We start from the raw sequence: 168,237 nt of genomic DNA, 5'->3' as shown, positions 1-168,237 counted from the left end.
AGTTTATTCGCAAAAGTTTTATGTAATAATTCAGTCAAGTGCATGATGGTGAACCCTTATAATGTCGAAAATATATTGGATCACATATCTTCATGCACTTCAAAAAAAATTATTCTTTTTTTAAAAATAATGGTCACTTATTGTGACCATCTCTCAGGCATAAAGCGCGTGAAGTGGGCGGAATTAAATGAAATGTCAACAGACCCTTGTGGGTAGCGAACTAAATTTTAAAAACAATTTCCGTTGACCTCGATTATTAGACAATAAAGAATTATAATCCCGAAAAAAATCTTGCTTCTGTTTCTGTGATTTTTCCATAAGTCTTTTACTATTGACGTTAAATATAATATATTGGATGAATGTAAGTTCTTACTCGCTTCTTTTAAGAATAAGCAACAAAACAAACCAAATTGTGGAAAAAATACTCGATCGGTAGAGGCTAAACCCAATTTGAGTTTTTCATCCGGCCATAACTATGAAACTTCATCACTTTTTTGAGCAATCAGTTGATAATTATTCAGACAATATTGCTTTGATTTGCGATAATGCGTTTATTTCCTATCAAGAGTTAGAAAATCGTGCGAATCAATTAGCTCATTATCTTCATGAGAACAAAATTTCCAAGGGTAGCATTGTAGGCATTCTATTAGAGCGATCTATAGAATGCTATATTGCTATATTGGCGACGTTAAAAACAGGTGCAGCTTATGTACCTATTGAAGTAGATTATCCCGACGAACGGATTAATTATATTTTCTCTGATCTGCCTTTTGATGCGGTTTTAACTTCGTCTATGCAATTGACCCAAAAGAATCTGGCATGGCCAGCTTTTTATGCAGTTGATCAATTGGCCGAGGAAATTTCCAGATGCCCCTCACAGCGATTAATTCTTCAAGAAGATTTAACTGCTGATGACGTGTGTTACATCATTTACACGTCAGGCTCTACTGGAAAGCCTAAAGGAGTAGAAATTACCCAGCGCAGTATTTGCCATTATGTGCAAGTTGCGAGCAAACTTTATGATATAAAAAGTAATGATAAGGTATATCAAGGCTTTTCTTTGGCATTTGACGCCTCTTTAGAAGAGTTTTGGATGGCTTTTGCCAATGGCGCCGCCCTGGTTGCGTGTACAGCAAAAGAAGTGCGCTCTGGTCTAGGTCTAATCTCCTTTTTACAACAACACCGAGTTAGTGTTTTTTCAACAGTACCTACTTTATTGTCTACTTTAGAAGGCCAATTACCGGATCTACGCCTTTTAATCCTGGGTGGAGAATCTTGCCCATCTAGTTTGGTTAAGCGTTGGAGCAGAGAGGGGCTGCGAATTATTAATACTTATGGCCCTACTGAAGCAACGATTATTGCAACTTATGCAGAATGTCATCCTGAACAGGAAGTGACCATTGGTAAACCCTTGCCAGGTTATGAAGTCCTCATCGTTGATGAACAATTACGAGAAGTAGCTGTAGGAGAGGAGGGCGAGCTGTGTATTGCTGGAGTTGCCCTAGCTCGTGGTTACGTCAATCGACCAGAGGATACAGCAAAAAAGTTTGTTTTAAATCCGGTAAATAATAATCAACGCTTATATCGAACAGGGGATTTAGTTTCAAGAGCTCCTAGTGGTGATCTCCTTTTTGCAGGGAGAATAGATGATCAAATCAAATTGCGTGGGTTTCGTATTGAATTAAACGAAATTGAAACGATTATCATGCAATATGCTGGAATTAAACAAGCCGTGGTTTCATTGCAAACCCTGGAGCAACCTACGCTCGTTGCTTATTTGATTCTTGATCCAAAAAATGCATTTGATGTAAATGAATTTAAAATCTTTTTAAGGTCACGCTTACCTGATTACATGCTGCCATCCCTAATTGAGATTTTAGAAACGTTTCCAGTTTTAGCCAGCGGTAAAGTGAATCGCAAAGAGCTTCCTAGACCTGTGCAAAAGTCAGAAAATGTTTATATAGCACCAGAATCTGAGTTAGCTAAGGAAATTGCTCTAGTCTGGGAAAATGTATTTGATTGTAAGAATATTTCTGCTGGAGCAGACTTTTTCTATGATTTAGGTGGACATTCACTGCATGCCGCAAAAGTAATTTCTAATTTACGCAAAATACCTGCCTTAAAAAATATTTCAATACTTGATTTATATAAAAATCCAACAATTAAGCAATTAGAACAGAAGTTTAGTGCCCCTCATAGCAATCCACAAATTGATGGGCAACAAACGGTTAAGAACAAGTACAAAGTACCACAATGGAAATACTATTTGTGTGGGGTTGGTCAATTTTTTGGATGCTTATTGCAATACGCGGTAGGTACTTTACAGCTATTGGCTGTTATTTTGTGCTACAGCTGGGTTAGCTCTGAGTATTCGATTATTTCCAGAGAGTCACAGCTTGCATTTCTAGCTTTGTTTTTATCGATGCCAATCATTTCGTTATTTATCACGATTGGTTTGAAATGGATATTATTGGGACGGGTAAAGCCTGGTGAATATCCACTTTGGGGATGGTTCTATTATCGTTGGTGGTTAGTGCAAAGGCTGCAGAAGAATTTGTTTTTAGCTAAATTTTTAGTTGGTTCGCCATTAGCTGGTATCTATTATCGCTTACTAGGAGCTAAAATAGGTAAGAACTGTTATTTGGGTTCCATGCAAATTTCTGCACATGATTTGTTGACCATCGGAGATAATACTTCTATTGGTGCGGACAGTAGACTTAACGGTTATATCATTGAGGACGGTTGGTTAAAAATAGGCCCTATCAATATCGGCAATAATTGTTATATAGGTTCACGTGCCGTTGTTGGGTTAAATACACAGATTGAAGATCATGGCGTCTTGGATGAAATGTCCATGCTACCTGATCAGGGCTTAATTCCTCAAGGAGTCTATTTTTCAGGCTCTCCAGCGGTTCCAGGTACTATTCCTGCGGATCATGTTACTCGGAAAAAAGTTGCGGTTGACGAATCTACCATGCTGGAAAATACCCTTTTTGGTATTTTGCATTACTTAGGCGTCGTTTTTGTCATGGTGGTTTATTATTTATGCTTAATTCCCTCAATCTCTTTAATTAGCTATTACTATGATCAGAGTCACTATCTGACCACCATGTTTTTTGCCATACCTTTAGGGGCTATCCTGTTTTTAGGATTATATTATTCCGCTATTGTGCTCTGTAAAAAGATTATTTTGGATAAGGTAAAACCCGGTGATTATCCCTTGAAGAGTTTTTATTATTTCCGTCATTGGATTCTGGTGAAATTATTGGATGGGGATGAAATCTCGATTATGGCAGACACTTTATATATGCCTGCTTTTTTACGATTGCTGGGGGCAAAATTAGGGAAGGGAGTAGAAATGGGGGAAACTCCGCATATTATTCCTGACCTAGTCACCATTGAAGAAGGTGGTTTTACCGCCAGTTCTGTCGCTCTAGCCTGGCCTAGTGTTTATAATGGTTTTATTTCTTTTGCTCCGGTGACCATCGGACGTAGAGGCTTTGTAGGGAATGTCAGTTTATTATCTGCTGGTAAATCGATTGGTGAAGGCGCTCTATTAGGATGTCTATCAGTGACTCCATCAGATGGCAGAGCAGCAGAGCCTTATTCTGCCTGGCTAGGTTCACCTGCTGTTTTTTTACCAAAGCGAGAGTTATTTGTTGGATTTTCTGATAAGGATACATTTTATCCCTCCAAAAAGCTCTATTTCATGCGCTTACTCATTGAATTTATACGAATTATTTTACCATCGACTTTTTCATTAATTGCATTATTCAATATGCTTTATGTCTTGGATTATATGTTAAGTGAGTACTCCTGGCTTGTTACCGCACTGATTCTTCCACCAGTAGAGATGTTCATTACAGTTTGTCTTGTTGGCGTGTTGGTCGCCCTCAAATGGATAATGTTAGGTAAATTAAAACCTTTAACCAAGCCTATTTGGGATCCCTTTATTTGGAAAAATGATGTGATCGAATATTCGTATAACTATTATACGAACCCGCATTGGACTAATAAAGTTTTAGGGACTCCTTTTGCGCTTTGGGTGCATCGTTGTTTAGGAACTAAAGCAGGGAAGAGGGTTTTCACAGACAGTGCCGAGTTTTCAGAATTTGATTTAATTACAATTGGTGATGATGTATGTATCAATGCCGAGACTATAATTCAAACTCATCTCTATGAGGATAGAATATTCAAAGTCTCAAATGTCACTATTGGTTCTGGTTGTAATGTAGGTGTTGGATCAATTGTTCTCTACAACACGTTGATGGAAGAAAACTCTTCTTTGGGTAGTCTTTCTTTACTAATGAAGGGGGAACGGTTACCTGAAAATACTCATTGGGCTGGTATTCCTGCACAATCGACAGCACTTGGATTGTCACATCAACAAGTTGCCCCTCAACTTGCTCCAGAAGAAAGTCCAGAAGAAGCTCTTCCAGAGTTATTGTAGTAATGTAGCCAGGGAGAAGCGAGGCAGAACTCAGGTTCCGCTCTTCGCTTCAATCCGGCTACTATAATAGAACTTACCCCAACAAATAATTGTCAATTAAGCGGATGTTATCAATTCGTACTGCCGCAAAACGACGACCTTGATGTTCTTCAACATACTCTACAGCAATCCCTTTTTGAGTTAATTGTTTGATGATTTGCTCACATGTCAGCTCTTTTTGCTGGAATAATCTGGCAAACTCTTCAGCCAAGGCCTTTTGCTCTTGATTGAGGCGGTTATTACGTGAGCTGTAAGCTAATCCACTTGGTTCACGGATCGTTGGACATGCTTTAATTTCAATATCCATAAAAAAAGCATTAACCATCCCTTGAATCAATAAGTATTGTTGATAGTCTTTTTCACCGAAGTATGCTCTTTGAGGCTTAGCTAAGTTCAATAATTTCATCACTACAGTTAATACACCGTTAAAGTGCCCGGGCCTATGGGTTCCTTCCATGAGTTGGCAAAGTTGATGCTCATGTACCTGATAATTGTATTCATCCACATACATGGATTGTTCATCCGGAAGAATGCAAAAATCGACACCGGAATCTTCCATAATTTTAAGATCCGCTTCTAATGTTCGAGGATAAAGTTTAAAGTCCTCGGTTTGATTAAATTGTGTTGGATTTACAAATAGACTGGAAATAGTATAGTGATTCTCTTTTTTACTGGCTAAAAACAGAGAGGCATGCCCCGCATGCAAATTACCCATGGTTGGCGCAAAGCCCAGAGTTAATTGGGTAGATAAAGTTTTACGAAAGCTTATCCATTCGTTCAGATCGTGAAAAATTTTCATGAGTTACTCCTTAAATATAGTAACCATTTAAATTGTGGGCTGGGATGAAGTGAAGCATAACCCGGGTTGGAGTACTTTCACCCAGCTACAATAGTGCTAACAGTTACAATTTGTGAACCAGAATAATTTTTGATAAAAAAATCATCAATAATTATTTAGGTTCACTTTCTAATTAAAATGAATGTTCCGCCGTTGGAAAATTGACCTGTTGAACCTGCTGTGCATAGGCATTTAATGCATCTAATAGAAGTTCTTTGCCTTGAAGGTATCTTTTGACAAACTTGGGATTAAATTCTGTTTGTAAACCCAGCATGTCATGCCAAACAAGAACCTGTCCATCAGTATGAGAACCCGCTCCAATACCAATAGTAGGTATACTTAACGACTCGGTTATTGTGAGCGCTAGTTGTTGGGGAACACATTCGATGACTAGAGCAAAACATCCAGCCGCCTCTAACTGATGAGCTTGCTGGAGTAGTTGTTCTGCCTGCTCTTTGTTTTTTCCCTGTATCTTATAGCCACCTAATTGATGAATGGATTGAGGGGTTAAACCGATATGTCCAACAACTGGGACGCCTGCATTTACGAGATAGGAAATGGTGTGACACGTATCTGCATCTGCCCCTTCAATTTTCACTGCTTGCGCACCTGCTTGTAATAAGTGTTTTACATTATCTACAGTTTGATTGAGTGAACTTTTATGGCATAAAAAGGGAAGGTCACTGATTAAAAATTGCTGTTTTAGGCCGCGTGCTACAGCTTGGGTATGAAGTATCATCATCTCCATGGTAGCCGTAACGGTTGTTTCATGGCCGTGTACGGCCATGGCTACAGAATCTCCGACCAGGACGCAATCAATATTTGATTCAGCTACAATGCAGGCAGATGGATAATCGTAGCAAGTTATCATGGAAATTTTTTGTTGTTCTTCTTTTTTACGTTTGAAATCATGAATTTTCATGCTGCGCTACCCCTTAATAACAAAGAGTAAGCAGTATGATGGAAAGCGAAACGCACTATAGGTACCTGTCGCATGGATCAAGTCCTCCCAAAAAAATTGAAATATGAAGTCGCTGCCGATAGGTCAGCGCATTATGAGTAGCTATTCAGCCGGCTCACATTGGTTATCATATTGCAAATTCGGATAGATGAGAAGTGGATGTAAATGCATTTATCTCCGGGTGCAGCGTAGCTGTTTCAATATTGACGTTGCTGCATTTTGCACTTTATCCATTTTGTTCATCTATAATTCTGAGTTATCATTAATGTTTCGCACAGCGGCTATTTTATGTGGAAAACGCAACAATTTGTGTGAAATATGTACTTTATAATGGGCTTTTTATGCAAATCACTGAAAAATTAACTCTCCCGGGTGAGCATGCTTTGTTTTTGCAAGGAGCGACTGGGAAACTGGAGGCAGTTTTAACTGTTCCAGAGCAGAATCATTCTGACTTCATCGCCTTTTTAGGGCATCCTCATTCCCTACAAGGGGGCACTATGAGTAATAAAGTAGTGACTACCTTAGCACGTGTTTTTAGAGAATTAGGTATTCCTTCATTGCGTTTTAATTTTCGTGGGGTAGGCCAATCGGAAGGATCTTATGATGCAGGGATAGGTGAAAGCGAGGATATGCTGGTGTTGGTTCGTGAATGGCAAAAGGTGCAGCCCGAGAAAAAACTAATTTTTGCGGGCTTTTCTTTTGGTTCTTATGTGACTTATCGCGCCTCGGCCCAATCGGATTCCAAATTATTAATTTCGGTAGCCCCGGCAGTGCATCATTATAATTATCAAGAATTTAATCCTATCCCATCTCCTTGGCTTATTGTACAAGGCGATGAAGATGAAGTAGTTCCTTCTGCTTTAGTTTTTGATTTTGCCGCCCAAGCTGATATACCGGTGATTCAGTTTGCGAACACAGGCCATTTTTTTCATGGTAAATTAATTGAACTGAAAGCAAAGCTCACGGAATACATTCGATCTCAGGTTATTTTATAATGAATTTGATTATGCAATATGAAGCCGCAATTCATCGCGGTGACATCGACGATGATCCTTTGCAACGAGACATATTGACGCACCTGGAGTCTCTTGCTAATAACGTAAAAAAATCGAATTCATCCTGGTTTTATCCATTAATTAAACCTCGAATTAAGGGGATATACCTTTATGGCCCTGTTGGGGTAGGAAAAACATACTTAATTGATTTATTTTATGACTGTCTCGAAGAGAAAAAGAAGGCTCGCTTTCATTTTCATCATTTCATGCAACAAATTGATGCGCAGTTAAGACGATTACAAGGTCAGAAAAATCCTCTTCGCCAAATCGCTAAGAAATTAGCCAAAACGACACGGGTACTTTGTTTTGATGAGTTTATGGTCCATGATGTGGCTTATGCCATGATTTTAGCGGAGTTGTTGCAATCTTTAATTGCTTATGGCGTTATTTTGGTAATTTCTTCGAATATACCTCCAGATGATTTATATCGTAACGGAGTTCATCGGAAACGATTTTTACCAGCTATTGCAGCAATTAAGGAACACTGCGAGGTACTGCATTTAAATGAGCAAAGAGATTATCGGGTTGGGAGAGCGCCATTGTTAGACGCTTATTTATTTCCTTTAAATGAGCAAACCACCTCGGTTATGGAGCAACAATTCACGTTTTTGGCGCGTGAATTTAAAGAAAATGGTACTATTACAATACAGAATCGCGAGATCCCTTACCTTAAGCTTGCAGAACAATCGATTTGGTTTGCTTTTGATATTTTATGTAATTTGCCTCGTAGCCAATTGGATTATTTAGAGATTGCAGATAAATTTGACACTATTTTTTTAAGTAATATACCTGCATTAACAGCCAATCATACCTTGCAAACAATTATGTTCATTCACTTTATTGATGTGATGTATGATCGAGGAATAAATATTATTATTTCCGCAGAGGTTGCAGTTGAGGAGTTGTATGTTGAAGGCGAAATGCAAGAAACGTTCAAGCGTACATTAAGCCGGTTGCTGGAAATGCAATCGGTAGATTATTTGGCACGCCATCCCAAAAGAACACTTAAGGAGTTGATTTCAGATAATTCTTAATCGCATAGGTAGTTAAAAGTGACCCAAAATTGGTTCCGCGTTGCTATACCTAGGCTATGAGTTGATCTGTGGATTTGAATAAATGTATAATTTTTTCCTAAATTGAGAATGATTCTCGATTACATTTATGCTACTATTATTTAAGATATTTCACGAGTTGCTGTTAGGACATGATAAAAATTACAGAGTTAGTACAAGGTGATAGAGTACGGTTAACCAGTTTTGGTGCAACAGAAATGCAATACAGACGCAGACTTTTGTCTTTGGGAGTGACTTGCGGGACTGAGTTTTTAGTTGTCCGAATGGCTCCTTTAGGATGTCCTATACAAATTGAAGTCAGAGGAACGGCCTTAACATTGCGCAAGGAAGAGGCGAGCCAATTAATTCTGGAGCGTATATGACTCATGTATTATTGGTCGGTAACCCTAATTGTGGTAAGACTACCTTATTTAATGCATTAACTGGTGATAATCAGCGCATTGGAAACTGGCCTGGCGTGACAGTAGAAAAGAAAACAGGGTCTTTTTTTGTAGGACAGCAACGAATTGAAGTGACTGACTTACCCGGAATTTATTCTTTAGTAGCTCATGCGGATGGCATCAGCCAAGATGAGGGAATTGCTGCTCAGTCTGTTGTAACCATTGAAGCAGATTGCATTATTAATGTGATCGATGCATGTCATCTCGAGCGGCATTTATATTTGACCACCCAAATTTTGGAATTAGGAAAACCTGTACTGCTCGCGTTGAATATGATGGATATTGCACAGCAAAGAGGTATATCCATAGATCCAAACGCGTTGTCACAACAATTAGGTTGTCCTGTTATCCCGATCCAGGCACATAAAAAAATAGGCATGGCTCAATTGATGGAGGAGTTGACTCGGCTGCCTCAAGCAGTTTCTCCCTTGACGCTTCCTCTATCCCAAGCGATACAACAGACATTAATGACCTTGGAAAACACCTTGATTTACGAAGGTTATAGTCAATCGCTTGCTTATTATTATGCCCGCAGGCTTGCGGAGGGGGATAAATTACTATTCGATAAGGCAATTACTCAGGATTTAACTTTATTGAACGAAGTAGATCCTAATCTTGATGTATTATTGGCTGATGCACGATATCAGAAAATACATGAAATAGTTACGTCTGTACAGAAAAAGCGCAGTGATGCCAGTGAACATTTTACTGCAAAACTCGATAAGATTATGTTGCATCGTTTTTTTGCCCTCCCCATATTTTTTGCCATGATGTATTTGATGTTTTTATTTGCGATTAATGTAGGTGGCGCTTTTCAGGATTTTTTTGATATCAGTACCGATACAATATTCGTACAAGGGACATCATGGTTATTGCAACAAATTCATGCGCCTAATTGGATAATCGCTTTATTGGCAAATGGTGTTGGAAAAGGGATTAATACCACGTTAACGTTCATCCCAGTCATTGCGGCCATGTTCTTCTTCTTATCCTTGTTGGAATCCTCAGGATATATGGCAAGAGCGGCTTTTGTTGTAGATAAGGCGATGCGGAAGATGGGGTTGCCTGGTAAGTCATTTGTGCCGATGATTGTTGGTTTTGGATGTAATGTTCCAGCGATTATGGCTGCTCGTACCTTAGATTCAGAACGCGATCGATTATTGACCGTAATGATGAGCCCTTTTATGTCATGTAGCGCACGTCTGGCCATTTATGCAGTATTCGTTGCCGCATTTTTCCCATCAGGTGGACAAAACATCGTGTTTTCTTTGTATCTTGTAGGGATTTTGATGGCTGTATTAACAGGATTTCTCTTGCGCAAAACGACGTTAAAAGGGCATGCCTCTCCCTTAATTTTGGAGCTTCCCGCTTATCATAAGCCTGCGCTCAAGCGTTTATTTAAAGAGACTTTTATGCGCTTGCGTTTTTTTATTGTGCGTGCAGGTAAATTAATTGTACCTATTTGTGTTATTTTGGGTGGTTTAAACGCCATTACTTTAGATGGTGGAATTAATTCGGGTGAAGCCAGTACTCAATCATTGCTCTCTTTAATGGGTCAATCGATTACTCCTCTATTTACCCCAATGGGCATCCACCAGGACAATTGGCCAGCAACTGTAGGGTTACTAACTGGAATGCTGGCCAAAGAAGTGGTAGTGGGTACGTTAAATTCACTTTATGCGCAAGTAGGTCATGTGACTGAAATTGCTGCCGCACATTTTGATTTTTGGGCAGGTATTAAGGCGGCTTTCTGGTCAATTCCACAAAATTTAGCTCAATTGGGTTCTGCATTGATAAATCCTATATTGGCTAGCGCAGCAGATAATCCTGTATCTCAGTCAGTATATGGAATTATGGCAGAGCGGTTTGATGGTAAAATAGGGGCATATGCTTATCTGCTGTTTGTACTTCTTTATATTCCTTGTGTATCTACTATGGCGGTCATTCGACAAGAAGCAAATAAGAAATATATGTGGATTTCTGTAATTTGGTCTTTTGTGATTGCATATGTTACTGCAGTTGTATTTTATCAAGTAGCTAAATGGATTCAAAGTTCAGAGCAAAGTATGGTCGAGATTCTTTTATTCTTATTGATCCTATTTTTTGTTATAGGCGTGCGCCAATACACCAAACGCAGCACAAGGAGGAATGATGCTGTTGCAAATACGTGATTACATTTGCCGTGAAGGTGTCGTCAGTACCCAACAATTGACTAGGGAATTTCGTGTGGATCTTCCTGCATTACAACCCATGCTAGATTTATGGATCGGGAAGGGCGTAATACGTAAATGCCAGGAAAAGGCAAATTGTCAAAGTACATGCTTTAAGTGTCACTCTAGCGCCCCTGAATATTACCAATATCTTTTATAGCTTGCTGCTGCGCAAATTGTATTTTTTTACGGGTTTTTTACTTAAGCTGTTTTAACTTTCGTGCTCATTCACTAAATTTGGGCTAATATACTCATATAGGTTTGATTTACGTATGGTAAGCAAATGGCTGATGAACCAGATATTCCTACTGTTGACGAAAACTCAGAGTTAATTGATAGTATCGATAACAGCATCGACTTGCGCAAGTTACAAATGGAAGAAGATTTAAATGATCCTGTAACTTTGGTTGAGCGTGTTTATCAAATCTGGTGGCATTGGGCAGATTTTCAACTTTATATTGTATCTCCATCGATTGATCTTGTTTCTCCTCCTGTAATAATTAAACCCGAACTAATCTTCGGAACAAATGAGTTTGAATTTGTATATTCTATTCTTGATTCAGGATCAAAATTATCTACGTCTAAAGGCGAAGAGCTGTTCTCTGCCGGAATGTCAATGTATAAGCTCTACATGACCATAGAAAAAATGATATATATTCTGGTTGAGCGTTTGAAAGAAGAAGGCATTGATAAAGAAACAGAGGTGCAAGTAGCTTTCGGTGGGCATTTGCTTCCCCAAAGAAAAGCCTTTGAGTCGATTATCAATTTACCTTACAACGTCGTAGTAACTAACTTTGATCCGGGCGCATGGGGTGAGCGTTACTTACAAATTGTCAAACAAAATGCAGATAAGTATGGATATCCTTCTGAATCGCCGCGTGAAATATTTCGACAACCGTATAAAACATCCGGTTCAGGTCCAAAAAGATAAGTATGTTCTGACGGATTGTCTTTAATGCACTTTTGATTGGCTGTTCAATTATTTTTAGTTGAGTTTTATTGCTTCACTTTTATATACTTCCCCTGTGTAAAGGCTTGCAACATCTTTACAAAAATTTCCTTAGCAATACAATAGATTGGTCTTTCATTTGGCACATCAAATATAAGCACAATAAAAGATCTAAATGAAAAAAGATCTGATTATTTGCATCATAGAATGACAATTTGTAAAAATATTAATTTTGCTTGAGTCAGTTGTCGAAGTATTATCTAACAGTATTTACAAAATTTATTTTGAATTGAAGATTTTTTAATGAATGAGGTAATTAAAGAAAATTTATTTGAATTAGATGGAAACAAATTAAAATTTGCTCGGATTAGGCAGGAGCTTATCTTGCACGATAAAAACAGAGTGCTATACTTCGCATTTGTGCGATTTAATTAACATTTCTAATTAAGGAAGAAATTCACAGTGAACAAAAAAAGACCCGTTAATCTGGATTTGGGCAGTTTAAAATATCCCCCTATGGCTATAGCGTCCATCTTACATAGGATTTCAGGGGTAGTTTTATTTTTACTGTTACCCATTATGTTGTACATTTTTGGCCAGTCAATGCAATCAGAAGAAACATTTGCGCAGGTGAAAAATTTGCTGTCTCATCCTGCTTATAAAATGGTCATGTGGGCATTTGGTGCCTCGATGATTTACCATTTGCTTGCAGGGATTAGGCATCTTTTGATGGATATGGGGTTTGGTGAGCATCTTGATGCTGGTAGGCGTTCCGCTGTTTTAGTCATTTTTCTTGCCATTATTTTGTCAATTTTTCTAGGAATCTGGATATGGTAAATAATGTCACCAGCTTAACAGGTAATGGGTTAAAGGATTGGTTGATTCAAAGAGTTACAGCAGTTTATTTTGCTGCATATGCTTTTTTTATAATTGGTTTTTTGTTATTGCACCCTGAGCTGGGGTTTGCGCAATGGCACGCTCTTTTTTCCAATGTATTAGTTCGAATTGCGTCTCTTATCGCATTGTTTGCGCTTTCATTGCATGCATGGGTAGGTATTTGGACTGTGACTACCGATTATATGAAGTGTACTGCTCTGCGTTTATCAGTACAAATGTTAGTAGTTTTATGGCTCCTTAGTCAATTTATCTGGGGCTTAATGATCCTTTGGGGGCAGTAGCATGGCAATTGCACGTAACACATTTGATGCAGTAATCATTGGAGCTGGTGGGGCTGGAATGCGAGCTGCACTGCAGATGGCAAATTCAGGTTTAAAAGTCGCACTTTTATCTAAGGTATTTCCAACTCGGTCACATACAGTATCTGCTCAAGGAGGTATTACTTGTGCACTGGGAAATGCGCATGAGGATGATTGGCGTTGGCATATGTATGATACCGTGAAAGGTGCTGACTATATTGGTGATCAGGATTCAATTGAATACCTCTGTAAAACGGGCCCTGAAGCTGTATATGAACTCGAGCATATGGGGTTGCCTTTTTCACGCATGGATAATGGTAAAATTTATCAGCGTCAGTTTGGCGGTCAATCCAAAAATTTTGGTGGCGATCAAGCCGCGCGAACCTGTGCTGCAGCGGATAGAACCGGGCATGCGTTATTACATACCCTCTACCAACAAAATTTAAAAGCTAAAACACATGTATTTAGTGAATGGTATGCGCTTGATCTCGTTAAAGATTCGCATGGACATATATCCGGTGTTACTGCGATGTGTATCGAAACAGGAGAGGTAGTATTTTTCCAATCAAGAGTATGTATTTTGGCTACCGGTGGCGCAGGCCGTATTTACCAATCTACAACCAATGCCTTTATTAATACTGGTGATGGTTTTGGTATGGCATTAAGAGCCGGTATCCCATTACAAGATATGGAAATGTGGCAGTTTCATCCTACTGGAATTGCTGGAGCTGGTGTTTTGGTGACTGAAGGTTGTCGAGGTGAGGGCGGTTATCTGATTAATAAGGACGGCGAACGTTTTATGGAGCGTTACGCGCCGCGAGTTAAGGATTTAGCTTCCCGAGATGTAGTTGCTCGATCGATGGCACTTGAGATCCGTGCCGGTAAAGGTTTTGATCCTAAAGGAGTTGATCACGTTAAATTAAAATTGGATCACCTGGGTGCCGATCTTATTAAATCACGCTTGCCGGGAATTCGTGAGTTGTCTATGAAATTCGCAGGAGTTGATCCAATTGTTGAGCCAATTCCCGTAGTTCCTACTTGCCACTACAGCATGGGCGGTATACCTACAAATATGTATGGCCAAGTACTTACCAAAACCAACGGTATTGAACATACTGTAGATGGTTTATATGCAGTAGGTGAGTGTGCTTGTGTTTCTGTACATGGTGCGAACCGTTTAGGTGGTAACTCATTACTGGACTTAGTTGTTTTTGGCCGCGCAGCAGGATTGCATGTTGAAGAGCTATGGCAGTCAAATCAATTGCCTGAAATGACTTATATTAGTGATGATGATATTGCTCCATCATTGCAACGATATAACCGATGGAATAATTCAACAGACGGTGAAAGCCCAGCAGTAATTCATGATGAAATGCAACGTGTAATGCAAGAAGACTTCGGTGTCTTCCGTACCGGTGAAGTAATGGCTTCTGGCTTAAAACGTCTTCAGGCTCTGCGTGAGCGCTTGGCGCATGCTAAATTAGAAGACAAAAGTAAGATATTTAATACAGAGCGAGTTAGTGCATTAGAGTTGGATAATTTGATGGCAACTGCATATGCTACAGCGCAGTCTGCAATTGTTCGTACAGAAAGTCGCGGTGCTCATAGTCGTGAAGATTATCCAAAACGCGATGATGCGAACTGGATTAAACATACGCTATATTTTGAGGAAGGTGAGAAGATTGATTTTCGTCCAGTTAATGCATCACCTAAGCATGTCGAGCCTTTTGCGCCAAAAGAACGCGTTTACTAAAGAGGATAGATTACATGGCAGCAGATAGTAGAAAATTGACCCTATCAATATATCGCTATAATCCTGAGGTGGATGCTAAGCCTTATATGAAAGATTATGAATTGGAGATCCCAGTTAAAAGCGATCCGATGTTACTCACGTTACTCGAACGTTTGAAAGCAGAACAGGACCCCTCCATCACGTACCGACGTTCTTGTCGCGAAGGAGTTTGTGGCTCGGACGGTATGAATATTAATGGGACAAATGGCTTGGCTTGTATTACCCATGTGTCTCAGTTGAATACCGATAAAATAGTTGTCCGTCCTTTGCCTGGATTTCCTGTAATTCGTGATTTAGCAGTTGATATGACGCAGTTTTATCAACAATATGAGCGTATAGAGCCTTATTTGCAAAATAATGAGGTTCCTCCAGCTCAAGAACGGTTGCAATCACCAGAGGAACGCGCTCAACTTGATGGATTATATGAATGTATTTTATGCGCATGTTGTAGCAGTTCATGTCCTTCATTCTGGTGGAATCCGGACAAATTTGTTGGTCCTGCTGGATTATTACAGGCAAGACGATTTTTAGCAGACAGTCGTGATACAGCCACAGCAGATCGTTTGGATAAATTGCAAGATCCATTCAGTGTATTTCGTTGCCGCAGTATTATGAATTGTACTAATGTCTGCCCTAAAGGACTCAATCCAACGAAAGCGATTTCCGAGATTCGCCAACAAATGTTGACAAAAGAGACCTAATAGTACTTTTCTTATTTTTAAGGTACTGGTAAAAGCCATGTATAGAAAAATATAGTTCCCATACAATGGGAATGATCTTAAATGAGCTCGAAATCAGTATAAGGATGATCCCCGCACTTGCGGGGATAGCTGTTTTATCCACGGGGATGAGTGGAATAGCCAATTTACTGGTGGTAGTGATTAATACCCCTTTGGAGAAAAGAAAATGAGCAGTTCCGATCTGCAAAAAAAATGGGCTTCTTCCTATTTATCTGGCGGAAGTATGGCTTATGTTGATAGTCTTTATGAAGATTATCTTGCTGACCCGAGTTCGGTTTCATCCGATTGGCGAGCAGTATTCAGTGCTTTGCCTAAGGTTAATAGCGCCGAAAAAGAATTCTCGCATAGAGAAATTCGTGATTATTTTTTGCAGAATGCAGATAAAAAAGCAATACCTGTCGTTCAAGCTTCAGATAGTCAGCAGTTTCGGATTGCCGATTTAATTAACGCATATCGCTCATTGGGCCATCATGCGGCCAAACTTGATCCTCTGGAAATGACAGAGCGTACTCCAGTGCCTGCATTGGAATTGGAGTATCACCACTTATCCGATGTAGATAGAAACCGTAAGTTTTTTGCAGGCACTAGATTTAATGGTCCAGAAATGACTCTGGATGAAATATATCAAGCACTGCGCGAAACATATTGCAGCAGTATTGGTATTGAATATATGCATATTTCTAATACTGAAGAAATAGAATGGCTGCAAGAACGAATGGAATCTGTACGTGGCCGACTTAAGTTAGATGCAGCAAAAAAAATGCAAATTTTAAAAGATTTAATTGCTGCGGACGGTTTGGAGCGTTATTTAGGTACACGTTACGTGGGTCAAAAGCGATTCTCTCTTGAAGGGGGCGATTCACTAATTCCCATGATGAAAGAAATTATTGAGTGTGCTGGCAAAGATAATGTTAAAGAATTAGTTATTGGTATGGCACATCGAGGCCGCTTAAATGTACTCGTGAATGTACTAGGTAAAGAACCTAATCAACTGTTCCAAGAATTTGAAGGAAAAATAAAATATGAACGTACTGGTGATGTGAAATATCATTTAGGTTTTTCTTCAGATATAAAAACAAATTCGGGCTCAGTAGTACACCTGGCTTTAGCTTTTAACCCTTCACACTTAGAAATTATTGGACCAGTAGTAGAGGGATCTGTGCGTTCTCGTTTAGGTCGACGTAGTGATCTGGACAAAAAAGATAAAGTTGTTCCTGTCGTTATTCATGGCGATGCTGCATTTGCCGGCCAAGGTGTCGTAATGGAAACTTTTAATTTTTCTCAGGCCCGTGGCTATTGTACTGGTGGTACCGTTCACATTGTAATTAATAACCAAATAGGCTTTACTACCAGCAATCCTCTCGATGCTCGTTCTACTTTATATTGTACTGATGTTGCCAAAATGGTTCAGGCTCCTGTTATTCATGTGAATGGCGATGATCCTGAAGCAGTGGTGTTTGCGACCAGACTGGCATTTGATTTCAGAATGAAATTTAAACGAGATGTAGTAGTGGATCTCGTATGTTATCGACGACATGGCCATAATGAGGCAGATGAGCCGGCGGTAACCCAACCTGCAATGTATCGAAAAATTAAATCCATGCGCCCCTTGCGCGAAATTTATGCTGAACAATTGGTACAAGAAGGTTTTCTGACCAGTAAAGATGCTGAAAAATTAGTAGATGCATATCGTGATGCCCTGGATCAGGGTAAAGCGGTTGTAGATTTGGTTCATGGTGATTATGAAGGTAAGTATGCAGTTGATTGGACCCCTTATCTGAATGCAAAATGGACAGATAAAGTAGATACCACAATCAAAAAAGAGAACTTACAAAAATTAGCTAAAATATTAAGCACATTGCCAAAAGGTTTTGCATTGCATCCAGTGGTTCAACGCTTATTAAATGAACGTGATAAGATGACTGCCGGTGAGTTACCGATGAACTGGGGATATGCAGAAATTATGGCATATGCCAGTTTAGTTCAAGAAGGTTATGGTGTGCGTTTGTCTGGCCAGGATTCTGGAAGAGGAACTTTTGCTCATCGCCATGCTGTATTGCATGATGTTGAAACTGGAGAGGCGTTCACTCCTTTGGAGCAAATCACCAATGAGCTGGACCGACCTTTTTCGGTAATCGATTCAGTACTTTCTGAAGAAGCAGTACTGGCTTTCGAATATGGATTTTCCGCCTCTGCTCCAAATTTCCTGGTACTTTGGGAAGCTCAGTTTGGTGATTTCGCCAATGGCGCGCAAGTGGTAATCGATCAATTTATTAGTTCTGGTGAGCAAAAATGGGGTCGTTTATGTGGTTTAGTCATGTTATTACCTCATGGATATGAGGGACAGGGCCCAGAGCATTCATCAGCTCGTTTGGAGCGTTATATGCAGCTTTGTGCTCAGCACAATATGCAAGTTTGTACGCCAACTACACCTGCTCAGATCTTCCATTTATTAAGAAGACAGGTTATCCGGAATTTCCGTAAACCGTTGATTGTTATGACACCCAAGAGTCTTCTACGTCATAAATTAGCAGTTTCTCCATTGGAAGATTTATTCAAAGGTAAATTCCATACTATTATTCCGGAAATTGATGCAATTGATGCACAAAAAGTTACAAAAGTAGTGCTGTGCTGTGGAAAGGTTTATTATGATTTGTTGCAAATGCGTCGTGATAAAGAATTAAACCATATAGCTTTAGTGCGAATTGAGCAATTATATCCATTCCCTAAAAAGGCACTTATGACTGAGCTAAATAAATATCCTCAGGCCAAGAAGGTTATTTGGTGTCAGGAAGAGCCACAAAATCAAGGGGTATGGTTTTCTTCTCAGCATAATATAATAGATTGTTTGCGTCCTGAACAAACCTTGCATTATGCCGGAAGGGAATTTGCTGCGGCACCTGCTGTAGGAAGCCCTGCTCTGCATGCAAAAGAACAACAAGCTTTAGTAGAGCAAGCTTTATTGGACTAATTGTGAGTTTCTCGTAGTCTGGAGTATGGCTTTGCCTTTTTCCAGACTACAATTTGTTAACGAATTTAATAAAATAAGAAGGTATAACCATGTCTATTGAAGTCAAAGTACCTGTTTTGCCTGAGTCGGTTGCAGATGCAACTGTAGCAGCGTGGCATAAAAAAGTAGGTGATAAAGTTACCCGTGATGAGAATTTACTCGATCTGGAAACAGACAAAGTCGTACTGGAAGTTCCTGCTCCTGCTGATGGAATACTGGCTGAAATAATGTTTCAAGAGGGTGACACAGTTCGTTCAGGTCAATTACTTGCCAAAATCAAAGAGGGTGCTGGATCTGAAGCTAAAGAAGAAAAAGCAGAAGCATCTAAGGCTAGTGAACAATCTGAACGTGATGAAGTAAGTGCTAAAGAAGATAAGTCAACCAGTCCTGTAGTTCGACGGATGATGGCAGAACATGACCTCCAGCCTGGGCAAATACAAGGCAGTGGCAAAGATGGTCGTATTACTAAAGAAGATGTTCTCGCTTATATAGAATCGAGTAGAGAAAAAACATCCCAATCTAAAGAAAGTGGAAAAGAGCAAACACAAAAAGCACCTATGGGCTTACGTGAAGAGCGTCGGGTTCCAATGACACGCTTGAGAGCTAAAATCGCGGAACGTTTATTGGAAGCTCAGCATAATGCAGCGATGTTGACGACTTTTAATGAAGTCAACTTGAAAGCAGTGATGGACATGCGTACTCAATATAAAGACAGTTTTGAAAAAAAACACGGAGTCAAACTTGGGTTTATGTCCTTTTTCACCAAAGCTGTTGTCGAGTCATTAAAGCGTTTTCCTGCAGTGAATGCCTCTATAGATGGTCAGGATGTGGTTTATCATGGCTTTTATGATATTGGTATCGCCGTCTCTACTGAGAGAGGATTGGTCGTACCTGTGATTCGTGATGCAGATCAGATGAGTATGGCTGAAATTGAATTGGCAATTAATGATGCTGCAAAAAAGGCTAGAGAAGGTAAGTTAGCCATGGAAGACATGCAGGGAGGTACCTTTACTATCACGAATGGTGGGGTATTCGGTTCTTTATTAGCTACTCCGATCATTAATCCACCCCAAACTGGAATTTTGGGAATGCACAAAATTGAAGATAGACCTGTAGTGGAAAAAGGACAAATCGTGATTCGTCCTATGATGTATGTGGCTTTATCTTATGATCATCGATTGATTGATGGTAAAGATTCAGTACAGTTTTTGGTAAGTGTGAAAGAGTTATTGGAAGATCCTGCTCGTCTTTTGCTTAATGTTTAATGAAATGTAACAGCGAAATTCGCTTTGGCACATAAATGTAACTGGGTGAAGGCGCAGCTGGAGCCCAGGGGTTTTTAAATTTATCAATTGTACATCCTGAGTTTGGTCTTTCTTCACCCGGGATATGATGCATAAATTAACACTTATGAGTATTGACGAATTTTGCTTTTTTAGAAAGGTAATTGCAATGAATTTACATGAATACCAGGCCAAACAATTATTTGCTAGCTACAACTTACCAGTACCAAACGGTGAAGTCGCTTACAGTGTTGAAGATGCAATGCAAGTTGCGTCACAGCTATCTACTGCGCGTTGGGTTGTTAAAGCCCAAGTACACGCTGGCGGTAGAGGAAAAGCTGGTGGTGTGAAATTGGTATCGAATAAAGATGAGTTAGCTGCAGCAGTCAAATCATTATTAGGTACACGTTTAGTTACATATCAAACCGATGCTCATGGACAACCAGTTAATGCTGTTTTAATTGAGGAAACATGTGATATTGGTAGAGAATTATATCTAGGAGCGGTTGTTGATCGCGCTACACGCCGTATCGTATTTATGGCTTCTACAGAGGGTGGTGTAGAAATCGAAAAAGTGGCTGAAGAAACGCCCGAAAAAATTTTTAAAGTAATTGTAGATCCTTTAGTTGGTGTGATGCCATTTCAATGCCGTGACGTAGGATTTAAATTAGGCCTCAAAGAGGATCAAATTAAGCAATTTACTCATTTGATGATGGGCTTAGGCAAAATGTTTGTTGATTGTGATCTGAGCTTATTAGAAATCAATCCACTAGTTGTAACAAAACAAGAACAATTAATTTGTTTGGATGGAAAAATTAATATCGATGGCAACGCATTATACCGTCAACCCAAATTAAAAAGCATGCGTGATACAACTCAAGAAGATGAGCGCGAAAATCGTGCCAGCGACTGGGAGTTAAATTATATTCCTCTAGATGGCACTATTGGCTGTATGGTAAACGGTGCTGGATTGGCAATGGCGACCATGGACGTGATTAAGCTTCATGGTGGTGAACCGGCTAACTTTCTTGATGTTGGTGGTGGCGCGACTAAGGAACGAGTCAGTGAGGCACTGAAAATTATTGTCTCCGATGACAACGTCAAAGGTATTTTGGTAAATATTTTTGGTGGTATCGTTCGTTGTGACCTCATTGCTGATGGTATTCTTGCTGCAGTGAAAGAAGTAGATGTAAAAATTCCTGTGGTGGTACGTCTTGAAGGTAATAATGCACAACTAGGTGCTGATATTTTAAATAAAAGTGATTTGAATGTGATTGCTGCAACCAGTTTAACTGATGCTGCGAAAAAGATTGTGGCAGCTGTTGCTTAATTACTAAATTTCGAGGTTAACAATGAGTGTATTGGTTAATAAAAATACTAAGGTATTGTGTCAGGGGTTTACTGGAAAGCAAGGAACTTATCATTCAGAACAAGCGATTGCTTATGGCACACGTATGGTTGGTGGCGTGACACCCGGTAAAGGTGGACAGAAACATTTAGGCTTGCCGGTATTTAATACCATGCGTGAAGCCGTTGAAGAAACCAAAGCGGATGCGAGCGTGATTTACGTCCCCGCACCATTTTGCAAAGATTCTATTTTAGAAGCTGCAGATGCAGGCATTCAATTAATTGTTTGTATCACAGAGGGTGTGCCCGTATTGGATATGCTACAGGTAAAGGTCTATTTAGAGAATAATACTCAAGCCCGTTTGATCGGACCCAATTGTCCTGGAATCATTACCCCAGGCGAATGCAAAATTGGGATTATGCCAGGTTCAATTCACCTACCTGGTAAAGTAGGTATTGTTTCGCGTTCTGGAACTTTAACTTATGAAGCAGTAAAACAAACCACAGATAAAGGGTTTGGTCAAAGTACGTGTATTGGCATAGGTGGTGATCCAATTCCTGGAACCAGTTTTATTGATGCTTTAGCTCTATTTGAACAAGATCCTCAAACAGAAGCGATTATCATGGTGGGTGAAATCGGAGGTTCTGCAGAAGAAGAGGCAGCCGAATACATTAAATCACATGTTAGCAAACCTGTGGTTTCCTATATTGCGGGCGTTACCGCACCTGCCGGAAAACGTATGGGGCATGCTGGTGCAATTATTTCTGGTGGCAAAGGGACTGCAGCTGAAAAATATGCAGCTTTAGAAGCTGCCGGGGTGAGAACAGTACGTTCGCCTGCTGATTTAGGTGATGCAGTTGCCGAAGTTACAGGCTGGTAATCTATCAGGGTGTAATTCTGGGTTAAACAAGGCTACTATTGATTTCATGATTTTGTGCCTTGATGATTTTTGTCAATCCCGCGAAGGCGTAAATCTATTCTTGCACAGGCACATGTCTTGTTAGAAATGGGTTTATGCCTCTGCGAGAACAACATGTTCATGGTCAATATAAGTGAGCAACGCCATAACCCAGAACAATTGAATATTAACTCTGGGTTATGTACCCAATTTTCTTATGGTACTTCATGACAAATTTTCGAAGCATTGCAGATATAAGACGAGAATATGGTGATCTCAATTTAAGTGAACAATCACTTCCCGAAGATCCAATTGTTCAATTTAAGCTTTGGTTTGAAGATGTTTTAAAAAATGAAAAGAATGATCCTACTGCTATGGTTCTCTCCACCGTAGATGATCAAGGTTTCCCAGATTCTCGAGTTGTTCTGTTAAAAGGTTTGGAAGGGGGGAATTTTGTTTTTTTTACGAATTATCAAAGTAAAAAATCAAAGCAAATTCAAAACAATCCATATGTAGCACTTAATTTTTACTGGCCAGAAATGGCAAGACAAGTGCGTATTCGAGGTCAAATAACATCGATTGATAAAGAACAATCAGATCTATATTTTTCTACAAGACCGATCAAAAGCCAATTCAGTGCTATTGTTTCTCCGCAAAGCCATGAAATTGAAGGAAGAGAAGCATTGGAAAAAGCCCTGAATGATTTAATTCAAAAACATGGACAAGAACCCGTGTTACGTCCTACATTTTGGGGCGGCTACATGGTTATTCCTAATGAAATTGAGTTTTGGCAAGGACGGGATAACCGTTTGCACGATAGAATTCACTATTATCTAAAAAATGGGCAATGGACGTTTCATCGCCTAGCACCATAGTAATAACATGTATTGGCGGCAAAATTTGCCGGCAAGAAATTAAGTTCTGCCATAAATGTACATTTCATCCCTCTTTTTGTTCTTACTCTATTTTTTCTGTTTCTTAAAGATACAGAAAAAAACTTGGCCTGATAATTGCTTTATATAATATAGAATTATAAAAACTCTCATTGATGTTGTTGTTATTTTTTTTCAGGTTAAAGAAAAATTTGTCAAGATTTAGTAAATGTTTTTATTTGGTAAATAAGCGTTTATAGAAAGTCGTAAAATTGTTTTAAGTGTAGAAATTATTAACAGTATTAAAGGTAAATACTGTACGAATAAATAGAGGGTATAATCATGAACGACATAACAGCCTTACTACCACATATTAAATTACGTTTTAACATTGAACATCCAAGCTATGAAGACAGTTATGCATTTGGATATGAATGTGCACTGGCAGAAGTAGCGGAACAAGATAATCCATTTCGTGAAGGAACCCAACAAGCAGAACACTGGTTAGAAGGATGGTGGGATGCAATTGAGGGCGAAGAACCTTTATTTGAATTGAATGCTTTAGAAAAAGAGGAATTGACCACGGGTGAAGGGGTCGCTGCAAATGATCAAGAGTATGGTCATAAGCATGGCTTTTTGTCCCTGGTAATCGAAATTAGCGGTGCTATAGCAGCTTCTGCAATTGTTGGATACCAATTGTTTGAGTTGGTAGCATAGATTTTATACGTAAAAGTTATAAAGTGGTTGTAATTTTATTACTTTGTCGTACTAGTTTGCGTCCATTGGGATACGTAATCCCTTAGTGAGGGAGCTCCAGCAGAGATATGAACATTATAACAAAGTTATCATGTTAAAATCAGGAGATCCTTCGTCGTAAACTCCTCAGGATGACGTGATTACGAACGACATGTCGTAATATGCGTCAACCTCATTTGATATATTCTAATCTTTGAACAGCTTGAGTATCATAGACCGCATTCGCGCGGTTTCGGACGGATTAAATTCTTTATAAATTTCACTACCTATGTTGAGGCATATAGTCACATTATCACCAAGCCCCTTAAGTAAGTCGACACCAGATAATTTAAGGAGTTTTATGTCCTTCACAATATCACTAGCCCAAGCATCAAGATAGCTCATTTCAGTAAATACTGGAAGGAAGATATGCTCTCCCTCTTGTAAAAATAACACCACAGGTTGGTCATCATTAGAACTTTGTTCTACAGGGATAATGAAGTTGGCTTTAATAAATTCAAGATAAGCTTTATTCGCTTCTTTGGAATTACCAGCTGCTTCAAGAGCTTCTTTAATTGCAAGGTTAAGAGCGTTCATTTTTTGCCTTAGTTGTAATTTTGGACGATACCCCGGCATTTTGGTGTAAAAACAGCCGAAAATAGTATACATATAGCGATACTAGGTATATGTTATGCCATATATATCAAGTACGACAATTATAACCATTTTCTGTACCTATGAAAATGAAACCAAACTATGTGTTGAAATAAATGACAACAGCAGTATAATGTAGGTTTTGTTTGACAGATTTATTGCTCATTTTTTGGATAAATATTGTTAGTTTTTTTCATTTTTATACTGCTAACGATATAAAAGTGAGTTGTTAAATGAAATGCTGGCAATCTTTATCTTGGGGTTATTTTTTGATGTGTGTGTTGTAACCCTACAAAGCCGACTAGGATCTTATTAGCGTAGAGAGTTTATGAACAAAATACATGAGTCAAGAGTAGAAGTTTATACCAGTAAAAATTATATGGGATTTGCTTGGTTAGTATGGGGGTTGGCTGCTGCATTCTATTTTTCTGATTATATGGCTCGTGTTGCTCCTGGAGTAATGCATCGATACTTACAAATTGATTTTGGAATAAACGAAGCAGGTTTTGGTATTTTGACTGCCTCATTTTATATCCCTTATATCCTTATGCAAATCCCTGTCGGACTCACAGTAGACCGCTTAAGTATACGTTGGCTACTCACAGTGATGTCGTTAGTTACGGCTTTTGGCTGTTGTGTTTTTGGTCTTGCGGATAGCCTATTTATGGGCTCAATAGGTAGGATGCTTATAGGTTTTAGCGCGGCTTTTGCTTTCGTTTGCTCACTTCGATTGGCTACATCTTGGTTTCCCCCTACAATGCTGGGTTTGCTTGCAGGTTTAACACAGGCTTTAGGAATGCTAGGTGCTGCTGCTGGAGAAGCTCCAGTTTCATTTTTAGTCACTAATGTGGGATGGCGCCACAGTATGTTGATTATTGCATTTCTGTTCATTGCACTTGCAGCCCTATTGTACCAATTCGTACAAGATAAACCTGGTGAGCATCGTAGTGAGATCCGCTCTGCAAATCAGCTCAGTATTCTTCAGAGTTTAAAAGTCATATTATCATGCAGACAAACCTGGCTTAATGCGTTATATGCTGGATTTTTATTTGGACCAACTGCTGTTATTGGCGAGGCAATTGGTCCTGCATATCTGCAATTCGGCAGGGGGTTAGGTGCTCATGCGGCCGCTTTTGCTACTGGATTAATTTTTATCGGTTGGGGTATTAGTGGTCCTTTATCCGGTTGGCTTTCAGACAAGATGGGACGTCGTAAACCTTTAATGATTATTTCTGCATTATTTGGTGTCGTTTTCACATCCTTGTATGTATTTAGTCCTACTTTAAGTCAAAACTCAGCTTATTTATTGTTCTTCCTTTTTGGTCTAACCAATACCGGTGTTGCTATTGCTTATGCCGTTTCAACTGAAATCCATGATAGAAATGTGATAGGAACTTCTATTGCGTTTACTAACATGGTATCGATTTTTGTAGGGGCGTTATTGCAGCCCTTAGTCGGACGATTGGTTGACATGGTATCTGGTGCTCGTGCTTATAATGTCGAAACGTTATTACTTCCTGATTTCCAAGCAGGTTTGAAGTTGCTACCACTTTGTTCCATTATCGCACTTGTGTTGGCATTTACTGTTAAAGAAACATACTGTAAACCCCAAAAGCACGCCTAAGTGCTTGAAATTGTGTTGATTGATAAGAAAATAGTTACAACTGTTTTTTTATATGCTTATCGCACTCTGATGTTATTTGCTGTTATACTTTCAGCTGCAGTTTTGTATGCGAATTAATAACATGGAGACGAGAATGAAAAAATTTACAGGATTAGTAATTATCCTGGCCGTTCTAATTCTAGGCGGATATTATGGTATGGGCGTTCTTACTGAACGAACAATCAGAAAGAATATAGAAGTAATTGACCAGTCTAATGGGCTTTATGCTGAAATCCAACAATACAATAAAGGATTATTTAACTCTGAAGCTCAAATTAAGTGGCGCCTGCATATTCCCGAGCGTGTAGTACAAGATGAAAATGGACAGACTAAAACTCTTCCTGCTCAAGACTATAACATGGAGATGCCACTAACAATCCATCATGGCCCTTTTATTTATGCAAACAAACAATTACGTTTTGGATTGGGTTATGGTGAGGCAGTTTTTCCATTCCCTGCAGAATACAATCAACAATTTGAAGCTCAATTTACTGCAAACTCCGTAAAACCACAGTTAGATTTAAGTATTTTTGTTAATTACCTTAATGAAAGTACTGTGGAATTCAGCGTTCCTAATTTTAAATTAATTGCAAAAGATGGTTCTGGCGACCTTGAATGGTTAGGAATGAATTCAAAAACCACAATGTCTTCTGGGATGGGTAAAGTTGCTGGTAAAATCGTTCTGGATGGTTTAAAAGCTACTAAAGAGGGTACTCGAATTACTTTAAACAAGGTATCCAGTGATTATGATTTGCATGAAACACCTGCCGGATTGTATCTGGGCGATGCAAATTTCTCCCTACCTTCTTTTGATGTTTTTGTAAAAGATCAAAAACTGTTTTCGTTGAATGACCTTATAATTAAGTCAGATAGCGATATTGAACAACATCTTTTCAATACTCATTTTAACCTTGCTTTAAAATCAGTATTAGCGAATGGACAAAATTATGGTCCAGGGGAGTTGGATGTTGCTTTAAGAAATCTTGACGCGGATGTACTGGCTAAAATTAACCAACAAACAACAGCCATGCAAAATGGGAATGACACCCAACGGCAACAAGCAATGCTTGCTCTTCTCCCTGAACTACCCAAATTATTTAACAAGGGTGCAGAGTTTGAGATTTCTAAACTTAGCCTCAAGATTCCTCAAGGACAGGTTGAAGGGAATCTTTATGTAACATTGCCTAAAGGTGAAAATGCTAATCCATTTGAAATGATGCAAAAAATTCAAGGAAAGGCGAAGTTACAAGTTCCGGCAGAAGCTGTAAAAGCGGTTATGAAGCAATCAGTGATACAACAAATTTCCAATAAACCTGACTTGCAACAAACCTTAACTCAGCAGCTCCAAGCAAGCCAAGCTGCAGACCAAACAAATCAACCTGCTTTAACGCCTGAGCAATTGGCAGAAATGCAAACAAATAAACAACTAAGCGCATTACAACAAAATGGGCTAATTACAGTCCAAGGTACGGATTATGTAATAGAAGTGAGTTTAGACCAAGGTAAATTCACAATTAATGGAAAACCTTATGACCCTTCAATGATGAAATTCTAGGATGCAACTGGAGTAATTTTGTAAGGAGTAGATCGTAAAAAGCAGCCTACTCCCTATAAGAACTTTTTGAACTGATATTCAACATTATATATTGATTTTTAATACAGTTTTTTCTGTTCTACCCTTGTCTCAATGGGCTTGTTTCGGTAATATACTGTTTTTAAAAGGAGGAGCTAATAATAATGACAACAATCAGTAATGAAGTAGTGGATAACACCGCTTCACTGGCCGAAAGCGTAACTCTTTCAGTGCAAAAATATTTTTCAGAGCTTAAGGGAACTGATCCTGTTGACTTATACCAATTTGTACTTGAAGAGATTGAAACACCATTATTTCGTGCAGTAATGGAACATTGTAAATACAATCAGTCTCGAGCAGCAATTATGCTGGGGATTAGTCGTGGAACTTTAAGAACCAAATTACGTCGATATTTCGATGATAAATATGTTGGTACTCGCGACTAATAAAATTTATAGTAAAAAAAGGGAGCTTTTAGCTCCTTTTTTTTAGGTTCAGTTTTTGGCTAGAGAATCCAGTCTGTAATATAAATAGTTGTAAGGGTGTGGGGGATAAACTAAAAGATAGTGGACACTTATGATTAGTGTAGCCTGGATGAACCGAAGTGGAGAGCCCCGGGCTTCTATCAAAGATTTCCCGGTTGTTGTGGCTTTCATCCAGATTTTAAATTTATTCTGCGAACATGGAACTTACAGACTCTTCTATATTAACTCGTTTAATAGCCTGAGCCAACATATCAGATAAACTTACAACGCGAATTTTCTCACATTTACGTGCTTCATCAGACAAAGGAATAGTATCTGTTACTACAATTTCATCTAGTCCCGAGTTTTTAATGTTATTGATTGCAGGGCCAGATAAAACAGGGTGAGTAATATAAGCCCTAACACTGTGAGCGCCACTTTTCTTAAGTTCGTGTGCTGCAGAGCAAAGAGTTCCTGCGGTATCAACAATGTCATCAACGATAATGCAGTTTTTATTCTTTGGCTCACCAATAATGTGCATTACCTCGGATTTATTAGGACCACTACGGCGTTTATCGATGATGCATAACTCTGCATGGTCAAGACGTTTTGCGACAGCACGTGCTCTAACAACACCCCCGACATCAGGAGAGACAACCATCATATTTTTCAGATTTTGCTCTTTAATATCATCGAGAAGTATCGGAGTTGCATAAACGTTGTCGACCGGCATATAGAAAAACCCCTGGATCTGATCTGCATGTAGATCTACAGTAAGCACTCTACAAATACCTACTGATGCCATCATATCAGCAACAACTTTGGCTGTAATTGGCACACGTGCAGAGCGAACTCGACGATCCTGACGTGCATAACCAAAATAAGGAACTACGGCCGTGATACGAGATGCAGAGGACCTTCTTAGCGCATCAGCCATTGTCAGGAGTTCCATCAGATTATTATTTGCTGGAGCACAAGTTGATTGGATTATAAAAACATCTCTTCCTCGGACATTTTCAAGAATCTCGATCATCGTTTCCCCATCGCTAAACGTACCAACAGTCGCTTTGCCAATAGGTATTTGTAAATGAGAAGAAATTTGTTGAGCTAATTCCGGATTTGCATTTCCGGCAAAAATCATCATTGTGGACATGTGTAAAAAGCCTTTAGATCTAGGTTAATCATTTAACTTAAACACATAGCAGAAGACAGCCAAAAAGATATTATTATTATTTGAGCATTACAAGACGCATCCTTCCAGGTTATCTTCTGCTGTCTGTTTACTTGAATCAACAAGAATGTGGCAGGGGTGCTAGGATTCGAACCTAGGTATGCAGGGATCAAAACCCTGTGCCTTACCGCTTGGCGACACCCCTAAAATTTGCAGATTCTTACAATCATCCGTTATAAAATTGCGCTCATCCCTGCAAATGTGATGCGTATTTTGCAGTGGTTTTCGGAACATGTCAACTTTGAATGCAATAATTTTTTGTATTTTTAACGAGAAGTAGGAGTTGACATTGAGGCAAGAATGTCATATGTAGTTGAGCAAGTAAAGCAGAAACGAAATTTAGCAAGAAACTCCTAAACTTCGCTTCGTCCAAATTCAAGCTCAAACGCTGTATTTAAACAGTCCAGTTTTGAATCACTACTTTGACCATTACTCCATTTCCTTCAAGACGGATCATACTTGGCAGATCAATCCCTTTTACCGAAGTATATTTGGTGAAATTGATTGTATAGCCATTTTGCTTTAACTGTACCAGGTGATTGTAATCATCGCGATGTTCTGCTTGAACAGGGCCTGGAGCAGGAAGTCCTCTCACCCAATAATAAAGATTATTTACCGGGAGTCTGATTCCAGTTTGTTCTACTAATAGTTCATCAGCATTGTGTGACGTGACTTTTTTAGGCCCATCCTGGAATGTAACTATATCACCTTTTTTGTCGATAAGGACTGTTCCACCACCTAAAGGACCCATTAGTCGAATTTGATAAGCACCTGGGCCGCTTTGTTTCCAATTCATAGTAGCCGACCAACCTTTATTTTTATTTTTTGCAGCCATTGCACCACGAATTTCCCAGGAAGAAACAGTTTCTGTTTTTGCTTTACGTTGTTCTACTGGCATAACCTTGTTTTCAGGCAATTCTGCAGCAGGTCGGGGAGGGGCACAGGCGGTTAGCAAGAAAAAGGGAATTATTATAAAATGTTTCATACTTTTCATTTATCACCTCAAGTCCATTTTTGTAGTTTTTCAACTAACAATACGCTAGACTGTTCGCATATGCAATCAGGTTAATTAATATGAAATTAAAAGCAATTTATCCCGGAACGTTTGATCCGGTTACCAATGGGCATGTTGATATTATCCGTCGTGCGGCTAAAATTTTTCCTGACACGATTGTCGCTGTGGCAAGCAATAAGGCGAAACGTCCCTTTTTGCCGTTAGAAACAAGGATTCAACTTGTAGAAGAGTCAGTTGCTGATTTATCAGGGGTTCGTGTACTCGGATTTGATAATCTGTTAATCGATTTTGTATTAGAACAGAATGCGGGAATTATTTTACGTGGTTTGCGCGCAGTGTCTGATTTTGAATATGAATTTCAATTGGCGGGAATGAATCGAAAATTATCCAAGCAAATTGAAACACTATTTTTAACCCCATCAGAAAATTTTATGTATATTTCTTCTACTCTTGTGCGTGAAATTGCGAATTTAAATGGAGATATTTCTCAGTTTGTTCCTTCTTGTGTCGTACGGGAACTCCAAAAGAGACAGGATGAGCATGGAACATCGAGCATTATTTAAAGTACTTTTTCTAATTACAATCAGTGTTAATTTATTGTTTTATCCCACCATAACTAGTTTTGCCAAATCAAATGACATTCTTCCGCCGGGTTATGCTATAGCCAGCGCAAATCCATTGGCAACTAATGCAGGACTTGAAATTTTAGCAAGTGGTGGAAACGCTTTTGATGCAGCCGTTGCCGTATCAGCAGTATTAGCAGTAGTTGAACCATATCACTCCGGGCTAGGTGGCGGTGGATTTTGGCTTCTACATCAAGAAAATCAACATAAGAACATTTTTATCGATGGGCGGGAGACTGCACCGTTGGCTGCGAAAAAAGACATGTATTTGGCACCAGATGGGAGCGTGATACCAGGATTATCCTTAAATGGAGGTTTAGCTGCAGCAATTCCAGGAGAGCCTGCAGCATTGGTATATATTGCCAAAAATTACGGGCGATTACCCTTGGCAAAAACATTGGCTCCTGCCATTAAGATAGCACAAGAAGGATTTTTGGTTGATAAACAATTAAGTTCATTTTTAAAGAATGCAGATCGATTGGAACAAATCAAAAAATATCCAGCTACTGCTAAAATTTTCTTGAACAATGGGCGCCCATACCTCATTGGAGAGCGTTTAATTCAAACTGATTTGGCGAACACCTTAAAGCTCATTGCGGAAAAAGGAGAGCAAGGATTTTATTCCGGAGAGGTTGCTGAACGTTTGGTTAAAGGTGTGAATGCTGCAGGAGGTATTTGGACACTCGAGGATTTGGCTAAATATCGCATCAAAGTCAGAGAACCCTTGATTGGGGCATATCATAATATGCTAATTATTACTGCTCCTCCACCTTCAGCAGGGGGCATCGCCTTATTGACTATGCTGAATATTTTATCTCACTATTCCCTATCATCATTCTCAACAGTTCAATGGGTACATTACCTGGTAGAGTCCATGCGACTGGCATATTGGCAGCGTGAACGGTTTTTAGGCGATCCTGATTTTGTGACTATTCCTGTTGAAAAGTTACTTTCTGCAGAAAATGGCAAACAGTTAAGTACATTAATTCCTCCACATAAAGCAATTGCCAGTTCTATTTTGCAAGGGCAAACGAAAAATAATCAAGAGAAAAAGAATCGCATTACGAACACAACTCATTTCTCAATTATTGATGCCGAGGGGAATCGTGTTTCTGCAACCCTATCCATAAATTTTATTTTTGGTTCCAGTGTTGTGGCTGAAGGAACAGGTGTGTTGCTGAATGATGAAATGGATGATTTTTCGAGTAAAGTTGGCCAAGAGAATATTTTTGGCATTGTTGGCGCAGATCAAAATGCGATCGCTCCTGGTAAAAGGCCATTATCCAGCATGACGCCTACTTTTCTTGAATTACCAGGGCGCGTAGCAATTTTGGGAACCCCTGGTGGTAGTCGTATTCCTACTATGGTGTTAATTGCATCATTGGTGTTTCATGACGCGTATGGGGCAATTAGTATGGTATCGGCTATGCGTTTTCATCATCAGTATTTACCTGATGTGATACAGATTGAGCCTGATGCTTTGCCCCCATCAATACAAGAAGCATTAAAAGCCATGGGGTATAATCTAATGCAGTTAGGACAAAATTATGGTGATATGCAAGCAATTACCTGGGATAAACAAACCAATATTTTAACTGCGGCATCTGATCCGAGAGCTATAGGATTGGCAGCTTCCATAGTCAATACACCAAGTGGATATGGTGTTAGGTTCTAGTTGTTTCGTAATGTAGATACTGTCTTTAAAAGCAAGTTTATAATGAACATTTAACTTGCTTTTAAAGACAGTATTTACAACTATATTAGTGAGGAGGATTTTCTCCAACCAGCTCTTTGATTACCTCAAAAGTTTGATGAATGAGCTCATCTTTGTTTTCAAGAGTAAATTGTGATGCATCAATCGGCTTGCCTATGTGTATTTCGGCTTTTTGTTTGAGATGAAAATTAAAAGTGCGAGCCGGTAAAATATTATTAGCACCACGTATACCTATAGGAATAATGGTTGCCTTCGACTGAATCGCAGTGATAAAGCCTCCCTTTTTAAATGAGCCGAGTTTTCCATCTTTGGAACGAGTACCTTCGGGAGCAATCCACATGACAATCCCACTTTCCATTAATTTCTTGGCAAATGCCAGGTCTTTAACGGCTTGATATCTATTTTTTCGGTCAATAAAAGGAAATTCTGCCGCTTTCATTGCTTGCCCCATTAAAGGGATCCTTGAGAGTTCCTTTTTTGAGAGCATGCGAATGGAGTTATTTGGGAATGCTTTAAATGCAAGAGGAATATCGTACGCACTGGAATGATTGCACATAATAATCGTGGCATTTCCTGCTAGGGGTTGAGTATTAAAAGGGTTTATCACTTTATACTCAACTTGCACCGCATTCAGCAATTGATCAATCCAATGATGTAATGCTTTATCCGTCCACGGACGGTTTATGGTTCTAGAAAAATATTTAAAGAGACAGCGTAAGCTGGTTACTCCTGTATAAAATATGATCTTGCAGAGAATCAATGCCGTTCGGAGTTGATTTATTTTCATTAGCGCCAGGGTTAAGTAAATTAGCGGTAATATAGCGCAAGTTGATTCGATTGCCCAGATAGTTTTTTAGGTAAGAATGCAATCTTTGTCACAACTATCTGGGGTATAATGCAATTTTAGAAAAACCTATTGCCCTACCAATGGAATTGAAAAGGGAGTCGTTCGGGGGAACCATATGAATATCAAAACCGGAGGACATGATTTTGTCTTCCCCCCAACGTTCGAGCATGTAATTGTTGTATTGAAGTTGATGTAAATGACCAATTTCACTTAGTTTTTCTCTTGCCTCATATCTTCGTTCATCTTGAATGATTTCTAGATAACGCAGATTGTAATAAATATTCTCAGGCATTAGTTCCTTCGCTTTTTTGAAGTAGGGCATAGACTCTTGTTTTTTCTCCTCAAAATAAACCAGGGCATCAGCCAATAAATAATACATTTTCGCAAGCGTTTGACGCATTTCGTTTGTTTTGGATTCATTAAAGGCAATAAAAGCCCGAAGCTCCTTTTTCAACTCTTCTATTTCGCCGATGTGTTCTTTAATAAAATCAATTCGGGTATTTAAATGATCGTTGTAATCAATGGGGACAGCAAGTCGTGCAATCAAACAATCAATTTTTCGTAGTAACAATTTATTATAAACTTGTGTTAGCGCACTATTGCTATTGAGGAATAAGTACTTACTAAGATAAAGTTGTGCTTTATTCAATTGAGTGCGATCGGAATCCTTCGCAGAGTGTATTAATTCATCAACTGCTAATAGTGTAGATGCATAATTTACAGTTGCTTCCATGACAAGAGAATCGTGAGGCTCGATACCCACTATTTTTTTAGCCCGGGTTACTTGCTCTTCGGCTATTTGCACTGCTGCTTCCGGATTTTGACTCAATAACAGTCGCTTTATTCGTGATTCATTTGCATTAAATTGAGTAAAATAATATTCTCGTAAACGTTCAAGCCCATATTTATTAAATTTGAAGCCAGGATTATCTGTATATAAAGCATCAGCGTCATGAAAGCGGTTGCTTTCCATGGCACGGTCAAATTGATACAGAGTCCATTCTTCTTTCAGTATGATGTCTTGAGTGGAGTCGTCTTCCTCCATTATTTGGGGTTGGAGTCTGACTGCTTGAGCTAAATACTTAATGGTTTGATTGCCAGTGAGTAATTTGGTTATCGCCCATTTGTTGTGCTCCCTTTTAGCATCCTCTAAATAAGCTTTTGCTACTTGGGCTCGTAATTTGGAATAGGGTGTTAAATAGACAGCTTGCTCCTCGTCGTCAAAATTAACTTTAATGTAATCAACAGCTTTTTCTTGATCGTTCATATTGGCCGATAAAAATAATGCAGCAATGAGTTCTATCGCAACTTTTAATGCTTGGGGATCCAATTTTTTCTGAGTTAAATAATAATCAATAAACGATTCTTTAAACTTACTTTTGACTTCCGGAAACCATTGTAATGCTTCATGGTATTGCTGTTGCTCAACCAAAAATTGCGCATAGGCCTCAGCAAAGGGACTGGAGTGAAAACAATATGTTTTGCTGACGGATTGTCTATAACAACGGATTTGGTTTATCGCATTTTTAATCGTTTGCTTATCTTGAGGATCAATTGAGGGAATTAAATAAGCCAAATGTTCTTGTATCAGAGTCTGACCAAAAGGGTAACTTTCACGAATGGATGCATTGAACTCTGGAAAGGCGTGTGAATGAGTGATGAAATAACCCATTAATAATCGCTGTAGTTCTCCAGAGGTTTCATTTGTTCTTGATAAGTTAGTTAATTTTATAAAGCGACTAGATATGGGGAATCCATCGGTGCTTTTATTTAACTCTTTAGATTTAAAGCCTTTGATATAGCCAGTATAGGCGACTTTAGCTAAAGTCATTTCAATGCGATTAGGGTGGCAATGATTTTCAAAGCCTAACCAACCTTTAAATGATTCAAAAATAGTACGAAACCAACTAACTTGAAACACATCGATTCCATCTGTATACAATCGTTGCCGCGGATATGATGTGATTTCTCGCCAAAAGGTTTGGTATTCCTCTTCATCAAAATCATAAATAACGAAATCGGGAAGGTGAATTGTTCCTTTTTTCTGGTATTGTCGAGCGATGTGTCTTGCTAATTTTAAACACAACATAAAAAACCTCAATAAAATTAAGCAATTGTATGGTAATTTAAAATCAAGTATTGGGCAATTGAGTTATAGAATGAACAGACTATAGCGTACTCTTACACGATCGGGATTTTGCCTTTATCGCTGCATTATTTGATGCAAATTAATTTTGACATTTAGGGCAAAAAAAAGAATTACGCCCAGCGATTATGAGTGATTCTATAGGGTGTTGGCAAAGCAAACAAGGTTGATTTTTCCGGCCATATACTTTGAGTGACATACTGAAATAACCCGGTTTTCCGTCAAAAGCATAGAAGTCTCGGAGAGTAGTTCCGCCGCATAGTATGGCCTGTTTGAGTACTTCTTTAATTTGTGTTGCAAGCGCATGGCACATTGATTCAGAGAGCATTTTAGCTGGGGTGGTTGGATGGATATTTGCTAAAAAAAGGCTTTCTGTAGCATAGATATTTCCAACACCGACTACAATTTCATTATCCATAATCAATGATTTGATGGGTTTATTTTTATTTTTCGCTCTTTGAAGTAAGTAATGACTATTAAATTCATCAGAAAGCGGCTCTGGGCCTAAATGAGCAAGCAGTTGATGTTGATAGGGGTTTTCATCGATATAAAGAAATAAACCAAAACGCCTGGGGTCACAGAAGCGAAGCATAAGGCCATTTGTCAACATCAATAGGATGTGATCATGTTTTTCTGGTTCACTCTTAGCTGGGACAATACGTAAATGTCCTGACATTCCCAGATGAATTAAAAGATATCCTTTTGAGAGATGAATCAAAATGTATTTTGCTCTACGGGAAACGGTGACTATTTTTTTGCCAGCACATAATTGATCCAAATTCTCCGGAACAGGGATGCGGAGTTTAGGATTACGCACAGTAATCCCTGTGATTGTTTGTCCTTCCAGATGGGATTTAATTCCTTCTTTTGTTGTTTCAACCTCAGGTAATTCGGGCATTATTTTTTATCGTCATGTTCAATGATTCTGCCCTGACTTTTCGTAGTTACTTCTGTTTTATCCGGGCTGCTTGGGAATAGATATTGTTTTATTGTTGTGATAATCCAGAGAATACCTCCTATGATAAGACCCCAAATTAAAACGTAGGAAAACATAAATAGCAGTCCAAAGAACAGTGCAATAGCAACTCCTGCTATTAAGAAAGGCACTAAATTCTCAAAGATTTTTCCCAGGGAAAATTTATCGTTCATAACATAATTCCTATGTAATTATCTATTAATTATCGGCTACATAATTAAATGTTGCAACGTAAAGAGTAAAATTGTGTTATCCTTAAGATGATATAAGGATTTTCTGGAATCCTTACAATATGGGTACCTAACTAAAGGATGAGTTTTTTCTTAATTTGCATTTTTGCATTTTTGCATTTGAAGTGGAGCTATTATGGTTTTTGGTTATTTAAACCTGTCTTTTTGGGGATATGTGATTGCAACATTGATTATGACGCAGATTACTATCGCAGCAGTAACGCTATATCTTCATCGCAATCAAACGCATCGAGCGATGACGTTGCATCCTATTGTCAGTCATTTTTTCCGCTTTTGGTTGTGGTTGACGACTGGAATGGTTACTGCAGATTGGGTTGCTATTCATCGTAAACATCATGCATCATCAGATGCCGAGGGAGATCCTCATAGCCCTGTCGTTTTTGGCATCAAAAAAGTATTTTGGGAAGGGGCTGAACTTTATAAAGCAGCTCGTAAAGATAGAGAAATGGTTGCCAAGTATTCCCACGGGACCCCTACAGACTGGCTTGAGCGAAAAATTTATTCCCCCCATTCTGCCAAGGGAATTATTTTGATGTTGTTCATAGATTTATTCTTGTTTGGTGTTCCTGGAATTACTATTTGGGCAATTCAAATGATGTGGATCCCCTTTCATGCTGCTGGGGTCATTAATGGAATTGGTCACTATTGGGGATATAGAAATTTTGAATGCCCCGATGCTGCAAGAAATATTTTCCCCTGGGGTTTTTGGATAGGTGGAGAAGAGTTGCATAACAATCATCATACTTTTGCTTCTTCAGCCAAATTTTCAGTTAAATGGTGGGAGTTTGATATTGGTTGGATGTACATTCGCATTCTTTCTTTTTTAGGCCTTGCTAAGGTAAAAAAATTACCACCTAAACTGGCTATGGAACAAGGCAAGTTGCAAGTAGATTTGGATACTGTTAGAGCAGTGATTGCGAATCGCTTTCAAGTGATGTCTAATTATTACAAAAGTGTGATTCGTCCCATACTGAAACAAGAAAAGCATAGCGTTATTGAAAGCAAGGAAGAAAGGAAACTTTTTGCGCGTGCTGGAAGTTTATTGCGACGTGAAAATTGTCTCTTGAGTAATAAAGCAAAAGTTCGTTTATCTAATTTGCTAGAAGCTCGCGAACAGTTGCGTATAGTGTATGCCTATAAGCAGTCATTACAAAGTATTTGGTTAAAGACTGCCTCTTCCCAAAAAGAGCTAATCGACGCATTACAGCAATGGTGCCGACAAGCAGAAGAATCAGGTCTAGACGTATTGAGACAATTTGCCCAGCAGATTAAAGGGTATGTTCCTGTATATAGATAGATAATTTTTCTATAATTTCTCACTCTGTCGTATCATGAAGATGATAGGACAGAGTGAATTCGATGGTTTTATTTGTTTTTTAGTTATTATTGTCTATAGTAGTATTTTATTGTCGCAATTACAGGGAGTTGGTTATGATGAAAGGTGTAGCAATAGTTACTGGTGGTACTGGTGGTATAGGCACCGCCATTTGTCAACGTTTAGCTGCCGAATTTCAAGTTGTCGCGTGTTATTTCAAACATGGAAAACATGAAGAAGCGAAGCAATGGCAAGAAGAACAAAAAAAGCTCGGATATGATATTGATATCGTTTATGGTGATATCGCACAATTTGCAGATTGTGAAAAAATAATGGCCTTAGTCATGGAGCGCTATGGTCGTGTTGATGTTCTGGTTAATAATGCCGGAGTTACTCAAGATTGCAGTTTACGAAAAATGACTCCAGAACAATGGCAATGCGTGATTGACGCCAATTTAACCAGCGTATTTAATATGACCCGTAATGTCATCCCCTTAATGCTCGATAAGGGTTATGGTCGTGTTATTAGCATTTCTTCAATTAACGGACGAAAAGGTCAATTTGGCCAATGTAATTATGCTTCAACCAAGTCTGCATTATATGGATTCACTAAAAGTCTCGCCCTGGAAGTAGCAAATAAAGGCATCACTGTGAATACGGTTTCTCCTGGCTATATCGAAACGCCAATGCTATCTTCATTGAAAGAAGAAGTCCTCAAGTCAATCATCTCAAGTATACCTGTTGGTCGTTTGGGGTATCCAAAAGAAGTTGCTGATGCAGTTGCTTTTTTAGCCTCTCCGGATAGTGGATTTATTACCGGTGCGAACTTGGATATTAATGGCGGACAGTATATGTAACAGTTAGGCCCAGGGTTAACCTTGGGCTTGATAGTCAGTTTTTCATTAATTCTCACAACATCCTAACTCATAGAGAATCCTATGCAACATAATAATATTGTATTGATCACTGGTGGTACTGGCGATATCGGCACCGCAATCGCGAAGGAATTAAACTCTTCTTATAAACATATTTTTGCTCTTGATCTAATTTCTGACGAAGAAGGAAAAGCATGGGAACAAGAGCGATTAGATGAGGGATATAAGAATATCTATTTTCGACATATGGATGTTACCGATTATGATCAATGTGGAACTGTTATTTCTTCCATTATTGAAGAGTACGGTAATATCGATGCGCTAATTAATAATGCAGGCATCACTCGCGATGCAGTATTTACAAAAATGACCAAACAACAATGGGATGAAGTGTTAACTGTTAATCTTGATGGGATGTTTAATGTAACTCGTCATGTAGTTGAAAACATGAAAGACCATGAATCAGGACGAATCGTCAATGTTTCTTCGGTGAATGCCCAAAAAGGACAATTTTCGCAAGCAAATTATGCTGCATCGAAAGCGGGTGTTTATGGTTTCACTAAAAGTTTGGCACAAGAACTAATGAGTAAAAACATCACCGTGAACAGTCTTTCTCCAGGTTATGTAGATACTCGGTTAATGAAAGGGATTAGACCAGATATCCTGGACGGGATTATTGCGCAAATTCCTGCTAAACGTTTGGCACAAACTCAAGAAATCGCTTGGGCTGTAGAATTTTTAATTAGTGAGAAGAGTCGATATATTACCGGAGCTAATTTAAGCGTCAATGGTGGCCTCCACATGTATTAAAATGATAGTATCTTCCTTATTAAAGACCCTCTCCTGCTGACAGGAGAGGGTGTCGATTCATCGCCATTCAGTTAAGGAATCAATCTGTTGTCTTCGTCCTACGGCGTGTTCCCAGGATCTTAAGGCAGTTTTTTAACTGATAAGGTAATGAGGAATAGGGTGAGATTTTTAACAATTCAAAATCACCTAAATATCAAGAGAAAAACAATGACTCGATTAATAAAAAAATACAAAAATCGTCGGCTTTATGATACTGAAACCAGTCAGTATATAACCCTTGAAGAGTTACAGCGTTATGTTGTAGATGGAAAGCAATTTAAAGTAGAAGATTCCTTAACCGGAAATGACATAACCAACTCAATTTTGCTACAAATTATTGTCGAGATGGAGGCTGGTTCAACTCAATTTTTATCTTCAGATATTTTGCGACAAATCATCGCTTTGGCAAATCATCCAATGCATGCGTCTTTGAAACAGATGATGGAACAAATGTTTCAAGCTATGGAGAAACCTTTGCAAAATAACCCTTACCGCCAGGCAACTGAAACATGGAATCAGCAAATGCAAAAAATGATGCAACAATGGCAAAGCTTATTTAAAAGTTAAACCCGATATTTTCTAAAGGTAAGTTGCTTTTATCAATGAAAATAAGTGAGTTCAACGTGTTTTCTACTTATGCTGCATCGCAAAATTTTTTTCGCTAACTCATTGACATATTTATTATCTATGTACTAATATTAAATTGTGCAATGCAACATAGAGGAGCGTATCATGACTCAACAAAATTTCGAAAGATGGACTGAAATGGCGAAAAAACTTCAAGAGCCTTTTCAAGCCATGGCTGAATTGAATGTAAAAACATTACAAGGTATGCATTATCTCAAACCTGAAGAGATTGCGAGCATTAAAAAACCTGAAGAACTATTAGAAAAGCAAATTAATCTAGCTGTTGAAAATGGTCACAAGGCTTTAGATTACATGCAAAAATCTTTTCAAATTGTTGAGAAAGCAATGTTTGGATTCGTTCAAGAAGCTAAAAAAGCAACTGAAGTTAAACATTAATTAGTATCTATTTTAAAAAACAGTGCAAACAATCGAGTTTGTGCTGTTTTTAGATTTCCCCTGTCATATCCTCCATATACTGATCGAAGCCCTAAAAATCGAGGTCGCCTTCATGTTGTTCTCCTTCCTTATTATAATTGATTGTTTCTGTGTGAGATAGAAAAGGCTTTTTTAGTTCTCCACAAGAGGATACAATGCTTAAGATGAGAATGATTCTATGAATAAGATTACTAAAATGGGGGCATTGATTGAGTGATCATTTTTCGTTATTTAGCTAAAGAAGTGTTTGTCACTTTGATTTCGCTAACTTCCATATTGGTATTAATTTTTCTGAGCAATCAATTCATTCAATATCTCAATCGGGCAGCTTCCGGAAATATTCCGGGCGTCATTATTATGAAGTTAATGATGCTGGAATTGCCCACTTTACTAAGTTTACTGATTCCATTAGGTTTTTATATTGCCCTGTTGCTTGCTTTTGGGCGTTTATATGCTGAAAGTGAGATGACCGTATTACGTGCTTGTGGGTATGGGCCAAATCAATTATTAAAACATAGTTTTATCATGGCAACAGTAGTGGCGATTATTGTGACTATAGTAATGATTTGGGTCAGCCCTTTAATATATATCGAACGTGCTAAGCTATTACGTACTACGGGGATACAAACCTTGGTTCAAACAATCATGCCTGGACGTTTTCATGCCATTAATGGTGGTCAGGAAGTGTTTTATGTTCAATCTATGAGTCGTGATCATGCCAAGGCTGAACAGGTATTTCTGGCAAAACGAAGTGTTGTCAATAAGCAAATGCGTTGGGATATATTATGGGCGGATCAAGCCTTTGCTGAAACCGATGCAAAAACAGGTGAGGATTATATTATTCTGCAAAAGGGTAAAGAATATCAGGGGGTGCCAGGCCATGCTGATTATCAAGTTGCGGAATTTGGCCAATATAAAACACGATTACCACATCCTGTAATCCAGGCATCTGAAGATCTTCGTACAATGAGTACTGCAAGCTTATTACCCTACAATAATAAAAGTGCTGCTAAGGCAGCTGAGTTACAATGGCGTATATCCGTACCCATCATGGTTTTTACTTTGACTTTGATTGCTGTTCCCTTGTGCCGTATTAATCCTCGTTCTGGGAAGTATGCCAAGTTATTACCCGCAATCATTATTTATATTTTATATGCTAACTTTTTGTTTATTGGGCGTGATGCAATGATTTCTGGAAAAACACCACAATGGATGGGTTTATGGTGGGTTCATCTTATCATTGTTATCTTTGGACTATTACTAATCTGGCGTGATAGGGCGAAGCTGGCATGAGTATGAAAATATTAGACCGCTACATAGCGAAAACTGTTCTCGGCTCTATTGCTTTAGTCACGCTCATGCTAGTAGGTCTAGAGATTTTTATTTTATTTGTCGGCGAAATAAGTGATCTAGGTCGAGTTGATTACGGTATCGCTCAAGCAACGTTTTTTATTTTGTTACAAATGCCATATCAAGTCTATTTATTTTTCCCTATGGCAAGCCTTCTGGGCTCTTTGATTGGCCTTGGAATTTTGGCCAATAATAGTGAATTAGTAGTAATGCGGGCCTCAGGAATGTCTATAGGACAAATAACCTGGGCAGTTTTAAAAGCATCTTTAGTACTCATTGTAATCGTTACGGCACTGGGCGAAACCTTAGTCCCCTACTTATCTCATTATGGGAATGATTATAAATCGGCTGCAATCAGCGGTGGACAAACATTAAGAACCACAAAAGGTGGTTTTTGGATGCGTTATGGTAATGATTTTATTTCTGTGGGTGTGATACGATCTAATAATGTCCTAAACAACATTTATCAATTTCATTTTGATGTGCATCATCATTTAAAAATGTCTCGTTTTATTCGTGAAGCCAAATATACTCCAACCGGTTGGGTTGCCTATAATGTACAGCAAACGGATTTTAGCGCAGATAAAATCACAGCTCGGACTATTGCTTCTCTTCCTTGGGAGGTGCCTGTAAAACCCAAAATCTTGATGATCAGCAGTAGCGATCCGGATGAAATGACCTTGAAAGAATTGAATCGCTACATACGAGAACAAAAGCGTAATCATCAAAATGTGCATAATTATCAATTCGCTTTTTTACAACGAATTATTCAACCACTTACGACGATGGTGATGATGATTCTCTCCATCCCATTTATTTTTGGGCCTTTGCGTTCGAGCACGATGGGATCAAAATTATTAGTAGGTGCTGCAGTCGGATTTAGCTTTCATATTTTAAGTCGCTTTTTTGGCCCACTCAGTACAGTTTTTCAATTGCCACCTGAATTAGCTGCTTTGGGTCCTACTTTTATTTTTGCCCTTTTAGGCCTATATTTGATGAGAAGAGTTAGATAACGCTTCATCAAGGCATTTGATGACTTGTTCGATGTTTTGCTTATTACTTTAGTTTTGGCAAAACATTGCACATGCTGTAATAACACGTAGAGGAATTATACCACTTGCCCGGCTGCCCATCCCGATGACCAAGCCCATTGAAAATTATACCCTCCTAACCAACCGGTAACATCTAAGGCTTCCCCTATGAAATATAGTCCGGGGACATCTTGAGCTTCCATTGTTTTTGAAGAAATGGCATGGCAATCCACACCGCCAATGGTTACTTCGGCAGTGCGATACCCTTCGGTGCCATTAGGTTTTACTATCCAGGAGTTGAGTTGTTTTGCTATAGATTCCAAATCACGATTTGATAACTCGGCAAGTTTTTTTTCGGCAAGTTCTGGTGAAATAAAGAGTTCGATGACTCGTTTCGGTAAATGTAGGGACAAAATTGAGTTTAATTGTTTTTGTGGTTTTTCGAGACGTATATTTTTTAAGTACTCCAATACATTGATTTCCGGCAATAAATTAATACAAATACTTTCTCCTGCATGCCAATAGGACGATAATTGTAAAATTGCAGGGCCACTCAAACCGCGATGCGTGAATAATGTATTTTCACGGAATTCGATGCGTGCATTTTTTACTAAGCTATCAATACCAATCCCTGAAAGTAGAGCGACTCGTTCTTTCTCCAATACATCCAAAGTAAGAGGCACTAGTCCGGCACGAGTTGGCCATATTTTAATCCCAAACTGTTCTGCAACTTTATAGGCGAATGGGCTTGCTCCCATTGTAGGTATGGATAAACCACCACTGGCAATGACTAAAGACTTACAACGAAATATCCCTTTTGAAGTTTGTATTTTAAAGCCTTGTGATTTTTGAATGTGCTCTATGTTGGTATTGAGTTGAATAGTCGCTTCTGCAGCAGCACATTCCTTGAGCAGCATATCAACGATATCTTTTGACTTATTATCACAAAATAATTGTCCTAAGGATTTTTCATGGAACGGGATCTTATGTTTCTTCACAAGTTCGAGAAAGTCCCATTGAGTATAGCGAGTTAAAGCAGATTTAAAAAAATGGGGATTATGGGATTTGTACTTTTCAGGCTCAATATAATAATTAGTAAAATTACAACGGCCACCTCCTGACATTAAAATCTTTTTTCCTGCTTTATTCGCATGATCTAACACCAGAACTTTACGATGGCGTTTGCCTGCTTCAATGGCGCACATTAAACCTGCGGCGCCTGCACCTACAATAATGACATCAACTGCTTCCATTTCGGATCGACTTGAGTTAAACCTAAACATGTGCAAGGTTAACATGCGTCTAGTTGGGATTCAAAGATTTCTCATTGCGCGCAATGTGATTTTTTTATACAATCATTCAACTTATTAATTATTAATACATTTTATGTACATTCTAAAACATATTTTAGCGATTTTATTGGGTATTACCATATTGCCATTACGTATACTTGCATACAACATGTTGTATGCAACAATCGCATTGATTTTGGGCGTTGCAGCTGCAATAGGCTTGCCTATATATTTGGCTTTCGCATTTAAAAATAACGGCATGTCACCCATAACGAATTTTTTGTTGACGATGATGATTGTTGTGCCTATGACATTGGCAATCACTGCAATCGCTCTTGCAATTACAGCGACTTATTTAATTTACAATACTGTAATTAATATGCTCGAATCGTTCTGGCTGGGTTTTAAAAATGGTTTGCTTTATGAAATGGATGGCTTTTGGAGTGCATATAATTCGCAAACCCTCTTTGATGCAGATTTATCTTCACGTGCTAGAGCTTTTGTTGCAGGGATTAACCCAGACGAGTTAATTGATGATGTTGATTTTGATGGATTTCAACGCATTAGAGGGGAATTACAAGACGTTGTCGTGGTGCACGAAGATTTAGAAGTTCCTGATTTGGAACATAAAGACACTAAGAAACCGCCTTTATTATGGGATCACACCCAATTACAAAAAATCGATGCACTCATAAACGAATTAGCTGATGTCAAAGCCCCTTTACCCCATGAAGCAAAACAACGATTGGACTCTTTAAAAAAGTTGTCTATACAATATAACCTTTTATCGAAAAAGCTGGAGGAGGTACGAACTGCTTTAGTTAACGATGACAAGACACAAATTAAGGATGAGTTAATCGCCTATAATGATGTGGAAACACCCATTTTGTTGGTGAAACAATATAAGAATGAAACGGATGGCAAATGGTATAATGTGCCTGCTAACAGTTACGTAACAGATAAGGAGAGTTTATTACATTGGTTAAAAGAAAATCCTCGCCATCCTCTAAACAAAGACTTGTTGAAAAATCCAGACCAGTATAATGGAATGACAACAAGGTATATCTGGTATGTTCTTACAATAGAGGACTGCTCTTCCCAAGAGCTAGATGAGGCGGCGGCCCAAATGTCTATTTTGGCGGATGCTTTGCTTGCTGTATTATCGAATTCGCAAAAAATAAAATTAGGCTTGGGTTCTTCTCCGCAATCGTTTTTTGGTTCGGGAATGAATCATTCCTCTCCTACAAAACTCGATGATGAATTAGTCAATCAGAATTCTGAAGTGAATAATGTAGAATCGCCTAAAACCCAACTCAGTTGAGTAGTACCAACTATTCAAACATCCAAGTCTTTTTCTTTTGAATCATAACCGAGGTATTAATTTAAGCTTATACTGTAAGTATTCAAAGCGATTATTTTTAAGGGCACTCATCATGAATGAACTTGATATTTTAAATTTATTTTATGATGAAATGAAAAATCGAGGCATAACTCGCGATCAAGTGTTTTTAAGTATGGAAGAAGATGCAGCCGCTATGCTTACTCAAAAATTAAAACAATCGGTATCATTGGAATCCGTACAAAAATTAACTGACATCTGTATTGCTAATGAATGGCTGGAACGAACAACAGCAGATCCTAATTATAAATATTTATCGTTAACTGAGGCCGGATTACAAATTATTTTAGCTAATCGATACAGTTAATTTTGCATCAAGGGTATAAACTTTAAGCAAAAGTAGGTAAAATACGTCAATTTTATTCTTTTTTGTTGCCAATATGCCAAAACGAACCGATATTAAATCCATTCTTATCCTTGGAGCAGGTCCTATCGTGATAGGACAAGCTTGTGAATTTGATTACTCAGGTACCCAAGCGGTACGCGCCCTAAGGGAGGAAGGATATCGGGTGATCCTGGTAAATTCCAATCCTGCAACCATCATGACCGATCCAGAACTTGCAGACGCCACCTATGTTGAGCCGGTATCCTGGAAAGAGGTTGCACGTATCATTGAAATTGAACGCCCAGATGCCCTTTTGCCAACTATGGGAGGCCAAACCGCTTTGAACTGTGCTTTGGACTTGGTCCGCGAAGGAATCTTGGCAAAATATAATGTCGAAATGATTGGCGCAACACGAGAAGCGATTGATCGTGCTGAAGATAGAGAAAAATTCCGCCAATTGATGATTAAAATTGGTTTGGATATGCCCCGCTCAGCGATTGCCCATAGTATGGAAGAAGCAATTCAGGTACAGGCGCAGTTAGGCTATCCAGCTATTATTCGTCCATCATTTACCATGGGGGGCAGCGGGGGCGGTATTGCCTATAACCGTGAGGAATTTGAAGAAATTTGTACGCGTGGGTTGGAGTTGTCGCCTACTCATGAGTTACTGATTGATGAATCGGTGCTTGGCTGGAAAGAGTTTGAAATGGAAGTCGTACGTGACAAAAATGATAATTGCATTATTGTCTGCACCATTGAAAATTTTGATCCTATGGGGGTTCATACAGGTGATTCGATTACTGTAGCTCCTGCACAAACGCTCACCGATAAAGAATATCAGCGCATGCGTGATGCGGCTATTAAAGTATTAAGAGCGGTAGGAGTTGATACGGGAGGATCGAACGTACAATTCGCGGTTAATCCTGAAGATGGAAGAATGCTGGTGGTTGAAATGAACCCGAGGGTTTCTCGAAGTTCTGCTTTAGCCTCCAAAGCAACGGGTTTCCCCATTGCGAAAGTCGCCGCTAAACTGGCCGTAGGCTATACTCTTGATGAATTAAAAAATGAAATTACCGGTGGAAAGACCCCTGCATCATTTGAACCAAGTATTGATTATGTAGTGACTAAAGTTCCTCGCTTTAATTTCGATAAATTTCCACAAACTTCGGATACATTGACTACGCAGATGAAGTCAGTGGGTGAAGTTATGGCTATTGGCTCCAATTTTCAGGAATCGTTGCAAAAGGCAATTCGTGGTTTAGAAATAGGGCGCTGTGGTCTGCATTCTTTATTTCCAAAAGGTGATTTAGCACGTTTAAGAGGGCATTTGCGAGAGCCAACCCCAGATAGACTTTGGTATATCGCTGATGCATTTAGAAACAATATGTCTCTTGAAGAAATTCATCAAGAAAGCCGTGTTGATCCCTGGTTTTTAGCTCAGGTCGAGGAACTCGTCGCTCTGGAGCGCTCTATGGAAGGCAAAGCATTATCAGATATCGATACAGTAACTTTACGTTTGTTGAAGCGCCGTGGTTTTGCCGATGCTTATTTGGCTAAAATATGGACGTGTACTGAAGAGCAGGTACGTGCACGACGTAAAGAACTAGGAATTATTCCTGTGTACAAGCGCATTGATTCGTGTGCTGGCGAATTCCCTAGTGATACGGCATATATGTATTCTTGTTATGAAACCCGTTGTGAGGCGCGTCCGGATACGGACAAGAAAAAGATTATGATCCTTGGTGGAGGGCCTAACCGTATTGGTCAGGGAATAGAGTTTGATTATTGCTGTGTTCACGCAGCTATGGCCCTTAGGGAGGCAGGTTGCCAGACCATCATGGTCAATTGTAACCCTGAAACAGTATCTACGGATTTTGATACGTCCGATCGGTTGTATTTTGAACCGGTAACCCTAGAAGATGTTTTAGGTATTGTTGATGTAGAAAATCCGGATGGAGTTATTGTTCACTACGGTGGACAAACCCCATTAAAATTAGCGCGCGCATTGGAAGCTAACGGTGTTAAAATTATTGGGACCTCGCCTGATGCAATTGATAGAGCGGAAGATAGGGATCGCTTTCAAAAATTGGTCACTGAATTGAAATTACATCAACCGGATAATGGTACTGTGCGTAGTGAGACAGAAGCCATTGCTTTAGCAAATAAAATCGGTTACCCATTGGTGGTTAGACCTTCCTATGTTCTCGGCGGCCGAGCTATGGAAGTTGTGTACCAAGAAGATGATTTACGCCACTATCTATCGCATGCGGTTGCTGTATCCAATGATTCACCTGTTTTATTGGATAAATTTTTGAATGATGCAATTGAAGTAGATATTGATGCAGTATGTGATGGGAAAGAAGTATTGATTGGTGCGGTAATGGAGCACATAGAACAGGCTGGTATTCATTCAGGAGATTCTGCTTGTACTTTACCTCCCTTTAGCTTAAGCGTTGTGGTTCAACAGGACCTAATGGAGCAAATGCGGCAAATGGCATTGAATTTGGGTGTTGTGGGTTTGATTAATGCACAATTTGCTATTCAAGCTGATGACATTTATGTTTTGGAAGTTAATCCAAGAGCATCAAGAACGGTTCCTTTTGTTTCCAAAGCGACAGGATTGCCTTTGGCTAAAATTGCTGCTCTGTGCAAATTGGGCATTAGTTTAAAGGAACAAGGTTTGAGCCAAAATCACCACATGCCCTCATTTTATTCAATTAAACTGCCAGTTTTTCCTTTTATCAAATTTTCTGGAGTAGATTCCATTCTTGGACCTGAAATGAAATCTACTGGCGAAGTGATGGGGATCGCCAGACGTTTCGGACAAGCTTATGCTAAAGCCCAATTGGGAGCCAGTTGTAACATAGCTAAGCGCCGTCGCGCTTTTGTCTCCGTTCGCGACGCAGATAAAACACGAGTAGGTGAAATTGCTAAGCGGTTGATTGAGCTAGGCTTTGAAATTATTGCAACGCGCGGTACCGCATTGGCTTTGCAAGCAGCAGGAGTGGATTGTCGTCGAGTATTTAAGGTGAACGAAGGCCGGCCTCACGTTTTAGATTTTATAAAAAATAATGAAATCGATTTTATTGTAAATACAACTGAAGGTAAGCAAGCAATCGCCGATTCTTTTGCAATCAGGCGCAATGCATTGCAACACAAGGTTAGCTATACTACTACTCTATCAGGAGCTGAGGCGGCTTGCTTGGCTATGAAATATGAAGATAGAGACACTGTAACTCGATTGCAGGATTTACATTAATAAAAATTGTAGCCTGGGTGAAGCGGAGCACAACCCGGGTTTTCCTATGACAGATTGAACCGGGGTACGACTTACGTCCTCACCCAGGCTACGATCGTTACAATGGTTTCTTTAACTTAATCTGAAAAGCTCTTTTTCTTGTTGTATTGGAGAAAAGGTAGAATTACCAGGGAATTTTTTTTTGAGGTAGATATGAGTAAACATCCTATGACAGTACAAGGTGCAGAAGCACTGAAGGAAGAATTAAATCGTTTAAAATTTGTGGATAGACCCCGTATTGTTGAAGCGATTGCTACAGCACGAGCTCACGGTGATTTGAAAGAAAATGCCGAATATCATGCTGCTCGAGAACAGCAAAGTTTTAATGAGGGGCGTATTCAGGAGTTGGAAGCAAAATTATCTCACGCACAAATTATTGATATCAGCAAATTGCCCAATAATGGCAAGGTGGTTTTTGGCGCTACAGTTACTGTGTGCCATATTGCAACAGATGCCACAGTCACCTACAAAATTGTAGGTGAAGATGAGGCTGATATTAAACAAAATAAAATCTCCTATAGTTCCCCGATCGGCCGAGCTTTAATTGGCAAGGAATTGGACGATTCAGTAACAGTAAATACACCCGGTGGTATGGTGGATTACGAAATTATTGATGTGCAATACGTCTAAAGACTCATAAAAAATTAGAACTTTCCCTCATGTAACCTGGGCACAGCGTAGCTCAGGTTTTTGAGTGGTTGGCAGGTGGCACTTTTGCCATGAGAGCAGGGATTTATTCTATGTGTTTTGTGAGACAGGCAGAGCGCATTATATAAAGCTAAAGAAAATGGGCGAAATCAAGTTCTGATTTTTGATGAAAGCTTTGTTTTGAACTAGAGACTGTTGACAATTCACCTTACCGCCTACGTGCCGTCGGAATAGAGATGGGCATTTAATTTTGATTGATGATGAAGCATAACCTGGGTTTCAAGAACGAGATACCCAGGTTATCTACATTAGAATTAAGGTTGGAATACTTCCTGCTGAATACCGCCGACAACCCATTGAGAACTATTAGAGAATTGACGGAAATGCCAAATTTCATCAAGTTGACTAACGGGCTCATTATCTTCTTTAATTGAACCGGTAAAGCGGACGCTGGCGATGAGCGAATTAGACTGTCTTGAAACATCAAGGAGCTCAGCATTTAAAGTGATTACATCTGTTTTATTCGCGGCATTTCCCCGCTCATCTAATTGCATCTTGATTTCAGCAAATACTTCTGGTGCTGTGAACTCACTCAAATCCTGAAGGTTTTTTTGATCATAAGCAGCTTGTAAGCGGTTAAATGTCACTTTGGCTTCACGTAAAAATGTTTCAGGCACAAAACCTGCAGGATATTCAGACGCATTACTCGCATCGCTATTTCCTGAACTGTTACTGAATGATTGGGTAAAATTATTAAAAGGACTTTGATTAAAAGAACGAGTTTGTCCTTGATTTGCTTGAAATCCAGGTTGCATTCTTTTACGGAAAAAGCCAATAACAAAGAAGAGAATTGCCCCCATAATCAACCATGACAAGATCCCATTAGCAAAGCCATGCCCCATAAATAAACTGGTAAGCAAGCCGCCAATTAATAACCCACTGAGTAATCCTCCCCATCGGCTTGTATTTTTTGTGTTTTGCCCAAAAACACTGGATTTTTGCACTTTATTTGGTGAATACAGAGCACTTTGTGAACGTTGTATGCCAAAACTTCTGCCAGCACCAAAACGTTTCGCTGAGGCTTCGTTGACCAAAAGCCCAAAGCTTAGTAATGCAATAAGTAAATAGGAAACAAGCGTACGCATAGTATCAGACCTTTCTTTTTAAAATAGAGACAATGAGTATATATCAATTCGAATGAAACTGCCTCTTTGTGGTTAAACATTGAACTATAATTAAAAAGTCGGAAGGATTTTTAAAAAATTCAGTAGCGTAACATATAATGGATTAAATCAATAAAATTTAATATGACCATTATTGTATGTGTTAAGAACATAAGGAGTTCGTTATGTCTGCATATCAAAAAGGAGATTTGGGAGACACTGTTAGTCGTTTTTTTTCAAAATCTCTGCACCATACTGATGAGTCCGAAAGAATATCGGTTCAATTACAGGATCTGGTGGGGCGTATTGAAGCGGGAATTGCATACTGCAAGCGACAAAAAGAAATGTATCCGAGAATACAACAATATTCAGACAAAATTTCGGTTTTAAATGCTACCAAAAACTATGTCTGTGGCAATATAGGGCTGGATCTTTTAGAAGAGTATATGAGGATTTATCCTAAATGGGATAAAGACCCCGAAGATGAGGATACTAAGGCATTGATTTATGAAGCACGAGCATTGAAAGGTGGCTCTTAATAAATTTCTTCGCTGACGAATGGTAAGCGTTCACTTCTATTCACTGAACGGCTGTATTTGGCACATCTTTCGCGAAAATAGCACTTCGGAAGCCCCACATACTGATGTATGCTACGTTTTCTCAGCATCATTTTGCGCACAACCTGCGCTCAAATCAAATCGCTCCCTCAGATTCAAGCATACCCCTGAATGGTTCCGACGAATGATTTGCTAAGGAAATCAGGAGCTAGACTATAGATTCCTTTAATGTAAATCCATTCAAAATTCCTGGTGTGAAGGGATTCACTTGATTGTTTGTCTTCAAGAGGTAACGTCCCGAATTGCTGTTAATTTCAAAAAGAATTTGTAAGCTAGAACTGTCTTGTTCATCAATCAGGACATTCACTTTTTCGAGTAGTTTAAATAAGGCCCAAGTTCCTTGCTCTGCTAACTCATAATGATTCCCCTCAATTGAATCAAGGGCAAGTTTGGCATAGGATTGTGGCCAGGTAAAACGCATAACTGAGTCAGTGCTTTGATTATCGGTTAATTTGGTTCTGCCAATCTCAAGTTCTAGGTTCGCAACCACAGGATCTAGGCTAATTTTTTGTAGACTAAAATCAATTTTGCTTTCTTCACCATGATCAGGGAAAAACATATTGGTAATAATGTTCGCACGTATCAGCGCATCTAAGGTTTCTGAGGCAATAGGTAATACTGAGTCATTTACTGCTTTAGGTTTCCATTCTGCGCTGGAAATATCCAAGAACGGTTTAACATAGCTTTCGGTAAATGAGTTTAATGCGCCACGAGTAGAAAAGAAATGATTAAAGTCACTTATCGAAATTTCTTCTTGTTGTGAGGCGTCAAAAGGATAGCGTCTGGCAATAGTGGTTTGGAATTCTCTGTAAACAGTCTGCTGCCATTGTTGGTTGATATACTGACGGCTGTCTCTAATCAGAATACCCCATGCATCACTTGCTAATTGTTTGGTCCATGTACTTAAAGGTTCAGGTAATTGTCGTGCTTGATTATAAAGCAGGCTTACGGGGTCAGAAGCACTTTCACTGGAAAAGCGAGTTTTTGTAATATTAAACGCAGTTCTTCCGCCATCATTTATCATGGACAACGTTGAAATAAAGCGTTCCAAATCAACGATTTTTTGGCTGATTTCTTTAGTACTGGAGTGGCTCATTAAATTCAAATCAGTAAATTGATTGGCAATCGCATGATTAAAAGGTGATGAGCTATTACTCAAGTCAGCTTTGGTTTCTTGTTGGATTAGAGCTGTTATCTTCCCTATCGCATGAGATTGTTCCAGATTTTTAACTACTTGCCGCCCTGTTTGATAGTCTTGGTAATGCAGGGGTTGTGATTTGCGCATGAACGTTTGCCACCAGGTTACGTAATCAAAACAATAAGCCTGAGTTATCATTTCCTGTAATTGATTTAAGTCATTGCGTGCGAGTACCCACTTTTCCTTTTGTAGGTTGTAGCTGATGCTCGGAATCTTTTGCATAACTTCGTTAAAACCTGCCCTGGTAAAGTAACTTGGCAACTCATTGGTTGCCAATATAAAGCCATCAATTGCGATTTTTTGTTTCGTGTCAGGGAAAAATTCTTTTGCAATCGAATAATAAAGGTAACTAGTGGGTAATGCATTTAAATAATTTCTGGCATCACTAATTACTTGCTGTTTTACAGTTATATTTTTGGGTGGTTTACTTAACAGAAGCCTTAATAGTGCCAGTTGTTTCTTTAAAGCATGTTCAGGTTGGTTTTTCCATTGACTCGCGAACCAATCATGAACTTGCATTGCTGAGAAATGTTCTGGCTGGCTTAACATCAGGTAAACTTTCAATGCGTTATAACGAACGATAGGGGTATTTCCTGGATTATTGATTACATCTTCCAGCTCGCTGGTTAATGAGGGTAAAAATTCACCTTGTAGACGGCTTTCAGCATTATGGTGCAAATTATATTTTAATTGATGTACCGTAGGTAGCGATAAGGAATTACTGGGAATGTGGCTTATCGTTTTTGCCGCATTGGATAAATGATAAAGAGCCTGCTTTTCTTTATTTTTTTGACTATTGAGCACATCGTAAGCCAGTAATTCTTTACTTGTTTCATCGAGTAAATGAGCTGTTTTGTAATAGTTATAGCTTAAAATCAGCAGGCTGATTACGGCGATACTTGCGGTTACTGCAATAATGGGCTTTTGTGAAAACTTTCTAGCTTGTGGAATTTGGCTGCAATGCTCCTGAATGGTCCTTAATGCACCTTCAACAAAATAGGCTCTGAAATTTGTCGCCTGAGGAAAAGTATCTTGTACTACCAAGGCATATTCATGCTGAATTCTCTTGTTTAAGCGATCAATACTCACCCCACCTTGCTCCGCACTACTAAAATAAATCGAATGTAAATTAAAGAGTTTAGGAGAAATTCCTTGAATTAATGCTTGAATAGGGGCGCGAAGGCTAGCTACCTGCAATGGAAATTCCCGAATTAAACTGCGTCGCATTGTAGAGCGGGCAGGGTGCATTTTATGAATTACTTGTTGGCCGATTTGTTCCGTCAGCTGGTTGAATTGTAATGAATAGGCTTCTATTTTTTTCTTTAATTCATTCCTGCAATCGAGCGAAAACCCTAAAGGCTTTGATAAATCAGTTGTATGTTCTGATTGGTAAAATTCGGTAAAACCAGCGAGGGTATCCATTTTAGTAAACATCAGTGCAATATTGACGGGATAACCCAGGTTTGTTCCAAATCGTTCCAATAATTGTAAATGTGCTTTTTTCTGTTCTGCAAACTGTGCTGGATCGGCTATCAGCAGGTCGTTTACATCAATGCATAAAACAAGGCCGGTAATTTTTAGATAGGAGTTACATCGATTCAATTGTTTTAACGTTGTAAGCAATAAGGTTTTGCTATGAGTAAGCCAATTTTCACCAAGCTCAATGATGATCCCTTTTTGATTAAAATAAATTTTGGCATGTTGTTCGCTAAAAACAGGTATTTCTTCCATATTGCTTTGTTTTAATATGGCCGATTTTCCTTGAGCATTTCTGCCGGTAATCACTATAAAAGATAGCTCATTACTTTGTGGCTTTAGTTGTGAAAGTATTTTTTTTATAGCATCACATAATGCGCGTAAAGAATTGTCCATTAGCTATCCAAAAGAGCAAGTTGGGTGTGTCCAAATAAAACGGTTTTCGCCTTATTTTCCAATAAATATTGGCTGGTCAAAAAAGCAAGTGTTACCATAGTAACCGCAGTAACCAAGGTAATGATGACCGCTTTATAATTCTTTTTAACAATTTTAGGTATAGGGTTTTCATTAAATAACCGGCGGGGTTGATGGAAGCGATTTTGCTGAATTATTTGATAGAGATCTTCAATATAATTATCTAATACCTGCCGTCCATCCGCCTTGAGATGGTAATGACCCTCAAAACCAATAATTAGGAAAAAATAAACTAACTCAATAAGATCAAGATATTGAGTTGGTCGTTCCTTAATGTAATTAAGGATTTCAAAAAAACGGTGTTGTGGTTGAGCATTATCATTAGTGAGTGGCGTGAATGCCTTAAATTCAGCAGAAATTTGGTATACTCGCATGTAATTTTTACCAATCATTTCATCTATAGTTGCGGCCATTAAATAATAAGCTATGGCTGAAAAGTCTGCCGGATATTTAGAAGCATCCATTTTACTCTGAAAAGCAAGTAACTCATGCTCAATATTATCTCTGATATTCTCAATAGGAGGCAGCGAGGGGCTAAGACAGAGTCGCTCTAATAGTGATAAAAGAGGACCTGCTGCTGCAACTAAAGCATTTGTAGAAAAAGGAGCAGTGAATAATTTAGAGCGATAGTAACCTTTCGGGACAAGCATTGTTCCCGAATCAATGAGGTGGTTGTTGACCAGTGAGGCTGGATAATGCGCAACTGTCATGGTCTTGCTCCTAATAGGTCTTGATTCAAGCATGAAATCGTATTGCAAACACTCTAAATTAAAAAGAGATAATACGTTATATAACGAGCATAGTTCAAGTGAGTCAAGCTTTATGATTTGACTATTTTGGTATAATGCAGCTGGAGTCCAGGCGGCACCGCCATTAAGTTAAGGATTTTTCATTCAAACGAAGGCGCGAAGATTTAGATCCATTTTGGAAAAATACCCTTAACCATGATGGCATGGTCGCTCATTACATAATCCTTCATAGCTTTATTGCTCGTGTCATCAAAAAGCATTGATGTATTTTGTTGTCCATAAAATATTGTTCGGCCAACTTATCAACTTCGGCGCGAAAATTCCTAAGTGCTTCAGAATCATTTTTGGATTGTTCAACAAACGTTACAACGGGCCCCAGTGTTTTCTCCACGGTTCGTCTGTAGTGAGCTAAGCTTAGAGTTGGAAAATACATCGCATCATAATCAAAAATTACTTCTTTGACTTGGTTGCCCAAACGATTTTTCACCACATCAGGAGAGCCCCAGTTCGAAGGTGAATCTATTGCTACAGGTGGTGGATTATATTTACTAACTAATGCAAATAACCTTCCGACAAAATGTTCTGGAGGCCAAGTTGAAAAAGCAATAATCCCGCCCGGCTTGAGTACTCTCAACATTTCATCAATTGCTAATTGTGCATTCGGGGCAAACATGTGCCCAAACTGACTCAAAACAACATCAAAGGATTCATCTGCATAGGGTAGTGCTTCTACATCACCTTGTTTAAAATCAACATCAACTTTAGCCAAAGTTTTATTTCTATCAGCGTACTCCAGTAATTGCGGACTTAAATCAAGGCCTGAAACAATTGCACCCATCCGAGCAGCAGTTATAGCAACTACACCAGTACCACAACCAACATCCAAAACAGAATCCCCTGCTTGCAACTGTGAAAACTTTACTAATGTTGGTGCTGTAACAGTAGTCATCATATCTAATGGTGCAAATAACCCCCAGATTTCGCGTTGAGAATTTTTATATGCAATCAATAACTCGTTATTCATTTCTTGTACCTTCGTTCCTTGTATTTAAGTATTTTGCTCTGCATTTTAAGCTTTAATAACAGCCTGATTACAATTATTCAGTTGCAAAGAATTAATTTCAGGATATGAGTATAGTACTTGGATTCTTTTCAATTGTATCTATTGCCATAGGGCACATTCCATCGTTAGGCCTGGTTGATGGTGTGGATCGTATGATAAGGGATTTTCGGCATTCTTGGCAGCGCCTTGCCTTCCCTGACAAGCGGTAAATAAAGTCAACAACCATCCTGTTGGAGCGAGGCCCTCTTTGTATCAAAATTTTGAATTGTAGGTTTTATGGATTGAGACCCGAATTAGTTTTGATTGCAGGCGATTCATCCTGCTTAAAGTCGCGAATCAATGCTATAATTTCAGCATGGCGGCGCAATTGTTCTTTATCGGTTTGCCAATAACATGCCTCACGCGTTGGTAAATATCCTCCCTTATCGTGTGCGTATTTATTAGCACCATGAGTCAACAAAATTGATACAGCCGTTTCATTATTAACATAAGCGGCTTGATGTAAAGCGGTCCATCCAGATTTTGTTGCTTTTATATTAACATCAGCACCGGCATTAATCAGTGCCTGCAAACATTCTCCATCTCGATCATGACATGCCAGATCAATAATAGGATAGCTTCCGCCACAATTCGTAATACATTCTTTTGTAATTAATTCCGGATTTTTACCGACAAGGGTGTTAATCACATCTTTACCACATTGTGTATAGATGCAGGCGTAATGCAAAGCAGTGCCATAGTCTCCTTCAACAGTAAGATCTGAATATTTAATATATAGTTCAATAATTTTTTTTAATCGAGGAGTATTGTTAAATGCGGTTCTCATCATAGCAAATTGCAACGGGGTTATTTTTTGTCCATTGAAAAACCTATAGTCAGAACATTTTGTTGAATTAATTTCACGTTGGTTAGGGCTTTTTTTTGATCTTCAATCAAAAGCTGTTCTAACTCATCCAATGATTCTTCTGAGGAATAAGTATTCGAAGATTCTACATATTTATGAAATTTACTAAGCATCTTATATCCATTTTTTATTGTAATATGAGGTAAAAGGGTAATTTATAAGTCCTAACTCTTTGTCAATCAAAAAAATAGGACCGCCGATAATACAGGATAGGCGATATTTGCACAATGGGCTCTTTTCTCAAAAGATTTCTTCTAATATCATTACTCTTATCTTGTTCATCACCCAAGCTTATTTTTGAATATATTTGCAGAGCATATTGCGTGGTTCCTTAACAATAGGGTACTATTCTTGTTTGCCAAATATAGAACTATTTTGGTACTATATTTATAATATATAGGTAAAAAGTTAATTAAACCGAATTTTCGTCTCTAATTAAGACTTATTCAGTACTAGATTATTCGATTTTGAGGTGTTATGCTTCGCATCAGCAAGTTGGCCGATTATGGAACAGTAGTGATGGTTTATCTCGCAAGGCACGCGCAAGAATTGTGTAATGCTCGTGATATCGCATTACATACTCATCTGACTGTACCTACGGTAAGTAAGATTTTAAAACGTTTAACCAGTGCAGGTTTGTTAGCCTCAGTACGCGGAGTGACTGGAGGATATCGATTGCGACGACCTGCAACTGAGATTTCTGTGTCGCAAATAATTTTTGCATTTGAAGAACATCGTGGTTTCACAGAATGCAGTTTGCAACCTAATGATTGTTCGTTACAAGGTGTGTGTACGATTCAGGGTAATTGGCGATTAATTAGTCAAGCAATTGAAACAGCCCTGGATAGCGTGAGTTTGGCTAGTTTGGCAAAACCTATTTTGCAAGCACACGATGTGGAACGAGTTCGACAATTGGCAAGTGGAGTTAATCGTGGCTAAAAGCAGTGAGCAAATTAATTCTCTGCTCGATAGAGAATACCAACATGGGTTTACCACCGACATTGAAGTAGATACTTTTGAGCCAGGCTTGGATGAAGACGTCATTCGACGTTTATCAGCAATTAAAGGCGAGCCGGAATTTTTGCTTGAATGGCGTTTAAAGGCCTACAGGCATTGGTTAACCATGTCACATCCTAAATGGTCCAGTGTGCATTACCCGCCCGTGGATTACCAGGCTATTTCTTATTATTCAGCACCTAAACAGAAAAAAGATGCTCCTAAAAGTCTGGATGAGGTTGATCCTGAACTACTGAGAACCTATGAGAAATTAGGTATTCCTTTGAGGGAACAAGAGATGTTAGCTGGTGTAGCTGTAGATGCTGTCTTTGATAGCGTTTCTGTGGCAACTACGTTCAAAGAAAAATTAGCTGAAAAAGGTGTTATTTTTTGTCCCATCTCTGAAGCAGTACACAAATATCCAGAATTGCTCATGCAATATTTGGGTTCAGTAGTGCCTTATCGCGATAATTTTTATGCCGCTTTGAATTCGGCTGTTTTTAGTGATGGTTCTTTTGTTTATGTCCCCAAAGGGGTACGTTGTCCGATGGAGTTATCTACTTATTTCCGCATTAATGCGGCCTCTACAGGACAATTCGAGCGTACTTTAATTATCGCCGATGTGGACAGTTACGTTTCTTATCTTGAAGGTTGTACAGCGCCTATGCGTGATGAGAATCAATTGCATGCAGCGGTGGTAGAGTTAGTTGCTTTGGATGGAGCACAAATTAAATATTCCACAGTCCAAAACTGGTATCCAGGGGATAAGGAAGGAAAAGGCGGCATTTATAACTTTGTGACCAAACGTGGCGCATGTCGCGGCAAGCGCTCTAAAATTTCCTGGACGCAAATTGAAACCGGCTCAGCAATTACCTGGAAATATCCCAGCGTGATTTTACAAGGTGATGACTCCGTTGGTGAGTTTTATTCAGTTGCCTTAACTAATAATTATCAACAAGCCGATACGGGCACTAAAATGATCCATATTGGCAAAAACACGCGTTCAACCATTATTTCCAAAGGAATCAGTGCGGGTCGTGCACATAATGCGTATCGTGGTTTAGTTCGTATTGCACCAACAGCGACTAATGCACGTAATTATACTCAGTGTGATTCCATGCTTATGGGGTCTGAATGCTCTGCGCATACTTTTCCTTATATTGAAGTCAAAAACCCTACGGCACAGATAGAACATGAAGCAACCACTTCAAAGATTAGTGAAGAGCAACTGTTTTATTGCCAACAACGTGGAATCGATACAGAGGATGCTGTTTCGATGATTGTAAATGGTTTTTGTAAGCAGGTATTAAAAGAATTGCCTATGGAATTTGCGGTGGAAGCGACTAAATTGCTAGGTCTAAGTTTAGAAGGGGCAGTGGGTTAATATGTTAAAAATCAAAGACTTAAACGTTGATGTAAATGGTCAATCCATTTTAAAAGGCATTGATCTCCAAGTAAATGCGGGTGAAGTTCATGCCATTATGGGACCTAATGGTTCAGGTAAAAGTACTCTGTCAAAAGTATTAGCTGGCCATCCTTCTTACCAAGTGACTCGTGGAGAAATGAATTATCTGGGACAGGATTTGACTCCTTTGTCTCCTGAGGAAAGAGCGCGTGCTGGTATTTTTTTGTCTTTTCAATACCCAGTAGAAATACCTGGGGTAACCAACGTTAATTTCCTCAAGGCCTCTGTTAATGCGGTACGTAAAGGTCAGGGGAAAAATACACTTGATGCGATTGAGTTTCTATCATTCATCCGAGAGAAATGCCAGTTGCTGGAAATGGATGAAAGCTTCTTGTATCGCGGCATCAATGAAGGATTTTCTGGTGGTGAAAAAAAGCGGAATGAAATTTTACAAATGGCGGCTCTGGAGCCTAAGCTGTCTATTCTCGACGAAACAGATTCAGGCTTGGATATTGATGCACTGCGTATTATTTCTCATGGGGTTAATGCCATGCGGTCACCTGAGCGTTCTATTATTTTAGTAACGCATTATCAGCGCTTGCTTGATTATATCGAGCCAGATTTTATCCATGTGCTGGTAAATGGTCGTATCATTATGTCTGGTGATAAATCATTAGCACTTGAATTAGAGAAAAAAGGGTACAGCTGGCTTGAGGAAACGGTGTAACGATATGAGCGAGATTTTGGATTTTTACCAACAACGAGCAAAAGCCAGCTTATCTACTTTGCCTTGGCTTGCCCAATTGCAAACTAAAGCATTAAGGGATTTGAATCGACATGGCTTTCCAACACGACATGATGAAGACTGGAAATACACCAGCGTTGATGCTTTATTAAACCAGTCGTTTATGTGTTCTGGAGATGGCCCCCAAGAGTCTGCAATTACAGCACATGATGGAAAAATAAATTCTGATTTACCCGTAAATCAACCTATATCAATCCGAAATGGACTTATTTTCGGCATAGAACAGCTTACCAGTACCCTACCTAAAGGAGTGTTAGTTCTTCCTTTATCTGTTGCATTATCAAAACATCCTGAATTGCTGCAACCTTATCTGGGAACTATTTTAAAGCAAGAGCATGGTTTTCATTATTTGAATACGGCCATGATTCAATGTGGCCTATTGATTTACATTCCAGCAGGTGTTGTGATTGAAGAACCAATTGCTTTAACACATATACAGACCCAAACGAATCAGGCGGTTTATTTGCGACATCTGATTATTGCTGAAGCAAAGGCTCAGGCTACAATCATTGAAGATTACCAAGGTTGGGCTGATTGTTGTTATCTGACAAATACTGTAACTGAAATCGTAGTTGGTGCTGACGCTAAATTAACGCATTATACGATTCAAAGAGAGAGTAAATCGGCTTTTCATTTAGGCCATCTTTCAGTAAGACAATTGGTCGGTAGTGAGTTTGCCAACCATTCCTTAAGTCTTGGCGGACAATGGGTGCGTTCTGATATCAGTTTGTATCTGCAAGAAGAGAAATCCCATTCTTTGATGAATGGAATTTATGCTCCTGGTGAAGGCCAGCATGTGGATCATCATACAACAGTGCAACATCTGGTTCCCAACTGCACTAGCGAACAAGATTATAAGGGGATCCTCACCGGACGTTCGCGTGCGGTATTTAATGGCAAGGTATTTGTTGCCAAAGATGCACAGCATACAGATGCCAAGCAACAAAATAAAAACTTATTACTCTCAGCAAATGCAGAAGTGGATACCAAACCACAATTGGAAATTTTTGCTGATGATGTATTATGTTCCCATGGCGCAACCGTTGGACAATTAGATGAGGACGCATTATTTTATTTGGCAACTCGTGGAATTGACCGACTGGAAGCATCGCACTACTTAATTCATGCTTTTGCCAGTGATAATCTGCGACTTATTCCCCATCGTCAATTGGCGGATTATATGGGGCATTTATTAACACAACAGCTGGGGTAAGCTAATGGACGCTTTGGATATTCATGCAATTCGTAGAGATTTCCCTACACTCCATCAGAAAGTAAATGATTTTGATTTAATTTATTTTGATAATGCGGCAACGGCACAAAAGCCTAAAGCAGTGATTGAGGCTATTTCTCATTTTTACGAGCAGGATAACTCGAATATCCATCGGGGTGTACATACTTTAAGTGTCAGGGCAACCGAACATTTTGAAGCGGCCCGTTCTAAAGTAAAGCGCTTTATCAACGCCTATTCCCCAAGTGAGTGTATTTTTGTTCGCGGCACAACTGAAGGAATTAATTTAGTTGCGCAAAGTTTGGTTGCACCGCGTATTTTACCAGGCGAAGAAATATTAATTACCCATATGGAGCATCATTCCAATATTGTTCCCTGGCAGATGGTATGCAAAAAAACCGGAGCCAAACTGCAAGTTGCACCTATTTCATTGGATGGTGAGATTTTATTAGATGAGTTTGCCAAGAAATTAAGTAAAAACACCAAGTTTGTGGCTATTACTCATGTTTCCAATGCATTAGGTACCATAAATCCGGTCAAAGAAATGATTAAGATGGCCCATGATCATGGTGCTGAAGTGTTATTGGATGGCGCCCAGGCAATTCCACATTTGCCTGTAGATGTGCAAGATTTAGGATGTGATTTTTATGCTTTTTCTGGGCATAAATTATATGGCCCTACAGGTATAGGTGTTCTCTGGGGTAAAGAAGAACTCTTGAACGCCATGTCTCCTTATCAGGGAGGGGGCGAGATGATTAATTACGTTACCTTCGAGGCAACAGAATACGCGGCACTACCCTATAAATTTGAAGCGGGAACTCCTAATATTGCTGGTGCAATTGGCTTGGGAGCAGCCATAGATTATCTAGAGTCTTTGGATATGGAAGCAATCATCGCTTATGAACAGGAATTACTAGAATATGCAACTGCCGGACTCCAGTCTGTAAGTGGATTTAGTATTATTGGCACAGCCAAACAAAAAGTACCCGTTGTCACATTGGTACATGGAACAATCCACGCTCATGATATTGGCACTATTTTGGATAGTGAAGGAATTGCCATACGTAGCGGCCATCATTGCGCGATGCCGTTGATGGACTTTTATAATGTTGCCGCTTCTTCACGAATTTCTTTGTCTTTTTATAATACCAAAGAGGAAATTGATGCATGCATACGGGCATTGCATCGAGTTAAAGAGGTATTTGCATGAGTGCTGAACTGCGAGAACTTTATCAGGAAATCATTATCGATCATAATCGCAATCCACGTCATCATTATGAAATGAAGGATGCGACGGTGCACGCGAATGGTTTTAACCCTTTATGCGGCGATAAATTAACTGTTTATGCAAAAATAGAAGGGCATTTGATCACTGAATTGAGTTTTTTAGGATGTGGTTGTGCAATATCGCAAGCATCCGCCTCCTTAATGACTGATTCAATAAAGGGGAAAACAATCGAGGAAGCTCATGAGCTGTTTCATCGCTTTCATCATATGTTGACTCAAAATGAGGAAGGTCAGTTACATTATATGGATAAATTGACCGTACTTGCAGGAGTGAAAGCTTATCCGGCACGGGTAAAATGTGCTACTTTGGCTTGGCATACTTTAGAAGCAGCATTGAATAAAGACAGTAATGTGGTGAAAACAGAATAGGGACGGTTGCCATTTTTACTATCGTGGCCAAACTGACCTGATTTTCTGTGCTTCGGTGCTCTAAAATCAGGACATTTTGACTCAAGCTAGCGACATGGAAACCATCCCGAAGAAATAATATATTATCCAAAATATAAGTAGGTACTTTATGTTTGGTTTTAAGAAAAAACAGGATTCAGAATTACTGAAAGAAGCCATTATTAATGCGCTAAGGGAGATTTATGATCCTGAAATTCCAGTAAATATTTATGATTTGGGCTTAATTTACGATATCTTGATTGATGATGATGCCCACGTTGTCATACATATGACTTTAACTACTCCAGGTTGTCCTGTTGCTCAAACGTTCCCAGGAACAGTAGAACAAGCGGTTAATAAAGTTGAAGGCGTTCGCGATTGTTCTGTAGAGTTAGTCTGGGAGCCGCCTTGGTCTCAAGACAGAATGACTGAAGCAGCGCGACTTGAATTGGGAATTTTTTATTAATGTGGCAGCCTTCTGCATCGATCGATCTCTTGCGTCAACGTGCAAAATTATTAGCAAAAATACGCTCTTTTTTTACTGAACGTGGTTATTTGGAAGTAGAAACTCCAATTATGGCGCGATATGGTACAACGGATGTTTATCTAAGTAATATCAAAGCCACTTTTCGTGGTGAATCCTATTGTTTACAAACCTCCCCTGAATACCATATGAAGCGATTGCTTGCAGCAGGCAGCGGTTCTATTTTTCAAATAGCGCGGGTTTTTCGCGACGATGAACTAGGGCGATGGCATAATCCAGAGTTTACTTTGCTAGAGTGGTATCGATTGGATATTGATCACCATGCTTTGATGGATGAGATGGATGATTTCCTGCAAATGGTGATGCAATCTAAGCCCATAATCAAAAAAACGTATCAACAGGCTTTTCTTGAAGCATGTGATGTTGATCCCTTTTCTGCGCCAATTACACAATTTAGGAAAATATTGACTCGTTATGATTTAGATAATGTGTTATCTCCTCAAGAAGAAGACCGAGATCAATATCTATTTCTTCTTATGAGCCATGTTGTAGAACCTTTTCTGAGTAAGGAAACCGCCCCAGTTGCTGTATATAATTTTCCAATATCGCAAGCAGCTTTAGCAAAAATTAACCATGGGGTAGCAGAGCGTTTTGAAGTGTATTACCAAGGAGTTGAACTAGCAAATGGCTTCCATGAGTTAACCGATGCGGCTGCTCAAGCAAATCGTTTTATTCAAGATCAAAAACTAAGAAGTGAAAAAGGTTTTCCTTCAGTGGAAGCAGATCAATATCTTTTGCATGCTTTAGAGCATGGCTTGCCGTCTTGCAGCGGAGTGGCTTTAGGTGTTGACCGCCTGTTGGCTTTGGCTTTAAAACAACCTGAAATTGCTAAAATTATTTCTTTTGATTTTACCAGAGCTTAGTTCTTCATATTCTCCTTTCAATATTATCAAATTTCGATTTTAAAAGATCAGCAACTATTTTGTTCAATCCTACAATAAATGCATGAATGGTCTAATATTAATCATATGGCTTTTTTTATGATCTATAAATTATGATACGGGCTGAAGATGTATTTAAACCTGATTTTAAAGGCAAATCTGATTTTAAAGGTCCAATTGTCTTACATATGATTGATCAGAAAGGTTATGGTGATGTTTCTCTAGGAATGAAAATAGCTAAATTTCTATCGGAAAAATATCCAGAGGCTCCAATCTATGTTTTGGCAAAAAAAGATTCAATAAATAAAATAATCGAGATTGAGCCTGATTTTTTAGATCAAGTGACGCATCCTAAAATCAAAATGATTAACCCAGATCACACGGATTTCTCTCTGCTCCGCAAGCTATGTGACAGTGCTCAACTTGCAGTAGAAACCGCTATTTTTAATAACTCTTTGAATCATTATCATAAAAAAAGTACTTGCCCCAAAATTTTTATAGGTGAATATGGGCTATATGAAAAGAAAATTTATGAGCCACCAATAATTTGTTTAAGTGGCAATGTAGGTGTAGGTGAGGACTATCCGGGAATTTTAATAGAATCGGATTTAAAAGAATTTTCGCGTCTGAACTCAGCTGCAAAATTGGAAGCTCGCGGCAAAATACTTAACGGACTTGATCCTCTTTTAAAAAAGCAAGTGTTGGGTAATGAGGGCAATGATACCTCTTCATTTATTAAAAAAAACAGTTTTTCTTTTTCTTACTATAATTTCGCTTTTTCTTACAAGCGAGCGGCTACGGTATTTGCAGCAAGTAATGAGGCAGGGAAACATGCAAATTATTTTGTAAGTGCTTCGGATAATGAGAATAAAGTAACGCAGGTATTCTCCACACTTGAAGAGCAAGATTTTCAAGATCAGTTAAAGCAACTAGGGTATAGTAAGATTGTATTTTATTCTGAAAATTCAAAAGAACCGCATAAAGAAATTGTTTTGAATGAATCAAGTCCCAGTAGAGAGTTTAGAGTGTTTCACAGGAACCGATTTACACATGATACAACACTTGATTTGATGCGTTTATCTGATGTTTGCGGAGTTGCAGGAGATCAATCCCTTACGGAAGCATTTTCACTTGGTTCTTATCCTATTCCTGAAGAGTGGCACTGTCAGATTGATATAATAAATCAAATTGGAAAGACATATTATGCAAAAAACAGCATCTTGTCGCGTATCCATGGAAATACATGGCTCAATAACAATTCAGTAAACAACTGGGCCTATGCCGGGGGGTTATTACGGACTTGCCGACCTATTGTGGATACAGTTCTTACTAAATTCCAGGATGAAGCAAATCTTTATAATGCCCTCGATCATCGGCTTAATGTATTGTTTGATAAACCGAAACAAGAAGAAATCGATAAATATAATATGGCATTTATTGAGGCACTCGCGGCCAATCAAAGAGGTCTAAAAAGCGATAAAGATAAAGCATTTCATATCGCTACAGAAATAGCCCGTCATTATGCAAAGTGCCAACCGAGTGAACCACTGACTTTGGGTAAAATACTCGATACAATGAATGCCCATGTTGGTAAACCAATAACCCACATTCACAATATTCGCAATATTGTAATTAAAGAAAAAGATTGTGACTTAATAAAAAGTGAGCGCAGCGGTAGTTTTATAAAAAGAAATATTACTCATAGTTCCTCACGAAATATAGGGTTATTCACCAAACTCCAATCCCTACAAAGACAACATTTTCCCTCCACGATGGAGGAAGGCACACAAGTTAAAAGTAGTTCGTTTAAAGAAAAATTTTCTGGAATATGTCAGTCGGAACTAACAGAAAGTGATCTTGAGCTGGCAGTAAAATACTTGGCTGGATTACCCATACAAACCCTCGGTGAGGAAGTGGGGTTTGGTCATAAACATCATTTCGGCAAAACTTTGGATGAATCATATCACTTTGTTGAAAAAATAACCCCTTGCGAAGAAGATAAGCCAATCAACGAAAATAAAAAGTTTACTTTTATTCTCGAGACGAATTATTCAACTGATGAACACTATAAAATTACAATTTCTAAAGATCAATTGCATGAATTTTCTGAGCGACAGAAGATGATAGAAGCTCAATCTGCATACAATTGTTAACTTGATATTGCTTTGGATTATAGAGATTAAATACCATAAACCTTCCGCTGAAGGAGATTGTTGTTTCTAAGCGCTCTAGCTTATTTCTCTGTTGACTTATTTGATGCCTTCATCCGATGTGTTGTGTCGATGTCTCCCGTTTTACGGGAGAGGTGATTCGTTGCAGCATATCGATTTGCTTTCAGCAAGGATGGAATAGACTTCGTTGTCACCAATGATTAGATGATCAAGTAAACGGGCATCAACCAATTCCAACGCTTCTCGGATGCGCTCGGTTACGACAATATCCTGATGGCTTGCATCAGATATCCCTGATGGGTGGTTGTGGGCAAGAATGAGTGCTGCGGCATTAAGTTGTAGGACTCGTTCGATGATGGGTCTGGGATGAATTGTTGCAGTATTGATTGTGCCAGAAAAAAGCTCCTCATAAGCAATGATGCGATGTTGATTATCAAGAAATAGAGCCGCAAAGGTTTCATTTTTGTAATCACGCATACGCTTTTTCAAATACGCATAGGTTTGTTTGCTGTTGGTGATTTGAGTTTCTTTTTGCAATTGAATGTAATCACTGCGCCGGCACATTTCTTTGACTGCTTGTAATTGGGCATAACGCACATCCCCCAAACCATGTATTTGCTTGAAACTTTGTTTATCGGCATTAAGAATGGCACGTAAATCGCCCAAATGTTTGAGGAGATCAAATGCTAATTGGACACAGGATTTTTTACTACTGCCGGAACTGATAAAAATTGCGAGTAACTCTGGATCTGAAAGGCTTTGTGCTCCATGAGTAAGTAGTTTTTCACGCAGGTCTAACTGCCGTGTCGATTGGACAACTGTCATTTTTCTATTCCTTTATTGCGAAGTTTATGCTTTGATCGACGCTATTCTTATCAAAAACATTCAACCATGCAAGATTTTATTGGGAAAAAAGTACTTCTTGGAGTTTGTGGCGGGATTGCCGCATATAAATCAGCTTATCTGATTAGAGAATTAACTCGAGCCGGAGCCGAGGTTAAAGTGGTGATGACGCAATCGGCCCAGGAATTTGTTAGTCCTTTATTGATGCAAGCATTATCAGGAAATGATGTACGTACGAATTTATTTGATGCCCAGGCAGAGCGTGCTATGGGGCATATTGAATTGGCGCGCTGGGCTGATTATTTGGTAATTGCACCTGCATCTGCTAATTGTCTTGCCAAAATAGCTCAAGGTATTGCTGATGATTTACTCTCCACTTTATATCTCGTCGCAGAAGTTCCCGTGATTGTTTGTCCAGCGATGAATCGTAGTATGTGGGCTCATCCTGCGACGCAAGCCAATTGTACGCTTTTACAGGAACGAGGAGTTATTTTTGTTGGTCCTGAAGAAGGTTCCCAGGCTTGTGGTGAGCAAGGTTTTGGACGAGTAAGTGAAGTGGAACAAATCATTAGTGCTTTACGCCTGCATGATGTACATCAGTTATTAAGAGGTAAAAAAGTGCTTGTGACTGCAGGACCTACCCGTGAGTCTATAGATCCAGTGCGATATATCAGTAATTACAGTTCCGGAAAAATGGGTTATGCCCTGGCAGAAGCGGCTGCAATGGCAGGAGCCCAAGTTACTTTGATTAGTGGACCGAGCTCTTTACAGGCCTCGGCGATGATTAAGCGGATTCGGGTTGAATCTGCACAAGAAATGCTGAGTGCTGTCATGCAGGAAATGCCAGCAGGTGGTATATTTATAGGAACAGCTGCTGTTGCAGATTATCGGGTTGAGTCACCTGAATCTGAGAAAATAAAGAAAAAAAATCATGATGAAATGACGCTTAAATTGATAAAAAATCCCGATATTTTAAGCCATGTTGTTGATTCTGCTAAGGGTGCTTATGTAGTTGGATTTGCTGCTGAAACTACGGATGTTTTACATTATGCCACCGAAAAATTACAGCATAAAAAATTGGATATGATTGTGGCTAATGCAGTGGGAAAAGGACTTGGATTTGACAGCGAGGTCAATCAAGTAACTTTAATTACAAAAAACAAGCAAATCGAACTGGCCTTAACCCATAAAACACGGTTGGCAGGACAAATTATTGCAATCATTGCTGCAACTCTGCAAAATGATGCGCATTAATGTTAACAGGAAAAATTATGACGCAAGCGATTCAGTTAAAAATTCTTGATGCTCGAATCGGTGACACGATTCCACTACCTACTTATGCGACCGATGGTTCAGCCGGCCTAGATTTGCGTGTTTGTATTAACGAACCAATTCAAATTGCTCCCCAAGAGACCGTGTTATTACCGACAGGTCTATCAATTTATATTGCTGATCCCAAATTAGCAGCAGTAATTTTACCCCGTTCAGGTTTGGGACATAAAAATGGTATCGTTTTGGGTAATTTGGTTGGATTAATTGACTCTGATTATCAAGGTGAGCTCAAGATTTCTTGCTGGAATAGAGGGGTTGAGCATTTTACTGTGAATCCTGGAGAGCGTATCGCGCAATTAGTTTTTATTCCAGTTGTGCAGGCTGCTTTTGAACTCGTTGATGAATTTACTGAAACATCAAGAGGCGAAGGTGGATTTGGCAGTTCGGGGAGACATTAAATGAACTATCAGCAAAAACAAGTTTCTCGTTCTGTGTTCCGTGCTTATGATATTAGAGGCATAATTGGACAGGAATTGGATGAAAATGCTTTTTATAGCATTGGACTGGCCCTAGCCTGTTATTTGCGTGATTTGCAACGTCAGCAAATTTTCTTGGCACGGGATGGTCGTCTTACTAGTTTTGCCATGGCTTCGGCATTAAAACAAGGATTACTAGATAGCGGAATTGAAGTACTTGACCTAGGTGCAGTTCCTACCCCGGTGATGTATTTTGCAGTTCATACTCAAGATGTCGATTGTGGTTTAATGGTCACAGGAAGTCACAATCCGGCAAATTACAATGGCATCAAAATGGTGTTGTTGGGCAAGACCTTGATGCATGAAGATATTGATATCTTATATCGAATGGTGATGGAAGGGAAACGCATTGTTGGCCAAGGTAAAGACGTGGCGTTCGATATATTACCTATGTACAAGCAACGGATTATAAGTGATATCAAAATCAAGCGCCCATTAAAAGTCGTAGTTGATTGTGGGAACGGTATCGCGGGTCCAATTATACCGCAAGTGCTTCGTGAATTAGGTTGTGACGTGGTTGAGCTTTATTGTGATGTAGATGGTAACTTTCCTAATCATCATCCTGACCCAACCATCGAGGCTAATTTAGTTGATTTGAAAGCTGCGGTAGCTTCACATAAGGCTGATTTGGGTTTGGCTTTTGATGGGGATGCCGATCGAGTAGGTTTAGTCACGAATAAAGGGGAAATGATTTGGCCGGATCGTTTAATGATGCTTTATGCTCGTGAATTATTAACACGCCTTCCCGGAGCAACTATAGTTTTTGATGTGAAATGCTCTAGTCATTTAGAGGCTGTGATCAAAGAGGCGGGCGGTGTACCTAAAATGTGTCCTACTGGCCACTCTATTGTGAAGCACATAATGAAAAAAGAAGGAGCTGCTTTGGCTGGTGAAATGAGCGGCCACTTGTTTTTCAAAGATCGCTGGTATGGATTTGATGATGCACTATATAGTGCTTGCCGTTTACTTGAAATCATTGGCGCTTCGGAGATGACGGTAAGTGAACAATTTGAAGTCATTCCTAATAGTGTTAATACCCCTGAGTTAAAAATTGCCATAGCGGATGATGAGAAATTTCAGTTTATGAAGCGGTTTAATGAAATGGCAGAATTCCCTCCTCAGGCACGTGTCATTGCAATTGATGGTTTGCGTGTGGAGTTAGATAAGGGCTGGGGGCTGTTGCGTGCATCAAATACAACTCCTTGTCTCGTTGCTCGTTTTGAAGCAGAAGATGAACAGAACCTGGAACAAATTCAGCAGTTATTTAAAAAACAAATGCATTTATTAGATAACAAATTGGAGTTGCCATTCTAGTATACGGTTGTAACCTGGGTGAAGGTACAGCCTTTACCCGGGTTTCTTAAGTTATAGCTCAAAAAGTAAAGTATTATTTTTCTATTGCAAAGTATTCTAGAAAAGAACACACTATGTTCAATTCATGATGAATTTTTTTACTATGATAAATGGAGTTTACGCTTGGAACATTTAAAGTCACTTGATCCTTCCAAAATATCTCATACTATAAGCATGAGCGGAGCAGACAAGCCCATTATAACGATTGGCCATGGTTGTCATTTAACCATCGCTTCTTCACAAGTATTAGCACAATATTCATCTCCGGTTGCTTTACCACCAAAGGCTATGGAAGTAATCGAGGCTTCATATCAGTTTTTGAAAGTTCATGTTGATTCGAGAGTTCCCATTTATGGTGTCAATACCAATTTTGGTGATCAGGTTCGCTATATCGATGCTGCTTTAAAAGATACTGAGACTCTGGATTATTATGAGTCGATTAATGAGCGACAAGAAAACATCATTCGCTCTCTTTCTTGCGGCTTGGGCACAATTGTTGCGCCTCATATCGTTCGAGTGACTATGATGCTGCGCGCCCATTGTCTGGCGCAAGGTTATTCAGGTATTCACCCCGAATTGATTAATTCACTTTTAGATTTTCTGAATGCTGGTATTACCCCCGTTGTTCGTTGCTATGGTTCTATTGGCGCCAGTGGTGATCTTATTCCTCTTTCCATGATTGCAGCCGCACTTATTGGCGAGCCGGTCGCGGTAACTTATCAGAATAAAATAATGCGGGCACCCGAGGCGATTCAATTAGCTGGCCTTAAAGCTTATAAACCTGTGATGCGTGATGGGCTCGCCCTTATTAATGGCACATCATTTATGACGGCAATAGCCAGTCTGGCAGTTTATGATTTGCACCGTTTATTCAAGCAAATGCTGACCGCAATTGCGATGACCTTAGAGTCATTGCTCGTAATAAGCAGTGCTTATCATCCGATGGTGCATCAACTGAAAAAGCAAAAGGGTGAGACCACCATCAATCAATTTTTTATTGATTTCTGGGAAGGTAGTCAATTATTGACGGATTTAGATGAATTACGGACAACTGATTATACCTATAAACCAGTGCAAGATTATTATTCAATTCGCTCTGTTCCTCAAGGATTTGGTCCATTTCAAGAGAACTTGGAACGTGCGATTCGCTGGATAGAAAATGAAATGAATTCCGTTAATGATAATCCTGTCATTGATGTTGTTGCGAATACTATTCATCATAGCGCAAATTTTATGGGTTATTACATCACGGATGCATGCGATATTTTGAAAATGAATATTGCCCAGGCCTCTACCTGGATGCATGCATTACTTGCAAACTTAGTTCATCCTCGTAAAAATCATAATTTACCGGTGAACTTAGTTCCTAATCCTGGAATGCACAATGGTTTTCGCTCGATGCAACTGCTGTCAGCGGCACTGGCAGTACAAAATCGTAAATTAGCCCAGGCACATCAGTCATTTACTCTACCAACAGAGGGTGATAATCAGGATGTGAATAGTTTAGGAACACATGCGGCTCTTGATTTTCAAGAATCAGTCGCTAATTTGGAACGTCTCACCGCGATTTTGTTGCTCGCTGCAACACAGGCACTTGAATTAAGGGGCATTGAAAAAGCGGGTAAAAGAGCTCAATCTATTTACCACACGGTTCGTCAGTACTCTCCAAAAATAGAACACTGCAGACCCATGACAGAAGAGATTGAAATGATTATCAATTTATTAAAGGATAGTAAAATATAAAGGAGTAAAACGTGCGTCGGTCTCATTTATACCTAGCGCTTTCTTCGTTCTTTCTTGTTTCTCCAGTTTTAGCAACATCCGATTTTAACCTGCCTTTTGTTAATACTGCGGGCTTAGGTGTGGCTTATGCCGATTGGGCTACTGCCGCCAGTGATGCAAGTACGGCTTATACCAATCCGGCGGGTCTGGTTAAACTGGCGCATCAACAAATAGTAGGGAATGCATTAGGTATCATAGGTACTACTCGATTCACGGGAACTGCAACGACGCCAACATTTCCATTCCCATTCCCTGTTGTTGAATCAGGAGTGGCACGGAGCCAAATTAGGGCTTTTCTACCCTCATTTTATTATTCGGCGCCTCTAACTCAGCGCGTTGCGTTTGGTTTTAATGTAACTACTCCCTTTGGGCTGGGTACGAATTATGGTTCTACGCGATCTTCTATAGCACGCTATGCTACAACACGTGCCCAGGTTGTGGGAATTGATGTAGGTCCAAGCTTAGGGTTAAAAGTAACAGACCGTTTTTCTTTGGGTGCGGGATTTGATGCGCTGCATTTGGCCTTTACTCTGAATAATATGTATGGACCGCCTGTTTCTTTCCCTTTTGATTCAAGGCTCGAGAACCACTTAAGTGGCTGGGGATATGGATGGCATGGTGGTGCATTATTTGATTTTTCACCAGAAACACGGATTGGTTTAAGTTACTACTCTCGAATTTCACTTACGACGACGGGTCATAGTACAGTTACTGCGCCTGCAATAGGGCCTTCAGTAGCAATCTTCAGAACCAATCAACAAGAAACAAAGGCGGCCTTACCAGCCCGAGCTGAATTGAGTTTGCAACATGATTTCACAAAACGTTGGACTGGAATGGCTACAGTTTTTTACACCAACTGGAGTACATTTAATCAAATAAGAATGGAAAATACGCAAACTCCAATGGGAGTAACGCTTCCGGTAACGATTCCTTTTAATTATCACAATTGTTTTGATTACGCAGTTGGCGCTACATATAAGGCAACTGAAAAAATATTATTCCGCGGCGGTATACAGTTTATGAGCACTCCTTCCAATGATCGCGATCGGGGTATTGCTGATCCTGTGGGTAGCGCAACCATTCTGGCCATAGGCGCTCATTATCAACAAGATGCGAATTTAGGCTATGATGTGGGAATTGGGCATTCTTTCTTTAACCCAATGTCGGTGAATCTGGTTACTCCGTTGACTGCTCTTAAAGGGAATACCCACACTCAAACAACAGCAATTGGTGGACAAATTACCTGGAGTTTTGCATAGTCTTCATTTTCTTGGTCTGAGGGCACGTAACGAGACGGAGCGCCAATTCCTGTGACAAATGAGTAGGCAGTATTGGACGTTGTGATAGCAAACATAGCCTTCACTTGGTTACATAGATAGTTTTTGGCCCTCTTGCTCTGATTTTTGGGCTTGGATCATATCTTCAACTTTGCTTACAGAATCTGTATCTAATGAAAACATCCTGGTTACTAAATCTTGTCCTTTTGATAGGATCGCATAAGAACTACTTTTTTTGAAATCAGTTACAAAATGTTCGAGTGTTTCTCTATCTTTTATTTTAGATAATTTATTTTCAAAATCAGTCCATTGTACTGTAAATACGTGAAAGATTAGGTGGTGATGCGATTTTTTAGATTTGTTCCTCTAGTGCGACTTGAGTTTCACGTTCTTCTATTCGCTCAACAATATTATCTGCAATTGCTTGTTGTCGCCATGTTCCCCTATGGAATTTTTCAATACCAAATTCTTCAATGTGTTTACCTCCTGGTGCATCTTCAGCAAATGAGCTTAGTTTGCACAATAGGGCGTTAGTTAAGGGGCCCCTTGTTTGGTTTAGGCCATCATATAATGAAAAAATAACAAGGTGCCCGATTAAGTCATCTCTCGAATTGGAAGACATGATTTGACTTCCTGCTCCATAAGATTGATATTCATACCCCGATCTAGCTTTAAATGCCTCCACATCAAGTTGAATACGTTCAAGGTGTTCTGGAAAATAGAACTGACATCGTTCTACATAGCCATTAAGCATCGCCTTACAAGTGCCTTCGCCTGGTGTCGGATTATACATAGCCCATACATCAGGTAAGATAAAGGTATCTTCGTCATAATATTTTTGATCTTCTTCTGTAACCCTTGGAAACCATATATCTTGAGGTTGATTATTGATCAAGTATTCAATTGATCTGACGGTTGAGGTGGTATCTAAATAGTATCCGCCATATTCTTCGAGTATTGCGGCTTCCAGAATATCTTTTTGAGCGGAATATGCATTATTCTCTCCTAATAAATCAACAGTCTTTTTTAAGTTTTCTCGTTCTTCTTCAGTTAAATGTTTGGCATTTTTATAAAGATCTTCAATGGGCTTTAGTGTAATGTCTGGATCGAGATACTCTGCTTCCTTGATTCCTCCAATTAGGTCTTCGGGTACCCACATTATTATCTCTTGATCTTGAGGGTTAGGATCATCTGCATCTCTATTTTTCTTTGTATTCATTACATATTCTTTCAATTGCTGGGCTAATGCATTAGGGCCATTTTTAAATGAATCCTCATGCTTACCAGTCGGCAAACGACCCATCCAGATATAATGAAATTTATTTGTAGCCATTCAAATACCCTATTGAATTTATTCAGCTAAATACTCATCTACTTGATTGTATGATTTCATGCTGAGCTAACAGATTTCATATTTTAAAGTTAGCACATTATTTAACCTTAATGACTGATATGCAAAGAAAACTCAGTATCAATCGTGACTTAATATGATTCATTATGATGCTATAATGCACTATTAATTATTGATTAAATTATCTTCTCATGATTTTAAATTTAAGGAATGTCACTGATGCCCCAAGGAATAATTAAAGTACATGACATTGAAGGTTTTGATCTTTTAGTTAACGAGTATAAAAATAAACGGGATCTACGATTTGAGTTTTCTCCAACTCATCCGGTAACAAATAAAATGGGGGCGATCTGTAAAACCCTCATGGAAAATTCAATGAATAGTCTTTGCTTAGACTTCACTAATCATCCCCTAAGTGATGAAGATATTTCTGAGCTCGCTACTTTTTTACAATCGGATAAGTGTCCTGACTCTATAACGCTCATATTAGCCAAAACTTCGCTTAGTATAAAATCATTAGGGATCTTGGCTGATACTGTTGCTCAAGGGGGCCGCGCTTCTGAGGTTAAATTGGGACTTGCAGGTAATAGACTAGGAAATGAGGGAGCCATAATGCTTGCTCATGCTTTGCAGTCAGATCATTGCCCATCAAAAGTGTCGCTAAACTTAGCCAATAATGACATTTCAGATAAAGGGTTCATTGAATTAGCAGCGATGCTTAAATTACCAAGTAGTATTCATAAATTATCGTTAAATTTATTATTTAATCCAACAACTAAGCTTGGTTCTGCAGCTCTAATAGAGGGTATGGAATGTGGTACAAAAAAGGATAGTTTAAGTATCATGTATGAATTTAGTAAACATGGAACAGGCGTTATCTGCAGTTTGGCCAATACATTAAAGTCTAATAAATGCCCAGAAGAATTATCACTGCAATTCGGGGTTAAACACCTCACGACGAACGAAGTTAATATATTATTCGAGGCCCTAAAGACAATAAAGAGCCCTAATCAACTGGAGTTAGACTTAAGTGAGCAAGGGTTAAAAGATGAAGGCTTTGCCATCATTTTAGATGCATTAGAACATATGCCTGATGACTTAAAAATAAAGCTTCATTTGGTATACAATGCGATTAAACAAGATGGAGCTCAAAAACTATCTAATTTTATTCGTGCGAATAAAATTCAATCTGAAGTTTATATGGATTTGACCGAAAACTCTTTTGGTGGTGAGGCTGGAAGACACAAGATTCACGATGCAATTGTTACAAATCCTCAAATCCTAAATCATTTGTCAATTCAAGGACCAACTCAAGATATAGGTGAACTTTGTAGAAGTATTCGTGAACGGTCATCAGAGATTAATCATGGAGAAAATTCAGGGTTTACTATATAGAGTCTGTTGACATTTCACTTGATTCTGACTACTTCTCGCGCTTTATGCGCTAGATCTATGCAGGGACAGACTAAAATGTACCGCATTTTTAATGCAGCCGTTGCTGGATTCCGCGCAGAACGTAGGCTATTTAAGCAATTGTCAACAGAGTCTAGTCAAATTTTTCGTCTTATTTTGAGATATCGTAGTATGTTTGTATTCGTAATCTTACAAATACAAACATGCTGATTACACTGATTTCAATCTATGCTGTATTTAGATTGTAATTAAACCTCACATTCTGCCTCATTAAAACACATGAGCTGTTTTGTAATTTTTTTAATTACTTTTGTTCTTATTTCTTTTTCTCTTATAAAAAGATGCCCACTATCAAATTCATGGAACTCGCAATGCTCTAATGAATGCTCAGCCCATCCGTAATGGTCTGTAGGAGCGACCCAGGTATCTTGTTTGCCCAAGAATACCGTAGTGCCGAACGTTAAGGGCGATTCATCACGATAATTATAGTTTCTAACGATGTTCATATCGCCTATAAAAATGGGCAGTAACACTTTAATAATGCTCTTGTTCATTCGCTCATCGCTGTAATCAACGATACCATTTGCTTTAAATACGGTAGATAAGGCGGTTAATTGATCATCGTCTAACTCACTGATTCGTTCCGAATTTAAATCAAATAAATTGATATTCATTTGTTGTAGTTTTGCAAGCAGATTATCCAAACTTTTGGAGGGTATACGTGGATCTGGATAGGCCGATGCAAATAGATGTGCTGGCTGCGGCAGATGATGGCGACGTAAATATCGACTCAGTTCAAATCCAATAAGTGAACCAAAACTATGGCCAAAAAACGCAAAAGGTAAATTGAATTGAGGTTTTAGCTGATGGGCTAATAATGAAACCAAGGTATCGAGGTTATCAAGAGGTTGCTCCTCCATCCGATTTTCTCTACCTGGCAACTGTATCGGACACACCTCTATAAAATCAGGGAATTCCTGTTGCCATTCGCGATAAATTGAAGCACCACCGCCACCGTATGGAAAACAAAACAAGCGTACTTGGGCATTTGTTTGTATTTTTCGATTGGTGATCCAAAGCGTATCAAACTGGGTTTTAGGTTCAGGGGGTTCTTGTTTGGAACCTATCCATTGGCTTGCTAATACATATTCAGCAATCTCATTGATTGATGGACCTTGCATCATCAAGGGTAAAGAATAAGTGACACCAACGGTTGTTTCTATGATTCGGATTACTGCTAGTGCCATCAGCGAATCCATTCCTAGTTCATGTAAGGACTGAAAAGGGCTTATGTCATTTTGTGGCATGGAAAAGATCATGGCAAATTGCTCCATTAAATGATGGATTAATTTGTCTTTACACGCTTCATAGGGCAGTGATAAATCGAGTTGGAATTGAGATTGAATGTCCATGATTTGATTAATTTGCATCGTATCATTGAGTATGCTCATGTACAGGTCATGGCAAATGGCGATTACTTCATAGTTTTTATCCAGCAAGTACCAATCAGCAATGATGTGTTTTCCTTCTGGATGCAGCTCCTTTAATTTAGTGTATATATATTTCTGGTCTTCTAGTGAGCCATAAAATTCAAGAGCTCCCATATGTGATGCAATATAGGGTTTGTTGAATTGTTTAGGCAGTAATAAAAAGAGTGTCTGAATGCAGGCGTCAATGATTCCTGGATGCATTTGGGTTACAAATTGTTTTCCGCGCTCTGAGATTTTGGGTTCGCGTAACTCACAAAACAATTCCTCACTATTGGCCCAATATTGATGGGCCCAGCGAATCGTATCACCAGCAGGCATGCCCATGCTTGTTATTCGGTTATAAAACGTTTCCATAGTTCCTGAGACAGAACGTCGTTGCATGAGTTCTGTCTTGGTTTTAAGTTGGTTGGCGTAAGGAGTGGTATTCAGGACTAAAATACCGGTCGCATGTTCTACCCAGTGTTTTTTGCCATCATTGCTGTAAAAGCGGAACGCTAAGGTGTCGCTTTCTTCACCTGTTTCAATGATGAGATGTACTAAAACAGTTTTTCCATCCAGGACCAATATGGGTGATAAATAATTAAGGTTTTGCACCCTAAACGAAACGGTTTGTTGTAATTGTTTTGCTGCATACGCTAACATTTCCAGGTAATAACCCGCATGCAACACATAAAAGGTATCTTGTATTTCAGGCATTACTTTTGTATCAAAGACAAATTCAAATTGTCGTGCTGCTAAAGGTGAGGGGAGGGTTTTTCCTCGCATAGGGTAGGTTATAGCAGCTTTATCATTAAAACCTTGATCCAGGGTTGGCCAATATATTTTACGTTGCCATGGATAAAACGGCATATCCAGAGGGGGATAAGTGCGTTCTTCTTCATATTTTTTCCAATCAATTGGCACTTGGTTTACATAGTTTTTTGCCAAGGTCGCCAAGTCCATTGCTGCGAATTCCGCTATTTTAGTTGGATGAGTGGATTTTTTTTGCTCGTTGTTAATAAAAACAGACTCATTTGGGGCATCAAAATTGGCTCGTAGTGCCGCCAATTTTTGATACAGATCCGCAACTGAATCTGTAATTATTGCCAAACGTTGCGCAAAATGAGAACGCCTGATGTGGAGGTTATAACAAACCTGTGCCAAATTCGTTTCTGGATGATTTTTTAAATAATCACACCAAAGACCAATCAAATCAGCTAATGCAGCGGGCTCTTTTGCCGAAAGCGTAAATAATTCTTTATCTTTAGGAATGTTGTTGGTAAAAGTGGGTTGCTCATTTATAGAGGGTTCACGTAATACAAGATGAGCATTGGCTCCACCGAAACCAAAACCACTCACTCCAGCAATGCAGACATCACTGTATCTGGGTAATTTTTCTGCTTTACTTGGAATGCACAAAGAATAACGCTCAAATGGGATATGTGGGTTTGGATTAACAAAGTTAAGATGGGGTGGAATTAAACCATTTTTTAGAGCCAAAGCGACTTTAATTACACTCACGATACCTGCGGCAGGCTCCAAATGTCCTACATTGGTTTTCACAGAACTAATCCAACAAGGTTTTTCAGCATCACGATTTTTGCCAAGTACTTCGCCTAACGCTTGAATTTCAATAGGGTCACCTAGAAATGTACCCGTTCCATGGCATTCAACATAGGAAACATGCGCCGGATCGGTTTTAGCCATTCGATAAGCAGATCGCAATAATTGTTCTTGTTGTAAGCCATTAGGAGCAGTTAAACCATTTGTTTTACCATCTTGATTCATCGCACTCCCAGTGATTACTGCATAGATCTTATCTTTATCCTGTAATGCATTGGCAAGCGGCTTCAAAATAATGGAGCCGGCTCCTTCACCTTGTACATAACCATCTGCTTTGGCATCAAAAGTATGGCATTGTCCGGTAGGAGAAAGCATAGTCGCTTTAGCCAAAACAGAATGAACGGAAGGTAATAAATTGATATTTACTGCACTGACAAGCGCAGTATCACACAATTTGGCTTGTAGGTTTAAACAGGCTAATTGAATGGCGATGAGCGAAGACGAACAGGCCGTATCTAATACAAGGCTCGGTCCGCGTAGATCGAACAAATAGGATAAACGATTGGCTGCCATGCTGATGGCGCTTCCTGTAGGAATAAACAAAGCATCCATATCTGAATCGAGTTTTTGCAAGTGGCCAAACTGACTTGCATATAAGCTGGAGAAAACGCCCATATTGGAGCCTGCTAAAGCGTCAACGGTTAAACCTGCATCTTCAAGGGATTCGTAGGCGACTTCCAATAAGATACGTTGTTGTGGATCCATTCGCATTGCTTCACGAGGGCTAACACCAAAAAAATAGGCATCAAACGCTTCAATTTGCCGCAGATAGCCTCCCCAATAAGGCAAATTGGTATCACGCTGAGTTACTTCTCGAGTACCTTGCAAAAGCTTCCAACGTTCGTCAGGTATTGGCGAAATGACGTTCTTGCCTTGGCATAATAACTCCCAAAACTCTTGAGGGTTATTGGCTTCGGGTAAACGACAACTCACTCCAATAATTGCCACTGGATCAAATATCTTGTCGTTCTGTTCCTGCAAAAGCTTCTTGAGCTTTTGGATCATTAATAATGATTTTTTTAAAGTAGTTGTATCATTCATAAGCCAGCTCTAATTCTTTTAATTCCAATTCAAGCAATTCATTCAGTTGTGCCTCATTTAATTGATCCAGATCAAGAGTTTTCTCGGCACTACAAAGAGGTGCAGGGGCCGGCTCAATGTTAATTTGCACGCGTTGCATGATGTACTCGGTAAGTTGTTTCAGTGTAGGGTAGCGATATAAGTCCATAGGGGCGACTATGTCAGGGAAATGCTTACCCAGTTGCTCGGTATAATCAATGCCAGTAATGGAATCCATTCCATATTGTTGGAAGGGGGCTTCTCTGTCAATTTCAGTAACGTCCAATCCTAATACTGAAGCAAAGAGGTTCAAGACTAATGCTGTAATTTCTTCCTGATTTAATGAGGAAACAACCGTTGCTTGCGTATTTGCAGCATATTCAGCAACCAAATGTGTAAAGAAATCAAGCTGTTTGGCGGTAGCATTTACCTGTAAAAATTTCTTCCATTGAATCTTACATACTGTAATTTCAGCAGGATTTAATCTAAGAAGAACATGAAACAATGCAAGACCCTCTTTAATACTTAAAGAAGCCATGCCAACGGCATCTAAAAATGCATCATGATTATGTCTGTGGCTCATTCCTTTTTCTGACCAGGCGACCCAGTTAATACTTGATGCGGGTAAGTGCAAACTACGACGATATAAAGCAAGGCCATTCATAAACTCATTAGCTGCAGCATAAGCACTGAGTCCTGCCATACCAAAATGGGGAACCGCTGCAATGGATGAAAACAGCACGAAACAAGATAATGGCGCTTGCAAAAAGAGTTCATGCAATACCAGCGAACCCTGTATTTTTACGCGTAACACATCACGCCATAATGCTTCATCCATTTCGGCAATGGTGACATTATCGGTAGTGACGCCCGCTAAATGAAAAACGCCATCAATGGATTGTTGCCATGCTTTTTCGGCTTCCATAATGGCCTGGCGCATTTGTTCTTGATTCGCAACGTCTACCGCAGCATACCTAACTTGCGCCCCTTTAGCTTCTAACTGTTTGAGCCAGGTATTTTTCTCTAATGTTTTTGATGAGAGTTCTGTCGTTCCGGTAAGCAAAACAAAACGTGTTCCTTGGGCGACAATAAATTCTGCTACTTCATAACCTAAGGCACCCAGCCCTCCAGTAATTAACGCAGCTACAGGAGTTTTCCAGGAGGAAGGCATCTCATGATTGGGTGTTGTCCCATGAGGAATGAAGCGAATGGTGTAGCGTTCAGCGGCACGATAAGCAATATGATTTTCTTGGGCTTGGTAATGCCCCAATTCCTTGACCAGGATTTTGGTATTATGTTCTATACCTTCATTTGCATCCAAATCAAGTAGTAAAGCTTGGTATTTTGCTTGTTCGGCGGCAAAAATACGGGTCATGGACCAGAGATGATGTTGCCAGATATTGATGGTATCGGAAGAATTAACCTGTTGCGCTGATTGGGATGCAAGACAGAAGGTTAATTGATGTGACCACGAATGCTGCACTAGGGCTTGCAACAAATATAATAATGCCAAACTAGGATCGCTATGGTTTTCTTTAAGTGCAGGACATAAATAGATAACGCCTTTTAAATTGTCTCTATATTGGGCGTGAATTGTGGCAAAGAGCAGTTTATAATCAGTTTTTTGTGACGCATTGATGGTGAATACATCGTTTTCAATCATGGCGTATTGATCGCGAATAAAACAATAAATACCTCTATTCTCGCCAAGTTCTTTTTTTAATGAAGGTACGGATTCTGGCTCACAGAAAATAAGCCATTTTCCTTCGCTATTGATTAATCCAGGCTGGGTTGCTTGAGGTTTTTTCTCCCACTGGGTAGTGTAAAGCCAATCCTGGCTATCAATCATTTCAGTGTTAGCAACAACCGCTTGAATCGCGGGTTCCACCACTATAGGTTGCGCCATAGGTACTATTTCTACTTCTTTTGTAGGTATCCAGCAGCGTCGTTTAGCAAATGGATACGTAGGTAAAGAGACAATATGCGGCAATTGTTGTTGGTATAATTGTTCCCAATCCACTTTTGCTCCATTGACCCAATGTTGAACCAATTCTTCATAGCGTGCATCACGAATTAATTCAGCAATCGGTTGTAGGTTACTTTGAGAATGATGATTTATCCAGGTTTTTGTGCCCTTGTGTTGAGGATAGTTTGCAAGTGCCACAAGTAATTCATCTGTATTTGATACAATTACCGCGAAGCGTGCTGCCATATGTTCACGTCCTGTTTGTAACGTGAAGCATGCATCTCTAAGCCATTCTTTATGTTTTACATGGCTGTTTTGCAGTATATAACCATGCATTTGCTGTATTTGTGCTGACAAACGTTCTTCGTTTAATGCAGATAATAAAAAGATATATGGAACATTCACCGTGCTCTGCTGTTTTACGGGTGGTATGTATTCTTCAACAATCATATGTACGTTTGCACCACCTGCACCAAAAGAGCTTACCCCGGCGCGACGAGGTACATTATCACCAGGCTGCCAATCAGTGTATTCTTGTTGAACATAAAAAGGAGAGTTTTGAAAATCAATAAACGGGTTCAATTGCGTGGTATGTAATGTAGGCGCTAATTTTTTGTGGCGCATTTGTAAGAGTACTTTTGCCAATTGTGATACGCCTGCTGCGGATTCCAAATGTCCAATATTGGATTTGACTGAACCAACGGCACAAAATTGTTTGTCTTCCGTATAGTGTTCAAAGGCATCTTGCAAACCACGAATCTCTATAGGATCTCCTAAGGCTGTACCTGTGCCATGTGCTTCAATGTAAGAGATGGTTCGCGCATCAATATCGGCATTTTTTAAAGCTTGCAAAATCACCGCTGCTTGGGCGTTAGGATTGGGAACAGTATAACCGCTGGTTTTTCCCCCATGGTTCATGCTGCTGCCTTTAATAATCCCGTAAATCATATCATTATCAGCAATTGCATCAGCTAAAGGTTTCAACAAGACAGTGCCGACGCCTTCTGAGGGTACATAACCCGTACCTCCATCCGAAAAACTTGTACATCGGCCTTGCTCGGACATAAAATTAAAACTGCCCAAAAAGTGATACTTACTCGGGTGTAACGACAAATTCACCCCGCCAGCGATTGCCATGGCACAATCACCACGCAAGAGGCTTTCACACGCCAGATGAATTGCCGCCAGCGAGGAAGAACACGCTGTATCGACAACAAAGCTTGGACCATTTACATCAAGAAAGTAAGAAATTCGGTTTGCTACTGAGAATGATTGGATATCCAATGGCACTCGATTTCCTTTTTGCCATTCTTCTGCGATAAACAATGGGTAAAAATTATAAGTCACCCCAGCAAAAACGCCGACTGAATTTTTGGCTTTTCGCTTTAATTTGTCTCGTGTATAACCTGCATCCTCCAGCGTGGACCATACTGACTGCATAAACAAACGCTCTTGTGGATCCATCAGTCCTGCATCACGTGGCGAGATATTAAAAAACAGGGGATCAAATTTATCGATATCCGGAATAAAACCTCCATGTGGGAAATAGTGTTCTTCACCTCCAATCTGTACTGGATAGTCTTTATAATTCCAGCGCTCAACAGGAACCTGACCCACACAATCCCGTCCGGAACTTAAGTTTTGCCAAAACTCATCCATGGAGTTGGCCATTGGAAATGTGCCGCTTAAACCAATAATGGCAATGTCCTTAGATGAATGATTAGCATGTTTGAAGGTAGAGGTTATGGGTTTAACCGTTTCCATATCAAGGGGGGCTACCATCGGCGTAACATCACTCTCAGACACAAGCGCAGACAATTGTTCCTTATGATTTTTTATAAAATATTTAGCTAAATCATTTAATCGGTTACGTTCGTAGAGTAATGTTTTGGGTAAGGTACCGAAGTCTTTTTCCAACCGGTTCGTAATTTCCAAACCGATCAAAGAATCAACACCATAAACTTCATAGGTCTCATCCGCTTGGATAAGTTCAGGAGAGGTACGTAATTTTTCTGCGAATATCTGTTGTAAGTAAGCTAAAGTCTGGCTAGAGAAATCCATTATTCCCTTATTAACTATAGGAACCACGGGTTGGGGTGTTGCTATGGAGTTTGTTTCCAGATCATACCAGTAGCGTTGTTTTATGAATGGATAGGCAGGTAACGTACCCATACGCTGAATTCGTTCCTCGACATACAGCTGTTGCCAGTCAATGACATAATGTTTCGTATATAAATCAGCCAGAATAAATAAGTTATGACGATATTGATCGGAGTTCTCTGGCTGGTGCAATTTTTTGATCGCAGCTTGATAAACTTCATCAAATACTGGCCCCTGAATCGTCCAGGTTTGGCCCTCGTTCATCATGCAATATTCAGGAGTTTCATGGTTGCTTAACCCGTTTAATGCATGACACAAGGCATCAACAGAATTGACTACCAACGCACAGCGGTACATAAAATGAGCTCGGCCCACATTTAGGGTAAAACTCAGTGAGGGTAAGGAAATCGTATCCTTATTCTTATGAAGCCATTGCTGCAGGTCGACTATTTTTTGGTGCAAACTTTCCTGCTGTTTGGCTGAAAGTGTGATTAAATAATAGGGTTTCGCCTGATGGTTCTCCATTAGTCTTTGGTGGGGGCGACCCTCCTCCAATACGACATGAGCGTTCGTTCCACCAAATCCAAAAGAGCTGATTCCCGCGCGCAGCGGGATGTCTGCGCCGAACTCATTTTTGATGCGTTGCCAAGCCCGAGTTTCTTTGACAATGGTGAAGGGGGTGTCAGTTAAATTGATATAAGGGTTTAACTCCTGAAAATGTAAAATACCGGGTAGCGTCTCATGAGTCATGGCCAAAAGCAGCTTAATAATTCCTGCAATTCCTGATGCAGGTTCTAAATGACCGATATTTGTTTTGACAGAGCCTAAAGCAATCGAATTTTGCTTTGCTTTCGATGCAAGCAAGGACGAAAATGCGAGTTTTAATCCTTCAATCTCAACAGGATCACCTAAAGCGGTTCCTGTTCCATGAGTTTCAATGTAGGTTACAGTATTGGGATCGATATTGGCCTGTGTGTAAGCGCGAATCAACAATTCACTCTGGGCTTTTGCGTTGGGTGCTGTCAACGATTGCGCTTTACCGCCATGATTTACTGCTGAGGCTTTAATGATCCCATAGATGTGATCGCCATCTTCTTGTGCTTGTTTTAAAGGTTTTAGCAAAAGGCTGGCGACTCCTTCACCTTTAACGTAGCCATTTGCGCTTTTATCAAAAGTTTTGCAACGACCATCTGCAGATAAGGCGCCCAATTGACTCGTAACTACTAGGGTGTCTGGGCTCAAGATGAGACTAACGCCGCCCGCGATAGCCAAATCGCATTCGCCTTGGCGAATTGCTTGTACTGCGCGATGAATTGCAACTAAAGAGCTTGAACAGGCGCTATCGATGGCTTCACTTGGTCCTTGGAAATTGAAAAAGTAGGAAACACGATTGGCAATCATGCTGTGCGAGTTTCCTGTTGCAATAAATCCATGATGTTCATTTTGCTGTTTGGCAATTAAAGTCTGATATTCACTGAACTCAACGCCAGCAAAAACCCCAACATTTTGCGAGGATAATGCAAAAGGATCGTAACCTGCATCTTCAATGGTTTTCCATACCGTTTCCAAAAAGAGTCGTTGTTGGGGATCCATAAGATTCGCTTCTCGGGCCGAAATATTAAAGAATCCCGCATCGAATTGATCAAAATTGTTGATAAAAGCACCCCATTTGGAGTTACTTTGATGTGCTTCATTTCCATAATAATCACGCCAGTTCCAGCGTTCTTCTGGGATCTCGGTGACTAAATCATGGCCTTCAACCAAATGCTGCCAAAATGCAGCTGGATTATCTGATTGTGGGAAAATCCCTTGCATACCAATAATGGCAATTGCTTCAGTTTCGCTCGTTGCAATACACTTTGGTTTTACTGTAGGGGCATTCATTTGCAGGTGTGCTACTTCGTGGTGTGCCTGAGCCACGGCTTGCGGAAATTGGTTAATCAGGTATTCACCAATTAAGCGCACACTGCTGTGTGTAAAGAACACGGCAGGGGTGAATTCGATTTGGTAGTGTTCTGTGATCTTTTTAGCCAATTGAATAAAATGTACGGAATCCATCCCATATTCACCAAGATTTTTTTCCAGTGCAATCCGGTGTGGCGGTATTTTCAATATCTGAACGACTTGCCGAATAAGATAAGCATTCAGTTTATCAACGAGTGCATTTTGGGTTAATGCCAAATTGGCTTGTCTATTCTCGGCAGAGGTCAGTTGTTCTTCATCAGAATACCAATAATGTTCCTTAGCAAAAGGATAAGTAGGTAAGGAGATTTTTTTCCTGGATTCACCTGCATGAACTTGATGCCAATCTAGATTTTGACCTTCAACATAGAATTTTGCCAGCGCGAGCAAAGTCTCTTTATATTGAGACGGATGCGACAATTGCTGTATTAATATAGGTACGATGGTGGAGTTAATTAGTGCATTTTCAGCATTTTTTCCAGCGTGTATTTGCACAAACAATGGCGCGGTATGTTGCTGTGCTTTAAATTGTTGGATTAATTGGACTGCTTCATCAAGCGTGCTTACCACCATAGCGCAACGGCAGTCAAAATGACTTCTGCCTGCATTTAAGGTGTAACTCACTTGTTCGAGTTGGGCTAATGGATTTTGTTCGAACCAGCTTAATAAATCATCGAGACGTTGATTTAAAGCCAATTCGGTTTTGGCAGATACTGTGAGCAAATAATGCGATTTGTTGTTTGTCGGTGAAGGCAGTACCTCCGGTGCTTCAGATAAAATTAGATGCGCATTAGCACCTCCAGCACCAAAAGAGCTGATCCCGGCAATTCGTGGCACATTGGGTGATGGTTGTTGCCATTTGCTAACGGTTTGCTGCACACGAAACGGTGTCGTCGACCAATCTATGTTGGTGTTCAAAGTTTCCGAGAACAAAGAAGGCACCAAGGTCTGGTATTGTAATTGCAACACCACTTTGGTTACTGCAGCAATTCCTGCCGCAGACTCACAATGACCGATGTTAGATTTTACTGAACCAATGGCGCAATGGTATGGCATGTGTTTTTGACTAAATACTTTATTTAATCCGGCCATTTCAATCGGGTCGCCAAGTGAGGTTCCGGTGCCATGCGCTTCTATATAACTCACATGTGCTGGATTAATATGGGCTTTTTGGTATGTTTCAGCAAGCAATTTGGCCTGTGCGTTGGGGTTAGGTACGGTGTAACCGTTTGTTTTTCCACCATGATTAAGATGACTGCCTTTAATCACCGCATAAATAAGATCTCCATCGGCTAATGCTCTATCCAAGGGTTTTAATAGTATTGCACCGACGGCTTCACCGGGTACATAGCCATCGCCACCCTCTCCAAAACTTCGGCAATGCCCGTCACTTGCCAAAAATTTTCCATGACTTAGCAACAGATATTTATTGGGATGCAAAGAAAGATTCACGCCACCAGCGAGCGCCATCTCACATTCGCCTTCGTGAATGCTCTGGCAGGCTAAATGAATTGCAGTAAGGGAGGAAGAGCACATCGTATCCAGCGCAATACTCGGGCCATGAAAATCAAAAAAATAGGAAACTCGATTGGCGATTGAAGCAAATATGGAGTTTGTTGGCACAAATGGATTCGGATGAGCCGGTTCATTACCAAATAACTGATATTGCCCATACATCACGCCTACATAGACGCCTACTTTTTTTCCGGCTAATGTTTCATGGGCATATCCGGCATCTTCTATGGTTTTCCAGGCTGTTTCTAAAAATAATCGCTCCTGGGGATCCATCATTGCAGCTTCGCGTGGCGAAATATTAAAAAACAGGGGGTCGAATTGATCGACATCGGTTAAAAAACCACCCCATTTACTGTATGTTTTTCCGGGATTGTTTTGATCTCCATCAAAATAGTCCGCCAACGCCCATCGCTCCTTGGGAATTTCTCGGATACAGTCCTTTCCTGCGTATAGATTATGCCAAAATGTGGTTAAATCTTTAGCTTCTGGATAACGTCCGTTCATACCAATAATGGCGATATCTTGCGACTTCGGTGTATTTCTTGTAACACTGGGCGAGATGGCCAATGGAAGAATTGAATTTATCAGAGTGACTTCAACATCAGTTAAGTGTGGCATTAATTCATTGGCATGATGTTCCATGAAGTATTCGGCTAAATCGGCCACATTTCGGTATTCAAAAAATAATGTTTTGGGTAATGCACTAAATTCATTGGCTAAGCGCTGATTCAGTTGAATGATCATCAAGGAATCAATGCCATAATTTTCGAAAGGTGATTTGGGGTCAATGTGTTCTGGCGGACACTTCAAGGTTTCAGCAAGTATTTTTCTTAAAAAGCGCTCAGTCTGTTTGCGAAAATCCGGGTTAAGGACTGGGCGCTGAGTCGCTATTGATTGGTTTAGTATCGAGTTATTTTGTAATGCACTCGTGAGTTTTTGTTGATACCCCGGGAGCACAATACAATTCGGAGAATGATACTGTAATGCCTGCAAGAATGCGGTGAATCCCTGTTGTGTCGATAAACTGATAATACCCAGGTTTTCTTCAAGGACCTGTTGGTATTCAGGAGCAATGCGTAATCCTCCTTCCTCCCAAAGTGGCCAGTTAATCGAAACAGTATGTCCGAAACAATGACCAAGAGCTCTTTGTCGTTCGCGCTCGCAGGCAAACTCATCTAGAAAACAATTGGCATAAGCATAATCGCTTTGCCCTGCATTACCGAACACGGCAGCGACAGAGGAAAAAAGCACAAAGAACTCTAAAGGTTCGTTAAGCGTTGCTGCATGCAAATTACAAGTGCCATAAATTTTAGGTGCTAACACCTTGGCGATTTCAGGGATTGTTTTATTAACAATAAATCCATCACGGGTAAGGCCTGCCGCATGAATAATGCCATTAATTGCACCAAAACGCTCTTTGGTACTTCGAATAAGGTTCTGGACTTCTTCGTAAGATGACACGTCCGCGGCTATGTAAGCTACCGAGGCATTCTTCTGTTCCAGTGCTGCAATCCGTTTTTGATGCTGCTCCGAAAGGGGTGAACGGCCGGTTAAAACAATTTTGGCTTGATAATGCTCTGCCAAATAAGTGGCAAACAAATAACCGAGTTCTCCCATACCTCCAGTAATTAAATAAACCCCAGATTTCTTAAGCGTCTGTGGCATTACCATTGGGGTAGGATGCGATTCATAATGGCGAACGTATCGATGGTTTTGTGCATCGTAGCGAACTTCAATCTCATTTTGAGTCAGTTCCTGCGCAAGTAGGCCAAGATCCTGTAATTCAATAAAACGGCATGAGATATTGGATTGTTCTTGGTGTAGGCTTTTTGCAAAGCCGACTAAAGCACGTGAATAAAGCGAATGGTTTTTACTAATACAAACTAATTGCACTGGATGCTTGGGCTTTAATTTACAGATTTGGCCTGTTAGCGTTTGAAGCAGATAGTAAGTTCGCTCCAAATTTTTTTGAGTGGAGTCAATTTTTGTAGCTGAATAGGGTTCATCATTGAAGTCTTCCAGAGCAATAATAACGCATTCGCTAGGTGAGTCGAGTATCACATCTGCGGGATAAGAATCTTGTACAAGCAGGGATGAGACAGTCTGAACTGGAACGTGGTCCTTAATTGATTGTATGAATTGCGGGTCACTTCCTAAAATCAGGATGGAGTCTGGATGTTTTGTTGATGAGTGCAGAGGTTGAATATCCCATTTGGGAGAATAATAAGCTACCGTCGCTTCGGGTTTAACAGCCTCATGCACTGCGCACAAGGTAAATCCCGTAATGACCAATAAGAGGGTTCCTTCTGTATCGGTAACTTGAATATTAAATACGGGCATATGCTGGTTATCTGCCGCAGAAATCAAGTTGGCACGTACATAACACGTATTGGTTAAAGCCTTATAAACATCGATTTGTGTTATAGAAAAGGGTAGGTAAAGCAGTTCACGATTTTTAAGCAGTACCTGAGTGGTCTGTAAAATCCCATCGAACATACAGGGATGCAATATGAATTCGTTATTGTTAATGGGGAGGGTTGCAGGCAGGGTAAGTTCTGCCAAAAGGTTATTCTCATCAAAGTTTAGGGTTTGAATGACCTGAAAAGCCGGACCGTAGGTTATCCCTATATTTTTAAAATAGGTATAAATTGCATCGGGGTCTTGAGTTTGGGGCAATGCAGTTTTTAATTCCTGAAGGTTAAGCGCTAGGTGAGGGGCATCGGGAGTACTATCCGCACAATAGATATCGCCACTCATGTAGGAAATAGTCCCATCTTTATCCGTTAATGCAAATGAGACACAATCGGCTTCAGGAACTAAACGGACATGTAGGGGATAGGATAAATCCAGGGTTTTGATCGGTTTTTGCCATGTTATCTTACTTAGTGTGATAACGTGCTGATTATTTGAAGCTAGGCTTACAGCAACGCGAACCATTTCCAAACACACAGCCCCAGGCAAAACTGCTTCATCATTTAACCGATGTTCTTGCAAATAAAATTCATTTCCTGAAAATTGCTTACTAAAAACAGAAGTGGAGAATGTAGATATATTTTCATCGATTAATGGATGCATACCCTGATGCGATTTACTTTTGAGTTCTACCCAATGCGTTTCTTTGGCGAATGGATAAGTAGGAAGCGATATTTTCTCCCTATAATCACCATAGATTGTGCTCCAATCAATCGATTGGCCTTGCAGGTATCTATTGCGTATCCGATTCAAATCGGAAGCATGTTCATGATTTGTATTGGATAGCTCGGTTGCAAGCACGTATTGCTCAATATCTTCGCTGGATGAAATAGACTTCAAATACTCCTTTAATTCTTCAACAGTCTTCACAATCACACAAAAACGCTTGGAAAAATGCTGCCTGCCTGCATTCAGAGTGTAGCTGAGTGCCGCTAAAGAAGGTCCATTTCGTTGTTGCTCCAACCATTTGAGCAACTCAGCAGCTCGTTGCTGCAATGCGGATGTTGTCATTGCAGATAAGCTAATTAGATAGGAAGAATGATTAAAAGATAAGGTTTGGGGGCGCTCTGGACTTTCTTCAAGGATAATATGAGCATTGGCGCCGCCAAAGCCAAATGAACTCACTCCAGCCCTTCTTGGAGTATTTGCTGTTTTCGGCCATTTGGTTGGCTGATTCAGGAGATAAAATGGACTGTCCTCAATCTCAATATAAGGATTTAATTCATTTAAATGTAGGTTAGCTGGTAAAAGTTCATGACGCATCGCTAATAAAATTTTAATGATTCCCGCAATTCCTGCTGCTGATTCCAAATGACCAATATGTGTTTTCACTGCTCCTAATCCACAATATTGTTTGGGTAAGGACTCAAGCTGTTGTTCCAAGGCCAGGTATTGGAATGCTTTTTTTAAGCCATTTATTTCAATAGGATCACCTAATGGAGTTCCCGTTCCATGGGTTTCGATGTATTGAATGGTGTCAACTGTTATTTGCGCGCGTTGACATGCTGCGATGATCACTTCTGCTTGTGCATTGGGATTGGGGGCGGTGAGCGTATTGACATGTCCACCGTGATTCACTGCACTTCCCTTAATCACCCCATAAATATGGTCGCCATCATCTAAGGCCTGAGTTAGTTTTTTCAATAAAATGGCACCCGCGCCTTCACCACGGACATAGCCATTGGCATTTTTATCAAAAGTTTTACAACGCCCATCCTCACTTAACATCCCCGCTTGATTGGCGGCAATAAATGAGGTGGGGGTGAGCAAAGCATTCACTCCGCCAGCAAGGGCAAGATCGCAATCACCGTGTAAAAGCGCTTGGACTGCCTGGTGAACCGCGACGAGGGAACTGGAGCACGCTGTATCAATTGCCTCACTCGGTCCACGCAAGTTTAAAATGTAGGAAATACGATTGGCAATCATGCTGTTCATGGTACCTGTTGTAAGATAGGCGTCCATGACCTCATTTTTCTGCAGCAATTCGGCGTAATCATGATTAAATACCCCTACAAACAAACCCGTTTTCAATGTGGCCAAGGTTGAAGGGCTATATCCAGCATCTTCAATTGTTTTCCAAATGGTTTGGAGAAATAATCGTTGTTGTGGATCAATTAACTCAGCTTCGCGAGGCGAGATATTAAAAAACGTTGCATCAAATTGATCGATATGATCAATAAACCCCCCCCATCTCACAGTCAAATCACGCCAGTTCCAGCGAGATAAGGGGACTTCACTAATGCAATCTTTCCCCTGCGATAAATTATTCCAAAAGGCATCTACATCGGAGGCTTGCGGAAATACACCACTCATTCCGATAATGGCAATATCATTTGATTCATCGCGAAGTGGCTTTTCTTCATGATGCACTGTTTCAACGCTTTGTTCAGCTAATAAGTCGGTATAAAATTTTGCTAAAGTGGCATATTCATATAAAGCAGCCGGGGATAAGGTAAGATGATACGTTTCATTGAGCACTGTAGTGAGATGAATAATATTAATCGAATCGAAGGAATAGCGACTCAGAGGAGCATCTAAGTCGATTTCTTTCTCATCTATGTTGAGTACATTGGCTACTAACGTACTGAATTCATTTTGCTTACCATGGTTTGCATTGTAGTTTGTGGTGGTGTTCTCGGATAAATCCTGAGCCAATACCGCCAGGCTTTGCTCATTAAATAGTGATTGCGCTTTTTTTCGTTGTAATTTGCCACTGCCCGTTTTAGGGATGGCCCCTTTGGGGCTTAAAACCACTTCATGAATATCAACACCATGATGCTTAGTGATTGCATGACGAATTGCATTCTTGATTTCAGGCCATAATGATGGAGGTGTTTCTTCTGCCAGTTCCTGCACAATAATAATTTTTTCTTTGTTTGCTATTTCTGTAGAAAATGCTACTTGCGGAAGTTTTATCTTGAACTGAGAGAGTGCGTGGGCAACCGTGATTTCCAAATCAAGAGGATAATATTTCTTTCCATAAACCACGATGACTTCTTTTAATCTACCGGTTAAATAAATTTCATCATTTAGGATAAATCCAAGGTCTCCCGTTTTAAAATAGTGGAGATCACTGCCTGGAATGGTTGCATGGAACACGGCTTGAGTTTCATCAGGACGTCGCCAGTATCCATGAGCCAGTGATTTGCCGGATAACCAAATTTCACCAGTTTCGCCAGTAGCAACGGGTTGCTTTGTTTCAGGATCAACAGCAATTGCTAGCAATCCTGCCAATAATTTACCGCTGCTGACTAATCGTCGTTGAAGAGGATTTGCATCGGTTTGAGGTGGTAAGGAATGAGGCTCACAACCAAAAGAGGTTACTGCAATTGCACCAGACAATTCAGACATGCCATATGCGGAACAAAACTTATTTAACGAAAATCCGCAAGAACGAAACTTGGTGGCGAAATCAATAAGCGTTTGATATTGAACAATATCCCCCCCATTAACTGCTACTTTCCAGTGTTTTAAATTGAGTTGTGCAAGTTCCATTTCTTTGATGTCACGCACGCAAATATCATAACCAAAGTTTGGGCAACCACTATGAGTTACTCGATATGTTGAAATAGCGGATAACCAGGTAACAGGTTTGTTAATGAATGCGGCCGGAGGCACAATAATGGCTTGTGTTCCGTGATATAAGGGAACTAATATCCCACATACCAGTCCATATACATGAGTATGGGGAGCCCAGGTCAAGGTGATACTCTTTTTGGTGTAATGCCAAGCTTTAATGGTTTCTTGCAAACTATGCTTTAAATTTCCATGCGTGATGATTGCGGCTTTGGGAGTCGAAGTCGACCCCGAGGTATATTGTAGGTAGGCTACGGTGTCATCACTAATCGGGATTGATTGATAATCTTCTGCAGACTGAGTTTTGATTGCATCAGTAGCCAGTACAGGTACCTTTCTCTTTAGGATTGTTTCAATACTTGAATGATACTGAGACAAGCTTAGGACTGCGGTAATTTCAGCATCCTCAGCAATAGTATTCAGGAATGCCTCATGCTTCGCAAATTCATCTATTTTAGGGCAAGGGATTGGTATGGCAATGATGCCAGCATACCAACATCCGATTAAACTGGTTACAAATTCAATTCCAGTCGGATAAAGAAGAATGACGCGATTGCCAGTCATTTGCCGGGTTTGTAATTGTGCGGCAATGATTTTTGCATGGTAATCCAACTCAGCTAAGGTAAGTCCGGCTGTTTTATGTTCACCATCTTCCAAGTAAAGAATTGCTTCTTGATGAGGATATTTTTGGGCTCTGTTTTGTAATACATTAACAATGTTCTGCATGAGCAACTTCCATTTGCTAAATCCCGGTTTGGTTGCATCATGCTATCAATACTCGCAAATAATGTCATCTCCATCTTGAGAGATATTATTGTATTCTAGGTGAGCAAAGCATTACCCGGGATTTACAGATCTCAGTTTATGGTTCGCTACATTTGGGCTACTAATGTATTTGTTTTACCAGTTAGTCAATGCTTCATAGGTATTTGTGGAGTGAGTTTTTAAGAACTCAGAAAAATCTTTGATATCCAGGGGTTTGCTAAAGTAATAGCCTTGCATGATATAACATCCGTTTTCTTTTAAAAATTTAATTTGCTCCAGTGTTTCTACACCTTCTGCTAGACAATCAATATTCATTCGATGGGCCAGGGCAATAGTGTTTATTACAATATTTCTGCTATCAATGCTGACTTCAATATCTTGAATAAAGGTTTTATCAATTTTTATTTTGTTGACTTTAAATAACTTAAGGTTACCAAACTCTGAATAACCGGTACCGAAGTCATCAATCGCTAGAGAGATACCCATTTCGGTAAATTTATTAATAATTGGAATGGCTTCGTTTTGAAATGCATTGGACTCTGTTAATTCCAGCTCAAGGTACTTGGGTGATAGTTTTAGTTGATTTAAAATTTTCTCAATGCGGTCAACAAGATCTTGTTGTATTAGCTGTTTTGCTGACAAATTAACTGAAATAACTAATTTAGAGCCGCTGTTGTGCCATTGTTTTAATTGATGACAAGCAGTGTTTAATACCCATTCACCAATTGGAAGAATCATGCCGTTGGCTTCTGCTAAAGGAATAAACTCCATTGGAGAAAGCATTCCTAACACAGGATTTTTCCAACGTACTAAAGCCTCGGCACCACAAACTGTTCCTGTTCTTAAATCAATAAAGGGTTGGTAATGTAGGATGAGTTCATTGTTTTCAATCGCACGATAGAGTTGATTTTCAATATTCAATTGTCTGGAGGCATCCGCAGTAATTACTGTATTGTAAATGCGTACACTATTTCCCCCGCGCTCGGTGGCTAGTGTTCGTGCTGCCTCTGCGTGTGTAATCAGTGTATCTACATCTCGACCATCAGTCGGAAATATACTGATGCCTATGCTTGCTGTTAAATTTAATTCTTGTTGGGCAACATATACAGGATTTTCTAGTACAGCGAATAAATCCTGAGTACTGTCTTCCACTTCCAGTGCATCAATGATTGGATCTATTAAAATAACAAATACATCTTTACGTAATAGCGAAATGAAATATTTTTTATTTTTCTCTGCAAGTTGTGCAAAACGTTGGGCAATACGATGAATAATCGTAGCGGATGCTTGATGACCGATACTATCATTAATTTTCATCATATTGTTTAATGAAAAACAGGCAATAGCAAATTTTTGATGTTCTTTAACGGCTCTTTCAGAGACATTTTGAATGTGATCATAAAGAAAACGCTCATTAGGTAAATCAGTTAATAAATCATGTGTTGCCTGATAGGTTACCAATTTCAGTGATTTTTCTAATTCCTCTGTGCGTTCTTTAACTCGTTGTTCTAACAAGGTATTCATATTTTCCAGTTTATGACTAAGTAATGCGTTTTCATAACCCAAACGAAATACTTTTAAAATGATTCTATTCCCAACAATGCAAGCAATGAGCATAAATATCCCAAGCACGAGAAACGAGCCTGTAACCGACATGCTAATGCGACTGGCTTCAGAATGAAATAAAGCACTGACTAAATACAGGTGATATAAAATTGTTGGGGTGAGTAAACAAACAATACTGATGACCCCCATTGTTAAATCAATTGCAGTTGAGAAGGAAAAGCAAATCAAAACAGCAGACAAAAAGATAATGGTGGTCATCCGCTGATCCATGCCATCACTCATAAACAAAATACCAATACTGCTCCATATCAGACAGATTAAAATTACAAGAAAGAGAAACCCTTTTCGACATTTAAGAATTTCTTTGCGGGTTATATGGTTGTACTCAAAACGAAAGGCCCATAAGACATTGAGCAAGTTTGCAAGCACCATAATGCTATACCAGGAAATGATTAATGCAGGCCGGGTAGAACCATAAACTGCAAGCACGTAAAGTAACGCACCAAAAATATTGGCAAATGCACCAAGCTTGACCATGCTGTGAAAGGACTTGGCTGTTTCAAACTCAATTTTACGATCGATCTCGCGCTGCTCGCTGGAAGTCAGTTGCGGTGCTTCGATAAATTTAAGTCCTTTAATGGGCTTTGACATATAAGCTCCTTGCTCTATCGCTAGAAGCGACAGAGTCATTCCTAAAACTCCTATATATATAGTATATTACTATTTTATTTTCTTGCTTTAAATTATTCAAATTGTTAGAACATAGAGCATAACCTCTAAAATACTTTCATCTTGAATGCGGGCTGGAATTTTTTCTTGCATTACAAGTCGAAACTGATTTTGTTCCACTAATTTTTTGATATAGTCAGGATGATGGCTGAAACGCGCACTTGTTTCAAGCGACCAGGGATCTGTTAGACTGATTTCAGTAGTAAAAATAAAATAGCCTTTAGGTTTTAAATGGTGATAAATGGAATGAAAGAGTGCGTCAAGTTCACCGAAATATGGCAAAACATCGGCTGCGACAATGAGATCATAAAACGCTTTATTTTGCTCAAGAAATTGATTGATTTCAGCTTTCACCAAATTATCATAAATTTCTTTTTCTTTGGCCTGAACCAGCATTTTTTCTGCAATATCAACACCGGTTAAATGTTTACTGAGTTCACGAAGAACGATCCCGGTTAAACCCGTTCCGCAACCTAAATCCAAAGTGTGGGCGTTTGCTGGTAATTCGAGTTGGTGGATTACACGTGCCACGTGTTTGGGAATGGAGTAGTTTAGTGCGCCTTTCATATGTTGATCATAATAAAGCGCATAGTTATTAAATAAATTATGTGCGTATTCCGGAGTGGTTTTTGCTTGTTCGCCTCCAGTGAGGGCATGAAACATATGAGCACTTATTATGTCCTGGGGATTAATCGCCAGAGCGCGTTCTAGATATCCTTTTGCTTTATCTCTTTGTTCTAACTTAATGTAAATTGCGGCCAGATTATTGAGTGACGAGTTATGATCGTGTTCTAACTCGAGTATATGGTCAAAAAGAATAATGGCTTCATTCAAATGGCCTAGAGCCATTTGCGCTACGCCGGAATTGTATAAATATTCAATGTTATCAGGTTCTTTTTGCAGCAATACATCATAATGCATGAGCGCATTCTCAAAACGATCATGGTGCATGAATGTTGCTGCTAAATTATTACGTGCTTCAATACTCTCATTGTCCAATGCTAATGCTTTGCTGAAATAATCGATGGCCAATTGGTTTTGATGTCTTTTTAAAGCAATTACGCCCAAGTTGGAAAGCGCCTCTATTTGCCTACTTTCTTGCTCCAAAACATTTTGAAATGCTTGTTCTGCTTCGACAAGCGCATTTTTTTCAAGATGCAACACACCGAGATAGAAAAGTGCTTCAGTATGAAAAGGATTTAAGGATATGACATTATTAAATTGAGTCTTAGCCGCATCCAATTGATTATTTTGCAGCAATAGTAAGCCTAAATTAAAATGTGCTGCACTAAAATCAGGTTCAGCATGAACTGCTCGGGTATAATGTAATAATGCTTGCGCATAATTATTTTTTAAGGCGTAGACTGTTCCCAGGTTGTTATGAGCTTGGGCATAATTGGGTTGCAGTTCTATGGCTTGTTGATAATATTCAATTGCCTTATCAAGTTGATGTAATTTTTTGTATGCATTCGCTAGGTTATTAAGCAGACTGGCATTATTAGGACTTAATGAGAGTGCTTGTAGCAGATAGAGAATCGCATTATCCATGTCGCCTAATTGAGCATAAGTGAGTCCTAAAAAATGCAAGGTATTCAGGTGTTTGGGTTCCTGGGACAATATTTGCTCATAAAGGCTAATGGCTTGGGGCAGTTGACCTTCGTACTGGAATTTATATGCTTGCGCAAAGAGTGCATCCGTATCCATCATCAATTCTTAAGTAGATCACGCAATTGCTTTAAAGCTTGTGCGCGGTGACTGATATTATTTTTAATTTTAGCAGGTAATTGTGCTACCGTGCATTGAAAATCAGGAATATAAAATACTGGATCATATCCAAATCCACCCTCTCCAAGGGGGCGGTCATGAATCACTCCCTTGCATATGCCTGTTGCGATGATCGGAGTAGGATCTTTTGCATGTTGGACCAATGCGATGGCACAATAAAACCAGGCTTCCCGCTGTTGTGAAGGAACATGAGCTATTTTTTCCAATAACAAACGAATGTTCTCTGCATCGGTTGTATTGTTACCCGCATAACGCGCAGAATAAATCCCTGGTTCGCCATTTAATGCCGGAACTACTAGCCCTGAATCGTCAGCTAAAGCAGGTTTTCCTGCGTGGAAGCTGGCATGACGCGCTTTGATGAGTGCATTTTCAATAAAGCTTAAACCGCTTTCTATTGCATCTGAAATTCCCAAATCGGTTTGTGGAATGCACTCAATAGGCGCTAATAAATCACGCAATTCTTTAATTTTACCGGGATTGCTGGTAGCAAGAATAATTTCTTTCATCATTTAAACCATAAAAAGTAGAGTACGTTGAAACGTGCCTGGGTGAACAGCGAAATCTAAGGTATTAGGCCGTTATATGGCACCGCACAGGCTTTTTCAACTCGGTTAGAAAAAAATTCCAGTTTAACGTGATGGATTAAAAATAGAAATTAAATTTTTGTGGTGAGCGTCATGTTTAGTAATCTTATTAGCAATCAAAGTTTACTTTATTTGAACACTTAAGTGATTAAAAAATAAACTAAACAAATGGCTTTATTACACTGTTTAGGCTAAAATAAGGTTTTTGTCGGAGCACTTGATGATGCCTGTTACACATCTTTTATTAGCTCTTTTAGTGGTTGTAATTTGGGGGGTAAATTTTCTTTTTGTTTCTTTTGGACTGGAAGAAATTTCACCGCTGTTGCTCTGCTCCTTACGCTTTTTATTGGCGAGTGTTCCGGCTATATTTTTTATCAAAATTCCTCAAGGTTCATTCAGAGTGATAGCCCTCTATGGCTTTGTTATGTTTGCTTTGCAATTCGCCTTTCTTTTTATCGGTATGAACATTGGTATGCCTGCGGGAATGGCCTCTTTACTGATGCAAACACAAGTATTTTTCAGTATGTTTTTCGCTGGAATTTTCCTAGGCGAACAGCCGAATATAGGGCAGATTATTGGTGCACTGGTTGCTTCACTTGGAATTGGCTTGGTTGCCATGCATTTTGATAATGATATCTCTTTGGCTGGTTTTCTCTTTATTCTTGCCGCTGCGGCAACGTGGGGATTTGGGAACCTGATCACTAAGAAAATTAAAGGTAATAGCAACAATATGATGGCAATTATTGCCTGGGGAAGTTTTGTTGCATGTATGCCTATGTTTCTTTTTTCTTTAATGATTGAGGGACCTGCAAGTTTTGTTTATACCTATGAACATTTAAGTTGGCGCGGTGCTTTGTCATTATTTTACATTGTGTTTGCTTCAACTTGGATTGGTTATGGCGTTTGGAACTGGCTCATTGCTCGTTATCCAGTGGGAGTGATTGCACCATTTACTTTATTGGTCCCTATAGTCGCTATCCTTAGTTCAGTTTTAGTATTGGGGGAACCGTTCCAGCTATGGAAACTGGCCGCAGGCTTATTGGTGATCGGTGGTTTGTGCATCAATATCTTAGGTGCGCGTTTCTTTGCAGTAAAAGTACAGTCGGAAGCCGCATAAAAATTAAGCCTGGGCGGGCGTAGCCGCAACCCGGGTTTCTTCTTGCTTTAATACATCGTATTTCCCTCATCTTCGCTACACCCAAACTACACCTTCGTAGAGAAAATGATATATCATATGCCTTTGTTATAAATATTGGCCCTCAATTGTGATTTATTCGAAAACCATAACTTTGTGTGCGGATGATTTTGGCCTGGATTCTGGAGTTTCAGACGGAATTCTAAAATTAGTGCGCATGGGACGTTTGTCCGCTGTAAGCTGCATGGTGAATACGCCTGGTTTTATTCCTTATGCCGAAGAACTCCTTACCTTAAAAAAAATCAAGCCTATCAAAATTGGTCTACATTTCAATCTAACAGACGGTTATTTAACATCTCTTCCTGAAAAAGCGTGCTTTACTTTACCTGAGTTGTTGATCAAAACGCATATGCGCTCAATGAAGTTGTCCTTTATTGCAAAAGAATTTTTGGCGCAACTGGAGCAATTTACCAAGGTCATGCAACAAGCACCGGATTTTATTGATGGCCACCAGCATGTTCATCAATTTCCCATAATACGGAACGTTATTTTGGATCTTTACGCACAAAGATTGAAAAATTATGGGACATTTATTCGTTCCACTTGGCCTGCCATTAATTTGCCTCAATACCGATTTAAAGCAAAAGTACTTCATCTTACCGGGGGCAAGGCTTTACTAAAACAGCTCATCAAATTAGGCATCCCTCATCATCGATACTTCTCTGGAATTTATGATTTTGCACCTAATACAAACTATAGAGAATTATTTAGGCAATGGATGAGCATCGCGAGAGAGAATACTTTAATAATGTGTCACCCGGGAGAAAATTCACCCAGTACAGATCCTATCGCTCAGGCGCGTATCAAAGAATTTAATTATTTTTCAAGTGATGAATTTTTAAAGGATTGCGATGAGTTTCGTATTCAGTTAGAGCACCATGAGCCGCTAGTATATTCCTAAAACAATTTCAGGTTGAATTTACTCGCTTATTCTTTTTCGGTATTATCTTTTTAGTCAATTATGAGCGGTTGGAATAGGAAGGAAGAAACCCTTGAATGATGTTTTTTGGATCTCTTGCGGGGCGATCATCGGTGCGAATTTACGCTATCTTGTGGGTCGTTTTTCCGTTAAGTATTTATCAGCAGATATTCCTTTTGGAACATTCATTGTTAATCTTACTGGAAGCTTCATATTAGGCTTTTTTCTTGCCTGGACTTTAGAGCGAGTGGAAGTTGATCCAAGATGGCGCTCGTTTGTTGCTGTTGGGTTTTGTGGCGCTTATACGACATTTTCAAGTTTCAGTTATGAAACCTATGTACTGGCAGAACAAAGTGATTACGCACTTGCTGCGCTAAATTTTATTTGCAATAATCTTTTTTCATTATTAGCTGTTGTTGCGGGTATCGTGCTCGCTCGGGCAATCTAAAATGAATCATGTAAAAGTTTCTATCTATATTAACGAAGCAGATAAATGGCAACATCGTCCTTTGCATCTTGAGCTATTGAGTATGCTTGATAAGGCTGAACTAGCAAGTGGAACGGTGTTACGCGCTGTTGCTGGGTTTACGCTTAAAAATCCTGTTGTCTCTGCATCATTGGTTGATATAGGAAGTAAGCTTCCTTTGGTAGTGCAATTCATTGATACAATAGAAAAGGTGGATGCCATATTACCCAAAGTGAAGGAAATGGTTGGAAATCGCCTTATCATTCGAGAGCCTGTTGAAGTTGTAAATGGCATGTATCCCGATTCTCTTTCCCCCGAAAAAACCGATCACTGAAAACTCACTATCGATTTAAAATGAGGTTTAATTTCTTGAGTTTTTTTGTATGAACCCAAAATTCCAATATCTCATGTCATAATTTATTGTAAAAATCCATTTATATACTATAATTATCTATAAATAGAGGGTTTTGACATGAATCATTTACATTTGGCACCTTTTACGTCTCAAGATTTAAGTGAAGAGGTTCTCAAACGCAACACCCAGAACGTGGTTGCACTTTTTAGGCATTGGCAATTGAAAAATGAAGAAGAGTGCGAGCTTTTAGGGGGCATCAGTCCCGCGCAACTAGCCAAATTTAAAAAAGGGACAGCTCATATATCTGGCAGAGATACAATCGAGCGGGTAGGTAATCTCTTGGGGATTCACAAAAACCTGAGAATTCTTTATCCATACAATCGAGAGATAGTCTATCAATGGATAAAAGGGAGAAATCAAAAGCTCCATAATCTTCGCCCTTTAGACCTTATGCTGGAGCAAGGTTACCTTGGAATTGCTCAAATAAGGCGGCTCACGGATTTTATGCGAGGTCAGTAAACGTGTCTTTATTTGATACAGTTAGGGAATATTCACAAGATGTTTTTAGAAATATAAGGGGCATCAAAGTATCCCAGGATTTATTTGATGATCTCAGTGATGATCCAGTAAATTGGGACGCAGCCAATACCTTAGAAAGTTATACCCATCCTGAATTAACCCATCAATCGTTAATACAACGCGCATTTGATTACAGTAAGAATGATTTTATTGATTATCCCTTTGAAAAGATAACGAGCTCGCGTTACAGCGATGGTGCAATTGCGTGCTGGTATGGCTCAGAAACATTGAAAACGACGATTTATGAAACAAATTATCATTTTATTCAAGAAATAAAGGATTCCTGGGAAATTTTCCAAAAGCAAGATACCGTCATCATCGACAGACGAGTTGCCAAAGTTTATTGTCAAGGATTGGGGCTCGATTTGACTGGAAAAAAAGACGAGTTCCCCTGGCTTGTTGATCCGGATAATTACAATCAATGCCAACAAACGGGCAGACGGGTGGCTGATGAAGGACATCCATTATTGATTGTTCCATCCGCTCGCCATCAACAAGGAATTAATCTTGTTGTTTTTAATCCAAATCTACTTTCTAATCCTAGAGAATATTGCAGATTACAATACGTTTTTGATGTAAAAAAGAGAACAGTTCAATGCATTCGAGGCGAAGAGGAAATTATCCTGGAACAAAGTGAAGTGGAAATATAATTGGTTTGCTCTATGACTTATTTCGTTGAATCTGACGGCAGGCCCAAAATCTTGAGATGATGAAGCTATAAACGGAAACACAACCTAAAACGAGAAATAAAGCAAATAGGTAATTTAAGGTAGTGTAACGTAAAAGTAAGAAATAAAGGATTTCATTAATGAGTCCCGCTGAAGCGGCTACTATAAAGAAATGGGGCAAACTCAAGGTTTTCTCATCATGCAATTGAGAAAAAGTTAAATACTTATGGCCTAAAAAGCTGACATTAAAGGCGATTAAAAAGGCAAACACATTGGCTACTAGTGCCTGTGCATGCATAAACTTCACTAAATTGAATACAGTAAAGAGATGTATCAACGCAGCAGAACTACCAATACCTATAAAAAAAATGAGTCTATGTCTTAATTTCAGTTTGGTTGTCATCAAAACTGGATTCCTCATCAATAACGTAATGGGGCCGGTGTTTGACTTCATCAAAGACTCGACCGATGTATTCACCTACAACACCCAAGGCAAAGAGTTGCAAACCGCCAAAGAAAGTAATTGTGGTGACTATGGTTGCCCAACCAGGCGTTTCTATGCCAAAAATCAGGGTACTGATAACAATCCAAAGGCCATAAAGTATTGCCATGGTTGCAACGCCAATTCCACCAATTGCAATCATCCGTAATGGAAACGCAGTAAATGATGTAATTCCAGTGATTGCCAAATCCAAAAGCGAATAAAAGTCCCATTGTGACGTACCTGTTTTACGAGGTTGAACTTCAAAAGGAATAGCAATTTGTTTAAATCCGACCCAACTGTATAAGCCCTTCATGAAGCGATTTCGTTCTGGTAATTTCTGGAGTGCTTTGACAATTTTTCGATCCAGGAGTCTAAAATCTCCAGCATTTGCAGGAATATTAATCCGATTTATTCGTGAGGTAAATTGATAGAATGCCTTAGCACACGTTCTTTTCAACCAGGACTCATCGGAACGATTTTTTCGCACGGCATAAACCATGTCATAGCCTTCTTCCCATTTGGAAAGAAATTGGCTTAAAAGCTCAAGTGGGTGTTGGAAGTCGGCATCGAGTAGGATAACGGCATCACCTTGGGCATGATCAAGGCCCGCGCTGATGGCATTCTCTTTACCAAAATTTCGACTAAAGCGAATGCAACGAAGCACAAATTGAGCTCTTAATTGTTGAATAACCAACGGCGTATTGTCGTGGCTGCCATCATCCACAATAAGTATTTCATAAGCATAGCCAAGTTTTTGTAGGGTATCCGTCAATGCTGCAATGAATTCTGCAATTCCTGCTTCTTCATTGTAGACTGGAACAACGCAGGATACGCATTTTTTATGAGGTACTGGTCTGGACATTTTTCGGTTTATTTGGTACACAAATGCTGTAATAAGCGCCTATATTAACCCGAATCAACAATTCTCGTAAGTGGATTTAAATTTTTTTTCTTCTTATAAGAAGAAGCTGATATTATGAACATCCTGTCTTTTGCTGCAAGTGTTATGGACAAAATATAGTGTATACTGATTTTGAAGTAGTGTGGAAAAATAAAAAAGGTCCTATTTTCCTGGATGGCAAAGTTGCAAAATTTTTATTTAAACAAAACAAGAGTGTAGCTTTTCTACCCTCACTGTTTAATCGTTCAATTTCAGGAAAATCATCAAAATTAAGTCTTTTTTCGAGCGATTCACAATTTACCTTTAGTCATAATCTAGTCCGATCGGGTAAAAATCAATGGCATATTATTGATAATACGCACAAGGGCAAAGGTGGTTTTGGCTCAGTAAATGAATCAAAATATAAAATAGTTGTAACTCATGCTTCAACAAAAATGGGTTATCAAGCCCAACTAATCCCTGTAAATGATGTAATCAAAATACAACAGCCAACTGAAAAAACGTCCTATCCCGAACTCTTGTCGCGGACTATAAAAGAAGCAACAAGGCAAAAAAAGCATGGGGTAAATGTTGTTGGTGTTGTTGGGGCAGAAGATAAAGTTATTACGATCCTTGAGGATTGTGGCACCAGTCTTGATAAGCTATTGCCTTTTACTCCAAGCTACAATTATTCGTTTCAGTTCCGCTTGGAAGTTGCTGCTCGCGTTGCAAGCGAGAAGCTTTTGTTACAGCAAAAAAATGTGGTACATCGCGATCTTAAGCCAGCAAACATTTGTTATAAAAAGCTCGATAATGGGCAATTTCTTATTATTTTTATTGATTTTGGTTTGGCTGAAGACATTGATTCAAAGAATAATCTAAAATGTTCAGGAACACTGGCTTATATGGCTCCGGAGGTTATTCTGGGTGAGGGCAGCACTTATCAATCGGATATGTATGCCTTAGCAGCAATTTTGGGTGAAATTTTTGGGGCAAAAGATATTTTAAAATATAAGGAATTAGCGACAAATCTCAGAGATTTAGCTACAGCTTCTTATTGCTTTGATGGTTTATTTACAGGTTATGATGTATCCGCAATTGATCCCTATCTTTTAGATGACATTAAGATGTTACTGAGTCATCTCCAAAGTAGAAATCCCGAAGATCGTCCGACAATTGAACACGTCAATAAATTTCTTATTACGCTGCCTTCAAGAATGGATGCATATAAAAATTTTAATGATCATTGGGCGAGCATGTCGCAACATTTTGAAGAATTTGAGGCCTACCATCAACGCATGAATTTATTGAAATCAAAGCATTCCCTATCTCCATTCAGGGATAATCAATTATATGAAGATAATTTACTAAGTGATGCATTTAATCGGGGAATGCTCCAAAAAAGAATGGTAATTTACAGTGAAATTTCAAAATTAGCCATGCCTAAGTCTCATTACGATTTGTCAAAGATATTGATAAAGGAAAATCGTAGGGTAGATTTTGATGATGAAGATAATCCTTACCCTAATATAGAAAATGTAATCCGCCTATTGCAACAAGAAAATCTGAAATTTAAGAACGCGATGGACAGTTTTAATGAATGCGTCCAGGAAATAGTGAAAAATAAATGTTTAACGGAAAAATTTGTAAATACGAACAGCACAGGGATGAGAAAAATTGCGAGTATTTTAAGTTCGTCTTTATCACCTTTAGAACAATTGGAACAATTACATCAAATAGGCCAATCAAAGATGACAGCAGGATTTTTTTACTTCTTCAGCCATTCCAAAATTTTAGGGAAAGGTCGACATGAGAACATCGAGAAACTGTATCAAAAACTGGCACAGCTCGACCCGGAAAAAGAGCAAGATGAATATTTTGCAAAAGCTCAATTAGAAGAAATCACTCAATTTATTCAAAATACAGCAACTTTTACACATTAATTACGAGCCAATCCTAGGTGAAATCTATCTAAACTCCCTCATTAAAAACATTTTTTGCCTCGACTTTGGGGTTTTTCGTAAGTCCTGTATTACTTCTCAAATCAATTTTTGGCTCTATGTTTGGATGCGAGAGATAATAATCATAATCCACACTACGAGTGCATTAATAATAGTGACGAACACTGCAGCGGAGCCCAAATCTTTGGCTTTTTTCGTTAAAGGATTCCAGGAGCGAGCAATTCGATTCAATGTGGTTTCTACAGCTGAGTTCAATAATTCAGCTACGATAACTAGGAGCAAGGTACTAATTAATAAAGCTCGCTCAAGGTACGTTTTTCCTAAAAAAATGGCAACGGGTAAAGCAATCATGCCCACTAATAGCTCAAGGCGAAATGCAAATTCGTCTTGAAAGGCCGCTTTTAATCCATAAAAAGAATAACGGCTGGCTTCTTTGAATTTCAGAATTGCTTTAACTATGAATTTGGGCATTCGATTAGTCCTACAATACTTTGTTTTTATTTTTTAGTTTGTCTGAGATTACTGTACTTTTCAAATAGATCTTCCATAATAAATTACGCTGAAGAGTATTCATGCAGTTCTCTTTAAAGTTCAGCGATAATTATTTTGGGTTTAGGGGTTTGGTATGGGGGACAATTTTTACACAAGCTTGGTCGACTTACTGGAAAAAAAAGTAGAAAAAAATCCGAATTTTCCACTTTATACGTTCATACACAGAAAAATAAAGGAAAATAAGAACCTGACTTATCTTGAGTTAGCAGAACAGGCAAAGAAAATAGCAAGTGTTTTGCAGGAAGTAACCCATCCTGGTGAGCGAGTCTTAGTTATTTACCCTCCTGGTCTTGAGTTTATTTCTGCTTTTTTTGGTTGTTTGTATGCAGGAACTATTGCCGTACCTTCTTATCCACCCACCACAAAAGATTGGGCTGAGAAATCCCATCGTATTATTAAAAACTCAGGGGCACATGTTGTTTTGACAACAACAGAGCTCATGGTGCAAATCAAAAAACTGAATGCAAAATATGATGATTATGCAGTGATGCAATTCATAACTACCGAAGATTGGGTTAATGCTCCGGACCGCTGGCGTGCTCCCTCTCTGAGTGAACATCATATTGCATTTTTACAATATACTTCCGGCTCCACTGGAAAACCCAAAGGAGTGATGGTTAGTCATGGTAATTTACTGCATAATTTATTAGTAATCGAAAAAGCGAATCGTCTAACAGAAGAAGATGTCAGTGTGTCCTGGTTACCTCATTATCATGATATGGGCCTCATTGGCGGGATATTACAACCTGTTTTTAGCACGATTCCTGTCAAACTGATGTCGCCATTGACCTTTTTACAACGCCCGGCAATTTGGTTGGAAACGATCGCACATTATCGAGCTACGGCTACGGTCGCTCCCAATTTTGCTTATGATTTATGTACGAGTAAAGTCACTGAGAAAGAAAAAGAACACTTGGATTTAAGTAGCTTGCAATGTGCAATGAGTGGAGCAGAACCTATTCGCAGGGCAACTATTGAACGTTTTATCCAACGTTTTAAACCTTGTGGCTTTTCCCCAGAGGTTTTTTATCCCTGCTATGGGCTCGCTGAATCGACATTGATGGTCACAGGAGGGAATCGCCAACAAGGAATAGGTTACCAATGGGTCAATAAGAGTGCCCTCGAGCAGGGGAACGTACTTTATTGTGATAAATCCCATCCTGATGCCCGCAGTTTGATTAACTGTGGACAGCCCATTGACGCTTGTTATCTTGCAATTGTCAATCCTGAAACGTTGCAGGAATGTCCAGAACGAGTGGTTGGGGAAATATGGGTAGCAGGTAAAAGTGTTGCTCAGGGATATTGGCAATTAGCTGAGGAAACAAAACACACTTTTAATGCCCGTCTCGCAGGTAAAAAGCATTCTTTTTTACGCACAGGGGATCTGGGTTATCTGGATAAAGGATCACTTTATGTAACGGGGCGTCTGAATGATCTGATTATTATTCGTGGCCGTAATTATTACCCTCATGATTTGGAAGATACCATTCATGCATGCCATCCCCATCTACAGGAGCATGGTTGTGCCATTTTTTCCATAGAAGAACAGGAGCATGAATTATTGGTTATCGTTCAAGAAATTAAAAAGGGCGTTGAGACGCTCGATTCAGAAGAACTAATCAAAACCATACGAAGCAATCTGTTGCAGGTCCATGGAATTGATGCAGACGTTGTGGTTCTTGTTGCGCGTAAATCAGTTCCCAAAACAACCAGCGGAAAAACACAACGTTTGTTATGTAAGAAAAAATATCTGCAAGGTGACTTAGATATTATCTTTATCGATACGATTGCAAAAAATCTAGCAGGGGAGCCTGAAACAACACTGCATGCTGAAACGGCGGACATTGCTCAGATGCTCTACCCCATTTTTAATGAAGATATTACGGTTTTAGATAAAGAAAAAAAGTTAAGCGAATTGGGAGTCAATTCACTCAAACTGGGCGAGTTGCACTATGCCCTTTCAACAACCGCTGAACAAGATCTATCCATTGAATTTCTGCTCAAAGATCCAAGCCTGGGCGAAATAATGGATTTATTCACAGGTAAAACAAAGGAGCAAAAGCTGCTCTCTCATACTCCTATTGATTTGGTTGCTGAGTTTAATCTGTATAAAAACATGACGCCCCATATTACCTCTTTGCCCAAGGCAACTCCTCATCATGTATTATTAACCGGAGCCACAGGTTTCTTGGGAGCTTATGTGCTACGTGAGCTGTTATCCAATACGAGCTGGCAGCTTACCTGTCTTGTTCAGGCCAGTTCACATGCGGCAGGAATAAGCCGAGTGATTAAAAATATGGAGCACTATGGTGTATGGAGTCCGGTGTATCATGATCGAATTAAAATCGTTTTAGGCAATTTAGAAAAAAATAACTTGGGTCTTTCCAAGCATGATTGGTACTATTTGGCTGATACGGTTGATCTTATTTTTCATGGAGCCGCGGTACTTAATTTTATTTATCCATATCAAAAGCTGGCAGCAAGCAATGTCTTCGGTACGAAACAACTTATCGACCTGGCAGGGTACAGGAAGCTGAAAGCGCTGCATTATATTTCCACCGTAGGCTATTTTATGTCTGCTGATTTGAGGGATGACAGGGTGATCAGCGAGCGTACCGAGCTTGCTCCTCAAGAAGGAATTTATGGTGGCTATAATCAAACGAAGTGGTTGGCAGAGCAACTGGTACTTCATGCTCGAACTTATGATATTCCAACCGTGATTTACAGGCCGAGCCTTATAACTGGGGAAAGTCAAACCGGTTATTGGAACCAGGATGACGTGGTGTGTCGTATCCTCAAGGGATGCATCGAATTAGGGGCTCGACCTAAATTGGACGTGGGGTTCAATTTTGTTCCTGTGGATTACGTCGCAAAAGCAATTACTCGTTTGGCTATGGAAAAACCGCATCAGTCTGATACCTATCATTTAATAAACCCACAGGAAGTTAGTATAGAGCAATTATTTGGATATGTTAGAGCCAAGGGTTTTAAGGTAAAAGATGTCACATACCCTGAATGGGAACAAATGATTAAAGAGCAAAATCAATTAAATCACTCATTTTCTCCATTACGCCCCTTCTTTACGGAAAAAGTGGCACATAAAGACAGTTCATTGTTTGATTTATATCTTCACAACAATAAGGCGAAAATCGATTGTACTTATACAAAAACTCAATTGGCTCACCATGACATTTACTGTGAAAAAATAAATGAAACAGTATTCAATAAATACCTTAATTATTTAATTCAATGCGGTTATTTAACGCAATTAACTGAGGATGCAATATAGGCGAAGGGCTCGGGCCTTGATGTGTCGTCCCCTTTTTAAACACAAGAATTTTTATTAATCAATGTCAGTATTAATAATTCATTTTGCTCTATATTGATGTCATTCCCGCGCAGGCGGGAAATCCATCTCACAAATAAAGTAAGGAATTAATTTGATGGATAGATTTCTGCCTGCGCGGGAATGACACCATATATAAACAATTTGCCCATTAATGACTCGAAAATCTATGTGCTATATTTTTACAGGAGGTGTTGATAGGAAAAAGCATGCAAAGCATTCAATACATCACATCACTTCCTGATGATGGGATTGATGTTTGTGAACGTGTAAAAGAACATGGATTTGGTTTATATGAGACCATGGGCGCACGTCCGAGCCAAGAAGATGCGGCTTTTGCCTGTTGGTATTCTCTAAATCATTTTAATTTACTTACCCCTCAAGAGATTGGTCATCGTTTATGGACCAGTTATCACATAATTAATATTTTAGGGCGTAATGTGATGCATGGAGGCACCACGGCGTCGACGACCGTATATGATGGTCATGGGAACCTAATCACTGCAACTTTAGCAGACTCCATCTCTTTTGCGGTTATTTACGATATCCAGGCTAAGTTAGCTGGTGTTGTACGTTTAAATAGTATTATTCATCACCCTGCAGTTGAGTTAGAGCGTATTCAAAAAGCAGGGGGCGTAGTCTTTTTCGATCGCATCAATGGTGAGTTGGCAGTATCTCGCGCGATAGGTGATTTTGATTATAATGCGGAGGTAGTTTGCGCTGATGCACATATCGATATCCATCGCCTCGATGAAATTGGTGACGCTATAGGTATTTCTCCAGATCGTGTAGGAACGACTCTCATCATTACAACCTGTGATGGCTTTACAGAGCCTTTAGCACTCCAAACCCAAAAAGAACATGAGCAGTGGCTTTTTAATTGCTTATACGAAGTACCATTGGCAAACAAGCTAGAAGAACACCAACTAGCAAAAATGCTTGCGAATAAAGCGCTCGAACGGGGATCTCGAGATAATATTTTAATTGCAATCCAAACCCTTTCTCCTTTACTGCCTTTTTTGGTAGGGATTTATGATGGCCATGGGGGAAATGATGCATCAAGCTTCACAGCGAAGAACATAGGGGCTGTTTTTGACTATCAATGTTCTTTAACTCAAGAAGCTTATGCACAGCAACCTTTAAGTGCAGAGAAGAATTTCACTACCTATTATCGGGATAACAAGATTTAATCAGGACTTACGAAAAACCCCAAACTCCTCGTTAAAAAATGTTTTTAATTCAGTCATTTTGTATATCTAAACTCTCTCATTAAAAGCATTTTTTGCCTCGACCTTGGGTTTTTTCGTAAGTCCTGTTAATAACCATAAACTAATTTGATGCGAATCAGGACATCCGAGACAACCCAAGATTGTGTTATAATTATTTTTTATGATTTTAGGGAGGAACATTGTGCAAGAGTTTTTATCTATAAGTATATTGATTATGTTAGCCGCGATTTCTCCTGGACCTGATTTTGCTTTAGTTACTAAAAATTCCTTACTTTATTCTCGAAGAGAAGGAATCTATACCGCTCTTGGCGTTTCAGTGAGTCTTTTAATTCATGCAAGCTACTGCATTTTAGGATTGGCTCTTGTGATTTCGCAATCATTACTTGCATTCAGCATTATAAAATACCTGGGGGCTGCTTACCTAATCTATATTGGCATCAAAAGCTTATTAGCGAAGCGCGAAATGATGAAATTGGATGCCAGCCATTCATCTCATTCCATCACAGGTTTGTACGCTTTTAATCAAGGTTTGTTGTGCAATCTTTTAAATCCCAAAGCAATTATGTTCTTACTGGCATTTTTTACTTTGGTGGTAAAGCCCGGTCATTCGATTATGAGTGAGTTAGGTTATGGAGTTGAAATTGCTTTAATTCACATGATTTGGTTTTCCTGTCTCGCTTACATGCTTACCCATCAGTATGTAAAAACGAATCTAAATCGGTTGCAATATTACATTGTCAAAATTATGGGGGGCTTACTGGTTGCTTTTGGAGTCAGGATCGCAAGTCTGAGCCATGCAGCGATGTTAGCGGAGTGAGTTGGCTTAGACGACTTCATACTTTGGGCGGGTGAATTGTCCGGGACTTGGATATCCCGGAATTTATAACTATCGCTTTTTCATGTATTCGGATTTGCTTTCTGAGGCAGTACTATAAGCTGCAATTGATTTAAATAGCCTTAATTGAGATTTACTGGGAAAAATCTGCTGTAAAGTCTCATTGTTCTGACTTTCAATGTGTGTCATGGCATCTTGGATGATCAGTTTAAACGCATCACAACAATTTTCTCGATCCAACTCGTTAGCATAAGCATAAGCAAAAAATTGAGCGATGGTGGAGCTGCCATTTTCGCTTTGCTCCAAGGCGGTGCATTTACTTATAATGGACCTTAAATGAGTGAAATTGATATTAAGCTTGTGCTCTAAACTCGCAAATGCATTCATTTCAAGTTGATTAAGAAATTTAATCATCGATGTTCTTTTTTTAATGGCTAAAAATCGCTCCATTTTGTTCATTTTTGGAATAAAATCGCTATTCCATATAGCTAACTCGTCACTGGATTTAATATAAAGTAGAGTAAGCCCCAAAATATGCCTTGAGAACTCGGTTAAAGAGACTGAACCAGGTTCCTGATTTTCAAATTTTAAAAAAGACTTCTCAATAAGACCTAGAAAGAATTCTATTTCAGGGAGCCCCCATAATTTTTTAACAGATCGAAAAAGTTCTATTAAAAAATCTTTTCCATCTGTTTGATCCCTTTCCGGGAGTGTTTTCAATAGTTCACGCATTACTCTTAAGTACCACATAATTAATTACCATGTAAGTTAATTTGTGCAAAGTATATTAAAAATAGCTCAATTGGTCATTGATTATTCGTCATTGGTTATGATTAAAAGCTTTTTTTAATATACGAGATACAACCATAACATTATATTTTGCAAAAGGGATAATTGTTTAATAAATGCCGGATAATTAAACATCCCGCATTTTTTGAACTAATATGATACTAAGTGAGTGCTGATTTTATGGTGCTTCATTATGGACATAAAGGATAATTTGGACCACAAAAAGCGCATGCCATTAATTTTTATTGGCCATGGCTGTCCCATGCATGCAATTCAGACTAATAAATTTACATTGAGCTTGCAAGCATTAGGTAACAAAATTCCTCAACCAACGGCAATTGTATGTATTTCAGCACACTGGTTAACTAAAGGCACCTGGGTCACACATATGCTAAATCCCAGAACGATCCATGATTTTTATTGCTTCCCCAAAAAGCTGTTTAATATAGCATATCCAGCCCCTGGTTCTCCCGAAACGGCAGAACTCATTAAAACCATCGTAACTCGGACGTCAATCAAACTGGATGATGAACAATGGGGATTGGATCACGGCACTTGGTCGGTGGTGCGACATATATATCCTCAGGCGAATATTCCCATTGTTCAGCTCAGCCTTGATATAGAACAACCTGAAGAGTTCCATTATCAAATTGGACAGCAATTACAATCATTACGAGAGCAAAACATTCTTATCGTCAGCAGTGGTAATTTAGTACATAATCTTTCCAAAATCAGTTGGGAGCGTAAATCAACGCCTTATGATTGGGCTGTTGAGTTTGATGAATGGCTCAAAGAAAAATTAATGGCCAGAGATTTTGCAGCATTAATTACTCACTATCGTGATACGATTGCAGGAAAGCTGAGTGTTCCTACTCCTGACCACTACTATCCATTGTTTTATATTTTAGGTGCTGTACATGATGAAGACGAACCGGTTTTCATTTATGAAGCGATTGAGAATAGTTCGATTTCAATGCGCTCATTTCTTTTTGGATAAAATTAAATAAATAATAATACTTAACTTTTTGATCTAATTAACAAATAATAAATGGACCGTATTAAAAGGAATTTTATATGCAATCTCACATGGATAAACCACATATTCAATTAGCTATTATATCGCGCTGGTATGTTGTTTCACGAGCACTACATGCCGTAGCCAAATTGGGCGTAGCAAATCATCTAGCTTCTGGACCTAAAAGGATCGATGAATTAGCCCAAGTAACAGAAAGTAAACCCGAATTGCTTGATAGGGTATTAAAGTTTCTAAGTAGTTATGATTTATTTAATTACGACAAAGGCGTTTATTCATTGACCGAATTATCCAAACCGCTGTGTGACGATGATCCTCATTCCATGCGTGATGTATTATGTATGGTGGATGATGCTTGGTGGCAAGCATTCTCTCAGTTGGATGCTAGCCTTAAGACAGGAACATCTGCATTTGAGCTACAACATGGCGACGATTTTTTTAGCTTTCTTGGTAAAAATGCAGAGAAACAGCAAAATTTTGATAGAGGAATGGCTAAATTATCAACTTATGATGATGTGGCAATTAGCAATGCATACAATTTCGCTACTTTTTCCAGCTTTGTTGATATGGGCGGCGGGCGAGGGGGGCTTGTAAAAGCAATCACCAATCAATATCCCATGTTAAAGGCTATTCTTTTTGATACGCCCGCAGTGATTTGCCAATTGGATCCTAATACATTTTCCAACCAAGTGACCCTCCAGGAGGGTGACTTTTTTGCGACCATCCCTCCAGCAGATGCCTATATTTTCAAAGGAGTTTTGCATGATTTTAACGATGAAATGATGCATAAAATATTGAAAAACTGCGCGCAACAAATGCCTCAAAATGCGACTTTATTTATTGCAGAGCAAGTAATGCCTGATGACAATGAGCCTCATCCTAATAAAACGATGGATATTGTGATGATGGTATTATTAGGCGGCAGACAACGTACCTTGTCCGAATGGCAACAATCCATTGAACCCGCGGGATTTATCTTTAAAAACAGTTATCCAACAAATAGTTTATTCACTTTAATGGAATTTAAGCCTAAGGCTTCGCATAGGTGAGTTAAACGAGTGGCTTGGGTGCAGTGCAGCAAAACCCTGATTTAAAAAATCACAGTCTTCCGGGGGACTGCTGTGCTGCACCCAGGTTAAACTAATAATGATGCAAAACAGAGCAAAAAATATGGTGTGGATCATAAAGTTCTTTTAATTTAATCCAATCTGCATATCGTTCTTCAAAATGATTTTGCCAAAATTCTTTATCTGGAGAGTCCCCCAAATATCCAGAAAGATAGCGCTTGCCACCTTGGGGCAAAAAGAGTGAGTCCAAGTGTTTGATGGTTTCTAAACAACTCGGAATCAATGAGTTAGGTAATCCTGGATTCAGAATCATGAAGGCAAAAACATCTTCATCTTTAGGTAGCTGCAAAAATCCAGCCGGAGCAAGGGGCGCAATCCGGGCAAGATGTACCACCGTAGCAAAGTGTAAAGGCAAAGTAGCCAATAACTCTTCTAGATTATTTAATTGTGAACCGGGTATGAAACATTCATACCATGGATGTTGTAATTCCCATTGCCCGGTTATTTGCATTGCATTGAAACGTGAATCATGACGATGTAAATAAGAATGAATGGATTCATCTTGGCTATGTAACAAGCGCCAGGGTTTTAATCCTAAATCATGGAAATCAGGGGGTAAATTGTCATATTCTAGTGCTACATGAAGGGAATAAAACCATTGGGCAAAAGGTGCTCGCCCTTTTGTCGATAATTTCGCACCTTGTATTGCCGGGGTGCAAAATGATTCTACATAATCTGCTTTTGTTTGACACAAAAGCAAATCATTAAGCCATTCGTCCTTTTCTAAATAAATCAAGAAGAACGTTCTAACATTTTTTAAACAAGGTCTTAATGCAATACAGGCTTTGGTTATCAGGCCAAAGCGTCCTTGTCCTCCTAAACAGGCTTGCGTTAAAGAGGATTGTTGTTCTGCTTGTATCAATTCGCCATTCGCTTGCACTATTTCTAGTGCTTTGACATGGGCCGTCACGCTACCGTATTTGAATGATGCAGCACCCATGCCGCCAGCAGAAAGAACACCTCCAACTGTTAAATTACAATTATGAGGGACTACATAAGGGGTCATAGATTGTTTTAACGAATTATCCAATAATGAGGCCCAAGACGTATTTGCTTCAACCCAGATGGAGCTTGAATCAGCTTCTGAAGCATGATTGAAATGCTTCATATTAAGGAGCATGCCACCAGAGACAGCGAGCGATTGCCCACTCTGGCTCATTCCATTGCCACGGAGCGTGATGGGTAATTGATTTTCATGAGCATACTGTATAAATGATTGTAGTTCTGCGATTGTTTGAGGTTCAAAGGCGGCAATTGGATCAGAGTGAATCAGTTTGCCGAAATCTTCGCGAAAACAAACAAGCGAATGCCCATCGCTGAGCATCGCTTGTCCAAACTTTTTTTTACACTGCTTTATGTGAAATGAGTTCCACTGGTTCTTTGTTTGCAGCATCTTGATGATTCCTTTGTTTTGCCAGTTCGAGTCTTCGATTACAAGCAATAATCAAGCCATCGAACATCTTGTTGAATGCATCGTAGCATCGGTCTACCATTTTTAAGGCTTCGCGGCGAATGTGAATGGGTACTTGTCTTGAAAACAAAGAGCGTTCCATTTCTTCTTCAAACAAGGCATGAGCCATTTCTACCTCCAAGTGTGATGTGGAGAAATATTTGAGATTTTTATCTTCCCCGGTTTTTTTCACTTGTTTTGAAACCTTTTCAAAAAATACATGTCCTGAGGATTCAATCGTTAAGAGCAGAACAATATTGAGAATTTCATCATTCGCTTTATATACTTCAGCTAAAATTGCATAAGCCGCATCGCGAGTTAATTGAGTTTCTTTACTGTAGAGCCAACTTACATCATTGGTATCATTTGCTGAATCGATATTGACTGCACCCATGTACTTTTTATCATGTAGAAACCATTTTTCATGACCTGCATCTTCGAGTCTGTGGTGACGAGCGACTTTTCGTAAATAAGGGTCGGTTACTCGTTCTTCGTTTATTCTTAAAATATCCTGGAACGTCATAGCCCAAAAGGTTAATTCAGGAACAAAATAGCCTAATTCTTTTAAACTTTTTAATTGTTCTAGTATTTCAAAAAAAGGATGATTCATGAATTCTTGTTGTTTGGAATCAATATAATCTTGTATGATTTTCATAGCCATCTCCATGAGAAAATTTGTTGGACACTTCTAACAATGCATTTCGCATACCAACTTTTTTTCTATTTTCCCTCAAAAAACTATGAAAAAAGGTCATTTATGCCCTTTTTAAATAAAAGGCAACTTGCTTCTGTCATTTATATGAATAAATAACAATCTATATGTCAAAATTTTGGCAAAGCAGTCCCTTGAATTTTTTACATATTTTAAAATTCAAATCAATTATGCCAATTTTTTGTCATATTGTTTTAACTTTTTCTCTACTTTATCCCAATCAATCTCTTCAATTCGCTCCACTTTATCGCATAGTTCATTTAAAAATTCCGCTTGTAATTCCCCATGCGCTTGCGCTTGTGCATAAGGGGTATTCGTAAACATCACCAAAACATGTTTTGAAACATAATGTTCTGGATAGCGATGCATTAATTCATGTTCCAATTGTTTTTTTAAGTTAAATCTTTTGTCTCTGATGTCAATTTGAATTTCATGAAAGTTATCCATAGACATTTGTGCGACCGCATCAGTATTTATTTTCCTTGAACGATAAAATGCGGGCATTACTTCCTGCCAATCATCATGATATTGATCCAGAAGCTTATTCAAAATACGACAGTCTTCAAACGCACTATTCATTCCCTGGCCAAAAAAAGGAACAACACCGTGAGCCGCATCTCCTATTAGGAGGCATTGATCTTGGTAATACCATGGGTCACATTTAATAGTACTCATATTACCTGTAGGATGTTGCGTAAATTCTTCAACTACATGAGGCATATCGACATAAGCATCTGGGAATGATTCTTTGAAAAAAGCATTAATTTTCAATTCATTATCCAATTCAGCAAAGCTGTTTTTTCCTTCATGCGGTAAGAATAGGGACCCTGTAATCGATTGATCAAGATTAGGATTGCCTAATAATAAAAAGGCTTCCCTAGGCCAGAGGTGTAAATGTTCGTGATTAAGGTGATTTTGGCCAGGCACTCCAATAGATAGCTCTTTATATCCATAAGGTAAGAAAGTACGCGATGCATGTACCAAATGCTTCGCCTGCAGGTGCTCACGAACACAGGAACCAGCACCATCAGCACCAATAAGCAGTTCATAGTTTTGTTTTAAAAAGGCGCCATTAGGTAATTCAAACATAGCCATTTTATTCTCAACATCCACGTCAATGAGTTTCGTATTGAAGTTGAGTTTTATCTTGGGAAATTTCTCTACCTCAGAAAGCAATAATTTATTGAGTTCATTTCTTAGAATTGCATTAATGTATTCATCATGATGTCGGCCAAACGATTGAAATTTAATTTGTCCTTGAATCTCATGAATCGCACGAGCCCGCATGGGAACCATGAGTTTTTTCACCAGTGGCATGATCCCTACCCCTTCCATGCCAGTAATGCCACGGCATGATAAAGCCAGGTTAATTGAACGCCCATCATCTGCATGCATGAGTCGTACATCGGGGCGTGCATCAAATAATTCAAGTTTATAGCCTCTTTTGGCCAAATAGAGGGCAAGCAAGGTTCCCGCCAAACCCGAACCAATAATGGTTACTTCTTTCATTCCAGTCTCCTTGGGACGATTGCAGTCTTAAGTGAACATATTGTTTTAATCCGGTGGGCATAAAGTATCCTCGCCCGTACTGATATTCACTTCCGACGACAATTACTACGACTGCTTATCCATTAATAATCAATTCACCATAAAAAATACTCAAAATTACAGCGTAATTTTTACCAGCAAGAATCGTACCGATTTGAGAGATATCAGAAAAAATAGTAGGAAAATTTATAATCCCATAAGTCATTCCCAGTACAGTAAAGAATTGCTAATGGCGTTATAAAAATTTAAATGTGTTGGCGAATAAAATCTTTTAAGTCTTCTGCTTTTTGAGGCATTGCAAAATAATAGCCCTGAGCATAGTCACAACCATGTTGCATGATAAATTCACGTTGTAAATCAGTTTCAACTCCTTCGGCTAATACCTGTAAATTTAAGCTATGGCCTAAATTAATGATTGCTCTTGTGATTGCTGCATCATTTTCTCGATTGACTAACTCACTGATAAATGAGCGATCGATTTTTAATTTATCTACAGGAAACTGCTTGAGATAAGCTAAACTCGAATAGCCAGTACCAAAATCATCTATAGCTAGTTTTGTCCCCATGTCTTTCAACGCATACATGGTTTCCACAGCATGTTTTACGTTATCAATAAGCAGGCTTTCTGTGAGTTCCAATTCCAGAAATTTGGCAGGTAAACCCGTTTCAAGAAGAATGTTTTCAATGACCTCCGATAAATGAGCCAGACGGAATTGTCGGCCGGAAATATTTACTGCTACAGTTAATTGGTTATAACCTTGACGATGCCAACGTACAAGTTGACTGCATGCTTCTCGCAAAACCCACATGCCAATATCAAGAATTAAGCCATTTTCCTCGGCCATGCCTATAAATTCATTAGGAGGAACATCTCCTAAAATATGGCTATGCCAACGTAATAATGCCTCAAAGCCAATAATTTTATTCGTAGCCAAATTAACAAAGGGTTGATACACCAGATGAAACTCATGGCGCTTAAGTGAGTCACGCAATGCATTGTCCAGTTGCATACGATTAATGATGCGCATATTCATTTCTTTATCATAGGTACGATACGTATTACGACCGCTATCTTTAGCATGATACATCGATAAATCAGCACATTTCATTAACGATTCATAATCATCGCCATCCTTAGGGTAATAACTAATGCCTATACTGCCAGTGATTTTTAAATTATGTTGATCAATCTGAATCGGTTTAGCTATAGAGGTAAGTATTTCTTCTGCTTTTTGTTGTGCTTGCAGCTCAGTAGCAACGTCCTGTAACAAAACCACAAACTCGTCCCCACCTAAGCGGCAAACGGTATCAAAATCGTCAGTAGCAATCAGCAAGCGGTTGGATACGGCTTGCAACAGTCTGTCGCCAATGCTATGGCCCAAAGTATCGTTTGTCATTTTGAAGTGATCCAGATCGAGGAATAAGAAACCCAACATGGAGCCTTTTTTCTTGGCCAGTAAAATTGCTTGATCCACACGGTCGATTAATAAAACTCTATTGGGTAACTCGGTGAGCGAATCATGAGTTGCTTGTTGAATTAATTGTTGTTCCATCTCACGGCGTTGGGTGACATCGTTAAGGATGCAGACATAATGCTTAACGTTATCAAATGAATCTCTGACTGGCGCTACACTCACTTCACACCAAAAAACTTCACCACTGCGTCGATAACTTTCTAACTCTACTGTTTCTTCACGTAATTCCTTAATCGCTAAAGTAATCCGTTTATGATTCACATGCTCCACTTTACTACCATGTAAAAAGGATAGATTCTGTCCTAATATTTGTCTTTCGCTATAGCCTGTAATGCGTTCAAATGCTTTATTAACATAAATAATTGGCAAGTCGGGTTTAGAAATATCAAGAATCGCAACGCCATGTGTACTCGCCTCAATGGCTCGTTCTCGAATACGAAGTTCATCTTCTTCGAGCAATTTTTGGGTTATATCCCTGAAACTGTATACTCTGCCAACGATCTCAGCGCCTATTCGTTGCGGTTGGGTAAATCGCTCAAAAATTCGACCATCTTTAAAATGCAAAACAGGTAGTTCTCCTTGCCACTCTGGATTTTCATAAAGATATTTTACATCAGCAATCACTGCTTCGGGGTTACTTAGTTGTTGCAAAATATATTCAAAACCAATACTTTCAGTACCTGATTCCAACATATGGGAAGGTATACGCCACATCTCTACGAATTTTTGATTCCAATCAACCACTTGTCCTTTGCCGTTTACCATCATAATGCCGTCAGCAGTTGATTCAAGTGTGGCACGCAATAGGGATAAAGATTTTTCCAGCTCTACATTCTTTTCAAGAATATCATGAGTTTTTACATTAATATTTTCTGAAAGCGGCGCTTTAACAGAACGCTGAAATTCGGGTTGGGTGTGATACCATCGTTCAAGAAGGATGGATAGGTTAGAAGTGGGTGTAATTATTCCTAATTCTTCGCATACATTAATAAGCGATGGTTCTCGGCCTTGCCTTTTAACTCGTTCCGCAGCCTCGGCCACCTCTTTGTAATCTAGTTTACGTCTTGCCATGTTCCCTCACTCATTCCCCTCTCTGGACTAGCTAATGAATTAACTTATTACTCGAAGCCAGTTCAATTTTAATTATATACTCTTAATGGATTTTTGCCTAAAAAGAAATCAAGTGATTTATGAGATAATAAAAAAAGAGGACAAACAGACGTCACTAAGAAGGATTCCCGCGTTTGCGGGAATGGATTTTGACTATTTTTGGGGAGCAGGTACTGTTACAGGTTGAACTTGCTTCCCTGCTAATTGTTGCACTTGTGTGTTCACAGTTTGTATTTGGGTCTGCAATTGACTTTGTACTGTTTTTATCTGATTTTGCAGTTGGCTATTTAGTGTTTGTATTTGTTGCTGTAAATCATTTTGTACTTTTTGAATTTGTGCCTGGAGTTGCGTGTTAAGTTGTTGTGTCTGTTGCTGTTGCTGTGCTTGTAATTGCTTTAACTGATTTTGGATTTGCGTATTAAATTGTGCTATTTGATCATCAGCAAAAGCAATATTGGCCAAAAAGACAGTACAAAAAAGTGATTTTGCTAAAATTTTCATTACTATTCCCTTAATTGAAAAAATAATCGGACATATTACTTTAACCTAATAAGCTATGAATTGACTAGGAGCAGTTGATAATTGCTTCATTAAAGACCAATCCGATGAGCGATCAAATGGTTGAAATGACAAGATTTACAATTAAGTTGCGTTAAAATAAATCATTGGTGGTGTTTACAAAAACTATATGCGCAAATAAAATCCAAATGCCTAATTATCTCCAGGAAAAGCCGTGCACGATCAATTTGAATATTTTAATCAGTTACCCAATGGTATACAGGGTGAAGTAACTAAGTTTCTACCAACCCAAGATTTAATAAACCTTTCTAAAGTCTCAAAAGCGAATGAGACCTTGTTTAAAACGAATCAGCACTTAAATCTATTATACAAGGCTCGAGAATTTCTTCATCATGTTGTTCGTGGAAATCATGCGGCGGTAGCAAAGATGCTTCAAAAGAATCCAGCTTTAATGTATATCAGGGGGCAAGTAACTGATTTATCAGGCCGAACGTTTACCAACATTAGTGGTTTTGAGTATTGTTTGTGGGCTTTAGACAAGCATATGTGGACGAAGATGCTTGATTGTTTACCTAAAACAGCAGAAGGTGAACAAATCAAGGCGGTATTAAGGACACAATATCAAAGAATAAAAGAAATCGGTGTGACCTATGAACGTCATGGAGTCATCACACAATCGCCAGAAAAGCATTTTGATTTTGAAGGCACTATCATTAACCAACTTCAAGAGTATGTTAGTAGCGGTGAGGATAATCAATGGCGAATGGGTGTTGGTAGCGCCCAACAATTATTGCCGATTCATGTAGTTTATGAATACTGTAGTGAAACACCCTTTTTCCCCGTACCTGATTTTGTAAAACAACCCACGTCGGCAACAAAATTTTATAATTGGTTGAATGATGGCGAGCAAGAGTCTTGGTTTTGCGAGGGTTCTAAGTTGGGTGTTGATTTTGCGATATATAAGGCGATGATGCACGACGGGCGACTGGTATGCATTGGATTCGACGGGAAGGGATTGGCGGCGGCTTCCCATGATTTAAATGCCATGAACGCGTTGTATCAAGTCAGAGCAAATGATTTTTGTGTGCTAGAAAATGAGCTCAAGCCATGTAACTTATCTAAAAATCAGTACAAGAACTAATATTCATTGAGCGCAGAGTATCTTGTTGTATTAGTTCAGCGGCATATCCTGCTGCTCGCCTATCCCAACAAACCTTCAAAAACCATAGGAATGGCGAACATACATTAATCGGCTGTTATACCCGTTTAAAACCAAGATAACTAAGGATTATTCCCAAAATCAGCTCAAATCCGGCAGCGCTATAGGCGATATTTTTATTCTGCATAAAGAGAAAAGTTGCATAATCAATATAGTGAGGATAAAAAATCATGCTTGCCCCTTTTAGCAATACGACCCAGCAAATAATGGTTATTAAAAGTCGCCAGTTACACTGCCAAATGTTATGGCTTACAACCATAAGTACCCCAAGAATAAGAGTCCAAAAACCTAGTACGAGCATTAAGGGCGCATTTTTAAGCAAGTCTTGGACGTAGATTGTAAACTGCTCCAAATTGAGAAACATCGCGAAACTAACAAGGATCAAATAAATCCCAAGAACTTTGCTTAAAAACTTTGATTTGTCCATTTTTGATTATTCCGTTTTTATCTATATAGCTCAAGTGTAGCCCTTGATTAAAAGAAGTTCTATGGATTCTGCATTGATACTCCTGGTCTGTGCTGTTCTTCTTCAGCTACATTCATAACATTGCGTGGGTTTGGAGGAGGGAATAAGCGTTGGCTTTGTGCATAGGTACGGGCTGCAAAATATTCCATAGTGATGTTTTGTGCCTTATCTACAAGTAATTTAAATTTTTCTGTCAGAATTTTGATAAACTCATCAAAGTTATAATGACTTAATTCGGTGAGCATGAGTCGATTATCGAGCGCTTTAGATAAGGGCAGTCTTCCGTGAAATTTCGTTGGATTTTGAGTGCCAATGAGGCAAAAACCTGGTTTTTTAGGCGGATTTCCTTCAAGATCATAGCCTGAAAGCAGAGCATTAAGTAGTTGCTCATGAATTTGAGTATTAAACTCTTCAATACAAACAACCTGGCCTTTATGAAATGCATCTAGGAGTTTTGCTTGTACTTCTTTAGGATTGGTTGGTGAAATGGTAAGGTAGTCAATTCCTTTTGCTTTGAGTAGTGTATGGACTAGACGGCTTTTGCCCAGGCCAGGCCCTGCTTCAAGAATAATCCCGTTAATACCCAGCTCCTGATCCCATTCACCGCTCATTTTCCTTTCTCGAATAAGCAGCAGCATTTCAATACTCAAAGCAACTTTTTTCCGCGAATCAGTCCAGATGAATTTATTATCGATAGTTTTGGGATGGAGTTGTTGTAATGCTTCTTTGAGTTGTTTCTTTTGTTCGCGCCAGGTTTTTCCTTGTTGTATGTCATCGCGAATGTGTTGGCTCAGCTTTTTATCGAGATTTAATGTTTTGATTTCACTTAAAATAGCATAACGCATCAAGAAATCATGCGTCATGGATTTGGTTTGTAAATTCTCTTTTAAAATAAAATAGCGCAAACACATCATTTGAGCATTACGAGGCGTGATATTGAGTCCGGCATCTTGTGCTTTGGCATAATAGGCTTCAATGAGCTTTAATAAATCATTTGCGTCAACATTTGGCTCAAGTAGCGGGGTTAATATTTTTTCAAGAGGTTGTCCTTCGAAAGGCAAATAGTTGGGGAATCGTCTAAATAAATTAGGCTCAAAACGCCCTTCATAATGAGTAGGATTTCCAGCAAAGATGATTTTATGATTTTTTAATGGATAACATGTGCCTTCAAACCAAAACTCTTTATCGCCACGCGCAAACGCCTCAAACAAAGCATAATGCTCCTGACTTAAATTGGCTTCATCAATAAATAATATTGGTTGACTCTCACCTTTATGTTCAAGCCAGTTTTTTACTCCGGCCAATTCATGATAAATGGTGATGGGTTTTTGATGTTCCTTTCCATACTGAGTCAAGATTTTTTGGACAAAATAGCTTTTCCCAGTTCCGGTTTTACTGGTTAGGAACACAAATGAATGACAACCCAGATAGTTCATCACCATTTCAGGTGTGGTTGGTTCTCCAATCTCAGGAAGGATTCCTATGCTCAATTCCAAGTTTCTGATTAAATCCGCAAGCCATTGCGAATGGCGTGTTGTGTTGTTGGGTAAATCAATGAAATGACTATGGCATGGTGTTAGTTTGAGCCGTTGATAGGTTCTTTTTAATTGTTCCGCCAGTTCGGAATTTAATCGTGCGAAGTCTTCTTCAGGTTTATAGAGGTGAAAGGTCTTATCGACGGCTTTAAAAGGAGTGGCATTATCACTAATTAAAGTGATGTTTTGAGCAAAAACCGCCTCTCCATTGACCCAAAGGGTAGGTGGATCAATAAAAAGAGTTTGTAATTGTTGAGCAAAAGTTGTCGAAAACTGTCCTTTGAGAATTACTGGGTTGCCTTTTTTAATGGCTTTAAGTAATTCAGTTTCTTCACCTTTAAACAATTTGTCTTTTAAAGAGACGTGGAAAAACAAACTGTTAAAATTGGTTTTGGGATCAATATTAATCGTGATGGCATCTGTTGGTTTATAATGTTCTTCAGCATCATCTAAGTCATTAGAAATAATGAGGCGATTGCTCTGTTCTAATGCTTCGATAGGAATGACCGATTTTTTCAATGGCTCTGGAACAAATACTTTGGGCGTTGTCTTGATTGTTAGCGTACATTGCGCTTTTTTTGCTTCCTTCAAGAGGCTGTACCATTGAATTTCCGTTAAGTTATCGGTTACCAGTAGTTCGAGTGATTGGTCTAAAGCAAAAAATCCAGGGAGTGGTTTAAGTGTATGATTCTCGGTAATTTTGTATTGATTGGAAAATAGGGGGAGAGTTGTTTGGTTCACAATTCTTTTTTTCCCCGCAGCGGCCAAAGGAGTGATGACGTCGGGATAAGTACTCAAGTCAGGTTGAGCAAATTCCAAGTGAAAGTCCTTGGCTAATTCATGCCACTCTCCATTAAAGAAAAAACGGTTTTTTGCCATCAATTCAGTGATTAAGAAACGAAATTTAGGATCTTCAAATGGTGGATTATGCACAATTAATTTGGTGGTTTTATTCTTGGCGGCTTTCAAGAGTGCGCCGGGAAGAATATCTAAAGTTCCCTCATCAAATGTATGTCTTCCTAGAAAAATAGATTCCCAATTTAAAGATGAAGGTAAAAGGATGTCATCATCACCCACTGGTTGATTCAGTTTAATGTTTGGTAATGCTATGGGAGGTACTTCAGGCGCTTGGCTGATGGCATCAAAACGTGAATAAAAATCATCACCCATCTTAAACGCAGAGCCCTCATCCATTGCTACAACTACACGCACATTAGGTGGGATAAAAAGACCACAAAGATTAGGGTCGTCATTGTCGATAATGCTGTTTAAGCTAACATGACGGGCCTTAGGGGCAGACCAGTTAATAAACCAGGTATATGATTCGCTGGGATTTAACGTAGCATTCTTTAAAAATTGACTTATGGGGCTATCTACCTGTTGGTCATTGTTGTGTTCCACGCGCAAATTACGGAGAACCAGAGAGTCCAAGTCACGGGAAAACAATGTGTTTTTAAAGGCTGAAGATGCCTTATGAAGCGCTTCGATTTCCTGGTTGTCCTTAAAAATAAGCCATTGCTTTGCACACCAATCCTTGGAGGTAAGTTTTTTTGCAAGTTCATCTGCATTTTGGGCTTGAATCGGTACGCTATTCCAAGTCTGAAAGCGGTTATCTGGTTTTAAAGGGCTAGTTATTTTTTTAGTTTTCTTTTCTTCAGTCGTTTTTTCGTCCTTTTTTTGGGCCAGTGGCGGTATTGGGAGATCCATCACATGAGCAACACCACCGCCTAAATCCAAGGTAAAATGCATATCCTGGTGTTGAACCATCACGAATTGATGGACATCGTTACTGACAAGACGGGCTTCAATTTGCAATGCGTTTGCCAAAGCGGAAAAGAGCTGGGCTCGATGCCTGCACACTCCTGCACGTTGTTTGATTAAGGAGTTCAATACGTCAATTGCATTCCCTTTTATGTCTGATGAAGCGGATTCTTCTTCAAAGCGGCAATATTTGGCCAGAGCTTGAATGCGTTGTGTCGCATCAAGTATTAGCAGTTTTTGATACTCCGGACAGTTAATTAACCCTCCTGTGACATCAAAAGATAATTTGGAGATCCATTCTAAATGTTCTTTGGGGGCATTGTTTTTAAGGGTGAAATCAACGTTATTTCCTGGTTCAATGACGTAATTAACAAGGCAGGATTCAAGTTTTTTTTTAAACTTGATGAAATGATAACCGGAAGTGTTACACCTTTTTAATTCAAAATCAGGGTTTTCTGCTGCATAGTTGATCAATTTATCGCAATTGCTTAATGCAGGTAACTGAATCCATTGATCCACTAAAGGTTTTTCAAAAGTAATTTGACCATAAGCGAGTTTTTTAGCCGTTTCTGGCTGGTTAAATTGTTCTTCTAATTCTTGGGTAGTGCATTTTAAGGATGCAGGAACTGATTCCAGATTTTCTTCTAATGGGATGTAGGGTTTAAAGTTTTTACTGAAAGGAAACCAATAAAATGTATTAAGATGATAACTCGAAACGGGAGGGTTGGGGCCTTCTTTTGCTTTGAACATCGTGCGCGCAGGCAAGTTGGGAATGTGATCTGTTTCGCCTATATTTCCATCAAGAGATAAAGAACCATCAGTATATTCATATTTGTGTGTTTGTTCCGCGGCGATTTCTAATAAGTTGATTTCAATGTCTGGATAACTGTGTTGAAACCATTGGGTCGCAACTAAATCATTTTTGTTCCATGGTGAGGGAAACGAGATTGATTTTAAATTAGGGGCGATTGTAATTAATTGATTTAATTGTGGAAAACTCAAAGCATTTAAACAAAAAGTGATGTGATTTAAAGATGAAAGCGAACCAGGTTTAAGATGATTCAGTAAAGCAAGAAGATCATCGGGATTATCAATTTTAATTTCATTCAAATTTGGTGCAGCAGCAAAAAGGTTTAGCAGTTGTGCGGAGGAAAGGTTGGTTCCTGGGGCAATGAAATTTTTTAAATTTGGCAATGAGTTTGATGCAAAATTAATCGATTCAAAATCAAGATAGCAGGATGATAGTTCAAGATGAGTTAAATTGGGTGCCGCGATTAATAGGCTATAGAGCTGCTCGGGAGCTATTTGACCTTGGCCGAGAATAACTTTTTTTAAAGATTTGAGTTTATTATCAGGTTGGATGAGCGGCTCGCCATACTCTGTCCAATCAAATGCAGAAATAAATAACGTTTCCAGATTGGGGGCGGAGTTAACAAGAGTGTATATATCATCCAAAATGAAACTGGAGCTGATGGAAAGTTCTTTTAAGTGAATAAGAGAAGCGTTAATTTGCAGAGGCTCTTCCCAGGATAGGAACAAGTTGGTTAGCGCCAATTCCGTTAAGTTGGTTGTTGCATTAATTAATGCATTTATGTGACGAATTGATGTTCTTACACTGTTTAAGGAAAGCGTTTTTAAATTGGCTATTTTTTTAGAGTGCAGGGAAAGAGATGAATTCTTTGTAAGTATTCCATTAATGAGGCAAAGCGATATTAAGTTTGGCGAATTGTTTAATAATGTAGAGAGCCGCTCAGGAGAAAAATTAATCTGTTCTGCCAATAAAAATCTTAATGAAGTAGTTAGGAGTGGCTCTTCATGTTCCTCATTTTCGTACAATGACTCCAATTCGCAATTTTCCATAGCCAGCGAGTGTAAGCCATCGCGTTTATTGAGAAAAGAAGATAGAGATACGGTACTGTTTGTTAACGAAATATGTGTTGGTTTTTTTAGTATCTCAGGACGATTTTTTAATAAATAGGAGAAATAAAGTTTGTCCGGTTCGGTGGTGGGATGATGAGGTGATAAAGTGGATTGTAAAAATTGAGGAATTGGTTTTTTTTGAGACTCACATTCGAGTTCTTTTTCAAAATGGATGTATTTTCGCCGCCAATCTCTATCCATATTAGGTTGAGTATCAAATGACCATTCGAGTGCACCGACTAAATCTCGTTGAATTACTTCAGTGTCATTTAGATCACTGAAAAGATCAGGTAAATACAATGTTAATGAATTGATAAAATTAAAAAATGCATCAGGGGAACTTAAAACTTTGGTGCAGAGTGCATCAAATTTTGGAGCATCCAAAAAAGTAACTCTATCACCGATGAGATTTAATTTTTTTAACGCAGCCGCTTCTTCGGATGGATTCAACTCACGATATTGGAGATGGATATAATCAACTTCCTCTACATCTTCTATTTTTTTTAAACCGTCTTTAGTAGGAGCATATACAGAAAAATTATCATCAAGGAGCTTTTTTATAATCCGTTGTTTCAGATAGAGATTTTCGGATGTTTCGTTCAAACTGCATTTGAGAATGATTGTCTTTTTTTCGAGTTGCGCGGAATTTATGGCGATGGTATCCCAGCATTCTGGATTATCCGCCAGGGCTTTATCAAGGTTCAAGACCCCGCCATTTGGCTCAACTGAAGATTCAATCGTTGGTAATTGATTTTTTTCATATAACAAGTCGAGATCATCGAGGATTTCAATATGGGTTTTCATTGAATTTAATGCACAGTTCGTATTTCTAATTGATGAGTTGTGCAATCATATATCATTCGGTGGGTTTTGTAGACATCAGCGGGATTGCATAGCCAAAAATTTATCAATCATCTGGCGTGAAAGGCTGATGGGGTTGGGGAGTTGTGGGAGTTTTTTTATAGAGAACCATTGGGCATCTTCAATTTCGGTTTCATCGATGTGAATTTCGCCACTGTCATATTCGGCAATGAAGCCTAGCATTAAATTACTTTGAAATGGCCAGGGTTGGGAAGAAAAATAGCCCAGATTTTTTATCGTTAAGCCTACTTCTTCTTTTACTTCGCGCATAACTGTCTGTTCAAGCGTTTCTCCAGGTTCTACAAAACCTGCCAAGATGCTGTAAATCCCAGGCATGAAATGAGGTGAGCGTGCAAGCAAGAGTTCATCATCACGCCAAATTAATGCCAGCATAACAGGTGCAATTTGAGGAAAAATTAATGAGTTACATACGGAACATACTTTAGCACGCTCTTTGGTACTGTATTGGGTTTGATGGCCGCAATACCCACAAAACTGGGTACTTCTATCCCAATGTAAGAGTTGCTTTGCTTTGGAAACAAGTAAAAAGAGATCCTCATCACCTAGAAGTTCATGAGCCTTACGAATATGTTGAAAAGTTGTATCTTGCGGTAAGATATCAGCTTCCTTATGAAGCTGTACAGCAAAACATGGGGTACTTCCATAGGTACCTAAATAAATTTGACGCTCAATAGCGAGATTAAGCGCGTTAATGTTAAAAAATTTGGGTATGTAATTGTTCTGTAACAGGATGTCTTCGCCATGAAAGATAAACCAGAATGCGGGTTCAGCAAATGAAGTAGGGGGATGAATTTGTGATATAAATGGCTTAGACATAATCAGAATCCATAATTTGTTCTACATACTAAGTGTACATAATGATTTTATGGGTGGTCAAATATGGTTTTTACCCTCACCCTAACCCTCTCCCATTGTGGGGGAGGGGTAAGATTGAAGCTTTTCAGCTTGAAGGGCATAAAGCTGTGCTGACAGAACAAGGCGTGGAAATTCTAAAATTATCGCGACAAATTACCAGAGCGGCAAAAAATGTCGAGAATGCGGCAATTAATTTAAAATCAATTTATTAAAAATCACTCCGACTGGCTTTTGATTGCGCTTTTTAAAACGCACACCTCCAGTACCTAGTTTGGAGTATTAGACATCAATCGCAAATTGACATATAAAATAATAGATCAAAGTCTCCTAATGAAGAGAAAATTATGAACACATTCAAAATGTACCTCATAAGCGGTTTAATGATTATGTTTTCTGTTACAGCAAGCAGTATGACCGAACATGTTTCCCAAGTTGAATCAGATGCCGCGCGAATTTCCATGTTAGAGAAGGCGCTGGCTCCGCAAAAGCTCGATGAGGTCGCAACTTTGTTTGCAAAAGCTAATAAAGAACGGAATGGTGCAGTCCAATTCATGCTGTTTTCGGACCAGTTAAAAGAAAAATTTAAAGATCGTTGGCCTTATTGGGTTTCTGGTGTTTCCAGCCCATGGATTACTTCTTATGAAATTAAAAAAGTAGTACAAAGTAAAAATGCGTGGAAATTTAAAATAACCTACCAATGGGCAACCGCGGATGGACCATTTAATCCTCCAATGGTTCAGACAATAGTAGTAACCCCGGTTCCTAAAAACATAAACGCATCGCAAAAATTTTGGATAACTGAATTTAATGAGCACTAGTTTAAGAGAGCATCAGGGGCAGGACAGATTTAAAAAATGCTTATTTTAACACCTGAGCGGATAGCCTGGGTAAACCACCCAGGCATATAAAAAACCTAAAAAGGGGCTTTCCTAATTACTTGTTAGTGATTCCTATTGTTGCAGCAAATGCTAAAGCCACACCAACTCCAATTACGGTTTGCGTGAAAAAGCTATATCGGTTTGCTGCTTCACTCTCAATAGATTCAGTTTTTCGAGCATTTTCTTGTGGGATATCAGAAGTTTTAGCGCTTACGGATTTTGTTTGTGCTGCTGAAAACTTGCGTTCCGCTATTTTATCTTTTGAATCATAAAAAATTGGATCGGTTATAATCACTTTACCACTAGGTGTTTGCGCTTTTCCTACCATAGATGAGGCTTCAATCTCTGAATACCCACTTTGCATCAATTCTGAGATTTCTTTTTCTAATACTTGTTTGGTTGGAGACGCACTCGTATTAATTTCGAGGAAATGCTCGTCTATTTTTCCTTCAATTTGTCCATCATTCCAGGAAACATTTTTTTTCTTTGCTGTTTTAATTGTGGATTGATCTTGCTTCTCGTTCATAAAAACCTCATTAATATGTTTTTGGTTAAAATTAAATCAATTTTAGCAATAAATAATTAATGTAATATTAAATAAAAGTACAGTTGGTGTTTTTGTTGTTCTTTGTGATGAATAAATAAAAATCATGGCTCATGTATTTCTAAATGATGTACTAAGAGGTAGTCCAATGTGCTTCAATCTAAATTGTTTAATTGGAGCTATAATTAAGAGTAAGATTTTTTATACTGGTCAATTCCATTGAGGGTTATATGGAGGCGCACCAGGATTTCTATTGATTGGGAGAATATGGATGCATATCGATAGGGGATCCTATGCTACTTATATTGCAGAACGCTTACCTACTTGGCGCGTTTTTTTGCCCCCTGTAATCCTGTCCTTAATTTGTATTTTAATTGAATATGAAACGAATTTTCTCGTTTTCCATACCTTGGCAGAGTTAATTTCAGTGTTTATCGCCTTAACGACAATGACGGTAGCGGTGACAACGACTCAATTCACCAAAAATCAGTATGTGGTTTTTATTTCTTTAGCAGTAGGGTGGTGCGCAAGTATCGATATAGCTCATCTTTTAGCTTATGAAGAAATGAACATATTGCCGCATGGCGGAGGGAATCTGAGTACCCAGCTTTGGGTTTCTGCACGAATTTATCAAGCCTTATCTTTTCTTTTTGCTATTTATTTCTTTAGACATACCATGAGGATTTGGGTAATTAATGCTATTTTATTTTTCATAACGTTAGTTATTTTTACTGCTATTTTTACGGGTTATTTTCCCACGACATATATTCAAAATTATGGGGTTACCTGGTTTAAACTCTATTGCGAACTGGGTGTTATCCTCATCTTATGCACGACCCTCATATTGCTTTGGTATGAGAAGGCAATGATGTCGAAAGAGATGTTGTTTTATATGAGCTTGAGCATTATCTCGATGATAGGTTCTGATTTGGTATTGTCTCATTATAAAAATTTATTTGGTATAGAAATAATACTTGGCCATATATTAAAAATATTTTCCTTTTGGTTTATCTACACTGCGTTGGTGGTACAAACATTACGCCATCCTTTTGCAATGTTGGCACGTGTTGCAACGACTTACGATAACATTCCTGATCCTACTCTTATTGTTCAATCTGAAGGTACAATCAGTCAAGCGAACAGGGCTGCTGGAGCATTTACTCATTTAAAACCTGAAGAATTAGTGGGATTATCTTCCCACGAGCTTTTTCATAATAAGTCTATAGAACAAGAACAATGCCCTGTGTGCACTCAATTGTCTACTTCAAGACGCCAGTTTATTGTGGAAATTGAGACTGAAAAAAATGAATGGGTAGAATGCAGTATATCAACTATTGCCTCTGATTTTTTTCCTAATTCCTGGGTACAAATCGTAAGAAATATTACTGTGCGTAAGACTCTTGAAAAAGAACGAAACAAATTGACTTATGATTTGAGTGAACGTATTAAAGAACTTCGTTGTCTTTATACGATTGCTAATTTAATCGCACTTCGGGATTTAAATATTGAAGAATTGTTTATACAAACAGTCAACGTGTTGCCGCATGCCTTTCAATTTCCGGAGCATATGGCTGCAACCATTGAAAGCGAATGGGGCGAGTTTAAGTCAGACCCCAAAGCGAAAAAACTGCCTTACCAATTGGAAAAAGAATTTCAAATTGAAAATCACTCCGCAGTAAAAATAAACGTATTTTATTGTGCACAACCATCAAGGTCAGAGCCTGTTTTTTTACCTGAGGAATCAAGGCTTTTAGACTCAGTAGCGACGTTATTACAGAACGCACTGACGCGATTTCATTCGGAACAAAAAGCGACGGAGGCCGAAAAGCGATTTAAAGAAAGCGAGGAACACTTTCGCGCGTTCATTGAACAAGCGCATGTTGGCGTTTTTATACGTAGCAAAAATCGATTTTTGTATGTAAATCCACGATTTTGCGAGCTGGTTGGCCGCAAAGCAGAGGAACTGTTATCCATGGGACTTCTGGATTTAGTAGAGGACAAACCTACCCAAGAATTAGTTCTTAGTTATTGGCGGCAATTGGATTGTGGCAAATCGAGTATTGCCTATAACCTTCCTTTAAAGAGAAAAAGTGATGGAGTCTCTTTAATTCTAAGAATTGATACGACGGTTGTTTCCTGGGAAGGGCATTTCGAGTTTCTTGCCATAGTGGATGATGTGACACAGATTCAACATGCAAGAGAGCAAATCGAGCAATATGTAGCTCAGTTAGAATCTGCGATAAAAGGAACGTTTCTCGCGGTTTCTAATATGGTCGAGTTTCGTGACCCCTATACAGCAGGTCATGAGCATCGCGTAGGGTTAATTGCGAAGGCAATTGGTGAGGAATTGGGATGGACGCCTGAACGTTGTTCATCCCTTGAGCTCATGGGGCTTGTCCATGATATAGGGAAAATTTCAATACCCGCAGAAATTCTTTCCAAGCCAACTCGACTTAGCGCGATTGAAATGGAACTCATAAAGGTACATCCACAAGCGGGCTATGATATTTTAAAAGATGTTCCTCTTAAAGAACCCATTGCAGAGGTCATCTTACAGCATCATGAACGTCTGGATGGCAGTGGTTATCCTCGAGGACTAAAAGGAAAAGAGATTTTGCCTGAAACCTTGGTGATTTCTGTAGCAGATGTCTTGGAGGCGATGACATCTCACAGACCCTACAGGCCGTCATTAGGTATTCAGGCTGCAGTGGCAGAAATTAAACGTGGCAGGGGTGTGCTTTATGATGAAAAAGTTGTCGATGCCGCATTAAAGTTGATTGAAGAAAATAAATTACCACTCGATCTATGAAGAACGGGCAACGCTCCTCTCCCGCAAGCACACCAATTCTTTATTAGACAAACCCTTTGCAATATCACTATATTAGTAATTATATTCTTAATCCCAAGGTTTCTATATGTTTCGAAAAACTGCCCCATGTTTTTTCGCAGTCGTCATTGATGCTTTAGGTTTTGGACTCGTTTATCCAGTGATGACGGCACTATTTACAGCAGATCATAGTCCTGTATTAACTGCCGATGCCAGTATCGCAGTGAAGCATTTTTATTTGGGATTAAGTTATATGCTTTATCCCTTATGCATGTTTTTTGGCACCTCATTTATGGGCGATTTATCTGATGTTTGGGGGCGAAAAAAAGTATTATTATTGTGCATGCTGGGGATAGCCATTAGTTTTCTGTTAATGGGGATGGGAGTTGCCTTTTCGTGTTTGAGTTTATTGCTTATTGGTCGAGCGCTTTCTGGTTTAATGGCTGGTAGCCAACCCATAGCTCAAGCCTCTATTGCTGATTTGAGCACTCCCGAAACCAAGGCCTTAAACATGAGTTTAATTTCCATGAGCTTTAGTTTTGGTTCTGTTCTTGGCCCCTTACTTGGTGGTGTGATGTCCGATCAACAATTACTGCCCTGGTTTACGTTTACCACTCCATTTCTTACGGCCGCATTGCTTGCATTCATTGCCTGGATTTGGATAGAGCTCGGATATAAAGATACTGTTTTAGTTTTGTCACATAAGAAGATTTCCATTTTTCGCCCGATACAAATTTTTATTGAAGCATTTCAGCATCAATCGGTTCGTATTCTGGCCTTGGTGTTTTTATTGATGCAAATGGGATTTAGCCTTTATTTTCAATTCATCATTGTGCATATGAAGATGGCTTATCATTACACCAATTGGCAGTTAGGTGCCGTACAAGGCATGATTGGTTTGGGTTTTGCCATTGGAATCCTGATTGGTATGCCTTTATGTGTGAATCGATATAAAGTACACCACATTGCGTTATCAACTCTTGCTCTCACTGGTTTGGGGCAGTTACTGGTTTATGTTATCCCTAATGCTTTATTACAATGGCCTTTGGCAGTAGTTATTGCAACTTTTGATATCATGGCTTTTGCCTGTTTATTAACTTTATTTTCCAATGCTGTAGATGCACAATCGCAAGGATGGGTAATGGGAATATCTGGGGCAGTAATGGCATTTGCCTGGATGGTGACAGGTTTTGGTTCCAATTTATTATCTATTCTGTCTAGTGCTGGCTTGATTGTCGTTGGTGGCGTATTGCTGCTCATTTCAGCGCTACTTTTACTAAAAAATAGATCCGTGTAGCTTTTGTTATTATATTCCAATTGCAACTGCAATTGCTTGGGCTATTTGGTTTTATCAACTAATCGTTTAGTCTAAAGGGTTACCTATTCGTACGCATAAATAATATTGTGGTGGGCTCCTTTTTTGTGTAAAATTATTATTCAATTTGAGGAGCGTATTAAGCGATGCACAAACCTAATATTTTGATAGTCTGGTCTAATTATTATAAAGATTTAGCTGAAAGACAGTTAGAAATTTGTTTAAATAAATTAAAACAATATGACTACAATTATCAGGTTGAAACTGTTGAAGCAGGGACTTATGAAATCCCGAATGTGATACAACATTACCACCGCGTTAATCCCTTTGACGGATACTTACCACTGAGTTTGTTGCTTAAAGGTAGAACCGATCATTATGAGTTTATTTGGGAACATGTTAAAGAATGTTTTATACAATTTGCTTTAGATGGATTAACCCTAGGCAATGGAGTTATTTCAGCTCCGAGTATGGATATTTTGTGCGAACGAGTTGAAAACGGAGAGCGAGTTCAAGAAGCGATTAATGCGGTCGATTATTTAATCCGTTTGAAGAATAAAAAAAATAATAAAGTTGCATATGCCTAAAATTCTAATTATTTCCTCTGGTATCCATAAAGATCTCGCATCGGAACAACTGGATCTCTGTGTAAGTCTTGTTAAAAAAGCAGGTTACGATTATCAGGTGGAGTTATTACAAGCAGGCGCTTATGAAATTCCGTTTGTGATTAATACATACCATCAAAAAAAACCTTTTGATGGTTATATTGCACTGGGATTAATCCTTAAATTAAATCTCGATCACTTTGAGCATATCATGTCTCATATTCGATACTGTTTCACTCAATTTGCTCTAAACGATATTGTAGTGGGTAATGGAATTATTACTGGATCAACTATTGAAGAATTAAGTGAACATATTCGCAGTTCAAACCCGTGTCATTCAGCGTATCCTTCTGCGTTTAATGCAGTGGATTGTCTCATCAAGTTAAAGAGCAAAATAGCGCCCACATCATCCTGAGAGATTTACGACGAAGGATCTCCGGGTTGGAGCATTATTATAATGTCATCCCCCTGACTGGAGTTCCCTCACTTGGTCGGGATGAATGAAACTACGTTTGCATGAGCGTCTTTTTATCATTCTTGCGAAAAAAGAGTGTTCTACTTGAGCTCAGGTACCTTCGGTATATTTTCCAATTCTTTTGTGGGTTTACGCGAAAAAAAAGAACCCAAATAACTGAAGATAGATGGATGAGAAGGAGGTCCGGCTTCTTCTTTAACTTCGACGATTTGAGGCTCTGGATACAAGCTTTCCTGAACCATTCTAAAACCCGAAAAAACGCTCTTGAGAACCAGAGGTAACAAGCTCAACATAATCAGCATACTGGCCAAATTGGTCGACTCGTTAAATAACGCATAATTGGTTAAGGATTCCAAAACTGCAATAATTAAAGCAATTCCTATAGTATTGGAAATCAAAGTAGATGCATTGATATTCCGATTATCCATGGGTAAGTCGGCGCTTTGATTGATTTCGTAAAACGCAATCCATAACCACAACAAATCAAAGGCAACACTATACCAATGCTGCTGATGCATTTCTGTGACATTAGCTCCTACTGCTTTAGCCAAATCAAAAGTCATTTTTCCACTTTTAAGCGCTAAGGCCATGGTAGGTTTTTCTTGTGAATTTGCTAAAGGAGCAAATTGCTGTACAAATAAGCTCTGGGGAAGATGAATATCAAAAAGTTCATAAAAGGTTTTTTTAGAACCAAATAATCTTCTTAGCTGTTCTTCACTGATGTTCGATAAAGCATCCACACCAGGGGCAAAAGTACCATCATCTGAATGATGAGCAATGACGACATTCGAATTTTTCATCATCATTACATCATTCGTTCCATCCCCATTGGCGACGACAAAATAATTATGATCCTTGAGATAACGAGCCAGAGTACCTTTGCCCTCAGTGCTCATTTCTGCAAAAATAATTACAGGGCGTTTTGCTTTATCCCTGGCCATTAATTTTTGAAAGCGCGCTAATATCGCTTCATTAATACCCGCAAATATAACAGCGGAATCAGGTGTACAAAGTTCTTCGCTTAAAAGGTTAAGGTTCTCTTCTTCAATATGGGCTGCTCGAATGGTGATAATGCTTTTTGCATTTTCCGGGCATAATACTTTAGCAATATTTACTGCCGCTTTCGTTGTATCACCGGTAGCTACAAATACAGGGACCGATATTTCTCTACATTGAGCAATAAATTTTTCGGCACCTTTTTTTACTGGGTTATCAATAATAAAGGTTCCGTGATATTCCAAATTTTTAAGTAAGTCCGAATGTTCTAAAAGAAAATGTTCAATCTCCTTTTTATCATCTTTATCAAATAATTTCTTTAAAATGGCGAATTCGTGTTCATTCAGTTTGGCTTGTGCGATACACCAATCACGGGATAAGACCGCGGTGCGACTTTGCATCTTGGTATAGTCTTGCAACAAAGGTGTTTTTTGAAAAGCATCGGTTTTAGGCACTCCACAAAAGACAAGAGCAGAATGCTCCCCATCATGTACGAGTGTAAAGCGCCCTCCAAACGTGCGATATAAACCCAAATGAAATGTCTCGATCTCTTTTTGCTGTTCTGTGGCAGTAATCACTTTTCTAAAATGATTATTCCCCAGGGTAGTTACTTCCAAACAGTGTTGATCCGCCAATAAGGTTTTGAACAACTCTAAAATAGCATGTTCTTCAGGTTCTAATTCTTTTTTATTGTTTGTAAAGGCATAGCAAAATACTTCAAATGATTTAAGCCATCGTGCGGTTTCAGGTAGAAGCGTACTGTCTTTATTTTCTTTGAGGAGATGCTGTACCTCAGGTGGCATGTCAGAGGTCCATAAACCGAGCACGTCCATACGTGTCGTAGTTAGAGTTCCAGTTTTATCCGAAATAATGGCAACACCATTGGAAAACTGCTCACGATAATATCCGCCCAAGGCATTACATAAATCCACGATTCGAAGTGCATCTATAGTCTCAAAAGGTTGCTCTCCTAAATTACTATTCAGTTTTTTCATCAAGCGACTATTTACTGTTTCACGTAAAAAAGCTTCAGAAAAGGGAATCATTGTTTGAAAAAGTGTGAACATTAGCCTGAGCGTTTCTGCAGGCATTTGGGTAATGTCCCTTTGTAAGAAAGCCGCCATAATTATGGAGCCTAAAATGGAATATAAGACGTTTCTTTGTTTGCGTTTCGCGATAATTTCATTAATGTAGGCTTTTTTCTCATAATTGCTATTTAATAACAGTTCTTTCTCAGGTTTGATTTGAATAAAAATATTATTTTGGCCGTATGTGTTTAGCTTATCACCTACCAGCACTCCCGCTTGTTTGCCATCCCTTACTGCGTACAAGTCCACTTTTTGGTAATTTGAAGTAAAATCAGGTTTGGTATGATGTTCTATCCAAACATCTTCACCATTTTGGGCTTTAAGATTGACGCTAAATTTTTTTCGTTCCAACGTTTTGGTAAAATCACCTTCCAAGTTACGTTGTAGGGCAATCAACTCTCCAGAAATTGGCACACAATCTAAATTGATACTCTCATCACAATGCACCAAATCGCCTGTACGAAGCTGATATCGGGGGATGCTAACAAATTTTGGACCATTCGCGGTAAATCTTAAAACCTGATGTAATTTATGATTGTATTCATAATCATGGTCCAGCTTTTCTTGCTGTAGGCGCATTTTTTTTATGGTTGACGGAGCCAAATCCGCCAATAACGCGGGTAGGTTCCGAAATTTTTGGACAATTCTGTCGGCATAACGAATATTATGAGAGATCAATCCTAATTGAAAAGCGCGTGAACTGACCATCAACTCGCTGGCGATAAAGTGATTTATTTGAAAATAAAGATTGGATAAGGGAGTTAGGCCACTGGAAATCACCGCAGTGTCTGAGCGCTGTGCTCCGCGAGTGTACTGGTGGCGGACCAGCAACTCTTGTACTTTTTGAGTAAGATAAGAGACTCCACTTGGAACAACTAATGCACTGGCTCCCAGTCCGGCAATCAATGAATATTCATCAGATATTTGCTCATTGAGTAAAAAAGTGGTGCCTTTAAAAACAGAGCTGTACATATAAACAATCGCTGTAATTTCACTGGCTACAGCAACAGATAGTGCTGCTCCGGAATCAAGTTTCTTGTCCGTAATCCGGTTTAACGCGCAATACCCTAATACCGCAGCTCCATAAAGAAATTTGATAATAAAATCATATTCAGGGCTTCCCATGAGGTATTCACTCAGATATGGGGTTAGATAATCGCCAAGAAGTAATGCAGCCCCTGAAGAAATCGCCGGCCACATGTATTTTTTAAAAGTACTCCAATCCATAGAGTCTAAAGAAAAAGTCCAAGCTAGGGTGTTATAGAGCTCTTTGACCCGTAGCGAAAAAAAATTGCCTATTTCTGTGGCTGTGCTTCTTATGTAGTATGTTCGATCGGGTTCGGCATGTTGTATTAATTGAAGTGGTAAGGCTCTGCTGTCTTTAGGATTTGTTTTTGAAATTTTTTTTGAGGGAGGTATTTTTGTTTGCATAGTAAATCCTTTTTGTATACCAATCAATGCCATTGGATATTTAGGGCCCATCTTGATAATTAACTTATCTCTATAAAAGGTTCAAGAGGATCTTGATAAAAAATAAGTATAAATGCATTACTTTATGAGATTGATTCAACGCACAGGAGGGCAAGGATTAAGCTGCATTGTGTTGAGGAACGGTAGAAGACAAGCATAAGCTAGACCCATGCTTGTCTTGTATTATTTAAGGTTGCATATCCAAACTACATTTAGGTGTTTCAGTGGGTTGCGGTTTAGGTGAATTCGCAAAGAATCCTTTTTCTGCAACAAAAAGTCTATTTGCTAGCCCCGCTTTATTTTCTGTATTCGCTGTTTGTTGACCAGGAATAAACGTAATCTTCTCCACGTTTTTCGTGTTCTTTATACGTTCTTTCACCTTAAAATTATCTGCTTTCAAAGCATCCAATAAATCATCTGGAACTGCTATCTTATAAGCGTTTTTATCATCGAGGCTAAAGAGCTCACCTTGATAATTCAGTCCATAGCGTGAAGAAATAATCCCTTTATCGGTACTGGATACGAGGGTAAACGTGAGCATTCCAGGTACTTTGGCACTACTTTCTCGGATCACAAAAGGATAATCATGATGATTTTCCAGAACTGTTTTAACCTGCGATGCATCTGCTACAAAATAAGGACTTTTGGTAATTTCCTGGTAAAGAGCTTGCCCTGTTGAAATTTTTTCAGCCTTGGGAGCATCTTGAATTACAGGCTTTTGTACCTTTTCTTGATTTTCGGAAGATTGTTTTAATAGTCCAAAATGCATGGTCAAAGTAGCAACTAATCCTTCAGGAAGAATCTTTAATTCAATTTGTTTCTGCTCATCAACTGCAAATAATTTACCCTCTCTATCCAAACCATATCTTATACAATTAATACCCTGGTCTGTCATCTGAGCTGCAGTGAAGGTGAAAAAACCGGGAATCGCAAGTTTACTTTGATGGACAGCAAAAGGGGCATTGGGTTTTTCAGTAAAGAATCTATTTACATCTTCGTGATCGATAAATAATCCACGATTCGCAACTTCCTGGAAAATAGACACTACTTTTTCTACAAACTGATCTTGTATCGTAAATTCTTTAAGGGATTCTGCAAAATCGTCTAAGGCTTGAAGATTTTCATGCATTATTTTGAGACAGAATCTATATTTGGATAGGGGCGCTCCCACTCCAGAAATTTCTGCTTTTAGGCTAACATCCTCTCCTGCATAAGCATGTAAACGTAAACGTACATTCTTAGGTATCAGATGTGGATGTTTGGTAAAATAATCTTTTAAAGTAAACAATATATCAAGTCGATCATCAAAAAAATCGAATATTATTTCTTCGTTCGGATGCTCTGTTGCCGCTTTTTGCATCTGTGCAAAAAGAATGGTTCTTTTAAATTCATCTACTTTGTCCACGTCCAAAGATACGTGTTTATGGATATTCTTATCAGAGTCCATCCACGTATTATTGTTAATCTCATCCATGATGCGATTGAATGAAGTACCACTTTCCAAGTCTCCTTCTATATCCGCCAGCATTAATGGATCCAGGTTTATACCGAGGTCGCTACAAATAGTTTTTATTGCCGGGCAACAAGAACCTCTAAAATTATACATAAAACCACTATTCATTAGATCTGTAAAATAATCTTGCCTGGTAGAACCAATGAATGCGTAGGCTGCTGAAAATTTGGCATTTTCCTTTTTAAGCCTATTAAGGAACGTTCTGTTTTTAACAAGAACCGCATCACCCAGATGTTTGCTAAAATTATCATGTGGTAATGCAGCGTAATCCCTATTAAATAAACATCCATCAAAATCAAAAGATAAATAGCGTATTGACATTTTTGTACCTTAAAAAATTTAATTAATTCAAAATGAAAAATAATCAAGTGTTAAATTATTCTTAAGGAATCGTATCAACTTGGGATGGATATCGATGTGATGAGATGATTTAAGAGAGGGAGCAACAAAATAGAGAAAAAACTTAACCATTAGGTTGAGTTTTTGTTTAACACCGCAGATACACTTAAAAATCTATTCAACAAATCCAGCCTATTGATTTAAGATCACTTAAGTTGTACCAGTCCTCCGCTCATACAGAATTTGGTTGTGGGCGTTTATATCCCAGTATTCGTATGAATGTTTTAAAAATGACGGCATTTTATCGTTTAATTCTTAAGATAATATTAAATCAATTGATCTTTTTGTGCATTAATTAATCTATCATTTGTATTTGTGCTAAATTTGTATAAATGGAATGGACAATGCTGCGCAGTATCCTTAGTTCATAAACATGATTGAGTCTTCACGCCAGACAAAATGGATGTGCAAAATGAGCGATTTTGATACAGTTGCAATCGAATTTGATTTAACTCAACACAGCATCAAACAAGTTGCTCTTGATGAGTTGAGAATTAATACCCAAGAGAAAAACAAACTTTATTGGATTCATAGTAACTTAAATCAAGAGGATGCTTTTAATCAATTAGTAGAAATACTAAGACTACCCTCCGATGTAATTCAATTATGCGCTGAGGAAAAAAACTCATCTAATCTCATTGATAATGATAATGCACTAACATTGCAAATTAGATGTTTGGCTTCACTTGAGTTAAATGATAATAACGAAATCAGTTTAGATAACTTGGTAATTCATCTTACCTCAAATTATTGTTTTACTGCGTCACATGAGCCTCTACCTGTTTTATTTGAATTCTTTAATAATTGCTCAAAATCCGTTCATTACGCTAAAACGCCTGGTTTTATCTTATTTTTATTTCTTGAGGGAATTATTAATGATTATGCTAAGGTTCTTTTTCATTATGAAGAAATAGCAGAAGAATTCGATTCTTTATTACAAACCGCTCACGAGAATATTTATAAAAATGTCGCAGAGGTAAAGCATCAAACGCTGCTAATCAAGCGTTATATGATTGCAATAAGGGAAATTTTAATGCGAATTACTAATCGCAATATCCTTGTCATCTCAGAGAAGTGCCGTTCTTCCTTATATAATTTATCGAATCATAGTCATCTTATCATCAATGAAGTGGATTCAATTCGTGAGTTACTCAATAGCTTATTAGGACAAATCGATAATGAGCTGATGCAAAAAATGAGTGAAACAATGGCCGTACTCACAGCCTTTGCCGCTATTTTTTTGCCGTTAACATTAATTACTGGAATTTACGGAATGAATTTTGACTGGATTCCTGAATTACATTGGCAATACGGATATTTTGCAGCACTAGGGTTAATATTTATCTGTGCAATATTTCTGTATCTTCTTTTCAAAAAGAAGAAATGGCTGTAATCAGAGCACGAATTATTTGAGGATATACTCATAAGGGAGCAGGCATATCTTCACGTTGTTTGCGGAGTTGCTTGGCCAGTAAAGAGCGACCACAATCGATATAGGCAAATGCATGAGCAAAATCTCTGAGTTCCATAGTAAAAGTGGACTGTTCCACCGGTGAGATAGTGAGCTTTGCTACTCCATTTTCATGCCGTTCTATAGAATGTCGTCCCCCATAAAAGAAGTAATGAGAAAACCAATTGCGGTTTTCATGATGCGGATTGCGAAGAATTACAAATTTACGATGAGATATTTTACTTTCTTTAATGCCAATCAGTGCATAGGTATGTTGCATGGTAATCCCCGCGGGTGGATCTTCTTTCGGACTACAGACAATCGGTTTTTGTTCTTCATGAGCATTTTTTAATGAAAGAAACAATGTTTGCTCATCATAACTGTATTTGTTTTCCTCTGGTAAAACTGCATATTGATGCAGCCATTGTTCTACAGCTGCGATTGCTTTAACGGGAGGATTAATGCTCTGAACCATTCGCTCCTTCATACAGGCAATGAAGGCCTCTTTCGTTAAAAAGGGATGATTTTTGAGTAATTGCACAAAGTGTTTTTGATGCAAATTGACCCAATTCCACCATGCGTCCAATAATTCAGGTTGATTGCCAAAAACATATTGGTGCATATTGGGAATACTGACTAATTTATCATATGGGCGTAAAAGAAAAATTAAAGAGTAAATATCTTTACCATTACAGCCATAAATTACTTTTTTATATAATTCTGCAAGAGAACACTCCGCTTGTTTCGAAGTTGCGATAGAATCATTAAAACCACCAAGAAACGCTTTTAAAGCAGTTCGACTATCACCGCTTGTTAAGGTTTTATTGTAATTACCTCCCATAAAAGTAACATAAGCCTTTTCCAGGAAACGTACCCAAGTCGGCCCTGAACTCAAAATCCCCCAGGAAGTAGGAAGTGATTTTTCAAGAATAAGCCATTGTGGCTCGTCATCCTTAAAAAAACGAACATGGATTTTATTATTTTGATCAATCATTGCCTCACGAATATATTGTTCTCCATTGGGTAAAGCAATGATGGCATTGATCACTGAAAGAAGATAACAATCACCACTACGAGCACCTTGAGCAACATGAGAAATAGATAGTTTTTTTGGATAAAGAGGTGCATAATTTTTTTTGTGCTGAACCCTAAAAAAAGAATATTCTCCAGTAGGATTAACACTTGTTTTAGGTTTTGCAATTTGTAATTGCTTATCAGATGGTTCGTTTTTAATAGCCTTATTTTCCATAATTTGGGTGTCCCTTTTGCATAAGTAATAAAGACACATAGGAGTTCCTTCCTCTCTTCTTTATAGGACTTACGAAAAACCCTCATCTCTTCGTTAAAAAATGTTTTTAATTCGATCATTTAGTCTATCTAAACGCCCTCATTAAAAACATTTTTTGCCTCGACCTTGGAGTTTTTCGTAAGTCCTGATTTAGTGTAGAGCATTTAAATTGGTTTGCGCGACGGATAATATGTTAATTGTGTGATTATTAAATATAAAATTTAATATTTAATTGGTCAATGTGGGTAATAATTATTTTTAAAGCTCATTTATAAATAAAAAATTGATTGTCAAAGCAGTGTTCGTTATCTCTTATACGAGGCACAAAGATGGGACTGATTAATGTCAGCGGAGGAGCTGACCCCCATCAAAGTCATGGCAATACTCATTTCGTTGCGAATCAGATCGAGCATATGCTCGACTCCTGCTTGTCCTCTTGCCGCTAAAGCATAAACAGTGGGTCTACCTATGAGCACAGCTTGAGCACCCAGAGCGAGCATGCGCACAACATCAAGTCCTGAGCGAATTCCTGAGTCAACGAGAATCGTGAGGTCAGAACTTACTTTATCTGCAATCATGGGAAGGGCTTTGACTGTAGATAATACACCATCTAGCTGTCGTCCTCCGTGATTCGAGACGATAATTCCATTTGCTCCGAATGTTATGGCGTCTTTTGCATCTTCTGGATCAAGTATTCCTTTTATGAGCACAGGTCCTTTCCAAAAATTACGTATCCATTCCAAGTCCGACCAGCTAAGTGAGGGATCAAAATTGTTATTCAACCACGCGATATAATTTTCTAAACCAATCCTTTTATGCAAATAGGTTGATATATTTCCCAAATCATGCGGACGTCCCATAATGCCTACGTGATAAGCCCATGAAGGTTTCAACATGGCTTGTAAGAAACGACGCTCGCGAGCAAATGGACCAGACATGCCTGAGTGGAAGTCTCGATAGCGTGCGCTAGGTGTCGACATATCTACAGTGAATATGAGGTTGGTTACACCACAGGCTTGGGCTCGCTCAAGCACATTTTGCATAAAACCACGATCTTTAAGTATATAAAGCTGAAACCAAATAGGTTGGGTGCTTTGGCTGGATACTTCCTCTAAAGAACATAGCGAAACTGTAGACAGCGCAAAGGGTATGCTTTTTTGGGCCGCTGCTTTGGCTACTTGTACCTCGCCACGTCGAGCATACATTCCTGTAAGACCTACAGGGCTTAAGATGACTGGCATTGCCAGTTTTTGTCCTAAGAGTTCTGTTTCAAAATTGGGGTGTCCTACATTTCTTAAAACACGTTGGCGCAATGTTACCTTAGCAAGATCTTCGATATTCGCTTTGAGTGTTTGTTCCGTAAACGCACCACCTTCAATGTAATCAAAGAGAAACCGAGGTAATTTGCGTCGAGCGGCTTCCCGATAATCAGCGATAGATGAAATGATCATAGTCACGTCCTATTTGTAAAACAAAAATTCCTAATTTTAAGAGGGTACTGTTTGTTTATTTTCCAGCAGAGCAAAAAGTCATACCCTATCAAATAACGGCTCAAAAGCACTATGTTTTCTGATTTATAGTACTACGACGAGGCGTTAACAAAGCCAAGACAATCGCGATAATAAACAACGCAGGGACGTCTCCATATAAATGTGCAAAATGCTGCGGGTAATAAAATGATTGGATGGCCATAATGCCACCATGCACAATACTGGACCAAACGGTAAACCAGATTAAACTTAAATGTTGAAGCGGATTTTTTGCTGCTAGGAGTAAGAACACCCCTAATGTTGCATAAACACCTAATATCATTTGCAAATAGACGTTTTGTCCGGATTGGTGCCAAGCCCATCCAGATGGCCAGAAAAAGGTTAAAGGGTATATAGCGAAGATAAAAACCAGTCCAAAAATAACCAAGGCAATTCTGAGCATTCTGAAATCATTTTTAGCGTCCATGATAGCTCCAGTTGAAATGCATCGCTATTATCATTATAGCAAGAGGAATTTGATTCAGGATCTTTTAAGATTGCTTGTAGATAACAGAAAATCTGTAGTTAGGATGAAACGTAGTGGAACCCGGGTTACAGTCCTTCGGACTTGCACCCAGGCTACAGTTATTTTGCAAATTGGGGTAGATTCTCTAATTGCGTTTTCACAAGCTTTGTAAGGGTATCAAGCATTTGTTGGCATGACTCAGGATTTCCCGGAGATTGTTTATAGATAATATTTGCTATAAATGCAGATAGGGCCTGAGAGATTACATTATTACTGCGAAAATGAGGTGGTAGTTTTTCCACGGATTGAACCAAAGAAGTCAATAAGTTTTGTCCTATAAAATTCATCGCTTTGGAGTAGTCTTCATTGGTTAACGCTTCAGCAGGTCGGGCGTTTTCATCTATTGTCATGTTATATCCTGTAATTTTGATGAAGAGGAATTATAGAGTTTGCCGCAAATCACTTCAATGCCTGCTGTTGTGGCATCATAAACTTGAGTAAGCAATAGTCCTTTATTGCGTATAGTTTTTACACTTAATAATGAATTAACATTTACAGTTTGCCGATGAGAGATGGGTTGTATCCGAGAAATCATTATCAATTTGTTCATTGATTGTTTGGTTTGATTCTAGCTCATTTATATTATTAACAGGAGAATAGACACCATGACCCGCTTTGGGATGCCTGGATTGAATGCCCTGATGTAATTGCCCTATAGGATCTAATATGATTAAATCGCCTTTCCCTGTTAAGTTAAAAGCGACACCGCTACCAAATAATGGAGTAGGTTTAGCCCCTTCTTGAGTTAATAATTTGAATGTTTGTTTGTAGCATAAACTGGGTTCATCGGTATTACTTCCTGTCCCTACCAAAGTAACTTGCCCAGCTAAGTCTGACCATAAGAGCTCCCTACTTACAAGCTCTTGGATGTCGGAAAGAATTCGATCTAATTCTTCCTGAACGGTTACTTTAGTTGTTCGAGCGCCAAAAATGTGGCCAATATAATAACAATGAGCTCCCTTTTCATCCTTGATGACAGCTAAAACAGCAGTACAGTCTAAAATACCTTCCGTACCCAAGACATCTAAATCGCCGTCTTTAAAACCGGCGCCTGCATCGGCTCCTACTCGATAACAGGTCAGGCCTTTCATGCTTGGAAGTTGATCCGAGTTAGGTTCAAAGAAGAGTGAAAAATCCTTGCATTGCTCTATGAGAGAGTTGATTTCCAGCTCTTTCTCATCTGTCTGTTTCTTCTTTAGGCTTTTCAATAATATGTTGGCTCGCCAATATTCTTTTTCATCAAGATTTGACAATAATTCGATAGCCTCATCAAGCTTTTTATATTGCGATAGGGTTGTGTAATAATTTGATATTTCATGAAGTCTGATATTTCCTATATCCAACAGAACCATTTCATCTCTATCTTTAGTTACAGTTATCGTCTTCATGATATTGCCTTTTTACAAATTGGCTTTTAATTATACATACAATGCGGTTAATGTGCAAAAACAAGGCCAATTCGATCAATTTTGATTCTTTTTGATTGGTGAACTAATTCGTGGCAAAGTAGGCGGTGATTTTATTCTGAGTTGTCATGTGGCACTTATTGTTTATTATCTTATTGAATTTCAGAGAAAATCACATACCTAAAAACGAAGAATGGCTTAAATCTCGAGGATTATCCGATACTTTATACTTTTAGGCGCTGTCCTTATGCGATTAGAGCAAGAATGGCACTCACATATTCAAGATAATTTATGAATGTACCCATTGCGCCAAAGCATGAATTCCTGCTTTTAAATCCTCCTCATTGCCCCCAAATGACAAGCGCACATAACCTTCTTTGCCAAATGCAACGCCTGGTACAAGGGCTACATCTGCTTTTTCTAAAGCTAGTTTACAAAACTCTTCGGAGTTCAGTTTTTTAAAACCTAGACTTTCTATGGAAAGAAAAACATAAAGTGATGAGTCAGGTGGTTTTATTGTTAAGCCCAAAGACTGATGCAAAGCCTTAATGAGAATATCTCTTCTTTTTTGCATGCATTGTTGTACCCAAGTGCTTACCTGATTTATTTCATTTAATGCAGCAATGGCTGCCCATTGACTTAAGGTGGTTACTCCACTTGTACTTTGGCTTACTAATGCAGTTAATGGCTGGATAATAGACTGGGGGGCAAACACAAAGCCGATTCGCCAACCGGTCATGGCAAAATTTTTTGAACAACTTTGAATAATAATGACGCGATCCTGAAATTGGGGGAAGGAACCACAGGATATATAAGCATGCTTATCATAGGTGAGGGCACTATATACTTCATCTGCAATAATTAATAGATTCTGCTCGCGAGCAATTTGCAACAATTCAGCAAGCTCCGACTCAGTGTACAATGCACCTGTTGGGTTCGTCGCATTATTCAAAATCAAAATTCTGCTTTTAGAACTGCATGCATTTTTGAGTGACTGCGGTGTCAATTTCCATCCTTCGGTTTCGTGGGTTTCAACGATGATGGGTACCCCTCCAAATAATTTAGTTATGGCTGGATAAGAGACCCAGTAGGGGGCTGGAATAATGACTTCATCGTCCTCATCAACCAATAATTGCATTAGCAAATAGATTCCTAGTTTCCCACCATTAACCACAAGACAATTTTCTTTTTTGAAGGAACAACCAAATGATTTATTCATCCATTCACTTGCAAGATGCCGTAGTTCTGGAATTCCGGATACAGGTGGGTAGAGGGTATTTCCTTCTTCTAGAGCACGTATGGTGGACGTGACAATTGAGGGATGGGGTAGAAGTTTGGGCTCACCTACACTTAGGTTATAAATTTTAATTCCAGCATTTATTTTTTGCTGAGCCAATGAATTAATTACAACAGTTGCTGAATTCTCAGGTACATGTTTTGTTCTAGAATAATTCATTATTTTTGTACCTTTCTAGAATTTGAGATGATGATTTTGAATACACGATTAATAAATTCTTCTTGCAAGTGGTACTGTTTGGATAAATGTTCATAATACTCAAACAATTGTTTTTCACGCGAATGGTCAGTTATTTTTTTTCCTTCTTTCGATTTTAAAATGCCAATTTGTTTCGACAACTCTTGACGTTTTGCTAATATTTCAATGAGGTTTGCATCTGTCTGTTCAATTTTTTTTCTCAATTCTTCGAGCGTATACATGATGTTCTCCTTACTTGAGAAGAGTTGCGTTATCAGTATGCTTTTTTACCAAGATAAACGCTGTTCGATTCGGTTTACTGTCTTGAATATCGTCCGCTTTTATTTCTAAACCATACAGTTGTGCACAACGTGCCGGTGCGATAACTGCCGAATGGGCTGGTAATATTCCTTCTGCCAAATCTTTTGCTGCTTTTGCGGTATCAATCCACTCGATTTGTTCTATATCTTTAAATTGTTTTTGCAGAAAATGGCGACATTGAGCGAGTCCTTGAGGGTGTGACACGATGTGGGTAATTTGGTGGCATTGAACACCAGGTCTTACAAGCAAACATTGATTGATCTCATGCCATAATTCATCAATGGGGGTAAATAAATGCTTCCCCATTGCCAAAAATGAGGGTTTTACCAAGCCTCCTAAAAGATTAACAACAGGTAATATGCCCAAATCAATGGTTTCATTTTCAATAGCATCAAGAACACCTTCCATATCCAGTAAGTGAACAAGGGCTGGGGCAATTCCTTTTTGCTTGGCATAAATCAGGGCCGCTTCTTCAGAAAACGAGCCCGCATCACCAGAAATACCAAATAAAGTAATCATGCAAGTGCCTCCTTGCATAATTCTGCTTTCTCCAATGACCGCAACTCAGCTAACTCCAACAAAAAGTTTTCAGTTTGCTCCCAACTTAAACAAGGATCGGTAACCGATAACCCGCCTAAATCAATGTTCTCAGGATTTATAGAGTCAACTTTTTGATTCCCCTCTTTGATAAAACTTTCAACCATGAATCCTTTGACCAATTGTTTTAAATCAGGGTATTTTTTAATGCTTTCTAAAACGCTTAAAGCAATTGAAGGTTGTAAATGATGATTTTTTTTGCCTTCTATCAGACAATTATCGTGGCTAACATCAACGATGACCGAAGGGTTAACGATTTGATGCATATCCATGTAGCGTTTTACTTCGTTAAGATGCGCAATGGAATAATTAGGGGCATAGTTTGAGCCACGTAAAACCATATGAGCATGATGATTGCCATGAGTTTGCACTTCATAACCATCAAATACTGCGACGTGAGAGTGTTGGGAGGCAATAATACTATTGACGCCAATCTCTAATGAACCATGGGTGGGATTCTTTAATCCTACGGCACAGTCTAAAGACGAAGCAAAAATTCGATGCTCTTGATCTTCGGAGCTGCGGGCACCAATCGCTACCCATGAGAGAAGTTCAAGGAATCCTTTGGCGTTATGAGTAAATAGTGCTTCATCGGCAATTGGAAGTCCCATTTCGATGACTTTAATCATCATGTCCCGGGTGTATTTTATTCCTGCTGCAATATCCGGCTCAGAAAATAAATCAGGTTGGTTTACGGGGCCGGTCCATCCCTTAGTCGTACGAGGTTTTTGAATATATACCCTCATGATTAATTTTAATTCGTGTTTTACTTTCTCATTCAATTGCACTAATCGGTTGGCGTATTCCAGAACAGCCTGTTTGGGCCAGGCCGAGCAAGGACCAACAATCATTAAAAGACGATCATCACGGCCTTCTAAAATAGCTTTTACTTCTTTTCTATCGCAAGTAATTTGCTGATGGGCAGAAAGAGACAAAGGAATTTCTTGAAGGATTGATTCTACAGGAGGTAGTTTTTTTAAGACTGAATAACTCATGATACCCTCCTGCAATCAATAAGAACTGTGGAGCATTTGGGCGGGCGAAGGGACTGCGATTGGTGGTGCATGATATACACTCCTCTTTGGGTTCTCTCCAACTCCCATGCTTTTTTTTGTCTGGGAATTTGGGTACCAAAACCCCCAGACTATGCTGGGGGTCGGAGTGTTAGTTAATTCTACCGACCACCCAGCTGCAGGCTAAAATAGCTAAAATAAAAAAAGCAAGCAAAGGTTTGTGGTAACCCTGCTTTTTCATTTAACTCGTGGTGTACAGTAGAACGGGACATTAAAATTTCACAAAATTAGTTGTACTATTAATGTACAAATATACAGCTTGGTGATAAATATGTCAAGTTATTGAGATATAAATTGACTCTTTTGAATTGATAAATCTACAAAACATCTTTGCAATTAGAGCTCTATCTAGTTTAGCTACCCAGGTTATGACTTGCCAGCGACGTGCAATGGGGCTATATTTTTTGTTTCTCTCCTAAAACAGTAAGAAATGACCAAAATCGCACTTTACTTAGCCGGTGGTGGCGCCCGAGGAGCCTATCAGGCAGGGGCTCTCAAGGCGATCAGCACAATTCTAGGAGCAAAAAAAATTCCATTCAGCATGATCAGTGGTGTTAGTGTTGGCAGTATTAATGCAGCAGTAATCGCTGAAAATGCACTCGATTTTTCTGCAGGTACAAACAAGTTAAATGAATTATGGAGCAATATTACCTGTCAGCACATTTTTAAATCCAGCAATTACGCGCTCAGCGTATCGGCCATGCGGAATATGAGCAGTATGCTTACCAAGCAACGCTTATTAGGACATATTCTGGATACGTCGCCTTTGCGTCAGTTCATTAATAACATCATTAATTTTGAAACTTTGGAAGGTGTTATCAAGAATAAACACTTGGAAATGATGGAGGTCATCAGCAACTGCTATGAAGCACAAAAAACCATTTCTTTTTATCAACATCATGCAGAAGAGTTTGAAGATTGGAACGATCCACTTCATTGTAGCCAACGCGTAAACCTGAAAATGGAGTATTTTCTGGCATCTACCTCATTACCTTTATTCTTTCCACCGGCAAAAATAAATGGGCTTCATTATGGTGATGGGCATGTGGGATTAGCGGCTCCTCTACGAGGTGCTATTCGTTGTCAAGTAGATAAAATTTTAATTATTGGTACGCGTACGTTACCCAATGTAAGTGACCTCGAAAAAATACAGCGGGGTGACATTGATTTTTCACGTGTTTTGGGCGGCATGGTCAATGGATTGTTTTTAGATAATCTTGAACGCGATCTTGAGATGGTTAATCACATGAATCATATGGCTCGCATGGTACCAATAGGGAACGAGTATGCACATTGGCGGCCGATTCAAACCTTGCATTTACGGCCCAGTACGGATGTGGCTGCGATGGCTCAATCTCAATACAATAATATACCTATTTTATTACGTATTTTACTTAATTTTCTTGGGGCGAAACGTCATTCCGGTGATTTACTAAGCTTTCTTTTATTTGAAAAAGCATTCACTCGTCAATTAATGAAACTCGGCTTTGATGATACGATGGCAGCACATGGTGCTGTTTTAAATTTTTTTAATACGTAGGTATTTTGATTAATTTCAGGGGGAAATAACTGCAATGGAAGGTGTATTAATTTGTTTAACTCTTCTTTTTTTAATGGTCATCTCTGGGGTGATTACACGTTTTGTTTCCTTTCTACCCGCTCCATTGATCCAAATTTCTATAGGGACACTTCTGGCTGTTTTATTTCCTACCTTTGATGTGGGATTTAATCCTGAACTTTTTATGTTGTTGTTTATTCCTCCTTTATTATTTAATGACAGTTGGCATTTCCCAAAACGTGAGTTTTTGCTCTACACCAGACCTATTATTATGCTCTCGATAGGTTTGGTTTTTTTTACAGTGGCTGGGATTGGATATTTAGTTCATTGGCTAATTCCACTCATCCCTTTACCTGCCGCGTTTGCATTAGCGGCAGCTCTTTCTCCAACAGATGCTATATCTCTTAGATCCATGACTGCTGGAACTCGAATACCTGAGCGAATTATGCATATTTTGCAAGGGGAAGCACTTTTAAATGATGCCTCAGGTTTGGTTTCATTTAAATTGGCTGTTGTCGCGATGGTTACTGGCGTATTTTCGCTCAAAGGTGCGGTATGGAGTTTATTATTTATTAGCCTGGGTGGGATTGCTGTTGGCTTTATTCTGACATATGTTTTTATTTCGCTTTTAGGAAAGTTAACCAGACATAGCGCTCATGAAACAACTACTGAAAATCTATTGTTGTTGCTTTTGCCTTTTACTGTATATCTTGTTGCTGAGAAATTAGGTTTTTCAGGGGTATTAGCAACTGTTGCTGCGGGTTTTACCGTAGACAAAGCTGGATTTTTAGATAGAACAATGGCCAAAATGCGTATCGAAGGTCATTTTGTTTGGGGGGTGCTCGATCTTACTTTAAATGGAATTATCTTTATTCTTTTAGGATTGTATTTGCCTCATTCGATTAAATTTCTCGCGACTACAGGCTACAGTTTATCTGAATATGTACGAATTGTTGTTCTGATCACGGTGACCCTAATTTTATTACGCACATTGTGGATTTATTTAACATTACCTTTTGAAGCATTAATATCCAGACGAAACCGAAGTTCTTGGCGTTTTCCCAACATAAAAATAATCAGCACATTTTCACTAGGTGGCGTACGTGGGGCAATTGCTTTGGCTGCAATCTTATCTTTACCTCATATGATTAATGGAGCGCCTTTTCCCGCACGTAATCTATTAATTATCCTGGTGATTGGCGTTGTTCTTTGTTCTCTCTTAATGAGCAGTTTGCTCTTGCCTTTAATTACGCCTGGATTGAAAAACTTGATTCATAAACACACTCAAGATGAAGAAAATGAAGCCGTTCTTGCATTAACTAAAGCTGCAGTTGAAGCAATCAAAACAAAAATGAAGAGTTTATGTGAAGAAATCAATGAACGAGAGAAGGCTCTGTGCATTGATGTTGGAAATAAATTAATGGCAACTTTTAATCAATTTATCGCATCAAATCATGGTACTGAACATGAAAAACTTGAAAGCATGTTAGCTTTAACATTTGAGCGACAGCTAAGGTATGCGGCTCTGGAAGGGGCTCATATGGAGTTACGCACGTTGAGGAAAGAAAGAAAAATCAACAATACTACTATGATGAAAATTATTTCTAGACTGGATTTAAGACAAATTACTTTACATACGGAGCATCAAGTGATAGAGAAAACAGCTAAAAAGTAAAAATTATTCTCGATATATCAGTGGATTAAGTGATTAATTTGTGGGTACTAACATAGTAAATATCAACTCATTCTGATATTGAGCCAAAAGTTTCAGATTCAATGTACGCTCAAATTCCGTACCGCTATTCATTGAGATTCCACCCTGATTTTGCACATTGTACTGAAACATTAATTGAGTCAAACTAATAGTATTTCCATTAATCAAAATTTTCATTTTAAAATCTCCTTGTCAATGCACATCATTGATTGATTAAATTATAGACAATTGCATGGAAAGGTTTATATGGATTTAATGATTCATTTAATTGATGGGTAAATTCTGAAAAGGGACGTAATTAATAAGCATACCGAACTCAACGCACGCGCGGCATTTAATATGGGCCACGCTTGCTGATAATATGGTGAAAGACCTACTTGCCTCCGAAGCAGGTATCAAGAGTGACTGCATTGCTTGCAGGAAGCCAGTGACCGTAAGCTTCTCCATGCCAGCGACTGGTGTCTTCAAGTTTTGCTTGGACGATTTGTTTGGTGATTTCCTTGCGTTTAATCCAATTAGCACAACGTTTTTTTATCTGCCTACGAATTTGATCTCGCATAAAAGAGTAACGACAAGGATTGAACGCTTCATTAAGATTATCTGAAATATAGGGTTTCAGTAAGTTATACTTAGTGACGTGTTTGGAAAACTCCCATTTATCCCCATTCAAAACGAGGATTGGAGGCTGTGTTTGTTTTCCAATTTTCACGCTATGTGCAAGATTCATATAAAACTTCCATCCTGCATAATTTGCAGATAAATCTGCATTAGAATACACGCCATTAACTAATGTACCTAAATAGGTCTGCTCAAGGATTTGACCGTATGTGACAATCGCGGCATGGGCTTGTTCTGCTGATTTTCCATGATTGAGGAAATAGCTATAAATTTTGTAATAGGTATGCCCCATCATAAAGAAATGGCCGAGTTTGTCTGTACCAAAATAATAACCATACATATTAATCGTTGGTGCAAGTCCAATGACAAATAAGGGAGACTGCGAAAAAACGAGCCAATAAACGGTTTTCCAGGGCCAAATTTCTTTATAGAGCACGGGGTTGGAGTCTTTGGGTAACCGACGCAACCAACGTGGAAAACCCGGGCCGGTATTTTTATATACCAAATCAGCGATGTAGGCATCTTTACGACGAGCGGCTAATTGTGATGCTGAATGATGACTCTTCTGAGCTCTTGGAAGGAGCATTTGAATTTCTGCATTGGTTTGCGCGATGACCTTTTCGAGCACTTCATAAAGTCTGTAGCTTGTAGCGGGGCCTATGTCTTGTAATTCACCAGGTGGGAGCGTAAATTGATCCGTTTCTTCCGCTTGAGTTTCCTGTATTCCATAAATGCAAAATAATACAATTAGAAAGAAGATCCTTGTAAAAGCCATATTCCTTTTTCCTTTCCTAAATTGGTGAATCATTAGAATACAAAATGTTTCCAACTGTCTAGAAAAATCATTAAGAAATGTTATTTAGTCAAGTGGGATAGGCTTATGGTCCAATAGTATTTGGTGTTGGATTTGGCATATAAAAATCAAGAAAGGCTCTAATCTTGGGTAGTTCAGATCCATAAGATTGATAAAAAGTAAAAATCTCATACCGTTTGAATTTTATTTCAGGAAGAATGTGTATGAGCGTTTTTTCTTTAAGGGCCTGCTCAACGAGTTTATCTCCAGTTAAAAAGAGACCTATTCCATTTTTACAAGCCTGGTTTAGTGCATTAAAGTCGTCCATAAAGAGTATGGGATTGGGGCAAGATAAATAAGTTCCATCTGCGAGTGGAAGTTCTGTAGCCGGTTTTCTCAAGCTGTGAGAAATAAACGGGAAGGCCATGAGGTCTGATGGATGAACAGGCATCCCGTATCGTTCGATTAAACAGGGTGCTGCACAAAGAATATTGCTGACCGGACTCATCTTCCTATATTTTAACTGATCTGTAAAAGGTGGAATCTCAGGAAAGCCAACCATCACATCAATATCTTTGCGTGCCAAATCATTATCTTGTTCAGAAAATAAAAATTCGCACTCAATCAACGGATATTGAGCCATAAAATCAGCTAGTCGGTCTAGAATTAACTCCCTGGCAAGAATGGTTGAAACCAAAATGGTAATTTGACCTTGAGGGAGCTTTTGCCTTGATTCAATAAATTGTTCAATGAGTTGCGTTTCTGCGAGTAGTTTTTGACATTTTTCCAGGAGAGCCAAACCAAATACCGTGAGTTGCACTTTACGAGTATCTCGAATAAAGAGTTTCTCACCCAATTGATCCTCGAGGTTTTTAATTTGCTTACTCACCGCGGTTGCTGTAATACACAGTTCCGCTGCAGCGCGTTTGTAACTTAGATACTCTGCAACTTTTATAAAGCATCTTAATTGGGAAATATTCAACATAGTAAAGTATTTGTTTTATAATTAATCCTTAATTATAAACTAATAGTTCATAATTAAGGAAATAATGTTAATTAATATTCATGCAATTGATGAGTAAAATATAAATAAAGCAAGCATTGAGGACTATTATGAACTATCAATATCATCATGTTGGAATACCAGTAACCGAGCCACGTTCGGGTGAGCGTTATAGTCCCGTTATGGATATGTATACCTCAGGAGGGGAGTTACCCGGACGAATTCAATATCATCGATTTGGTCCCAATTGTCCTTTGCCTAAGTTGGTTCAGACTCAACCGCATATAGCCTATAAAGTTGAGAGTATTGAGGAAGCAATAAAGGGGAAACATGTTCTTCTAGAGCCATATTTTCCTTTAAAGGATTTTAGAGTGGCAATCATTGAGGAGCATGGGGCAGTAATCGAGTTTATTCAGACAAACTTATCTGAAGAAGAAATATGGGATGAGTCAAAACATCAAGATTCCATCTTGTATCCTAAAAACAGTTAAGCAGCATGCATGAGCCGGATGTTTGTCCGGTTCTTGATCATCCTGCCGCTCTCTTTTGTTTGCAAGTGAGGTTAGGACGGTTGGATTTTTGAAAAGAACAACTCAGGACTTACGAAAAACCCCAATCTCTTTGTTAAAAAATGTTTTTAATTCGGTCATTTAGTCTATCTAAACTCCCTCATTAAAAACATTTTTTGCCTCGCCCTTGAGATTTTTCGTAAGTCCTGCAACTGAAAATAATGTGTAAAATTAGCGCAAAAATCACAAATTATGTATTGCACCCCAATATAATATGAACTTACCAAGATTAAATTAAAAATTAAGATGCAAGAGTCGATTGAATTTGATGTAACTGGAGAAAGTACTGGCACCATTGAAGTGGTAATTGATGATACTTCATCTAAACTAATTGCTTTGATGCAGAGTTGGCTTGACTCCGCACCAAAGACTGAATCTGGTGCTATTGATTTAACTAAAGCCGAGCGTTTTGCTGAAGGTGGAACTCATGTGCTTTATCGATTTCCAGATGCCCCTTTTGTTATCAAGTTAATGAAACAGAATCCCAACCCTAAGGAGCTTGAAGAGCTAGAGAAAAAATATGCTGTTTTATATGATTGCTTTGACCGAGATAATAAACAACGATGTATTCGAGAACAACATTTTACCCGACAAGTCTCTCTTCCTGGGAAAGAATCTCAAAATGCAGCCCTATCAATCGTTCCATATGAAAAAAGCTTTAAATCTAAAGTGAAATTTGATTTTAAAATAGAACCCGCAGAACTTGATCCCTACTTAATCGAACACAACAAAGGGTTGTACGATAAAGTAAATAAAACGCTTATTCATAACGACCATTCTGAATTCAGTTTTAATTTTAATGATTATGCGAAAGTTGATGAACGTATTGGCGCGATTTTAAAACGTTTAGAGAGTGATACCAAACTCCAGGGTATCATGATTGAGTTCCTAAATCATTATCGCGATTTTTATCAAAAGACTAATATTATTTTGGATGCTATGGGGTTTGAAAACATACTCTTCTTTAAAGACGAACATGATGATTGGCAATTTAAAATAGGGAGTGTAATCAAGCATGACACTGGAAAATATACGAATGAGTTATTTAATGCACTACATGCTGAAAAAGAAGTTGATTTGAATTCTTTTGTTAATTTTACGCATGCTTATTTTTCACCGGCGAACATTAGGGCGGTCAATGCATGTGCGATGAGACTCGGTTTAGAACCTGTCATCCATGATGTGATGATCGATTCAAAAGATTTATTCAAAATAGCCCAACGATTATCTATTCCTGAGCGAATGCTTGCTTATGCACGACATGGCGATTTTGAACAAGTGGATAAAATACTCGAGGCAAATAAGGAGCTGCTTCATTTTGATCTAGGTGGTTTTTGGGCCTATTCTCTAATTGCTGATGAATATATTAACCATGGACAGCCACCAAAAGCACTTAAAAGTTATTTAGACACGGTAAGTAAGCTTCCGGTAATCTTGCCGGAAAATAAGGATGATGCAAAACGGGTATACAATGCAAAAACAGCCATAATCGATCGAAAAAACATACACGATAAAAAAATAATGATCCATCAAGAACTCACAATGTTCTTGTCATCATCACTATCAACATCAACCATGACGCATCATTATAAAACGCAACTGCAAGAAGCAAAATCTGAGAACCCTTCTAATATGCCTATTTTATATAACTAAAGTATCGACTTCTTTTGATGCAGAGCATTAATATAAGAATTGAGTTTCGAAAGAAGTTAATTTAATAGTTGAGTTAAAAACGGCAATAATGTTTGCAATATTTTCCAAATGAATTAGGATGGATCAATTTGGCCGATGTTTTTCTTGGAGTTATTTATGTTTGGTGAGTTATTTGAAAGTTCAGTGGCCTTAAGTATTCGATATTACTCAAACCAAGCGTATGAAGTTGTAGCAGGTATTTTGCGCCAAGCAGAACAATTTGGAATTGGTCATACCAGAGATTTCATTCGTGATCCGAAAAAGATGATTCAAACTTTAACGTCTGAAGCACGAAGCAGTGAGGATGGGTGTAGCGTTGTCAGTTTGGGATATTTGGGAGGGAACTATGCAGTTATTACCCCAAAGTCTCAATCTCAGCTTGTTGTATTAATGAATGAATTTGATAAAGAACAAGCAAGCCGGAAAGGGCACGCCTCGTTTAAATTTTTTTCTGGCAATGATTTTTTTATTATTTCAGATATTGGGCATGATGCGTTGGCATCGAGAAAAAATCTGTCTCGCTTTCTTACGCCGTCCCGACTTGCCCATCCTCTGATCTCAGAAATAGAGAAAACGGTAACGCATGATGTAGCGATTAAAATCCGACCTGCAATCTGCGGCATTGTCCGAGCTGTTATGGTAGAAAATATGCTAGGTATCGAGCAATTACCAGACAATACTTATGATGTGATGGAATCTTATCGAAATGATGTAAAACGTTGGGGGGCATTTCCTTTTCCTGAATTGCTTAATTTTATGCCGAGTTTAAGAAAAAAAAGAGATGTATATCGGGCTTTTTCAAAAGGCATTTTAGAGCAAGAATTCGAAAAAGTTGTGTCAGTACTTCATACAGAAGAGCATCCCGGAAATGCTAATTTAATTGCTGCTTCTATCGTGAGCTTATTTAAGGATGAAAACCCAACTCTGTCAGAGAATGAACTGTCAGAGGCTTTAAAATTCCTGCCTGTTCATGAGATTAGACGATATTTTGAAAATCCCATAGTTCAATCGTTGCCCATGATCCTAAAAGCTGCAGACAATTTAACTGACGCAATTGTATTGTGTCTCGAGCAAATTGCATCCGATCCTGACAAATTTGAGATGCTTCGCGATGAAATTGATGGTGCTCATTTAACGCTCGGGGAGTTCGATATTAAGGCTCTTAAATCGTTACCAATATTGGATGCTTTTTACAAGGAGTCAGTGCGGTTTGATGCTCCTGTAGCAGTACCTCGATATACTCAAAACGGGTATTCATCCGATTCAATGAACATCCCACCTAATAGCATGATTATATTTGATTTACATGCTTTAGCTAAAGGCGAACAATATTGGACTCATCCTGACGAGTTTGATCCTAAACGATTTTTACAACCTGAACAGCACGTAAAGGAAGGGATGGAATGTGATAACAAAAATAACCATACTCTTGGTCAATTCCCATTTGTCCCTTTTTCTGTAGGACAACGCAATTGTCCGGCATTTGCTGTTACAGAGGTTTTATTTAAAGCGGCTATTGCGAAACTTGTTGCAGACTATGAACTTGGTTTTGTTAAAAAAGAGGATAACGATTCAATCATACATGTTGCTTCAAGAGATAAGTTGTTCCGCTTAACACAATAATGAGCTGGATTATGAATAGAGTCTGGACTCCCGCCTATTAAATTACCTACGTGTCGCGACCGATTCGTGGCACGTAGGCAGAAGAGATAAAATTGTTACATCTTAGGAGGATTAAGTTTTGATTTAATATTCTCTCCAGATGCCTCAATTTCAGCTAAAAATGGTGCTTTAGAGATAGGGGAAACTTCAGGGCTTGTAAAAAACGCAATTTGATAACGAGATTTTAGGGCTTCTCGAGTGCCATGTTCTTCAGGAGCAATAATTATTTGTTTTCCATTAGCAAATTTTACAAAAGAAGGATTTGTCGGCTTTTCCGATAAAGCGGAAACTAAATCCCATAAGTTAGTGATTTGTTTACCATTTGCCTCAATAATACGATCACTCTCGCATAAATATCCTCGATTAAGCGCAAAATTTTCATAACCATCCGTCTCTTCTGAAGCTAAAATATTTTGTAAAACGACAATTTCCCGGAGATCTGGACCAACAGAAAGAGATGAGAAATTATTGAACATATTCGGAACATTAGAATTATCGACAATACTCTTTTGTGGTGTTGAGTAATTTGCTTTAAAAGTATCCATCAGAGATTGGGTACAACCCACGAAAACATATCCTCCATTTTTTCCAGATGGTTGGATGTGGTATTTGATTGATTTATTATTTCTGGGACCAACGAGGCTACGACCTAATTGTTCTGTTAACCTAAATGTTATATTCAAAGTGTTTAAGCCCGTCTCGTCTTTTCTTTGAATTACCAGATCTAAGTTATCGAGATATTTTTTACGCTGCAAAAGATAGAGATAAGAGATAGGATGCTCAAGCTCTTTGACTTGTACGTTACCGTCTGCCTGAATTTTATGCCCATCTATTTCAAGAATTATATCTCCTTCTTGTAAGTGGTTTTGGGCACAGGAATTTGAGGGTATCGCAGATACAAGAATACCTGTGGGTTCATTTTCTATGGAGTCTTGTATCATACCTAACTGGGCTCTAAGAAATGAATTCTTTAGGGTTTGCCACTCAAAACTAACATGGGGAACCGTAACATAATCAATAAATTTTTTGGCTCTAAGTGCACCAAATCGGTTATAGTTTTCTATGGTTTGTACAACAATCCAAGCGGGAATAAAATAGCCTACATTTGATAATGAAGAAGCGCCTTGGCTCACTATACCGATACATTCTTCTTTCTTCCCCTCGACCACTCGGGTAATAGGGCCGCCACTATTACCAGGATTGATTGGAGCGCTGGTTTGCACAGTAATACCGGGTAGGCGTGAATGGGCGATGACTGATATTTCAGTTCTTGAAATATGTCCTTTGGTGAAGGATAGACCTTTTCCTCCTGCAGGGTAGCCATAAGCATTGACTTCAGTTGAGGACGGTTGAAATTCGGGATTGATTTCTAATGGCTCCACTTTTTTAGCCATTAACGCTTCAGCCTCCTCAGAAGAGGCTTTTAGAATGGCAACATCCATGATTGGATCAACCCATACCGGTTCAACAGGTAATTCGGTAGAACCTTGATTGAACTTAATTTTCAAATAGGTTGCATTCGCTACTGCATGAGCGTTTGTTACTAAATACATTTTACCTTTATATTGAATTACTGTAACTGTGGCGCTTGATTTTGTTGGTTGACCAATAGACCAGGCTGTGACGTAATTGATTGTTTGCTTATCTGCTTCAAGTTTTAGCGTAGAATTAGTTATCATTTTATGACCTTATTTGGATGAACTCTCTATACCCATGTTGGAGGGGATAATGATGTGAAAAGATGCTGGCATAGTTATTTGCAAAGATTGTGCGCACTATGTTAGACAATGATCAGTAAGGTTGTATTTTTTTCTAAATTGCTCATTTTTTCAATGCTTGATTAGCAAAAAATCAAAATAAGAAGAACTGTTGCTGGTGTGCTTGAAGAGATATGGGCTTTTTGCATGAAATTGTCCCATGGATTTTCCAAGCCTTATCCTTCCCTCGTAACCATTGTGGCAATGATTGCACGTTTTGTATTGCTAGCCATTTCTATGAAAACGCTTCCTCTTATGCTATCTGGACTGGTATCGGTGCAGTTGGTGTGTTTTTAGTTGGACTCATTATTTTGGGAGAGCCTGCAAATATCATGCGAGTTATTGCTGCTATTTTGATCGTTTCTGGTTTATTGATGATGAAGCGTTTTTCATAGAAATGAGGAATACAATTAGCTTGGATGTTGAGTCTGAGGATTGTAACTCTGAGGTTTACTATATTGGATTTAATGTCCGCGGGATCCAGAGATATGCCAAATCACATTGCACTGTGTTATTGGCGTGATCATAGGGGATCTCGCGGCCGATTTACTAAATATCCATTAATTGATTCGAGAGAATGTAATTATTAAATCAAATATACATTGACGTTCGAATTTCGTCGAACCGAGCGTCATCATGCTCTTGCATTTTTTCAGCGGCTAGCAACTCCTCTTGCTCTTGTTCTTGTTGTGCTTTTAATTTCATTAGCTCAATCATATTCTGGGTTTTTAATTCTTGTAAAATAGCAGCCAACAAAATATCAGTCGTAGTCTGTATGCTTATTTCTTGAATGGGGTGCTGTATTTTCTCGTTTTTTTGCGTTTCTTGTATTTCTGGTGAGGGGGGCATTGGATTTTGATTAAAAAAGAGCTGCGAGTCCTGATTTGAGTAGGGCTTTTGGGCTTTATTATTTCCATTTGCCAGACGAGTACTTGTAGCTTTTTTACCCATGATGATCTCCTTTTCCTTATGAGTCCCCTTCAGATTAATCTAAATATTGATTTAAATGCAAATGTTTTTTTCAAGATTGGCAAAAATTGCGTTTATATAATTAATATTGGCCATCAAGAGCAGATCTACTCCGTTTTTTTATTTAAGAGCATTCTATGCCTATATTGCGCATCTTGGTTGATAATTTTGTGACAAATCGATTATGTGCACCGTGTGTTTTCTTTAGGCGCCCATAGTGCAATGACCACTTCATCTTTGATGTGGATTGCTGTGTGAAAATTGGACTTATTGGGCATGATTTAATAATTTGTTAAGGCTGATTTGCAATAATACGTGCTACTTGTTTGATTTTAATGCGCGCAATTTTGACCTTTTAAGCTACAACACGAGAATTAAAAATTATGAGAGCACTCTTTGAGAAACCTACTTCGGCAGCTGATGTAACTACTTCTATGTCGCACGCTGATATTTGTACTTGTACTATGTGTATGAAAAGCAAATTACCTACTGAGGTAGCGAACAGGTATTTACATAGCTTGCAAGCTACTATGGTGGATCGACGAAATCCAGATAAACCCGGCAGCAAACCATTAATGAAAGCAGTAGAGGCGCATGCCATTCTCAAAGCAGGTACAGAAATAAACATGCTGGACGCAACTGGAATTAGTAAATATGATATACCTGATACAGGATGTGTGGTTCAAATAGCTCCCCCCAAAGAATTGACTATTAAAGCAACATGGAAAAATAAAAATCAGGAATGCGCTCAAAGTGGTAGGGATGCGAATGTTTTTGGCAGCTTGGGTGTATTAGCTATTCCATCCGATGTTCAAGTAGTGGATATTCCCAAAATGAATGCTCGTGCTGTACCCAGAGAGTTTTTAGCTAAATACGGTGCCGAGTTAATTCCATTGGAACAATCATTTATTTTGGATGCTGTTGATGATCAGTCATTAGAAAACCTGTACTTGGTTGAATATCAATGGGATGCAGATTACATACAAGACTATGTAATGAAAAGAAACGGTGGTGGTGGTTTATTTGTAGAAACACATCCATTTCCTCATGTTTTTACACCTTTGTCCCCTAAGTGCAGTGGTGCATTGATACTCGGAGTAGAGAAGGCTGGTGGGGAGTTTGATTTTGCTGCTTTCGAGATACCTTTTGGATATACGATGAAAATTGGTAGTAATGTAATCCATGGCGACTCGTTTTTTGTCGGACCTTACGCAATCGCATTAACTGAAACTGAATTAGCTGATTCCGTTATTTTAAAACAAGATACCCCTCAGCGTGCCCCACAAAAAGTAGCTCAAACCCCTGCTAAAACGTATAAAATAGGTTTATCTGAGGATGTTAAGGTACATAATCAAGACGCGTTTGAAAAGCGGTTAAGCTTTTTTAAGCGGTTACCCAAAGAGGTTTTAAGTGAAGTTT

Annotated in this window: 127 protein-coding genes, 1 tRNA gene and 1 pseudogene (1 of these 129 running past the window's edge); 75 read left to right on the top strand and 54 right to left on the bottom strand. The window is 38.9% G+C overall.

Going from position 1 to position 168,237, the window contains the following annotated elements:
* Positions 1–475: 475 nt before the first annotated feature.
* A complete protein-coding gene (locus ELY20_RS02390; RefSeq protein ID WP_110140980.1) occupies positions 476–4,450 on the top strand; it encodes a Pls/PosA family non-ribosomal peptide synthetase in 3,975 nt (1,324 codons plus the stop codon).
* 73 nt (positions 4,451–4,523) lie between these two features.
* On the opposite strand, the gene panC is transcribed toward ELY20_RS02390, so the two are convergent.
* Together panC and panB are read right to left on the bottom strand one after the other, a co-directional pair.
* Positions 4,524–5,288 carry a pantoate--beta-alanine ligase gene (gene panC / locus ELY20_RS02385; protein WP_110140981.1) on the bottom strand — a complete coding sequence of 255 codons (765 nt, stop codon included), beginning with the start codon at positions 5,286–5,288 and terminating at the stop codon, positions 4,524–4,526.
* A 172-nt stretch (positions 5,289–5,460) separates the two neighbouring features.
* The gene (gene panB / locus ELY20_RS02380; RefSeq protein WP_110140982.1) at positions 5,461–6,249 is read right to left on the bottom strand and encodes a 3-methyl-2-oxobutanoate hydroxymethyltransferase; all 789 of its coding nucleotides are present in this window, start codon (positions 6,247–6,249) and stop codon (positions 5,461–5,463) included.
* A 380-nt stretch (positions 6,250–6,629) separates the two neighbouring features.
* On the opposite strand from panB, the gene ELY20_RS02375 reads away from it, so the two are divergent.
* The 16 genes from ELY20_RS02375 (at position 6,630) to ELY20_RS02300 (ending at position 23,871) form a co-directional block, all read left to right on the top strand.
* Entirely contained in the window at positions 6,630–7,283 is a 654-nt protein-coding gene (locus tag ELY20_RS02375; protein WP_110140983.1) for an alpha/beta hydrolase, read from the top strand.
* Positions 7,283–8,377, top strand: coding sequence for a cell division protein ZapE (gene zapE, locus ELY20_RS02370; protein WP_110140984.1), 1,095 nt, complete (start codon positions 7,283–7,285; stop codon positions 8,375–8,377). The genes ELY20_RS02375 and zapE overlap by 1 nt, the downstream gene beginning before the upstream one ends.
* Before the next feature lie 170 nt (positions 8,378–8,547).
* Positions 8,548–8,778: a FeoA family protein gene (locus tag ELY20_RS02365; protein WP_058468744.1), complete on the top strand. Its 231-nt coding sequence runs from the start codon at positions 8,548–8,550 to the stop codon at positions 8,776–8,778.
* A complete protein-coding gene (gene feoB / locus ELY20_RS02360) occupies positions 8,775–11,027 on the top strand; it encodes a Fe(2+) transporter permease subunit FeoB (RefSeq protein ID WP_110140985.1) in 2,253 nt (750 codons plus the stop codon). Before ELY20_RS02365 ends, feoB begins: the two co-directional genes overlap by 4 nt.
* Positions 11,008–11,226, top strand: a complete 219-nt coding sequence (locus ELY20_RS02355) for a FeoC-like transcriptional regulator (RefSeq protein WP_110140986.1) — start codon at positions 11,008–11,010, stop codon at positions 11,224–11,226. The genes feoB and ELY20_RS02355 overlap by 20 nt, the downstream gene beginning before the upstream one ends.
* Positions 11,227–11,349: 123 nt before the next feature.
* Positions 11,350–11,997 (top strand): virulence factor, encoded by a 648-nt coding sequence (locus ELY20_RS02350; protein ID WP_110140987.1) that lies wholly within the window; start codon positions 11,350–11,352, stop codon positions 11,995–11,997.
* Between the two features lie 480 nt (positions 11,998–12,477).
* The gene (gene sdhC, locus ELY20_RS02345) at positions 12,478–12,852 is read left to right on the top strand and encodes a succinate dehydrogenase, cytochrome b556 subunit (RefSeq protein ID WP_110140988.1); all 375 of its coding nucleotides are present in this window, start codon (positions 12,478–12,480) and stop codon (positions 12,850–12,852) included.
* Positions 12,846–13,193, top strand: coding sequence for a succinate dehydrogenase, hydrophobic membrane anchor protein (gene sdhD / locus ELY20_RS02340; RefSeq protein ID WP_110140989.1), 348 nt, complete (start codon positions 12,846–12,848; stop codon positions 13,191–13,193). Before sdhC ends, sdhD begins: the two co-directional genes overlap by 7 nt.
* Position 13,194: 1 nt before the next feature.
* Entirely contained in the window at positions 13,195–14,964 is a 1,770-nt protein-coding gene (sdhA, locus tag ELY20_RS02335; protein WP_110140990.1) for a succinate dehydrogenase flavoprotein subunit, read from the top strand.
* A 14-nt stretch (positions 14,965–14,978) separates the two neighbouring features.
* Positions 14,979–15,704, top strand: a complete 726-nt coding sequence (locus tag ELY20_RS02330; RefSeq protein ID WP_058468737.1) for a succinate dehydrogenase iron-sulfur subunit — start codon at positions 14,979–14,981, stop codon at positions 15,702–15,704.
* A gap of 205 nt (positions 15,705–15,909) precedes the next feature.
* The gene (locus ELY20_RS02325) at positions 15,910–18,714 is read left to right on the top strand and encodes a 2-oxoglutarate dehydrogenase E1 component (RefSeq protein WP_110140991.1); all 2,805 of its coding nucleotides are present in this window, start codon (positions 15,910–15,912) and stop codon (positions 18,712–18,714) included.
* A gap of 89 nt (positions 18,715–18,803) precedes the next feature.
* Positions 18,804–20,018, top strand: coding sequence for a 2-oxoglutarate dehydrogenase complex dihydrolipoyllysine-residue succinyltransferase (odhB, locus tag ELY20_RS02320; protein ID WP_110140992.1), 1,215 nt, complete (start codon positions 18,804–18,806; stop codon positions 20,016–20,018).
* Positions 20,019–20,205: 187 nt separating this feature from the next.
* Complete coding sequence (gene sucC, locus ELY20_RS02315) at positions 20,206–21,366, top strand: ADP-forming succinate--CoA ligase subunit beta (protein WP_110141154.1); 1,161 nt, start codon at positions 20,206–20,208, stop codon at positions 21,364–21,366.
* Between the two features lie 22 nt (positions 21,367–21,388).
* A complete protein-coding gene (gene sucD, locus ELY20_RS02310; protein WP_110140993.1) occupies positions 21,389–22,264 on the top strand; it encodes a succinate--CoA ligase subunit alpha in 876 nt (291 codons plus the stop codon).
* Positions 22,265–22,509: 245 nt separating this feature from the next.
* Positions 22,510–23,157, top strand: coding sequence for a pyridoxamine 5'-phosphate oxidase (pdxH, locus tag ELY20_RS02305; protein ID WP_110140994.1), 648 nt, complete (start codon positions 22,510–22,512; stop codon positions 23,155–23,157).
* A gap of 339 nt (positions 23,158–23,496) precedes the next feature.
* Positions 23,497–23,871 carry a transmission trait enhancer LetE gene (locus ELY20_RS02300; RefSeq protein WP_110140995.1) on the top strand — a complete coding sequence of 125 codons (375 nt, stop codon included), beginning with the start codon at positions 23,497–23,499 and terminating at the stop codon, positions 23,869–23,871.
* A 225-nt stretch (positions 23,872–24,096) separates the two neighbouring features.
* Here ELY20_RS02300 and ELY20_RS02295 read toward each other — a convergent pair whose 3' ends face one another.
* On the bottom strand, positions 24,097–24,486 hold the full coding sequence (locus tag ELY20_RS02295; RefSeq protein ID WP_110140996.1) for an SseB family protein: 390 nt from the start codon (positions 24,484–24,486) through the stop codon (positions 24,097–24,099).
* A gap of 385 nt (positions 24,487–24,871) precedes the next feature.
* On the opposite strand from ELY20_RS02295, the gene ELY20_RS02290 reads away from it, so the two are divergent.
* From ELY20_RS02290 to ELY20_RS02280, 3 genes are all read left to right on the top strand, one after another.
* Positions 24,872–26,167: an MFS transporter gene (locus ELY20_RS02290; RefSeq protein ID WP_165831552.1), complete on the top strand. Its 1,296-nt coding sequence runs from the start codon at positions 24,872–24,874 to the stop codon at positions 26,165–26,167.
* A 133-nt stretch (positions 26,168–26,300) separates the two neighbouring features.
* On the top strand, positions 26,301–27,761 hold the full coding sequence (locus ELY20_RS02285; protein ID WP_110140997.1) for a YdgA family protein: 1,461 nt from the start codon (positions 26,301–26,303) through the stop codon (positions 27,759–27,761).
* 182 nt (positions 27,762–27,943) lie between these two features.
* Positions 27,944–28,225, top strand: coding sequence for a helix-turn-helix domain-containing protein (locus ELY20_RS02280; RefSeq protein ID WP_003633193.1), 282 nt, complete (start codon positions 27,944–27,946; stop codon positions 28,223–28,225).
* A gap of 223 nt (positions 28,226–28,448) precedes the next feature.
* Here ELY20_RS02280 and ELY20_RS02275 read toward each other — a convergent pair whose 3' ends face one another.
* The 3 genes from ELY20_RS02275 to lolB form a co-directional block, all read right to left on the bottom strand.
* Positions 28,449–29,396 carry a ribose-phosphate pyrophosphokinase gene (locus ELY20_RS02275; protein ID WP_110140998.1) on the bottom strand — a complete coding sequence of 316 codons (948 nt, stop codon included), beginning with the start codon at positions 29,394–29,396 and terminating at the stop codon, positions 28,449–28,451.
* Positions 29,397–29,544: 148 nt separating this feature from the next.
* Positions 29,545–29,619, bottom strand: a tRNA-Gln gene (locus tag ELY20_RS02265).
* A 249-nt stretch (positions 29,620–29,868) separates the two neighbouring features.
* A complete protein-coding gene (lolB, locus tag ELY20_RS02260; RefSeq protein ID WP_110140999.1) occupies positions 29,869–30,468 on the bottom strand; it encodes a lipoprotein insertase outer membrane protein LolB in 600 nt (199 codons plus the stop codon).
* An 80-nt stretch (positions 30,469–30,548) separates the two neighbouring features.
* Between lolB and coaD the strand changes: the two genes are divergently transcribed.
* Positions 30,549–31,052, top strand: a complete 504-nt coding sequence (gene coaD / locus ELY20_RS02255) for a pantetheine-phosphate adenylyltransferase (protein WP_110141000.1) — start codon at positions 30,549–30,551, stop codon at positions 31,050–31,052.
* Complete coding sequence (ggt, locus tag ELY20_RS02250) at positions 31,030–32,787, top strand: gamma-glutamyltransferase (RefSeq protein ID WP_165831558.1); 1,758 nt, start codon at positions 31,030–31,032, stop codon at positions 32,785–32,787. Before coaD ends, ggt begins: the two co-directional genes overlap by 23 nt.
* Before the next feature lie 85 nt (positions 32,788–32,872).
* Here ggt and ELY20_RS02245 read toward each other — a convergent pair whose 3' ends face one another.
* The 4 genes from ELY20_RS02245 to ELY20_RS02230 all read right to left on the bottom strand — a co-directional run bounded on the left by ELY20_RS02245 (position 32,873) and on the right by ELY20_RS02230 (position 36,968).
* Positions 32,873–33,613, bottom strand: coding sequence for a lysophospholipid acyltransferase family protein (locus ELY20_RS02245; protein WP_110141002.1), 741 nt, complete (start codon positions 33,611–33,613; stop codon positions 32,873–32,875).
* 94 nt (positions 33,614–33,707) lie between these two features.
* A complete protein-coding gene (locus ELY20_RS02240; RefSeq protein WP_110141003.1) occupies positions 33,708–35,762 on the bottom strand; it encodes a hypothetical protein in 2,055 nt (684 codons plus the stop codon).
* 139 nt (positions 35,763–35,901) lie between these two features.
* Positions 35,902–36,717 carry a bifunctional DNA-formamidopyrimidine glycosylase/DNA-(apurinic or apyrimidinic site) lyase gene (mutM, locus tag ELY20_RS02235; protein WP_110141004.1) on the bottom strand — a complete coding sequence of 272 codons (816 nt, stop codon included), beginning with the start codon at positions 36,715–36,717 and terminating at the stop codon, positions 35,902–35,904.
* A complete protein-coding gene (locus ELY20_RS02230) occupies positions 36,717–36,968 on the bottom strand; it encodes a hypothetical protein (protein ID WP_110141005.1) in 252 nt (83 codons plus the stop codon). The genes mutM and ELY20_RS02230 overlap by 1 nt, the downstream gene beginning before the upstream one ends.
* Before the next feature lie 193 nt (positions 36,969–37,161).
* Between ELY20_RS02230 and ELY20_RS02225 the strand changes: the two genes are divergently transcribed.
* From ELY20_RS02225 to lptG, 7 genes are all read left to right on the top strand, one after another.
* The gene (locus ELY20_RS02225; RefSeq protein WP_110141006.1) at positions 37,162–38,343 is read left to right on the top strand and encodes a DesA family fatty acid desaturase; all 1,182 of its coding nucleotides are present in this window, start codon (positions 37,162–37,164) and stop codon (positions 38,341–38,343) included.
* A gap of 134 nt (positions 38,344–38,477) precedes the next feature.
* Positions 38,478–39,218, top strand: coding sequence for an acetoacetyl-CoA reductase (gene phbB / locus ELY20_RS02220; RefSeq protein ID WP_165831553.1), 741 nt, complete (start codon positions 38,478–38,480; stop codon positions 39,216–39,218).
* An 81-nt stretch (positions 39,219–39,299) separates the two neighbouring features.
* Positions 39,300–40,046: an acetoacetyl-CoA reductase gene (phbB, locus tag ELY20_RS02215; protein ID WP_110141008.1), complete on the top strand. Its 747-nt coding sequence runs from the start codon at positions 39,300–39,302 to the stop codon at positions 40,044–40,046.
* Positions 40,047–40,253: 207 nt separating this feature from the next.
* Positions 40,254–40,652, top strand: a complete 399-nt coding sequence (locus ELY20_RS02210) for a polyhydroxyalkanoate synthesis regulator DNA-binding domain-containing protein (RefSeq protein ID WP_110141009.1) — start codon at positions 40,254–40,256, stop codon at positions 40,650–40,652.
* Positions 40,653–40,817: 165 nt separating this feature from the next.
* A complete protein-coding gene (locus ELY20_RS02205; RefSeq protein ID WP_165831554.1) occupies positions 40,818–41,108 on the top strand; it encodes a phasin family protein in 291 nt (96 codons plus the stop codon).
* A gap of 252 nt (positions 41,109–41,360) precedes the next feature.
* On the top strand, positions 41,361–42,440 hold the full coding sequence (lptF, locus tag ELY20_RS02200; RefSeq protein ID WP_110141011.1) for an LPS export ABC transporter permease LptF: 1,080 nt from the start codon (positions 41,361–41,363) through the stop codon (positions 42,438–42,440).
* A complete protein-coding gene (lptG, locus tag ELY20_RS02195; RefSeq protein ID WP_110141012.1) occupies positions 42,437–43,510 on the top strand; it encodes an LPS export ABC transporter permease LptG in 1,074 nt (357 codons plus the stop codon). Before lptF ends, lptG begins: the two co-directional genes overlap by 4 nt.
* Positions 43,511–43,605: 95 nt before the next feature.
* On the opposite strand, the gene ELY20_RS02190 is transcribed toward lptG, so the two are convergent.
* Entirely contained in the window at positions 43,606–44,781 is a 1,176-nt protein-coding gene (locus ELY20_RS02190) for a BaiN/RdsA family NAD(P)/FAD-dependent oxidoreductase (protein WP_110141013.1), read from the bottom strand.
* Between the two features lie 133 nt (positions 44,782–44,914).
* Between ELY20_RS02190 and ELY20_RS02185 the strand changes: the two genes are divergently transcribed.
* The 4 genes from ELY20_RS02185 to greA all read left to right on the top strand — a co-directional run bounded on the left by ELY20_RS02185 (position 44,915) and on the right by greA (position 50,472).
* Positions 44,915–46,141 carry a phage tail tape measure protein gene (locus tag ELY20_RS02185; protein WP_126955299.1) on the top strand — a complete coding sequence of 409 codons (1,227 nt, stop codon included), beginning with the start codon at positions 44,915–44,917 and terminating at the stop codon, positions 46,139–46,141.
* A 112-nt stretch (positions 46,142–46,253) separates the two neighbouring features.
* Positions 46,254–46,526, top strand: coding sequence for a hypothetical protein (locus ELY20_RS02180; protein WP_110141015.1), 273 nt, complete (start codon positions 46,254–46,256; stop codon positions 46,524–46,526).
* Positions 46,527–46,599: 73 nt separating this feature from the next.
* Positions 46,600–49,803, top strand: coding sequence for a carbamoyl-phosphate synthase large subunit (gene carB / locus ELY20_RS02175; RefSeq protein ID WP_110141016.1), 3,204 nt, complete (start codon positions 46,600–46,602; stop codon positions 49,801–49,803).
* Between the two features lie 192 nt (positions 49,804–49,995).
* Positions 49,996–50,472: a transcription elongation factor GreA gene (gene greA, locus ELY20_RS02170; protein ID WP_058469593.1), complete on the top strand. Its 477-nt coding sequence runs from the start codon at positions 49,996–49,998 to the stop codon at positions 50,470–50,472.
* A gap of 332 nt (positions 50,473–50,804) precedes the next feature.
* Here the strand turns inward: greA and ELY20_RS02165 are convergent, their stop codons facing one another.
* Positions 50,805–51,635: a Tim44 domain-containing protein gene (locus tag ELY20_RS02165; RefSeq protein WP_110141017.1), complete on the bottom strand. Its 831-nt coding sequence runs from the start codon at positions 51,633–51,635 to the stop codon at positions 50,805–50,807.
* A 203-nt stretch (positions 51,636–51,838) separates the two neighbouring features.
* Here ELY20_RS02165 and ELY20_RS02160 point away from each other — a divergent pair, with 203 nt between their 5' ends.
* On the top strand, positions 51,839–52,192 hold the full coding sequence (locus ELY20_RS02160) for a hypothetical protein (protein ID WP_110141018.1): 354 nt from the start codon (positions 51,839–51,841) through the stop codon (positions 52,190–52,192).
* Positions 52,193–52,418: 226 nt separating this feature from the next.
* On the opposite strand, the gene icmF is transcribed toward ELY20_RS02160, so the two are convergent.
* The 5 genes from icmF to ELY20_RS16740 form a co-directional block, all read right to left on the bottom strand.
* The gene (icmF, locus tag ELY20_RS02155; RefSeq protein ID WP_110141019.1) at positions 52,419–55,340 is read right to left on the bottom strand and encodes a type IVB secretion system protein IcmF; all 2,922 of its coding nucleotides are present in this window, start codon (positions 55,338–55,340) and stop codon (positions 52,419–52,421) included.
* A complete protein-coding gene (gene icmH / locus ELY20_RS02150; protein WP_110141020.1) occupies positions 55,340–56,128 on the bottom strand; it encodes a type IVB secretion system protein IcmH/DotU in 789 nt (262 codons plus the stop codon). The genes icmF and icmH overlap by 1 nt, the downstream gene beginning before the upstream one ends.
* 265 nt (positions 56,129–56,393) lie before the next feature.
* Positions 56,394–57,191 (bottom strand): class I SAM-dependent methyltransferase, encoded by a 798-nt coding sequence (locus tag ELY20_RS02145; protein WP_110141021.1) that lies wholly within the window; start codon positions 57,189–57,191, stop codon positions 56,394–56,396.
* Positions 57,192–57,504: 313 nt separating this feature from the next.
* The gene (locus ELY20_RS02140) at positions 57,505–58,059 is read right to left on the bottom strand and encodes an ankyrin repeat domain-containing protein (RefSeq protein ID WP_110141022.1); all 555 of its coding nucleotides are present in this window, start codon (positions 58,057–58,059) and stop codon (positions 57,505–57,507) included.
* A gap of 17 nt (positions 58,060–58,076) precedes the next feature.
* The gene (locus ELY20_RS16740) at positions 58,077–58,247 is read right to left on the bottom strand and encodes a hypothetical protein (RefSeq protein WP_158618855.1); all 171 of its coding nucleotides are present in this window, start codon (positions 58,245–58,247) and stop codon (positions 58,077–58,079) included.
* 364 nt (positions 58,248–58,611) lie between these two features.
* Here ELY20_RS16740 and ELY20_RS02135 point away from each other — a divergent pair, with 364 nt between their 5' ends.
* From ELY20_RS02135 to ELY20_RS02095, 9 genes are all read left to right on the top strand, one after another.
* Entirely contained in the window at positions 58,612–59,073 is a 462-nt protein-coding gene (locus ELY20_RS02135) for an SUF system Fe-S cluster assembly regulator (RefSeq protein ID WP_110141023.1), read from the top strand.
* Complete coding sequence (gene sufB / locus ELY20_RS02130) at positions 59,066–60,514, top strand: Fe-S cluster assembly protein SufB (RefSeq protein WP_110141024.1); 1,449 nt, start codon at positions 59,066–59,068, stop codon at positions 60,512–60,514. The genes ELY20_RS02135 and sufB overlap by 8 nt, the downstream gene beginning before the upstream one ends.
* A gap of 1 nt (position 60,515) precedes the next feature.
* Complete coding sequence (sufC, locus tag ELY20_RS02125) at positions 60,516–61,262, top strand: Fe-S cluster assembly ATPase SufC (protein WP_110141025.1); 747 nt, start codon at positions 60,516–60,518, stop codon at positions 61,260–61,262.
* A 4-nt stretch (positions 61,263–61,266) separates the two neighbouring features.
* Positions 61,267–62,553: a Fe-S cluster assembly protein SufD gene (gene sufD / locus ELY20_RS02120; protein ID WP_110141026.1), complete on the top strand. Its 1,287-nt coding sequence runs from the start codon at positions 61,267–61,269 to the stop codon at positions 62,551–62,553.
* Between the two features lie 4 nt (positions 62,554–62,557).
* On the top strand, positions 62,558–63,781 hold the full coding sequence (locus ELY20_RS02115; RefSeq protein ID WP_110141027.1) for a cysteine desulfurase: 1,224 nt from the start codon (positions 62,558–62,560) through the stop codon (positions 63,779–63,781).
* Entirely contained in the window at positions 63,778–64,227 is a 450-nt protein-coding gene (gene sufU, locus ELY20_RS02110; RefSeq protein WP_110141028.1) for a Fe-S cluster assembly sulfur transfer protein SufU, read from the top strand. Before ELY20_RS02115 ends, sufU begins: the two co-directional genes overlap by 4 nt.
* 148 nt (positions 64,228–64,375) lie before the next feature.
* Positions 64,376–64,711, top strand: a complete 336-nt coding sequence (locus ELY20_RS02105; protein ID WP_058467011.1) for an SUF system Fe-S cluster assembly protein — start codon at positions 64,376–64,378, stop codon at positions 64,709–64,711.
* Positions 64,711–65,652: an elongation factor P--(R)-beta-lysine ligase gene (gene epmA / locus ELY20_RS02100; protein ID WP_110141029.1), complete on the top strand. Its 942-nt coding sequence runs from the start codon at positions 64,711–64,713 to the stop codon at positions 65,650–65,652. The genes ELY20_RS02105 and epmA overlap by 1 nt, the downstream gene beginning before the upstream one ends.
* 131 nt (positions 65,653–65,783) lie before the next feature.
* Complete coding sequence (locus ELY20_RS02095) at positions 65,784–67,823, top strand: hypothetical protein (RefSeq protein WP_110141030.1); 2,040 nt, start codon at positions 65,784–65,786, stop codon at positions 67,821–67,823.
* A gap of 141 nt (positions 67,824–67,964) precedes the next feature.
* Here ELY20_RS02095 and radC read toward each other — a convergent pair whose 3' ends face one another.
* Entirely contained in the window at positions 67,965–68,666 is a 702-nt protein-coding gene (gene radC / locus ELY20_RS02090; protein WP_110141031.1) for a RadC family protein, read from the bottom strand.
* A 66-nt stretch (positions 68,667–68,732) separates the two neighbouring features.
* On the opposite strand from radC, the gene coaBC reads away from it, so the two are divergent.
* The 5 genes from coaBC (at position 68,733) to ELY20_RS02065 (ending at position 74,886) form a co-directional block, all read left to right on the top strand.
* Positions 68,733–69,938 (top strand): bifunctional phosphopantothenoylcysteine decarboxylase/phosphopantothenate--cysteine ligase CoaBC, encoded by a 1,206-nt coding sequence (gene coaBC / locus ELY20_RS02085; RefSeq protein WP_110141156.1) that lies wholly within the window; start codon positions 68,733–68,735, stop codon positions 69,936–69,938.
* A 17-nt stretch (positions 69,939–69,955) separates the two neighbouring features.
* Complete coding sequence (gene dut, locus ELY20_RS02080) at positions 69,956–70,414, top strand: dUTP diphosphatase (protein ID WP_110141157.1); 459 nt, start codon at positions 69,956–69,958, stop codon at positions 70,412–70,414.
* Positions 70,415–71,806: a phosphomannomutase/phosphoglucomutase gene (locus ELY20_RS02075; protein WP_110141032.1), complete on the top strand. Its 1,392-nt coding sequence runs from the start codon at positions 70,415–70,417 to the stop codon at positions 71,804–71,806. It abuts the gene before it with no gap.
* 162 nt (positions 71,807–71,968) lie between these two features.
* Entirely contained in the window at positions 71,969–73,588 is a 1,620-nt protein-coding gene (locus ELY20_RS02070) for an HAL/PAL/TAL family ammonia-lyase (RefSeq protein ID WP_233590475.1), read from the top strand.
* A gap of 11 nt (positions 73,589–73,599) precedes the next feature.
* The gene (locus ELY20_RS02065) at positions 73,600–74,886 is read left to right on the top strand and encodes an OmpP1/FadL family transporter (RefSeq protein ID WP_110141033.1); all 1,287 of its coding nucleotides are present in this window, start codon (positions 73,600–73,602) and stop codon (positions 74,884–74,886) included.
* A gap of 108 nt (positions 74,887–74,994) precedes the next feature.
* Here the strand turns inward: ELY20_RS02065 and ELY20_RS17130 are convergent, their stop codons facing one another.
* A complete protein-coding gene (locus ELY20_RS17130) occupies positions 74,995–75,237 on the bottom strand; it encodes a hypothetical protein (protein WP_110141034.1) in 243 nt (80 codons plus the stop codon).
* Between the two features lie 19 nt (positions 75,238–75,256).
* The gene (locus ELY20_RS02055; protein WP_110141035.1) at positions 75,257–76,237 is read right to left on the bottom strand and encodes a hypothetical protein; all 981 of its coding nucleotides are present in this window, start codon (positions 76,235–76,237) and stop codon (positions 75,257–75,259) included.
* Positions 76,238–76,474: 237 nt separating this feature from the next.
* On the opposite strand from ELY20_RS02055, the gene ELY20_RS02050 reads away from it, so the two are divergent.
* The gene (locus ELY20_RS02050) at positions 76,475–77,650 is read left to right on the top strand and encodes a leucine-rich repeat domain-containing protein (protein WP_158618854.1); all 1,176 of its coding nucleotides are present in this window, start codon (positions 76,475–76,477) and stop codon (positions 77,648–77,650) included.
* A 266-nt stretch (positions 77,651–77,916) separates the two neighbouring features.
* Here the strand turns inward: ELY20_RS02050 and ELY20_RS02045 are convergent, their stop codons facing one another.
* The 5 genes from ELY20_RS02045 to rdgB all read right to left on the bottom strand — a co-directional run bounded on the left by ELY20_RS02045 (position 77,917) and on the right by rdgB (position 100,761).
* Positions 77,917–81,801: a beta-ketoacyl synthase N-terminal-like domain-containing protein gene (locus ELY20_RS02045; protein ID WP_110141037.1), complete on the bottom strand. Its 3,885-nt coding sequence runs from the start codon at positions 81,799–81,801 to the stop codon at positions 77,917–77,919.
* On the bottom strand, positions 81,794–96,136 hold the full coding sequence (locus ELY20_RS02040; RefSeq protein ID WP_110141038.1) for an SDR family NAD(P)-dependent oxidoreductase: 14,343 nt from the start codon (positions 96,134–96,136) through the stop codon (positions 81,794–81,796). Before ELY20_RS02040 ends, ELY20_RS02045 begins: the two co-directional genes overlap by 8 nt.
* A gap of 174 nt (positions 96,137–96,310) precedes the next feature.
* Entirely contained in the window at positions 96,311–98,392 is a 2,082-nt protein-coding gene (locus ELY20_RS02035; protein WP_110141159.1) for a putative bifunctional diguanylate cyclase/phosphodiesterase, read from the bottom strand.
* A gap of 96 nt (positions 98,393–98,488) precedes the next feature.
* The gene (locus ELY20_RS02030; RefSeq protein WP_110141039.1) at positions 98,489–100,174 is read right to left on the bottom strand and encodes a tetratricopeptide repeat protein; all 1,686 of its coding nucleotides are present in this window, start codon (positions 100,172–100,174) and stop codon (positions 98,489–98,491) included.
* A 2-nt stretch (positions 100,175–100,176) separates the two neighbouring features.
* Complete coding sequence (gene rdgB, locus ELY20_RS02025) at positions 100,177–100,761, bottom strand: RdgB/HAM1 family non-canonical purine NTP pyrophosphatase (protein WP_110141040.1); 585 nt, start codon at positions 100,759–100,761, stop codon at positions 100,177–100,179.
* Between the two features lie 301 nt (positions 100,762–101,062).
* On the opposite strand from rdgB, the gene ELY20_RS02020 reads away from it, so the two are divergent.
* The 6 genes from ELY20_RS02020 to ELY20_RS01995 all read left to right on the top strand — a co-directional run bounded on the left by ELY20_RS02020 (position 101,063) and on the right by ELY20_RS01995 (position 105,003).
* Positions 101,063–101,956, top strand: a complete 894-nt coding sequence (locus ELY20_RS02020; protein WP_110141160.1) for an EamA family transporter — start codon at positions 101,063–101,065, stop codon at positions 101,954–101,956.
* A 148-nt stretch (positions 101,957–102,104) separates the two neighbouring features.
* The gene (locus tag ELY20_RS02015) at positions 102,105–102,935 is read left to right on the top strand and encodes a ChbG/HpnK family deacetylase (protein WP_110141041.1); all 831 of its coding nucleotides are present in this window, start codon (positions 102,105–102,107) and stop codon (positions 102,933–102,935) included.
* Positions 102,936–103,026: 91 nt separating this feature from the next.
* Positions 103,027–103,401 (top strand): fluoride efflux transporter CrcB, encoded by a 375-nt coding sequence (crcB, locus tag ELY20_RS02010; RefSeq protein ID WP_058466997.1) that lies wholly within the window; start codon positions 103,027–103,029, stop codon positions 103,399–103,401.
* Position 103,402: 1 nt separating this feature from the next.
* On the top strand, positions 103,403–103,753 hold the full coding sequence (locus ELY20_RS02005) for a DUF190 domain-containing protein (protein ID WP_110141042.1): 351 nt from the start codon (positions 103,403–103,405) through the stop codon (positions 103,751–103,753).
* 138 nt (positions 103,754–103,891) lie between these two features.
* The gene (locus tag ELY20_RS02000) at positions 103,892–104,293 is read left to right on the top strand and encodes a hypothetical protein (RefSeq protein ID WP_110141043.1); all 402 of its coding nucleotides are present in this window, start codon (positions 103,892–103,894) and stop codon (positions 104,291–104,293) included.
* A gap of 2 nt (positions 104,294–104,295) precedes the next feature.
* Positions 104,296–105,003 (top strand): RES family NAD+ phosphorylase, encoded by a 708-nt coding sequence (locus tag ELY20_RS01995; protein ID WP_110141044.1) that lies wholly within the window; start codon positions 104,296–104,298, stop codon positions 105,001–105,003.
* Positions 105,004–105,013: 10 nt separating this feature from the next.
* Here the strand turns inward: ELY20_RS01995 and ELY20_RS01990 are convergent, their stop codons facing one another.
* Positions 105,014–105,424: a GtrA family protein gene (locus ELY20_RS01990; protein ID WP_110141045.1), complete on the bottom strand. Its 411-nt coding sequence runs from the start codon at positions 105,422–105,424 to the stop codon at positions 105,014–105,016.
* Entirely contained in the window at positions 105,396–106,367 is a 972-nt protein-coding gene (locus tag ELY20_RS01985; RefSeq protein ID WP_110141046.1) for a glycosyltransferase family 2 protein, read from the bottom strand. Before ELY20_RS01985 ends, ELY20_RS01990 begins: the two co-directional genes overlap by 29 nt.
* Positions 106,368–106,525: 158 nt before the next feature.
* Here ELY20_RS01985 and ELY20_RS01980 point away from each other — a divergent pair, with 158 nt between their 5' ends.
* Positions 106,526–108,328, top strand: a complete 1,803-nt coding sequence (locus tag ELY20_RS01980; RefSeq protein WP_233590474.1) for a protein kinase domain-containing protein — start codon at positions 106,526–106,528, stop codon at positions 108,326–108,328.
* A 114-nt stretch (positions 108,329–108,442) separates the two neighbouring features.
* Here ELY20_RS01980 and ELY20_RS01975 read toward each other — a convergent pair whose 3' ends face one another.
* Positions 108,443–108,817 (bottom strand): diacylglycerol kinase, encoded by a 375-nt coding sequence (locus tag ELY20_RS01975; protein WP_110141048.1) that lies wholly within the window; start codon positions 108,815–108,817, stop codon positions 108,443–108,445.
* Between the two features lie 154 nt (positions 108,818–108,971).
* Here ELY20_RS01975 and ELY20_RS01970 point away from each other — a divergent pair, with 154 nt between their 5' ends.
* The 3 genes from ELY20_RS01970 to ELY20_RS01960 all read left to right on the top strand — a co-directional run bounded on the left by ELY20_RS01970 (position 108,972) and on the right by ELY20_RS01960 (position 114,290).
* Complete coding sequence (locus tag ELY20_RS01970; protein ID WP_110141049.1) at positions 108,972–112,187, top strand: thioester reductase domain-containing protein; 3,216 nt, start codon at positions 108,972–108,974, stop codon at positions 112,185–112,187.
* A 266-nt stretch (positions 112,188–112,453) separates the two neighbouring features.
* Entirely contained in the window at positions 112,454–113,434 is a 981-nt protein-coding gene (locus ELY20_RS01965; RefSeq protein WP_110141050.1) for a PP2C family serine/threonine-protein phosphatase, read from the top strand.
* A 220-nt stretch (positions 113,435–113,654) separates the two neighbouring features.
* Positions 113,655–114,290 (top strand): LysE family transporter, encoded by a 636-nt coding sequence (locus tag ELY20_RS01960; RefSeq protein ID WP_110141051.1) that lies wholly within the window; start codon positions 113,655–113,657, stop codon positions 114,288–114,290.
* 69 nt (positions 114,291–114,359) lie between these two features.
* Here ELY20_RS01960 and ELY20_RS01955 read toward each other — a convergent pair whose 3' ends face one another.
* Positions 114,360–115,058, bottom strand: coding sequence for a hypothetical protein (locus ELY20_RS01955; RefSeq protein ID WP_126955296.1), 699 nt, complete (start codon positions 115,056–115,058; stop codon positions 114,360–114,362).
* A 232-nt stretch (positions 115,059–115,290) separates the two neighbouring features.
* On the opposite strand from ELY20_RS01955, the gene ygiD reads away from it, so the two are divergent.
* Together ygiD and ELY20_RS01945 are read left to right on the top strand one after the other, a co-directional pair.
* Positions 115,291–116,094: a 4,5-DOPA-extradiol-dioxygenase gene (gene ygiD, locus ELY20_RS01950; protein ID WP_233590473.1), complete on the top strand. Its 804-nt coding sequence runs from the start codon at positions 115,291–115,293 to the stop codon at positions 116,092–116,094.
* A 77-nt stretch (positions 116,095–116,171) separates the two neighbouring features.
* On the top strand, positions 116,172–117,179 hold the full coding sequence (locus ELY20_RS01945) for a methyltransferase (RefSeq protein WP_110141053.1): 1,008 nt from the start codon (positions 116,172–116,174) through the stop codon (positions 117,177–117,179).
* Positions 117,180–117,270: 91 nt separating this feature from the next.
* Here the strand turns inward: ELY20_RS01945 and ELY20_RS01940 are convergent, their stop codons facing one another.
* The 5 genes from ELY20_RS01940 to ELY20_RS01920 form a co-directional block, all read right to left on the bottom strand.
* The gene (locus tag ELY20_RS01940; protein WP_110141054.1) at positions 117,271–118,650 is read right to left on the bottom strand and encodes an FAD-binding protein; all 1,380 of its coding nucleotides are present in this window, start codon (positions 118,648–118,650) and stop codon (positions 117,271–117,273) included.
* Positions 118,601–119,362, bottom strand: a complete 762-nt coding sequence (locus ELY20_RS01935) for a hypothetical protein (protein WP_110141055.1) — start codon at positions 119,360–119,362, stop codon at positions 118,601–118,603. The genes ELY20_RS01940 and ELY20_RS01935 overlap by 50 nt, the downstream gene beginning before the upstream one ends.
* A 225-nt stretch (positions 119,363–119,587) precedes the next feature.
* Positions 119,588–120,928: an FAD-dependent oxidoreductase gene (locus ELY20_RS01930; protein WP_110141056.1), complete on the bottom strand. Its 1,341-nt coding sequence runs from the start codon at positions 120,926–120,928 to the stop codon at positions 119,588–119,590.
* A gap of 284 nt (positions 120,929–121,212) precedes the next feature.
* A complete protein-coding gene (locus ELY20_RS01925) occupies positions 121,213–123,513 on the bottom strand; it encodes a bifunctional diguanylate cyclase/phosphodiesterase (protein WP_110141057.1) in 2,301 nt (766 codons plus the stop codon).
* Positions 123,514–123,705: 192 nt separating this feature from the next.
* The gene (locus ELY20_RS01920; RefSeq protein WP_110141058.1) at positions 123,706–124,053 is read right to left on the bottom strand and encodes a hypothetical protein; all 348 of its coding nucleotides are present in this window, start codon (positions 124,051–124,053) and stop codon (positions 123,706–123,708) included.
* A 232-nt stretch (positions 124,054–124,285) separates the two neighbouring features.
* Here ELY20_RS01920 and ELY20_RS01915 point away from each other — a divergent pair, with 232 nt between their 5' ends.
* Positions 124,286–125,212, top strand: coding sequence for an F-box protein (locus tag ELY20_RS01915; RefSeq protein ID WP_110141059.1), 927 nt, complete (start codon positions 124,286–124,288; stop codon positions 125,210–125,212).
* Positions 125,213–125,327: 115 nt separating this feature from the next.
* Here the strand turns inward: ELY20_RS01915 and ELY20_RS01910 are convergent, their stop codons facing one another.
* The 3 genes from ELY20_RS01910 to nudC form a co-directional block, all read right to left on the bottom strand.
* Positions 125,328–125,717 carry a hypothetical protein gene (locus tag ELY20_RS01910; RefSeq protein WP_110141060.1) on the bottom strand — a complete coding sequence of 130 codons (390 nt, stop codon included), beginning with the start codon at positions 125,715–125,717 and terminating at the stop codon, positions 125,328–125,330.
* Between the two features lie 59 nt (positions 125,718–125,776).
* Positions 125,777–131,776: a transglutaminase domain-containing protein gene (locus ELY20_RS01905; protein WP_110141061.1), complete on the bottom strand. Its 6,000-nt coding sequence runs from the start codon at positions 131,774–131,776 to the stop codon at positions 125,777–125,779.
* A 75-nt stretch (positions 131,777–131,851) separates the two neighbouring features.
* A complete protein-coding gene (gene nudC, locus ELY20_RS01900; protein WP_110141062.1) occupies positions 131,852–132,670 on the bottom strand; it encodes an NAD(+) diphosphatase in 819 nt (272 codons plus the stop codon).
* Positions 132,671–133,053: 383 nt separating this feature from the next.
* On the opposite strand from nudC, the gene ELY20_RS01890 reads away from it, so the two are divergent.
* Positions 133,054–133,527, top strand: coding sequence for a hypothetical protein (locus ELY20_RS01890; RefSeq protein WP_110141063.1), 474 nt, complete (start codon positions 133,054–133,056; stop codon positions 133,525–133,527).
* A 115-nt stretch (positions 133,528–133,642) separates the two neighbouring features.
* Here the strand turns inward: ELY20_RS01890 and ELY20_RS01885 are convergent, their stop codons facing one another.
* Positions 133,643–134,113 carry a hypothetical protein gene (locus tag ELY20_RS01885; RefSeq protein WP_110141064.1) on the bottom strand — a complete coding sequence of 157 codons (471 nt, stop codon included), beginning with the start codon at positions 134,111–134,113 and terminating at the stop codon, positions 133,643–133,645.
* 289 nt (positions 134,114–134,402) lie between these two features.
* Between ELY20_RS01885 and ELY20_RS01880 the strand changes: the two genes are divergently transcribed.
* The 4 genes from ELY20_RS01880 to ELY20_RS01865 all read left to right on the top strand — a co-directional run bounded on the left by ELY20_RS01880 (position 134,403) and on the right by ELY20_RS01865 (position 139,293).
* On the top strand, positions 134,403–136,940 hold the full coding sequence (locus ELY20_RS01880; protein ID WP_110141065.1) for an MASE3 domain-containing protein: 2,538 nt from the start codon (positions 134,403–134,405) through the stop codon (positions 136,938–136,940).
* Between the two features lie 106 nt (positions 136,941–137,046).
* Complete coding sequence (locus ELY20_RS01875; RefSeq protein WP_110141066.1) at positions 137,047–138,255, top strand: MFS transporter; 1,209 nt, start codon at positions 137,047–137,049, stop codon at positions 138,253–138,255.
* 164 nt (positions 138,256–138,419) lie between these two features.
* Entirely contained in the window at positions 138,420–138,860 is a 441-nt protein-coding gene (locus tag ELY20_RS01870) for a 6,7-dimethyl-8-ribityllumazine synthase (RefSeq protein ID WP_110141067.1), read from the top strand.
* Positions 138,853–139,293: a 6,7-dimethyl-8-ribityllumazine synthase gene (locus ELY20_RS01865; protein WP_110141068.1), complete on the top strand. Its 441-nt coding sequence runs from the start codon at positions 138,853–138,855 to the stop codon at positions 139,291–139,293. The genes ELY20_RS01870 and ELY20_RS01865 overlap by 8 nt, the downstream gene beginning before the upstream one ends.
* A gap of 140 nt (positions 139,294–139,433) precedes the next feature.
* Here ELY20_RS01865 and ELY20_RS01860 read toward each other — a convergent pair whose 3' ends face one another.
* Together ELY20_RS01860 and ELY20_RS01855 are read right to left on the bottom strand one after the other, a co-directional pair.
* Positions 139,434–142,868 carry an HAD family hydrolase gene (locus ELY20_RS01860; protein WP_110141162.1) on the bottom strand — a complete coding sequence of 1,145 codons (3,435 nt, stop codon included), beginning with the start codon at positions 142,866–142,868 and terminating at the stop codon, positions 139,434–139,436.
* A 226-nt stretch (positions 142,869–143,094) separates the two neighbouring features.
* A complete protein-coding gene (locus tag ELY20_RS01855) occupies positions 143,095–144,741 on the bottom strand; it encodes a hypothetical protein (RefSeq protein ID WP_110141069.1) in 1,647 nt (548 codons plus the stop codon).
* A 490-nt stretch (positions 144,742–145,231) separates the two neighbouring features.
* Between ELY20_RS01855 and ELY20_RS01850 the strand changes: the two genes are divergently transcribed.
* Entirely contained in the window at positions 145,232–146,212 is a 981-nt protein-coding gene (locus ELY20_RS01850) for a magnesium transporter CorA family protein (protein ID WP_165831556.1), read from the top strand.
* Between the two features lie 28 nt (positions 146,213–146,240).
* Here the strand turns inward: ELY20_RS01850 and ELY20_RS01845 are convergent, their stop codons facing one another.
* From ELY20_RS01845 to ELY20_RS01805, 9 genes are all read right to left on the bottom strand, one after another.
* Positions 146,241–147,557 carry a C2 family cysteine protease gene (locus tag ELY20_RS01845; protein WP_233590472.1) on the bottom strand — a complete coding sequence of 439 codons (1,317 nt, stop codon included), beginning with the start codon at positions 147,555–147,557 and terminating at the stop codon, positions 146,241–146,243.
* A 305-nt stretch (positions 147,558–147,862) separates the two neighbouring features.
* Entirely contained in the window at positions 147,863–149,008 is a 1,146-nt protein-coding gene (gene lldD / locus ELY20_RS01840) for an FMN-dependent L-lactate dehydrogenase LldD (RefSeq protein WP_110141070.1), read from the bottom strand.
* A gap of 109 nt (positions 149,009–149,117) precedes the next feature.
* Entirely contained in the window at positions 149,118–149,513 is a 396-nt protein-coding gene (locus tag ELY20_RS01835) for a DUF6632 domain-containing protein (RefSeq protein WP_110141071.1), read from the bottom strand.
* A 158-nt stretch (positions 149,514–149,671) separates the two neighbouring features.
* Positions 149,672–149,962, bottom strand: coding sequence for a hypothetical protein (locus ELY20_RS01830; protein ID WP_110141072.1), 291 nt, complete (start codon positions 149,960–149,962; stop codon positions 149,672–149,674).
* 135 nt (positions 149,963–150,097) lie between these two features.
* Positions 150,098–151,000 (bottom strand): hypothetical protein, encoded by a 903-nt coding sequence (locus tag ELY20_RS01825; protein ID WP_110141073.1) that lies wholly within the window; start codon positions 150,998–151,000, stop codon positions 150,098–150,100.
* 307 nt (positions 151,001–151,307) lie between these two features.
* Positions 151,308–152,474, bottom strand: coding sequence for a pyridoxal phosphate-dependent aminotransferase (locus tag ELY20_RS01820; protein WP_110141074.1), 1,167 nt, complete (start codon positions 152,472–152,474; stop codon positions 151,308–151,310).
* On the bottom strand, positions 152,474–152,734 hold the full coding sequence (locus ELY20_RS01815) for a chorismate mutase (protein WP_110141075.1): 261 nt from the start codon (positions 152,732–152,734) through the stop codon (positions 152,474–152,476). Before ELY20_RS01815 ends, ELY20_RS01820 begins: the two co-directional genes overlap by 1 nt.
* 10 nt (positions 152,735–152,744) lie before the next feature.
* Positions 152,745–153,332, bottom strand: coding sequence for a prephenate dehydratase domain-containing protein (locus tag ELY20_RS01810; protein ID WP_110141076.1), 588 nt, complete (start codon positions 153,330–153,332; stop codon positions 152,745–152,747).
* Positions 153,329–154,405, bottom strand: coding sequence for a 3-deoxy-7-phosphoheptulonate synthase (locus ELY20_RS01805; protein ID WP_110141077.1), 1,077 nt, complete (start codon positions 154,403–154,405; stop codon positions 153,329–153,331). Before ELY20_RS01805 ends, ELY20_RS01810 begins: the two co-directional genes overlap by 4 nt.
* A gap of 508 nt (positions 154,406–154,913) precedes the next feature.
* Here ELY20_RS01805 and ELY20_RS01800 point away from each other — a divergent pair.
* On the top strand, positions 154,914–156,023 hold the full coding sequence (locus ELY20_RS01800; protein ID WP_110141078.1) for a patatin-like phospholipase family protein: 1,110 nt from the start codon (positions 154,914–154,916) through the stop codon (positions 156,021–156,023).
* Between the two features lie 34 nt (positions 156,024–156,057).
* Complete coding sequence (locus tag ELY20_RS01795; RefSeq protein WP_110141079.1) at positions 156,058–157,716, top strand: Na+/H+ antiporter; 1,659 nt, start codon at positions 156,058–156,060, stop codon at positions 157,714–157,716.
* 33 nt (positions 157,717–157,749) lie between these two features.
* Here the strand turns inward: ELY20_RS01795 and ELY20_RS01790 are convergent, their stop codons facing one another.
* From ELY20_RS01790 to ELY20_RS01780, 3 genes are all read right to left on the bottom strand, one after another.
* Positions 157,750–157,932, bottom strand: a complete 183-nt coding sequence (locus tag ELY20_RS01790) for a hypothetical protein (protein WP_110141080.1) — start codon at positions 157,930–157,932, stop codon at positions 157,750–157,752.
* 196 nt (positions 157,933–158,128) lie between these two features.
* Positions 158,129–159,148: a hypothetical protein gene (locus ELY20_RS01785; protein ID WP_110141081.1), complete on the bottom strand. Its 1,020-nt coding sequence runs from the start codon at positions 159,146–159,148 to the stop codon at positions 158,129–158,131.
* A 103-nt stretch (positions 159,149–159,251) separates the two neighbouring features.
* Positions 159,252–160,151: a LysR family transcriptional regulator gene (locus tag ELY20_RS01780; protein WP_110141082.1), complete on the bottom strand. Its 900-nt coding sequence runs from the start codon at positions 160,149–160,151 to the stop codon at positions 159,252–159,254.
* A gap of 128 nt (positions 160,152–160,279) precedes the next feature.
* Here ELY20_RS01780 and ELY20_RS01775 point away from each other — a divergent pair, with 128 nt between their 5' ends.
* The 3 genes from ELY20_RS01775 (at position 160,280) to ELY20_RS01765 (ending at position 164,053) form a co-directional block, all read left to right on the top strand.
* Positions 160,280–160,660, top strand: coding sequence for a helicase (locus tag ELY20_RS01775; RefSeq protein WP_110141083.1), 381 nt, complete (start codon positions 160,280–160,282; stop codon positions 160,658–160,660).
* A 324-nt stretch (positions 160,661–160,984) separates the two neighbouring features.
* Positions 160,985–162,391 (top strand): hypothetical protein, encoded by a 1,407-nt coding sequence (locus ELY20_RS01770; RefSeq protein ID WP_233590471.1) that lies wholly within the window; start codon positions 160,985–160,987, stop codon positions 162,389–162,391.
* Positions 162,392–162,547: 156 nt separating this feature from the next.
* Complete coding sequence (locus tag ELY20_RS01765) at positions 162,548–164,053, top strand: cytochrome P450 (RefSeq protein ID WP_110141084.1); 1,506 nt, start codon at positions 162,548–162,550, stop codon at positions 164,051–164,053.
* A 95-nt stretch (positions 164,054–164,148) separates the two neighbouring features.
* On the opposite strand, the gene ELY20_RS01760 is transcribed toward ELY20_RS01765, so the two are convergent.
* Positions 164,149–165,771, bottom strand: coding sequence for a S1C family serine protease (locus ELY20_RS01760; protein ID WP_110141085.1), 1,623 nt, complete (start codon positions 165,769–165,771; stop codon positions 164,149–164,151).
* A 225-nt stretch (positions 165,772–165,996) separates the two neighbouring features.
* On the opposite strand from ELY20_RS01760, the pseudogene ELY20_RS01755 reads away from it, so the two are divergent.
* Positions 165,997–166,244: pseudogene (locus tag ELY20_RS01755) on the top strand (DMT family transporter).
* A 196-nt stretch (positions 166,245–166,440) separates the two neighbouring features.
* Here the strand turns inward: ELY20_RS01755 and ELY20_RS01750 are convergent.
* Positions 166,441–166,800 carry a hypothetical protein gene (locus ELY20_RS01750; protein ID WP_110141086.1) on the bottom strand — a complete coding sequence of 120 codons (360 nt, stop codon included), beginning with the start codon at positions 166,798–166,800 and terminating at the stop codon, positions 166,441–166,443.
* Between the two features lie 401 nt (positions 166,801–167,201).
* Between ELY20_RS01750 and ELY20_RS01745 the strand changes: the two genes are divergently transcribed.
* Positions 167,202–168,237: the 5' portion of a hypothetical protein gene (locus ELY20_RS01745; protein ID WP_110141087.1), read on the top strand. 68 nt of this gene lie beyond the right edge of the window; 1,036 of the gene's 1,104 nt are visible here — the first part of the coding sequence; the start codon lies at positions 167,202–167,204; its stop codon lies beyond the right edge, outside the window.

It is taken from the genome of Legionella qingyii (assembly GCF_003990155.1).
Classification (GTDB): domain Bacteria; phylum Pseudomonadota; class Gammaproteobacteria; order Legionellales; family Legionellaceae; genus Legionella; species Legionella qingyii.
The sequence above is the reverse complement of the archived record's forward strand: the minus strand, read 5'-3'. Positions and strand labels throughout refer to the sequence as shown.

Coding starts and splice junctions, on each gene's coding strand:
- ELY20_RS02390 (WP_110140980.1), top strand. CDS start 476: ATGAAACTTCATCACTTTTTTGAGCAATCAGTTGATAATTATTCAGAC.
- panC (WP_110140981.1), bottom strand. CDS start 5,288: ATGAAAATTTTTCACGATCTGAACGAATGGATAAGCTTTCGTAAAACT.
- panB (WP_110140982.1), bottom strand. CDS start 6,249: ATGAAAATTCATGATTTCAAACGTAAAAAAGAAGAACAACAAAAAATT.
- ELY20_RS02375 (WP_110140983.1), top strand. CDS start 6,630: ATGCAAATCACTGAAAAATTAACTCTCCCGGGTGAGCATGCTTTGTTT.
- zapE (WP_110140984.1), top strand. CDS start 7,283: ATGAATTTGATTATGCAATATGAAGCCGCAATTCATCGCGGTGACATC.
- ELY20_RS02365 (WP_058468744.1), top strand. CDS start 8,548: ATGATAAAAATTACAGAGTTAGTACAAGGTGATAGAGTACGGTTAACC.
- feoB (WP_110140985.1), top strand. CDS start 8,775: ATGACTCATGTATTATTGGTCGGTAACCCTAATTGTGGTAAGACTACC.
- ELY20_RS02355 (WP_110140986.1), top strand. CDS start 11,008: ATGCTGTTGCAAATACGTGATTACATTTGCCGTGAAGGTGTCGTCAGT.
- ELY20_RS02350 (WP_110140987.1), top strand. CDS start 11,350: ATGGCTGATGAACCAGATATTCCTACTGTTGACGAAAACTCAGAGTTA.
- sdhD (WP_110140989.1), top strand. CDS start 12,846: ATGGTAAATAATGTCACCAGCTTAACAGGTAATGGGTTAAAGGATTGG.
- sdhA (WP_110140990.1), top strand. CDS start 13,195: ATGGCAATTGCACGTAACACATTTGATGCAGTAATCATTGGAGCTGGT.
- ELY20_RS02330 (WP_058468737.1), top strand. CDS start 14,979: ATGGCAGCAGATAGTAGAAAATTGACCCTATCAATATATCGCTATAAT.
- ELY20_RS02325 (WP_110140991.1), top strand. CDS start 15,910: ATGAGCAGTTCCGATCTGCAAAAAAAATGGGCTTCTTCCTATTTATCT.
- odhB (WP_110140992.1), top strand. CDS start 18,804: ATGTCTATTGAAGTCAAAGTACCTGTTTTGCCTGAGTCGGTTGCAGAT.
- sucC (WP_110141154.1), top strand. CDS start 20,206: ATGAATTTACATGAATACCAGGCCAAACAATTATTTGCTAGCTACAAC.
- sucD (WP_110140993.1), top strand. CDS start 21,389: ATGAGTGTATTGGTTAATAAAAATACTAAGGTATTGTGTCAGGGGTTT.
- pdxH (WP_110140994.1), top strand. CDS start 22,510: ATGACAAATTTTCGAAGCATTGCAGATATAAGACGAGAATATGGTGAT.
- ELY20_RS02300 (WP_110140995.1), top strand. CDS start 23,497: ATGAACGACATAACAGCCTTACTACCACATATTAAATTACGTTTTAAC.
- ELY20_RS02295 (WP_110140996.1), bottom strand. CDS start 24,486: ATGAACGCTCTTAACCTTGCAATTAAAGAAGCTCTTGAAGCAGCTGGT.
- ELY20_RS02290 (WP_165831552.1), top strand. CDS start 24,872: ATGAACAAAATACATGAGTCAAGAGTAGAAGTTTATACCAGTAAAAAT.
- ELY20_RS02285 (WP_110140997.1), top strand. CDS start 26,301: ATGAAAAAATTTACAGGATTAGTAATTATCCTGGCCGTTCTAATTCTA.
- ELY20_RS02280 (WP_003633193.1), top strand. CDS start 27,944: ATGACAACAATCAGTAATGAAGTAGTGGATAACACCGCTTCACTGGCC.
- ELY20_RS02275 (WP_110140998.1), bottom strand. CDS start 29,396: ATGTCCACAATGATGATTTTTGCCGGAAATGCAAATCCGGAATTAGCT.
- lolB (WP_110140999.1), bottom strand. CDS start 30,468: ATGAAAAGTATGAAACATTTTATAATAATTCCCTTTTTCTTGCTAACC.
- coaD (WP_110141000.1), top strand. CDS start 30,549: ATGAAATTAAAAGCAATTTATCCCGGAACGTTTGATCCGGTTACCAAT.
- ggt (WP_165831558.1), top strand. CDS start 31,030: ATGGAACATCGAGCATTATTTAAAGTACTTTTTCTAATTACAATCAGT.
- ELY20_RS02245 (WP_110141002.1), bottom strand. CDS start 33,613: ATGAAAATAAATCAACTCCGAACGGCATTGATTCTCTGCAAGATCATA.
- ELY20_RS02240 (WP_110141003.1), bottom strand. CDS start 35,762: ATGTTGTGTTTAAAATTAGCAAGACACATCGCTCGACAATACCAGAAA.
- mutM (WP_110141004.1), bottom strand. CDS start 36,717: ATGCCCGAATTACCTGAGGTTGAAACAACAAAAGAAGGAATTAAATCC.
- ELY20_RS02230 (WP_110141005.1), bottom strand. CDS start 36,968: ATGAACGATAAATTTTCCCTGGGAAAAATCTTTGAGAATTTAGTGCCT.
- ELY20_RS02225 (WP_110141006.1), top strand. CDS start 37,162: ATGGTTTTTGGTTATTTAAACCTGTCTTTTTGGGGATATGTGATTGCA.
- phbB (WP_165831553.1), top strand. CDS start 38,478: ATGATGAAAGGTGTAGCAATAGTTACTGGTGGTACTGGTGGTATAGGC.
- phbB (WP_110141008.1), top strand. CDS start 39,300: ATGCAACATAATAATATTGTATTGATCACTGGTGGTACTGGCGATATC.
- ELY20_RS02210 (WP_110141009.1), top strand. CDS start 40,254: ATGACTCGATTAATAAAAAAATACAAAAATCGTCGGCTTTATGATACT.
- ELY20_RS02205 (WP_165831554.1), top strand. CDS start 40,818: ATGACTCAACAAAATTTCGAAAGATGGACTGAAATGGCGAAAAAACTT.
- lptG (WP_110141012.1), top strand. CDS start 42,437: ATGAGTATGAAAATATTAGACCGCTACATAGCGAAAACTGTTCTCGGC.
- ELY20_RS02190 (WP_110141013.1), bottom strand. CDS start 44,781: ATGGAAGCAGTTGATGTCATTATTGTAGGTGCAGGCGCCGCAGGTTTA.
- ELY20_RS02185 (WP_126955299.1), top strand. CDS start 44,915: ATGTACATTCTAAAACATATTTTAGCGATTTTATTGGGTATTACCATA.
- ELY20_RS02180 (WP_110141015.1), top strand. CDS start 46,254: ATGAATGAACTTGATATTTTAAATTTATTTTATGATGAAATGAAAAAT.
- carB (WP_110141016.1), top strand. CDS start 46,600: ATGCCAAAACGAACCGATATTAAATCCATTCTTATCCTTGGAGCAGGT.
- greA (WP_058469593.1), top strand. CDS start 49,996: ATGAGTAAACATCCTATGACAGTACAAGGTGCAGAAGCACTGAAGGAA.
- ELY20_RS02165 (WP_110141017.1), bottom strand. CDS start 51,635: ATGCGTACGCTTGTTTCCTATTTACTTATTGCATTACTAAGCTTTGGG.
- ELY20_RS02160 (WP_110141018.1), top strand. CDS start 51,839: ATGTCTGCATATCAAAAAGGAGATTTGGGAGACACTGTTAGTCGTTTT.
- icmF (WP_110141019.1), bottom strand. CDS start 55,340: ATGGACAATTCTTTACGCGCATTATGTGATGCTATAAAAAAAATACTT.
- icmH (WP_110141020.1), bottom strand. CDS start 56,128: ATGACAGTTGCGCATTATCCAGCCTCACTGGTCAACAACCACCTCATT.
- ELY20_RS02145 (WP_110141021.1), bottom strand. CDS start 57,191: ATGAATAACGAGTTATTGATTGCATATAAAAATTCTCAACGCGAAATC.
- ELY20_RS02140 (WP_110141022.1), bottom strand. CDS start 58,059: ATGATGAGAACCGCATTTAACAATACTCCTCGATTAAAAAAAATTATT.
- ELY20_RS16740 (WP_158618855.1), bottom strand. CDS start 58,247: ATGCTTAGTAAATTTCATAAATATGTAGAATCTTCGAATACTTATTCC.
- ELY20_RS02135 (WP_110141023.1), top strand. CDS start 58,612: ATGCTTCGCATCAGCAAGTTGGCCGATTATGGAACAGTAGTGATGGTT.
- sufC (WP_110141025.1), top strand. CDS start 60,516: ATGTTAAAAATCAAAGACTTAAACGTTGATGTAAATGGTCAATCCATT.
- sufD (WP_110141026.1), top strand. CDS start 61,267: ATGAGCGAGATTTTGGATTTTTACCAACAACGAGCAAAAGCCAGCTTA.
- ELY20_RS02115 (WP_110141027.1), top strand. CDS start 62,558: ATGGACGCTTTGGATATTCATGCAATTCGTAGAGATTTCCCTACACTC.
- sufU (WP_110141028.1), top strand. CDS start 63,778: ATGAGTGCTGAACTGCGAGAACTTTATCAGGAAATCATTATCGATCAT.
- ELY20_RS02105 (WP_058467011.1), top strand. CDS start 64,376: ATGTTTGGTTTTAAGAAAAAACAGGATTCAGAATTACTGAAAGAAGCC.
- epmA (WP_110141029.1), top strand. CDS start 64,711: ATGTGGCAGCCTTCTGCATCGATCGATCTCTTGCGTCAACGTGCAAAA.
- ELY20_RS02095 (WP_110141030.1), top strand. CDS start 65,784: ATGATACGGGCTGAAGATGTATTTAAACCTGATTTTAAAGGCAAATCT.
- radC (WP_110141031.1), bottom strand. CDS start 68,666: ATGACAGTTGTCCAATCGACACGGCAGTTAGACCTGCGTGAAAAACTA.
- coaBC (WP_110141156.1), top strand. CDS start 68,733: ATGCAAGATTTTATTGGGAAAAAAGTACTTCTTGGAGTTTGTGGCGGG.
- dut (WP_110141157.1), top strand. CDS start 69,956: ATGACGCAAGCGATTCAGTTAAAAATTCTTGATGCTCGAATCGGTGAC.
- ELY20_RS02075 (WP_110141032.1), top strand. CDS start 70,415: ATGAACTATCAGCAAAAACAAGTTTCTCGTTCTGTGTTCCGTGCTTAT.
- ELY20_RS02055 (WP_110141035.1), bottom strand. CDS start 76,237: ATGGCTACAAATAAATTTCATTATATCTGGATGGGTCGTTTGCCGACT.
- ELY20_RS02050 (WP_158618854.1), top strand. CDS start 76,475: ATGCCCCAAGGAATAATTAAAGTACATGACATTGAAGGTTTTGATCTT.
- ELY20_RS02045 (WP_110141037.1), bottom strand. CDS start 81,801: ATGAATGATACAACTACTTTAAAAAAATCATTATTAATGATCCAAAAG.
- ELY20_RS02040 (WP_110141038.1), bottom strand. CDS start 96,136: ATGCAGAACATTGTTAATGTATTACAAAACAGAGCCCAAAAATATCCT.
- ELY20_RS02035 (WP_110141159.1), bottom strand. CDS start 98,392: ATGTCAAAGCCCATTAAAGGACTTAAATTTATCGAAGCACCGCAACTG.
- ELY20_RS02030 (WP_110141039.1), bottom strand. CDS start 100,174: ATGGATACGGATGCACTCTTTGCGCAAGCATATAAATTCCAGTACGAA.
- rdgB (WP_110141040.1), bottom strand. CDS start 100,761: ATGAAAGAAATTATTCTTGCTACCAGCAATCCCGGTAAAATTAAAGAA.
- ELY20_RS02020 (WP_110141160.1), top strand. CDS start 101,063: ATGCCTGTTACACATCTTTTATTAGCTCTTTTAGTGGTTGTAATTTGG.
- ELY20_RS02005 (WP_110141042.1), top strand. CDS start 103,403: ATGAATCATGTAAAAGTTTCTATCTATATTAACGAAGCAGATAAATGG.
- ELY20_RS02000 (WP_110141043.1), top strand. CDS start 103,892: ATGAATCATTTACATTTGGCACCTTTTACGTCTCAAGATTTAAGTGAA.
- ELY20_RS01990 (WP_110141045.1), bottom strand. CDS start 105,424: ATGACAACCAAACTGAAATTAAGACATAGACTCATTTTTTTTATAGGT.
- ELY20_RS01985 (WP_110141046.1), bottom strand. CDS start 106,367: ATGTCCAGACCAGTACCTCATAAAAAATGCGTATCCTGCGTTGTTCCA.
- ELY20_RS01975 (WP_110141048.1), bottom strand. CDS start 108,817: ATGCCCAAATTCATAGTTAAAGCAATTCTGAAATTCAAAGAAGCCAGC.
- ELY20_RS01970 (WP_110141049.1), top strand. CDS start 108,972: ATGGGGGACAATTTTTACACAAGCTTGGTCGACTTACTGGAAAAAAAA.
- ELY20_RS01965 (WP_110141050.1), top strand. CDS start 112,454: ATGCAAAGCATTCAATACATCACATCACTTCCTGATGATGGGATTGAT.
- ELY20_RS01955 (WP_126955296.1), bottom strand. CDS start 115,058: ATGTGGTACTTAAGAGTAATGCGTGAACTATTGAAAACACTCCCGGAA.
- ygiD (WP_233590473.1), top strand. CDS start 115,291: ATGGACATAAAGGATAATTTGGACCACAAAAAGCGCATGCCATTAATT.
- ELY20_RS01945 (WP_110141053.1), top strand. CDS start 116,172: ATGCAATCTCACATGGATAAACCACATATTCAATTAGCTATTATATCG.
- ELY20_RS01940 (WP_110141054.1), bottom strand. CDS start 118,650: ATGCTGCAAACAAAGAACCAGTGGAACTCATTTCACATAAAGCAGTGT.
- ELY20_RS01935 (WP_110141055.1), bottom strand. CDS start 119,362: ATGAAAATCATACAAGATTATATTGATTCCAAACAACAAGAATTCATG.
- ELY20_RS01930 (WP_110141056.1), bottom strand. CDS start 120,928: ATGAAAGAAGTAACCATTATTGGTTCGGGTTTGGCGGGAACCTTGCTT.
- ELY20_RS01925 (WP_110141057.1), bottom strand. CDS start 123,513: ATGGCAAGACGTAAACTAGATTACAAAGAGGTGGCCGAGGCTGCGGAA.
- ELY20_RS01920 (WP_110141058.1), bottom strand. CDS start 124,053: ATGAAAATTTTAGCAAAATCACTTTTTTGTACTGTCTTTTTGGCCAAT.
- ELY20_RS01910 (WP_110141060.1), bottom strand. CDS start 125,717: ATGGACAAATCAAAGTTTTTAAGCAAAGTTCTTGGGATTTATTTGATC.
- ELY20_RS01905 (WP_110141061.1), bottom strand. CDS start 131,776: ATGAAAACCCATATTGAAATCCTCGATGATCTCGACTTGTTATATGAA.
- nudC (WP_110141062.1), bottom strand. CDS start 132,670: ATGTCTAAGCCATTTATATCACAAATTCATCCCCCTACTTCATTTGCT.
- ELY20_RS01890 (WP_110141063.1), top strand. CDS start 133,054: ATGAACACATTCAAAATGTACCTCATAAGCGGTTTAATGATTATGTTT.
- ELY20_RS01885 (WP_110141064.1), bottom strand. CDS start 134,113: ATGAACGAGAAGCAAGATCAATCCACAATTAAAACAGCAAAGAAAAAA.
- ELY20_RS01880 (WP_110141065.1), top strand. CDS start 134,403: ATGCATATCGATAGGGGATCCTATGCTACTTATATTGCAGAACGCTTA.
- ELY20_RS01875 (WP_110141066.1), top strand. CDS start 137,047: ATGTTTCGAAAAACTGCCCCATGTTTTTTCGCAGTCGTCATTGATGCT.
- ELY20_RS01870 (WP_110141067.1), top strand. CDS start 138,420: ATGCACAAACCTAATATTTTGATAGTCTGGTCTAATTATTATAAAGAT.
- ELY20_RS01865 (WP_110141068.1), top strand. CDS start 138,853: ATGCCTAAAATTCTAATTATTTCCTCTGGTATCCATAAAGATCTCGCA.
- ELY20_RS01860 (WP_110141162.1), bottom strand. CDS start 142,868: ATGCAAACAAAAATACCTCCCTCAAAAAAAATTTCAAAAACAAATCCT.
- ELY20_RS01855 (WP_110141069.1), bottom strand. CDS start 144,741: ATGTCAATACGCTATTTATCTTTTGATTTTGATGGATGTTTATTTAAT.
- ELY20_RS01850 (WP_165831556.1), top strand. CDS start 145,232: ATGAGCGATTTTGATACAGTTGCAATCGAATTTGATTTAACTCAACAC.
- ELY20_RS01845 (WP_233590472.1), bottom strand. CDS start 147,557: ATGTGTCTTTATTACTTATGCAAAAGGGACACCCAAATTATGGAAAAT.
- lldD (WP_110141070.1), bottom strand. CDS start 149,008: ATGATCATTTCATCTATCGCTGATTATCGGGAAGCCGCTCGACGCAAA.
- ELY20_RS01835 (WP_110141071.1), bottom strand. CDS start 149,513: ATGGACGCTAAAAATGATTTCAGAATGCTCAGAATTGCCTTGGTTATT.
- ELY20_RS01830 (WP_110141072.1), bottom strand. CDS start 149,962: ATGACAATAGATGAAAACGCCCGACCTGCTGAAGCGTTAACCAATGAA.
- ELY20_RS01825 (WP_110141073.1), bottom strand. CDS start 151,000: ATGAAGACGATAACTGTAACTAAAGATAGAGATGAAATGGTTCTGTTG.
- ELY20_RS01820 (WP_110141074.1), bottom strand. CDS start 152,474: ATGAATTATTCTAGAACAAAACATGTACCTGAGAATTCAGCAACTGTT.
- ELY20_RS01815 (WP_110141075.1), bottom strand. CDS start 152,734: ATGTATACGCTCGAAGAATTGAGAAAAAAAATTGAACAGACAGATGCA.
- ELY20_RS01810 (WP_110141076.1), bottom strand. CDS start 153,332: ATGATTACTTTATTTGGTATTTCTGGTGATGCGGGCTCGTTTTCTGAA.
- ELY20_RS01805 (WP_110141077.1), bottom strand. CDS start 154,405: ATGAGTTATTCAGTCTTAAAAAAACTACCTCCTGTAGAATCAATCCTT.
- ELY20_RS01800 (WP_110141078.1), top strand. CDS start 154,914: ATGACCAAAATCGCACTTTACTTAGCCGGTGGTGGCGCCCGAGGAGCC.
- ELY20_RS01795 (WP_110141079.1), top strand. CDS start 156,058: ATGGAAGGTGTATTAATTTGTTTAACTCTTCTTTTTTTAATGGTCATC.
- ELY20_RS01790 (WP_110141080.1), bottom strand. CDS start 157,932: ATGAAAATTTTGATTAATGGAAATACTATTAGTTTGACTCAATTAATG.
- ELY20_RS01785 (WP_110141081.1), bottom strand. CDS start 159,148: ATGGCTTTTACAAGGATCTTCTTTCTAATTGTATTATTTTGCATTTAT.
- ELY20_RS01780 (WP_110141082.1), bottom strand. CDS start 160,151: ATGTTGAATATTTCCCAATTAAGATGCTTTATAAAAGTTGCAGAGTAT.
- ELY20_RS01775 (WP_110141083.1), top strand. CDS start 160,280: ATGAACTATCAATATCATCATGTTGGAATACCAGTAACCGAGCCACGT.
- ELY20_RS01770 (WP_233590471.1), top strand. CDS start 160,985: ATGCAAGAGTCGATTGAATTTGATGTAACTGGAGAAAGTACTGGCACC.
- ELY20_RS01765 (WP_110141084.1), top strand. CDS start 162,548: ATGTTTGGTGAGTTATTTGAAAGTTCAGTGGCCTTAAGTATTCGATAT.
- ELY20_RS01760 (WP_110141085.1), bottom strand. CDS start 165,771: ATGATAACTAATTCTACGCTAAAACTTGAAGCAGATAAGCAAACAATC.
- ELY20_RS01750 (WP_110141086.1), bottom strand. CDS start 166,800: ATGGGTAAAAAAGCTACAAGTACTCGTCTGGCAAATGGAAATAATAAA.